We start from the raw sequence: 193,323 nt of genomic DNA on the forward strand, positions 1-193,323 counted from the left end.
TACCCGGTACCGCCCAATCTAGCGTAGCGTTCCCCAGTTGCGTCACTTACCCCCCCCTGAACGGATACGAATATATTAACCAATCTAAGTCTGTATTGGTTTCATAATCAACCGGATACGGTATATCGCTAGTTACTTTTAAGAGACTGGCTTGCCAAGATTTTGCCTCAAATTCATCCAGGGGTACTTGGTTAGTTGCCTCTTCTAAAGTTGTTAACCATTTTTCTCCTGTTAAGTCTCTTCCTTTTGGCTTTCGACTTTTGAGTTGCTCCCTCAATCGTTGAATTTCTATTTCTTTTCGCCGACGACGTTGAGCATATTGAACCTGTTCTTCATCAAGTTCGCTAACCTGACAGTCATTTTTGAGTAAATAAGCAATAGCGCATTTAGATAAAGAGTCTTCCGTTTTATCGTACAGGTCAAATAATGCCTTAAATAGTGTAGAATCTTTAGTCTTTTTTTTCTTTTTGCCTTTTTTTGTTTTTGATGGCTGTTTTATTGGCTGAGTGAATTTTGCCACAAATGAATTCAAAATTTCGTTAGCTTTGTTGCGAATGATATCCAAGCTGGATTGGCTTTCTTGCTGTAATTCAATATCACTTTTCAACATCTTTAACCAACGTTCTTTTCCTTCTATTTTGCGTTGTCGTTGCTGCTGTAACGCAAACCAAGATTTGTAGATTTCCTTGACTAAAGTAACTGCTGATGTGTAGAAACGACCTGGTTGACCAGCAAAACGCTCTTGAGTTATGAGAGATTTTTGTATCGTCTCGATAGCCTCTTTAGATACTTCACCTTGTTTTAGCCATTTATCGAAGTCAGTATGTTGTGCTAATTGTTCTAATAATTCATTGATTAGTGGTGTATTTTTTTCCGCCATCAGTTCCCACAGTTGGCGGTGGGTGTCATCTTCAGCAACCAACCGACATTGAATTGTAATAACGCTCATGGTGTCCTCAGCTTTGTGGGTTCGATGAAACTGACAGGGCTTTTAACTGTTTTAGGAGATAGGGGAGAACTGGCAGGAATGAAAGTAGAGAACCTTCATTTTCCCCACGATTATTAGCTGCGATTCCGTAACTAGTCACAAAATTGTCGAACAAATGAAACATTTAAAATCTCCTAAATTGATTATTATTAATCACAGACTTCCGATTGGCGGTGTGCTGCTTTACAAGGACTGTCTTCTATCTAATAGTTTATTTAAAAAGAATTTAGGCATCAAATATTCCTCTATTTAGGTTAATAACAACTTAGAGGAAATCTCTGTTATTTGATATGAGAAATATACTGGCTTTTTAACTAAAATTTAAGCAAAAATAAATACCTTATACCTGTATAATCTTGACTTAGTATATGACACCTAACTTTTAATATGTTTGCAATCAATTTGGTTAAACAAAACAATTTATATTTTAATATCAAATAAGCCTCAAAGTATTGCCATACGGTGTTTATATAAATTAAAATTATTTATTCTTATGTTTTATTCTTACTATTGATAATAATAAGAAATGTAAAGTATCAAATGAAATTTTATAAATACTACATTCTTCAATATTAAAAATGTTTGCTACAATCAAATAAATTATCTGTCATGTGTTTAAGATGAATTAGTTTGTCAAATAATGATAATTGTGAATTTAAATAAGGTAATAAATAATTTAAATTTACCTTATTGACATCAAATGCTTATCTAATAAGCATTTGAGCAATTTAAATTTGATAGTTTTATCAGAAAAGTTGCATTATTTTCCTGTCTTAAATATTAGGATTGTTACAGTTTATTAACTTTTTTCAAGTTAATATGCTAATTTAATTTTATACTCAGTGTTTGTTCAACTGATTTTAATGCTGATTGTATATCTGCGTTCAAAGCATCTGCCTCAACTTTAATCACAGCCACACCCTTACCAATTTCTGTCAGAGATTTTTTTATAGTTCTGATTCGTCCCAAAGCTGTGCGAATTTGCTGAATCTGTTGTTCAACAGCAGTCACATCCAGTTGTGATTCAAAGGTACGCAATTTATTTAACCTTTGTTGGATCACCAAAAAGCGGATAGCAATAATTAAAAATGGATGAGTTGTGGCAATCCAATAACCTGACTCAGAAACTCCCTCTGCCCAATCACCAATTTCCTGGGCTAATCCCTCACGCGAATAACTTAAAAATATTGCCGAATTTGCAGAACGCCGCACCATTGCTGACTGTAAATGTTGAGTGATTGCTTGGCGACCAAAAGGTTTTGAGGGTCGTTTTCTAGCTTCAACCACTATTGACAGTTCAATTACAGCTAACGATTGACTGGTGAACTTTATGAGAATATCCCCCGTGTCTCCATCACGTCCAATATGCTCCACCTCTACTCCACTCAATTTTGACCAATTTCGCAGTTCGACAACGACTAATTCTTCATAGTTGATGCCTTTTGCAGTTGTCTGCTCAAGTACTTGTTGTGTCAGGTGTTGATCTCGAATTTCTCTGGTTAGCTTTTCCACTTGTTCGGTTAATGGTTTTACAGACTCAGAAACCACATTTTTAACTGCCGCAGCCAGAGTACCATTTTCCTTAGTGGCATTTATTAATGCTGCTTTAAATGCGCCTTGAATGGAATCAGAGCGTTTGGCATCTAATAACTGACGTAATGAATTCAGAAAGCGACCAACAACAGAAGTTTCTCTGGCAGGGTCAATTTCAAGTGTAAGCAAAGTGCTGACGCTATTGAGTTTTTCAGTCAGGACGGCTGAAGTCAGATTAATTTGATTTTGCAGCGGAGCTAATAATTGACCATTATCTGTCCCTACTTGATTAACTAATTCCTGCCCAAAAGAGTGAGCAATTACTTTCACTGCCTGCTGAAACTCCACCAATAAAGATTCCATCTGCTGCTTAATTAATTCGTTGCCATGACGAGTTTGAGCAGTTTGCAAGCACATAAATCCTAACTCCAAAGCATCCAGGCAAATATCCTCGTATTCTGACTGGGGAAATTGTTGTAAGTAGCTGATGGCATTTTCAATAGGGATTGCCAAGCGATAAATCAGGACATGATTTTCTGTCAATTCAATACTAGAGGGCAGGTAATACGAGTCATTGGTGGAGCGATTCATGGAACAGTGGGTAGGCTGGTGACGATAAATTGCACCCTACTACTTATTTTTTATGTCAGTCAAGGTGATGAAGAAAAGTTTTGTCAATTTGCAAAAACTGAAGAATTAATTTGGTGGTGGAGAATTATGCCACTGTTCCAACAAAGGATTAATTACTTCGGCATTGGCAAAAAGAAAATCAGCCACAGCCATAATTCTCTGGTAAGGTAATCCAGCTTCTCGGCGGCTTTTTTGTCCACCCAACCAGTGATAAGCCGTCGATTTAGAGATGGCACAGATTTTTGCTAATTCTTCATAATCTAATCCCCAACGGTAACTAAAGTCTTGGGGAGACATGAACATTTGGTTGTGCAGTTCTAGCAACTGCTGATATTGTTGCGCTTCAGACATGATTGTCCAGCCTTTCCAAGGATAAGTTATCCAGGGGTTCGATATCTTGCTCGAAAGCGAAGTCGCAGCTACAGGTGTCACGAGAGGGACTGCGCTCATCTAACAAAATCAAGTAGTGCAAGCCAGTAGCAATACAACTAGCTTGTTGGGTGTATATGACTCCGATGACGCGACCGAAGTCGCCATTGGGTACTTGAAACCAGCGCACCCATTCACCGAGATGAAATTTCTGCTGGGGTAATTCGCTGGGAATAACCTCTGGCATCGCTACTGGTGGAATTTGGGAAAACAGATCAGGCATAGTAATCTTTTTGGGTGCAAATTGATCAACAACGGTAAAAATCAAGAAGAATTCTGATAGATAATATTAAAGTTTTCCCTTGCCAAATGGCAATAAAAACTTGCCATTTGGCAAGTAGCTATTTAGTAGAATTTCTGCGTCGCTTTTGGTGATACACATCCCGCAGCTTTTGGAGGTACTCTGGTTCAGTTTGGATTGCTGTCCAGATGTGGTGTGCCAATGCTAGGCGCTGTTTATGTTTCTCGCTTGGTATCCTTTGGTCAATGCCTTGGGAAAACCAGTGATTAACGGTTGTTAGCGAACAGTCACAGATAAAAGCCAGTTCTTCTCGTGACACATCCCAATGTCTCAGAAACTCGTCGAGTTCCATTGGATAATCTTTTAAGGGTTGTAGATATGAATTCAATACATCCCAGTGTCTCTGAATTGGAATTTTCGGAGCAATACCCATAACCATCCTGATTGCCAAATGGCAAATGATTAAGGCAATCATATTCCATTTAACATTCATCGCTGAGGATTTTTCATTAGCCCAACAGATTGCCTAGAGCGCCGGTCAACTAATATATATTGACAAAAACGCCATTACGTGTACTTTGACAAAACGGCTATTGATGGCTAAATTTTTAGGTCTAGTTTTTAGCGATCGCATTAAAACTAAGTGCATAAACGTTCGATTAACATAACATCCATATCCTGCGCTTTACGTCAACTATTTGTACTGGACCGGCGCTCTAGAGCGTGTTTTCAAACTCGTTGTATCCTAAAAAAATAGCGGATCGCTGTATTGTCATACGGAGATTTTTAGTTGCTAGTGAGACGCTGGTATACTTCTGAAACTAGCCAATCTGACACCATTTTCTGAAAATCACGGTCATTCATGTAACGTGCAAAAATTGCCTCGTTTTGATCTACTCGCTCAACAAACAGAGAATCTAACATTTGATTGAAAAGCAAGGCGAATTTGTCAGCAGAGTTTACCCGTGCTGCCTGTTGTAATTCTTCGTAATTGGCAGCAGTCTCCACAAGTTGATCAAAAAACAATTGATCAGCTTGGTTAAAATCAGTAGGAAAACAGGAGAGCGATCGCTAAAAAAATGTCACAGGCAGAGTCACTGTGTCAATAGCCGACGTGCGATCAGTAATGCTTTTGATGTGTTGCCATCTCAGCGAAAGGCGTAGAACACTTATTACACATTTGCTCTATCCATAAAGCTGGAATGGGAAAGGGTTTTTCGCATACAGGGCATTTTGATAATAAGCGTAACCGATGGCGATCGCATCCCTCTGTCTTTTTAAACTGCCACTCGATTTTATGGCAAGGCGACTCTGCATAACAAGCTCCACATAATCGAATTGCTTCAAGATTCATCCCTACCCTAGCAGGTGGTAACATCTCCTCTAAGCTATCAGCGTCAACTCCTACCACAGTAGCTAAAGCCTCCAGCTGCTGCCGAGAAGGAGGAGGATTAAAACGAAACTTTTCCCAAGGTGCGATCGCATAACATTGTGCCGCAGCAGAACTTCTCAACTTAATCTTAAACTTATTGAGCTATCCCAAACCTTTATGAGTAAAGAGTTTACAGAATTGTTTAACCGTTTTATTCGATTTTTTTGCTGAAAACCAAATCTACTAGAGAGAGTGCGCTTAAATTGTTCAACCGTTTTATTCTGTAACCCACGATAAATTAAGCATTTGAGTGGCAAAAATTGTTCAACCGAATTATTCCTCTACAGAAAGATGCAGTGCGATCGCTTTATCCAGTGTGTTTTCAATATAGCGGAGTTTGCGGCGAGAGGAATTTACACTAATTTCGGTAAATTCTCTAGTAATTTGGCAATGGCTGAGAAAAAAGTTTAGAGCTTGCGTAAAAAATTCCTCCTCACACCGTAATCCTACTAGAAGGCAATTTTCAGGGGTTCAACATGAACGTATCCAAGCAGTGGGGACTAAAGGCGATCGCATTATCGAGATTAGCTTGTTTAAGTATTTTAACAGAGAAAAATCAGCATGATATTGTGATTTCAGTCGCAATTATCTGAAAATCTCATTTTTTGACTTCCAATGGGGAATTTACGAACTAAATCTAAAGCGATGATGAACAAGCGATTATCAAAATTAAGTATCTTAACACTATGTACCGTTTTTGCTCTAACGGGTATAAGCACCGTCGAGCAAATACTATCGCTGAACGGAAGGGAGGCAGGTTATTCTAGTCGTGTTTTAGCGCAAACATCTGATGAGCAGCTTAACCGCAGAGTATACCAAAAAGCTAGCCCAGCCGTAGTGACAGTAAAAACAGAAATGGGTCATGGGAGCGGTTTTGTTATTAGTCAGGATGGGTTGATTCTTACTAATGCTCATGTAATCAAGCCATCACCGCGAAGCGAAGAAGAAGCAAAAACCTATAACCCTGCTGAATTTCCTCAAGTAGTGACAGTGGTTTTTCCCGATGGAAGAAAATTTAGTGCAGATGTGATGGGTTTTGGTAAGGGTGGTTTAGATTTAGCAATCCTGAAAATTCATGGACAAAAAAACTTGCGTACCCTTGCTTTAGCTGCTCCTGGTAGTGCAAAAGTGGGCGATCGCGTTTTTGCTCTTGGTACTCCTCTGGATGCAAAATTTTCCGATACATTTACCTCCGGTAATATCACTCGCATTGACCCTAGTGATGGAGAAATTCAACATAATGCTGTGATTATGGGGGGTAATTCCGGTGGTCCCCTGCTCAACTCCCAAGGTCAAGTAATTGGTGTGAATACATCGGGAATTGGGAAATTCAATACTGGGATGAATTTTTCTATCCCTGTCCCCCAGGTACAGTCTTTTATCGTTGCTGCGAGAAAAAAAGATGTTTCTCCAGTTTCTACCCTATTTACACGAACTCAAGAACCATCGGTTCGGACAATTACACTCAATGGTCAAGTAATTAATGGCAGTTTGAGTAAAGGCGATCGCACTCTCGAAGATGGCAGTTTTGCTGATGTTTACCAATTTCAAGGTAAGAAAGGTCAACTTGCGGGCATCTTGCCCGCTTTGTCTGTACAAATTGGACATACAATATATCGCGTATTCTTATCTTTTCAAGTATCCTCTCATTGTTTCATAATCTCTCAAAATTAACATGAATAAAAGCATCGCCATAATTACCTCAATTTTACTGTTCCAGTTTCCTAATTTTGCTATTACACTTACTTCCAAAGCCCAAACAGTATCCCAAAATTCAACCTGCGAGATTATCCCAGAAAAGGATGCTCTTGCTGGGGAGTTTTCAGAAAAACAATTAGAAACTATTGCTAGTCGTATTACAGTCAAAGTAATTGGCGATAATAATGGGGGTTCGGGTACGCTACTTGCTAAAAAAGGAAATACGTATTTAGTCCTCACTAATTCCCATGTTGTCAAAGGGGTTAATTCGATTAATATTAAAACAGTAGATGGAAAAACTCATACTGCAAAAATTGTCCCTAATACTAAGTTTGAAAAATTTGATTTAGCATTATTGCAATTTCAAACCAATGAAATTTACTGTCCCAGAGATATTGAAGATGTTGCAAATTTTCTTCCCAATACTACAATGTCAGTTACTGCTGCGGGATTTTCTGGAGAAAACGGAAAAATCGTATTTAGTCATGGCAAAATTCAAAAAATTTCCCAACCCCTTAAGGAAGGATATCAAATTGGCTACACCAGTAATATCGAACAGGGGATGAGCGGTGGACCAATTATTCACAGTAGCGGGATGCTGATTGGAATTAATGGACGGGGTGCTTATCCAATTTTAAATAGTGGTTATGTCTACCAAAATGGTTCCCGTCCCAGTGAGTCAGAAATTCAGGAAATGCGAAAGTTGAGTTGGGGGATTCCGATTGCAACCGTTTTAGCTGAGGTAAATACAAATATACTAACTGCTTATAGTTTACCTTTACCAAAATCAAAACCTATCGTACCCACAACCCAATTAACTGGATGGTTAGGAGACTTAGAAAAAAAAGCTAAACAAATCACTGTGAGAATTGATAGTAGTAGTAGTGTTAATGGTTCAGGGATAATTATCGCTAAAAATGGGGATACTTATACAGTATTAACAGCAGCGCACGTTGTTTGTGAAAGAGAAGATGCTACCAAGCCATGTGGTAACTATAACTATCAAATACTTGCACCAGATGGTAAACAATATCCGGTAGAGAAAAACACGATTAAAACAGAAGAGGGCGTAGATTTAGGGGTATTGAAATTTACCGCACCGAATCAGAATTACCAAGTAGCGACCCTAGCAAACTATAACCCCAATGATAAAGATTTTATGTTCGATTATATATTTACTGCTGGCTATCCCAAATTAGGGAATAGTTCACCTTGGTGGTTGACAATGGGACAGATTTTCGGTCTAGAAGTTGGATTACTACAATCTAGAGAATCAGATTTTCAAACTGATAGTTCTGGTAAATTACAAACAGCAAGTTCCTTAACCGGAGGATATGAATTAGTTTACACCAGCATTACCTATGGTGGCATGAGTGGGGGTCCTGTATTAGATTCCCAAGGACGAGTAATTGGGATTCATGGACGTGCAGAAGGGGAACAAGCCATTGATGAGCAAACAGGAGATAGGGGTACTAGTAAAGGAAGAGTACAACTAGGTTATAGTTTAGGTATTCCCACCAGTACCTTTTTAGGGTTAGCAAGCAGGTTGGGAGTGCAAGCGCAAAAAGTAGAAACTGCTCCTGCACCGCAATTAAATGCCGAACAAAGAAAGTCTATTCAAGCAGCAATATTAACAACAGATATCGACAGAGGAAATGCAACACCCAGCCAATGGATAGAAAGGGGAAATCAACTGTGGCGCTTGAGTCGTTATGAGGAAGCAGTAACAGCATTTGATGAAGCCATCAAGCTGAAACCAGCATTTGTTCATTTAGCTTATTATGGCAAGGGTTTGGCTTTGGGGTGTTATTTACATAGAGCAGAAGCAATGGGATTTGGCACTGGCTGATTTTACCAAAGCCATTGCGATTAATCCTCAGTATGCTCAAGCTTACATAGTTCGGGGTCTGATTTACAAAGAGCAAAATAAAGGGGAATTAGCACTGGCTGATTACAACAAAGCCATTGCAATTAATCCTCAGCTTGCTGACGCTTACGGCAATCGGGGTGTTCTTTACAAAGAGCAAAATCAAGGGGAATTAGCACTGGCTGATTACACCAAAGCCATTGCGATTAATCCTCAGTATGCTCAAGCTTACACAGCCCGAGGATTAGTTTATCTTGAAAAGGGTGACAAACAAAAAGCCATTCAAGATTTACAGCAAGCAGCCCAACTTTTTCAAGCGCAAGGAAATACTGCTGCTTATGAAATGCTTATGAATACCTTAAAGAAGTTGCAAGAATAAATATAATAATTGACTCAAGTAAACTGAGTTTGCCTTTAATCAAGCCGCTTGAGCTAAAAATGAATTAACAAATGTAGAAATTGGTTATAAAAAAGCCATAGTAGATATAGAACATGGCTGATATAATGCCTGTCTATGTTTGATAACGTCTGTCGCTTTTTAGCAGAGTCATTTTCAGCCGATTTCGCCACCTGGCTACTCGGCGAATCTATTGCACTCACCCAACTCAGCCCATCAGAATTATCCCTCGAACCGATTCGAGCCGATGCTTTAATTCTGTTACAGTCCGATGAACTTGTCCTGCATATCGAATTCCAAACCGAACCAAAAGCCGAAATTCCCTTTCGGATGACGGATTATCGGTTAAGGACATATCGCAGATTTCCCAAAAAGCGGATGTATCAAGTTGTAATTTACCTCCAACCCACCACATCCGAATTAGTCCAGCAAACAGCTTTTGTGTTAGAAAATACCCGTCATGAATTTGGAGTTATTCGACTTTGGGAGCAACCCACCGACATATTTTTAAACACTCCTGGTTTGTTACCGTTCGCCACCCTCAGTCAAACTGAGGATAAAACGCGAACATTACAACAGGTTGCAGAAGCTATTGAGCAAATCAACGACACCCGAATCCAAAGTAATATTGCTGCATCAACGGCAATATTAACTGGGTTAGTATTAAACAAGGAACTGATTAAAAGGTTATTACGGAGTGATGCTATGCGCGAGTCTGTAATTTATCAGGATATACAGCAGGAAAAAGCTTTAGCAATTGTGACGCGACTACTTCGTCGTAAAGTTGGAACTGTTCCACCTGCACAGCTATTGCAAATCCAAGCTTTGGAATCAACACAGTTGGATGATTTAGCTGAGGCTTTACTTGATTTTTCGAGTTTAACCGATTTAGAAGCTTGGTTAGAACAGCATCAAGGTTAGAGCAATTCATTGAGGATTTGTAAAATCTTATATGTAGGGTTGTTGACTGTTGACTGTTGACGGTCAACAGGCAAAACCGATATTTTTCACTCAATGGTTAGCGATCGCACTCCACCCATATCCGCTACGGGGATTATTGTGCATATCAATAGGGCGATCGCATTCCACCCATATCCGCTACGGGAATTATTGTGCATATTAATAGCGCGATCGCATTTTACCCATATCCGCTACGGGAATTGTTGTGCATATTAATAGGGCGATCGCATTCCACCCATATCCGCTACGGGGATTATTGTGCATATTAATAGGGCGATCGCACTCCACCCATATCGCCTACGGGAATTGTCTCATATATCCATAGAGCGATCGCATTTTATCTATATCGCCGACGGAATTGTCCCATATATTAATATAGCGATCGCACTCCACCCATATCGCCTACGGGAATTGTCTCATATATTAATATGGCGATCGCACTCCACCCATATCGCCTACGGGAATTGTCTCATATATTAATATGGCGATCGCATTTTATCTATATCTATAAGCCCAAAAAATAAGCTTTTAAAATTATTTTCCCTTCCTGCGTAAAACAACTTAGTCGAGAAAGTAATAGGAATAGAAGCAATTAAAAAGGTTGCATCACCTCGAATAAAGATTTAACAAGGAGAAGAATCATGAGGATGGTTTGCGTCCTTTTGTTGAACTGAGTGACAACCAATTACAAGTACCTTCTATCCCTACCTGAGATATATCAATTAGGAGAAAATCATGAAGAAGCACAAACTGGGTATCAAAATCATTATTGCTCTATCTACTATTTCTATGTTTGGCTGTGTTAGCAGTCAGGGATCGAATGATAATAGTATCAAATCTTCACAGCCTCAAGTACCTGCTGGTTATTTAAGAACGTACACACAACCTCAAATACCCTCTAGTTATCCAAGAACGTACACACAGCCTCAAGTACCTGCTGAATCAACATACCCACAAGATGATATTTCAAGTGAAATAGAAAGGGGAAACAATGTGATCGAGAAATATAATCGTGATTTGAAAAATAGAAACATTTCTAATTACCAACGCGGAAGTATACAAGTAGACCAAGATTACTTAAATCACTCCAGAGCTAAATCATATGCACCAGGGAATTAGTTTCATCGTCCCATAGTCATCGGTAATCTAATACTAATTTTATATGAAGTTGCATATAATCATTGTTGATGTAGCAGGTTTTAGACTAACTAATTATATGCAGCTTCACATTAAAACGGTATAATAACCATGTTAGGAAATAGCTTGAAAATAAAATATCAGTCTCATAAATAGTTGAGATAAAAAGAACATTCTAGGAAGACGTAATTTTTTGTAAAACCTCTACCGTCTGAAATAAACGCTCAATTTTTGAAACGCATGGGTTACGCTGCGCTAACCTATTGTGTATTTTATTCAACCAACATACTTATTGGAGCATTGTTTTAGAAAACAAAACTCTGAAAATACAACAAGAAATTAGTTAGTTTTAGGGAACTATTATATGAAAGCTTTGAGCAAGCAGTCCATGATGGAATATGTTGCCACAGAAGTTGGCGAACCTGTTATTGAAAGCTCTATTGTTAATCGTGTTGGCTTCGTAAAAGATTATATGATTGGGGAATTAGGAAAGGTATTTGCAGATATTGGTGCTGCCGAGATGGGTATAGTCGGAGAATTTACTGGAGGTCTTATTGGGGGGACTTTTGTACGTGCTTTTACTGAATACCCCGATCAAGGACATTCCTTACCTGACAAGATGTTAATCATCTGTGATAGGTTAAGATTGTGTACATTTTATCAATACCTCTAAAGGATGAGAAAAAAGCTTTTGATAATGATAATAGCTCAGATGGGTGGGAGGAAGAGTCTAGCTTTGCTAAACTCTTCCTCCTCTTAATTTAATTATCATTATCAATAGTGAAAAAAAATCCAATTTGATAGGGCGATCGCTAATCTTGAATAGAACGATTTCAGGATAAATCGGTTATTGTTGGGTCGCACAAAGATGTCAAACTAAGTGATGACAAGTTTGGCTCACCACGATGTCTAAAAAAACAAAGCGTAATCCCGACCATGTCAAGCGATATAATACTCCTACTATCAATAACGAAGTAATTAGCCAACAGTTAGAAGCTTTATTAACTCCTGCGATCGCTGCTCAAAAAAAATACTATAAACAATTAGGATTACGAGACCGTATAATTAATCTGTCGTTGATGGTAGCGGCAGTATTAACACTGCTATGGCGGCAAGTACCAAGCGTACAGGAATTAAATCGTTTGTTGGCACGAGAAAATTTGTTATGGTGTCGTGCTACTAAAATTGCTCAACAATCACTCGCCGAAAGGTTTTTAGTTTTCCCAGCAGAATTATTTGAGCGAGTCTTTAAAGATTTACTGCCTCAATTACAACACAATTGGCAGCAACGTACTCAACGCTCACTACCAGATAGTATTAAGTTTGCACGGAGAAATTTTGAACAAATCTGGGTGGCGGATGGGACAACACTGGAAGCTTTATTCCGTAAGCTCAAAAGTCTAGAAGACTTAAAAACAGGGCATTTGGCAGGAAAGATTTGTACAGTCATCGATTTGGTGACTCGACTTCCCATCGAAATTTGGTTTCATACTAATCCATCGGCAAGCGATACTAATTTTGAGGCAGTACTTCTCAATTTACTAACTGCTAAAACACTAATTCTGTTGGACAGAGGATTTTATCATTTCCTATTTTTTGAACGACTTATTAATCAAAATATTCACTTTATTACTCGATTAAAAGCTAAAGCGTCTATTAAAGTATTAAAGATATTTACTTACGACCATTCTGTTAAAGACCAATTGATTCAACTTGGTAATGGTCGAGGTGGCGCTCCTATTCTTACTTTACGATGGGTACAAATTCGAGTTGGCGAAGCCACCTATTCTTACATTACCTCTGTTCTTGATCCAAATGTTTTACCTCCCTACGTTGTGGCTGATTTGTATCGACGAAGATGGAGAATTGAAGAGGCTTTTCATACGGTAAAACGCTTGTTGGGATTGTCTTATTTGTGGACAGGCTCTATTAATGGTATCAAGTTACAGGTGTGGGCAACTTGGCTTTTTTATGCCGTTTTAGTGGATCTGGGAGATGCGATCGCCGACGAATTATCTCTGCCTTTTGATCGTATTTCTTTGGAAATGATATATCGTGGTTTGTACCATTTTAGCGTTTCTTACGCTCAAGGTAAAGCTACAGACCCAGTTAAGTACTTCACCGCAAAAGAAAATCAGGATTTAGGCGTGGTCAAAGCACTGCGAAAACCTGTCCCCAAGCTGGATTTATCACCTTTTCCTCTACCCCCCTTGACAACCGTGCAATTCTCTTAACCTGTCACGGATGGCGACTGGGCGATCGCCTTTGTTTTATCTATTAATAAATCTACGTGTGTCGTAGATTTTGCCTTAAATATTGAGATAGGAGACAGTGCGATCGCCCTTGGCGGGGCTTTGCCCATCGCGCTGCTTATTAACCCTTCTTCTGTTTTTTCGCCATCGTCGCAAATGGTAAAAAACAATGGGGACACTCCCCTAGTACCCAATCTCCTGGAATCGGGAAGGGTGTCTCGCAGTTAGTGCATTTTGTGAGTAAGCGTAATTGATGGCGATCGCATACCATCACATCCTTAAACTGCCACTCGATGCGGTGAAAGGGTGACTCCTGATAACAAGCACCACACAATCGAATAGGTCTTGGTTTCATCGTCACACCTTTTGGCGGTAGCATTTGACTTAATCTATCCGCATTAACTCCCACCACAGATGCCAAAGCCTCCAACTCCTGTTGAGTAGGAAACGGATTGAAGTATAACTTTTCCCAGCGTGAAATAACTGCACCAAGACCAGCAATTTTTCCTAAAGAGTATCCTGAGGGTAGGCTGTTAGCCTTAAAGCGACGCAAACGCCCCAAATAATGACTAATACTCTCTCCTTCGTATGGCTCGACATAGCCTAACTTTGGCAGAATTTCATCATCTTCATTCATTCCTATTTCTACTTTCGAGGGGAACGTATTTTCTGCCATAACGACTAGCAATTTTTTCTAAAATGCTTTCATCAACCCGACTAAATCCATTTTTGAGAGAATGTAAAACTGCCTTAGTTAGTATTTTTACTAAAACTCCCATTCGCGCATTTGTACTAACCGCTAAAATTTCAAAGATATTACCCTCACCTAAATTAGACGCTTCTGGAAGAGATAGAATATCGAATTCAATTGTACTTAATGTTTTTCTAAAATCCTCCTGTTCCAAGCGTTCAAACTCATACAATGTTGGAAAATTAGTCAACAAGTCACAACCTTGTAAAATATCATCTAACTCCTTACCTCCAACTAAGACAATAGGAACATGACACTCTTCAAAAAGTTGCTTCAAGTCTATAAGTGCCTCTTTTTGGAGATTTTCAGCATTATCAATAATCACCAGTTCTAGTCCAAATAGTTCAAGGCTACCCCCTAATCTTGGACGTAAATCCTGTCGTTTACCTGTTGGTGCAGCATGGTTAATATCCTTCAGGATTTGTGAAAACAGACGTTTAAAACTCGATGCTGACCAAGCTTTTACATAGGAAACTCGTTTTTTATCCTCATCCCGATAGTGAAGCGCGGCTCGGCTTTTACCTACATCTCTTGGACCAATGACACGACCACATTGTTTCATGATACGCAGTTCATCTAACCATTTGAAGCATTCTGAAGCCCGATCAGTTGTGATAAAACAAGTCCGGAAAAGCTCCTCAATATCAATAGTTTTAGCAATTTGAGCCTTAAGGTCTAACTGTGGGGCTAAGACTTCAACAAAGGATTGGGTTGCAAGTTGCGATCGCGCCATAATTTACCAAATCTTTTTCAAGTTTTTTTGACGGTTAGAGACAACTAACTTATGTCTGTGCTCTTCTTGAGTATCAATTTGTGCTGAAATATTTTCCTGTGGTTGCGGTTCTATCTTCTCAATCTTGATTTCTTCTGTGCAAACTTTCTCAGGTAAAACTTCCTGATGGTCATCTTTCTTTAAAGAGGTTGAAGCTCTACTTTTGCGTAGTTCAATAACATTTGAGCTTTTCTTGGATGCTCCCCGGAGACGCTTTTGCTCTGACCGTCTTTTTTCCTTCTTATCTTCTTTACGTTCTTCTACAAGTTCCTTGCGTTTACCCAATGCTAATAAGGCATCATAATTAAAATGCTCCTTACGCGCTTTACTGCGGTCTTTATTGAGGGCTTTTAATTCTTCTACACTCAGGTCATGGGTGTCCATGTTTACTGCATGAGCATAGTCCAAGAAATTTTCTACATTATCATCAGTTTCGCAACTGTAGACATATAAAGTCAGGATATGATCGGGGTCGTATCTCAGCGTCACATATTCACCTCTATATGCCTTGAGTGATTCTCCTCGATAAATTAGGTTCTCAAACTGTATAGATCCATGAGCTTGAATAACTCGTTGGGCTTCTTTCATCAAACAGATATCTAATTCTCGCTCATCCAAAGCTTCAGGCAGTTTTCCTCCCATTCCCTTGAACCAGCGTTCAAATCTCGTATCGCGAGGCTCTTTAGGATAAGGCTCGTGGTTATAAATGTCACAAAAGAAACTAGCTAAAATTCTGTCTAGATCCTGTATTGTCAAACAGGCTTCTTTCTCTGCATTTTCCGGGCGTTCCTGAACATTTGCCCCTGTATAACCAGGTAGGTCTTTGAGAACTTGAGTATTAATCGTTTTGAAAATCCGTTCTACAATACCACCTTCGGGTGGGCGATCGCGCAATTCGCACTGAAATCCTAGTTTCTTGCCAATGGCTTTTAGATGTTTTGAGCGAAAATCTTTCCCACCATCAGTAAAAAAATATTGAAAAGGAGGACCAGATATTTCCCAAACTTTATTTAGCTTATAGTCATCAGGATAATTTTTGGGCAAAATAGCATGTCTTAAGGCTAGAGCCACCTCTGTAGAACCTGGTTGTTTGATCCATAAGCGGAAACCAACAACACAGCTTGAATAAGTATCCACAATAGTAGTTAACCAAGGACAGTCAGACAATAAACTGCCATGAATATCAACTATGCGAATATCCAGCTTAGTATGGTCGCATTGGATAATTTGGTTACTAAAGTCAGCCTTGAGTAACTGTCCATCTCGTGTTACCACTGTCATCCAAGATCCCGAACCCGGATTTCTAACTCTTGTCTTCCGTTTATGTTGCTCGATTAAAGGAGTTAAAATTCTATAGACAGTTGCTTGATGAGGAAAATCTCCTGGCTTGAGCTTAAGGTCAACAATCGCGTGTCGCTTCACTTCCCGCACTACTGACGCTGGAGATATTGGATGTTTGTCTTTAAGACTCTTTTGGTAAATTGTTTTGATGAAATCTTGCCAATATTCGCTAACTCGATATTTTCCCTTATCTGCTCGTTCTATTCCTGCTGTCTCTGTTAACCTATCTTCATCGTATTGCTTGAGGAGACGTTCCACCTGGCGAGTAGAAACACCAAGGGTATCTGCAATTGCCTGCTTTCTCTGAGACTTAATAGTGCGATTGGGTGATTCCGCAAGCCACTGGATAAGATTAAATGTCAGTTTTTGCCTATCCGAAGTTTCTAGAATAATTTGCGATGGGTCTACCACAAAATTACTCTTGTCAAGCAAAATAGCGTCTGGAACTTGTGTCAATTCTTCAGTGAATTCAAATTCTTCGTCTGCCATTAGAGTGAAACCCACTCATGAATAATTAACGTACTAATGTACCATTAATTATGACAAAATCCGACATCTAATTTGCGAAAGACCTAATTCTTAACAAACGACATATAATATGCGAAATTGGACTTTGCGACATACAATATGCGAATTAAGTTTATTGGTCTTTTCTGGGGTAAATAGCTTATGATACTTACACAATATAGCTTCCAGGCTTTAAAGCAGTTGCGACACTAATTTGCGAATCGCGACATATAATTTGCGAATGTACATAATTTAAATAATTATTGTCAGTTTTAAAGAATTAATGTCCAATTTTCCGAATTCGTGGGACATAAGTTACGTATTTTCGTGACTTTCATTAAATAGAAATGATGTTCATGCTTTTAAAATTTCTCTGCCAACAATGGAAGAACAAAAAGCGATCGCGCAAATCCTCAGCGACATGGACGCAGAAATCGCAGCCTTAGTATAGCTTTGCACAAGAACGAGCGCGTTTTTTAACGCAAAGGAACGCGGAGGGAAGCGCAGAGTGACGCAGAGTTTTTGTGATAAATTTTCGTCATGAATTTATGCAATATTGTACTTAGAGCAAAGGCGCGATAAATATAAAAACGTTAAACAGGGCATGATGCAAGAATTATTAACAGGGAAAACTCGCCTAAAATATGATTTAGATAATTAAATATTAATTATGGGTAAAAAATATAAAATATATCTTGATGTTTGTTGTTTAAATCGTTCATTTGACGACCAAACACAGCCGCGAATTCGTCTAGAAACCGAAGCAATTTTAGAAACTATCAGCCGTTGTCGAGATGGAGAATGGGAATTAGTCAGTAGCACAGCCTTAGAATCGGAAATTGCACAAACCCCAGATGTAACCAGAAGAGAACAGGTGCTTGAAGCATTAGCGATCGCTCAACATCAGATTTTAGTCACCGAAGAAATCTCTAGACGAGCTATAGAACTAACAAACTTAAATATTAAAAATTTTGATGCGCTTCATATCGCTTGTGCTGAAGGGAACGCCGACATTTTCTTGACAACCGATAACCGTTTATTGTCAAGAGCATTAAACTATAAGAATAACTTAAATATAATAGTTGCTAACCCAATGATCTGGTTAGCAGAAGTTACCACCAATCTCGTAGAAGCAGAAGAAAATGACCCCGATTGAATTATATAGAAAAGGATTTCAAGCCTTAGTAGATGCTTTGGGATATCCTGATGCTATCCGGTTTATTCGCCAATTTGACAAGGGAAGTGGAGACTACACCCAAGAACGTCATCAATGGCTCGATCAGCTAACGATGGATGAAATCCTCACAGACATTAAGCAACGCCAAAAAAATATCTGACCCCAAGAATCAGGAACAATAATGAGCCAAGTTGGACAACGGGAACGCCTGAGCCAAAACCGCAAACAGGGTATGGTAAATTTCGCGTCTCTACACTGTTGATATATTTCCTAGCGTTATTATTTAACCTGATTCTTTTCCTTATAAATAAATAGCTTCTTAAATTCCATTTGCTTCTGACGAGAATTAAATCCATTAGGGAACTGTGTAAGCTCGCTATAAGAGGCTCCACGCCAAATAGTATGAGAATCGTAGATAACCTTCTGTAAATTAACATTTGTTAGAGAAGCACTGCTCAGGTTAGCTCCACTTAGATTAGTATTAACAAGATGACCGCCGCTCAGTAGAGCTCCTTCCAAATTAGCATTTATCAACTGTGTTTTTTGCAAGTTTGCTCCTAAAAGTGAACTGTGATCTAAATTGGCACTTGTAAGGTTAGCTTCTTTTAGATTTGCATCACCCAACCTACTCAAACTTAAATTCGTACCCTGTAAATTTGCCTTTTTTAGATTAGCGTAATCTAGTTCTGCTGACTCTAAGTCAGCGCTATTTAAATTAGCTTTTTCTAAATTTACTTTATTAAGTTTTGCCCAGTTTAGTTTTGCATTAGTCAAATCAGCATCACTCAGATTGGCTTCGTTTAAGTCCAAACCTGATAAGTCAGTTTGAATAAGTTTGGCTCCCCTCAAATTAACTCCTTTTAATGAAGCTTCATAGGTAACATTACAGTAATCATCACCAATTTCTGATATACCCATTTTCCCTTTGTCGCCAACATCATCTTGCCATCTTAGTTCAGCTTTAGTTAAATCAGCCCCTTGTAGATTTGCTCCCAATACGGTTCGGTTAAGGGAAATTGTAGGTTGGGTTGAACGAAGTTAAACCCAACAAAGCCTTGGAAATGTTGGGTTTCGTTCCTCAACCCAACCTACAAATTTTTGTTTTTTTAGCTTAACCGAACCGTATTGGATTTGCTCCGTCTAATTTAGCATTACTCAGTTCAGCTTCTCTTAAATCTGCTCCAGCTAAATCAGCACCACCTAAGTCACACTTAGGACATTTTTTAGTTGTTAGCAACTGCTTTATGTGATTGGGATTTGAAGTTCTTTTAGCCTGACAATCTTTACAACTAGAAAGGAAAGTGAGTAATAGAGCTGATACAATTATTTTTTTTAGGTTCATATATATTTATTTTATACTTGGTTGAACAATTCATAATAATAATTAAAAAAGCAAATTGCATTTATAACAACGTTGTATACACTTAATAACTGTATATTCTTTACGTTTAACAAAAATTTCCCCCTCTTCGCTTGCAAAGAGAGGGAAGCAAAATTCTAGCTACATCCTAAAGACTCACGAGTGTCCACACCAGTCTTAGAATTTACACCACTTGCTTTAACGCAGAGTTTTTTCACTTGAATACTATCAAGAATAGCATTGGTGAAGTCAGCACCGGTGATGACAACATCACTAAAACTAGAACGCAACATCATTGCATCTGTCAAAATCGCATCAGTTAAATCAGCACCTTTGAAGTCTACTAGATAAGCTATTCCTCCACTAAAATCTACACCATGCAAATTCGCTTCTTTCAATACTGAACCATTAAAAACGCCACCGCGTAAATCAGCGTTACTAAAATTTGCTTTTTCTAGATTGACATTGGTGTACTCAACCCCTACTAAACTTTGACCAGAAAAATCCCTGTTCTTGAATTCTGTATCACCAATAGAACCGGTGACACTAGAAGAACTTGCTGCTTGTGCAGACAAGGGAAACACAAACAAAACCATAGCTAAGACAAAGCTAACTAGCAGTCGGGAAAATTTCATAATGTGTTCTTAATAAATCTCAACACTTCTACAATTAACTATTAAACCTTACTGCGGAATGAAAAGTGGTGAAGCGATCGCTTGTCACAACCCAAAACAACTTTTCTCAACCGATGTGGAAATTAACTATGCTTTACCCAGAACCCCTAGAAGACGTAGCACTGCTAAGTCTCTACATCTTTTCCACGTCTATGTCTTTTGTCAAAAATTCATCAAGACTATTTTAGTCTACGTATTTCCATTAAATTATTTGGTAGCAAAAACGCCAAGAATAACTGTTCATCTGTGGTTTTTTAATTCTTTGATGTATTGCACCTAATTTCAAATCGCTATGAACGTCAAATATAAAATTATTCTATGGCAAGAATAACTTAATTTGATGAAGCTTGTCCAGTCGTTAATTCATATATTGCAATCAGTTTTTTGACATTTCTCACATGGTCTTGATAAATTTGTGGAATTTCTAAATTTAGATCAATTATTAATTCGTTAATTGTATCATTAGCACGTTGATTTATAGAATCAATTAACAGATTTGGCATAGTAATATTTTTTTCAGCAATATGTTTAATAGCAGCTTGGGGATTTTCTTGCTCTACTATTACTTTTAATACTTGTATTTCATAATCTGGTAGCTGTTCTAATAATTTAGTCCATTCTTGGGGTAAATCAGATGTATCTTCAGTTATTATTTCTAAATCTATTAAGTCAGAAAAAGGAAATAAATTTACATCTTCTTCTCTTTCGTTTTCTGTGAACGGTTGCTGATTGTATGTTTCTGTTTGTTGGAGTAATTCCCAAACTTGATTTTGTAACAAATCCCGTTCTTGCTGCAATAATAAAATTTGCTCTTGTAGATGATTTAATTCAAGTTTTTGTTCTGTTATTTGGGTTTTTAATAAACTTAGGCTAGCTTCTGTATTTTCTCGTTCAGATTTTTTATTTAAAATTAATTCCTTGTGCTGAGTTACCTGATTTTCTAACTCTTGCATTTCAACTCGCAATTCGTAAAGTCTTTCTTCTAGTTGAGGTTTGAGCCTTTCTAGCAAAGTTAAATTGCTTTCAGTATCTTGCTTTTCTTGTTGGAGTTCGCTAATTTGAGTTTGCAGTTTAGTTATTTCTGCCCGCGATAAATTGCAATTTAATTCTAGACGGCGTTTTTCTGCTGTGAGAGCCGAAAATGAATTATTTAGCTCGACTTTACTTTTATCCAGCTTATTAAGCTCTGTTTGAAGTAAGCTTATTTCTACTTCTAACTGTTTCTTTTGCCCGACAAAACTGCTTAATTCTCGATTTAAACTGTCTCTTTGATTGTGGCGTTCTGATACTTGATTTTGCAACTGATTTGATTCTGTATATAATAAAACGCGATGCTCTTCAATTTGGTTGATTTCTCTGACGAGACGAGACTTTAAACCCTCAAGCTCTTTTATTCGCTTGTGGAGAGAACCCAAAACGAGCATTTCATGATTTCTGCGGATATTATCGACAAATAATGCTGCTGCATAACTACTTATTACAGTAATTGCACCTGTGAGAAAGGCTTTACTAAAATCCCAAGTTGGGACGAGACTAAGACCAAAACTCACACTAAAGGCAACTATACCTAAAAGCACAAATCGATTACTTACCATTGCGGATTGCATATTGCTTGTTTTTAGTTTAGTCAATTTTTCATCTATATATATTTCTGGGGAAGGGGAAAGGGGAAGAATAAATTTTAATGCGTCTTACTGTACGCAGTTTATGTACGCTACTTATGTTTGATTGTTTGAAGCCGAAAGTGCTAAATCTGCTTTCAAAAAATCAACAAACTGTCGTGCTGTTCTTCCAGATCGTCCGTTGTGACGAGTTGCCCATTGCAAAGCTTGATATTCTAAATCTTCTGAAAGTATGTTAATTGCAGCTTGTGTGGCTAAATGTCGGACAATGTTTAAATAAGTTTTCTGATCGGCAGGCTCGAAGGTTAAAGTTAGACCAAAGCGATCGCTAAACGAAAGCTTCTCCTGCATCGTATCCCAAGCATGGATTTCATCATTATCCTTGGGAGCAGGTCTATCGGCGAAAAACTCGCGAACTAAGTGCCGACGATTAGAAGTAGCATACACAACTACGTTTTGCGATCGCGCAGTTAAATTCCCCTCTAATACTACTTTCAGCGCTTTAAAAGCATCATCATCTTCCTCAAATGAAAGGTCATCGACAAAAATAATAAATTTTTGTGGCACAGAGCGCAACTGTTCCACAATTTGTGGTAAGTCTTTCAAATCTGATTTTGCTACTTCCAGCAAGCGCAGATGACGATCGCTGTACTCATTCAACAAAGCTTTTACCAAAGAAGATTTCCCTGAACCGCGACTACCATAAAGTAATACGTGCAGCGCTACCTCTCCTGCTAACAAAAATTCTGTATTTTTTAATAAAGCGTCTCGCTGAGACTCATAACCCACTAATTCACTTAACTTTACCGGATCGGCATGTGCAATGCCAATAAATTGTCCGCCGCAATAGCGCAAAGCAGTATATTCTGCAAATAAACCCGTACCAAATTGCCGATAATAAGCAGCTACATCTTCTACTGCATCAGCCCAATCTTCCATGTGGTGCAGTTTCGCTATTAGCACCGATTCGTTCGTTTCTTCTACCCCTGCTAGTTGCTCGTCATACCACACTACTGGTGAAACAGCTAGATGAGCCACAGCTTGTACCCATTCGCTCAAAAACGCGCTACTACATTCATAAAGACTTTGCAACGCTTGTAAATCATGCTGAGTCGCTGCAATTAAAGCTGGAGGCAAATTCTCAAATTCCCGCTGTTGAGCAATCCGAGAAAATGGGTTCTCATCCCTCAGAATTTGCGTAATTAAATAGTCCTCCCAATTTTGATTTCTCGCAGCCAAGCACTTAAAGTAGTTGCCGTAAGCTTGGAGACAACTGCGTGCATCCGCCTCTGGATATCGTATAGTTTGCAATAATTCCAAAAAAGCTATACTGACTTCCCCTTGGAGGACAAATTGGTAGATTAATAGAGACGCTGCTTGACGCTGGAGGAACTGAACCTCTGTCTGGTACGAATTACTTGCCGTGGACATTGCTTAATTATCCATCAATTAACAGGATGATGTAGCTAAAGAGCTATGCTAAATTGTCTGCCGAGGTTTGCAGCACCCATCAAAATCTACATAGGTTTTAACAATGAATTTAGGTATTATTGCTTCTATTGGCTACGGCATTTTGGCGATAGTTGGTGGCATCATTGGTTACGTTGCCTCTGGGAGCAATGTTTCGCTCCTCAGTGGCTGCATTAGTGGTGTATTACTACTTTTTGCCGCTTACCTCCAATTTCAAAGTATAATCTGGGGTCTGATTGTAGCAGCTTTAGTCACTGCTATTTTAGTAGTTGTCTTTGCATTGCGACTGGCTAAAACACGCAAGTTTATGCCGGCAGGATTGATGCTGTTTTTCGGTGTGCTGACGTTGGCGGTGATGGTGAATCAACTAATGGCATTAAGAATAAAGTAGCAGAGGCAGATGCAAAGCTATTTTTTTCACCTGCATGATTCTTTTTAGTTAGTATACCTTTATTAGTACATTTATATTACCGAAGAGGATGAATAATTATTTAAATACAGCAGCCTATCGCTAAATATCGAATACACGTAGAGACGTTCCGGACCGAACGTCTCTAGGAGGTTTTTGAATAAAATGAGGGGTCAGACCTACCATTCGCAATAGCTGTATCCTGTAAGTGGTGGGTAGTCAGTTGTGCAACTGCTGCGCTTGTAGCTATATACGTAAGTATTTCCAGATTACCCATTGGAAATGGGAGCATCCCAATCGGCTCTGTAACAGAATTAAACTGATCGCTTGATTTATGTAGCGGATATATCTTATTGTAATTGAATATAAATGGCAGCATAATATCAATCAACATTTACCATGACTTAATTTTTTTTGCTTGTGATTCAGTTCATGAGCAAATGTTTGTTTTTTTGGGAATTAGTTAAAAACCGTAGCTCAACCGTTATTTTGCGATGATGGTAAAAATGTGACTTAAAAAAATCATTTTCTCTGAAGATACTAATAATATTGCGAAATCATCTCAAAAACGGTTGACTTCGCACTTGCTTTTATTGCGAAGTGAAAAATTAAACCGTCAATTTTTCTTGAACCCGTAGAAAGGCGGAAAGTCAACAACAGCAAACAACTTAACCACAAAACTAAATATGAATTCAAGTAAAAATGCTTATTATGTATCAATAATTTACAATTTTTTTTCCAGGAATAGTAAAGACAGAATTGCCATTTTGGCAGGTTTTTCTTTTTGAGATCGGATATTAGTAGATTGTAATCATCGTGATTAATATTCCCAGTGTTATTGCTGTCTACCGCGAGCTATAAAAGTTAAGCCAATCTGGATCTAAGTGATTTACGGTCTTGAATTTTAAGAATTAGGAAATAATACATGGTAGTTTCACTGTCTTCTCATAACGTTATCCAGTATCTGCGTTCCTCAGGTCTGTGTAGCTCAGAAGATGGCGCATCTGACGATTCTGAGTTCCCTGAAAGTAAGAAAAACTTAAATTTACTGGTTACTCTGGCAGATAATCGCAAACTGCTGGTTAAACAGGAACGTAGCATTGACTTTTCGGATGGAAAAGAGCAATTTTTCAATGAGTGGCTGTTTCACCAATTGCTTGAGCAATTTCCAGTGATTGGTAACATCGGGGCGATCGCCTCATCAGTGCTGCATTTCGATGAAGAAAATTCGATCCTGATCCGCAACTACTTAAGTGAGTATCAGGAACTAGGGAATTATTATCAACAAAACGATATTTTCCCCGAAGCGATCGCCAGCACCATTGGCGACACCTTAGGAGCGCTGCATCGTGCTACATTCAATCGTCGTGAGTATCGCGATTTTATGGCAACTGCTCCCGAAGGACAGTTTCGCTATCACTTCAACAATCCAGCTCAAGGAATCGAGTCAATTGCACCTGAGATTTTTGGCATGGTTCCCACCGATGCGCTGAAATTTTATGCACTCTATCAATGCCACGACAATTTAGAATCAGCAATTGGAGACTTAGCAAGCGATTGGCAACCTTGCTGCTTGACTCATAACGACCTGAAATTAGACAACATTTTGATCCATTCCAGGTGGGAACATCTAGATAATGCGATCGTGCGGCTGATTGACTGGGAAGCATGTTCTTGGGGAGATCCAGCCTTTGATTTAGGAACTTTACTGGCAAGCTATTTAAAAATTTGGCTAGACAGCTTGGTGGTAGATCCTACCATTGAGTTAGAAGAATCTTTGCAATTTGCGGTGACACCTTTAGAAATTCTTCAACCTTCAATGCTTGCCCTAACTCAAGCTTATCTCAAAGCCTTCCCCAATATTTTAGAGTACCGTAATGATTTTTTATTGCGTGTTATTCAGTTTGCTGGTTTAGCACTGATGCATCAAATTGAGGCAACGATTAAGTACCATAAATACTTTGATAATATCAGCATCTCAATGCTTCAAGTCGCCAAAAATCTACTCACCATGCCACAGCAAGCTGTGCTAACTGTTTTCGGTATTTCTGAATCGGAAATACTCAAACCCGTTGCCAAATTAGAAAAGTTGCCTCATCCAGAAAGCAAGCAGAATTTGGTTCCTCTTTATTACCCAAAAACTCGTCTACGTGGATGTTAACTTCCTTAATTTCGTAGTGAGCGGTTCACCGCTCATTAATTAAAGCGCTGAAGCGCTTACTACATTTGAAAATGCTATATACTCCTACAAATCAACTGCTAGATTCTCTGTTTGACATTGCCCACAATATTCAAATTGAATCTAACTTTTGCATTATTCATCCCAATTATCAACCTTTTGCTTTGCCAAAAAAAGTAGCAGACAGATTTCAACAAAATCTGCCAGTATTACAGCGTAAATATCTGACTTTGCTATTGCGAAATTTTATTTACGGAATTTATTACAATGGCTCTTTGCGAAACATTTTGGGATTAAATGCCAAACCAGCTAATTTATTACCACACCAAACTTTAGAAAACAATTATATTTTCGGTAATGATTGGGAATTTTATGAACAATTAGATGCTAGTAATCACGGTGTAGGTTATCTTGATTCTGGTTGGCAAGTTTTGCGGCAAGAACCTGATGGTACTCTGGTAGTAATTAAAGACGGTTTGACATTGCATGTTGAGTATAACTCGCCTATGCAACCAAGTATGGAATTTGCCAAAGTTGGTCAGTTTGTTGCAATTTTGATGCCAAAAAATCGACTGCAAAATAATTATTATTTAGCAGTGAGCAATAATCCAGACGTTGATTTGGATATGCTAAGAATCTACTTTAATTTAACTTCTACTGGAGCGATCGCTCTGATGGATAATCTCACCCTACAATTAAACGCGGCTGAGATTTTCTTTAACTTTCAAGTTCTCTACAACCCTTGTGCATACCAACGTTACGACTCTGGGGTGCTCTATTTTCAACGCAACGACTATCCAGCGGTGCGGAAAATTCTTCAAGATGTTTATTCAGAGCATAAATCTTATTTTAAGCCAGAAATACCTTTATTTACCAAGTTTTTAGCCCCTGGCTTGAGTTTAGCTGAAGAACCAAGTCAAAAATTTGCTGCACAAGAGAATTTTGGCATAAATCGTTGTCAAATTATCGCAAAAGCTTTGCTGTCAGCTTGGCAAAAAGGTGATAGCAGTAGTGAGGAGAAAATGAAAGCGATCGCTCAACACTTTACAGAGCTAAATATAGATTTACAGCGTCCCTACCTCAATCCCTACTCTAAAGATATTTATTTCCGATTAAATTGAAAAATAAAATTGTAGTAGGGTGCATTATATAGCTTTTCCTAGTCTGCTGAGGTACAAATTTATCAAGAAAGGCAGAGGGCAGGAGGCAGAAGGCAGAAGGGAATTCTGACTCCTGCTCTCTGCCCGTGACCGTAGGGAACAAGGGTCTAAAACCCCGCCGTCAACTGGAGCGCTTACAATTGGGCGGGGTCTGAATCCCCGCCCAATTGTTCCTTCTGCCTTCTGCCCTCTGCCTCCTGCCTTCTTCAACTGCGTCCATTTACAGCAGATTGCGTTGTCATGAAATACATGTAGAGACGTAGCAATGCTAGGTCTAATCAAGGGTTTTGGGTTTTACGTATGTACCTCATATACCCGAAATTTGCTGTAATGGGTGGGGCAAGAATATTACTATCCCTTTCCCCCCGACAAACCGGACAAGCAAGTTACCAAGCATCCGGAAGAGCGCAAATCCAGTGCTTACCACAGACTTAATAGTTTGGAACGCGATTTCTGCGGTTTGTCCCCAATCAGGTAGGTTTGTCGGGCGCGATCGCTGTCGATAAGTAAGCCCCGGAGGCGTTGCAGTTAGTGCCGGAATTGGTGCTGCTGGTGATTTTGCTGTTCGTATAGTGACCGTTCCGCTTCACTTGATTGAGTCAGAGGTCATTTCCCCTGCAAGAGCAGCCTCTTCGTTAAGGCTTATTCTATAGTGATAAGAGAAATGACATGGTGTTGCCTGAACAAGCACCACCTTGCAGCCATAGTAAGTTAGTCATCAGTTATATTGTCTATGTTGTTTACCATACCTAATTCAAACAACTAAAAAAGGATAAAGTATAAAATTTTTCATGATTAATACTTTATCCTTTATCCTTTTGAGCAACGAAATTTGTCAGACCTCGCCTATTTTTAAACGTCTATTTTTCAATATTAGATAGTTTTTGCTTCGGTTGTATGTAATGAAATAAAATTTTATTTTTTGTATTAGTTAAATACAATTTAATATTTTGAAAAAGTTCTCTTTAGAACAGATTTTGGAATTAACTAGTCATAAAATATAAAACGCAATCATCGCCATACTGACTATTTAAATAAAAAATTATCGGAATCCAAGCCTCGCTATATAAAGCTAATGCCGTAACTAAATAATTTTATTTGAGATAATAATTGTATTGCATATATACAAAAAGCTATTTATAAGTATTAAAAAATTTATTAATTGATATATAATATTTTCCAAACATATAAATTCATATCTTCTTTCTTTGACAAAGAAAAAATAAAATTATTAAGATATATGGAAAAAGTTTTAAAAGAACGTCAAACAATGCAATTTTCCTCTATGCTTCTAACAATAGAGTGTTTTGTAGATCCAGAAAATTCACTAATTGAATCGAAGGAGAATTCATTCTTTATAAGTGCCAAAACACTTGGTAATTGAAATTGCGGCTTTTTCTCAGCCCAGAGGGAAAGCAACAAACGAAGGAAAAGGTGTAGATAAAGAGTGGTGAGGAGAGATCGGGAACAGCTTTAAATATGGGGGGAAAACACAAGGGTGCAGTTTGTATAACCCTTGATTAGACACGCAAGAACAAATGCGTCTCCATGTCTTGTGGGCGTTGAAAGATTCAATTCCCGAACTGACGAGAAAAGAGTGGTGATGACCCCTAGTATTACAGATTCAGCTGTAAAAGCGGCGATCGCGGCGATCGCTTCAGAATCAGCAACGACAGAAGAAAAAATCGAAATGCTGATTGAGATGGCGCAATCTTTTCTGAAACAGCCTAAAACAGCCCAAGATTTGCGAAATGCGGTTGGGCTGTATTATCGGGCTTATGAATTGTGCGCTGATGATTATCCTCTCCTCAAAGCCCGCGCTAATGCGGGAATGGCACTCGGCTTACAGACAATTCCGGATGTTGGGTCGCAATTGCTACTCCAAGCGAAAGCAGGTTATGAAGAAGCACTGCCAATTTTGCAACAATTTGCCTCACCTGAGGAAGTAGCAGAAGTGCAGATGAATTTGGGGTTGGTGTTGCAGTCGTTGGTGCCATTCAATTTGGCGCGGACGACAGATAGCATCCAAGCTTATCACGAGGCTTTGCGGGTATTTACCTGGCAGGATTACCCACAAGAATATGCTATTTTATACAACAACATAGCGATCGCTTACCTTTCTATGCCCTTAGCATCAGAAAGAGAATACTTGCGTCAAGGCTTGGCTGTGCAGTCATTTGAGGTTGCATTGAAGCACATTAAGCTGATTGACCACCCCAGAGAATATGCGATGTTGCAGAATAACTTAGGCAACGCATTGCAATATTTACCGAGTTCGCATCCACTAGAGAATATTTTCCGAGCGATCGCTGCTTATGACGAGGCATTAAAAGTGCGATCTGCTAAAGATACACCCTTAGAATACGCCAACACAATTTCTAACAAAGCTAATGCCTTATTCAACTTACCAGATGACCCAGAAAAAGCAGAAATCGGGAATTATCAAAATCTGTTGCGAGTTCGTAATTACTATCAAGAAGCTAGAGAAATATTTCAACAGTACGAACAAATAGAACAAGCAGAAATTGTCACCCAAGCTTTGCAAGAAGTCGAGATGGAAATACTAAAGGATAATTCTTAATTTTCAAAAAAGGAAGAAAAAGAATGACAGATTTTTTGTCAAGCTTGCTGTCTGGCGACATTAACTTAATTACATCATTAGTATGGTTAGTAATAGCAGCAGGCTTATCTATAGTTGGTGGTGCCATTGGTGGCGTGCTTTTAGCCGGCAAAGATTTAGGTTATGAATTAGCCGCAATGACTGGTGGATTATTGGGACCTGCTGGTGTGATTCCAGCGGTATTTATAGGGCTAGTTCTTCTAAATTACTTGAATAATTTCTAGGAGTAATTATGTTTGAGATGGGCTGGTTTTCTCTGAAATTATTTTTCAAAGGAAAGCTAATACGCGATCCTATGTATTTTATCCAACAAACTACAATAGGCACTGTGATAGGTTTGTTATTGTTGGTATCAATTGCACAAGTGAACGTTCCCTTATGGCTACCAATCATAGTATCTAGCTTATTAACTGGCGCAATCATGCCATTTTTACTCAAAGATTTTAAAACGAAGTGAGTTGTTAATTGTTAGTTGCTAGTTGTTAGTTGCTAGTTATTGGTTGACGGTTAACAGCCAACAGTTATCGACTATCCACTATCGACTAACAACTATCCACTATCCACTATCTACTATCCACTATCCACTATCCAATAAATAATGACAAAGCTTGAGGAATTAATTCAAGAAATCAACCGCTTTGAGGCAATTGTAGCTGAGTGGGATGAAAGCCAGCGCTGTGTAGTAGTCGGGTTGAAAAGAGCGATTGAGGCTTTACATAAAGTAGCTTTAATGCGGTTGATTAAAAGCTTAAAAAAAGAAGAAACAATTTCAGCTTTACGTCAGGCAGTAGATGATGAAGTAGTGTACGGAGTACTGCTATATCACGAACTCATAAAATCGCCAAAACCGCCTTTATCACAACGCATTCAAACAGCCATTGATGAAGTTCGTCCTAGCTTAAAAAGTCATAACGGTGATGTGGAATTAGTAGCAATTAAATTACCAGATACAGTTGAAGTCAGGTTCATCGGAACTTGCAGTCATTGTCCTTCTTCAACTTTGACTTTATCTCAGGGAGTTGAACAAGCTATTAAAAAATATTGTCCAGAAATTACAAAAGTTATTGCTGTCGATAAGAAACCTCTTGTTCATAGTGCTAATAGTTTAACCAGTCCATTTTCTCAAAATAGAAATCCTCCTTGGGTTAAGTTAACAACTGTTGATCAAGTTCCGGAATCTGCTGTATTGGTGGTTAATTTTGCAGGTAATTCGCTGATTTTACATCGTCAAGGTGTTAAAATAAGCTGTTACAAAAATGCTTGTGCTCACTTAGCTTTTCCTTTAGATGACGGTACAGTTGAAAATGGTATTCTCACCTGTCCTTCTCACGGATTTCAGTACAATTTAGATACAGGAGAATGTTTAACAGCACCTGATGTTTCTCTACAGTCGTATCCTGTAAAAATTAAGGGTGATAAAGTTTTTGTGCAACTATTATTGAAAATCTAAAATTTCAAATTGATGCATAACCCAATTAAGATTACTCCCACATCAAAATTAAAGCGAGAAGCAACAGAAATTGCCCAAAGATTACCTCTGTCGTTTCATGGTGCGAAAGTAATTTTAGGTAATAGTATTGAATCAGAAACATTAGTGATGCCTTTAGCACCTAGTGCTAGAGAAATGTTTGCGCCGCGTGGTGCATGTTTGTTATCTGAAACTGGTTCTTTGTGGGTGTCAGATACGGGACATCATCGCTTATTAGGATGGCGAAATTTACCGACTACAGACAATCAACCTGCGGATTGGGTAATTGGACAACCTGACTTTAATCATGAGGGACAAAATGCTAAAAGTACACCAGGAAGGGCAACTTTAAGTGTCCCAACTGGGATTTGTGCTTGTGGGGAAGGTTTAGCAGTAGCGGATGCTTGGAATCACCGCGTTTTAATTTGGAAAAAAGTGCCGGAAGATAACAATGTTCCGGCAGATTTGGTGTTAGGTCAAGCTAATTTTATTGACAATGAACCGAATCGTGGTAAGCAAGAAGCCACAGCAAATACTTTAAATTGGTGTTATGGTGTTTGCTATTATCAAGGGAGATTGTTTGTTGCTGATACGGGAAATCGTCGGGTTTTAATTTGGGATGAATTACCGTCAGAAGATGGTCAACCAGCTGATTTGGTGTTGGGACAACCAGACATGCGATCGCGTAACGAAAATGGTGGTGCTAGTCCTTCAGCATCAAGTATGCGTTGGTGTCATGATATCACCATTTGGGGAGACAATTTAGTTGTTACTGACGCGGGTAATAACCGGGTAATGATTTGGCAAGGAATTCCAACAGAAAATAATACTCCTTGTGCGGTGGTGTTAGGACAAAAAAACTTTGATTTAGTTGAAATAAATCAAGGTGTTTATTTTCCTAGCGCTAGCAGTTTAAGTATGCCTTATGGTGTGGCAGCTAGTGGTGATTGGTTGTTAGTTGCGGATACTGCTAATTCTCGTTTGTTGGGATGGAAAAAGCCAAAATCAATTATATCTTTGCAAGGTGCTGTTGCGGATGCGTTGGCTGGACAAATAGATTTTCAAACTAAAGGTGAGAATCGCGATTTTGCATTGCCAAAGAGAGATAGTTTAAGTTGGTGTTATGGGATAAAAGTATGTGGCAATACTGCGATAATAGCTGATTCGGGAAATAATCGAATTTTAATTTGGAAAATGGAAATATAGATATACAAACAACGGAAAAACGAACCGCAGAGCACGCAGAGAAAACAGAGAAATGAGAGTTTGAGAGTATTTTGTGTAAGTCCTAATTTTATCTCACGCAGAGGCGCTAATAAAAAAAGATTTATGTCTATTGAAGAAATCAGGGTTTATGGCACTGTTCAAGGGGTAGGATTTCGTCCTACTGTGTATCGTTTGGCGAAGGCTTGTGGGTTATGTGGGGAAGTTTGTAATGATGGTCAAGGTGTGTTAATTCGGGTATCTGGTAGTGATGAATCTATAACAGAATTTGTTCAAAGATTACAACAAGAATGTCCTCCTTTAGCAAGAATTAATCAACTGACTCGAACTCCTTATCAGGGTGAATTTAGCTTTAATGATTTTGTCATTACTACTAGTGTTAGTAATGCGGTAAAAACAGCAATTACCTCTGATGCTGCTACTTGTCCGCAATGTCAATCAGAACTTTTTAATCCCCTTAGCCGTTGGTATCGTTACCCCTTTACTAACTGTACTCATTGCGGTCCCCGTTTGAGTATTATTCGCGCTATTCCTTACGACCGAAATAATACTAGCATGGCTGCTTTTCCCATGTGTCCAGAATGTGCGAAGGAATACAACGATGTCGAAAACCGTCGATTTCACGCCCAACCTATTGCTTGTCATATCTGTGGTCCCCAAGTGACTTTAGAACGTGCAGATGGTAAACCAATTAACGCTTTTATGTTCTCGATGTTGGATGATATTGATGCTGTTTGTACCTTGTTGCAAAAAGGCGAAATTGTGGCAATTAAGGGGTTAAGTGGTATTCATCTTGCTTGCGATGCTACGCAGGAAACAGCGGTGGAAAAATTGCGCGATCGCAAAAAACGTTACCATAAACCCTTTGCTTTAATGGCGCGAGATATAACGGTAATCGAAGAATATTGTACTCCGAATGCGAAGGAAAAAGAATTATTAGAAAGTCCCGCAGCACCGATTGTTTTGATGAGAAAGAAGGAAATAAGGGGAGAATACCAAATAGCAGATTCCGTCGCACCTGGGCAAAATACTCTCGGTTTTATGCTACCTTATACGCCCTTGCATCATCTAATTCTCAAACGGATGAATCGCCCGATTGTTTTAACAAGTGGTAATATTTCTGATGAACCGCAATGTATTGATAATGAAGAAGCGCGGCAAAAATTAGGGAAAATTGCAGATTATTTTCTTTTACATAACCGTGAAATTGTTAACCGGATAGATGATTCGGTAATACGGGTTATTAGTGATAAAGTGCAAACAATTCGTCGCGCTAGAGGATACGCACCAACACCTATTAATTTACCACTAGGATTTAACAACGTTCCTCATATATTAGCAATGGGTAGTGAGTTAAAAAATACCTTTTGTTTATTGCGAGATGGAGAAGCAATTATCTCCCAGCATTTAGGAGATTTAGAAAATGCTGCGGCTTTTAACGCATATCAAGATACGCTAAATTTATATTTAAATTTATTTGAGCATAAACCAGAAGTAATATCTCTAGATTTACATCCTGAATATCTTTCAACAAAACTAGGTAAAGAACTAGCAAACGCTAATCAAATAAAAGTTTATAACATCCAGCATCATCACGCCCATATTGCCGCTTGCATGGCAGAAAATAATATTCCTCTAGATAGTAACCCTGTTTTAGGAATCGCTTTAGATGGACTAGGTTATGGCGAAGATGGTACACTGTGGGGCGGAGAATTTATGTTAGCAGATTATCGCCAATTTAAGCGACTAGCAACATTTAAACCAGTAGCCATGATTGGAGGTACACAAGCAATTTATCAGCCTTGGCGTAACACCTATGCCCACTTGATATTAACCGATACTTGGGATAATTTAAAACAAAAATACGGTGAGTTAGAAATCTTACATTTTCTAGAAAACAAACCGCTGAAACTTCTCAATCAGCTAATGGAGAAACAGATAAACTCTCCCCAAGCTTCATCAGTCGGGCGTTTATTTGATGCAGTTGCTGCTGCGATCGGCATTTGTCGCGAAGAATGTAGCTATGAAGGACAAGCAGCGATCGCAATGGAAGCCTTAGTTGATGTCCATAGCTTAAATAATCATGAAGAAACGCAAATATATCCTTTTCAACTTGACATTTTAGATAGTATTTATTGTATAGACCCGCGCCCAATGTGGCAAGCTTTACTCCACGACTTACAACAGCACATTTCTCAACCTGTCATCGCTGCTAAATTTCACAAAAGTTTGGCTACAGCCATTGTAGAAATGGTTAAACATCTCCGTACAGAAAATGTAATAAATCAAGTCATTCTCACCGGAGGAGTATTTCAAAATAATATTTTATTACAGCAAGTAACTAAAGGCTTAGAACCATTAGAAATAAAGGTACTAACTCACAGTTTAGTACCCTCAAATGATGGCGGTTTATCACTAGGACAAGCTGTTATAGCAGCCGCTAAATCAATAAGTCCTTAAATCACAATATTTTAAATACTCTTTCTTTTCTTTCTCTGTGTTCTCTGCGGTTCATTTCTCTTTAACAAGGAAAATCAAAAATGTGTTTAGGAATTCCCGGTCAAATAACAGAAATAACCGACATAAATCAAAAACTAGCTATTGTTAACGTTGGTGGTGTAAAACGTCAAGTTAATATTGCTTGTATCGTTAACGAACAGCATCCCGCCGAATCTTGTGTTGGAGATTGGGTATTGGTTCATGTTGGCTTTGCCATGAATCGAATTAATGAAAAAGAAGCGGCGGAAACATTAAAGTTCTTGGAAGAATTAGCAGAAGCGATGGGTTAAGAATAAGCGCTAAAGCGCTGACTACGAAACTAAAATTAAAAGTTAATATGAAATACGTTGATGAATTTCGCGAACCACAAAAAGCTGAAGCATTACTCCAAGAAATTGGAAGATTATGTCAAATTTTAGGAAAGCCTATCAAATTAATGGAAGTATGCGGTGGTCATACCCATTCTATTTTTAAATATGGCATTGAAGAAATTTTGCCGGACACAATAGAATTAATTCACGGTCCAGGTTGTCCGGTGTGTGTGATGCCAAAAGGGAGATTAGATGATGCGATCGCTATCTCCGAAAATCCTAACGTCATTTTCACCACCTTTGGTGATGCCATGCGGGTTCCCGGTTCCACAACCAGCTTACTGCAAGCTAGGGCAAAAGGCGCAGATATTCGCATGGTTTACTCTCCCCTAGATAGCCTGCAAATCGCTAGAGAAAACCCCGACAAAGAAATCGTCTTTTTTGCCCTTGGGTTTGAAACAACTGCCCCCAGCACTGCTTTTACCATCTTACAAGCAGCATCTGCAAAAATTCACAACTTCAGCATGTTTTCCAATCACGTCCTCGTGATTCCTGCATTGGAAGCACTGCTAGATAATCCCGATTTACAACTAGATGGATTTATCGGTCCCGGTCATGTCAGTATGGTAATTGGCACTGAGCCTTATCAATTTATTTCTCAACAGTATCATAAGCCAATTGTTATTTCTGGATTTGAACCTTTAGATATTTTTCAATCAATTTGGATGCTATTACAGCAGCTAGTAGAAAATCGTTGTGAAGTTGAAAATCAATATAATCGAATTGTTGAAACGCAGGGAAATATTGTTGCAATAGAAGCTATAAACGAAGTTTTTACAGTGCGAGAAAACTTTGATTGGCGCGGTTTGGGTGAAATTCCTAATTCTGGCTTAAAAATTCGGACAAAGTATGCTCAATTTGATGCCGAACTTAAATATACCATTCCTAATCTCAAAGTTGCTGACCATAAAGCTTGTAAATGTGGCGAAATTCTCAAAGGTGTATTGAAGCCTTGGGAATGCAAAGTATTTGGTACAGCTTGCACCCCAGAAACACCGATTGGAACTTGCATGGTTTCTTCTGAAGGTGCTTGTGCAGCTTATTACAAATATGGTCGTCTTTCTAAAGTTGCTAAGAAGAATATATCGGAAAAATCACAGGTAACAATATCTCAAGAACCTCTCCCCGCTTGCGGTAATTCTCGATAAAAAGGAGATTGTATGCCATTCATCACAGTTCAAATTGCTAAAGGTCATTCTATTGAAAAAAAACGCGAATTAGTTAAAGCCCTCACTGATACACTCGTTGCTACTTTAGGTTCTAAGCCAGAATGGATTACGATTCATATCGATGAATTTGAACGGGAAAATTGGGCGGTAGGGGGTCAATTACATTCTGATAAGCATAGTGGCAGACATACGGAAAAAGGCGTATAAACTTGTTTACATTTTAATTGTCTCGTAGTAAGCGCTTCAGCGCTGAAGAAAGCGCTGAAGCGCTTACTACAAACTTAATAATATTTGAATATGAAACTTTCCCCCAATAACTCAGCGCAAAATCCCCTCTTTCAAAAAATCTCTCGGCGAGGTAAACTGCGAGATACTCATATTACTCTCGCGCATGGTAGCGGTGGTAAAGCAATGCGCGATTTAATTGATGATATCTTTATTAGTAACTTTGATAATCCGATTCTCTCGCAATTAGAAGATCAAGCAAGTTTCAACTTAGCAAGTTTCACAAAACACGGAGATAGACTCGCTTTCACCACCGATTCTTATGTTGTAGACCCTTTGTTTTTTCCTGGTGGTGATATCGGAGAATTAGCAATATATGGCACTATAAATGATTTAGCGGTGAGTGGTGCTAAACCTTTATATCTCTCCTGTAGTGTTATTTTAGAAGAAGGATTACCTGTAGAAACATTGCGACGCGTCGCTACAAGTATGAAAATAGCCGCGCATAAAACTGGCATCCAAATTGTGACAGGTGACACAAAAGTTGTGCAACGCGGTGCTGTAGATAAGTTGTTTATTAATACTGCTGGTATTGGCGTAATTCCGGCGGGAGTTGCTATTTCGGCACACAATATTCAAGCGGGAGATGCGGTAATTATTAATGGTGAATTGGGCAATCATGGCGCTGCAATTTTAATTGCCCGTGGAGAATTGGCATTAGATACTGATATTGAAAGTGACTGTCAGCCATTGCATGATTTAGTTAAAACTATCCTCAATGTTTGTCCCGAAGTTCATGCAATGCGGGATGCAACACGCGGCGGTTTGGCTACAGTATTAAATGAATTTGCTATTAGTTCAAATGTCGGAATTCGTCTAGATGAAAAGTCTATCCCAGTACGTGAAGAAGTAAAAGGTGTGTGCGAAATTCTCGGTTTAGATCCGTTGTATTTGGCGAATGAAGGTAAGTTAGTTGTAGTGGTGAAAGGTGATGATGCTGACACTGTTTTATCAGCTATGAAGTCTCATCCAGCCGGAAAAGATGCTTGTATTATCGGTGAAGTTATTTCCTCACCTCCGGGAATTGTATTGTTAAACACTATTTTCGGTGCTGAACGCATTGTTGATATGCTTGTTGGCGATCAGTTACCACGTATTTGTTAAGTTATGATGATGATTTTATAGAATTTATTAAGTTTTTATATAGATATTTGTAGTCAATCGGACTTTTTCATCAAAAGGCTATTGATAGGATTTGTGAAAGTTAAGCAATCAAAAGTTAGTTTGTTGGTGAATTAAGTAATTTTTTTATTAATTATACAAGCTTAATGTATAGTAACGTACCTAATTTATCTGGTGCGTTACACTGCGTTAACCCACCTCACATCTGATTTAAAAAAAGAGCGATCGCCTAAGTTTTATGCACGAAATAGGAATTACTCAAAATGTTGTAGCAATTGTAGCTGAATACGCCAATGGTGCAAAAGTACGACGGGTATTATTAGAAATTGGCAAGCTTTCAGCTATTATGCCTGATGCCGTATCTTTTTGTTTTGATATTTGTTCTCAAAATACAGTTTTAGAAGGGGCAATATTAGAAATATTGCAAACTCCCGGTTTAGCAAAATGTCGTCAATGTGGTGCAGAAATTACTCTAGAAAAGCCCTTTGGTGTCTGTAGTTGTGGCAGCCTTCAACTAGATTTAATTGCTGGCGAAGAATTAAAAATAAAAGAAATTGAGATAGAGGAAATATGTGTGTAACTTGCGGCTGTTCTGATGATGCTGAAGCTAAAGTTTCTAATTTGCAAACTGGTACAGTAGTGGCTATTAAGCCTGAAAGTGAAACTCACCACCATCATACTCATGTGTTACCTGATGGCAAGATTGTCACCCATTCTCACAGTCACGATATTAATGATGTATCTCAAATTCATGCCAAAATACATGGCAGAACTATATCATTAGAACATGAAATTTTAGGAAAAAATAATCTAATAGCTGCGCAAAATCGCGGCTGGTTTAAAGGTAGAAATATTCTGGCATTAAATTTAGTCAGTTCTCCTGGTTCGGGAAAAACAACTCTTTTAACTCGGACAATCAATGATTTAAAAAAGCAATTGTCTCTTAGTGTGATTGAAGGGGATCAAGAAACTACTAATGATGCAGAAAAAATCAAAGATACTGGCTGCAAAGTTGTCCAAGTAAATACGGGTAGTGGCTGTCATTTAGATGCCGCAATGGTAGAACAAGGTTTGCAACAACTCAATCCACCTCTTGATTCGATAGTGATGATTGAAAATGTTGGCAATCTAGTTTGTCCGGCTTTATTTGATTTGGGAGAACAGGCAAAGGTTGTAATTTTATCGGTGACAGAGGGAGAAGATAAACCGATAAAATACCCCTATATGTTCCGCGCTAGTGAGATAATGATTTTGACAAAAATTGATTTGCTGCCTTATGTCAAGTTTGATGTGCAACGCTGCATAGAATACGCAAAGCAAGTCAATCCGCAAATTCAGATTTTTCAGCTTTCGGCACAGACGGGAATGGGATTAGATAATTGGTATGAGTGGCTATCCAAAAAAGCCATTAGCTATTAGCAACATCGTAGAGACGTTCCGCCGGAACGTCTTTACAATATATTAATATAACAGCGTTGTCTCAAAGCCAATCTCGATAACCTGAGATTTCTTTGACGCTAATTTCAAAGGCACCCCCTTTGCCAAATGGGGGATAAACGCGGATATTAGCATTACTAGAAAACCGTTCTAATCGATTGCCAAATTGAGGAATGTTGCTGACTATGTGCCAATAAGATACTATGTCAGGACTGTCAATTACCAAGGTCAAACTATCGGCATTTGTAGTGATATACCAATGACAGTTAGAGAGTAATGTGCGGGTAATGCGATCGCACGCTTGATAAAAGCATCTGCCAGTAGATTGTTCTAGCTCTTGATGCAGCATTCTATCAAGTTTTGTCACCTCTGTTGGCGGTAAATCATCCGCAGGTAGTGAGGGTGGTTTACACATAATTTTGCACCTCCTGGTTGTAGCGAGTCAAACTCTCAAGGTTTTTTTGCAAGTCAAAAGACGAGGGTTTGAGTGCCAGCGTGCCTATATTTAATTCATCCTGAAATTTTTTGATTTTGTCGCGACAACTAGCTACATCACCAATAATCGAATTTTCAATCAAATAGTCTTCATCAAAACAAATGTTGTCGCGATCAAATTGTTTGACTTTTTGATTGAGACTGCCTTGCATAAGTTGGGCAGAATTGGCTTTCATTTTCAGGCTGTATTTGCGGATAAAAGGCATCGCTTCATTCACCGCTTCATCGTATGTCTTTGCCGCAAAAAAGAAGCGTGCCAGCATGAGATTTTCAGCACCGCTGGAATTCAAAGCACGATATTTGGCAACAGTATTCTTCAATCTATTAAGTGAAAACGGCGGTCCCCCCATCAAACCGAAGGAATGTTTTGCGGCAAATGCTACCCCGTCATCATCCCCAGTTGCCACAAACACGGGAATTTTTGGTTGCAATGGTTTCGGGTAAATTGTCAACTTTGCACATTCATAATATTGCCCGTTAAAGGTGACATCCCTTTCATATAACAACTGCTGAATCATCGCGATCGCTTCCAACATTTTCGGACGAGATTCACTCGCTGCTGTGGCAAAATGTTTGTTTTGTTGCGGAAAGGGTCCACCTTTGGCAATTCCAAATATTAACCGACCACTGCATAAATTATCCAATGTGGCAATATCTTCCGCAACTCGAATCGGGTTATGAAACGCTAGCAAAACCGCTCCAGTTCCTAATCGAATTGTGGAAGTAACGCCTGCTAGGTGCGCCAGCAAGACTAACATTGATGAACTGATATTCAATTCATTGAAATGATGTTCGCTCACCCAGGCTTGGTCAAACCCAAGGTATTCGGCATGTTTCACCAGCGCGACTTGTTCAAAAATGGCGCGATGGGCATCCTGGTAAGGATTTTCATAATTACAAAATAGTCCAATTTTCATGGCGATCGCTATTATTTCTAAGTTGCGACCCAATGCAAATCTAACCACAAGCGTGGATGTGCCTGCTTTAGTTTTGACATCGGATCGCGTAGCAGTCGTGAGGCATTCATAAACACCACCTGAACTAACCCCATATTGTCTGCTACTTCTCTAAGTACATCTTTTTTAGCTTGCACATAAGTCAATATTTCGGCAGAGCAATAAATCCCTATGTATTGCAAGCGTTTAGGAGGTCGTCCCCAATAACAGGTAATGACTTTGACATAACAGCCGTCTAACAATTCCCCTAATTGTGGGTAATAGTTTTCCACGACTCTGATGAATTCTTTGGCTAGGATATCTTCAGTAATCATTACAAAACATATTTACGTAGCGCTCATCACATATGTTAATATAACACATTTATTGTCAACCCAAACTGACAATAAACCGATTTTTTATTAATGCTTTATAATTACAATTAAACAATAGGAGGTATGCTTTTAGCAATACCTCCTATCAATTTGATATAGCACCCAAACTTTGTTTAAACTTGCCTGTGACTGGAAAAATCATCAAATGTAGCGCCAATCCAGTCAAGGCAGTTAAATAATTTAAATTGATTGTTTCCGGAAAAAACTAGAATTGCGATGTGGAAAATTTATGATTCAAAATTTTCTCTCATAACAATCATTAACTGTGATTATCGAGCATTACGCTCTGACACCAAAACCTCTGCTACCAAATCTGGCAAATCCATAAGGTCAATATATCCATCTGAACCACGCATAGGAGAGATAAATGTATAGTTTGGGTCACACTCTCCATTGTCGTAAACTTGAATAAACCACCTATCGGGAAATCCGGCAATGCCAAGTTCTACAATATACCAACACTCACCAATCAAACGAGAGTTAAATATTGTAAACCACTCTCTATTTGGTTCGGAAATGTTCCAATCTGCCATCAGGAACTCTAACGCGATTTGTCCGGCATCTATTGAAGTCAATAGCATTTCTACTCCTTATTTGAAACTTCAGGATACAATCCTAATTCCTTTGCTAGCTCACGCGCAACAAAAAATAAAAACTCGGCACCATCTTGATTTCCTTCGTGAGCAAACATAGTTCCTACTTGCATCATTGTCTGCACCAAACCACTATCAATTAATTCTGGCTCTTGTTCTAAAACTTCCGGTTCCTGACCGTTAGGACACTTAAGTAGCTTATCAATTAAATTAAAATACAGGTTTTGGCGTTGTTCTTGGGTTTGTTGTGTCATGATTTATGTTTGTTGATGCGCGAATTGTTTATTGCTCGATGCTTTGCTGCCAAAGTCTTTCCAACATTTCGATCTGTTCTTGTAAAACCGCAGATCGATATACAAGATACCTATCATAGAAAAGAATTGCCAAGCCAATACAAATAGGGAAAAACAAGAAAAACCATTCCAACAAAGTGGCAATTTTATATTGCTCAACAGTAGTTAGTATTTCTTGGGCAGGATTGGGTTTTGTATCTTCTTGCTTAGTAGTTAATAAGCTTTGGTTCAGTGCTTCATTAGTAGTGTTTTTCCCAATTTGATTAACTGCATAAGTTGAATTCTTTATTTCCAATAATTCGATATGTCGTCCCCAAATTATGCCAAATACTACGACTCCTGGAGAAAGTACTGCTAAAGTTACTAAACAAACTGTGATAATATTTACAATTCTGGATCTCATCTTGACTAAAGAAGTATGAAGTGTAAAGGATGAAGTTGATACAAGCTTTATAAATATGAAGGATAAAGGAGCAAATATCCTTCATAGTTCAGATTTTGGTATGGGTGGGTTAATTTTATACTTCATACTTCAGCCTTTAAATTGACTCTTCGTTGCAAGGCAGTATCTACCCAGTGAGCAAATATTTTTTACGGTTTATACAAGCACTAAGCTTTGGCAAATAAAATGGCAGAAGCGTGCAAAATATAAATATCAGAAGTAAGAAAATACTACTGACAGGAGTGACGCACATCTTTCCCTTATCTACAATAGGGGGTTAAGAAGTCCCCCCTCGTTCTTTAGGTTTGCACCATCAGAATGTCGGGGGGTAGAGGGGAATCTCTGCGTAAATCCTATAAGTTTTATATCAGTCGTCTCTGCACACAACTATTTATCTGTGTGGATTAAGATTATTAAATTAATTAGGTTTGTACTCAAAGCCTGCAATTCTTATCTGATAAGACTTACAAAATTTTCTTGGGGTAGGGGTACTAGTATTTTTGGGTTGGGGTACTAGTATTTACGTTCTGGGGTTCTAGCATTTTTGTACTCAACACCAAACCCATCCAGGCTTTGATAAAAGACTGTTTTTGAGCTAATTTCTGCTTCTTAAAGTTTGTACTCAAAGCAAATCATATTACTTGATAAATATACACGCAATTAACTTAAATTGAATCAATAAAAAATTAATATTGTATTAAATATTTGTATTTACGATCTAGAGAATTTGAAAAATCATCTAAACACTACAGAAATAACCTCACTAATAAGCCAAAGTTGTGAAAGCGAAAGCAAACAATTCCCACTCGCATTACACAACTCAACAGCCAGATTCTCACTCAACCCTTGCTCACTCTGCTCATGCTCAAATATTTTCAATATTAAACCTATGAGTAAACGCCCTCAGGCTACAAGCCTGGGGCTATACAAACAAAGCCCGCCTACGCGGACTTCAAATCCAAAAAATATACTTTTACAAGAAGTCTATTCGGGGTAAGTTAGAGTATATAATTTATATATGTTTATACATACACTTGCGCTCAAGGAGTGCAACTTACATCAACAACTCATTCCAAGAAAAAAATTAATAAATTTAAATATATACAACTAACTGTAAGAAAATAAAATGTGTGAGACTTTACTAAAATTAGAATTTTAGGAGTTAATTCGTGCGGATAGCTAAAGACGTAACAGAACTTATTGGACGGACTCCTTTAGTTGCTCTGAATAAGATCCCCCAATCTGAAGGATGTGTAGCCAGAATTGTGGTGAAGTTGGAAGGAATGAACCCAGCCGCTTCAGTCAAAGACCGCATCGGCATCAGCATGGTGCAGCAAGCAGAAGCAACGGGCTGGATTACGCCAGGAAAAACCATTTTAGTCGAGCCAACCTCAGGTAATACCGGGATTGCACTCGCAATGGTGGCAGCAGCGCGTGGCTACAGTTTGATTTTAACCATGCCAGAAACGATGAGTTTAGAAAGACGCGCCATGCTACGCGCTTATGGTGCTACTTTGGAGTTAACTCCAGGGGCAGAGGGAATGCGAGGGGCAATTCGCAAAGCGGAGGAAATTGTCGCTAAGACTCCCAATGCTTTTATGCTGCAACAGTTTCGCAACCCAGCAAATCCGGAAATTCACCGCAAAACTACCGCCGAAGAAATTTGGGAAGATACAGACGGGGAAGTGGATATTCTCATCGCTGGGGTAGGTACCGGTGGGACAATTACTGGAGTTGCGGAAGCAATTAAACAACGCAAGCCAAGTTTTCAGGCGATCGCTGTTGAACCCAGCAATAGCCCCGTCCTCTCTGGTGGTGAACCAGGAGCACATAAAATTCAAGGTATTGGTGCCGGATTTGTCCCAACTATTCTCCGTACCGAACTGATTGACGAAGTGATTAAAGTCAGCGACGATCAGGCGATCGCTTATGGGCGTCGTTTGGCAAAAGAAGAAGGATTGTTATCTGGTATCTCCTCCGGTGCTGCTTTATATGCAGCAATTGAGGTTGCTAAACGCCCAGAAAACACCGATCGCTTAATCGTCATGATTCAGCCTTCCTTTGGCGAACGCTACCTTAGCACCCCCATGTTCCAAAACTTGGAAGCTGAACCTACGGCTGTTCGTTAGGAGGACAAGGGGACAAGGGGACAAGGGGACAAGGGGGACAAGGGGGACAAGGGGGGCAAGGAGGCAGGGGGAGTTTGTCTCTCCATCTCCCTCATCTCCCTCATCTCCCTCATCTCCCTCATCTCCCTCATCTCCCTCATCTCCCCCACTCCTCCTAATGTTTACATTTACCTTGCTGATGGTGTTCGTGATCGTGACCGTGGGCACAGCCTTGTAGGTCTTGGTTCATGAGTTTTTCGCTCATTTCTTGCAGGGATTCATCCGCAGCTTTTAAACCAATCCAAGCATTGATTTTTTCCACATCGAAACCGGCTTCACGGCGATCGCCTACTTGAATTAAAGGACGGCGAATTAACAGCGGATCGCGCAGCATCAATACTAAAGCAGTTTCTGCGTCTAGTTTTTCTGGATCTACCTCACCAGATTTTACCACTGGGGCGGCGCGGTTAATCCACTCAACCACAGGGCGATCGCCAAAAAAGGAGCGCAAACGCTCAACTGTCCAGGTTTCAGTTAACAGATTATACGGCACAACTTCATGACCTGCGGCTGTCAGCAAAGTTTTCTGTTTCGTATTATTTTTACAGCCTGGTTTTTCATAGAAAATTACTCTTGCCATTGAATTATCTCCTTAATAATTAGATAAATGTATAGCGGTTTTGGGTTGAGTGAAGTAGAGTCAGACCTAACCCCCCAACCCCCTTCCCTACAAGGGAAGGGGGAGATGTAGAGACGCGATATATCGCGTCTCTACACAGTTGGAGAGAGGTCAATTTTACACATCACATCAAGCGTGCAAACCGCTATAAAAAAATCATTTGAATAGACATTATCTGATATCAAAAACTTTCTTGGACAATGCCTAACCATACATAAATTCTAATTAAAATTCTTATATATTTGCCATTAATAATTATCAATATTAATTAAAACTTTTTTGCAGTTTTACTAACTATGTCAAACTCAAATCTTTCTTTGGGGTCAGTTTCACCATAAATATTAAAAGTTACAGTTGGTTCATCACCTACCGCTTCCACGCTATGAATAGCATCGGGAGTAAAGCTGATAATATTTCCTGGTTCTAAAGTTATTTCGCCTGTACTTTCAATTTTATCTGGAAATTCTGCACTAGGACTGCGTTGCCAACATGTAGTTTTTTCCAGTCCTTTTAATACTGCTACTACTCCCCAAGTTCCGTGGTTGTGAATCGGTGATTTTATTCCTGGTAAAAATGTTACTATTTGCACAGTCAAAGGAAAACCTAATTCATCATACAGGAGTAAAACAGAAGTTCCAGTTTGTGGAGAAGGTTGTAATTTCTGACTTTGCACCCAGTAAGAATTAGTAATTAATCGCCTTACCAACATGCGAATTTCTGGAAGGCGACTTGATTCGTCGTCAACGTTATTAAGAACGTCTTCCACCTCAGTTAGAAACCGATACAGGCGATAATTATCTCTTAATAAATCCCATTCTCTGGCTGATTTACATGCTTGATACTGACCATCTCCAGTTACAAGCCAATCTCTATTTTTCATAAATTCAGTATTTTAAGATAGGGTGTGTTTTGTAGTGAGCGCTTACTACGGAGATAATTATTCTTCATCCTCTTCCGCTGGGCGTGTCAAAATATCAAGTATAAGTCCCCCACCAAATTCTTTTTTATCATCAACTTCTTTGACTCTGGCACTTATTTCTTTAGCTTGTTCTATTTCTCCTAGCTTTGCTAAGACTAATCCAGAAGCGGCATAAGCGGTTAAATATAGCCTAATTGAGGAGTTATCTTTGCGACTAACTAATATTGGCTTCAATTGTTGCCAATCATCAGGTAGGTTTTCCGAATCATGAATTTTATTTATAACTTTGACTGCGGTTTCCAGTGCTAGTAGATAATTATTTTTATAGTAAAAATATCTATATGCGGCGACTAATACATCTATATTATCTTCTGTTTTAGCTAAAGCTTGCTGCATATACTTTTCTGATTCGGCAGTATCTTCCCAGTTTTTGGCGGCTAATATCAATAAATTCTTAATATCTTCTGGAACTTGAAACCAGGAAAATGCTTCTGAGTCAGTTTTCATAAAAATAACCTTTAGTAATAGATACTGGGTACTGGTGACTGGGTACTAGGGAAAAAATATTAAAAATAATCTTCCTACTCACTAGTAGTCTGTCAAACTCCTAAATGACGGTTAGAGAGACGCAATAAATTGCCGTCTCTACAAAAAATCTATCCGTCACTTGACGCACTACTAGTCCCAGTCCCCAGTCCCCAGTTTTAAAACAAGCTGAGAATGTACAGCAAGGAGAAGAGAATAATCCAGATGATGTCTACAAAGTGCCAGTATATTTCTGCCATTTCAATACCAACGTGCTTGGTAGCAGAATAGTGACCGGGACGACGCGATCGCCACAATACACCTAGAATTAATAACAGTCCTATAAACACGTGCAAACCGTGGAATCCTGTCATTAAATAAAAACAGTTAGAAAATACATTAGTCGTCATGCCGTATCCTAAAGTTAGATACTCAACAATCTGACCAAGTAAGAAAACTGCTCCCATTATTGCAGTGATGATATACCACCGACGCATTCCTTTGACATCATTCTTTTTAATGGCTGCGTCACCAAAGTGAATGACGAAACTACTAGAAACTAGAATGATAGTGTTAATGGTCGGCAATAAAAGTTCAACTTCGGTGTTTTCTGGGGGCCAAATTTCTGTTTGTCCTCGAAAGAACAAATAAGCCGCAAAAAAACCACCAAACATTAAAGATTCAGAAGCAAGAAAGGTTAATAATCCCAATACTCGCAAATCTTGATGTTCGCTGTGTTCTGCGTGATGTTCTGCACTTGATGTTGCGATCGCCATATTGTTGCAGCTTGAATAAATGTCCAAAAATAAATCGTAGTAAGCGCTAAAGCGCTTACTACAAACTAACTAAGCACTGGCTTCTGTTGCAGTAGATGACGGCAATTCAGCGCTATGATTATTGATGCCGTAGTCGTAGGGACCGTGAGTGACAACGGGCAATACTTCCCAGTTTTCTACTATTGGTGGTGAACTGGTTGTCCATTCTAAAGTCAAAGCTTGCCAAGGATTATCACCGGCTTTTTGTCCAGCAATCCAACTCCAAATGATGTTGATTGTGAAGGGAATCACTGAAGCTGCCAATACAAAAGAACCAACGGTACAAATCTGATTCAGGCTGATAAATTGTGGATCGTACATGGCAACTCTTCGAGGCATTCCTTGCAAACCCAACTCGTGCATCGGTAGGAATGTCAGATTAGTGCCAATGAAGGTAAGGACGAAGTGAACTCGACCCCAAGTTTCATTCATCATCCGTCCGGTCATTTTCGGGAACCAGTGGTAAATACCAGCGTAAATACCAAATACGGAACCGCCAAATAATACATAGTGGAAGTGCGCCACTACATAATATGTGTCGTGTACGTGAATATCAAAGGGGGCTGTTCCCATTGTGACACCGCTTAAGCCGCCCATGACAAACATGGATAGCAAGCCAATGGCGAATAGCATGGCGCTGGTGAAGCGGATTTTACCACCCCAAAGGGTTGCTACCCAACCGAAAATCTTGACGCCGGTGGGAACAGCCACAATCAGGGTAGAGATGGTGAAGAACATCCGCATCCAACCTGGTGTACCGCTGGTAAACATGTGGTGTACCCAGACGAACAAACCGACAACGCAGATGGCTACGCTGGAATAGGCGATCGCTTTATAACCAAAAATCGGTTTGCGGGCGTGTACTGGTATCACTTCAGACATAATGCCGAAGATGGGCAGAATCATCAAATAAACTGCCGGGTGCGAATAAAACCAGAACAAATGTTGGTAAATTACCACATTACCGCCAGCATCTGGTTTAAAGAAGGAAGTACCAAAGTTGATATCAAACAACAACAGCACCAAACCAGCTGCTAATACAGGTGTGGAGAGAAGCGCTAAAATAGCGGTTGCTAAAGTCGCCCAACAAAATAAGGGAACTTGATCCCATTTCATGCTGGGGACTTTCATCTTCAAGATGGTGATGACAAAGTTCACCGAACCCAAAATTGAGGAAGTTCCCACCAAAACGATCGCTAAAATCCACATCGATTGTGCGGTGTTAGCGGTAATTAAACTTAATGGTGGGTAAGCAGTCCAGCCAGATTGCGATCCACCAAAAAAGAAACTACCGAGAATTAATGCGCCGGCTGGTGGGTTTAACCAAAAGGCGATCGCATTCAACTTCGGGAAAGCCATATCTCTGGCGCCAATCATCAACGGCACCAGATAATTACCAAATCCCCCAATTGCACTCGGTACAATCCACAGAAAAATCATGATTGTTCCATGATTCGTCATGAAAGCGTTGTACAGATTGGGGTCAATCAGGTCTGCATCTGGTGTTGCTAATTCTACACGCATCACAACAGCCATCAATCCCCCAATTAGATAGAAGACAAATGCTGTAACTAGATATTGGATGCCAATAACTTTATGGTCAACATTAAAAGTGAAGTAGTCGTACCATTTCCACGCTGGAGGATGGATTGTATGGGTACTCACCAATTGAGCTTTATTGTCTTCGTGTGGAGTATTCGGTGGAAATTCTACTTGCGTCATATTTTTTCCTTTGTTGGTTGATAGTTGATATTTGTTGGTTGTTAGTTGATATTTGTTGTTTGATAGTTGATATTTGTTGGTTGTTAGTTGATATTTGTTGTTTTTTCTACCAACCACTAACCACCAACCACTAACCACTAACCACTAACCACTAACCACCAACCACTAACCACTAACCACTAACTAATAACCATTAACCAGTGACTCTAGAGTTACTGAGCTAATCCCCATATCATGAGCGTAGGGAGCAAGAAACTCTGAAGCTGATAACTGAGCTGGTTTGACTGCAACAGCTTGATTCAGTTCTTGGTTTTGAGCAACTTTGTTTTCTGTCAACCAGTTCTCATACTCTTCTGGTGTTTCCACAATTACTTGCGATCGCATTGAACCGTGATAACCACCGCATAATTCTGTACAAACTATCGGATATGTACCAGTTTTAGTAGCGACGAATCGTAATTGAGTCGGGATACCGGGAATTGCATCTTGCTTCAATCTAAATTGCGGTACCCAAAATGAGTGAATTACATCTGTTGCGGACAAGTTAATTTGGACATCGGCACCAATTGGGACGTGTAATTCTCCAGAATTAACACCACTTTCGGGATAGTTAAATATCCAAGCAAACTGCATCCCGGTGACATCAACAACTAAGTCGGCAACTTTGCCATCTTGGGAAGTTCCCCCAATGCCTATTTTCCGCGCTCCTGCTGGGGGTACTGGTATTTCCATCTCCGAAGCACTTGCGTCACTCAATGTAGCTGCGAGTGCGGTTCCTGGCATCTGAGCAACATGAGCTGGAGAATGGCTATGAGCCATCATATGTCCTGGTGCTTCAATTCCGCCCATGCGGGTAAAAACATCAACACTGTATACTCCTAAGCAGAGGACAATGATTGATGGAACTGCCGTCCAAAAAACTTCTAAAGGAAGATTGCCCTCAATATGGACACCATCCGTATCATCTCCTTTACGGCGACGATATTTAACTACAAAAATTAAGATGGTTCCTTCTACTATCAAAAATAGAGCGATCGCAATGCTGAACATGATGTTGAAAAACCCGTCCACCAAAGGCGCTTGTGCGGAAGCTTGCACCGGCAGTAAACTATGGTTTTGACCAAGCCAGATGCTTAAAACTGTGACGAATGCTCCAGCAACTAAAGTTAATAATGAAACAGGAATTTCTTGCATACATACCTGCTGTGTACAACATCGTTAAAGGTGTGATTTTCTTTCTTTTACCCCAGGATTCATATCCTGTACTCTTGATGTATATCCTTAGGCAAATTTCAAAGCATCACAACAAGCATAATTATTTGCTTTCACCTATATATTTTCTCTGTTTATTATAGTGAATCAGGGAAAATTCCCTATATTTTTTAATATCTTTTATCTGCTAAAGTAACAACAAAATTTATTATACTTGTAGCTAATTTCATGTCCGCTTAATTAACAGGAAGAAAAATACTCCAATCATCGTAGAGACGTTCCGATGGAACGTCTTTATCCGCAGTAGAGACGTTCCACCGGAACGTCTCTACAACATGTATCTCAACGCCGGACATAATACAATAAGCATTCACAAATCAACTCTCAGTAAAAAAATAAGGATGAAGTTAAATTCGCGAATTAATTCGCTCAATCGTACAGATTTATTTTTTCATCCTTTTGCCTTTATCACCACTGATCTAGGCTATATTAGCCGCAAATTTAAATTTGTTAATGGCTAACATTTTCCTATTTCTGCATTGTTCTACTGCTAACTTTTTGGGTAGTTCCGGTAAATATCCAGTATTCCACCACATCTATTGCAGTGTAAACGAAGGAAAGAGAATCTTTCTCTCTTCCTCTTCCTCTGTGTTCTCTGCGCTTCTGTGGTTCGTTCTTTAACTCCGCATTTATTAACTTGGCAGACTAGTAGAAGAGTGTGGCATTGTGCGTACTAAGCCGACAAAACGCAGGCAGAATTTAGTACGCATAACAAGCAACTTCTAGCCTGCGAAGGAGGGTGTGCGTTCCGATAAGGTTTAGCAAGCGCATTTACCGACAATAGCGCTTGAAAAAAGCGCATAAACCTTAACTTACTAAAGCAACATGGGTGTAGCAATTTTTGGGACAGATTCTTGCACAAGCCTCACAACCAACACAGTTTTCTGGATTAGCTACTACCATTATTTTTCGTTCGATTTCATCACCATCTTCATCGTCTACAAGTTCACCTTCTTCGTTAAGTGCCGCCAAAGATAGCACATTATGCCCGCAAATTTTAAAGCATCTGCCACAGCCAATACACTTTTCTTGATTGATCTCTTGAGCAAATTTAGGTATCCAAGTTTTACCGCCAAATGTCAAGCCTGTTAGTTGTGCCATGAATCTACCTCAGCAATTTTGCCTACTAATTTATCTGAACTATTATTCTCATCCTAACTTAATCTTAATTAGCTGAGTTTATTGTTCACAAAGGATTATTTTCTCTATCAATTTTTGATGACTTGAATTTAATATTTTGAGGGCTTTAAAATCTTTTTAATTTTTTAAATGAAAAATTTTGCCAATAATTTAAATTAAAGCCTGATCGATTCTATGCTTATATCGCCTGTTTCTGCCGATTTCAGGTTTTTCCTAAAAATCGATTGCTGATAAATCGAATTCTTTATTTACTGATAAATACAAATAAATAACTGATGTTTTGCTTGGCAGTTTTTGGTAAAATTCTTCTGGCTGATGATAGTTGTTTTCCAGAAAAATACGTTACAAACTAAAAAGAATAAATAGTGTTTTTATATACGAAATTGCTTTTTTATTGGTTTAAGTATATATCGTTTCAAGCCTCATCTTTTTATAATCGTTATTTGATACAGAAGATTTCAGGTAAATGAAGTACATATATAAAACTCAAAATCTTGTAGAGACGTAACAGTGCTACGTCTCTACGTGTATGGGATTAGAGCGATCGCCTGCTGTAAGGCTTTGAAACGAAGTTGTCACCCTCTTAGTTGGATGAGACACAACGGAATCCAATATGACAGGTTGAAGTATCAATTGTTTCTGCCTGACGCGCTGCTGGACGATAGCGAAAGCAATAGTTCGCTGCACAGAGAAACGACCCACCTTTGAGGACTTTTCTGGGAATTTGGATTTCTGATTGATTCGGATCAAAACTTTCTTCCAAAGTGCCACCTCTGGGATTCACTGGAATACAGCAAGATTTCGGTTTGGATGGAAGGGAGTGCGATCGATACCAATCCATTGTCCATTCCCAAACATTACCCGCCATGTCATACAAACCGTAGTTGTTACCAGGGTAAGAGCCAACAGGTTCAGGTCGAGGTGGATGAGATTTGAAGTTTTGCCAGGGAAATTCTCCTTGCCAGATATTAGCTAATAACTTGTTTTTTGGAAACTCATTACCCCAGACATAAACAGCACCTTCTAAACCTCCACGCGCCGCAAACTCCCATTGTGCTTCAGTCGGTAATGCTTTGCCAGCCCATCTTGCATATGCTTCGGCATCCTCATAAGCAATATGCACAACTGGATAGTTTTCCCGTCCTTTTATTGAGCTACCAAGACCATCGGGATGTCTCCAGTTTGCGCCAGGAATATAACTCCACCAGCTTATTGAGTGTAAATCAACCGGATAGAGTGGCTGCTCAAAAACTAACGATCCAGGGACTAACAATTTTGGTAACGCTCCAGGATAATCCTGCGGATTTGGTGGACGTTCGGCAACGGTAATATATCTGGTTGCTTTGACAAATCGCTGAAACTGTTTGTTTGTTACAGTGTGTTGATCCATCCAGAATCCACTCACTGTAACCTGTTGTGTGGGTGCTTCTTCTGGGTAATGATCGTCTGACCCCATTGTGAATGTACCACCTGGAATCCAAACCATTCCTTTATCAGGCGGTTTTCCTGGACTTGGGGCAGAGCGATGAGTTGGAATTGGTGTGGCGATCGCCTCACCCTGTCGGTGCTGTTTCATTAAGATCCGTAAGGCAACACTTGCGAATTCCAATCTTCAAATTGGTTACGTAAACGCGTAAATACCTCTGGATGACTATCCTTGAGGTCTACGGTTTCGCCTAGATCGGTTGATAAATCGAACAAATACTCTTCCCCTGCCAGATTCAAATACTTCCAATCACCGTTTCTTACAGCTTTTTGCGTTCTCGGTTCTGCCCCTCCATAGCGCCAAAACAAAGTTCGCGGTAACACCTTTCGTTTGTCACGCAGCAGTGGAAGTAAATCTACACCATCCAAAGGATAGTCTGGATCAAAGCTGGTTCGGGTTGCAGCAAGAATGGTTGCAGTTAAATCGTGGGTAATAATTACTTGTTTGCTAACTTGATTAGCCCGAATTACACCGGGATAGCGAATCAAGGTAGGCACTCGGATGCCACCTTCGTATAAACTGCCTTTTCTACCCTGGAAAGGTCCAAAGTAGGAGTATCGTTCGCCGCCATTATCACTTGTAAAAATTACCAATGTATTATTGGCTTGTCCGCTTTGCTCCAATGCCTCCAATACTTTGCCGACTCCTTCATCCAAACGCTGCACCATTGCCGCGTAGATTTCTGTCGAACCTCCGGCAGTGTAAGCATTAGAGTTATAGAAAGTGCGGCTCAATTCTTCATCTTCTGGTCCTTCCCAAGGCCAATGGGGTGCATTGTAATGTAGGCTAAGATAAAATGGCTTAGAGCGATCGCGTTGAATGAATTCAACTGCTCTTTCTGTATACAAATCAGTAGCATACCCCGCACGGTCTGCAATCTCTTCACCTTCATAAAAATCCACTACACCCCTACCATCTTTATGGGTGAAGTAATCAATCCCACCGCTTAAATTTCCCAAATACTCGTCAAAGCCACTTTTGAGAGGACTATAGTTAGGCGGATAACCGCAGTGCCATTTACCAACTAAGGCAGTTTCATAACCGTTGCCTTTCAATAATGAAGCAATGGTTGGATGACTAGGTGGCAATCCTACGCTACTCCCAGCCTGCGTAATATTACTCAGGGGTTCCCTCAGACCGATAGGCAGCCGAGCCGGATAGCGCCCGGTGTAGAAAGCAACTCGTGTGGGGGTACAAACGGTTTGATTCGAGTAGGCGTTAATAAAGCGGGTTCCCTGCCGTGCAAGTCGATCTATATTTGGGGTCTTAAAGTCTGGGCGTCCGTAAATACTGAGATCACCCCAACCCATATCATCAACTAAAATAAACAGCACATTCAGGCGACGACGAGATTTAGCTGTCGCTGTTGAGAATAAATTCGCACCACCTGTTGCCATAAGAGTACTAGCAGCCGTCATAGCTAGAAATTTACGACGATTCATGCTGCTGTTAGTCTGCTGCGTCATTAATTAATCTCCCTTTCAGTATCGAATTACACCAATTTAATGAGGTTTAAAAATTTTTGTGCGTTTCCCCTCAGTGTCTGATATAACAGTTCGCTAGAAATAATAGGAAGTTAATCCTATTTATCTACTGTAAATCGACTGAGTTACCGTATTATTCAAAGATAGTATCACACGGACGTTAAAACAAAGTCAAGCACTTGGATTGTCTGAATTTACTCCAAATGGGACTTAAACATTTTTGAGTGACAAACAAGGTTCAAAGCCATGCAGGGTTAAGGAAATACACTCTTATGCTCAAAAATGACCTAAGATATATCAACAAATAAAGCAAAACGATGTCAAAGTCTTTCTGTATATACATTTAAGGGACTTTTGTGATTTTTTTGTCTAAGTCCCATTAAGCGATCGCCTACATAACTAAATACAAGTTCAATATCACGTTTTTGACTATTTACATCAATTCAACACATTTAATTTGTTATTAATAACTGTAAATTAGCTAACAAAACAATTACTCAATTCAAATATTAATAATATTAATAACCCAGATAAAACCTATCATTCAAAAGCTAAATGTTCGTCAATAACAATTATGAATTTTTATTGTGTTCAGCAAGTAAATGTTTTTATATATTCGATGATGTAAGATATTAAAAAATATTTATTAGATCGTTATGAACAAGGTTAATTTCAGATTGGTGAAAGATATATTTAATAAATAAGTAAGTAATATTAGGCTTTATTTAAAAGCGTTTATAGCATTCAGTTGGATACAAAGTACTGAATATGAATGTTCGTTGATTAATTTGGCAAGAAAATAATATTCTTGCAAGGGAAATATTGTGGTGTGGTGGTGAGGATTAAAGAAAGTAAATACGTCCATTCTTAGACTTGAGCCAGATATCGAGAGCGAGTAGAGTGGCAATTGCCGTATGCCTTATACAATTCCTAACAACAGTTGCGTTGGATGTGATAACTGCCGTCCTCAATGTCCCACAGGTGCGATTAAAATAGAGAACGATGAATATTGGATTGACCCTAGTCTTTGTAACAATTGCGAAGGTTATTACCCTGAACCGCAATGCGTGATTGCCTGTCCGACAAAATCACCGATTCCTTGGCAAGCGAAAAAGGGAAGATGCAAAGCTGAACCTAGAGATGCTACAAGTTTAGATTTGTTTGCCAATGGCAAAAATAACCCGTTTGCATCAGCAATGGTGATTTGGGAAGCTTGCAACGTTTTGGCACAGCGAACATCTTTACCTTGGCAAATCGATGAACAAGGTTTCTTGTGTTATGGCAGACAAGTTAATCAAGGTAAAGGAGCGATCGCATTTCACATTAGCGATCCATTTAAAGTAAGCGATAGTCCTTCTGTTAATGATCGCGCAACAAATTTACAAGCAATTGAAGCACTTGATATTAGAGCTGCTTGCATTCATCTCATTTTTGCCGCTTATGCTACAGCTTGCGATCAACCTTGGGAGCAAGAGTTTGCCATCGACGATCGCCAAATCGAGAAATATTTAGGGTTAGAGAAACGCAAAGACTTGAGTAAAAACGCCAAACTCGCTCTGATGAAAAATATTGTACTGCAAGCTTGCTCGCTAATTGCTACCATTGATTGGCCCCAACAAGGTCGAGTCAAAGGCTTTTCAGTTACAGGCAGTCGCTTGTGGCACATAATAGACATTCAGCACTATTTTCAAGAAGATAATCGGGGGTGCAAATATCTAGTCGGGCTAACTTTTAAAGTCAAAGCTGGCATTTGGACACGATATTTCTTAAATAAACAAGGATGCAAAGAGCGAACTGCATTTTATCAATATCGCAGTCTGCCCAAATCTTTGTTAACCACAATCATGAGCATTTGGCAACAACATGAAGGCACAGCCCGATTAATGTTATGGCTGCTGTTTAAAACTAAAATGGGTACAGAACAACGCATCACCATTCCCACCTTGCTGAAAGTTGCTTACGGTGAGGAAAAAGTGAACCACGCAACCAGACATCGCGAAGAACGCAAGCGCTTGTTGCGAACTTTTGAAAGCGATTTGGAAATTCTCCATCATTATGGAATCAAAGCAGTTTTCGACCCGATTACTTATCCACCACTAATTCAACCTTTGTGGGCAAAGTTGATTGATATTCCCGAAGATCCAGAAGAAGCATTAGAATTTTGGACTACTGACGGTGGTGCTGACACTCGCTTGACAGATACAGGTCCCCGTGGGAAGTGGAATTTGCTGATGAACGCTCGAATTTTGTCCTTTGAACTACCTCTAGAATGGCAGCAACCAATTCCGAAATCTGAAAAAAATCGGCGACAAAGTGTTACTACCAGAAAAAAGATCAAAACTACCGGCGATTTGCTTGGGGAACAGATTTTACAAGGACGAAAAAATTTGAATCTCTCCCAAAGAGAGTTAGCAAAGTTGACAGGTAAAAGCCAAAGTTGGATTCGAGATATCGAAAATGGTCGCTTAAAAGCGAAGTCAGAAGACCAAGCGGTGTTAAGGAAAGTGTTGAATATGGCGTAATAAATATGTAGAGATAACCACGCATCTCTACACAGTTATTAAATGCTATATGTAATATTTCGGATTTAATCTGTAAGTAAATTAACTTAAATTAAAATCAAACCTAAGCCACAGCCAGTGTAAAATATTAAGCTCGGCAAATTACTTGTAATTTCAAAGGGGGTAGGGTGTGGGGGGTGGCGCTCGTGGGGAACCCACGTTTTAAAACGTGGGATTGTAACAAGGACACTGTTTTTAGGAGCGCTTTGCGTATGAGTAAAAACATCTTTTTTAAACTGAGCTTTAAACTCACAAAGTAAGTTTTTATTTAATACCTACACCCCACACTCTACACCCCACACCCTGTTTTTTGTAAAGACGTTCCGCCGGAACGTCTCTACATTGACTATCTATTACAGAGTCACCTTTAACCCCCCAAAAATATCACTGACCTTCAACTGTAACCCCTGACAGAAATCTGGCACCGGCAAAACACCATCAATTTCCTCAAAAGGTAAAGGTTGTTGTCCCGCAGGATAAGCGGCAATGAATCGCTCATCAGGGTCAATTAACCAACCCATTTGAGTTCCGTGGTTAAGAGCGTGTAAGATTTTTTTTATAACTTTTGTATGGCTTTGTTCTGAGGGAAGAATTTCGATTATCCAGTCAGGTGCTGCGGCAAATGTATTGGCAATATCACCATTTTCGTCTACAGGAAGCCTTGCCCAAGAGAATACAGCAACATCGGGAACTATAGAACGTCTTCCAAAAGTATAACGCAATTCTGGAAAAGCCCAACCCATTTTTTGTACTTTGACAACAGAATTGATTGTGGGACAAAGTTCTCCTTGAATAGTGCTATGTTTTCCTTGAGGCATGGGTTTTTGAATGATTTGACCGTCGATGTACTCTAAGCTTGGCTTAGTTTCTGATAGTGCCAGAAATTCATCTAGGGTCAATATTTTATTTGATGCTTGTAACATTGTTATCCGGTTCTACGGCTCAATGCATGATGAATAATGAGTAATTTGGTTACAATTGTTTACCCTTCTGGGCAGAACAAGTTATTTGTTTGTAGACGAAACATTATTTAAGCGATCGCAAATTGCCGTTAATTGTTCAGTATTATTGACTGGCGATCGCGGCAGTGGTAATTCTGTATTGGGCCAATTGGCTAAATCATTGCACGGACATAACTCAGGTGGCATTCCCAAGCTTCGCACAGGTACTGGCATCGTACAGCGACCGCAGTTACTTATTTCCCAACTCGGTGTCAGCAACTGTGCGATGGTTTCTTGCGTACCCTCTAAGTAACAGTCACCTGAATCTTGTGAGATAATTTGCTGCCATGTCGTTTCAAATTCGTCACTGTAGCGATCGCCTTGAATTACTGGTTGGGGCAACAGACTTGCCGAACCATTATTTGTCATCAACTTTTTGCCTAACTGAAACCAGTAAGCAAGGTATTGTTTTACTTCCTGTTTGGTTGCCATATCACAATCTTAAACAAACTTGCGAGATCGGATTTCTAATTTTGAATACTTAATTTTAAATTAAGATTTTGGTGGTAACGGGATACCAAGAACGCACAGATTAAGAACATGACCACCTGTGACTAAATAAACAGTATCGCAAGCCGTACTTAACTGGCGGATTAAAGAACCCAGGCGATCGCGAAAATTTCTCCCAACCGGATAAGCAGGCACTACACCCCAACCTGTTTCTTCCGCCACAAATATCATATCAGCCGCAACCAAATCCACCGTTTCTAATAATTCTGTAACCGTGTTTTCCCAAATTGCATCCTCCTGAGAGAGTAGATTAGCTACCCAAGTTCCTAAAGAATCTACCAACAGGCAGATATTTGGTTGAGCATCCGCAAGCGTAGCAGATAATTCCGTCGGTACTTCCAGTGTTACCCAGTCTTCAAGACGGCGTTTTTGGTGTTGTGCAATGCGTTGATTCCACTCTGCATCCGCTGAGTTTTGCGTGGCAGTTGCAACGTAAACAACTGCTTTGCCTGACTGCATTGCCAGAGTTTCTGCCCATTCACTTTTACCAGATCGTGCAGGTCCAGTTACGAGGATGACTTTACCCAAAGCTTTTTCCTTAGTATCTTTAATTAAATAGGGTGGCAATTTCTTACCAGAATTTTTTCACTGCCAAAGTGGGATTTTTGGTACTAAATAACTTTTAACAGATAAAATTAGCACCAGCATCAAAAGGAAGAGCGAAAAAGGGTTTTTGCGAGCTCTCCCTTCCCATTAAGACACTTCTCAATCATTAGAACACCACTGGGGACAGGATAAGTCAGGTAATTTTTTATGAAAGCAGGCTTAAAACGCATTGAGGCAACTCTACACGATTTGGGAACTAACGGCACTGCCTCCGCTGAAGCTAGTTCTACAAAGCAGTCTTTCTCTTTTCGGATCAGCGTTGGAAATGGCGAAGCTACAGCAGATGCTGTTTCATCAAAAGAAGATGTGACTGAAGCAGACGCACCTGAGTTTGACACAGAATTTGAGAGTCAATACAATCAAAATAACTCTGTGCAAACCTTTCCCACACAAGACAGCGATGGGAGATCGCCGGCACTACCCAAGTTCAAAACTCCCAGTTTCACAAGCCATCGCAACGCAGCTAATCCAGCATTAGCACTTAATTTATTGCAAGAAATTCAGGAAAGCGTTTCACTTTGGCAAAAAGAGTTGCAAAAAATTGTCAAACAAATTCAAGATGTTTATATAGAAGGTCCCATTGTCAATGGCTGGTTGGAGTCTGTGTCACGAGAAAGCGAACCGGGGGGAACCGCAACGCTGCGTCATGCGGAAGTCGATCGCTTGATGGATTATGTAGAAGAAATTTGCGCGGCTCAAGAAAATATATCTCATCAATCAGCGCGTACAGGCTATCGACTTTGCGGTTTAGATTCCTCCGGTCAGGTTTGGTCGCGTCCCTGTCCAGCCGATCAAGTGCCGAATGTCAGTATGGCGATCGCTCGTTACCAAAAGTTACGCCAACTACTAGGACGCAAGCAATACCTAGAAACTAGGCTTAGTCAACTAGCGGAAACTCTGGTAGTTTTACACAGCCATATTCAACAAACATGAACTTTTAAGGATTATTTCCGAAAAAACTCGGTTGGTGAGTCAGGAATTTTTGGTATAGATTTAGCACAAGAGCAAGCAGTTGGATTTAATTAGTTAGTGGATAGTGGTTGGTGGTTAGTGGATAGTGGATAGTGGTTAGTGGTTAGGAGAACGGAGTAGGAGTTAAAAGGGGCAAAGTTGGGAGTTACTGCTGAAAAACCAACAACTAACAACCAACAACTAACAACTAACTACCAACAACTAACTACCAACAACTAACTACCAACAACTAACTACCAACAACTAACTACCAACAATTTCTATGTCAGATCCGCTAATTTCCGCCATTATCTGTACTCACAATCGAGAAACCTATTTAGGTGCTGCTATAGATAGCCTTTTGGCGCAAGAGTTTGCCGCTGACTTTGAGGTGGTGGTGGTCGATAATAACTCAAGCGATCGCACATCCGAAGTTGTAAAACAAAGGTTATCCGATCCGCGTTTAAAGTACGTCTTTGAACCGGTTCTTGGTTTATCTGTCGCTCGCAACACAGGTGCCAAAGAATCTAGGGGGGAAATTATCGCTTATTTGGATGACGATGCAGTAGCGTGCGATCGCTGGTTGCAAATATTGTATTCTGCCTATGAAAATAACTGTAAGATCGCGATCGCTGGTGGCAAAGTCACTTTATTATGGTCTCCAGGAATCCAACAACCACGCTGGCTATCTCCCGGACTAGCTAGCAATTTGGGAGCATACGATTTAGGTGACAGCATCGTCTACATCGAACAGCCAGGTTTAACTCCCAGAGGCTTAAATTACTCAATCCGCCGCAGTTTCCTCAACGAAATTGGCGGTTTTGACCCTCATCTCGGTCGAGTCGGCAAAAACCTATTATCTAATGAAGAACTGCAAATGACAGAACTTGCCCTTCAACGCGGTTGGCAAGTTGCTTATCTTCCCGATGCTCTAGTTGCCCACAATGTCGCTCCAGAACGTCTCAAACGCTCCTGGTTTTTAAACCGAGGCTGGTGGCAAGGTATCAGTGAGTGCTATCGAGAACAACTTGCGGGTAAAGCCGGTATCGGTCAATTGCAGCGCGGCAGCGAAAAGTTTTTACGCGGCTTGTATAAATCATTGCAACATTTTAGTGACCCAGCAGAACGCTTTGACAAATTTGTATATGCCTACGGTCAGATTGGTTACTTAAATGCAGCTATTCAGGGTCTTTTATCGTCATCAAATAAGAAATAGAAATAATTACTTAATATGTCATCAAAAATACCAGTTACCGTATTAATTCCGGCAAAAAACGAACAAGTAAACTTACCCGCTTGCCTCGCTAGCGTTGCTGTTGCCGATGAAGTATTTGTTGTAGACTCTCAAAGTACCGATAAGAGCGAGGAAATTATTAAAAGTTACGGCGCAAACCTCGTGCAGTTCCATTTTAATGGACGCTGGCCCAAAAAGAAAAACTGGTCTTTAGAAAATCTAACTTTCCGTAATGAATGGGTGCTAATTGTCGATTGTGATGAGCGCATCACCCCCGAACTCTGGTCAGAAATTGCTCAAGCAATTGAAGATGATGAACACAATGGTTATTACCTCAACCGCCGAGTATTTTTCTTAGGTAAATGGATTCGCCACGGTGGTAAATATCCTGATTGGAACCTGCGTTTATTTAAGCACGCCAAGGGTCGCTACGAAAATCTCAACACTGAGGATATTCCCAATACTGGTGACAACGAAGTCCACGAACACGTTATTTTAGAGGGAAAAGTCGGCTATCTGAAAAACGATATGCTTCATGAAGACTTCCGCGATTTGTTCCACTGGTTAGAAAGACATAATCGTTATTCCAACTGGGAAGCGCGTGTTTATTTGAATATTCTCACAGGTAAAGATGACAGCGGCACTATTAGCGCAAATTTATTTGGTGATGCAGTGCAGCGCAAGCGCTTTTTGAAAAAAATCTGGGTGCGTCTGCCGTTTAAACCATTTTTGCGGTTTATTTTGTTCTACATTATTCAGCGCGGCTTTTTGGATGGCAAAGCTGGATATACTTACGCCCGCTTATTGAGTCAATATGAATACCAAATTGGCGTGAAACTCTACGAATTACGTAGTTGTGGCGGGCAACTAAATACTACCAGCGTTCCCAAAGTGGCGCCACCATCCCTGACACCGGAAATTCAACAAACTGCAATTTAAGGAACTGGGGACAAGGGGAATTATAGCAGATTGCGTTTTTATTGAATACACGTAGAGACGTTCCGGCGGAACGTCTCTACAGGGTTTTGGGTTTTATGCATGTACCTCATTTACCTGAAATATCCTGTAATTACCAATTACCAATGCCCAATTCCCAATCTAAAATTTAATGTCTGAGTTGAATGTGACTAAACAACCGTCGATAGTTGATGCAGAACCTTTTGTAGATTTACGCAAGTATGACCAATCCTGGTTTGATCGGGGTCGTCTGGGTTGGTATATTTTATTTTGGTGGTTTGTACAAGCGATCGCCTTTCCACTTACTCCTCAACCCCTCAGTAATCTCCGTTGCGCGATACTCCGCCTGTTTGGGGCAAAAGTCGGCAAAGGTGTATTAATTCGTCCTACTGCCCGTTTCACTTACCCCTGGAAAATCAGTATTGGCGATTATAGCTGGATTGGTGATGATGTTGTTTTATACAGTCTTGATGAAATCCATATCGGCTCACACTGCGTAATTTCCCAGAAAAGTTATCTGTGTACTGGTACTCATGACATCAAAGATCCAGCCTTTGGACTGAAAACAGCAATTATCACCATTGGTAATGGAGCATGGGTAACAACAGATTGTTTTGTTGCCCCAGGAGTGACAATTGGCGCTAATTCCGTAATTGGCGCCCGTAGCAGTGTTTTAAGTGACATGCCCCCAGGGCAAGTTTGTTGGGGAAATCCCTGTCGTCCAAGGTATGCGCGGGAGAGAAAATAGCGATCGGTGTAGAAAATCTAGAGACGTAGCAGTGCTACGTCTCTACAAAGGTTTTGGGGTTAATTTTCACGCCTGTGTAAAATAGATTTGTCAACAAAAATCATCAATTGTGTTCCTTGGACAAATAATATATAGCGCTTCTCGTTTGAATCAAATACAGATTTATCTGCGTCCATCTGCGTTCATCTGCGTTTCCTTAATTCTTTGATGTATTGCACCCAACTGAGAAGCGCTATATATCATGTCGGTTTAATTAACAGTAATAAAAACGTCGCAACCGTCGTAGAGACGTTCCGCCGGAACGTCTCTACTTTATTATGGCGGAACGTCTTTACTTTATTATCATGATATAAGCCCAAAATCCCATCAATCAAGACTAAGGATAAAATCCCAATTTGGGTAATCCTAAGGTTTCGTCCCAACCCATCATAATGTTCATACATTGGATAGCTTGACCCGCCTGACCTTTAATTAAGTTATCAATTGCTGACATCACAATGACGCGACCGGTGCGCGGGTCAACTTCTAAACCGACATAACACATATTACTACCGCAAGCCCATTTCGTTTGCGGATATTCGCCACTTTCGCAAATTCTCACCCAAGGAGAGTTACGGTAAAAGGCTCTAAATATAGTAATTAAGTCGTCTCGCACTAAGCCCGGATCGCGGAGGGTAGCGTATACGGTTGCTAAAATACCCCGCACCATTGGGATGAGGTGGGGTGTAAATTGAATCATAACTTCATGCCCCGCCAAATCACTGCAAATTTGCTCAATTTCCGGGGTGTGGCGGTGACGGGCGACATTGTATGCTCCTAGAGAGTTGTCTGCTTCCGCTAACAATAAGTTTATTTTCGCTTGCCGTCCGCCGCCGGAGGTGCCAGACTTAGCATCGACAATGGCGGTTTCTGGGACGATTAAACCTTGCTTCAAAAGTGGCGAAAGTGCGAGGAGGCTAGCGGTAGGATAGCAGCCGGGACAACCAATTAACTGCGCTTCGGCAATGCGATCGCGATACAATTCTGGTAAGCCATAAACTGCTGTAACCGCTGTGGCATTATCGTTTCTCTGTTTCCCATACCAAGTTGTGTAAGTTGTCAAGTCACTAAACCGGTAATCTGCACTAAGATCGAGTACTTTACATCCTTTTTCCAACAGTTTTGGAGCCATTTCGCAAGCCAGACCATTTGGAAGAGACAGAAACACCACTTCAGTGCGATCGCCGATAATTTCTGGATCTACCTCCTCAACTGGTAGATTAACTGCATGAGCCAAATGAGGGTAAAGTTCGCCAAAGGGTTTGCCAGCGCTACTTTCACCACCTAAATAAACAACTTCTACTTCTGGATGATCCATCAGTAGTCGAACTAACTGTACTCCGCCGTAGCCTGACGCGCCAACAATGCCAACGGGTACGCGTCTTAAATTGCCCATGATATGAAATCCTTATCCGATAAATGATTAAATTCGTTATTGGCTATCAACTATCATCAACTAAATGCGCCCATTCGCGTTAGTTATGCGATCGCTCGTTTGAAAACTGGAGTGGGGGACAAGGGGGACAAGGGGACAAGGAGACAAGGGGGACAAGGGGACAAGGAGGCAGGGGGAGTTTGTCTCTCCATCTCCCTCATCTCCCTCATCTCCCTCATCTCCCCATCTTCCCCTGCTCCATTCCCCCATAAAGGTTGTACAATCGAAAAGTAGGTTTTGTTAAAAAAATTTACATTTATTTGGTCGTTGGAAATACTCTGTGTTGCAGTCTCAGACCACATCCCCAGCTTTTGAATTTGACTTGATTGATGCCGCTTTAGCAGACCTGAAAGCCGGTCGCTCGGTGGTGGTAGTAGATGATGAAAATCGAGAAAATGAAGGCGATTTGATTTGCGCTGCTCAGTTTGCTACCCCGGATATGATTAATTTTATGGCGGTAGAAGCGCGAGGGCTGATTTGTTTGGCGATGACAGGCGATCGCCTTGATGAACTTGATTTACCATTAATGGTAAGCAATATTACAGACACTAATCAAACTGCCTTCACTGTCAGCATTGATGCTGGTCCTCATTTAGGTGTCAGTACCGGCATTTCCGCAGAAGACCGCGCCCGTACTATTCAAGTTACCCTAAATCCTGCGGCACAGCCTTCAGATTTGCGTCGTCCCGGTCATATTTTCCCGATTCGGGCTAAGGAAGGCGGTGTATTAAAACGCGCTGGACATACAGAAGCTGGGGTTGATTTAGCTCGATTATCTGGGCTATATCCAGCTGGGGTAATTTGTGAAATTCAAAACCCCGATGGATCAATGGCGCGATTGCCTCAGTTATTTGAGTATGCTAAACATCATAAACTGAAAATTATTAGCATTGCCGATTTAATCAGTTATCGTCTCAAACACGATCGCTTGGTTTATCGTGAAGTAGTGACAAAATTACCGAGCCAATTCGGACAATTTGAAATTTATGGCTACCGCCATAGCATTGACAATACTGAACACGTAGCGGTTGTCAAAGGCGATCCAGCTACCTTTAAAGATGAACCTGTAATGGTGCGAATGCATTCAGAATGCTTGACAGGTGACGCTTTAGGTTCTCTGCGCTGTGATTGTCAGCTGCAACTACAAGCCGCTCTGAAAATGATTGAGCAAGCAGGCAAAGGTGTCGTAGTATACCTGCGTCAAGAAGGACGGGGCATCGGCTTGATTAATAAGTTGAAGGCTTACAGCTTGCAGGATATGGGACTGGATACGGTCGAGGCAAACGAGCGTTTGGGTTTTCCTGCCGATTTGCGAGATTATGGGATGGGAGCGCAAATGTTGATGGATTTGGGCGTCCATAAGATTCGCCTAATTACCAATAACCCGAGGAAAATTGCTGGAGTCAAGGGTTACGGGTTGGAAGTAGTCGATCGCGTACCGCTGTTGATTGAGGCAACCGATTACAATTCTTATTATCTGGCAACAAAGGCGAAAAAGCTGGATCACATGCTGTTACAGACGTATTTGGTAACGGTAGCGATTCATTGGCAAGATGACCCAGAAGCTGTAACCGAACGTTATGAACGTTTAGAGAAACTGCGTCATTTAGCGAAAAGCCATGATTTATTGTTGCAAGAAGAAGCGCGTCCGTTAGCGATCGCCTTGTTTGACAAACCATCTTTAACTGTACATTTGGGTTTGGATCAAGCGCAACTGGCTGCACCTGATTGGTATCAGCAAAATAGTCATCCTTATGTGCAGGCGATCGGTCAAATTCTTGACAATTTAACCACTTTACCTTATATAGAGAGGTTTGAATTTCTGATTTCTCCAGGGATTGATCCTTTGAGTCATTTGCAAGTCCAATGCGATCGGCAAACCTTTGCTCCTGGAACTTTACCTTCATCGATTTGTTGCGAACAACTGAAGACGCAAACAATTTATAGTTTTAGTCAAACGCAGCTTTTGGACGCATAAATTGAAAGTAGTTAGCAATGGGAAATGCCATGAACATTCGTAAAGAACTAGAAAGCATAATTGAGCAATTCAACGATGAGCAGTTATCAGCGTTGCTGGATTTTGCTGTTTCTCTTCAAAGTGCTAAAAAATCTGGTTATCCGATAGAATCTCAAGCTTATCAGGATTGGTTAAGCGCTGAGAATGATATTTATGACAAAATCTTTGCTGATGAACTTACAGCGCGGTGATGTGGTATTATGTCGGATGCCAATGCCTTCGACTCAGTTTCAACAGCTTAAAATTCGCCCTGCTGTAGTCGTTTCAACAGATCAGTTGAATCAAATTCTTGATGATCTAATGGTTGTGCCTTGCACCTCTAATACTAATCGTCTTCTAACAGCAACGCAATACTTGATAACGGGAGAGGAAATTACTGGTGCAGGTATTAGAGTTGAGTCTGTAGTCCGCTGTGAATCAATTTTTACTTTGAACAAGACGATGATTATCAGAAAGCTGGGTTCTCTTTCTGCTGAAGCGATTAATCAGGTGAATGTTTGCCTAAGGTCAGCTTTGGAATTATAAGCCAATACAGTTCAGTTAAGCCCAAAATACCAGTGTAGAGACGCGAAATTTCGCGTCTCTACAGGTCTAAAATCAGTACTGAAAATCCTTAACTGAACCGCATTGAATTATAAGCATTTTTCAGATATATTTTTATTTGTTGTTATAGCGATTTTTATATTCATGAGGTACAGAATATTGAATTAACCGCAGATGAAGATAGATAAACGCAGATGGACGCAGATAAATTTGTACCTCAGCAGATTAGGAAACGCTATAAACAATCAAAATATTTTTCAGTTTTCATAATAGAAAAATGGCGTACAGCGATTTTACTCTTTCCAAGGCGCAAAAAAGCTTTAATTTAACAATTGATGAAACTGGTGATTTATTTGCTGATGTCATCCCAGTTCCACCATCAGATATTTTAAAAATAATCTTGAGTGACTATATTCCTTTAGCAATTTCGATTGGAACGGAAAAAGCTCGCTCCGAGTTTTTGATCGCACCAATCTTAGCGGATGTAAGAAAGTTATTAAGCAATAAAATATCTTTATTTTCTGGTAATGAATTTAATGTCGATTCAACAAAAGGTTTACAAGGCTTTTGCGATTATATCCTCAGCGGTTCAAGAGAACAGTTATTTATTTCGGCACCTGTAATGTTTATTTTCGAGGCAAAAAAAGAAGATATTAATGGTGGTCTTGGTCAATGCGTTGCAGCAATGATAGCAGCACAATTATTCAATCAAGCTCAAGGAAGTGAGAAAGTGCGAATTTATGGCTCTGTTACTAGCGGTACTAATTGGAAGTTTTTATTTATAGAAGAAACGACTGTGTATATAGATTCTGTTGAATACTATATTAAAGAAGTTGATAAAATTTTAGGGATTTTATTGCAGGCATTTGAAGAATAGATACAGCAGTTTTCAGGTAAATAAGGCAAATGTGTAAAACCCAAAACCCTGTAGAGACGTAGCACTGCTACCAATACGGTTCGGTTAGGGCAGGAGACGCGATAAATCGCCGTCTCTACAAAGGGCTTCTTATTGTAAAGACGGCGATTTATCGCGTCTTTGTGATCTATAATTTTCATCAAAAAATCTTATCCGAACCGTATTGGCACTGCTACGTCTCTACGTGTATTTAATAGCAATACAGAAAACATAAAGACAGCAGATTTCAGGTAAATGAGGCAAATGTGTAAAACCCAAAACCCTGTAGAGACGTAGCACTGCTACGTCTCTACGTGTATTTAATAACAATGCAATCTGCTGTATTGTTTCTTGTTGTTAGTTTATTTGACGAAACTTATGTAGTAAGTTGAGAAACTTCTGAGCATCAAAACTTCTGGGGTCGATTCGTGTTCCGGAACGATCTATTAGACGATGGGTGGTAATGCGATGGTCTGGAACATCACTTTGAGCAATTAACCAAGCCAAAGAATAATATTGAGCATCAGTATAACCGCTATGAATTGGTTCTGTGTTAGTCCAACCATCTAGGGGGGTTTCTAAAGAAACGTGATAAGCAAAGTTATTTACAGATGGTGGTAAATTCAAATTAGTTTTCACGCTTTCGGAACCGTTAGCACTGTCAAACACTGAATTAGCTGCACCAAAAGCGCGTTTATTTGGTGGGACTGTATAAATAACTGTTCCATCTAGCTTAATTATCGCATGGTAACTCGCTTGCACATTTTCGTCGGTATGTGGTCTTTGAAAAAAATAAATGGCACTCTGAGCAGAATTAGAAGTTTCATGAAGGACTATAATTGGTAGATTATTGACAGATATGCCATTAACGTCTTTGGTATAACGCTCTCCGTAGTTGCTTGGATTTGCCCAAGCAATCTCATATCTGGGTCTGTACTTTGTAAAAGCCGCAGTGGTTTTGAACAGAGATTTGGGAGGATTTGCAGCGTTGCTTGGCTTTTGTGATGCTGGAATTTGTCCATTTGGATATTGATTCCAAGAAGCGATGCCTGGGTTAGGCTGCGCCAACGCCCTTTCTGGTGTATTATTTTGTAGTTGTGTGGCTCTCCCGGCAAGCAGCGCTACTATGAAAGCGACGAATATCAGAGAAATTAGCATTACTCTGGTCGCCCAGTCCTTAAAGTTCATTAATTTTAAATAATGAAAATAATCTTAATATCTTGATTTTAATGAAAAATAGCTTGCTAGGATACTTTGCGGCGGAGTTAAATAACGAACCGCACTCGTAGCAGAGAACACAGAGGATGTATATTACACCTAATTTACACAATCTTTATACATAGTTGTTTTGAATAAATACTCCCGAAAGGCGAGAAATTGAGGAAAATATTAAATTAAGTAGAGTATCACTCGACTTATGTAAATTCTTCTAGGAAAATATGACTCATTCCTTTCTAGAACGCTTGCACAGTCCAGACCGTCCCGTTCTCGTCTTTGATGGAGCGATGGGAACGAACTTGCAAACGCAAAATCTCACGGCTGAGGATTTCGGTGGTGCTCAGTATGAAGGTTGTAACGAATATCTCGTCCACACTAAACCTGAAGCTGTTGCCAAAGTTCACCGCGATTTTCTCGCTGCCGGTGCAGATGTCATCGAGACTGACACTTTTGGTAGTGCCTCAATTGTACTTGCCGAATATGACCTGGCAGACCAGGCATATTACCTAACTAAAACAGCCGCAGAATTAGCGAAAAGTGTTGCTGCTGAATTTTCCACTCCAGAGAAACCCCGATTTGTTGCGGGTTCGATGGGACCGACAACAAAATTACCTACCTTAGGACATATTGACTTTGACACGATGAAAGCGTCTTTTGCCGAACAAGCAGAAGGACTGTGGGATGGTGGTGTCGATTTGTTTATTGTTGAAACTTGCCAAGATGTGCTGCAAATCAAAGCTGCGCTGAATGCAATTGAAGAAGTTTTTGTCAAAAAAGGCGATCGCCGTCCGGTGATGGTTTCTGTGACAATGGAAACGATGGGGACAATGTTGGTCGGGACGGAAATTAACGCCGTTGTCACCATTTTGGAACCGTATAAAATTGACATTCTCGGTCTGAACTGCGCTACTGGTCCAGATTTGATGAAACCACACATCAAATATCTCTCGGAACATTCGCCTTTTATCGTTTCCTGTATTCCCAACGCGGGTTTGCCGGAAAACGTCGGTGGTCAAGCACACTACCGTCTGACACCGATGGAATTACGGATGTCTTTGATGCATTTTGTTGAAGATTTGGGTGTCCAAGTGATTGGGGGTTGCTGTGGGACGCGTCCAGAACACATTCAACAAATGGCAGAAATTGCTAAAGAATTAAAGCCCAAAGTTAGACATCCGGAACTTGAACCAGCAGCAGCATCAATTTACAGCACTCAAGCCTACGACCAAGATAACTCGTTCTTGATTGTCGGCGAACGTCTCAACGCTAGCGGTTCTAAAAAGTGCCGCGATTTGCTAAACGCGGAAGATTGGGATGGACTCGTTTCAATGGCGAGAGCGCAGGTCAAAGAAGGCGCACACATCCTCGATGTCAACGTCGATTACGTGGGACGTAATGGCGAACGAGATATGCACGAATTAGTTTCGCGCATTGTCAATAATGTTACATTGCCATTGATGCTCGACTCCACCGAATGGGAAAAAATGGAGGCGGGTTTAAAGGTTGCCGGCGGTAAGTGTTTGCTCAATTCCACCAATTATGAAGACGGTGAACCGCGTTTCTTGAAGGTGTTGGAATTGGCGAAGAAGTATGGTGCTGGCGTAGTCATTGGCACTATCGATGAAGATGGCATGGCGAGAACTGCTGAGAAAAAATTCCAAATTGCTCAACGTGCTTATCGTCAAGCTGTAGAATTCGGCATTCCGGGTACAGAAATATTCTTTGATACTTTAGCTCTACCAATTTCTACGGGGATTGAAGAAGATCGAGAAAACGCAAAAGGGACAATAGAAGCGATTCGGCGCATTCGTCAAGAATTGCCGGGAAGCCATGTAATTTTGGGTGTATCGAATATTTCCTTCGGTTTAAACCCAGCAGCGCGGGTGGTGTTGAACTCGATGTTTTTGCATGAAGCAATGACTGCGGGAATGGATGCGGCGATCGTTAGTCCTAACAAGATTTTACCACTATCTAAGATTGAGCAACGCCATCAAGAAGTTTGCCTTGAGTTGATTTACGATCGCCGGAGGTTTGAAGGTGATGTCTGCGTTTATGATCCCTTGGGAGAACTGACAACATTATTTGAAGGAGTCACAACTAAACGCGATCGTTCTTTGGATGAAAGTCTGCCCATTGAAGAACGTCTCAAGCGTCACATCATCGACGGTGAACGCATTGGTTTAGAGGAACATCTGCAAAAGGCTTTAGAGAACTATCCCCCCTTACAGATTATAAACGTCTTTTTGCTCGATGGGATGAAAGTTGTTGGTGAATTGTTCGGTTCCGGGCAAATGCAGCTACCTTTCGTATTACAATCTGCGGAAACTATGAAAGCGGCAGTTGCTTTTTTAGAACCGTTCATGGAGAAATCAGAATCAGGCAATAATGCCAAGGGAACGTTTATTATCGCTACTGTAAAAGGCGATGTTCACGACATTGGGAAAAACCTGGTGGATATCATCTTGTCAAATAACGGTTACAAGGTGATTAATTTGGGAATTAAGCAACCAGTGGAAAATATCATTGAAGCATACGAGAAGTATCAAGCTGATTGTATTGCCATGAGTGGTTTGCTGGTGAAATCTACCGCGTTTATGAAGGATAATTTGCAGGTTTTCAACGAAAAGGGAATTACTGTACCCGTAATTTTAGGTGGTGCAGCGTTGACACCGAAGTTTGTCCATGAAGATTGTCAAAATGCTTACAAGGGTAAAGTTGTTTACGGCAAAGATGCATTTTCTGACTTGCATTTCATGGATAAATTAATGCCCGCAAAATCCCAAGGAGATTGGGATAATTTGCAGGGATTTTTGAATGAAGCTGTACAAGAGTTAGAAAATGGGCATAAAGTAGCAGAAGAGAAAGCCAAAGAAGAAACTGATGAACCTAAGGTAATAGATACTCGTCGTTCTGAAGCTGTGACGGTGGATATTGAACGTCCGACGCCACCTTTTTGGGGAACACAGTTATTGCAGCCTAGTGATATTTCTTTGGAGGAGATATTCTCTTATTTAGATTTGCAAGCTTTGATTGCGGGACAATGGCAATTCCGCAAGCCAAAGGAACAATCTAAGGAGGAATATCAGGCTTTTTTGAATGAGAAGGTGTATCCGATTTTGGATAGTTGGAAGCAGCGAATTATTGAGGAGAATTTGTTGCATCCACAGGTGATTTATGGGTATTTTCCTTGTCAGGCTGAGGGGAATACGCTGTATGTTTATGACCGCAGAGACGCAGAGAACGCAGAGGTAAGAGCTAGTTTTGAGTTTCCGAGGCAGAAGTCTTTGAGGAGACTTTGTATTGCAGATTTCTTTGCGCCGAAGGAGTCGGGAATTATTGATGTGTTTCCCATGCAAGCGGTGACTGTGGGTGAGGTTGCGACGGAGTTTGCTCAGAAGTTATTTGCCGCTAATCAATACACTGATTATCTGTATTTTCACGGCTTGGCGGTGCAGGTAGCGGAAGCTTTGGCTGAGTGGACACACGCTCGAATTCGCCGGGAATTGGGCTTTGTGGCTGATGAACCCGATAATATTCGGGATATTTTGGCGCAGAGATATCGCGGTTCGCGGTATAGTTTTGGCTATCCGGCTTGTCCGAATATGCAGGATCAGTACAAGCAACTGGAGTTGTTGGAAACTGACAGGATTAAGATGCACATGGATGAAAGTGAGCAGATTTATCCAGAACAGTCTACAACAGCGATTATTTGCTATCACCCAGTAGCGAAGTACTTTAGCGCGTAGTCTTTTTCCCTCTCCTTAACAAGGAGAGGGATGCCCGAAGGGCAGGGTGAGGTTATTATATTATGGGCAATATAAAGATTTATAGTTCTCGCGCTTACCTCACCCTAACCCTCTCCTTATAAAGGAGAGGGAACCGGAATTTTTACAAGTTTAAAAATATCAAAGTCAAAATGACTCAACTTTATAATCAAAATTCGGAAAAAGATAAAAGAAGACAATTACGCCAAAATATAACAAAAGCTGAGAAACTTATTTGGGATAAACTTAGAGATAGGCAACTTGAAAACTGCAAGTTTCGCAGACAATATAGTGTAGATAAGTTTGTTATAAATTTTTACAGTCCTGAATTGAAGTTAGCGATAGAAATTGATGGTGAAAGTCATTTTATAAATGGGGCTGCTGAGTACGATAAGGCAAGACAAGAGTTTATAGAATCAGCAGGAATTAAGTTTCTTAGATTTACAAATAATGATGTGTATGCTAATTTGCCTGTAGTTTTGGAAAATATAGCCCAGAATATACAGGATTTAAGGAAATAATATAGCGGTTTTCGGTTGAGTGAAGTACAACTTAACCTCACCCCGATAAAGCTGCGCTTTATCTCCCCTCTCCTTAGTAAGGAGAGGGGTTGGGGGTGAGGTTTTGTTCTGTACTTCACTCAACCAAGAACCTCATATCTCATTACTCTTGCATCTGTTGTCGCACCCAAAGGCGAAAAGCTTTGAGGGTTGCATTTCTACCTGCTGTTGTACTTTGCTGAAGATATTGAGGAATCACCTCAATCAGCGCAAATCGGGGAAAATTTAAGCTTTGTTGAGACTCTACATAAGTTCCATCTTGCAGTATATTAATTTGTAACTTACCTTTTTCAAAACGCCAAAGTTCCGGAACTTTTAATGCTTGATAAATATTAGGATGAGTGCGTGAAGTTATATCAACTTCTAATGCTAAATCTGGAGGGGGATCTATTGTTAAATCTAGTCGTTTTTTTCCGCGAATCTTGGACTCGTTTTTTATATAAAAACATTGATCGGGTTCTATACCTTGAGCCATTACTTCATTTTTGAAAGTCGTAGAACCAAGACATCTAAACTCAATATCGAGTTCTTCCAGAAGCGCTTTGACTAAATCGCTAATTATTTCTTTATCGTCTTCATGTTCTGGCAATGGTGCCATAATTTCTAGTATTCCCCTGTCGTATGCAATTCTGGCTGCACGGTGTTCTCCTAAATCTTCGAGAATTGTTTTGAATTCTTGCCAGGTTACATCTTTCAGCAGCACTCTTTGTCCCGGTGGAACTTGGATGCGCTTTAATTCCAACAACATCTTCTCCACTCCTTGAAGTTCATATCTAAGTTTAGGTTACTTCAGTTTTATCCAGAAAAGTCTACTTTTATGGCTGAATTAAATGTTGCTCAGATTTCCGGTATTTTGCAATGAGTCTGCGGTGTTTGAATTGTGGATAAAACAGCATGGTAAAAAGAGGTAATGCGGTTCCGGCTAGTGCTAACAGGATGTAGGGGTTATGAAATCCGATAATGAAACCCACACCTACACTAACGCCCAAGCCTGCGGTTAATGGCAAATATGTATCATCAAACAGCCAAATTACACCAAATATTACACACCCAATTAGAACCGTCGGTATGGCAGCTAATAACCCTGTCGCATAAACCACCCAAAAAATTTCTATCAAATTAATCGGACTAGGTTGAGCTATAGATCCAACTACAGTTCCAATAATTAACCCAACTACAGCCATAGCTATAAGTGCAAATGCACCCGAACTTGCAACTTCGTTAATGTCCACATAATCCTTTTTAAACTTTTTCCACAAGATATATACAGGACAAATTATAGATGAAAGCGCAGCCCCGATTGCAATGCCAACAAAAGTCCCAGACGCAGCCGCTTTTTCGGCTGACTCCCAATTTAAATCGGGAGCGAAAGTAAAACCCACGACACCCTTCGCAGCAATCACAGGCACAACCCAGGCTATACCCATAGTTGCTATCTCACAAATTAAAAACAGCCAAATAAGATTAGCATAGGCTATTTTTCGGCGCTCAATTGGCAGAGGAGCAGTTGATACTTCAAGGTTGACAATATGAATATCTGGGTATGCATTTGTATGCAAGAAAAGCTGACGTTTATACAACTTATCTGCCATTAATTTACTCGTATCAACTTGGATAGAACACTCAACATAATTGCCGATAAACTTAGCAGGTGTCACAGAAATCCAAGCGTGGGAATCTGGTGTGTGTGGTGGGTCGTGAGGATGAGGTGCAACTTCCCATCTACCTTGCAAATGTGTTTCGGGTACTGAGTTATTGATAGTAATTGTTTGCCACAACTCTTCACCCAATCTAGTCGCTTGAAAGTTCAGCCTTGTTGTACTTAACTCAACATTTGGCTGACGGATAATATCCTGTGAATCTAATGCTTTTAGTGCTTTGAGTGCTGTTTTTGCATTTGCAAAGCGGTTGCTTTGTCGCGGTTGCACCATCTTTTCTAGCCATTGAATAAAACCCAAATTTAATTGAGGTAATAAATGCCGAAAGTTAATCAGATAAGGGTCATCATGAGTAGTTAAATTTTGAATTTCCGCAGACTTGACACCTGTAAGCAGACAAATTAAGGTTGCTCCTAAACCATACAAGTCAGATGCTTCGGTCGGCTGGCGCATTTGCTCTGGCGGAAGAAAACCGGGAGTAGCTTTGAATACACTACTACCAAATACTTCTTGACTGCCAATTCTGGCAAAGCCAAAATCAATTAGATAAACTTCAAGTTGCTCATTTACTAAAATATTTTCTGGTTTAATATCCCGATGAATAACTGACGGAGTGCGATTTTGTAAATAAACCAAAATCTCTAGTGCTTTGACTGCAATTTCCTTAATTTCTTCTGGTGAAAAGTTGCGCTGTACACCTAATGATGGAGCGTTAATATATTTTTGAATCATACAAAAGCCATCGGGTGTGGTAAAAGACCCCAAATAGCTAGGAATACCGGGATGGTTTAGTCCCCGCAAAACTTCAATTTCTCGCTGGTAGGTGTCTTCAGAAGGCAGAAGGCAGAAGGCAACCCACCCTTACTCATAGTGGGATTGAAACAAGGACGTTTTATACCGTCCGTGCAAGCCATCTTGAGTATAATTATTTGTTTCAACTGGGCTTTAAACCCACAAAGTAAGTTTTTATTGATACTCCTAACATAAGTGCCTTCTGCCCTCGAACTTCTGCCTTTCTTGTAAGCCTACCAAGTAGAACCAGCTTGGGCAAAGCAAAACTGCTTCAGTACAACCTGTTTACCTGTGTTAATATTTGATGCCAGCCAAGTTATCCGTCCCCCCTCTCGATTTCGTCCCAGTTCGCTGATGATTTGATAGCCATGTGGAGAAAAATCTGAGTAGTTACTCATATTTATTTTGAGGTAGGGAAAACTTTCAGTATATTCTGTTAGATTATAAAAAATCTAGTGAAGAGTTATTGTAAATATTTTTTACAGCAGAGTGATCGCACTTTTAGCGCTTTTTTGCGATCACAACACCAGAAAAAGCTATTCTGGCATCAGTCTACACGAATTTCTTCACCTGTAAAGCTTTATCCTAGAAATAAACAAGGAGTAAAAATATGCAAGCTTACAAATTTAAGGGAAAAATTGACGATGCAGGTAATTTAATAATTGCGGAACCTGTGAAAATGCCTCCTGGAGACGTGGAAGTGATTGTCTTGCAAGCAGTTGAGAGTGCGAGTTCCACAGATACCGAAACCGAGTCACAACCAGAGACACCAAAGAGAAAATCTAAGGTAAAAGCATTTCAGGATTTATTTGAAAATGCTCCACCTGTTCCAGCAGACTTTGATCCAGATGAAGCTAGGTGGGAAGCTTTGAAGGAGAAACATAACCTGTGAAAGTCTTGCTAGATACAAATATTATTGTCGATGATGCCCTTGAAAGAGAACCTTTTTGGGAAGCAAGCGAACAAGTTTTATTACTGGTTGAACAACGGCAGGTTGAAGGTTATGTTTCAGCTTCAACTTTTGGTGATTTATATTACATCATCCGTAGGGGAAGAGGTCGAGATTGGACTGTCAATTATTTAAGACGATTAGCCACCTTCTGTCAAATTGCTACTGTTAATGAAGCAGCGATCGCAATGGCACTAACTGCCAACTTTAGGGATTTTGAAGATGCTATTCAATACAGCTGTGCTGTAGTTAATCAATTGGATGCAATTGTTACTCGCAATCCTCAAGATTTTCCGGTTACAATTCCGCAAATTATTACACCTGAATTGCTAATTCAAGAATTAACAAATTATCCATAAATAATTTCGTTTATGAAATAAATTCCCCCTCCCCGCAAGCGGGGAGGGGGTTAGGGGGTGGGGTTCTTTAAGCGCTCAACTGTTCTTCAGAAACCCAGGCAGCGTGAAAACCGTAAGGGACACGTTGCGGAATTAACACACGCGCTACAGGTTCGGCATTTACATCTTGGGCATTGACTACCACGAGTTCAGATGTATCTTCTGTGGTATCGTGAACAAAAGTTATCAGCCAGCCTTCATCTTCTGATGTAGCATTGGGAGAAGGAACAAAAATCGCTTCACCACCATAGCGTCCTTGTCCGAATTCGTGGGTTTCGGATTTACCACTGCTGAAGTCATACTTAATCAAACCATCGAACAGCAGCACGGTACTAGGTGTGATTTTTGCTGTATACCCGTACCGCATTTTTCGCCCCAACAGATTTTCATTCACTCGCGGGAATTCCCCAGGCACATCGTCCAGCATCTCTTCCCGCACAGTGCCGGTAGTGAGGTTAAACCGCCAACGGTATAGGCGGGGAATATCTGCCTCGGGATCATGGGATGCCTGAGAGAATCCTAGCATCGTAGAAGTCACACGGCATCCAATAAGCACTACTTCATTCCCCTCCTCATAGGCATTGAGGGTATGAGAGACGAAGCAAGCGGGACTTTCAAACCAGCGGATGTTGCTGTTGTCGCCGTGACGTGGGATAATACCAAAACGACTGGGGCGATCGCTCTCAAACATCATCGTCGGTTCTCCCTTTTGCATCCGTTCGATGCTAAAAGTCAAGGGCAAATCCATAAAAATTGTATAATTTTCGGTGATGGCAAAATCATGCATCATTACTGCCATCGGTAAATCAATCGGTACTGTCCGCAATAGTTCACCCGACGCAGAAACTACACTATATTGCAGATATGGTAGTGCGAAGGAGTAGCCAAAAAACATCATCTCACCCGTTACTGGGTCTACCTTTGGATGTGCCGTAAAAGCTGATTTTAGCTTACCATTATAAGTATATTCGCCAATTGTATCTAAATTGGGAACTTTGATGACGTGAGGCGCACCACCTTCCCACAGCGCTAAAAATTGACCTGCGTGCCAAGTTAAAGCAGTATTAGCAGTATTTTTGTAGAAATTGTGGGGATTATCTTTCTGCGACGGTTCTAAGATGCCACTCCACACAGCTTTACCTGCTTCATGTTCTATTTGCCATCCTTTTGTTTGCACGTAGCGGTTGCGATAAGTAGCTTTACCGTTGCTAATTCGCACACCATGCAACATTCCATCGCCATCAAACCAATGATACTGTCCGATGGGTGTCCATTGCGGATTGGGACCATTTCGCACGAACATCCCCGATAAGTCGGGAGGTAGTTCACCAATGACTTTCAGCGTGTCAGTGGTGATTTCTTTGTGTACTGGTGCAAAGTTTCCATCAAGATAGGGATTGACTGCTGTTGTAACCATTTGTGATGATATGTAAATCTATGATTAGCACTTTGTTCAATATATTAGCGATATTCTGTTTCTGACTACAGTTATGGATATCCGCCCTGCATAACAATCTAAAATCCAAAATCCCATGACCCTAACTCTTTATTTCCTGCGTCACGGACAAACAGAATGGAGTCGCAATAATGCTTTTTGCGGTTCGCTAGATCCAGAACTTACCCCAGATGGGATGGAAATGGCTTCATGTTTTGCTTCTGCATACAGTTCTACTCCTTGGGAAGCAATTTTTTGCAGTCCTATGCACAGAACTTTGGCAACTGCAAGACCTTTGTGTGAAGCTGTAGAAATACAACCACAGCTGCGGGATGGTTTAAAGGAAATTCACTACGGTAAGTGGGAAGGAAGCACACCAGAAGCGGTTACTATGGAATTTCACGATGATTATATCCGCTGGTTAGCAGATCCGGCGTGGTATGCGCCGACTGGTGGAGAAATGGCTGTTGCGATCGCTTCTCGTGCTACTCAGGTTATTGAAGAAATTAAGCAGCTTTATAGCGATGGCAATGTGTTAATTGTTTCTCATAAGGCAACTATCAGAATTATGCTGTGTAGTCTGTTGGGAATTGATGTGGGACGCTTTCGCTTTCGTTTGGGATGTCCAGTTGGGTCGGTGAGTGTTGTAGAATTTACTTCCCACGGTCCATTATTGAAGGTTTTGGCTGACCGCACTCATCTAGATGAGCGGTTGCGGAATTTACCGGGAACATAAAAAAGAGGGGGAAGGGGGAAAGGGGAAAGGGAACCCCATACTTAAAAGCAGGCGTTTAAAGTATGGACACTGATTCTGGTGTCTAATTCCCAATTTCGGATTTGTAAACTTAAAGCCAGATATTACCATGCTTCCTGCTATTTCTACCATTCCACTTCGACAAATGGCTAGTGGTGATGTTTTATCGCTACAAGTTTACAAGTTTATTGGCGCTAATGCTGGTAAGAAGGTTTACATTCAATCAAATCTGCATGGTGCGGAAATTGCTGGTAATGCTGTTATTCACCAGTTTATTTCGTTTTTACAGACTATAAATGATACCGATTTAGCTGGGGAAATTTGGCTGGTTCCGGTTTGTAATCCGATGGGAACTAATGAGCGATCGCATGTTTTTTCTTCTGGTAGATATTGCGTTTATGAAGCGAAGGATTGGAATCGCATTTTTTGGGATTATGAAAAGGCAACTGATGATTTAATGGCTTTTGCTAAATCTCAACTTGATTTTGATGTTGAGGTTGTCAGACAGAATTATCTGGGCAGTATCAAGGATAAGTTTAGAGAACTTTTAGAGAAAATTAATTCTCCTGGTAGCGTACCTTATACTGAGCGGTTCCGCTATCAATTACAATCTCTCAGTTTAGATGCAGACTACTTAATTGATTTACACAGTGCTTCCAATCAAGGCATAAATTACCTTTATTATTTCCGAAATCGGCAAGAAAGCGCCAAATACTTTTTACTAAAAGACGGATTTTTACTTGACAAATACGATGGTGATGCTTTTGATGAAGCTTTTATCAAACCTTGGTTAGCGCTGGAAGATTGTTTTCAACAACTTGGTAGAAATATTAAGTTTGATGTGGAAGCTTGGACACTCGAACTGGGTACGGGAATGCAGATGATTCCTGATTCAGTTACTAAAGGTGTACGTGGTATAAAAAATTATTTAATTAAAAAAGGTGTTTTGCAACTTGATTTAACTTTGGATGAAAGCATTTCTCAGGAAATGTGTTTTAGAAATAGAAGTAATGTGATAAAATATTACGCTTCCTACGGGGGAATGATTCAATCAAGGGTAGAATTGGGTAGTGAAGTCAAAGCTGGAGAACGACTTTATCAAATTCTCAGTTTTAATAAAGAGGGTAAGTTACCTTTTGTAATTGATGTCTGCTGTGAACAAGATGGACTAGTTTATGATACTTCTAGCAATCAAGCTGTGAATCAAGGTGAGTTTGTGATGGGAGTTATCAGTTAGAACTGAGGAGTTAGATTCCCGACAACCTCTTACAAGTCGGGAATCTGAATCAAAATTGGCTCAAATTTCTCAACCTAATTGGTCATAGCCTGCAATAATTTAATTAGAGCTAGCTGTACTAGTCAAAATCCCAATGGATTTTTGTTCTCGCATATTTTTTGTCACATTATGCTCCGGAAAATATAATTAGTAGTAAATTAAACTTAAGTAAAGGCAATGGTCGAAATTTTCGATTGTGTTTTTATGTTTGTTTTGTGTGCAATAAAATTAACTTATCATATATATAAATTATGATGGTGGAGCCAAAGGTAACAAGTATTGATAATTACACCTTATCTTTTTTAGGAGAAGTAACTGTCCCTCAGGCTCCTCCTGAGTTCAAATCGGGTTTTATCGGCATTATTGGTCGTCCAAATGTCGGTAAATCTACGTTGATGAATCAATTAGTAGGGCAAAAAATAGCCATAACTTCTCCAATAGCGCAAACTACACGCAATCGTTTGCGAGGCATTTTAACGACACCAGAAGCGCAGTTAATATTTGTTGATACACCAGGAATTCACAAACCCCATCATCAATTAGGGGAAGTGCTGGTGAGAAATGCGAAAATAGCGATTGAATCGGTGGATGTAGTGCTTTTTGTGGTGGATGGCTCAACGAGTTGTGGTACAGGCGATCGCTATATTGCCGATTTATTGATTAAAAGCGAAACACCTGTAATTTTGGGTGTGAACAAAATCGATCAACAGCCGAAAGATTCTCAGCTTATAGACGATAGTTACAGTAAATTAGCACAATCCTTTGAATGGCAAACAGTAAAATTTTCCGCCAAAACAGGGACGGGATTGCCAGAACTGCAACATTTATTAATTGAAGATTTAGAACTAGGACCATTATACTATCCACCCGACTTGGTAACTGACCAACCGGAACGTTTTATTATGGGGGAATTGATTCGAGAACAGATTTTGTTGTTAACTCGTGAAGAAGTTCCCCATTCGGTAGCGATCGCTATTGACAAAGTGGAAGAAACACCAGCTATCACTCGTGTACTCGCAACCATCAACGTTGAACGAGATTCCCAAAAAGGTATTCTCATCGGTAAAGGTGGAGCTATGCTCAAAGCTATAGGTAGTGCAGCTCGCGAACAAATCCAAAAGCTAATTGCCGGCAAAGTCTATCTAGAATTATTCGTCAAAGTTCAACCAAAATGGCGTCAGTCTCGCGTCAGTTTGGCAGAACTGGGTTATCGCGTGGAAGAATAAGGGGTTAGGAGTTGGTTGTTGGTTGATAGTTGATAGTGGTTGGTTGATGGTTGATAGTGGTTGGTTGATGGTTGTTGCTTGTTGCTTGTTGGTTATTTTATTCTTTGCTACTAACCACTAACCACCAACCACTATCCACCAACCACTATCCCCTATCCCCTATCCACCAACCACTATCCACCATCCACTAACAGCCAACACACAAAAAATGTCTTCAAATACAGTCTCTTCGTTCAATCTGCCGACCGGTGCTGCACCTTTACGAATATTAATTGTTGAAGACGATCCGATGATGCAACTCGGATTAGAACAGTCGTTAATGGGTCATCCTCAGTTGGAAATTGTCGGACAAGCGGAAGATGGTTATTTAGGTGTGCAAGCTGCACTGAAACTCAAACCTGATTTGGTGGTAATGGATATTGGTTTACCGCGATTGGATGGAATTGCGGCAACACAGCAAATCAAAGCAGCATTACCAGAAACCCATGTGGTGATGCTGACATCTCACAAAACAGAGACAGAAATTATTGCCGCGTTATCTAGCGGTGCTGATGCTTATTGTATCAAAGGGGCGAGTGTCGAGCGGTTGTTGAATGCGATCGCAGCTGCGGTTGAAGGTGCAGCTTATCTCGATCCGCAAATTGCCAGACAAGTAATTGAAAATCTTAAACCCCCTTCCCCCACAGGTAATACAGCAAATTTATCAGGACGCGAGTTAGAGGTTTTGAAACTGATGGTAGACGGATTAAGCAATCCCCAAATTGCCGAAAGACTTTATCTGAGTCCCAACACGATAAAAACTCACGTCCGAGGGATTATGAACAAATTAGCAGTTGACGATCGCGTGCAAGCAGCAGTTGTGGCACTGCGTTCTGGGTTAGTGTAATTAAAAGAAAGTGCGCTGCACTACTCTAAAACTTTCGATTAAACTAAGCTTATGACAAGGTTGCAGGTTGATCCGATTGCTCTATGCCCGAAATTATCGAGATTCCCATTGAACTGACCCGATTCCAGCTTCCCCAAGCGGTTCAAGCACGCTTGCAATTTCTACTGGATTGTCAAGATGAAGGAAATACGTTGTCTCAGGCAGAGCGACAGGAAGCGGAGGGACTTGTGGAACTGGTAGAATTCCTATCCTTATTGCGTTTGCGCTCAACACGAGTGATGAAGCAAGCCTAAATGACAACGATTCCAGCTTCTCTTCGTCGATTGGTGATTCAAAGAGCCGACAATCGCTGCGAATATTGCAGCATTTCCCAGGTGGGGCAAGTTGCTACTTTCCATATCGACCACATCATTCCTGTTGTAGGAGGTGGCTTGACCACTTCTGACAATTTAGCACTTGCTTGTGTATCATGCTCACTCCGTAAGGGTGCGCGTCAGGAACTTGAGGATTCACAAACAGGTGAAATTGTTACCGTTTTCAATCCTCGTCAACAGACCTGGAAGGAAAATTTTCGTTGGGATGGAGTAAGGGTGGTTGGATTGACTGCTACGGGACGAGCAATGGTTGAAGCACTCGATTTAAATCGGGCAACCATGCTGGCAATCCGAGCAGAAGAAGAACTACTGGGTCGTCATCCACCACCGTGAAACTATTTGGCACTGCCCAGTTCATAGAACTAATGCGATCGCGTGCAAGCAGCAGTTGTCGCACTGCGTTCTGGGTTAGTTTAATTAAAACAAAGACGAGTCAAATCTGATTGTAGGCGTTTAAGAATTCTTCCCTCGAAACACCAACTTGTGTGCAGACTGCCCTGAGAGTGCCACTTTTGATTTTGGAGTGGTTCGGCATGACTAATGGTGTTTCCGTGCCATCTTCGTTCTCTCTTTTCATAACTATATGCTCACGTTCACGAACCACTACAAAACCCAGTAACTCAAACGCTGCAATTACTCGACGCTGTGGGGCATCTACCGGAAATTTCGCCATTAAACAGCAATCCCTGCCTCAGCGATGAAAACTTCGACGGAAGGTATATCGTCAAGAATGTCCTTACCGAAGACTTCGATATAACAAGCAATTGCCGACTTCACATCGGCTAAGGCTTCTTCGTAGGTATCACCCTGACCAACAACTGCTCCCACAACACCAACTGGATAGGCAACATATCCATCTGAATGCTTTTCAATAATGATTTTAAATTGCTTCATGGGCTTCTCATAGCAAGAGCATCAACGCTCAGTGCGGCTTGAATGTTATTTGGCTAGAACCAATTACCCCCATATTGCCACACACATCTGTCGCGAAGATAGTTGCGGCATAAATTCAATACTCCGATGTTCGCTCTCAGGGATGATGAGGAATTACAAGTAAATTGGCAAAATCGCAATATAAGGCGCGATATGAGTATAAACGCCAGGGATGTGAGGCATGATTAAATCTTGGATGGTGATTGGAGGTGTGGCTTTTGTAGTTGCGCTAGCTGCAAATATTATTACCCCAAGCGATCGCAGATGGTTTAAAAGCTTACAAAGACCGAGATGGCTAACTTTTGAGGTAGCAATTCCACTTATTTGGACTGTAATATTTATCTGCGGTGCTTGGTCAGCTTATATTGTTTGGGAAAAAAGCCCCGGAACTACCGAAACATGGTTACGAATGGGTTTATACCTACTTTTAGAAATTGCTACCATCGCCTACACACCTGTAATGTTTAGACTCCGCAGCCTGAAAATCGGTACAATTATTGGTGCCATCGGCTTTGTTATAAGTGTTATTTTAGCGATCGCAGTTTTACCCGTCTCTGGTTGGGCAGCACTATTACTGGTTCCTTATTTACTTTGGAGTCCCATTGGCACTTATACCACTAAAGTGATGACTGAGCTTAATCCTCAAGATGCGTAGAGTGCTAAGTAGCACTTTTAATTCTATAACACGTTCGCATCCGCCTTAGACTAAAGTCTAAGCCTCATAGCATAAGTCCACTGAAAGTGGACTAAATGATTTACACATATTCAGTCTACTTTAGTAGACTTTGGCTATTAGCCCTAAACTTCAGTTCTGGGCAGGATTGGCAGCTATACAACACGTCCATAACGAGCTGGTATCAATTGATTATTCAACCAGCAATACATCTGATCTCCTGAAGAAAAATGCCACCATTCTCTAGGATTGCGTTGAAATCCGGCTTTTAACATTACATCATGCAACAGTTGACGATGAGCGTGATATTGTTGTGCTTCGAGTTCGCTGTTATTAGCAAAGTAATTGGGAAGCGATCGCTCTGACATTTCATCAATCGGTGAACCCATATTAACTACTCGTCCATTCTTATCTACCAACGTCACATCCACGGCGGCACCGGTACTGTGGGGAGGCGGAGTTTTTTCATCTAAACTGGGTACAGCCCAAATTTCATAAACCGCTTCCCAAATCTCTTGGCGTTTAGTTGCTGACAACTCTGCCTCAATTAATCCCCTTTCTCGCAGCGCTTGGGCAAAACTGTAATCTACCATAAACTGTTGCACAGCTACCGGGCGATAAGCATCAAAAATTTGAATCTGCCAATTTGGATATATTAGCTGTAAGTGATTTTGCGCTTCTATCAAGCTGTCAATCAAGCTTTCGCGGAGAAAATAAGGAGAATGTTCCCCATAAGGGGCGCCTAGCTTTTCATAAGGATGGGGAGATTCCACTGCAAACAATTCTAAAGGAATCTTTACCAACGGTTCACCACATTCGATAATTAGTACTTGATGATAAGGGCGCATTTTAATTAGCAGTCAATAGTCAATAGTCAAGGGTCAAAAGTCAAGAGTTATTATTATTCTCCCCCTTGTCCCCTTGTCCCCTTGTCCCCTTGTCCCCCTCTCCCCCTCTCTGGAACAGGATCGTATCCACCGGGATGAAAGGGATGACAGCGCAAAATCCGCCAAATTGCCATACTCGTACCCCGCAGAACCCCAAATCGCTCAATTGCTTCAATAGCATACATTGAACAAGTTGGCTGAAACCGACAAGTTGGGGGAAACAGCGGTGATATGAAAAGGCGATAACCTTTAATTAACCAAATAAATAATAATTTCATCACAGTAACCTAAATCTTATACATTTATAATAAGCGCCAACATTTTTCATATTGTTGTATTGTTAACTTCATTTTTTGATTTACAGTTAAGTTCTTCTTTGTCGCTGCAAGTTGCGATCGCTGCCGTTTGGGTGTTACTCATCCTCCTGATTGCGTGGTTGACAAATCGTTTTGTCAATAGCGATGCAGAACTTTTGCGGAAAATCGTTCATATTGGCACTGGCAATGTGATTTTATTTGCTTGGTTACTAAATTTCCCTGCCAGTGTGGGCATTACAGCTTCAATTTTAGCGAGTGCTGTCACCTTATTGTCCTATGTATTTCCGATTCTCCCAGGTATTAATAGTGTCGGACGCCAAAGTTTGGGGACATTTTTTTATGCTGTTAGTGTAGGTGTTTTAGTTGCTTGCTTCTGGTACTTGCAACAACCTCAATACGCAGCGATCGGCATTTTAATAATGGCATGGGGAGATGGATTAGCAGCGCTGATTGGACAGCGATTTGGCAAACATAAATATCAAGTGTTTGGGGGGCAAAAAAGCTGGGAAGGCTCTTTGACGATGGCGATTGTCAGCTATATTGTCTGTAGTTTGATTTTACTCTTCACACTGGGCAATGTGTGGCAAACTTGGTTGGTATCACTGCTAGTTGCTTTGGTAGCTACTGCTTTAGAAGCTTTTTCTTTCTTGGGAGTTGACAATTTAACAGTTCCTCTGGGTAGTGCGGCTTTTGCTTTTGTGTTAATTCAGTTACTGGGTTGAGAATAAATAGGATTTTTAAACGCAGAGTAATCGCAGACTTACGCAGAGGTTTTTTTAGTTACCCGCATTAGTTGTAACATCTGCCATGACTATAATATTGGCATCTGTAGTTGTGTCGTCTGTGATAATTTTGGGGTTGATATTGACGCTGGTATCTGTAGTAATGTCGTCTGGGGTGACGATTTTGACGATAGTAAACGCGGTTTTGATTATACCTGCGATGACGCTGGTATCTATAGTAATGTCGTCTGGGGTGACGATTTTGACGATAGTAAAAGCGGTTTTGATTATACCTGCGATGACGTCGATAGCTGTGAGAACGCAGCTTTTGTCTATAACGACGAAGACGCTGTTGATGGATGCGTTGATAATACTCGTATTTGGTCTGTTTTACTTGGGTTGTATCAGTTTCCAAATTGTCCTGAATTGATACATCTTCTTCACTTTGATTTGCGAGTGTGGAAGTAAATGGCAATGCTGATTCTTGAGGCTGTGGCTGGTTTTGAACTTTATTTACTAAATGTGCTGTTGCTGTCTCAAATCCCAAGCAACTGGGCAATAGTAAAGCACTAACTATCAATTTCCAAAACATTGTTGAAGTGTTCCTAGTTTTTGGTTCTCTAGCAAAGCTAGGGAATGTTTAGTTTGAGATGCTAAATTTATCCCCAGCGTATTTTTTGCACTAGGGATAAATAAAGCCTATAGTTAGGACTTACCACAGCCAGCATTATTAAAAGAGTATCCAGGCGATCGCTTCTTTCACGCTCTAGTAAATATTAATGATTTTATAACATTTATAATAACAATGAGAAGTTGTTAGTGGATAGTGGATAGTGGATAGTGATTAACAACCAACAACCATCAACCAACAACTATCAACCAACAACCATCAACCAACTCCCAACAAAAAAAGTCGGTGGAGCTTACTTTTCCACCGACTTTGACTTTGATTGACACGTTTCATATCATGATTTACCAACTGTCGGTTTCACCTTCCTTTTCATTGTAAGGTTCACCTGTAAAGGGTTGTATACCAATAACGGGATAAGCATCATCATTAGGACCAAAAATCCGCATCGCTGCTTCAGAAATATACTGGGTAATCTTCGCTAACATATTGGAGATAGCCATCATATTAAATTCTCCTTTTTTGCCAGTGTTTTTAATTTCGATGTATCTAGTCTAATTCTCATATTCTCAGATGGCTCACACTCTCAATATATTGACAAGCTACGCAATGTTTCTTCAGGTGTCGTTGCAATACTTTATATAAAAAAATTAAACTTTGCCCTTTAATTACGATTGTAACTTATAACAATAAATTAAAAATTTATCTTCAAGACGTTCCACTCCTTACTTCTCTACTGTTAAATATTGAAAAGTGAGTTACAAACCTGTGATTATTTATCACAATTACTATAAATAAATATGAACTAATTGATAAATATAGTATTAATTTGACCGCTACAACCTGATTTCAAGCACTCTTCTGGCATAAGTCCTGTGGCACTTGACATTATTTATGGTAAAATCTACCATAAATAAAAGCATTCTTGTAAAGGCGTGTCAGCATGATAACTTTGCCAAACCTGGACTGTGCATATACCAATACTCAGCAAGAGAGTCAAGAGTTGAATATCTCTGCGACTGATTACAGTTTGCTGACTGATCTATACCAGCTAACAATGGCAGCTTGTTACACAGGTGAAAGTGTAGAACAATCATCAGCAAGCTTTGAATTGTCTGTGAGACGCTTGCCGGAAGGTTTTGGCTATTTAATTGCGATGGGTTTAGCGCAAGCGCTGGAATATTTAGAAAAATTCCGCTTTAGTTCCTCTCAAGTGGCAGCTTTGCAAGAGACGGGGATTTTTGAGAGTGCAAGCGATCGCTTTTGGTCATTGCTTCTTGAAGGACGTTTTACCGGCGATGTGTGGGCAGTGCCAGAAGGTACAGCGGTATTTGCTAATGAAACTTTGTTACGTGTAGAAGCACCACTTTGGCAAGCACAATTAGTAGAAACTTACCTGTTAAATACCATTAATTATCAAACATTAATTGCCACAAAAGCTGCACGTATTCGCGATATCGCAGGCGAGAAAGCCACCTTACTAGAATTTGGTACAAGACGGGCATTTAGTCCCCAAGGCTCTTTGTGGGCAGCACGGGCAGCCTTAGCAGGTGGATTAGATGCTACTTCTAATGTGTTAGCGGCACTACAACTAAAACAAAAGCCAAGTGGTACAATGGCTCACGCCTTAGTCATGGCTTTATCGGCAATGGCAGGCAGCGAAGAAGAAGCATTTACAGTATTTCATCGATATTTTCCGGATGCACCATTGTTAATTGATACTTACGATACAATCGCTGCTGCCAAAAAGTTAGCCCAAAAAGTCAATTCAGGGGAAATGAAACTAGCAGGAGTGAGGTTAGATTCTGGGGATTTAGTTAATTTATCACGAGAAGTGCGATCGCTTCTTCCTGATGTGTCGATTTTCGCTAGTGGTGACTTGGATGAGTGGGAAATTGCCAGACTTAAAGCCAATGGTGCCCAAATTGACGGTTATGGATTGGGAACGCGACTAGTTACCGGTTCCCCTGTAAATGGAGTTTATAAATTAGTAGAAATTGATGGCATCCCCGTGATGAAACAGTCTAGCGGCAAAATCACTTATCCGGGACGCAAACAGATTTTTCGCTCCTTTGATCAAGGCAAAGTGAAAAGCGATCGCTTGGGATTAGCAGATGAAAGCCACACCACAGAACAACCTTTATTAGAATTAATGTTTAAAGACGGTAAACGAATGCAAGCATCAGAAAGTTTAGCAGAAATTCGCCAACGTACCACCGCGACCGTCGCGAGTTTACCCCAAGAAACCAGACAATTAAATCATCCTGTTTCCGTACAAGTAGAAATTTCCAGCGAGTTAGAAAAACTTACCCAGCAGACTAGGGGAGAGGGGGAGACAAGGAGACAAGGAGACAAGGAGACAGGGAGACAGGGAGACAGGGAGAATCCTGACTATTGACTGTTGACTATTGACTGTTGACTCTTGACTAATCCAAAATCTAAAAACCAAAATGTTGAAGATTGCTTTATTTGGTACAAGTGCCGATCCACCAACTGCTGGACATCAAACAATTTTAAATTGGTTATCTGAACATTACGATCGCGTGGTAGTTTGGGCAGCAAATAATCCCTTTAAATCGCATCAAACACCTTTAGAACATCGAGTTGCGATGTTAAGATTGCTGATTGCTGATATGTGTCCGCCACGGCGTAACATTATTTTAGAACAAGAATTAAGTAGTTTTAGAACACTAGAAACGGTGGAAAAAGCGAAACTCAATGTAAGTGAAGACACAGAATTAACATTAGTTATCGGTTCAGATTTGCTAAATCAACTGCCGCGTTGGTATAGTATTGAAGATTTGTTACGAGAAGTACAATTACTAGTAGTGCCGCGACCGGGATATGCGATAGATGAGTCTAGTTTGTCAGAGGTGCTTCATCTGGGAGGAAAAATTGCGATCGCTAACCTCATCGGTCTAGATGTTTCCTCAACAGCGTATCGTGAAAATAAAGATCCTCAAGCTTTAACTGCCCCTGTTGTTAACTATATTCATCAAAAGCATTTGTACGAATGCCAGGATACAAGCAAAAAAAAATTCCAAATCTATTAAATCAACAACCTTTGGCTGATTTTAAAGTAGGTGTTGACAATGTAATTTTTTCTGTAGATACGGCTCAAAATCGTCTACTAGTTTTATTAATAATGCGACAACAGGAGCCATTTTTAAATCAATGGAGTCTTCCCGGTACTTTAGTACGTCAAGGAGAATCTTTAGAAGATGCCGCTTATCGCATTATGTCGGAGAAAATTAAAGTCAACAATCTCTATTTAGAGCAATTGTATACCTTTGGTGGACCCCATCGCGATCCCCGCGAAGCAATCGATAGCTTTGGTGTCCGCTATCTATCAGTTAGCTACTTTGCCCTTGTTCGCTTTGAAGAAGCCGAATTAATTGCCGATAAATTAACTGGTATAGCTTGGTATCCAGTTAAGCAAGTACCGCAATTAGCCTTTGATCATAAAGAAGTTTTAGCCTATGGACACAGACGATTGCGAAATAAGTTAGAGTATAGTCCGGTAGCTTTTGAAGTGTTACCAGAAACATTTACTTTAAATGATTTATATCAGCTATACACCACAGTTTTAGGAGATAACTTTGCCGATTATTCTAATTTTCGAGCGCGTCTACTCAAATTAGGTTTTTTATCCGATACTGGAATTAAAATATCACGCGGCGCCGGTCGTCCAGCTAGTTTGTATAAGTTTGATGCAGAGGCATTTGCTCCCTTTAAAGATAAACCTTTGGTCTTTATTTAACTAATGAAGAATTACAAACGCAGATAAACGCGGATAAACGCGGATAATAATTCTTTTAATCTTATCTGCGTTCATCTGCGTCCATCTGCGTTTCAAAATCCTAAATCCCAAATCCAAAATGAAAATAGCGATCGCTCAAATTAATCCGATAATTGGTGACTTACCAGGAAACGCTGCCAAAATTCTTTGTGCTGCACAACAAGCAGCCGCAAAAGATGTGCGTTTGCTGTTAACACCAGAACTTTCTTTATGTGGCTATCCTCCAAGGGATTTATTATTAAATCCTAGCTTTATTGAGGCAATGCATATAAGTCTGCAACAATTAGTTAAAGATTTACCGCCAAATTTAGCCGTATTAGTCGGAACAGTTGAAGAAAATTTACAAGCAGAAAATAATGGTGGTAAACCTTTATTTAATAGCATGGCGTTGTTAGATAATGGTATCAAACAAATTTTTCACAAGCGACTTTTGCCAACTTATGATGTATTTGATGAACGTCGCTATTTTGAACCGGGTTTACAAGCCAATTATTTTACCTTAGATAATATTGATGTTGGCGTAACTATTTGCGAAGATTTATGGAATGATGAAGAATTTTGGGGTAAACGTAGTTACACCAATAATCCGATTGCTGATTTAGCAATTTTGGGTGTAGATTTTATTGTAAATTTGTCAGCATCACCCTACAGCGTTAATAAACAGCAGTTTAGAGAAACGATGTTGCGACATAGTGCAGCTCGTTTTCAACAACCAATTATTTATGCCAATCAAGTGGGTGGAAATGATGATTTGATTTTTGATGGGAGAAGTTTTGCTTTAAATCGTAAAGGTGAATTAGTATGTCGCGCTCGTGGGTTTGAAACCGATTTAGTAGTAGTTGAATTTGACGAAGTACAGCGAGATTTATTACAAACTACTGTAGTAGCTGAATATGATAATGAAGATGAAGAAATTTGGCAAGCCTTAGTTTTGGGAGTGCGAGATTATGCTCAAAAGTGCCGCTTTTCTCAAGTAGTATTGGGTTTAAGTGGAGGAATTGATTCTTCATTAGTCGCAGCGATCGCCACTGCCGCACTTGGTAAAGATAATGTCTTTGGTGTGCTGATGCCTTCACCCTATAGTTCCAAACATTCCATCACCGATGCCTTAGCATTGGGGGAAAGCCTGGGAATCAAAACTACCACATTACCCATCGGACAGTTAATGCAAGGCTATGACAATACCTTAGCAGACTTGTTTGCTGGTACGCAATTTGGGCTAGCTGAGGAGAATATTCAATCTCGGATTCGGGGTAATTTATTGATGGCGATCGCCAACAAATTCGGCTATCTCCTATTATCTACCGGCAACAAATCAGAAATGGCAGTTGGTTACTGCACCCTTTACGGTGATATGAATGGAGGATTGGCAGTAATTGCCGATGTCCCCAAAACCCGCGTTTATTCAATTTGCCACTGGCTGAATCACCACTTTTGTACAGACGCGATTAATCGCGTCTCCCTAATTCCCGAAAACGTCCTCACCAAAGCACCCAGCGCTGAACTCAAACCAGGTCAAGTTGATCAAGATTCCCTACCACCTTACGAGATATTAGACGACATTCTGCAACGCTTAATTCACAACCACCAATCAGCCACACAAATAGTTGACGCCGGTCACGACGCCCAAATTGTAGATCGAGTAATTCAGATGGTAGCGCGTGCCGAATTTAAGCGACGACAAGCACCCCCAGGTTTAAAAATCACCGATCGCGCTTTCGGTACTGGTTGGAGAATGCCGATCGCTAGCAACTGGTTTTCTGTTAAAAACGCCTACGAAAGTAAAACAATCCCCATTCTACATAAATAGGTACAAATAATAATAAAAACACCGCAACCGCCGTAGAGACGTTCCGCCGGAACGTCTTTACATTGGAAGTAGTTTACTGTGTAGGAGTGCTTCGGTTGCAATCTCAAAGTCTTGTTTTCTGATAACGAGTGCGTAATATCAAGTTCGGATAATTAGTTATAATTCCCGCAGTTATTGCACCCCACCCCCAACCCCTCCCCGTGAACGGGGAGGGGAGCAAAAGCGTAGCTTTGGCGGGGTGGGGTTCTTCGGTTTTAATAAGTAATCAAGCGAACATGATATAAGTGCTATTAACACCAAGCGTATTGTCGCCGATCTTCCCCCTTGTTTGGTCAAAATTTTCCTCTCTTGCTTGACAAAAGTCTCAAAAAATGGGTTAATTTATATAGTACAAAAGTACTATATAACTCAACCGAGGAAAATGAAGCTTTTCTTATCTACGCACATATTCTGCAATTTTCGACTTTCCTAGTAATATTTTTTTGGCAAAATAGCCAGAAACATCTAAAAAAGCAAGCATGTCAGTTTTTCAAACCAAAGTCATCACGTATTAACCTGTTTGCAAACATAGCTTTAAATTTATTTTCTCATCAAAAATACTGGAATTAAACTTTCAGTAATTTCACGGAGTTAAAAACGCTGATTTAAAGGCTAACGTGATGTCTGCGTAGAGAAAGTATGCCTTGCAAAAAGAGTAAACCATTGCATATAGGAGTCAAGTATGAGCATAGCAGTCAAAGACAGCAAACAACAACTAATGCAAGCCTTTCAGCAAATTATTGCTGATAGGAAAAAACTAGAAAATAAAATAGCAACCAAACAAGAAGAAGCAGAAAAAGCGAAAAATAAAGAAACACTTGAAGCAGCTTCTACCTACACAGTTGATAGTATTGTGAAAGGTTTAGCTGATTTGCAATTAGAGTTTGGCAGCATTGTCAATCAACTATCTGAAAAGTTAGCTACACAGAATTCTAAGTTAGATGAACTGAATCGAGCTAGAGAAATTGCCACCCAAAATTTGCAAGAACTTCAGCAAATTAGAATTGTTGCAGATACCTTAGATGTCTTAACTCAAGAACACCGAGAAAAGTTAAAAACCCTTGAAGAAGATATCAGAAGCAAGCGAGAAACACTAGAGAAAGAAATTACCCAAAAGCGTAAAGAATGGCAAAAAGAGCAAGCAGAGTATGAAGAAGCGCTACAAGCATACAACGAATCATTAGCCAAACAACGCTCTTTAGAAACAGACGAATATCAATATAAATTAGAAACTACTCGCAAACTTAATACAGATGCTTACGAAGCGATAAAGCGCGATTCCGAAAGAGAAATACAAGAAAACACCCAACATAAAGAAAAAGATTGGGCAGAACGAGAAAAAATCCTCAAAGAACGTCAACCTTTATTTACAGAATATCAACAGAAAATTACAACCTTTCCTAACGAAATGGAAGAAGCAATTAAGAAAGCTAGAGAAGAAGCAATTAAAGAAACAAGTCAAAAGGCTAAAGTGGAGGCTGATTTGTTTGAAAAAGATTGGGAGTCTACCAAACAAAATTATGAAGCTAAAGTTCAATCTTTGGAACAAACAATTCAGAAGCAAGTTGAACAGATAGAGGGTATTTCTGCTCAACTACAAACTGCATTGAAACAAGCACAAGATTTGGCAATGAGAGCTTTTGACGGTTCGACAAAATAGTTTCGTTTCCAGGCTCTACGGACGAGAGGATACCCACCAATACGGTTAGTAGAGACGCGATATATCGCGTCTCTACATGCCCTAAATCACCACGATAAATCCTTAAAACAACCGTATTGGGATGCCCACTAAAGATGATTTTTAGTTTTCAACTAATGGAGGTTTGTTATGGTAGCTAGAAAACCAAATGAGAAAAATACCAAAGTCGAAATTCTTCAAGCATATGAAGAATTAACAAAAGAGAAAGCAGCACTACAATCGCAAATTGACCAAGTACAGAGAGGCAGTCAATCTGCCACACTAGAAAAACCTAAATTGGAAGCAAAAACAGCTATGAACCAGTCATCTAACGTTCAGCAAAAGATGAACTCTACTATTGAAAGCTTGACAAAAATTCAGTTAGGTTTTGGTAGTGCTGCAAGTGAATTATCTGAACAACTGACCAACCAAGCTTTTAAATTAGCAGAAGTTAGGGAAGCCATAGATAAGGAAGTTGAAGGATTAAAACAGCTACATAATTTAGAAGTTTCCGAAGATATATTAGATACGCTTGTCAAATCTTATGAAGATAATGCTAAGGCTTATCAAGAGGAGTTTAGCCAGCGTTCTGAAGAGTTATTTCAAGAACTATTAGAGGAAAGAAATACTTGGACTAAAGAACAAGAAGAATACAAAGCAACGACAAAAGAACGAAATGAAAACATTCATAAAACTCGTCAAAGAGAAGCGGCAGAATATAAGTATGATTTAGAACTGCAACGCAAATTACAGACAGATGAACATGAACAACGGCAAAAAGGTTTATATAAAGAGTTGGAAGAGGTACAACAAGAAATAAATAAACAGTGGAGTGAAAAGGAGAAAGAAATTTCTGAGCGAGAAAAGCAATTTGAAGAAACCAAAGCTAAGGTAGAAGCATTTCCTAAAGAAAAAGAAGCGGCAATTAAGAAAGCGGCAGAAGAAGGCAAAGGTATTGCTTACTACCAAGCTAAGATAAAATCAGATTTATACGCTAAAGATGTAGAAGGACAAAAACGTTTTTACGAACAAAGACTGCAATCTTTAGAACAGACAATATCTAATCAAGATTCTCGAATTCAAAATCTAGCAAAACAACTTGACTCTGCTCTCAAACAAGTTCAAGATTTGGCAGTTAAAGCTATTGAAGGTTCGGCAAATGTCAATTCATATCAAGCGATAAAAGAAATTGCTCTGGAACAAGCAAAAACTCAAGCGAAAAATAAGTAATTTTATAAACTAGTAAAAATCAATTACTAGTTTATAACTTTAATAATCTCCTAGTGAGGACTTCAGTACTCAAATGAAAGGACTGAAGTCCTTACTACCTGTTTAAAAAAGAAAATAGAGACGCAATTATTTTTACGTCTCTACCCAGAGGAAACCCATTATATTTAAAATTTAAAAAATAAAAGATTACAACATAGGCACTTTTAGATGAGTCATAACCAGATATCTGATTGTTAACTCTCTACAACTTGAGATACAAGTCCGTAAGTTACTGTTCCGGAAAATATAGAAAAAAAAATCGGCTTGGAGCCGATAAAAAAATTAAATTGTCTATATTGCTTGCAAACAGCGGATTTCACGCAAAGGCAGAAAAATCGAGATTGGGGGGAATATCTTGAATACGTCCAGGTCCGATCGCTTGTAATGCTTCTTTTAAAGAAATATCACCAGTATACAACGCCTTGCCGACAATCACACCAGTTACACCTTGAGGTTCCAACGCAAGCAAACTTAACAAATCTGTGACAGAACTAACGCCACCAGAAGCGATAATCGGTAGAGAAATAGCCGCAGCAAGTTCTCGCAAAGCGTCTAAATTGGGTCCCGACAATGTACCGTCACGGTGGATATCTGTGTAGATAATCGCTCCTGCTCCTAATTTTTGCATTTGTACGGCTAGTTGGGTAGCTAAAACTTCTGAGGTTTCTAACCAACCACGAGTTGCGACTAGTCCGTTACGTGCATCAATACCGATAATAATTTGTTCGGGAAATTCTTGGCAGAGTTGTTGGACTAACTCAGGTTGTTCTACAGCGATGGTTCCCAAAATTGCCCGGTGTACACCTATATTGAATAATTGTTGCACACTTTGGCGATCGCGCAAACCTCCACCAACTTGAATTGGTACTGATACTCTGGAAGCGATCGCTTCAATTGCCTCTAAATTAACTATTTTACCTGCTTTTGCGCCATCCAAATCAACAACGTGCAGTCTGGTTGCACCCTCATCTACCCACTGTTTGGCAACATCAGCCGGATTTTCATTAAAAATTTGCGACTGCGAATAGTCTCCTTGATAAAGTCGCACACAATGACCTTCTAGTAAATCAATCGCGGGAATTACATCCATAATTGTTGGTTGTTGGTTGTTGGTTGATAGTTGTTGGTTGTTGGTTGATGGTTGATAGTTGATGGTTGTTGGGGAAGAAATTCCTCCTTGTCCCCCTTGTCTCCCTTGTCCCCTTTCCCCTTTAACCTTTTCCCCTCTTCAAATCCCTATTCCCTTTCATGACAGCTTGCCGAAAACCTAACACAATTAATATATTAGAAAGTGTTAAAAAAGCTTCTGCACTTCCGTGTAGCCAATCAACATTTGCTAAAGATTTACCATAATGCACTTGGGCATAAATCGCTACCGGAATGGTGACTCCAACAAAGACCAAAGTGCCGTAAAATCCATAAAGTGCCAAACGTGGCATTTGCTCAGAACGTCTAATAAACCACAAAAATCCCAAGTAGGGAAACAGTGATAGCGCAAATAAAGTTTCTTTTGAAATCATCGGTTTTGAGGGGTAGAGACGTTCCGGTGGAACGTCTTTTGGATGGAACGTCTAGATTTAGGTAGAGACGTTCCGGTGGAACGTCTTTACGGAAGTTCGCAATGTTAATAAATCATAATTTTGATGTCATAGTTTCTTGAGAATCTGTTTTTACAAGCTTTTCCGATTTAGTGGAACGCCAAATTAATACAGCAGCTGCCCAAAGTGTAAAATTACCAATTAAGGTCATGGCAGCTTGCAGCGTTACCAACCATTCTAAAGATTCGGCATTATCAAAATAATGCCAGGTGCAAGCGCACATCGCGCTAATCAAAGCTGGTAACATGGCAAAAGACAATGTTCCCCAAGTACGGTTGCCAGTAACTTCACCGTAAGTCCAGATTAACCAAATGGCGGCAATCCACTCAATAACGCTAGAAACATGAATAATCCAGGTGGGAATCGAAAGGACGTGCATAATTAATTCAAAATTAAAAAATCCAAAATGTCTAAGATGCGGGTGTTGTTATCTGGGTATTACGGTAAGGGAAACGGTGGTGATGAAGCTTTGTTAGCGACGCTTCTACAAATGCTACCAGAACATGTCACGCCTGTGGTTCTCTCTGGGAATCCACAAGAGACACGCGATCGCTATTTGGTTGAGTCAAGCGATCGCATGTCACCGTTATCTCTAATTGAAGCTTTGCGCTCCAGCGATGCTTTTATCTGGGGTGGTGGTAGTTTAATTCAAGATGTCACCAGTAGTATTAGCCCATTTTACTACGGCACTTTGATGGCATTGGCACAGAAAATGAAGTTGAAAACTGTTGCTTGGGCACAAGGAATTGGTCCGTTAAACCGTTCTTTGACTCGTTCTTTGGCGCGGAAAACCTATTCTAATTGTACCAAAGTTAGTGTACGCGATCGCGCTTCTGCTGCTTTATTATCTGATTGGCAAATACCTTTTATTCTCGCTCCCGATCCGGTTTGGGCTTTGGAAAGTAAGCCTGTACCTGGACTGTGGGATTTACCTGCGCCAAGAGTTGCTGTAACATTGCGATCGCATCCCCAACTCACACAAACGCGCCTTGCTAATTTAACTCGCGCTTTGGTTGATTTCCAAAAAGCTACGCAAACGTTTATTTTACTGCTGCCTTTTCAAAAAAGTGAAGATTTAAGCATTGCCGAAGCTATCCAACCACATTTAGCAGATGTCAGCAAGATTATGTGTTTGGAAGATCCGCAACTTTTAAAAGGTGTGTATCGTGGTGTAGAAATGGTAATTGGGATGCGTTTGCACAGTTTGATTATGGCAGCTAGTGAAGGTTGTCGCTGTTTTGCTCTCTCGTACGATCCCAAAGTTAATCGTTTGATGGAAGATTTAGATATGCCTGGATGGGATTTATCTAGTTTACCAGATGACGCCAACTTGATTGGCACAACTTGGATCGAACATTACGCCAATGGAGATCCGTTGTCACCAGATAAAATTCAGTTTTTAGTAAATAGAGCGCTTATACATCGTGAAGTGTTGAGTCAAGCACTTGCTTAAGCGACAATCAAGTATTATCAAAAATTAAGTTTTATGAGCTTGAATTTCAACGCAAAGGAACGCTGAGGTAAGCGCAAAGTAACGCAGAGTCTTTATTCAAAATCATGTACTAAGTAAATAAACTCGCAACAGGGCAATTGAATCCAGGTAGAAGCGGTGAACTTACATTGTCACTGCTAAACAGGGTTGCGACTAACACTAATGTTGCTTGCTCTCGTCGATAAATCTGGATTTGCTGTAACAAGCGATCGACTATCCAATATTCTCGCACACCTTGGCTAGCGTAGAGCTTTAATTTAACTTGGCGATCGCGTCGTTCATTTTCCTCACCAGGAGAAAGCACTTCAACTACCAATTCTGGTGCAGCAGTTAAATGTCCTGCATCATCTAACACAGATGCTAACCGTTCTTTACTGATCCAAACTACATCAGGGATGACATTATCAGTATCGGTAAAAATAATTCCAGCGCTTGTTACAGCTTCTCCCAAGTTAGTTTGACGTGACCAAAGATTCAACTCCATACAAACACGATCAGCAACCTGTTGATGATCCCAGTGTCGTAATGGTGTCACAAATAGTTCTCCGTCTACAATCTCGTAGCGATCGCCGTTATCTGGCAAAAACTCTAAATCAGCAGTTGTCCAACGTACTTGGTTAGTTTGGCTCATACAAGCATTCTTTGAATCATATCTTTTAATGTACCAGTCTCAATCAAGGTACGGCAAAATAAATAGGTAAGCTGCGAAGAGGGAAGTATCACAGCATGATTCATTTACGAGCGATTGCCAAAAAAACAAACGTTAAAAAACCTGATTCTTTTCCCTTCAATCTCCCTTTAGTCAAAGCTTTTGAAGAAATTAACTTTCAAAAGCCTGTCACTTTTTTCGTTGGGGAAAATGGTTCGGGGAAATCAACAATGTTAGAAGCGATCGCTACAGGAATTAATTCAATTAGTGTCGGGGGAGAAGATATTCAGCGAGACACAACATTAGATCCTGCTCGACGATTATCTACACAATTTAGGTTTATCTGGCAAAAAAAGACAGCGCGAGGCTTTTTCTTGAGAGCAGAAGATTTCTTCAACTTTGCCAAGAGAATTAAAACGATGAGTCAAGAACTCGAAGAAGAAGCATTAGAATATGAGCAAAAGTTTACTGGATATGGTCTTCAAATAGCCAAAGCTTCTACGCTAGGTCAGAAAGCTGGTTTAACTCAAAAATATGGTGACAACCTTGATGCTAACTCTCACGGGGAAAGCTTTCTTAAACTTTTTCAAGCACGCTTCGTTCCAGGTGGATTATATCTACTTGATGAGCCAGAAGCACCACTTTCTCCACTACGACAATTAGCATTTTTGTCTTTACTAAAAGAAATGGTAAATCAGGATAGTCAATTTATAATTGTGACACATTCTCCGATTCTTATGGCTTTTCCGGAAGCATCAATTCTCAGTTTTGATTCTTCCCCACCAAAAGAAGTTGCTTATGATGAATTAGAACACGTTTCTTTAACGAAAGCTTTTTTAAATAATCCGCAATCTTACCTTAGGCATTTGTAGTAAGCGCAAAGAGCGCTTCTCGTTTGAATCAAGTACAGATTTATCTGCGTTCATCTGCGTTCATCTGCGGTTCCTTAATTCTTTGATGTATTGCACCCAACTAATAACCGCTATAATTATTTACCAGCGAAACTCAAGTAGGAGATGAGAAAAGCTTGTATCCTAGTCATACGCACTCCTCACAATCATGACAACAACAATTGATTTCCTCAGCCACCTTAACCCATCTCAACGTCAAGCCGTAGAACACTTTTGCGGTCCGCTACTAGTTGTTGCTGGCGCCGGTTCGGGTAAAACACGAGCGCTAACTTATCGCATTGCGAACCTGATTCTCAAACACCGTGTCGATCCAGGGAATATCTTAGCAGTTACTTTTACTAATAAAGCTGCACGGGAAATGAAAGACCGGATTCAGAAGCTTTTTGCTGAACAATTAGCGATGTCAGAACACGGTGAACGTTTTGATTTGTTAACAGAATATCAACAAAGTCAACTTAAGTCAAAAGTTTATCGCATTTATATCAAAGATTTGTGGTGTGGAACTTTCCACAGTTTATTGTCTCGCATTCTCCGCTTTGATATTGAGAAATATCAAGATGATAAAGGACGACGTTGGAATCGCAATTTTTCCATTTTCGATGACTCTGATTCTCAAAGCATTGTCAAAGAAATCGTCACCAAGCAGTTAAATTTAGATGATAAGAAATTTGAACCGCGTTCGGTACGTTACGCAATTAGTAACGCGAAAAATCAAGGTTTCTCACCCCAAGAATTTGAACGAGAGAACCCTAAATATTGGGGTAGAGTAATAACTGAAGTTTATAGTTGCTATCAAGATAAATTAGCCCAAAACAACGCCCTTGATTTTGATGATTTGATTTTAATCCCTGTCAAACTGTTTCAACAAAACGAACAAGTCTTAAATTATTGGCATCGTAAATTCTGCCATATTCTTGTAGACGAATATCAAGATACGAACCGCACTCAATACGATTTAATCCGCTTGTTGGTAACGAACGGGGAAAGTAGTAAAAATAACTGGAATTGGAGCGATCGCTCTGTTTTGGTAGTTGGTGATGCAGATCAATCAATCTATTCATTTAGAATGGCTGACTTCACCATCTTATTAGAGTTTCAAGAAGACTTTGGTGATGGTTTGCCAGATGAAGATACCCGCACAATGGTAAAATTAGAAGAGAATTATCGTTCGTGCGAAAATATTCTGGAAGCTGCGAACCAATTAATAGAAAATAACACCGAACGAATTGATAAAATTCTTAAACCGACACGGGGAGCCGGTGAACAAATTTATTGTCACAAAGCAGATGATGAAATTGCTGAAGCTGAATTTGTAATTAATCAAATTCGCACTTTAGAAAGGCAAAATCCCGAAGTTAATTGGGGTAACTTTGCCATACTTTATCGCACAAACGCTCAATCTCGTCCTTTTGAAGAATCTTTAGTGAGAGCAGGAATACCTTATATAATTGTCGGAGGATTGAAATTTTACGATCGCAAAGAAATTAAAGATGTATTAAGTTATTTAAAGGCGATCGCTAATCCGGCTGATAATCTGAGTTTGTTACGAGTTATTAACACTCCTAGACGCGGTATTGGTAAAGCCACCATAGATGCTTTGACTAACGCTGCTCAACAATTAGGCACAACTTTATGGGAAATACTCATCGATGAGACATCAGTTAATACATTAGCTGGACGTTCTGCGAAAGCTGTAAATAACTTTGCTCAAATGATTCGGAAATCCCAAGAACAAATAAGTACAGTTCCCGTGTCCGAGGTTTTAGAACAATTGCTAGAAGCTTCAGGTTACGTCCAAGATTTGCAAAATCAAGGTACAGAAGAAGCTGACAACCGAATTCAAAACGTCAAAGAACTTTATAACGCGGTACTGCAATTTGAAGAAGAAAACGAAGATGTTTCATTAGGTGCTTTTTTGGAAAGTACCGCTCTCAGTTCCGATTTGGATAACTTAAAGGAAGGACAATCAGCGGTTTCTTTAATGACTTTACACTCTTCTAAAGGATTAGAGTTTCCTGTTGTGTTTTTGGTAGGATTAGAACAAGGATTATTCCCTAACTATCGTTCTTTAGATAATCCCACAGCTTTAGAAGAAGAACGTCGCTTATGTTATGTGGGTATTACTCGCGCACAAGAGCGGTTATATTTATCACATGCTCGCGAACGTCGTTTATATGGAAGTAGAGAACCAGCATTGCGATCGCAGTTTCTCGACGAGTTACCAGAAGAATTACTCACTAGCGATCGTCAGATGAAGCAAGCTTTCACCAAAAGTCCTTCTGGAAAGCAACAAAATATACAAAATTGGCAAGTAGGCGATCGCGTCTTGCATAAAAGTTTTGGTATTGGTGAAATCACTCATGTTTTTGGTTCAGGGAATAAAGTCTCTGTAGCAATTAAATTCACCACTCTCGGACAAAAAATAATTGACCCCAGAGTAGCGCAATTACAACGAGTCGAATAGACATAGAAGTAGAAATTACAGCAGATTCCGCTTTCATTGAATACAAGAGACGTAGCAATGCTACGTCTCTACAAGGAGAGGGGTTTTATATATGTACTTCATTTACCTCAAATCTGCTGTAATTAGGGCTTGCTGAATATAGCTATAACCCCTTCCAAATAAGAGTTTCAATCCTTTTTATTCCAAGCAGGTGCAAACCTATGGCATTATCCGTCTCAAAATCCCTGCATTTTGGTGGAAAATTGTAGGGTGAATTTGAAAACCAACCTCCGAAACTACCATTTTGTATACTGTGTGGCATCTAGGTTCGCTTTTTAGAGTTTTTCAGCAAACCCTAATTATACGTTGCCCAAAACCCTTGTAGAGACGCGAAATTTCGCGTCTCTACGTCTTTTCTGGAGATGTCGAATAGAAAACTTTGATTTGTCGGGGCAAATTTATGAAAAAGTTGCCCCTATTTTTTAACTCAATACGGTTGGTGTTAAGCCTAAAATCCGAGTGTAGAGACTTCGTATTTCGCGTCTCTACAGGTCAAAAATTAGTACCAAAAATCCTTAACTGAACTGTATTGTTTTTTAACTTACAAAAATAGCGCAGGTGATACATGAAAGAAGGTTCCTAGTGCTTTAGCTTGACTCTTGCTAATACCTCTTTTTCCATTTATCACTTCTGAGGTGATACCCTTAGAACCAAAAATGTCTACTAAGTCTTTCTGTTTTAAATCTCGTGCCAGTATCAATTCATGCAATACATCATGAGGAGTTGCAGCTTTCAATTGATAATGTTTCTTTTCATACTGTTCAATTACTGTTACTAACAACTGTAACACTTCAACTTGTTCTGCTGTTAAGTTTTCGCCCAAATCCATGAGTTTTTCTACCTCATTTAATAAACGTTTGTACTCTTGGGCACCATCAATGACTCGTGGCAAAGTTTCGGCAAGCAGCTTAACGTATTCTTCTCTATTCAATGTGCTAGTCATATCAACCCCCTTGGGGTGGAATATCTTAATTTATCTAAAGATACGGTAATCCCGTATCTTTAGATTAGATGAATCAAGCTAATCTTGCTAGACTAGCAAAGCACCAAACTCACAAAATGTACATCATTTTTTCCATTTTCCTTCGTCATATTCACTGTGCTTTAATACATATTTAATATCAATAATTTTGACTATATAGGTAATCTTAGTAATTAGTCTATATTTATTTCCTCCTACATTAAAGACCGTATAGCCATCTACAAAATCTGCATGAGGATAGACTTGCCTTACATCCATAATATGTTTCCACTCTGCTTGTTCAACAATCTGACTCCATGCATCAAGAGGAACTTCAGCATCGGAATAAATTGTACTGAATTCAACGAGTTTTTCGATGCCAATGACACGCATCATTCAAATCCTCCTTGTGTTGGGATAAGTATGCTATGCCACTAACCTTTAGTACTGTAGCTCAAACATACACTAGCCTCCGCTTAACAACTTCATTTATGTTCTCATTTTGAGAACTCATTGTCAAGCCCCTGTGCAACTGTTTTTTATGATGCATTCCAGTTAGCAAATAAAGTGCGTTAGTGTCATCTAACACACTTTACATATTTTGTTGCGAAGCAGTTCTAGGTTAGTGTTGCATTATTCCCAGCTATAGTTAGCAAGTTTGCCCAAAAATAAAGCTGTACCTACTGCGTTAACGGCTAAAGTTAAACCATCATTTAACGAGTCGATAAAGCGTCTCTTTTGTCTTTCTGGTGTTTGCTTAACTTCTTTAATAGCTGCATTATCTTCTTCTAAAGACAAGATATCTTCACCGGAAGAATCTGATATAGTTGTACTTTCTTGATTTCCTAAATTATCTTGAGTTTCTTCAAACGTAGATAATACTTCGCCTTTTTGAAAAAGTTGAGCGACTATTTGATTAGATAAAATCCGAATTTGTTCTTCAAACTCAACTTGATTCACCTCACTCATTACCACCGCAGAGTTAATAATTTCTGTTTGACTAACTAAGTCTTGCTCTTTTTCGTTACTTGTGGGTGACATTCCTAATTTTGCTTCAATGTCAATAGGCACTTTTAACATTAAAGAGACATTGAGTTCAGTACCTTCTAAACGGCAGTTAGGTTCGGGTAAAGTAGGCATAAGTTTTAACAAATTCTAGAGTTTTTATATTTCAATTTGTACAATCAACAAAAAAGTTATCAAAAACGAGGGACACCACTCGGAAAAAAGGGTGGTGATCGTGTTTCCCATAACAAATAACTAGCAATCAAACAATTAACTCATCTCTGCTGATTGTAATACATCTTGTGCAGCTAAGTGTTTTGGTTCACATTCATTTTGTTAATATGTGTCGCAAACTAAATTTATGCGATCGCCAAACATTTATATTTGAAAAATTACTCAAATGCTTATTATTCAAAGCTTTCAGGACTACATATTTGTCACAAAAGCTTAATCGTACTGATTATTAGACATCGACCACTCTTTTATGATGCGTTATCCAAAACCCTTGTAAAGACGTAGCAGTGCTACGTCTCTACATTAATTTTTACACCTATGTAATCATGCAAAAACCGGGTTGATGATTGCAATTCTCAAACAATCCCGGTTACTGTTGCTTTAATTTTTCGTGAGATAAAATAGTTATGTTGATTTGAGAGGAATAATGCCTCGATCAAAAACGCGGTTATCAATGCCGATCGCACTAACTTCTATTTTATCTGCATACACTTCATATGCCGCAAAACTCAAATTGCTGGTAGAATATTGAGTCCATTCGTTTTTGCCTACAGGACGATTACCCGCACCGGCACCACAAATTATATAAGTCGTTCCATTAATGGCACGAGTACGCTCATAATGGTGTTCGTGACCATTGATATAAAGCTGAACACCATATTTTTGGAACAGAGGAGTGAAAGTTTTAATAAAAGTTGGATTACTTCCATAAACACCTGACGCATAAATTGGATGATGACCAAAAACTACTTTCCAAGTTGCTTTAGAGCGACTTAATTCTTGCTCTAACCAAGAAAGTTGATTTTTCCAGTCTGCATTGCCGTTGGTATCTAACGCGAAAAATTGCACAAGTCCACGACTAAAAGTGTAGTAACGTCCTTTCATATTAAAGCCGGGATATTCAAGTTGCTTTTCGCCGTTTGCCGTGCGAATATCATGATTGCCTAAACAAGCTTGAAATTTCACGTTTCGTTTCAGCAAAGCTGCATAGGGACGCTCAAAGACTTCGCCGATTTTTTCGATTTCACCATTGTTATAAATGTTATCTCCAGCCAAAACGATTAAATTGTAAAGTTTTTTGCTGTGATAATTCGTCATCGCTTGAGCGACACTATACTGTCCTTTTGCACCGGTTCCTGTATCTGCTACAGAAACAAAACGCAATAATAAGTCTTTTTTCGCAAACTTGGGGTTAATTTGACGACTGAAGCTTTTGCCAGCATAAATGACTGCTCCCAACGCACTCAAACTAGAGAATAATAAAAATTGTCGGCGTTTTAGGCTCATAGTTAACTCAATTTAAGTGATAGATTAAGGCTGAAGACGCTCTACCTCTAAGAATTTATCCCGTTTAAGTTGCATCGCGCTGTAACGTCAGGAAACTTTCATGTCACAAGACAACCCGAATTCACAACCACCACGCAACAAACCAGAACCTCAACCGAGTCAATCGTCTGCCTCCAGACAGCGACGAACTCAAATACAGCCATTTTGGAAAGCGCAAACTATCAAACTTCTGCGTGGAACAATTGGTGCTTTAGAAGGTGCGGTGGAGAAACTGGAGACACAACCGGCACCCGGTACTAAGCAAACTCCTAGTTTATGGGGTGGGATTGTAGCCAAAATCCGCTCTTTGTTACCAGCAAATTTGTCAGCAAAGCTATCAGATACAGCTTTAACTGGTATCATTGCCGCAATTTCGGTAATTTTGATTTGGACAACTTCAACGGTGCTAACAAATAAACCGACTGAAGTCGCAAATGTTCCTCCGGTGGAAGAAACACCATCCCCAACTATAACTACCCCACCACCAGAAATCATACCAGAACCGCAGCCAACAGCAGAAAATACGCCAGAACCCACACCCGAACCAACACCCGAACCAACACCCGAACCAACACCCGAACCAACACCCGAACCAACACCAATATTAGAATTAACACCAGAAGAACAATTGATTGTAGCAATTCAAAATCAAGTAGGAGAAATTAGCGATCGCTTTGCCGAAGGTCTTATAAAATCTATTCAAGCCAACTTTAGCACCAGCAATCTCACTGTAAAGATTAGTGACAATTGGTATACGCTGAAAGAATCTCAACAAAATAAACTAGCTGCGGATATTCTCCAACGCTCGACAGAACTGGATTTCAGCCATTTAGAAATCACCGATTCTCAAGATAAATTGGTAGCGCGTAGTCCCGTCGTCGGTACGGAAATGGTGATTTTTAAACGGCAAATTTAGGAGCTTATTCTTAATAGACCAATAGAATTATCTCTGCTTATATGGTTTATTTCTTTGTGGTGAGAGATTGCTTTTGTAGTGATAAAACTTGTCAGAGTTCCTCAAACATTTTCATCAGATTTCATCCTTGCAAAACTTCAGCAGCAGTTAACTGAAGATTAGCAAAAATTGAAGAGGCGATCGCACTTTCTCCCTGATAAACTCGCTCATCATAAAATCCCTCTACCCATTCCAAAACCGTCACCTTTTGGGCAATAGGATCAACAATCCAATACTCCGCAATTCCCCGTGCTGCATACTCCGAACGTTTATAACGATAATCCCGACTTTCCTGATTCGGACTCACCACCTCAACCACCAACAACGGTGGTGGCATATCCATTAAAATTAGAGAGCGTGTAGCACCTTGCATTACCGTCGCTAACTCTTCTGAAAACACCACCAAATCAGGCACACGTACCCCCACCATTCGGCTATTCACAGCAATTTCTGTTTTCATTCTTAACCGATTATATGGAATACCTAATTTCAGAAAATAGGCGACTAAAAACATCGCTATCCGACAATTTAGCTCACTTTCAGAAGGCATTTGAATTAATTCTCCATTTTCTAATTCATATAAATAATCCGTCCCATCGTCATAATTAAGGAATTCTTCAAAGGTCATCTTTTTAGCGGCTGCAACTGTCATTGCTTTTTCTCCCAATAGTTAGCTTGTATTGATTATTTTAACAATGCCTCCAATTTCTCTATTCCATAAAGACGTTCCGCTGGAACGTATCCCTAAAGACGTTCCGCTGGAACGTATCCCTAAAGACGTTCCGCTGGAACGTATCCGTAAAGACGTTCCGCCGGAACGTCTCTACATTAGTGCTGATTGATACGCTTTAACTTGCAAATCTATCCCGGTAATTGCGGTACCGACAACAACAGCAAACGCCCCTACTTCTATTGCTTGACGCGCCATTTGAGGTGAGGAAATGCCACCTTCACAAATTGCGGGAATGTCTAATTCTACCATCTGCTTGAGGAGTTCCCAGCCGGGGGGAGCAAGATGCTTAGTTGCAGCAGTGTATCCAAAAAGCGTTGTCCCTACAATGTCAGCACCAGCTTTTGTAGCGAAAATAGCTGCCTCGATTGTATCCACATCTGCCATTACTGGTTTGCCTAATTCTTGATGAATCTGGGCAATAATATCATTGAGAGTTTCACCACCAGGGCGATTTCTTGTAGTTGCATCGATCGCTATAATATCCGCTCCCGCTTTTGCCACCGCAGACGCATGATGAAACTGTGGCGTAATATATACATCACTTCCAGCTATAACTTGCTTCCATAGCCCAATAATTGGCACTTTCACTTGTTCCCGCACGGCGCTGATGTGCGCTGGGGTATCGATTCTTACGCCAACTGCACCGTTATTCACAGATGCTTGGGCGATCGCTGCAATTACTCTTGGTTCATGCAGTGGCGAATTAACAGGCGCCTGACAGGAGACAATTAGTCCGTGGTGTAGGATTTCTATTGACATGGAGGGGGGGGATGGGGGAGACAAGTCTATTCTTTCAGAACACAAGTTGTTTGGTTCAGAACACGAGTTGTTTAGTTCAGAACGCAAGTTGTTTGGTTCAGAACACAAGTTGTTTGGTTCAGAACACAAGTCCGTTATACTGAGATACTGCACTATTCTCATTAGGCATCATAACCCGCCCAGAGTTAAAACTCAGGGCTAATAGCTCAAGTCTACTTAAGTAGACTAAAATTTTTATTTAGTCGTCTTTAGACGAGTTTAGCTATTAGCCTTAGAATTAATTCTAAGGCGGTTGTTGGGCTAATTGAGAATCGTGTAAGATGTATATTATGTCAAGTAGACATCTGTTGGAAAAGATGTAGAGACGTAGCACTGCTAGGTCTAATCAAGGGTTTTAGGCAAAACATAATTAATTTCTGGAGATGTCTAGTGACTCTTAACTCTTGACACTCATCGGTTGTTGTGGTATCCAGACGGTAAAAATTGAGCCAATATTTACGGCAGATTCTACTTCAATTCGACCGCGATGTAGTTCTATAAGTTGTTTAGTTAATGCCAAACCGACGCCGGTACCTTCATAGCGACGCCGTAGTGGTGTATCTAGTTGTTGAAATTTTTCAAATAGTAATGGCAATTGCTCTTCAGGAATGCCAATACCTGTATCTTCTACTTGAAAGATGGCGTTGTCGTCTTCTACCCAAAGACGTAAAGTTACATCACCACCTTCGGGAGTAAATTTGATAGCATTACTTGACAAATTCCAGAGAATTTGTTCTACTCGCGATACATCGGCGGTAAAGCGATCGCGTTGAGTGTCGATTTGTAAATCTAGTTTAAATTGTATCTGCTCGCTTATCGCTTTTTTTTGCAACGATTCCACAGTTCTTTGAGCTATATTCGTTAAAGAAAATTCCGAAACATTTAAAACTGCTTTCCCTGCCTCTATTTGCGATAAATCGAGGATATCATTTATCATTTCTAATAAATGTTCTCCACTGTCGTGGATTGTTTGTAGATAATCTCGTTGACGCTGACTTAATTCTCCTATGGGCCAGCGTAACAGAGTGGAAGACATACCGATTACATAAGTTAAAGGAGTGAGCAATTCATGGCTGATTGTCGCGAGAAATTCACTTTTGAGACGACTAGCAGATTCAGCAGCAACTAAAGCTTCTCGTAGCGCTATTGTCCGTTCAATTACTCGGTGTTCCAGAGTTTGTTTTTCTTCAGTCAGCGATCGCATTAACTCAGATTGATAAATAGCGATCGCTAATTGTTCAGCGATAGAAGTCAGCAAACTTATTTCACTTTCAATCCAATGATGTGAATCATGGCACTGATTAGCAATTAATAATCCCCAAAGTTTTTCCTCATAAATAATCGGTGTCGCTAACTTTGCCCTGACTTTAGTTTTCCTTAAAAACTTTAGTAAACACTCTTCTAAAACATAAGTTTTTTCTACATCATCTACAGCTAAAGTAAAACCTTGACGATACTTTTCCCAACCTGGAAAAGGTGGCACAAAGCAATTTTTTTCCTGATAATTCAACACCGACGGAATAGCATCTGTAGCGCGTGCTTCGTACACAACACAACCTGTATATTGCTGCCAATTATGCAGCGATCGCGATTTTGATGAGGCAAGTCTTGACTCTTGTACAGACGCGATTAATCGCGTCTCTACTTGTGATTCATCAAATTTGTAGATTACCAATCTATCTAATTCCAAAAACTCCCGCACTTGTGCGATCGCTGTTGCCATAATTACCTGTAAATCCTGGCTTTTGCGAATCTGATTTGTCACCTGATTTAACAAACGTTCTTGAGAAATCTGTTTTTTCAGGGCATCTTCTACTGGCTGACAGACAGAAACATGATTAAAATTGTGATCTGAGTCTGTAAAGGATTGATTTTGCAGTGGCAAAATATATTCTAATAACAACAGCGTGAATTTGCCTTGAAGCGTGGCATCATTAAGACTGGGAATTTGCCGATAGTGTTCGAGGTGTTGGTAAGTGTGAGAATCATCAGCAAATAAATCTCTCAGTTGCGAAATAAAGGAGGCGATCGCTTGTGAATTAAACGTCAAACTAGCGTATAATGTTGCATCCTCAGTCCGTGGGATAAATTCTCTCTCGATGCCATTTTCCCCTTCTGGCAATGACACTTTATTTAAATCAGGAAAACTTCGGGCAACGCACATTCCTAAGTTTTCTTCTTGGTTTCCCACCAAGAGAGCGCTAAACTGCTCTGAAACCACCAAAGTAAACTTTTGCTTTTGCCACTCACTCTTGCTCATAATTCGTGCCAGCACAGCCTCTGTCAGAACCAAAGCTGCACTTCCCACTGCTTGAGCCATAGAAAGCAACAATTCCCCAAGCTGATTAAATACGTCTTTTGGCAAAATTCGAGAAAAGCTCAAATCAGGTGAACTAAGCATTTTCAAACATTAGAGTGAGAAGGGATAAGAGAGGGGAAAGGGGAAAGGAGAAAGGGTAAAGCGGGGAAGAAATTGAATGGGGATTGCAATCCTACCCAATTAAAGACAAGCGCAATTTCGTATTTCTTAAACCCTAAATGTCCAAGGTCAGGAAAATGTCTTTTTATGCGTATCTTAAATTACTTCTTCGTTTCCCCTTTTTTCCTCTTCCCTTTTCCCCTCCTTGATAAAGTTTTTTGTTTCTTAACCAACAGTTTAAAACGGTAATAAAAGATTATGCATCGAATAAATGCCACATCTGTAGGATTGAACAACTCAGAAGGCGTAGTTTTTTTTGAACAAACTCCAGCCCCTTTGGTGTTTATTACGGCTGCTGATACCGACATTCAGACTTTGGCTGCTGCATTTCCCAAATTACCATCAACATTTCCGGCATTAAGAGTTACCAATTTATTGCAGTTACAGAATCAAATAAACATTGACACATACGCCGAACAAGTTTTGGAATTTGCCCAGGTAATAATTTTACGATTGTTAGGGGGACGTTCCTACTGGTCTTACGGTTTGGAGGTAGTGCAGGAAATTGTACAGCGTAATGGCACAACCTTAATTGTAATGCCAGGAGATGATGCTCTTGATGCCGATTTAATCACTTTCTCAACCTGCCCTCTAACTGCTGTAAACCAAGTATGGCAATACTTCCGCGAAGGTGGTGTAGAAAATATTGTCAATGCTTTCAAGTCTATTAGCGATACTTGCCTTTTAACTTCTTTTAATCCTCCATCACCGCAAGTAGTGCCGCGTGTCGGTTTATATTCCCCCCCCGTAGAGACGCGATTAATCGCGTCTCCCGTAAAGACGCGAAATTTCGCGTCTCTACAATTTCCCAAAGTCGGCATCATCTTCTACCGTGCTCATTATCTAGCGGGAAATACCAAGGTGATTGATGCTTTGTGTGAAGCTTTGGCAAAGCGGAATTTAGAACCTGTGCCTTTGTTTATTTCTTCATTGCGCGATCCTGATGTTCAAGCTGAGTTAATCGAGTTTTTCCAGCCAAAGGACTCAGAACAAGTTGCGCTGCTTTTGAATACTACCAGTTTTTCTTTGGCACGGTTGGATACAGAAACACCCCAGCTTGAATTATGGCAAAAATTAGATGTGCCGGTGTTGCAGGTTATTCTTTCTGGTGGTTCCCTTCAGCAGTGGGAGTCGCAGTTTCAAGGACTTTCTCCCCGCGATATGGCAATGAATGTGGCTCTGCCGGAAGTGGATGGACGGATTATTAGCCGCGCTGTGTCTTTTAAAGCTGTGCAAACTCGCAATCCGAATTTAGAAACGGATGTGGTGGTTTATGAAGCGATCGCTTCACGGATTTCGTTTGTCGCTGATTTGGCAGCGAATTGGGTGCGTTTGCGCTCAACACCACCCCAAGAACGTCATGTAGCTTTAATTTTGGCTAATTATCCTACCCGCGATGGTCGCATTGCCAATGGTGTGGGATTAGATACGCCGGCTAGTTGTGTGGAAATTCTTAAAGCTTTACAATCTGCGGGGTATCATGTAGAAAATCTACCGGCAGATGGTGATGAGTTGATTCAATGTCTGACAAGTGGGGTGACGAATGACCCCGAAGGTAAAGAGTGGCGTCCGGTACGAAAATGTGTTTCTCAAGAGGAGTATGCAGAGTATTTTAGTTTGTTACCGGAGTCAGTGAAGCAGGCTGTTGGTGAGCGCTGGGGTTTTCCTTTTGAAACGAACCGCATTCGCGCAGCGTCTCGAAGAGAAGAAACGAAGGACACGAAGGAAGAAGAAACTAAGTATTATTCCCCCCCTCTCCCTCTCCCCCCCTCTCCCCCTCCTTTCCCCATTCCCGGAGTTCAATTCGGTAACGTATTCGTGGGTGTTCAGCCGGCGCGGGGTTATGATGTTGACCCTAGTTTGAATTATCATGCGCCAGATTTGGAACCGACTCATGCTTATTTGGCTTTTTATTATTGGGTAAGGTCATGTTTTGCAGCTGATGCTGTGGTTCATGTGGGTAAACATGGCAATCTGGAATGGCTACCGGGTAAAAGTGTGGCTTTATCGGATGGTTGTTATCCGGAAGTGGCTTTGGGAGCGCTTCCGCATTTGTATCCTTTTATTGTGAATGACCCTGGTGAGGGTTCACAAGCGAAGCGTCGCGCTCAAGCGGTGATTATAGATCATTTGACGCCGCCGATGACTCGTGCGGAACTTTACGGTTCTTTGCAGCAGTTGGAAAATTTGATTGATGAGTATTATGAGGCTGAAAGTTTAGATCCTTCGCGTTTACGAACGATAGGCGATCGCATTACTCAATTAATTCTTCAAGAAAATTTACATCTCGATTTTCAAGTTAGGCAAAATCAAGAGTCTTTTGATTTATCGGTTTTACCTTCTATTGATGGTTATCTTTGTGAGTTAAAAGAGGCTCAAATCCGCGATGGGTTACACATTTTTGGCAAATGTCCTGATGGTCGTCAGTTGCGAGATTTAATTGTGGCGATCGCACGTCTTCCCAATCGTCATCATATCGGATTCACCCGTGCGATCGCTGAAAATTTAGGTTTAGATTTTGACCCCATCACCGCAAATTTGAGTGATGAGTTTTTTCTCACGCAAAGTACCAAAAACCCAGAGTCTGAAGATGATCAGCTTTCGATCAAACGTGCAAAACTTAATTCCTGTCGCACTTTAGGCGATGCTGTTGAAGTATTAGAAGAATATGCAGCCGAGTTAGTAGATCAATTAATTACAGACGCGATTAATGGCATATCTTGTACAGACGCGATTAATCGCGTCTCTACTGCGATCTCCCCCGTTTTAAACTGGATACAATCGCGTCTTCTCCCCGCTCTGCAACAAACCGACGAAGAAATTACTTACTTGTTACACGGACTCGATGGGGGATATGTCCCTAGCGCTCCTGCCGGCGCTCCCACACGCGGACGCCCGGAAGTGTTGCCTACGGGTAGAAACTTTTACTCAATTGATATCCGCGCCATTCCCACGGAAACGGCTTGGGATATTGGCAGAAAGGCAGCGGAAACTCTCATTGAAACTTACACTCAGGAGAATGGAGAGTATCCCAAAACACTAGCATTATCTGTATGGGGAACTGCCACAATGCGGACTGGCGGTGATGACATCGCTGAGGCGTTGGCTTTGCTCGGTGTGCAGCCTGTGTGGGATGGGATGGCACGGCGAGTGGTGGATTTGGAAGTTTTGCCCCTTTCGGTTTTGGGGCGTCCTCGCGTAGATGTGACGTTGCGGATTTCTGGCTTTTTTCGGGATGCTTTCCCAAATTTAATTGATTTATTTGATACAGCGGTGCAAGCAGTGGCGGCGTTGGATGAACCTTTAGCACAAAATCCTTTAGCAGCGCAAGTACAGGAAGAAACAGATTTGTGGAAGGCGCAAGGTTTAACTTCAGAAGAAGCTCAAGTGCGATCGCGTTACCGGATTTTTGGTTCTAAACCAGGTGCTTACGGTGCTGGACTCCAAGGTTTAATCGAATCACAAAATTGGACAGACGACAACGATTTAGCCCGTGCTTACATGAATTGGAGTTGCTACGCTTATTCTTCGGGACAAGCGGACAAGGAGAGGGGGGGACAAGGAGACAAGGGAGACAAGGGAGACAAGGGAGATAAGGGAGATAAGGGAGATAAGGGAGATAAGGGAGATAAGGGAGATAAGGGAGATAAGGGAGATAAGGGAGATAAGGGAGATAAGGGAGCAATATCTTCCTCATCTTCCCCATCCCCCTCATCTTCCCAATCTCCCCATCTCCCCAATCTCGAAGCATTTGAGCAACGCTTAAAGCACATGCAAATAGTGCTGCAAAACCAAGATAACCGCGAACACGATTTGCTCGATTCTGATGATTATTACCAATTTCAAGGCGGTTTAACAGCAGCAGTGCGTTCTGTACAGGGAAAAAATCCTCAAACCTATTTTGGTGATAATTCTATTCCCGCTAACCCACGAGTTCGTCACTTGAAAGAAGAAATCGCACGGGTATATCGTTCTCGTGTAGTTAATCCTAAGTGGATTGAAGGAATGATGCGTCACGGTTATAAAGGAGCATTTGAAATGGCAGCAACGGTGGATTATTTATTTGCCTATGATGCTACAGCAAAATGCGTTGAAGACCATATGTATCAGGGGATTTTCGATGCTTATTTAGGCGATCGCAAGACTTGTGAATTTATCCAAGAAAAGAATCCGTGGGCATTGCGTGATATTGCTGAGAGAATGTTAGAAGCACACAAGCGTGATTTATGGCAGGATGTAAATATACAAACAATCGAAAATTTGCGAAACTTAGTTCATCAAGCTGAAGCAGCAATTGAAGAAAAATAACGAAATACAGGTGTTCTAGGAAACAACTATGGAGAATCTAGCGTATTTACATTTAGCTTTTGTCTACGAAGAAAGCCCATCCAGCGAATTAGTTTCCCTTAGCAGTTTATTAAACAAAGCGGCAGCACCCGACTGGAAACGGCTTTCTAGTAAGGCTTGGGGATATATGCTACCCCTTGCTGTTACCTTATCTGTTCTTTCTGTTGTTAGCAGCGCTCTGGCGCTAGAAAGAGGCGATCAAGGACCTTCTGTGAGGAACCTGCAACAAAAATTACAAAAAACAGGATTTTATCAAGCTCCCGTAAGTCAAGTATTTGACTTTCCCACAGAAGATGCTGTAAGACGCTTTCAAAAATCTGCTGGTTTACCAATTGATGGCGTTGCCAATGCAACTACTTTACAAAAATTAGACAGTTGGCGTGCTCCATCTGTGGGTAGACAAGCTAACAAACCTGTTGTTGTTAACACACAAACAGAAGCAAAAAAACCCACTCAAAATACAGAAGTCAAAAAACCACAAACAACAGAAGCGAAAAAACCTACTCAAACTACAGTTGCCACCAAACGTAGTAATCCCAACTTACTTGCTAGAGGTGACGAAGGTGAAGAGGTGAGAGTTTTGCAAGAACGGCTACGAGTAGCAGGCTATTATAAGGGTAACTCAACCGGCGTATTTGGTTCGATTACTGAAGAAGGTGTTAAGCGCTTCCAACAAGCTTATAAATTAGATGCTGATGGTATTGTTGGACCGGAAACAGAACGTAAATTGCCAGTAAGTGGCATTGGGAATGGAGAAGATACTGCCAAAGGCAGGAATGATGGTCAACTGAAAATCGGCGATCGCGGTGAGGCAGTTAGAGTTGTTCAAGAACAGTTAATTAAAGCCGGATATTTAGAGGGAAAGCCAAATGGCTACTACGGTCCCAATACAACAGATGCTGTTCGCAGGTTTCAAACCGCTAATTATTTGGCATCAAGTGGTGTAGCCGGTCCCACTACCAGAGCCAAATTATATAGTTTAGTTACCTCTGGTACCAAGAATGAGTTTAATGTCTTGGAAATTCAACGACGACTACATGAAAGAGGTTTTTATAAAGGTACTCTCAACGGTGTGATGGGGAATGACACCAAAAAAGCGATTAGACAGGCACAATTGTTTTACGGCATCAGTCTCAATGACGTTAAAAGCGGACGCTACTAGCATCCGCTTCGGTGTTGTCAATATAAGTCCCCAATCGGTTGCTTACCCTCCATCACAGCAATTGAAAATTACCTAAAAATTTCATGATTGTTGTGTAGTGCGATCCCTAATAACCCCCAAGTGCTAAAGTGGCATGAGTGCCCGTTGGCACTTGGGACAAACGGCATGGATTGCTAGTTGACAGTCAAGCAACTGATAGCCTTCTTTTTGAGCAGTTTTTGCACCAATTTTTAAAATAGAGTCGTTTTTGAACTCAATAGTCGCGTTGCATCTTACACAAATCAGGTGATGGTGATGATGGGGGTAAGGCTGGTTGAGTTCGTAATGTTTATGTCCCTCTCCCAATTCTAATTCCCGTAAAATTCCCATACGTGCCATCAGCTTCAAGGTGCGATAAATAGTTGATAAGCTGATTCCTTCGCCATCGACTTCTAATCTATGGTAAAGATCCTCCGCACTGAGATGTTCCCCTTGGGGAAGTTCTTGAAAAATGTGTAGAACTGTTTCGCGTTGCGGAGTTAGACGCCACCCGCGTTCGTTTAGTTCTGCCCTGAGTGAAGTAGCTGAGTAGATAGTCATACTAATTTTTCTCAACAAAGCCTGTTAGTTGAGAATATAACAAAAATTTGGAGCTATTTGCAACAATCATAGCTTATTGCGAATATTTACTAAATGCTGAAATACAAGTCATGGGATCTTGATTCTTCTCAAAATAATCAGCGATCCCCGCCCCCAAAGACTTGTAACAAAAGTACTGAGGTGACTTAGATTAACTCAAATGCAAATAATTTCCTATAAGTCAAGAAGAGGCTGTAAGTCATTAGTCCAGAGTCAATAGTTTGGGATTGAGTAACTATTGACTATTGACTATTGATGACCATTGACTAGCTTAGAGACTCCATATAGTCGCGGATCAAATTGCGGCGCTTGGGTTGGCGCAGCTTTTGCAAAGCTTTGGATTCAATTTGCCGTACTCGTTCGCGGGATAAGTCGAGAGCGCGTCCAATTTCTGCTAATGAGTAAGGATGACCATCAGCTAAACCAAAGCGCATGAGAATGACATCGCGCTCGCGTTGGGTTAAATCTGACAAAAGATGCTGCAAGTCTCTTTGTAAAGATTCTCGCATTAACATTTGTTCTGGGGTAACACCGTCGGTTTCGAGCAATTCACCTAATTCGGTGTCTTTATCTTTACCAACTTTAGTTTCTAGAGAAACGGAGCGAGGAACGCGTAACAAAACTTCCCGTACTTGAGCGGGAGTCATTTCTAACTCTACAGCTAAATCTTCCAAAGTCGGAGTGCGACCTTTTTCTTGGGCAATTTTGCGTTGAGCTTTCTTGATTTTGTTGAGCTTTTCGGTGATGTGGACAGGTAGACGGATTGTGCGGCTAGAAGTAGCGATCGCTCGTGTAATTCCTTGACGAATCCACCAGTAAGCGTAGGTGCTAAAACGATAACCTTTGGTGGGATCAAACTTCTCAACTGCTCGCTCTAAGCCTAGTGTGCCTTCTTGAACTAAATCCAACAATTCCAAGCCGCGATTTTGATATTTCTTCGCTACAGACACCACAAGGCGGAGGTTAGCCTTGATCATGTGTTCTTTTGCTTGGAGTCCTTGGATCTTAACTTGCTCCAGTTCTTCGACTGTAATCTTGGCAATTTCTGCCCACCGCCGTTTGCCATCTGCTAAAGTCGGCTTAAGATCCGACAAGAGTATACCAGCAGTGGCTGCCCATCTTTCTAAAGACGGGCGATGTCCTAGTTCAGCTGTCAAACGTTCTTGAACTTCGACTAAACGGAGATAGGGTGAAATTGTTGCATCTCCTTGCTTGGCAGCACTAGCAAGTTGTGTCCGCATCCGCAAGTAACGTTGAACTTTTTGAGCTTCTGAAACCTCTTCATCCCGACCTAACAACCGAACCCGACCAATTTCCTGAAGATACAGACGTACTAAGTCTGTGCTGCGACGGTTTGTGCTAGAAAAGCTAGCAGGCTCAACAGCTGCCACTGTTTCCAGTTCTTCCAGTTCTTCCAGTTCTTCCAGTTCTTCTATTGGCAACTCAGTCTCATCAATTGCGAGTTCTGGGTCAAAAACCTGAGAGGACTGTTGGGTTTCGTAGGCTGCATCTGCGTAAAAAGATGTTGCTGGCATAAGGATCGTCTCAATGGCTCCAGGTAACAATAGATTTCGGTCAGCTAATCAACTGTTGCTATTGTTCCCGTGATTTTAGATGAACTAACACGGTTAAGGGTTCAGTTAGCAATTTTTTTGGAAAAAACTGTACTGATTTTAGTTTATACCTTATATTGTAACTTTTTCGGCAGCTGAAATCTGATTGAACCAATAGCTATTCAAATCGTCAGCTGGTTGTTAAACTAGAAATTACTTGGTTAAGATTTCTACCTTAACTTATCTTGACTGTAACTTTTGTAACGTGGTATAAACATAGATAGGTGAAAATTACGTTTATCATACGCATAGTCCTATCTACATAGGTATCTGAGTGATTTCCTGAAGATTTACGAAATTTTCACTCTAGTACTTTACTGCCCAATGAATTTAAAGAGTGTTTCTACTGGGCATTAGGATTTCCGTTACGGTTACTGAGTTTCTGGTATTTACACTTGGTGCGATCGCGATCGCAGACCATAATTTTCGCCCCAATGAGTGGAGACTTGGTACTCAGTCGGCGCGTGTGGGTATTTAGGGCAATGTTGCCGGAAGCAACTAAAACGCTCTGGTGGGAATAATTTCTAATTCTTTATAGCCTGTTTTTTTATCGATAGTTCTATTGAAGATGAATTCTTCTGTTATACGAATTATTATTTCGGCAGTTGTGTAACTAATGCATTAAATATCAAGCTACCTACGTAATATAACTGAACCATTAAGTAGATAAATATTCTTAAACTATATTAATATATTTTTAGGTGTCGAAGATGTCATATTTACCGCTTCAGTGTAAAAATCTGAAAGAACAAGTTGAGTTGATATTACAACTTTTACAGCAAGAACCAAGTTTGCGATCGCATGATATTACATCACTGCAAACTTCTTTGGCTAAAGCGATTTCTCCGAAGTTTGAAATTGTCTTTGCAGGTGCGTTTAGTGCGGGTAAGTCAATGTTAATTAATGCGCTGTTGGAGCGTGAATTATTATATAGTGCAGAGGGACACGCTACCGGCACGGAATGCAAAATTGAATATGCTGAAGTTAATAAAGAACGAGTTGTTTTAACGTTTTTAAGTGAAATTGAAATTCGAGAACAAGCAACTTCTTTATGTCAAATATTGGGATTTAAGGAAGGAGTCAATATCAATCAAGTTGAAGTAATTGATTTATTACATCAAGGATGTGAAACAATTATTCAGCAAGAGGGTGGTGAGAATAAATCGGAACGTGCGAAACAAGCAAAGGCGTTAATTTTGTTGCTTGATGGATATGTGGCAAATCGAGAACGCATTCATACAGTTAATAATGCCACATATTCGATGGAGCAATTCAACTTTTCTAATTTGAAAGAAGCTGCTGGATATGCGCGTCGTGGTAGCAACAGTGCTGTTTTAAAACGCATTGAATATTACTGTCATCATCCTTTGTTGCAGGATGGAAATGTGATTATCGACACTCCAGGAATTGATGCACCAGTTGAAAAGGATGCACAGTTAACTTACGCGAAAATTCAACATTCTGATACTTCTGCGGTGGTGTGTGTGCTGAAACCTGCTTCAGCAGGTGATATGACGAAAGAAGAAACGGAACTTTTGGAAACGATGCGGGGGAATGGGGGAATTCGCGATCGCGTATTTTATATTTTCAACCGCATTGATGAAACTTGGTATAATAACCAGTTAAGGCAAAGATTGGATAATTTGATTAATGGGCAGTTTCGAGATACAACTAGAGTTTATAAAACTAGTGCTTTATTAGGATTTTACGGCAGTCAAATTAAACAGACAAGCCTACAAGATAGATTTGGTTTAGATTCGATTTTCGCTAGGAAGAATGGGGAAACCTCACCCTCACAGAATGATAGCGAAGAAACGCCCCAATTTGTTAATGAGTTTAATCGCTATTGTGCAAACGCGGGGAAATTATCACCTAATCAATTTCGGATTTCTGTTAACAGCTTTGAAACTCCGAATGAGAATTATGTGCGGATTTTGAACGAACAAGGAAAGCCGTTAATTAATCAGCTAATTCAAGATAGCGGGATTGAAGATTTTAGAACCGCTATTACGCGCTATCTGACTGAAGAAAAGCGTCCGTTGCTATTCAAAAATCTAGCTGATGATTTGGAAGATGTTTGTATCAAACTCAAAAAACATTATCAATCTATACAGCGAGATTTACATAGTCAACCGCGAGAAATTGAGGCGATGAAAACCCAGGAATTACAACGTCTCAATCAGCAATTACAGCAAGTTGGCAATGATTTTAGGCAGCATATTACAGAAGAAGTAAACAACGTAGTTAATAACGCTTGCGATGCTTTTGAAAATGATTTTCGTCACTTGCAGTTACGTATGACTCACCGTTTAGATGAGTTGTTACATACCTTTTCTGTGAGTAATGCTTATCGACGCGCAACTTTGACTCATCCTCGCAACGCGACTGCACCGTTAATAGCTATTTTAGTAGAGGCTTTTTATTATTTGGCGAATCAGTTGGAAGATATTTTAGTAGAGTCTTCTCAAGAAGTAATTGCTAATCTTTTCCAAGGGTTGATGGAAAGAATTCGGAAATCAGAATATTACCGTCAATTGTATCGCTTATTAGGTAGTGATGGCGGAATTGAAGTTGAGTTAAAAGCGTTAGAAAAAGCCGTCTCTGAAGCTATAGTAAATGCAGCGCGGGTTGAATGCGATCGCTTTGTCAGAGAAAGTCCTAGATTTTACGACGAAGGCACTTTTTCAATATATCAATTTCGGCAAACATTGCTGCAAACTTCTCAAGGTTATGACTGCGAAAGCATAATAGAAGCTGAACCCGCAATTAGGCAATTATTAAAGTTAGATTTTGAGCCGAAAGTCTCGGAAACTATCCGTAGAAACTTCCGCCAGATTATTAACCAAACTATCAAAAGTCAGTTCTTACCAATGGCGGATAAACAAGCCGATGATATTTTGCAACAATACTCTCATGCGCGTGCTTATTTGGAAGAAACCCTTGCACAAGAAGCTGAAAATAAAATACTAAATAATCGGCGTTTATTACTTGCTGTTGAAGAAAAGATTGAGGGGTATAATTCAGCGGTTTCGGCAATTAATAGTTGTTTGCAAGCGATGCAGTTATATGACTGTTTGTTACCTATATTTGATGATTCGCTGAAAATTTATGAGGTTTCGGATGCGAATAAAAGGAGTGTTTCTAGTAATGGTTTTCTGGTATCGGATGTTGTAGAGGAGGGTTAGAATTTAAGCCTGAATTTGTAGCGTTTTTAAACGCAGAGGAACACAAAGTAAGCGCAAAGTAACGCAGAGGTTTTTTGAAATTAATTCGTTAAGATTTTGTGCAATTATGCGCTTAGATAAACACAGGTAATTATCTGCGTTTATCTGCGTTCATCTGCGGTTAAATATCTTTTCTTATCACGCAAAGATAAGAGTCGTTTTAAGTTTTTAGTCCGCCTAATCGCGGACTTTGTTTGTGTAGCCCCATAATTCTATTCTGAGGGCGTTTCGCCGATGTAGTGACGATTTATATTCGATGCGAATATAATTGTTGAGTATAGTTGTCAGAAAATTAAAAGGATGGAAATTGATATGGAAGATGGATTTAAGCGCTTAGAGTGTAATGAGAATGATGTTTTGGCTTTAGGAAATGAGACATTCAAAGTTAACAGATTTAATAAAGGAGTATATGCATCATTTGATACATCAGTAGGTCAAACATTTATTCAACGATTAAACAATCAAAATGTCCGTTTAGATATGAATAAATTAAAACATAATGGTCAGACTTGTGGTCATGAAGTTTGGTTTACTAAAGGGATAGATTGCGAATTTTTAAATCTTGGTTCTAAAGCTTGGAAAAAAGGAAAGGTGAAAATTAATATAAGCGTCGAATTTTATGTAGAAGAGGAAGAAGAACCCGAAATCACTGAACCAGAATCACCACTTGATGACATCCGTCGCATGGCTAACGAAGGTAATTTTTAAGGATATTTTTAGGTAAATAGAACACATAGATTAATATGAACAATAAATTTAAACTTATAGGATGTAATGATGATGATGTTGTGTCATTTAATGGTAAATTACTAAAATTTGCTAAATTCAAGGATAATTTAGAAGAAGAATTTCAACAAAAAGTAAATTTTTTAGTTGAAAAGAATGATAAAGAGAATGCGCCAAAAGTTTTGAATTTAACACGTCTATCTTTGGGAGAATGTGATTTAACTATTAACTTAAGTTCAGCAAAAGAGGGCAAAGAGTGTGAAATTCTCAGACTTGGTTCTAAAAGCTGGGAAAAAGGAAAAGTTAGAACTCAAGCTTTTATAGAGTTTTTTCCGACTAATACAACTGAAAAAGCGAAAATTAACTTTACTATAGAATTCTCTCCAGATGAACCCGAAATAACTGAACCTGAGTCACCCCTTGATGACATCCGTCGTATGATAAACGAAATCACGACATGAGTAAAACTCCCCGCATTCGCATCCCTCCTGAGGTAAGAAAATACGTATTTCAACGCGACAAATATCAATGTCAAAGTTGTGGTAAAGCAAATAACGAAACTAATCTCACAATTGACCATATCATCCCCCTCGCTCATGGTGGTCAAAATGACATGAGTAACTTACAAACCCTCTGTTTTACCTGCAACGTTCAAAAAACAGATAAAACTGATCATCGCTTTCGGCGGCATTTCGATTTATAAGGTAATATTGACTGTTAGTTTCTTGGCAATATGTCTAAAAACCTTAACAGTAACTCCCAAAAAGTTACCAAAGTTACAACTTTTTTCTTTTGCTTTTTTGCGGTTATAGCTGTTTTAATAGCAGCTTTTCCCAAGCTATACGAAATCAAAACAAAAGCCGGGATTGATTTAGCACCAGGGATACATGCCGGTACTATTTTTGAGAAATACAGCCACGGACTCTTCAAATGTGAGTGGCTTTATCCTTACCATTGCGATCGCAAAGCTTCTTCAAAAAGTATTCACCGTCACATTTAAGTAGGGGAGTGGGGGGACAGGGGGAAGAATTATTCTCCTTGTCCCCCTGTACCCCTGTCTCCCTATCCGAACTTACTCAACCAAGGACTAACATCAACAGCTAGCTTTTGTCCCAACTTCAACAAATGCCGACATTGATGAGTATCTTTCCCACTAGCCAGCGTAGCGTCACAATGGGGTAATATTTGACTGTGTAAACAGCTAAAGTATAATTCCTGGGATCGCTCTAGACAAATACCGATATTCATGTAATAGCCGATATCTATCAAGCTTTCCAAGCGTTGGATATCTGCATCGAATGTGCCGTTGGGATCGTGCAGTAATTGCCAAAGCGATCGCAAAATCAATTGCTCTAACATCAGCTTGCCGTCATGGATATTCAACTGACAATGGAGTTGTTTGGCTTCTTTGGCGATCGCCTCCAATTCTACTAGATAATTCGCACTTTCTTCCGGATCGGCGATGTCTTGCTCAAGCGATCGCAATGTCATCATACACCGATGCTTTAACGCAATCTCTGCTGCCACTTGCAACTCTTGCGGTACTTCCAGTTGATCCCGGTGGAATGCCATCATCACTCCGTAATTATCCCGATACGTCTGAGTATAAAGTTCATTTAATCGTGACAGTGTTTCCTGACTCAACAACCGCATAATTCGATGGCGTTCCTCAGCGAATAAATTCTGCAAGCTGAAAGGTTCCTCCCCAAACAACTGCATCATCGCCAAAATAATATGCGCCGCACTCGCTTCTTCCAGCGCTCCAAACAGCTTTTCTTTTAACTGGCTGTAACTAAGTCTGCCCTCAAAAGGTTGAATGCAGCAATGAAAATCCCAGCCTCCCAAATGCAACACAGCAAAAACTAAATGTTCGCTTTCCCAAGTAATTTCTGACACCAGCTTTATTTGTCCCATCGCCAAAGTTAGCGATCCCAGGCGTTGCATTTGGTAATCTAGCTCATTTGCCGTGTAGCAATAAACCCGCTTTTGGTGAGGATGGGGAAGATTGCAGGAAGAATTATGGGTTTCTGTCGGTTTGCGATCGCTATTCCCAAATAATGAAGTAATGGCGTAATGTGCCGCTACTTGCTTAAAGCCGATTTGCGCCGTTAGCACCAATTGGCGATAAATTTCACCACCATGTTTGAATGTCTCAACATTACTGGGGGCTAAACCAAGGCGTTTGACAAAATCTTTTTCTAACTGCACCCCTGCCACATCTCCCGCCAATTCCATCGCCCGCGCCGCATAGCGCATAATCTGCGTTCCTTCTGGGCGGGAAATTTCTTCAAAAAACCAACCGCAACTAGTAAACATCAGCATTGCATGACGCTGCATTTCTAAAAGTCTTAATGCCTCTACTTGTTCGGCGGCTGTTAGTTTGTGGGTTTGATGGCGGCTGAGGAATCTGTTAATATTTGCCGGAGAGCGATCGCGCATCACCTCAATATATTCATTTCTCGCTTGCCAGGGATCGCCGAAAAGCTGTCTACCATATTCTTCATACACCTCAACTAAATTATCCCGCAGCCAATTTAAAGCATCTCGCAACGGACGCCGCCATTTTTGATGCCAAACTCCACCTTCACCACCACAACCGCAATCATCTTGCCATCTATCGACACCGTGGGCGCAACTCCATGCTGTGATTGGCTTTAATTCGACTTCCCAAGTCGGCGCTTCTAAACTGAGGTAGTGGGCAAAGTTCGTTACCGTCCAACCTTGGCGAGGAAATTCTTCGATAAAGGCGTAAGCTAAAGTTTTCTCAGTTCCTTTCTTGTGATGTCCAAAAGTTTCCCCATCCGTCGCTACAGAAATTAACTGTGCAGGACGATGATCCCCGCGCACCGCTGAACCGATGCGTCCTGTAAAGCGACTGGAATTATAAACCACATCACTAAAACCCATATCCCGCGAAATCGGACCATCGTAGAAAAAGATATCTATATATGGCTTTTCGTTTGACTGTTGACTATTGACTGTTGACTGTTGACCATTGACTGTTGACTCTTGGCTATCTTTCAAATAACAACGATATGGGCGGGTAGAATCAATTTGAGCACCGCCAACTTCATACCATTCTGGTTGGGGATTTTCGTTATTTGGTAGGGGACGACAACGTTGTGCTTGAGAAGGTGCCAGGACAATAAAGCGAATGCCTTCAGCAATCAAAGCTTCTAAAGTTGCGTAATCTACGGCAGCTTCTGCCAGCCACATACCTTCGGGATCGCGTCCAAAGCGGGATCGGAAGTCTTCTTTACCCCAGTGGATTTGGGTTTGTTTGTCGCGATCGTTCGCCAGAGGCATGATGATGTGATTGTATACTTGGGCGATCGCATTCCCATGACCGTTTAGGCGATCGCAACTTAAACGATCCGCTTCTAAAATCCGTTGATAAACCTCCACATCATGGCGTTCTAGCCACGACATCAACGTAGGTCCAATATTAAAGCTGAAATACTCGTAATTATTTACGATCCCCACCACCTCATCTCGGTTGTTTAACACCCTAGCAAAGGCATTTGGGCGGTAACATTCCCAGTGAATCCGTTCATTCCAATTATGGAAAGGTGCCGCACCAGGTTGGCGTTCAATCGCGTCCAAATAAGGGTTTTCCCGTGGTGGTTGGTAAAAATGACCGTGTACAGCTACGTAAACACCGCTAGCCGTTCTCAATGGATCGGGTTGCTGGGTGTATGCAGTACTTTGGTTTGACATCGATGATGAGCCAGTACTAGCTGGCATTTCAGCAGCTGAAGTCATGTATAGGAATCCTGAATCACTAAAAATTACAGTTGTGCGATCGAATATCTATGCAAAAATCAATACCGCACCATCTTCACTTTGGACGGTATAAACAATTATGAGAAAACTTGCTAATTTTTTACATTTTGCTTTAGTCTTGCGGGTCATCTGCTTTCTCAAATTTCAGTCGAACCCCAGGCATCAATGAATTATCCATTGTCAAAAGCCTTAATTAACGGGTTATTTGGTTTACAGCCCGAAAAAACTTAATTGTCTTTTAATATATTAAACCCCATTCGTGGTGTAGTCTTCTGGCTTAAATTTATAGATTTATAACGAAAGATTGCGAAAGCTTCACAAATCGCAATTTAATTTTACATATTTAGCCAAAAAATGCAAGCAAACAGTAGAATCTCTGAGCCGTTCTACCGCAGCGTAGAGAGTATCCTAGAGTCTAGTCTTTGGAAGTGCTGAGTCAAAGTGGATAGTGGTTAGTAGTTAGTGGTTAGTGGATAGTGGTCAGTGGTATTTTGACAACCATCAACCATCAACTAACAACTTTCAATTCCTATCCTCGATTTCCGGATAACCCAGCACTCCTTTATGATTGATCCCCTTGAATTTAGGTAAAAAATGTCTGTTAAAAACATTCTCTTTCTCGTTCTGTTGTTGTTTATCCCTGTTTCTTTAGCAGCCCAATTTCTGAAGTGGGGAGAATTGATAGTTTTTATCACCGCTGCACTAGCGATTTTGCCCTTAGCAGCTTGGATGGGTACGGCTACAGAAGAAATTGCTGTGGTAGTTGGTCCTAGCTTAGGAGGATTATTAAACGCCACCTTCGGTAACGCTACAGAATTGATCATTGCCCTAATTGCTCTGAAAGCTGGGCTGCTGGATGTAGTCAAAGCCAGTATAACCGGCTCGATTATGAGTAACTTACTACTTGTGATGGGTTTTTCTATGCTTTTGGGAGGTCTTCGCTACAAAGAACAGACATTTCAGCCAGTTGTAGCGCGGGTAAATGCAGCTTCTATGAATTTGGCAGTGATTGCGATGTTGCTGCCAACAGCCATGAACGTAACTTCTGTTGGGATTAGTCAACAAACCGTAGAAAATTTTTCGCTTGCGGTGGCAATAGTATTAATCGTGGTTTACGCTTTAACACTGCTATTTTCAATGAAAACCCACGCTTATCTTTATGAAGTGGGTTTAGTCGAGTCAGAGGAAATTCATACCAAGCCGAATATTTTGTTGTGGGTTGGAGTGCTGTTAACGTGTACTCTTTTAGTGGCGCTTGAGTCAGAAATGCTGGTAGATTCTTTAGAAGTAGCCACATCGCAGCTTGGTTTGACAGCACTGTTTACAGGGGTGATTTTGGTTCCTATCGTTGGTAACGCCGCTGAACATGCTACCGCAGTTACTGTAGCCATGAAAGATAAGATGGATCTTTCCGTTTCCGTGGCTGTCGGATCGAGTATGCAGATTGCTTTATTTGTCGCTCCTGTTTTAGTGATAGCAGGGCGAGTATTCGGTCAGCCAATGGATTTAAATTTTAATCCCTTTGAATTAGTGGCTGTGGCTGTATCGGTGTTAATTGCAAATTCTATTAGTTCTGATGGGAAATCCAATTGGCTAGAAGGCATATTGCTATTAGCCGCTTATACAGTGTTGGGGTTCGCTTTCTACTTTCATCCAGTTATAGATGTCATGGGTTAGTTTTGACGTCAATTCTCTAGGGGCAAATTAAAAATTACTACCCTACAAAAAAATTAGTTCAATATTAAAAGCGATGTTTGACGACATCGCTTTTTATTTGTAGAAATTTTGGTTGTAAATATATACCACCCTCAGACTTCCAGTCTGGGGCTACATGAACAAAGCCCGCGATTAGGCGGGCTGGAATCTCATAGCCCGCGTAGGCGGGCTTCGTTTGTATAGCGACACCCTTATAGGGTGTTGACTACTTTAATTTTTAGTTAAAAAAGACCAAGCAGAAAGATGACAGTCAAGCCACAAAAGGCAAGCAAGGAGATAATAACTATGTTGCCTATGCTGTGCTCAGATGTTGTTTTTTGTATATTTACAGCCATATGAATCAACCTCATTTATACGAGTTAATGCTGAAATTATAAACACATTGAATCGGGCTTTTTCTAGTTAACATCCAAAAGTTGATTTTAATTGATTTAAATTAAACTTTTGGGTATATCTACTTGCAATAAAATTAATTTTTGTTTCCTGATAAAAATTAATAATTTTCTCATAAATTTTGTGGATGATTGAAAATAGCTTTTCTGTACCAAAATATGAATATAAGCATTAATACTCAGAAATTCAACTGTTAAAATTTAGTTGAGCCTAAAATTAACAATGCTTGTTAATCAATAACAAATAAGCTTGCACCCATTGTGGCAAGCACGTTATAAATCTAACTTGATAATTCTTACAGATAATAATAAAAAGCATCTCCCAAAATAGCCCTTGGGTTAGTTGACATTGATAAAATTTTTCCTATCAATGAAAAAATCTCAAATTGTACGTCTTTAGTTAGAGGTAAATTGGTTCAGCAATAAGATATGCGTATAAAGGAGAGAAATTGATGGTTAAACAGAAAAAGTCAAAGTAAAAAGCAGATTTTTGGTTTTTTTTGCCTTGATGTTGCTTTCTTTAACCTTTTAGGTATTATCCCGTCAAAAGCTAAAATCAAAAATCGAAAAGTGGAGCTCTCATGTCTGAATTGATTAATGCAGTCTTGAACAGTGAAGAAAAAAGCGATCTACGTTCATTTATTAGCGAGTTACGCAGTCAAGAAAAGGGGTACTTGCTGCGAAACGACATCCTGAATGTGTATAGTGAATTTTGCTCTAAACACCAGAAAGAGCAGCATCTTTCGCTCTTAGGCAAACTAATTTACTATACTCAAGAAATTATTCAAGAGAATACAAATCTTTGTTTCGTTTTCCGCCCCAAAATAGCTAGTCAAGAAGTTTATCGGCTGACGGAAGACTTAAATGTGGAATCGATATCGGTGGAAGAACTCTTGGATCTACGCGATCGCCTAGTAAACCGATATCATCCCCAAGAAGGCGATCTACTAGAATTGGATTTTGGTCCGTTTTACGACTATACCCCGACAATTCGCGACCCGAAAAATATTGGCAAAGGAGTACAGTACCTCAACCGTTATCTCTCCAGCAAGTTATTCCAAGACTCGAAGGAATGGCTAGAAGGCTTGTTTAATTTCTTGCGTTTGCACCATTACAACGGCATCCAACTGCTGATCAATAACAACATTCAAACAGAGCCGCAACTTTCCGAACAAGTTAAGAAAGCCATCGGATTTGTAAGCGATCGCCCAACTGATGAACCCTACGAAGAATTCCGGTTTCAATTGCAAATGATGGGCTTTGAACCCGGTTGGGGTAACACCGCTTCTCGCGTCCGCGAAACTCTAGAAATTCTCGATGAATTAATCGACTCTCCCGACCCCCAAATCCTAGAAGCCTTTATCTCTCGCATCCCGATGATTTTTAAAATCGTCTTGGTGTCCGCTCACGGTTGGTTTGGACAAGAAGGAGTTTTAGGACGTCCCGATACAGGTGGTCAGGTAGTTTACGTCCTCGACCAAGCAAAAAATCTTGAACAGCAGTTACAAGAAGATGCCATTTTAGCTGGATTAGAAAAACTCAATGTTGAGCCAAAAGTAATTATCCTCACCCGCTTAATACCCAACAGTGATGGCACTCTTTGTAACCAACGTTTAGAAAAAGTTTATGGCACAGAAAATGCCTGGATTTTACGCGTACCTCTGCGGGAATTTAATCCCAAAATGACGCAAAACTGGATTTCTAGATTTGAGTTTTGGCCCTATCTAGAAACTTTCGCCATTGATTCGGAAAAAGAATTGCTGGCAGAATTTCAAGGTAAACCTGACTTAATTGTGGGTAACTATACTGATGGAAATTTAGTGGCGTTTCTCTTAGCGCGGCGTCTGAAAGTCACACAGTGTAACATTGCCCACGCTTTAGAAAAATCCAAATATTTATTTAGTAACTTGTACTGGCAAGATTTAGAGGAGAAATATCATTTTTCCTTGCAGTTTACTGCTGATTTGATTGCAATGAATGCTGCTAACTTTATTATTAGTAGCACCTATCAAGAAATTGTCGGTACGCCCGATAGTGTCGGACAATATGAATCTTACAAATGCTTCACCATGCCAGATTTATATCATGTGGTGAATGGAATTGAATTATTTAGTCCCAAATTTAATGTAGTACCACCGGGAGTAAATGAGAATGCCTATTTCCCCTACACGCGTCATGAAGACCGCGTAGAGAGCGATCGCCTGAAAATTGAAGAAATGCTCTTTACCTTAGACGACTCCTCACAGATATTTGGCACACTCGACGATCCTAACAAGCGTCCGCTGTTTTCAATGGCTCGTCTCGACCGCATTAAGAACATGACAGGTTTAGCCGAATGCTTTGGTAAAAGTCCAGAATTGCAAGAGCATTTCAACTTAATTTTAATCGCCGGTAAGTTGCGAGTTGAAGAATCAGGCGACAACGAAGAACGCGACGAAATTATCAAACTCTACAACATCATCAACCAATACAATCTTCATGGTAAGATTCGCTGGTTAGGTGTGCGCTTGTCTAAAGGTCAATCTGGTGAAGTTTACCGAGTAATTGCTGACCATCAAGGTGTTTTTGTCCAGCCGGCTTTATTTGAAGCTTTCGGCTTGACTATTTTGGAAGCGATGATTTCCGGATTGCCAACTTTTGCAACTCAGTTTGGTGGTCCTTTGGAAATTATCCAAAATAAAGTTAATGGCTTTTATATTAATCCCACAAATTTAGAAGAGACTGCCGATAAAATTCTTGAATTTGCGCTGAAGTGCGAACAAAATCCCGACTATTGGCAGCAAATTTCTCTGCAAGCTATTAACCGAGTTTATAGCACCTACACTTGGAAAATTCACACTACCAAGCTGCTATCATTAGCACGAATTTATGGCTTCTGGAACTTTAACTCTAAGGAAAATCGGGAGGATTTATTGCGCTACCTTGAGACTTTGTTCTATTTGATTTACAAGCCAAGAGCACAACAAATTTTAGAACAGCATAAGTATCGGTAGAGACGCAATACGGTTCGGTTAAGGGAAATTGTAGGTTGGGTTGAACGAAGTGAAACCCAACAAAGCCTTGGAAATGTTGGGTTTCGTTCCTCAACCCAACCTACAAATTTTTGTTTTTTTAGCTTAACCGAACCGTATTGGGTAGAGACGTTCCGGCGGAACGTCTGTACTAGGGTCAATGGTCAAAGGTCATTAATATAGTTAATCTTTTCTGTCTAAACTCTGGAATGAGTGACTATTGACTATTGACTATTGACTTTTTGACTTTTGACTCTGGAATGAGTGACTATTTACTTAACTCCCGCCAAGTTATAGAACCAACAATTCCATCCACACCTAAATTCCGCCGATTTTGAAAAGCTTTGACAGCACTTTCTGTCAGCGCACCAAAAACTCCATCAACTCGAACAGCATAGCCGTTGGATAATAACACGCGTTGCAAAACTTTGACAGAAACACCTGAGCTACCAAAACCCAAAGTTGGCAGATTTTGGTTAGTAAATTTTAGTTTTTGCTTTGGCGATTCTCTTTTGGAGACACTTCTCTTCTGCTGTCGGAGACGCTGCGCGTAGCTTGCTTCCACGAAGTGGTACGAGAGGCTTTGCCAACGCGATCGCGCAATAACTAACTCATCACTACTTTGTTCATCTTCTTTTAGAATCAGAGAATTTACAGCAGCCATAACTGAAATTTCCCCCAGCGTCCAGCCTTCTACAGTGGTGTCCTTTCCTACATGGGAAAATTTAGATTGTATGGACTTAATTTTTCTCGCCGACTTACTTAGTATCTTTTGCTGGTGTTTATTCAGCGGTGAGTGGGCGACTTGCAGATTATCATATAGCTGTATGAATTCAGGCGGCGTGATTTCAGTAGCGGCAACGACATCATTTGAGCGCTCCTCCGTTGACTGCTGCACCGGCTTGTCTGACTGAAATGGTGGCTGTACGGTTAACTTGGGCAAAGACGGTTGTCCTGTTGTTAAGACACCAGTCATCAGCAGACCAATATGACTCATCGTATTTCATTTTACTAACACCCATATTTCCCTTGACAGACAAAATAGCTATTCCTCAGGAATAATGCGTAGCTATAAGTTAAAAAAATGTAATTATTTTGGCGATCAAATCATTTATGAAGTATTTGTACTTGTAATATCTGGTTCAGAAAAATGTGGGATAGACGGATAAGTCGATTATTCACACACAAGTCTCGTCTAGAAAGTCTCATTTCCTTTTATCCCTAAATCTCTAAACTCGTCACTTTTGCCTCTGAGGGAGTACTAAGGTACTTAGTCTGGTCAGATGGGCTTTCTGACTCTTGTCTAATAAGTCGATTATTAAACTTTGTGCAATTTTATCTGCTCTTGGCAAAATAATTCTGTCAAACCTATTACCCATTAATAAGCTTGAAAGCATAAGAATCGCGCTTTGCAGCGATCGCACAAATAACTATCCAGTTGAAAAGCTTGTAAAATAAGCTTTCCTCCCTTTTTCCTCCATGCACTACGGCTGGTAGCTCAGGAAGATTTTTATCATAAATAAAGTACTATGAATAAATTTTAAGTTTTAATCACAAAATAAATAATTGTGTTTTAATTTTTTTGTAAAACACAACACATCCTAATTCTTAACCTCTTATTTGATTGATGGGTTCATAACTTTGAATTGTTAACTACCTTGTCAACTCACGCCAAGTCCTGGAACCGACTACTCCATCCGCAGTTAACTTGTGCTGACTTTGAAAGGCTTTGACGGCTGTTTCTGTTAATGCACCAAAATTTCCATCAACCCGAACAGGATAGCCATTCTGTAATAACAGCCGTTGTAAGACTTTTACAGAGTCACCAGAGTCACCAAAACTCAGAGTTGGTAAACTGCGAATGGCAGCAGCTTGCAATTTCAAAGGTTGTGCTTGATCGGCGGAATTTTCCATGTCCAGAATCCTTTATCAGACTGTTTCTCCTTCATTCCACTTTATCGGGATTAGGGAAAATTTACCTAACTCGGAGTTAAATTCCCCAGATCACTACTTTAAACAAGCAGGCTTCGTTGGTTTGCTCAATTCATACCAATTCTATAGGAATCCGGTTTGATTGCGTGAAAAAATCTAAGTATATGTAGGATGCGTTAGAACAGAGTCCGTAACGCACCTTTAAAACTGCGATCGCAATTAAATTTCTTGGTGCTGCCCTAGATTTATATTCTCTTACGTGAAATCATTGCTGAATAGCACGTAAAACTTCTAATTGACTCTTTATGAGTTAAAACCTTATCCCTCTAATTGAAGAAAGCAATTTATGCGCTTTCAAGGATTGGGCAAACGGTTCATTCGCTAGTAATTCCAAGACAGCAAAAATTTTTTCTTCTAGCTTGGGGTTTTTGCGAACAGTACGCTTAAAAGCCCGCTTAAAACTTTTGTCCCAAACTACAGTTTTTATTCTTCATCTTCTGCCAATAAATCAGCTTTCAGGTCAGTAAACGAGCCTCGCTTTGCTGTACCTGCTCGCAGCGCTGTTAATGTCTCTGTAGCATTTTTGGCAATTTCTATACGCCGTTTTTCAATGCGCCTTTTTTGAATTAGATCAATTAATAAATTTTGCTCTTCTTCCGATAGTTCCTCAACATATTCAATTACAGTTTGAAAAGATACAGCTTTATTCATTTTTCTGTTTGTCTAACTACTGCAATGATTATAATTTGATTTTTTCTGCCTTAAACTGTCTGTCTTGTATCATGTTCAATACTTCCCCAGGTTTCAGGTAGAGGGTTGACCCACGAAATAGGCACAGAAACAACATCTAGAGTTTCACCGTCTTTAAATATTTCTAAAATGTATCCTGGCTCTTGCTGAGTTTTAGTAGGACGTAGATGATCCAATACAACCCCCCTATTGCCAGCTTTTATAGGGCTGTTGGGAACATCCTGCTTCAGTTCTACCCACTGAAATAAACTAGCTTTTGTCATCGTTTAATTCTCCTGTGATTTATCAGGATATAGTGTTATAAATCTAACAAATTCTGTTTCTTGATCTTGTTGCCAGATAGTAATTACCTTAATTAATCGACCATTAGCCCCAGACCACTCGCTTTTAACCTCAAACTGAGTCCCCCAATCACTAGGGGTGACTTTTGCAATTTCAGAACCTTCTACAGCACTTATTATATCGTTCTTAAGAAGTTCCCAGTTGTCAAGATTATATCCTGCTAAAGCTAGATATCTTGATTTATCATTTTTAGGTTGATAAACAAGTAGGTATTTAGTTATTTTTTCATCTTGAATTACTAAACCTGATGGCATTTTCATTAGTATTATTTATAACCAATTTATTATTTTTAATTTAGAAACTAAAAATAGAAAATCGCCGTCAAGCTAAGGTGAGTTCGATAGCTGTAAATAGTAAAAAACTAAGGGTGAGAAGTGAAGAATTCAGCAGGGCTATTCTACACGATTCTTGGAAATGAAAATCTCGGTACATCGAAGGCGGCAAGCTAACGGTTAACTCTGAAAAAAGCCCCTCAGGCTAGAAGCCTGGGGCTAAAGGAACAAAGCCCACCTTCGTGGGCTATTATAATATTTAACCTGCTTTAGTGCGGGCGTAAGTATCTGTAGCCGCACCCTTTAGGATGTCGGGGATTCTCTACGCTCCGACTGATTCTTTCGCGGCGTACAGGACTTCGACGTTGATATCTTTAAAACCGCGATCGCGTGCAAATTTCTCGGTATTTCGCTTCACTTTCCCCCGCACAAAACCCGGAATTTTATTCAATTCTGCCAAACCATCTTTTGTCCAGTTCAAGTCAGAACCCGCAGAAATTCCTTTGGTAATAACTTCTTTAGTATCATGACCACCGAAGATTTCTAATAGATGATCTTCCATTCCCAAAGTGAAGGAATTGTACACCAAATCTGCAATCTGATTTGTCCCTTCGTAACCCATGAATGGTTTGTAACCAAGGGGGAAGTTTTGAATGTGGATCGGTGCAGCAATTACACCACAGGGAATATCCAAACGCTTACCTACGTGACGTTCCATTTGGGTGCCGAAAATGGCTGAGGGTTCGACGCGAGCGATCGCATCTCCAATTGCACCATGATCTTCTGTAATCAGCACTTCGTCGCAATACTCGCTTACCTGTTCGCGGAACCAGTCAGCATCGTATTTGCAGTAGGTTCCCGCCCATACTACATGAATTCCCATCTCCCGCGCCAAAATCTTGGTCATCGCCGCAGCGTGGGTATTATCGCCAAATACTACTGCTTTTTTCCCGGTCAAATTCTGGCAGTCAATCGAACGGGAAAACCATGCAGCCTGAGATACATGCAAAGTTTGCTCGTTGATGAACTCTTCGTAATCAACTTCAGCGCCTTGGGCGTTTATCACCTGCTGAATTTTACGGATACATCTAGCAGTTTCTACTACACCCATTGGGGTAATATCTACGCAAGGTATGCCAAATTCAGCTTCCAGATAACTAGTTGCCATTAAACCGAGTTCGCGGTAAGGTGCGAGGTTAAACCAGGCGCGGGGCATCTTCTTAATATCATAAACCGAAGCGCCTTCGGGAATGACAGTATTTACCTCAATTCCTAAGTCAGCCATCAACCGCTTAAGTTCGGTACAGTCGTGCTGGTTGTGGAAACCAAGGGTAGAACCACCGATGATGTTAACTGAGGGTTTTTCGGTTTTACCTTCTGGAAGTTCGCCTTTTTTGCGGGCTTTTTCAATGTAATATTGAACGATTTGTTGCAAAGTGCGATCGGCAGCTTGGAGTTCGTTGAAGCGGTAGTGGTTTACATCCGCAAGCATGACATCCCCTTTTGCTTCTAACTGCGCTCGTTCCACAAAGTTGTGTAAATCTTCTTGGAGAATACTAGAGGTGCAAGTAGGAGTTAACACAATCAAATCGGGGTGTTCTTCAGCGTCTTTGCGGGTGATGTTATCTACGACTTTTTCTTGGGAACCCCGTGCTAAAACGTTGCGATCTACGACGCTGGTTGTCACTGGAGTGAAGTTACGCTCGCGCTCTAGCATGGAACGCATCACGTTAAAATAGTCATCGCCGAGTGGAGCGTGCATGATCGCATGAACGTTTTTAAAAGAACTGGCAACCCGCAGTGTGCCTATGTGAGCGGGACCAGCGTACATCCAGTAAGCCAATTTCATGACTGTGTTCTCCCTTTAATTTAAACCGACACGGACAATAAGTGCTTGATCATTAAATCGTTTCTGATTCTCTCAAATGTTGCAGTTCTTATGGAATAGAGGCTCACAGGACTTTACACAAATGGCGATCGCTCAAACCTGGTTACTCATTGGCATTGAGCCTGATATTTAAACAACATTTGTGTTGTCAAAGTTATATAAATCTTAATCTTTTGCCAAATTTATGAATTCTGCTTAAGAATTCTGCAAGTTAGGTTACTGAATTATATCTTGCATGACGCTGCCACCCGCCTGCGATTTAAATCGCAGGCTAATAGCTAAAGTCCTCTAAAGAGGACTATGAAGCAATATAAAGTCCACTTAAGTGGACTTTCGCTATTAGCCAGAGAATTTATTCTCTGGCGGGAGATTGGACAAATGAAAGATATTAAATAGGGTTTGCTGAAAAACTCTAAAAAGCGAACCTAGATGCCACACAGTATACAAAATGGTAGTTTCGGAGGTTGGTTTTCAAATTCACCCTACAATTTTCCACCAAAATGCAGGGATTTTGAGACGGATAATGCCATAGGTTTGCACCTGCTTGGAATAAAAAGGATTGAAACTCTTATTTGGAAGGGGTTATAGCTATATTCAGCAAGCCCTAAATAGACATCTGTTAGAAATGAACTATGCGTTGCCCAAAACCCTTGTAGAGACGTAGCACTGCTACGTCTCTACATCTTTTCCACTCCTATGTCTAATGAAATAACTATCAACGAGGAAAGTTGATTACGCAGAAACCAGACGCCGTAAAGATTGAGCGCGTCGTTTCGCTGTAGCATTATTGGCGTCAATTTTCAGTGCTTCTTCGTACATTTCTAGAGCTTGAGCAGTTAAATTCTTTTTCTCGTAGGCATGAGCGAGATTATTCATCGCTGTTACATACTCAGGTTTCAATTTAAGCGCTTCTTTGTATTGACGAATCGCTAAATCATACTGTTCTTGTGCGAAGTAAGTATACCCCAGTCCATTATAAATCGGCGCGGTATTTTCTTCGCCTTCTTCTTCGGCAGCTTTAAGGGCTTTTTGAAAAAGTCCGATCGCTTGAGTAAACACTTTCTTTTCCGAATAAATACTCGCTAACTCATAATATTCTTGAGTCGTACCCTTTCCTGTACTCAGTTTTTTCCGCAAGCGTGACATTGAGCTTTCTCTTCTGCGACTTTTGAAGACTTCGCGAAAAATGCTCACGACTGCGAAGCCGAGCAACACAACGAAAATTGAGAGATAAAAAACCGCTAGATTGTTATCCATTGTTTTTATTGGGGATTAGGGACTAGGGATTAGGGACTAGGGACTAGGAAAGAGATTATCATAGCGGCTCTGTTTATTCTCAATTCCCAGTTTCCAATCCCCAGTTCCCAGTCCCCAGTATTTTATGCGTTCAGTAAGCCAACCATTCGCGATGTAACGAGCGATCGCTTCATTTACTCGCTGTCGCAATTCATCGTACTGTAATCCCTTGGGCATTACTACCGATAAGGGTTGTGTTGATAGTTTAGTTGAAAGTAAGCGATAACCACTATATTGTTGCACCCAACCGCTGAGGACGCTGGCATCTGCCGCAAAAGCGTCACAATTATTCTTTTCTAAAAGCGATCGCGCTTCTTCGTAAGAATTCACTCCCACTAACTCCGCAGTTGGTATATAATATTTTACTTCCGCAATCGTGCTAGACCTGTTCAAAACGGCTATTTTACGTCTAGCAAAATCCTTAATCCGTTGCGCTGAAGCATCTTTGGTGATTAAGACTGTCCCATCAAAATAGTAGGGAACACTGAAGCTAACTAAACGAGCGCGTGATTCGGTTGCTGTGACTCTAGCTATGGTTAGATCAACTTGATTATTTAAAACTACAGTCAGGCGATCCCTATTAAGGACAGGTTTTAACTTGACTGCGTTTTCTTTGCCTAATAAGTCTTTCCCTAAGGCTTTCCCTAAGTCGATTTCTAATCCTTGCAGTTTGCCGCTGACATCAGTAAATCCCAACGGGCGTAAATTATTTTTAACTGCAATTTTTAAGTAGCCACGTTGCTGAATTTCTGGCAGTTTTGCGGCATTTGCAAGTAATGGGCTGTGTGCAAAAGACAAGCTCAGGAAAAAAATCAAGGTGGCGGATAATACCAGATGCAACCGAGTAATTGCTTTCCTTCTGTTACATCCGTTATTCATCAGAAAAATGGGTAGAAACCCCGTCCTAGAAGGACGGCTTTATATTTAAATGCTGGTTTTTGAATGGATATAATCCCAGGAACCAGAAAACCCGTAATTTGTCCCCTCGCCCAACAAATCCAGAATGTCTTGGCATTACCCAACGACTAAACAAATAGTCTTGCAAAATATCCGAACTGGGGAAGCATTCGGATGTGCGTATCAGAATCTGTCTCAGTGGGCTATTCAACACTTGCGTCATTAAGTTTGTTCTTAGCAATCCTCGTCCCTAAAAGGGGCGAGGTAGTTGAACCGTTGCACCTTTATCCCTTGGCTTGACTAGCTAATTCAACGACTTTGGTGAAAGCGGCTGAATCGAGGATTGCAATTTGCGCTAACATTTTGCGATTGAGTTCAATGTTGGCTTTTTTGAGATTGCCAATTAACTGACTATAACTCAAACCGTGTAGCCGTGCAGCAGCGTTGATGCGGGTGATCCACAAACGACGAAAATCGCGTTTGCGGTTTTTGCGATCGCGATAAGAACTCCGCAGCGCTTTCATCACTTGTTGATTAGCGGTTCTAAATAAAGTTGAGTGAGAACCACGAAAGCCTTTGGCTAGTTTGAGAATTTTTTTGCGGCGTTTACGAGCTACGTTACCGCGTTTTACTCTTGTCATTGTTTAATTTTGGATTAATTTACAAATAGGGAAGCATTAAGCGGACATTTTCGGCATCGCTTTCGTCTACAACTGCCATCTTAGACAAATTACGCTTTTTATTCGCAGTTTTGTGCTGTAGAAGGTGATTTTTGAAGGCTTTGCGACGCATGATTTTACCAGTAGCGGTAACGCGGAATCGTTTCGCCGCAGCTTTCCGGGTTTTTAGTTTAGGCATAAACTAACTTTAATTCGACACGATCCCTAATTATAAGCTAAAAGAAATAAAAGCGCGGAGATTTTATGCTGACCACCAAGAAGCTGACTTTTGAGGAATTTCTCGCCGAGTACCCAGATGGCTATGGTATTTTTGAACTTGTGAATGGCGAGATTGTTCAAGTGGAAGCGACTAGAGCACATAGGAATGTAGCACGATATCTCATGTTTAATTTCAATGATGAAATTAGACGTTTGGGAATAGGAAGAACCCCACCCTAACCCTCCCCGCTTGCGGGGAGGGAACCGGATTTTCCCCTAAGAGCTTGCGGGGAGGGGATTAAGGGGTGGGGTTCTTTCTATGCAGCTTCACAAATAATTGGTATGACTATTGACTAAATCCTGACACATTCCGGAAACTGCTGCTTTAACGCCGGAAAAACTGGACATGCAGCTTGTTGTTGTAAATTATCCGGTTTACTCCAAGTAAATGGCGCCATCTTCGCGGCAGACATCCACAACAAACGCTTTGCCCGCGTCATCGCAACATACAATAAACGGTATTCTTCAGCAGTTTTCAGGTGTTTTGCCTGTTCCCAAGCAGCGGTGGTGCTGGGTATACTTTCTTCACCGTGGAGCGCGACGCGAATTTGGGCGCGAGCAACTTCTGATAAAGTAAAGTCACCCAAAAATTGCCTTTGGGGAGGAACCCAAAATCTACCGGGAATTAAGTTTTCGTGCAGAAAGGGCAGAAAAACAAAGTCCCAATCTAGCCCTTTTGCTTTGTGCATGGTAATAATGGTAAGTTGACCAGCACGAGTGTAACGCGCTTCTACATCCTCAGTTTCCACAGGTTCAAATCGTTCGGAACTGACGATTTCACTTAAAGCTGCCAGCATTGCCCCCATCGAACTATTACCAGCTATTTGCCGATTTACTCGTTCTGCAAGTTTGTCTGCTGTTGCAAGTTCAGCTTGGTCGTAATGTAACACCAAAGCGATGAAGGAAATTAGCTCATACAAAGGCAGTTCTAAGCGAGCGCGAAGTAAATTGCGACACAATCGGCAAGCTTTCTGCACTGTTTCTGTTTGCGCTGGTGCCAAGGGACTTGGATAGAGAAATTCTTCGGGAAGACTCGCGAGAGCGTTGAGGTCTTGTGTGGGGACTAATTGACGCTGTACCAACACTTGTAAGGCAGCTTTGAGGTAATCGGGGGAATGAGGGCGATCGCAAAATTGCAGTATTGCTAAAATATCTTCTGGGACATGAGAATGGCGATCGCGTTCTCCCACATCGTAAAGTACAATTTTATGCTCTTTGCACACCGGGGCAAGCGCTTCAGCTAACCAGCGTCCTTGGCGATTTTCCCGGACTAAAACTGCCGCACGGGTATTCGTTGGATCTTCGGCAAATAATTCAATTACCCTTTCAGAAAGTAACTCGACGGTATGATGAATATCCCGTGGAGTATAAAGTTCTAATCCCCTACCGATTGGTTGTGGGTTAACATCATCTCGGCGATGATTTGGTTCAACGGGGTAAATTCTTTGCGGTCTAAATGGAGTTGTGGAAATAGGATTTTTTGCTTTATTTAAATTAGTTAAATCTTTTTTATAAAGACCATTTACCCATTCCAAAGCAAAATTTGCCGCTTTAATGATAATTTCAGTACTGCGACCAGCCTGATACATTGTTACGAGTCTGTCTTGCGCTTTGCACTCTTCGCAAAATTGCCGAAAATAAATTGGATCGGCTGGGGTAAAGCTAGAGTTAATTGCTTGGTTAGGATCACCAACCCGCACCAAGTTGATTTTGGGGGAATTGGGCATTGGGCATTGGGCATTGGTAATTCTAACTCCCCCTGCCTCCCCTGCTCCCCCTGCCTCCCCTGCTCCCCCTGCCTCCCCTGCTCCCCCTGCCTCCCCTGCTTCCCCACTCCCCCACTCCTCCCCATCGCTTGCCAAAATTTCCAAAAGCTTGGTCTGCAATGGGCTGGAATCTTGAGCTTCGTCTTCAAAGACGGCAAAAACTTGATTTTGCTCGATTCGTCTGGCGCTGTCGTTTTCTAAGACGCGCAAAGCTGCTAAAATCATGTCGTCGTAGTCGATGAAGTCACGCGATCGCATTAAATTCTGATATTGTTCATATAATCCGGCGGCTACACTCAAAATGGCGTATTCGTCTGTGGTTTGTTTACTCCACTCGCGCAACTGTTCTGGGGATATACCCGAACTTTTTGCTTCGTGAATCACTGTCAGCGCTAATTCTGGCAATATTTCGGTTCGCAACACTGATTGACGACGCAATCTTTCTGTTTCTTCACCGTCAAATTGATGACCTTCTAACAATCGGTAATAACGGTCGGAATTATTGCCAATCCATTGTTCTACTGCGGTACGTATAAAACGGTGACTTTGGCTTGGTGTAATTAATGTGACATTTTCTAACTGTAAACCAGATAAATCACCATGACGACTAGCGATATTTAATGCCAAACCGTGCAAGGTATAGACAGTGAAACCAGTTTGAGGTAGAGATAATTTATTTTTTAAATATTCGCGAATTTTTGCTTTAATATTGGCAGCCGCAGAGCGAGTAAAGGTGACTACAATCAGTTGACGACGCGCTTTTGTGCGATCGCCAGATTCATATTGACGAGCGATCGCGATCGCCGCAGTTGCTGCCATACCCGTAGATTTACCAGCACCGGGAACTGCGGAAACAGCTAAAAGACCAAAACGCCAATCAGCCATTTTTTGTTGTCCTAACCGCAAACTGTTGCGGATAAGTGCTACAGCGGTTTCCCGCACTTTAGAAGCTGATTGCGGAGATATTTCTTTTTCCAGAGATTCGTGAGGCACCGGATCGGTAAAATTAATGTCTGACATAAAGGGGGATTAGGCATCGGGCAATGGGCATCGGGCAATGGGAATAAAAAGAAGTTTCAGAATTTCTATGCCTTATGCCCAATGCCCCATGCCCCATGCCCTACATTTGTTAACAGCTAAATAATGAAAAAACGTCTTTACATACATTATCTAATTTTAATTGGCGCGATCGCTCTTGGTGCAATTTTGCGATTTTGGCATTTGGATTTAAAACCGCTGTGGATGGATGAGGTGATTACTGCCATCTTCAGCTTGGGCAAAAGTTATAATGATTTGCCTTTAGGTGTGGTGTTTCCTCTTGAGCGAGTGCAGGAGATTTTTACTTTTCAGCCGAAAGTTAGCTGTGCGGAAATTGCCGAAAATATCGCTAGACAATCTACCCATCCCCCGCTATTTTTTTGCTCTATGCACGCTTGGTTGGGGTGGCTGAGTGATGACGGGCAAAATTTGGTGTTAAAATTGCGCGAGCTTCCGGCTTTATTTGGTGTGGGAGCGATCGCGGCAATTTATGCTGTTAATCTTGCCTTTTCTAAAACATCTGCTTTAACGGCAGCAGCTGTGATGGCTGTCTCACCTTTTGCTGTTTATCTATCCCAAGAAGCACGACATTACACTTTGCCCATGCTCTTGATAACTTTAGGGTTATTAGGACTAATGCAAATTCAGCAAGACATATTTCTCAAACAAAAAGTCAGATTTGGGGTTTGGTTTACATGGGCAATTATTAATAGTATAGCTCTTTATGTACACTATTTTTGTGTTCTGGCATTTATCGCCCAGATAGCAACGTTAATTTTACTTATATATTATCCAGCTACAGCCAAGTCTATCAAACAAATTAAGCATCAAATCTGGTTTGCTTTGATTCTATCTATTAGTGCTGTTGCCATTAGCTTTATTCCTTGGTTGATGGTGACGTTTAGTCATTTTCATCGTTCGGAAACTGATTGGCTGAATACTCGCGCACACATCGCTCCTTTTTATCAAACTTTGATTAATTGGGTGTTGATGGTGATTACTTTACCTGTTGAAAATCAGCCTTTACCAATAGCAATTATCTTTGCTTTGTTAATGTTGATATTTGCTATTTGGGTAGGACGGCAAATCTTTCTAGGTTTGAGGGTTTTATGGCATACACCAACAACTCATTTAGCTACATTAACGCTTTTAAGTTTCTCTGGTTGGGTGTTGTTAGAATTCTTTGCCATTACCTATTTATTGAAGAAAGATATTACTATTGTTCCTCGTTATAACTTTGTTTATTATCCCAGTTTCTGCGCCTTAATAGCAGCTAGCCTTACTAAAAGTCAAAATTACAAAATCAAAAATCAAAGGATTATATTGATTTTTTTAATAGTTGGTGTTATCAGTTCTACTTTTGTTGTTTCTAACTTAGTATTTGAAAAACCTTTCAAACCAGAGCAAGTTGCTCGTAATATCAACCAAAATCCTAGTGTACCGCTAATCGTTGTTATGGGATATAGAGATAATCAAGATGTGGCTTTGGGTTTAAGTTTTGCTTTGGAAGTGGAAAAAGTTAGAAAGATTAATTACAACCAAAAGTTAGATAAATTTGCTTTTTTTAAGAACTCTCAAGAACTTTCTCTTTGGCAACAACTTTCTCAATTACCTGCACCGGCAATTTCTAAAATGAATTTATGGGTGATTGCACCGGGAATAAAACGAAGAGATTATCCACCGCAAATAGCAGTTTCTCAGCTGAATTGCATAATTGATTCTACGCAGCATCACCGTATCGGAGTGCCTTATCAATTGTACCGCTGTAACGATTTAAAATGGTAAATTTGGGGTTGTAGTAGAGACGTTCCGCTGGAACGTCTTTACAATAATATGTGTAATTTTAGAGATATGAGATTACATGTCACCGAGGTAATTTCTTGAGGAATTTTTGGAGCGATCGCCAACTATAATTCAAGATGTTCCTAAATATGCTGAAAAACTTGCCTAAACCATCTATCAAAGAGGGTTTCGCGTTCGTATCCAAAAATTCCATCTGAATAACTGTACTTGGATTATTCAGTGAGGTAGGAGGATCAATAGCTACCTTTTGCTTTTGTTTATTGAGAAATAAAAATGTGACTTTACTTCCCGGACCTAAATCTATTTTATCTCCTAAATTGAGCGGATAACGCTTTTTTTCTTCTAACCTGATGTTGTTGAGAAATGTCCCATTAGAACTTCCCACATCTACAAGATAATAAATGCTTTTTTCTATTTGAATTTCTGCATGAAGTCGTGAAACAAAATTGGCATTTGGCAAATCGGAGACATTGATATCTCCTAACAATTGATTTTTTGGTTTGCCAATGCGAATTGTAGTTAAAGTTGGTATTAAAGCGAAACAAGTGTCAGTTTGAACATGAAAAAGCTCTAAATCTGTTGGTGGTAATCTGCCTGAGTTTTGCATAAGTTGCTTTTGCAGAGCAATTTTTCAATTTATCTAGATTCTTTGCCTTGGTAGCAAAAAGGCTCTGTGTTGACACTCCGGGCGCGTGAACGCACGGGGATTCTTCTATCTATGAGACAGCTTGCTCTAACAGGATTGCTCCAATTAAAGTAGAGGTTGTTTCTCCAGAAGCGTTGCTTGCGTCTAGCGCAAAGGTTCCGGTATGCCCTACCGTACCCAATCCTAAATTAAGAATGTTTATCCCGGCATTATGATCTCTATCGAGTTTGCATCCGCATTGACAAACGTGTGTGCGAGTAGACAGAGACTTTTTCACAATTACGCCACAGCTAGAACATTCTTGGGAGGTATATGAGGGATTTACAGCAATAGTAATCCTCTTAAATACTTTGCCAAAATACTCCAGCCACACCCTAAATTGATACCATCCAGCATCATTGATTGACTTTGCCAAACAATGATTTTTTACAATGTTCTTAACCCTCAAATCTTCGTAGACTACAACATCGTTTGATGTGATTACGCACCTTGCCAACTTCACGGCATGGTCTTTACGTTGTCTACTTATTTTAAGGTGAACTCTACCTAATCTAGTTCTAGCTTTACGTCTGTTACTAGAACCTTTGACTTTCCGAGAAACGAGTCTTTGTGACCGCTTCATTTTCTGTTCCCCAGTTCGATAGAACCGAGGATTTTCAACTTTATTCCCAAGTGAATCGGTATAAAAGCTTTCTAGCCCTACGTCTAGCCCAATCGTCTGATGGGTAGGTTTAATGGTTTCTCTTCGGTCTGCTGATATGCAGAATTGGACATAATAGCCATCTGCCCGTTTAATTAGCCTTACGCGCTTAATTTGGTCGGGTTGATAAAAATTTAGGTCACGAGTACCTTTCATTTTTAATTTACCGATTCCATTTTTATCACTAAAGACGATAGATTTTCTGTTTTCAGACAACTTCCAACCACTCGTCTTATACTCTACGCTTCTACAACATGATTGAAAACTTGGATAACCCTTTTTACCCGATATCTTTTTCTTGCAGTTGTCATAAAAGCGAGATATAGAAGCCCATGCCCGTTCTGCTGCGGCTTGTCTAGCCATTGAGTTTAATTTATCTGCAAATGGAAACTCTTTAGCCAATAATGCACAATGCCGTGAGAGTTCAACCCAAGATTTAGCTTGACCATCCATCCACAATCTAATTGCTTTATTCCGAATAAACTGAGTTGTTCGGATGGCTTCATCAATTGCTTGAAACTGTTTTGCTTTGCCGTAGGTTTTGAACTCAAAAACTAACATGGAGTTTTCTGTTTATCTTGGTCTTATGATAGCATAGTCTTCATAAGACAATCAAAGAAAATACAATAAAAGCCGTCCTGGAAGGACGGGGCTTTAGACCCAACCTTTCGGTAACTTTATTCGTCTATTTGCCAGGAATCCTTGGTTATTTCTTCATCCAGGATTTTCTTAGGACGAACGACGACAACAATTCGACCCAACAGAGGAATTGAGGGTGCGGTTTCAAACCATTGAAAATCAAGTTCGCCGGCGTTGTCAACCACAAAATAGCTGCCGTCATCCCATTCTTGAACTGCGCGATCGCACACTACTAAAACTGTTTCTGATTTGGGTTGTGTTTGGTTGGGTAGGCGATCGCTTTTACATAAAATTACTACTGGATCGGATGCACCTAAAACTACTTGCCAACCTGGTAAAGGTACCCAAGCTTGCTCTCCTGCAAATTTTACCATGCGAAATGGTTCAATTTGTTCGACTAAAGGAACAGCTTGCAAATCTTCGGTTTTTAAAGGCAATTCACCCGCTACCGGCACCAGACGCGGCAAATCTTCTTCAGATTCTAGCCGGAAAAAGGGTAAAATTGGCGCGGGACGCTTAGGAACGACAGTAAAGTCAGTTAATAATTGTTCTATTTGCTTTCTCGCAGTAGGTGAGGAAGCAAAGCGTAAACCTTTGGCAATGAGACGCGATCGCTCTTGTAAATCTGAGTATTGACGGGCAAGTTTCCAACATTGATAAGCAACTGCATCCCCTGGATGATTAGAAAACCCATCCGGTAAGGTGGGAAAACGGGAGAAATCTTTGATGGCTTTTGCCACTTCTCGTGCTTCGTCGGCGTCAAGCTGGTGTTGAAAAGTAACTTCAGCAGCAGAGGCGCGTTCTGAGTTGCTTAACAGACGCAATTCATATAAAATATCACTACCGCGTGTGCCGTAATGCGATCGCACTTCTGGTGATGCCCCGACTTGTTCTATAGAATTGTAAACTTGAGCGCCGACAATGACTTGATTTTGCTGAATCGGTTCAAAACCGGTAGCTTCAAAAATGTCTTGGGGATTGTGACCACTTTTTTGCAGTTGAGCGATCGCCATTCCCCATTCCACCCAGTTGCCTTGTTTTTGCCTGAGCTTTCGCAGCAACTCAAGTGCAGCATCGTCAGCTTTGTCAGAATTTTGAGGATTGGGTGGTAAGTCAGTCATAATTTGCTCTTAATCGCGCACGATTCCAATATCATTTTAAGGTTTAATCGTTTTCAATTACGCAATCAAGAACATCGCGATCAACGCGGATTTTCAGTCTTTTACTGTACCACTACCTAAAGTCCAATTTTAGAAACCTTAATTACATCCGTAAATTTTCGCAAGGTTTATGAGTTTTTTCCAAATAAACTTGGTATGGAATATAACAAGATGGGTACTATTTAAGTAATTACCTTATGGATAATCCCATTTCCGAAATTGATAAAGTCCGCCGTCAATTGATGACTATAGAACGACCCAAGAAACTGAAAATCCTCGTTGTTGACGATGAGCCAGACAATCTCGATCTGCTTTATCGTACCTTTCGACGTGATTTTCATGTCCTCAAAGCCGATAGCGGTATCAACGCTTTAGAAGTTTTGGCAACATCCGGGGAAGTAGCGGTAATTATCTCCGATCAGCGGATGCCAGAAATGAAAGGAACTGAGTTTCTCAGCAAGACTGTACCACAGTTTCCGGATACAGTCAGGATAATTCTTACAGGTTTTACTGATATTGAAGACTTGGTAGAAGCGATTAACGCCGGACAAGTCTACAAGTACATTACCAAGCCTTGGGACCCAGGTGAACTCAAAGCGGTAGTGCAGAGAGCCGCAGAGACTTACGACTTGCTCAAGCAACGTACAGAAGAATTGCACCGCGCTCATGCTCAAATCGCCTTGCTGACATTTTTAGTGCAAGTAATTCAAACAACTCCTGATTTAGAAGCAAGTCTCACATCAATTGCTACGGCATTTAGTGAGACTTTCGCAACGGATGGCTGTATTTTGCAGTTAGTGGAGAAAAATACTCTTGTTAACACTCAAGGGACTTGCAGTCATACAGGTACAATTGAAAATTGGCTAGATCAAGATCCCCTGACAACCCAGGCGATCGAAGAAGGAAAAATTCAATTTTCCGTAAATGTACCCAAAGACCAAAAGCTTGCTAGTATCGCCCAATATCCAGATAATCAAGTACAAGCACACTTCATTATCCCGATAGTTTACCGCTCGGAAGTTTTGGCGGTGTTGTCGCTACAGTGGAAACAACCATGTACTTTGCGAGAAGATGAATTAGAGCTAATTCATACCTCGGCTCAACTAGTTGCGATCGCACTTACTAGTAGTCGCTAAAGCAATTCTAGATGATTTGTGAAAATTTGGGGTGTTCAGATTCCCGACTTCTTTAAGAAGTCGGGAATCTAACCTTTCACGCTCTCCCGATCCGACTGGTATATCAAGCAACAAAATAGTCACAGGAAACACTGCTCATGCATAAGGCTAAGATGCACCTAGAGACAGCATTAGATTTGGTAAAATCTAAAACTTGAATTTTTCATAAAAGTAAGACTCCTATTTTAAAAATATCGCAATCGTCGTAGAGACGTTCCACCGGAACGTCTTTACATTGTAGGTAATAAACCTTCGGAATTGGAAATCAAAACCCTTCAAAATTCAAATTAAAGTCCGAATATGAACCAAAGCAACAATAATATAGATGTTCGCGCTATTTTTGACCGCATTGCCCCTGTTTACGATCAATTGAACGATTGGTTAAGTCTGGGACAACACCGCATCTGGAAGGAAATGGCAGTCAAATGGAGCGAAGCCAAACCAGGTGATACTTGCCTAGATTTATGTTGTGGAAGTGGCGATTTAGCTTTGCGTTTAGCGCGACGTGTGGGAAGATTGGGAAAGGTTTACGGAGTGGACTTTTCCCCCAACCTGCTCTTAAGTGCCAGACAACGCTCAAAAGCGCAGTATCCCCAACCGCCTATCACTTGGGTAGAAGCAGACGTGCTAAACTTACCCTTTGAGAACAATTCTTTCGCAGCTGCGACGATGGGCTATGGTTTAAGAAATGTTACAGATATTCAAGGCAGCCTGAAAGAGTTACATCGCGTCTTGCAACCGGGGGCAAAAGCTGCAATTTTAGACTTTCATCGTCCCAGCAATTCGCAAATCCGCACTTTTCAGCAGTTTTATTTAGATAATCTCGTTGTGCCGTTGGCAGACTACTTAGGTGTGAAGGAAGAATACGCTTACATCAGTCCCAGCTTAGATCGTTTTCCCATCGGCACAGAGCAAATAGAGTTAGCGCGTCAAGTTGGTTATGCAACTGCCACACACTACCCCATCGCGAACGGTATGATGGGAATGCTGGTAGTCAGCAAATTTTAGATTGGGGACTAGGGACTAGGGACTGGGGACTGGGGACTAGAAACTGGAAACTGGAAACTGGAAAAATCCCAATCCAAAATCCATAATCCCCAATCCAAAATCCATAATTCAAAATTGGTACGTCCGAAATCCTGTGGATTGGTCTCATCTCTGGCTTTACGTGTCTCCCCCGGTAGTGGGTGGAATTATTGGCTATTTCACGAATGATATAGCCATCAAAATGTTATTTCGTCCCTACCGAGCGCTTTACATTGGTACAACTCGGGTTCCGTTCACCCCTGGATTAATTCCTCGCAATCAAGAACGCCTTGCGAAGAATATTTCTAATACAATTATGGGGTCATTGCTGACACCAGAAGAATTGCAAAAGCTGGCGCGGCGTCTGTTACAAACGGACCGTGTACAATCAGGGATTCTTTGGTTGTTGCAAATGGCGATCGACCAAATTAAAGGCGATAAAGAACATAAAAGTACGAAGATTGTCGCGGGAATTCTACGCGATTTATTGGGAGAATCTTTGCCACGTCTGCTGAAGGTTTTGGCGCGAAAAGAAGACTTTTTAGAAACGCAAATCAATCAAATTTTTGACCAAATATTACTGGAATTTCAACTCAGCGAAGAACAATCTACTCGGCTTGCTGATTGGTTATTGCAAGTAGTTTTACCGCCAGATGCAATCCGCCAGACAATCATTGATTTTTTAACAGATCGCACGATTCAAATTATTGATGAAAGCTTTCGCGAAAAAACCAGCGGAACTTATTGGGTAGTGGCAAATTTGTTTGGTTTACGCAATACTTTAACTCGATTGCGGACGTTTTGCTTAGATGAAAAAGAGGTGACAAATCAACGCATACAAGAATTAATTCAAGAATTGCAAATGCGCGATCGCCTCAGAAAAATCCTACAAAATATATCTTTACAAAACTTGCCAATGGGGACAGTGCGCCAATTACGAAAGACTACCCGCGAAAGTGTACGTCATTATCTGCAAACAAGTGGCGGTGATTTACTACAAGGATTAACTGATTCCGTTGACTGGGAAAATATTGCTTCAGTATTGCTAAATCGTCTTAGTAGTTCTCCGGTTGTTAGTTCTTCGTTAGATATGGTGAGTGAAGAACTGGCGCTAATTTTAGATAAGTATTTAGAAAAAGATTTAGAAAAGATTGTAGCTCAGGCGATACCCATTTTGTCAATAGATCAAGTGATTGTCGATCGCGTCAAGTCCACATCACCTGCTGATTTAGAAGCTGCTATTGAGGGAATTGTCAAAAATGAATTGCAAGCGATCGTTACTTTAGGTGGTGTTTTGGGTTTTATCGTCGGGTTATTTCAGTTAGTATTATTGTTTTTTAGTCAATAGAGATTTATACTTATTGAAATGCTCGTGAAGAGCGATGTCTTGGGACAAGTCGCTCCTTTGTCTACGCATTTTATTCAAAGTTGAAAAAATCAGGCGATCGCTCTGGTTATTATGCCTCACCTTCACTAGAAAGCAATAACTCCACCTTTTGAAGTGATAACCCAGTCACTCTCGCTACTTCTTCCACAGCCATTCCCCTGTTGAGCAGATTTACTGCAACCAGCCGAACACCCTCTTGAACACCTTCGGCTCTACCTTTGGCTTCACCTTCGGCTTGAGCTTCTTCCCAAATGTGTTGATAAATTACAGACTCCCGCATAATCTCTCTCCGTAAGACTCTTTTAATCAAAGGACTTAACTCTGTTAAGGTAATTGGTTCTCCTAACAACCAGCTAGCAAAGTCAGTAGAGAAGTTTTCCGCAAGAAATTTACAGACGTTATCGAACATTCCCAAATGCTATCATCAACTAACTAGCGAATTTCCTCTGTATTGTCGGCACAACGCCGGCGAAGTATTATTGCTAAGACTAAAATGCATCATATATAAGTCTAAAAATTATCCACTATCTGTAAATAGATCGTTAAACAAAACCAATATTATGCATTCCCAACTTAGCGATGCCCAAAATTTGCTTTCTGACTTGATTGCCCATTACTCATCTAGAGTAGATTATTTAATGATTCGCCTGGAAGAGGCAGAAGATACTGATATTTTCTTGCGTAGTGATAAAGTAGAAACCCTAAGCGTTGGTATTTCAATTGGTGGACAAATTCGCGCTTGTTATAAAGGTGGTTGGGGTTTAAGTAGTTTTAACCAGCTAGCGACAATTAAAGACCGGATAGAAGAAGCGATCGCCGCAGCGCGGATGGTTGGTGATGAAGAAACTATACTTGCCCCAATAGAAATAGTACAAGCAATATGCACTTTACCACTTACAGGTACTGACCCGCGAAAAATTTCCCTGGTGGAGAAAAAACAATTGTGCGATCGCTACACCGATTTACTCAAAAGTGTAGACCATCGCATCACCACTACTTCAGTTAGCTACGGTGACAGCGCTCAAAGAATCATCCTCGCTACTTCCGAAGGCACTTTAATTGAGCAATCTTGGGTGGATATGGAAATGCGCTTTGCCGCTACAGCTAAAGACGGCGAAACTGTGCAAACTGGCAGGGAAACCACCGGCTCTCGCAAAGCCTATGAAGATTTAACACATTTGGATGAACAAGTCAAGAGTACCGCTCAAAGGGCAGTAGCTGCTTTATCTCTGCCATCAGTCAAAGGTAATACTTACACCGTAGTTATTGACCCGATTCTCACCGGATTATTTGTCCACGAAGCCTTTGGACATCTTTCGGAGGCAGATGTGGGTTACGAAAATCCAGATTTGCTGGAAGTAATGACCATCGGTCGGCGGTTTGGTCCAAAAGAGTTGCAAATTTTTGATGGTGCTGCACCTCAGGGACATCGTGGTAGTTATTTTTACGATGACGAAGGCACACCTGCCACTACTACGCAACTAATTAAAGATGGCGTTTTGGTGGGACGTTTGCATTCTCGTGAAACCGCCGGCAAATTAGACGAAGCGCCGACAGGTAATGCCCGTTGTCTCAATTATCACTTTTCGCCAATAGTGCGGATGACGAATACCTGGATTGAAAGGGGTACAACGCCAGTAGAAAATTTATTTACTGGTATCAAAGAGGGTGTATACGCCCGGAATTTACTGGGGGGAATGACCAATGGAGAAATGTTCACCTTTAGTGCTGCGGAAGCATGGATGATTAGAAATGGCAAAATTGCCGAACAGGTGCGGGATGTAACGCTTTCGGGTAATGTTTTTCAAACTTTAGCAGATATAGAAGCGATCGGTGATGATTTTTACTGGGATGAGTCCGGTGGTTGCGGTAAAGGGGGACAAGATGGTTTACCTGTGGGTTGTGGTGGACCGAGTTTAAGAATACGTGATGTGGTAGTTGGAGGGGAAGCTTAATATTAGACATCTGGTAGAAAAGACGTAGAGACGTAGCAATGCTACGTCTAATGAAGGGTTTCGGGCAACGCATAATTAATTTATCAAAGAAGGCAGGAGGCAGAGGGCAGGAGTTGGTGTGAAAACTGCCCTCTGTCAGAGCGAGAAAGTGACCGCTCGTGTACAAGGGTCTAAAACCCCGCCGTCAACTGGAGCGCTTACAATGAGTGTTGGGATTTGAATCCCCATTCAAATTGTGCCTCCTGCCTCCTGCCTCTTTCAAGGAGATGTCTAATACAATAAGGCTAGATTAAGCAAACTTGCAGCTTTGATTATTTAGAAAAAGCATCCCACAAACAAGGACTTCTTCAATGACAGCTTCTATAGAACGTGGCTTAAACAAGATACCACCTTTAGAAAGTGGCGACAGACTCAGCCGTCACGAATTTGAGCGCCGCTATACAGCAATGCCGCACCTGAAGAAAGCAGAATTAATTGAAGGAGTCGTCTACGTGTCATCACCATTACGTTTTAAAAGTCATGGACAACCTCACGGTGATTTAATCGGCTGGCTATGGACTTACAAAGTTTCCACCCCAGGAGTAGAGTTAGGTGATAACGCTACAGTTCGCCTAGATTTAGATAATGAACCACAGCCAGATGTTCTACTATTAATAGATGAAAGATTGGGCGGACAAGCAAAAATTAGTGAAGATGACTACATCGAAGGTGCCCCAGAGTTAGTGGCAGAAGTTGCCGCTAGTAGTGCATCAAATGACTTGTATGATAAGAAACGCGCATACCGTCGCAATGGCGTGCAAGAATATATTGTTTGGCAGATTTTGGAAAATAAAGTTGATTGGTTCAGCTTGCAAAATGACGAGTATGTAACATTAGAAGCTGATGCAAATGGTGTGATTAAAAGTCTGATATTTCCCGGTTTGTGGTTAGATATGACAGCGTTATTAACGGGAGAAATGACTAAAGTTTTAGCGGTGTTGCAACAAGGTTTAAATTTAACAGAACATCAGGCTTTTGTTGAGCGGTTGTCACGACAATCTTAATAAAGCCAAATCTACCTGTTTTAACAATGCATCTTTAGTAGAGTTATTATCTAATATAATGTCAGCACGCGCTGCTTTTTCGGTAATTGGCATTTGACTGTGAATTCTGGCTTGTGCTTGTTCTAAAGTTAAATTATTCCGCTGCATCAATCTTGCTAATTGTTGTTCTTCCGAACAGCTTACTACCCAAATTTCTGTAACTAAATTTGTCATTTGCGCTTCAAATAGTAAAGGGACAACAAATACCAGTAGAGACGCGAAATTTCGCGTCTCTACAATCAAGCGATCGCGGACGTAAGGATGAATCAAATTTTCTACCCAACTGCGTTCTGCTTGATTAGTAAAGATAATTTCGCCTAATTTTGGACGGTTGAGGCTATTATCGGCAAGTAAAATTTGTTCACCGTAACGTTGAGCGATCGCTTGCAGAATTGGCGAATTTATAGATACTGCATCTCTAGCATATATATCTGCATCGAAAATTGGCAAACTATAAGCTGTAGCTAAATAATTTGCAACAGTACTTTTGCCTGTAGCGATACCTCCAGTTAAACCAATTATCCGTTTACTCATTTGACAACCAACAACTAACAACCAACCACTAACTACTTACTATCCACCCATTTTATCAATGCTTGCGTTAATCCTTCTAAAGTATGTTCTTCAGCTTCTACATCGACACGTCCAAGTAAAGAACGGCAATCTTTAGAGGTTTGAGGACCAATAGAAGCAATACAAATCCCTTCTAAATAATTTATTGTTGATTCTGAAAATAGTTTTGTTGTCATTTTATGAAAGCATTGTACAGTTTTAGAACTAGCAAAAGTAATAATATCCAAGCTTTTATTTTGTAACGCTAATTCTGCCGCTGGTGGGATGCTATTTGGACAGCAAGATTGATATGCGGCAACTTCTGTTACCTCTGCACCTTTTGCGGTGAATTCTTTCACTAAAACTTCTCTTCCACCGCTTTCAACTCTGGGAAATAATATTCTTTTTCCAGACAGTTCTTCGGGAAAGTTTACTATTAAGGAATCTGCAATAAAATTGGGGGGAATAAAGTCTGGTTGCAAACTTTTTTGTTTAAGACTTTGAGCGGTTTTTTCACCGACAACGGCAATTTTGATTTTAGCTAAAGCACCGTTATTTATATTTTGTGTGTTCAGCCTTTCAAAAAAGTAGTCTATGGCATTGGTGGAAGTGAGAATTAACCAATGAAAATCGGATAAATGCGCGATCGCATTATCTAAACCTGACCAACTCGAAGGGGAAACTATTTCTAATGTTGGCATTTCAATCACAGTAGCACCAACTTCAGTCAGGCGATCGCTAAATTGACTCGATTGTCCAACTGAACGTGTAACTAAGATTGTTTTATCGAGGAGGGAGAGAGATGAGGAGGGGGGAATATTGTTCACGGTTTCTTTGTGCGGAGAATTGTCTTAGTCTATATTCTCAGATTGCAGGTATCTGCGTAAACCGACAACTTCCCCAATGACAATTACCACTGGTGATAAAGACTCTCCAGCGGTTTCTTCGAGAATATTACCAAGTTGAGCGATGATAATTTTTTCTTGGGGAGTGCCTGCCCAACGGATAATGGCAATGGGTGTTAAATGCGATCGCCCATACCGCAGCAATTGATGTACAATTTCAGGTAGATTTCGCCCTCCCATCAAAATTACCAGGGTTTCTAAATGTGATAGCGATTCCCAATCTAAAGCTTCTGGTTCATGGGCTGTGAATACTGCAAAACATCGACTTAAAACTGGATCTGTCAGGGGAATTCCTGCAAGTAACGGTGCTGCTAAAGCTGAGGAAATTCCTGGTACTACTTCAAACTGACAATCTGCTTTTTTTAAAGCTTCAATTTCTGAAGTACAGCGTCCAAAAATAAATGGATCGCCTGATTTTAAGCGTACAACTTTTTGATTTTGCTGACAATGTTTGACGAGTAAGTTGTTAATTTCAACTTGGGATGTACTTGGTTTACCACCGCGTTTACCTACATCTAATTTGAGACAATCAGATGGTACTAATTCTAATAATTGGGCATCTATTAAAGCGTCGTAAACTAAAACTTCTGCCTGAGCTAAGAGATGATAAGCTTTGACGGTGAGGTATGCTACATCTCCTAATCCTGCACCTACGAGGTAGACTTTACCTTTTTGTTTAGTCATGACTTCTGGAGGATTTGGAACGTGCTCTAATGTAGTAAGCACGGAGAGTGCTTAAAATCTAAGATTTGAGCACTCTCCGTGCTCATTACGAATCAAGAAAGTTTAATTTATTTGTCTAGTGTTAATTTTTTGGAATAACTGATCAACTTTTTCAAGCATCTTGGAGTTTCTTTGTATTTGAAATAATTCTTTGGCTTTTTTCAAAGCAACGATCGCATCATCTAGCTGTTGTTGCCGTCCCAAAGTTACTGCTAAATTATAATAGGCGTAGCCATTTTTTGGATCGAGGCTGATGGCTTTTTTGTATTGAGCGATCGCTTCAGTTGGTTTACCTTGATCGTCTAGGGCATTTCCTAAACCGTTGTAAGCTTGTACATACTTGGGATCGAGACGAATTGTTTCTGTATATTCAGCGACTGCTTCTGTTAGCTTCTCTTGATCGTACAATGCTGACGCTAAGTTGTAATGAGCCGATACATATTTGGGATTAAGGCTAATTGCTTTTTGGTATTGAGCGATGGCATCATCTAACTTATTCAGTCTTGCTAAAGTCAAACCCAAATTAAAGTATGCTCCAGATTCTTTTGGTTCTAGGCTAATTGCTTTTTTGTATTGTGCGATCGCTTCAGTTGGTTTACCTTGATCGTCAAGAGTATTTCCCAAACCAATATAAGCTTTAGCAAAATTTGGTTGCAACTCGATTGCTTTCCTAAAAGCTGCTTCCGACCCTTTTAAATCTCCTTGTTTATAAAGATTTACACCTTCAGAGAAGCTTGCAACTGCGTTTTTGTTAAAAGGTGCTAGCGTATCCGATACGTTTGGTTTGTTTCCTTCGCCAACGCTGACAGTCACACCTAAGGCAGTATTAATATTTGTCAAACATAAGCCGATAATAGTTGCAGTCAGCAAATTTGTTTTCAGCATTTTTACTAAAATATCCACATTTGGTTTAAATGCTTACTTTGTCTTTTACTAAATCTATGATAATTTACTTGATCTAGCTGTCATTTTATCTAATAATTGAGTGATTTTCTCAACTTTTTCGGTTTGTCGTTGTTTTTGCAATAATTCTTTAGCTAGTTGCAAGTTTTTTATCGCTTCCTCTCGCTTCTCTTGCTGCATGAGAACATTAGACAGACGCAAGTAAGCATCAGCATATTTGGGACTGCGATTAATCACTTCACCAAAGATTTCTGCTGCTGATTCTAAATTACCTTGTTGAGTTAAGACATCTCCCAACAGCAAGCGCACCACATCATTAGTAGAGTTAATCGAAATTACTTTGCGAAAAACGGCTTCTGCACCTGGATAATCTTCTTTTTGATAAAGAGTTACTCCTTCTTGAAATAAATTTGAAGTAATCAAAGTTTTCGCAGAGAAATAAATCAAAAGGAATATAGCGAGGATGACTACAGCTATAGCAAAAATTGTACTTAAGGGAATTTCTAACATGATTTTAAGCCAAAAGACAAGCAATAGGGAAAATCAGATATTCGACGAAAAAGAGCTTCCAGATGAATTGATAAAATTTGGCGATCGCGCTTTTATCTTGCAAGTCTACTGACTTACTTTGAAACCACATTAAACCCAGCGCTGCAACATGAGTAATTACGGCAAAAACTGGATTAACTTCTGCGACACGTAACAGACCTACTAAAATCATACTAACGTAGCAAACAGTTAACACCCAAAGAGCCAAATTAAATACAGATTTTTGACCGAGTTGGAGAGTGAAAGTACTGATATTGTAGAGGCGATCGCCTTCCATATCGGGGATATCTTTAAAAATAGCGATCGCAAAGCTAAACACCACAATAAACACCGTCAAAACCCACACGGTAGAGGGAATTCCTTGGTTTCGTTGCAACAGCCAATTAAAGTGCAAAAACAGCCCCAAATTTACAATAGCTCCGCGCACACTAAAAATACACAAAGCCGCCCAAAAAGGAAACTGCTTTAAGCGAATTGGCGGTAAAGAATAAGCCGTCCCAATTCCCAAACTAATAGTTACTAACCCTAATAAAAATGGTCCCCCCAGCCACGCTATAACTAGTGCGAGAATCCCCGCAATACCTACAATTAATTGTCCAGTGCGGCGCGAAAATTCTCCCGCTGCTATTGGCAAATGAGGCTTATTAATTTTGTCAATTTCTACATCTTCTAATTGATTCAAGCCGACAATATAAACATTGCCACACAGACAAGCAATCCATGCTGCAAAAAGTTGACCTAAACTAGGAAAAGAAGATGAGGTAGCGCTAGTAATTAAATACAAACCCAACACACTCAAAGTAGTGCCAATAATCGTATGTGGACGAGAAAATTTCCAAAAAGCATACAACCAGCCACCGAGAAAATTAAAAGACCCTTGTTTAGAAATATGACCCATAATAATTTTTGATTCAAAAGACTTTGTTGGTTGATAGTTGATGGTTGATAGTTGATACCCACTAACCACTAACATTGTACAGACGCGATTAATCGCGTCTCCTAACCATCAACCACTATCTACTAACTACTATCCACTATCCACTACCCATTCCCTCATTTATTTCCACATAACAACCCAAATCGAATTAAACCACGTTCATAACCACGACTCATTAACCCCAGGGATAGCGCTCCAACAATAGTACTCCAACCCGATCGCAGTAATCCGAAAAATGCTTGGGGAGTGAACGCCGAATCAATAACTATATTCCAAAATGGGGCGACAGCAATAGACCAATCAGCAGTGTGCATATTTTGTAATGGAAGTTTGCGAGCGATCGCTTCATACTCAGGCAAAGAAATCACATAAGGCAAACAATACACCCGGTAAATATCCTGCAAATGCTTTTGCTCATCTTCACTCAGCGGTGACTCATCAATCGGACGATGACACCAAGTCACCATAATCAAAGTTCCACCCGGTTTTAGCACCCGATAACACTCTTGCATAAACTTGGCTTTATCTGGCATATGCTCGCCACTTTCTAGCGACCAAACCAAGTCAAAAGAATTGTCAGCAAAGGGCATTTCTTGAGCATTTGCTACCTGGAAATGACATCTACCACTCAAACCAGCTTCTTGAGCGCGTTCCGTGGCTCTAGCAGCTTGCACGGGACTCAGAGTAATCCCTGTTGCCGAAGCATTAAACTTGTTTGCCAAGTACAGAGAACTACCACCAATTCCACAACCCACATCGAGGATATTCTCTGCTTGCTGCACTCCCGACCATTTGAGTATTTCTTCGATTAAGTCTATTTGCGCTTGACGGCGGTCTTTTTTCAGCTTTCCATCTGCACCATAATAGCCGTGGTGCATATGTTCGCCCCAAATTTCTTCCCACAGACCGGAGGAAGCATCGTAAAACTGCTGAATTTGTTGGTAAAGTGTTGTACTCATGAATTTATTGGGCATTGGGCATTGGGCAATTGAAGAGGGGAAAAGGGGAAAGGGGAAATGCCCTAATCCCTAATCAAACATATTGGTAGGCTACCATGTGTGTTTTTAATTAAATAAGGGTATTTTTGTTTTCAGGGAGGGTCAGCCCTATTTATCCATGTTGTAAAAATTTAAATTTATAAATCTTACCTTGATATGACTGTTGCTCGCACAATTTGTTTGGGATTTCTGGCTGTAATTGCCGTGGGAACGATTTTACTGATGATGCCTTTTTCTACCAGCAATGGTACGTGGAATGACTTAATTGTGGCATTATTTACTTCCACATCCGCAGTTTGCGTTACAGGTTTATCAGTAGTTGATCCTGGTACTTATTTTTCCTTTTGGGGACAGTTGTTTATTGCTTTACTAGCTCAAATTGGCGGGTTAGGCTACATGACAACCACAACTTTTCTGATTTTGCTAATTGGGCGTAAGTTTGATTTGCGACATAAAATGGCGATTCAACAAGCTTTAGACCGACCGGGAATGAGTGGTAGTACGCAAGTTATTCGCTCAATCATTGCTACAACTTTGATTTTTGAAATTACTGGGGCATTTTTACTTTTACCAGCTTTTGTTCCCAAGTATGGATGGAGTCAAGGACTTTGGTTAGCGATTTTTCATAGTATAAATGCTTGGAATAATGCCGGTTTTAGTTTGTTTAAAGATAACTTGATTGGGTATCAGTCATCTTTTTTAGTAGTCTTTACCATCACAGGCTTGATTATCTTTGGCGGAATTGGTTATCAAGTAATTTTAGAAATGTATATTTGGTTAAGCGATCGCCTGAGTAAAAAAACAGAAAGATTAGTATTATCCTTAGATTTTAAAGTTGCTACAATCACCACAATCATACTTTTAATCTTAGGAACTATTGTATTCTTGGCTATAGAAATCAGAAATCCTCAAACCTTTGGTAATCTCAGTTTTCGCACCCAATTATTAGTTGCTTGGTTTCAATCAGTTACACCTCGAACGGCTGGGTTTAACACTATTGATATTGGCAAGATGACAAATGCTGGTTTGTTTATTACGATTGCATTGATGTTTATTGGTGCAAGTCCGGGTGGTACGGGAGGGGGAATTAAAACAACAACTTTGCGAGTTCTTACTAGTTGTACAAAAACCATTCTTCAAGGAAAAGAAGAAGTTTTATTATACGATCGTAAAATAGCAACATCTTTAATTTTCAAAGCAGTCGGTGTGTTAATAGGTTCAATAATAACCGTTATTATTTCTACACTTTTAATTAGCATCACCGATCCAAAATTGGATTTTATTCAGATTTTATTTGAAGTGGTGTCAGCGTTTGCTACAGTTGGTCTGTCTACAGGAATCACCGCAAATATAACTATACCTGCAAAGCTCATTTTAATTATTACAATGTATATTGGAAGAGTCGGTGTTTTACTACTAATGTCAGCTTTATTAGGAGACCCCCGTCCCAGCAGAATTCACTATCCCGAAGAAAATTTACTCGTGGGCTAGTTAGAAAAATCAGGAGAATAAATAATAGACATCTCCATAAATTAAATATGCGTCATCCAGGACCCTTGTAGAGACGCGAAATTGAACTTGGTCTCGCTTCGCTAACGCGTCTCTACATTCTTTTTCACCAGATGTCTAATAACTAATGACTAATTAAATATATGTATACCAACTGATAAAATGTAACTTATTAGGCAATAAATAAAAATGTTCAACTTTTTCGGTAGAACTATTTATTGTCTTAGATATAGACAGGGAAAATAAGGAAAACATCTGTGAATCTGTCATCGTTAGGTTTTTTTCGCAGTCTACGTCACGATAACCGCCAATTTGCCGTAATTGGCTTAGGTCGCTTTGGTCGCTCAGTATGTTCCACACTACATAAACTAGGCTACCAAGTACTGGCAACAGATATTAATGAAAAGCGGGTATCCGATGCATTGACAGAGCAACTAGTTGGTCATGCTTTGCAGTTAGACTCAACGGAACCCGCAGCACTGAAAGAAGCTGGAATTTTTGAATTTGATACGGTAATTGTCGCAATAGGAAACTACGTTCAAGAAAGTATTATCACCACACTGAACGTCAAGGAGGGTGGTGTACCTCACGTAGTTGCTAAAGCCTCTAGTGAAGTTCACTGCAAGCTGTTGCGACGTGTGGGGGCAGATCATGTTGTATTTCCGGAGTTTGAAGCAGGTTCTGCGCTAGCGCGATCGCTCACCAAGCCTTCAATCTTAGATCGATTTGACCTTGACCCAGATAACAGCATTGTCGAAATTATTGTACCTGATGAATTTGATGGTAAAACTATTGCCGAACTTCAACTTCGTAACCGCTATGGGTTAAATTTGCTGGCAATGAGTCACAATGGTAAATTTATCATTAATCCTGACCCAAGTAAGCATCTAGAGCGCGGTTCAGCAATAGTAGTTATTGGCTGCAACAAAGATATTAATCGTTTGCCAATTTAAAAAATGGGAATAGGGCATTGGGCATTGGGCATTGGGCATTGGGCATTGGGCATTGGGCATTGGGCATTGGGCATTGGGCATTGGGCATTGGGAATTAAAGAGGCTCGATTTTTGATGCGCGTTCTATATCTAATAGCATTCTTTCCATGCCCCATGCCCCATTACCTATTACCCATTCCCACCCACGTTCGCAGGAGTTTGTAGAGGCGTTTCTGGTAGATTTGGCATTTCTGGCGGTAAAATGGGCTGTTGTTCAACTGAAACTGGTACATCCCCAGGATTGCTTTGTGTTTCGGTTGGAGAAGTTTCTGGTTGATTTGGTGTTTCCGAGGGAATTGAGGTTTGAGTAACTTCAGGTTGGCTTTTCTTTTCGGCAATTTGCAGCATTAGTTGCTCAACCTTATTAGCTTCTGGAAGGTTGCCTAATTCGCGGTATTCATTGCGAGCGCGTTTAAATGCTGCATTAGCTTTGCTCATTTCGCCTTGATTGTAGAAAGTTACTCCCAAGTTGTAATAAGCTAAAGCATTCTTCGGATTTTGACTAAGTGCTTGCTTGTAAGCAGTAACAGCCTCTGAAGCTTGACCAACACTTGCTAGCAGACTGCCCAGATTAGAGTAAGCGATCGCATTTTGAGGATTTAGCTTTATCGCTTGACGATAAGCGACGATCGCTTGGGGTATTTCATCTTGCTGTTGTAAGGCGATCGCTAAGTTAAAATATGCATTGGCATTACTACTATCAAGATTTATTGCTTGCTGATATTCGGCGATCGCTTCTTTTAGCTCACCTTGTTCATAGAGTGCCAATCCCAAGTTATAATGTGCTGCAACCATTGTTGGTTCTATCACCAACGCTTGGCGATAAGCAGTAATTGCCGGTTCTTTTTGTCCTTGTTTTTGGAAGGCTAAAGCTAGGTTATAATAAGCCTCACCCAAATTAGGATTTATCCTAATCGCTTCTGCATACTCTTGCACTGCTGCTTCCAACCGATTTTGTTGTAAAAAAATATTACCCAAGTAATTGCGTGCCAGCCCCAAATTTGGATCTCGCTGCAACGCTTGACGAAAGGCATATTCAGCACTCAATAAATCATTGCGGTTATAGCGCGTCACTCCCTGCTGGTAATAACTAGCTGCTTCTAAATCTTGAGTGACAACATTTTCCTGGGCAAGCACCTTGCTTCCTGGTAAAGTAAATGTTGATGTCATAAGCAGCAAAAACCCAGAAGAAGAAAGCAGCACCATTTTGGAGGTGCAAACAAACCGCTGACAAAGTTGATATTTTTTAAACATGAATGGTATACCTGGACTTATTGTTAAAGGCTTATAAGTCAGAGTACCCACCATCAAAGAGAAAATTAACATCGGGCATGGGGCATCGGGCAATGGGCATGGGGCATGGGGCATGGGGCATCGTCCCTTTGTGAAATACGCGATCGCTTCTTTTTATTCCCATTGCCCATTGCCCATTGCCCAATGCCCAATTCCCTAATTTCTTGCTTCTGGCAAAATGAGCATTGCATCACCGAAGGAATAAAAGCGATATTGAGAAGCGATCGCTTGCTGATATATATTTAATAATCTTTCCCGACCAATTAAAGCACTCACCAGCATCAGTAAACTAGAACGTGGCAAATGAAAATTGGTAATTAAACCATCAACCACTTGCCATTCATAGCCTGGATAAATAAATAAGTCTGTCTTGCCGGAAAATGGCTGCAAATTGCCAGATTTAGCCGCTCCTTCTAAAGCACGCGTTACCGTTGTTCCCACAGCAATAATCCGACCGCCAGATGCTTTTGTAGCGCGAATTTGCTCTACTGTTTCCGGGGGGACTTGAATAAATTCTTCATGCATTTTGTGAGTAATAACATTCTCCACTTCCACCGGGCGAAAGGTACCCACGCCTACATGCAAAGTTATAAAAGCTTGATTAATGCCGCGATCGCGCAAGCGCTGCAATAATTCCGGTGTAAAATGTAGCCCAGCTGTCGGAGCTGCGATCGCTCCTGGATGTTGAGCATAAACTGTTTGATATTGTTCGCTTTGGGCTTTGGATTGTGTGATGTAAGGTGGCAAAGGTACTTCACCATACACATCCAACAATTCCACTAAAGAAACTCCCTCCGGCAAATCAAATTGCAACAGACGTCCCCCAGTTGCTTCATCCGTCTCCAGAACTGTAGCAGTCAGGGAAGAGGAGATGGGGATGGGGGGAGGGGGGGAGGATGAGGAAGAAATTTCTCCTTGTCCCCCTTGTCCCCCTTGTCCCCCCACTCCTCCACTCCCCCACTCCTCCAATCCCCTTGCTGCAAAAATAATCTCTGCACCCACTTTGAAGCGTTTTCCAGGCTTGACTAAAGCTAACCAACAGTTGTGGTGTCGTTCTTCTAACAACAATACTTCTATTTCTGCGCCAGTGGATTTATGACCATATAACCGCGCTGGCAGAACCCGCGTATTATTCATAACCAGCAGATCCCCTGAGTGTAATAGCTCCGGTAAATCACGAAATATGTGGTCTAAAGGTGCTGAATATTTGCCTGTGTTAGGAGAATTTACTAATAAAAGCCGGGAGGTATCTCTAGGAAGTGCTGGATTTTGAGCAATCAGTTCTTGAGGTAATTCATAATCATACCCAGCTAATGAACGATCTAAGTCAATGTTTTGTACTTCCTGGCTAAAAGTTGAATTCATATTGCTTACTGCGGGTATGAGGTGCATCTATCTAAAGATAGTTTTATTTTATTAAAAGCGATCGCTTAATTTCGTCCCTAAATTTTACGATGGATACTATTGAGTAACACCTAAACAAGAATATAAAAATTGGGTAAACCTCCCCATCGAAAAACGGGGGCTTTTACCCTAGCCAACAGTCCGGTCATCTATAAATATAGAAGTATATGATTGGCTTTGATCCCAAGCACCAAGATGGAATATTTGTATTACCTGGCAAATGCCAGTTTAACTCTAAGGGTGGTTCAGCACCTGCACGGCAGACCCCAGACACCTGTTTCATTCGTTACCGTCATTCATCAGATTGATGGCTGGGTGGTTAGGGTAAAACTAAAAGGTAATGTTACACCTCAAGAAGATGGCGATTTTCGAGCTTTCTTCAGTGAGTTAGGAATTAGTTACGACCCACCAATGCGAGTGCAAATGGCGCTTTGGAGTTTGGAAGCAGGGCAGTGTCCTGTTGATGTGATGCGTCGCTATCAGGTAGCAATAGTTTCTCATGGAAACCCAGAGAAAGAAGAAATTGAAGCGTTTAGACAACAGTTTGTCCGGGGACTGGGCTACTGTCCAGAAACGTTAGCGTAATTCCATATTACTAAATTAATATTGCAAATAATTGTGGCTAATAGCTGCTTGTGGGAAAAGCTATTAGCCATTAGTTATTAGACATCGACCGCTATGCTTATGATGCGTTACCACAAAGCCAAGAGACGTAGCACTGCTACGTCTCTACATTGATTTTCAATTTCGCGTGTCTATTGTGATTTAGCTATTTAAATCGAAAGCTGCGGGAATGTATTCTTGCAACGTTAAGTGATATACTCCATTTGAGGAATTAGCTAAAACTTCAGAGCTAGCCATAACCGAATCCGGCAATTTTTTTGAGATTCGCTGACAGTGTACTATAGCAACATCAAATCGGCAAGCATAATCCGCTCTCTCAGGATACTCTGATAAAAATATCTGCGCTGTACGCCAAAGTTTTGCTTGCTTTTGTCGAGTGATAGCGCTTCTTCCCCCTGCATCCCAATTACCAGAACTGCGAGTTTTGACTTCAATAAATGCCAGCATCAAGTTATCTGCTTTCCCGTTCTCAAATTGGGCAATGATGTCAATTTCTCCCCAACGACAAGAAAAGCGACGATGGAGAACGATCCAACTATTGGATTGTAACCATTGCGCTACTAAGTCTTCTCCTAAAGTACCGATATCGGGATAATGAGATGAAGGAAGATTCGCCATTGGTTAAAAATAGCATGAATTCTATAAGTAGCGATCGCATAACAATTGCTTTTACCAAATCTCCAACTCAGCTAGGGTTGCAGGGTAAAACACTAAATCACATTTGGGCAAGCATACTCAGTTTATTGCTTTGGCTATCAGTTTCCATCACGGCATGTTTCTATTTTGTGCCAAACGCTTTGGCGCTAGAATATAACAAAGAAATTCTGATCCAAGCTGATTTCTCAAAACGTGATTTAACAGATTCTAGCTTTACTAAAGCTAATCTGCGCTATAGCAACTTTAACCATTCTAATTTACGCGGTGTCAGCTTTTTTGCGGCAAATCTAGAGTCGGTAAATTTAGAGGGTGCCGATCTCACAAATGCGACTCTAGACTCAGCTCGTTTGATAAAAGCGAATTTGACAAATGCGGTATTAGAAGGTGCGTTTGCCGCTAACGCTAAATTTGATGGTGCGATTATTGACGGGGCAGATTTTACTGATGTACTGCTGCGTCGGGATGAGCAAAACAAACTTTGCAAAATTGCCAAAGGTACAAATCCCACAACGGGACGGAATACCCGCGATACTTTGTTTTGTTCGTAAACAAAGTTAATAGTAACGTGCGTCGTGAGGGTCAAGTGATCCTCACATTACTTTTAGGACACAAGTTTCAACAAAAGTCTAACTTAGTTTTCCGCCACTTTGACAACAGTAAAGTGTATGGGAAACACCGCTTCTAAAAATCTATGCAAATCTATCCCTTAAGAAAATCTGCACAAACCGAACTTAACGGTTTATGTTCTGCCCTCTTACAAACTTTGGCGGGACGGAAACCGACCCCGCCAAGTTTGCGCTATATCAAGTGTCTTACAACTTGCTCAATCGAGCTTGACCTGATACTCCCAGTTAGAGACCATCAATGGTGGTTGATGAAGGACGGTATTGTATTATATTTTTTGAAGATTAGTTCGTGTTAAGTGTTTGTTTGATTTTCACACCAACTAAGCTTTGACAACTCGCACTAATCAGGCGCAGTCTTATTATATCGCACTCATCCTAATTTACACAGAATTAGCTCTTTTAATTCTAGATAATTCTATGTATTAGGAACGCAGCAAACAGCCCTGCATTCTTAGCTGTCTTTTTCCGGTACAGTGGCTTTTTGTCAAATATCCAGGGATAGATATTTAAAACAACTTCTTGTTAAGTTTTATGACAATTGAGGTAGGTGTGTGTTAGCTTACACAAAACTTTAAACTACAGCTTCTTTTTTCTGACAATCAAAAACTACCATCAAGGTGATGTCAGGTGTTAGTTGGCGTAAAAGCCGCAAATGACCTTCTGCATCAGACCGATTGCGGAATCGAGCGACAATCTCCTGTTGCGTATCTGGAAGCAAACGAGCAACAGCCCAAGAACTAAGACGCTTTTTGTAAGCGATCGCACCAGAAGAAGAGACGGAATCGCTGCAATCTGTATTTTGTAGCATGATATATGTTATCCTTTTGTGTTGGAGCCAAGGGCGTTAGTAAGTCTCTTGGCGGGGATGGACTAACGCCTTTTTAAATGATGCTCCCACTTGGATATCACAGTAATTCTAGATTGTCAACGGCACCCTCGCCACTTTAATAATTGATGAAAGCGAGAATTTTTACAACCAGGTGCGACTTTCAATTACTTAAGTAAGTCAACGTTCATTAAATATAAAACCTGCGTAGGGTAGGCTATAGTAAGCCGTAACACACCCTACATTCTCACAATGACAATTAAGAGCGTTTTGTTCAGCAACGCTCTGATTACCAATTTTTACCTAGCAAAGATTCAAATTCAGATTGTAAAGCTTTGATATCAGCAATTCTTGCCACTAGTAAATTATCAGTGCCGGCATCAGTTAAACGTGATTTCCAGTAGCCAATACTGTCTGAATTGTTCAACCAAAACTGAATCACCGTATCTACGACTTGATCCAAGTCCCAATTCCATTTAGGCGGAACTGGTTCTACAGACTCGATCAATGCATCAAGAGTACATTTATGCGTTCCTATGTATTCTACCCCTTGATGTTGCGGTTTTTGGCAAATGTGCTCTTGATGATTAAAAAATTGCAAAACAGGAGATACACCTACAATATCAAAAGAGTACTTCATTGCAGTTGTCCCGGTTAATTTTTTCTTATTTTTACTTCTATAAAATATTATGCCTGAAAAATGCTAAATATTTACCTATATCTTAGGTATTAAAATCAGCAATTAATTAGCACTTAAAGGTGATGAGTGCTAATGTTGAGAAAAAGATTTCAGGTATTATTAAATAGTTTTAAGCATTAAACAAAGGGGTGCAGATTATTTTTAATATTTTTTTAAATATCCCACTCACAGATTTTAAAGGTGAAGTAGCGGCTTTGTTAGCGGCTGGTTTGTGGGCTGTAGCTTCGGTAGTGTATGGGCATTTGGGACAACGTATTCCCCCACTGCAACTGAACTTACTTAAAGGGATAATTGCGATCGCTTTACTGACAATCACTATTTGTGTGCGGAGAGAATTTTTCCCAATCTTGACAATTGTTCCCCTAAGTCTTTTATTACTCAGCGGCATTATTGGTATTGGTTTGGGCGATTTAGCGTTTCTTGCGGCGATAAATTCTTTCGGTCCGCGTCGTACCTTACTCATGGGAACTCTTGCACCACCAATGACGGCAATCATCGCGCAGATTTTTCTTCAAGAAAAGCTGAATGTGAATGCTTGGTGCGGCATTTTGCTTACTGTTGTGGGAGTTGCTTGGGTAGTGACTGAAAGATTGCCGGATACAAGCAGTAATTCTTCAACGCAACTATTAAGAGGAATCGGCTTTGGACTATTAGCAGCGATCGCTAATGCAATTGGAGGTGTTCTTTCTCGTGCAGCACTTGCAAATTCGAGCATTCCACCTTTGTGGGCATCTTTGTTTCGGTTGATTGCAGGGGTGTTGATTCTCTTACCGTTAGTATGGTTATCTTGGCGTCGGGGTAGGATAATTTTGTCGGAGTTGCAATCAACGCGAGTAATTTTGGCAACTTGTTTTGCTGCCTTTTGCGGAACTTATTTAGGTATTTGGTTGCAGCAGACGGCAATTAAATTTACCGCAGCGGGAATTGCTTTAACTTTATTGCAGACTAGTCCACTGTTTATCATGGTAGGTGCGATTTGCATCGGTGAAAAAGTCAGCTTTCGGGCGATCGCTGGTGTGGTCATTGCGATCGCTGGAATTGGATTATTGTTTTATTTGCGCTAATTAGAGAAAGGGAACACAGTCTTTGTCATTCAAATCTTATCATCTTGTTGCCAAAGCACACAATTTTTTTGAGTTTTGGAAAGATTATTCACAAGTAATAGTAAATTTTTTTTAGGCAGAGATAATGTGTTGTAGAATGGCTGTCTTGGTTGTCTAGATGTATAATCAAAAAACACAGCGAATCTATCATTAGCTACAGGTATCTTTCCTCGATGGAAGATGCTAGCAGTACCAGCGAAAATTACTGTACCAGAAAGTCCTGTGCATGATTTCCAATAGGATGGAGATAATGCTTGTTGCATAATTTCGTCTGTTATGTAGCGAGGGCGATATTTTAAAGACCGAGCGATTGTTGAGGTTAAAGACTGGGGAATATATTGAAAAGGACCTCCATCTTCATTGACATCATTTAAATAAACAATAATTTTCAGGACTTTTTTATCTTCCAAATCTACATGCCACAGTCTTGACTTTATCGCCACTTCATTGGCGATATCTCTGCGAAAAAATACGCCTTGATAGGCTGCTGGTAAGCCAAGATAATTTTCGACAATATTAAGTAAACGTTGTTCAAGTCCCCACAAGAAAATCTCTGGATGCTCCATCAGTTGTTCAGGACTAGCATGAACAACAAACTCGTCTTTTTGACCAGAAATACTTTTTGGTATTTCTGACATCAGCTTTTTGGCAACCTCGAAAAAACGAGGATTAGAAGGAATTCCTAAAGCTGATAATGAAGTAATTACTACTCCATCACGTTTAATAGTCTCGACTAAAGTGCGATCGCTTGCTGAAAGAACAGGTAAATTGACAAGATGTTTGTTCAGCGCTCTCTGATAAAAAATCTCAGATTGAGCTTGCACAAATGGTATTTCCGTTAACTTCCTTATTATTCTATTACGTGCTTTTTGAACCAATACGTACATGAAAGTAACCCTCTTGATTATACAAAATTTTATATTTATAATTTTTGTATAAATAAATACAAAAATTATAAATATAAAAATATTTAATTATTGGCAAATGCAAGCTTGATATTCTCTAAGCATTGATATTTACTCAGTCTTGACTCATAATTGCTTTACAAAAAAATCTACTTCCAATATTTTATTAAGTATTAAGGCTTCACTCCGGCTAATAATGGATACACTTATATTGTAAGGTAATATTAGAACGAGTATCAAGTGGATTAACCTACTAAATCAAGAAAAGGTGCGATTTTTTATCTTTCTCCTATAAAAAATTATCGGAGCTATGATGAAGTCATTAGAAACTATTTACACAGCGATAATTTCCGTCCAGCGTCGGTTTTTAGGAGAAAAAACATGTTAATTGGCATGATATTTTTCTCGATAATTAAATTCAGGTAGATTCTGCTCAGATAAAAGCTTATTAATTTGTCCGAAAAGTCATCTGCAAAAGTCTAAAATATTATTCTTTTTGCTTTGAATGTGCTTATATGATGAAAAATTATAAGCAGAAACACGAAAAGTGTCCAATTATTTATCTATACTTTTAGAAAAATTTAAAATTCCTTTATAAAATCTAGGAATGCATTACGGTAACTTTATAAATCAATCCCCTTGGCGTTACTCCCTTCCCGCTAGAAGATTACCTATAATGTAGAAAAAGGTATTATATAAGTGCGATCGGGGTAGCATTGTGGGTGAATATGTGAGAAATAGAACATTTCAACTATGCGATCGCTATGATCCGAATAGTGCAAGATATAAAATTACACATCTGTAATTAACCTAGCCTTTCTCAAGAAAAATTGCAGTACCGTTTCTTCGCGGGAAATGATATCAACTCTACCTTCCATTCCCAATTGAATGTGACACAGATTTTTGCCTTTACCTAAAACCAGACTTTCCGGTTCAATAGTCACCTGATAAAAAGCACCTGGGACAGCCGCTTTCGGACTACTATTAGGATGAGAAGTAGATCCATTTGTGCCATTTGTTGGGGGAGTCATGGCATCTGGAGAAATCGCCTCGACCTTACCATTGAGAGTGCCATAATCCGGGTAGGGACAAGCACTAACCCGCATTTGGACTTGTTGACCAATTTTGAGCTTACTTTTATCTTCAGATGCCACTACTGCCTTGACAATCTGCTTTGCATAACTGGGGACAATTTGCAAGACTTCCTCCCCAGGACGCACAGTTTGACCGGGGTTACGCAAGTTTATCTGAGAAATGATACCATCCGCAGTAGCAGTAATAGTGGTGTGATTAAGTTCAATTTCCACTTGCTTTAGTTCGCTGGTATCACGCTCTAACTGTTTTTCTACTTCAATCCGTTGCTTGATAATTCCTTGCAGTTCTTTATCTAAAGCTGCTTTATTACTTTCACCTGCGGCTTTTTCTTGGGCTATCCGCTCAGTAGCAATTTTTACTTCTGCATAACTGGGATTTAAGGCTGCTTTCGCACGTTGCTTTTTCGCGATCGCTGCATATACAGCTTGTTCTTGCTGTTTTGTAGCTAACTGTGCTTCCTCTAATTTATCCCTAGACAATGCTTCCGCTAAACTCTCATATCGCTTTTGCTTTAACTTCGCTGCATTCAAAGCTGCCCTAGCAGAATGGAGATTAGCTTGAGCTTCTTGGAATTCAGCCACAGTGGTAATTTTTTTATCCTCATATTGCCGCAAGCGATCGCTTAATTGAGCCTCGCTAGCAGTGATAATCCGGTTAATTTTAGCAGTTTCGGCGCGGATTTGACTGTTAAAAATTTGAAATTGAGCGTTGATTTGCACTAGCTGCAACTTAGCTTGCTGAATATTGGTTTGCAGTTGGCTTTTTTTAGTTTGTAAGCGGGAGTCGTCAATGAGAGCGATCGCATCTCCGGTTTTGACAACTTGATTTTCTTTAACATAAATCTGCATAACTTGACCTTCAGTTGCTGCCTGCACAATTCGCAATTCCCCAGACGGACGGACAACTGCCTGCCCTTTCACAGTCACCTTATATTTAGTGACTGTAGCGACGGGAATCGCGAGTCCCAAAACGCAGAGAATAAAAAGTCCACCAAAGGTAATCCAACGACTAATCGGTGGGAGAAATTCATCTGTTTGAATTGGGCGTAAAAAGTCTGTGTTGTGAACGTTAACCATAGTTAGACACTTCAAAATTGAAAAATAATCGCTCATGTAGAGACGCGATAAATCGCGTGTGAAAGACTCAAAATCACATCATCCAAAAAGTCTAAATGCTCTCCAGTAACTTGCCGCAAATCTTCTGGTGTACCTTGAATTTTTAACCGTCCTTGTTCTAAAAATATAATCCAATCTGCACGCTGGATCACTCTAGGACGATGACTAATCAAAATAGTAGTTTTCCCCCGGCGATGCTCTAAAAGCCTATCTAATATTTGTGCTTCACTCACTGGATCAAGTGCGCTGGTAGACTCATCTAAAATCAGGATGGGTGGGTCAGTAACTATAGCTCTAGCTATAGCTAATCGTTGCTTTTGTCCACCAGAAAGATTAGCTCCAAATTCTCCTAAGACAGTTTGATATTTATCAGGTAGTTCGCTGATAAATTCGTCAGCGCCAGTAATTTGACAGGCGATAATAATGTCTCTAAAACTAATGTGAGGATAACTAAATTGGAAATTATCCAGAATAGACCGACTCCAAAAATGAGCTTCTTGTGGTATTAAAGCCACCTGTTGCCGCAAACATTCCAAAGATATATCTTGCTGATTATAACAACCATAGCGAATATTTCCTGATTGAATTGTATATAAACCAGGAATCAATTTTGCTAGGGTACTTTTACCACAGCCAGATTTACCAATTAGAGCAATTACTTGACCGCCAGGAATAGTTACAGAAAAATCTTGCAGTAAATCAACTCTACCTGTGTGGTGAAAATTAATTTCCGTGCAGATAATATCTGCATTAGCAGGAATTTCTACCCACTGCTTTTTCACATCATTTTCATCTTCTGGGGTAGCATCAATAACTTCTGTCAGACGTTGAATAACTATTTGGGAAGTGATAAACTCATCGACTAAATCGATGGCAGAACTCAAAAATCCGAGAAAATTGCCACTCATGCCGTTATAGGCAATTAATTGTCCAATTGTTAAGGTGCGATTAATTACTAAATAGCTACCAATCCAGAGAATACCAATATTAATAAATGTCGAAAGAATACTTGTAATAGTGCTGCTGTAAAGTCCTAGCTGCATGGTACTCCAGCCCAAGTTAGCCAGACGACCGAAATTTCCTTGATATTCTTCCCAGGCTTGGGGTGTAGCTTGGGTAGTTTTTAAGACTTGTACCCCGCGAAATGTTTCTACCAAAAAGCCTTGGTTTTCTGTACCAGAAACAATCATATTGCGGGTTTTTTGGCGCAGTGCTGGTAAGAAAAGTAAGTTAACAGCCGTAATTATGAGAAATGCAACTATAGAAGCTAGAGTTAACTCCCAAGTGTAAAAGAGCATAAAGCCCAAAGAGACTACAGCAATAAAAAATTGACTGGGTAATCCGAGGACAATTTGGGAAACTAAGTTATTGATAGCGTGAACATCAGAAATGCGGCTGACTACCTCCCCACTGCGTCGCCCTTCAAAATAAGATAGGGGTAAATGCAAGAGTTTGCGCCCGTATTCTAGAATTAATCCTAATTGCAATCTTTGACTGAAATGACCGATTAAATGCGATTGTACTAAACTAATGGCGCTTCTAATTAAATTCAGGGTGATTACGCCAATAGCAACGGTGGTTAATAGTTGAGTATCTCCCCGCACTAGGACATCATCGGTGAGTAATTGCATCATGAAGGGAGATGCAAGGGAAAGCAGCCCAATAGCGATGTTGAGAGAAATAGCTTGGGCTAAAATAAACCTATAAGGATAAACCCGTTGCAGGTAACGTCCAAAACCGCCAATTTTATCTGATTCTTGTTGATAAAAGCGGCTTTCATCGGGAAGGAGTAGCAGCATCACCCCATTATTCCAACCTTTAATTAACTCCTCGTGAGTTAGGTAACGGATACCAACACCGGGATCAGCTATTACATATTTTTTCCCTTTCTGACCGTATAATACTACCCAGTGGTAGCCTTTCCAGTGAATAATCGCAGGTAAAGGAGTTTGATCTAATTGGTTGATGAGTTGGGGAGTGGCTTTAACTTGCCGGCTATGGAATCCCAGAGCTTCTGCACCGCGTCTTAATCCCAATAGAGTAGTTCCTCTCGCCCCAGTACCAACAGCTTCCCGCACTCGGTTAAGGGTAAATGTGCGTCCGTAATGTTTGGCGATCGTGGCTAAAGTGGCTGCACCACAATCTTCTTCACTGTGTTGAAGGACAATTTTGTATTTCATTTCTAAGGGTAATCTTTGGAGAGAAAATACAGTGAAAGAAATTGACTATATTGAATGAGGATTTACGCAGAAAATTTTTATTTGCCGTAGAAAAAAGAGGTTAAGGGCGATCGCAATCATTTAACTCTTTAGGGCAGGTTTAGCAAATCAGTTATTACTAATATTGTCCTAGGTCAAATGCAAAATAAGCCTGCGGAACAGCCATGTTACCTTGTTTTTTTGGTGGCTGATCATCGGGATTTTCATTTGGGTCTATTGGTATATCATTGCCTGATTGACCACCAGAAATTATTTCTGCCGCTTGTTCATCAATTTCTTCTACCAAAGCAATTTTTTCTAAAATGCTTTGGTTGTTTAGCAAGGTTTGTTCAATGGTAATAGCCATTTAAGTTTCTCCTGAAATTTAGTCTAGTTCATTGGCAATACTTGCTGGTTAAGCTCAAAAAATGAAATTATGCACGTTGGTTTTTGTTGGGTTTCCTCACAATAAGCCCAACCTACAAAAATTCTTAACCGAGCAGTATTGAGTTCATTAGTAGTCAATTCAACCGTTCTTGAGAATGCAGAGGTTAACAAGCGCGAAAATATGTAACCCATTAGGACAGATGAAGCCGGGGAAACTGGGTTACTCCTACGACTGACTCCTCACAAAAAAACTTTTTTTGACAACCCTAAATAATCTGACTTTTCAGATTACATTACTAGACCTGATAGAGATTAATATCATCGGTACTACTAGTTTTGTAATCGGCTAGAAATGCATATGCTTTACCATCTTCCAGGTTATACCCTCTTGGTCCTATCTTGTTGTCTCGAATATCTCTATCAAATCTAATTTTTCCACCCAGATTGGTGCTACAGTCCTGTTCTTGACCGGGTTGTATTACAGCTTCTACACCATCCACTGTGTAATAAATCGGCTGCTGTGTTCCATTTATAATCTTAAAGCTCTCAATATTGCCACCGCCAGAAATTATTTCCGCAGCTTGTTCGTCAATTTCTTCAACCAAAGCAAAATATTGTAAGATACTTTGATTGTTTAACAAGGCTTTTTCTACTGTAATAGCCATTTGACTTTCTCCTGAAATTTGGTGTAGTTGATTGGTAGTCAATCAATACGGTTCGGTTAAGCTAAAAAAACAAAAATTTGTAGGTTGGGTTGAGGAACGAAACCCAACATTTCCAAGGCTTTGTTGGGTTTCACTTCGTTCAACCCAACCTACAATTTCTACAATTTCCCTTAACCGAACCGTATTGGGTAGTCAATTCAGGACGCAGAGATTAAGAAGCGCGAAAATATATCAACCATTAAATTAGCTATTGGCTTAATATTTTCTTCTTATTCATTGAATTGAAAAAAATTTGATGATTCTGAAAGCGTCTATTCGCTTTCGTATACCTGATAAATCATCAATTAGTGGTAAATCGCTAAAATTTTTCACAGTCATAAGTAAAAAATTATTAGCCACAACTTAGAACCAATAATGCTTATCACAAATGGATTTAATCGCATAGAAAGCTTTGTATTTTCATCACTTCAATAACTACAAGCATGGTTAAACATAGCTTATGTAGTTTGAATATTTACAGTGATAAAAACCAATATTGCAAATTTTATAGCAACAGGAATTACGCTAGATATTGAGCAACGCATACAGCTAAGGCGTTGCTGATAGATAATAATGTAAATCTTACATATCAGACTTTTATGTTGGGCATCGTATAAGAGTAGCTGTATCCCTACAATAGTCGTTCTCGCAGATTCAACGCAAAGATAATGGAAAACAATAACAGCTAATTTTTTAGTAGAAGGCTGTTTTTGGAGAAAATACGATTAAATTTCCTCTTTTATTCATGTTATCACAAAAATTATTTCCAAAGAAAGATGACGCAATTTTTATTTTTTCTTAAGAAGTCTATGGAAGACCAGAATAAAAAAAACCCTCAAATATCAAGTTAAATAACAAAGATAGCGGGTAGTATTGTCATTTCTTTGACAAGTAGCTAGGTACGAAGTAACCGAGCTATGTAAAATGTAAAAAGTCCGAAACCCTTGCGAATTGCTTGTCCGCGACACGCTGCGCGATCGGTTCAGACAGAAATATAGTTATGTTTATTTACACCCACCTACTTAGTTAGAGAATTAAACTTATCCGCCGTGATATTATCGTGCTTTAACTATTAGAGAAGAAATTATATGGTGCGGCTGATTTTGACAGCAATTTTGCTGTTGCTATTGACAGCATGTGGTAATGGATTTTTGCCAACTAGCCAATTAGTGCAAAAAGCGATCGCAATTCAACTTGAGCAAACCCAAGAGCAACTTGAGGGACAGCTAAATCTCGATTTTCGCGGTTTTGAAATCAATCGACTTAAAATTACTCAGGAAAAATCCCTAACGATTCAAAATTTACTAGCTTATCGCATTCGCGGAACTTACAATCTCGTGTTCAAACTACCAGAACGAAAGTTAACGCAACCTCAAAAACCTTTTGAAGTTTATTTACAACTTCAAAGAGAAGGCAAAACTTGGCGATTGCTGCTTCCGCAAAAGGGTAGCAAGGATTCTCAACCATCTTGGCGGAGTTATCTCATTCTGTAAGGTTGTATTTATTTATAGCGATTCCCACATTTATGAGGTACAAAATATTGAATTAACCGCAGATGAAGATAGATAAACGCCGATGGACGCAGATAAATTTGTACCTCAACAGACTAGGAAACGCTATATCAAATTATGACCGAAGAATCACATATATTGTAAAGACGTTCCGGCGGAACGTCTCTACCACGGTTGCACTCATAAGAGTCCGGCTGATTCATACAATCGTTTGAGCATCGCTGTAATTTTGGTGCCATATTGTAAATCTGCTGACCAACGTCCTGATAATTTATCTATTGTTGGTGCAACACCGCGAGTCACAAAACGAAATCGAGGATCTACTATTTCATTAACTAAAGGTTCTAGACTGGCGTAAGCTTTTAAATGTTGGATCTGCGCTCGTACTCCAGTTCTAGCACTATCAAACTTTGCCGCTTCTAAACTACCACCAATTGTCCCTAAACCTGCAAAGTTATTTTGCTCGCGTTTTACATCGCCACCAAAGCGTAAAAATCCCGTTTCTAAACACATTTGACAAAAGGCGATGTCATAGTTTACCCCTTCTACAGTGGCTTCTTCTCGATAAAGTTTCGGCAAGTCGGGGAACTGTGCTAAAGCGCTTTCGTTGTTGTTTTTCAGGAATAATTGTAACTGCACTTCTGAGGTATAACCACGCGCCATAATTTGGTCAATTTGATTAGGATTAATTACCAAATTGGAGCGTAAAGAAATAGTGCGACTGGTACTGTCCCAACTAATGGAAACGTTAAAATCTCGCAATTCGACTGCTTTGACATAAACAACTTTACGATAGGTAATACGACGCACATTAGGTGCTTTTGATAAATCGATTCGCAAGCGATCTACTAAATCAATGGGGATGTATGCATTCCCATTAATTAGTATTCCTTTTTCGGAGTAATTTTGACCGTTAATTTTGATGTTAATTGGCGGATAATTTGGATCTGGGGTAGGAGCAGAACCAGGATCAATTGTACGACTCCAAGATGCAAGTCCATCGGCGATTCCTAAGGCAAAGTCGCGACGCCGATTTTGTAATAAAGCGCGATCGTCTGGACTGCTGAGAAAGCCAACTTGCATTATCATTGATGCGATCGCCGTTTGCCGACAAAATGCCAAACTACCCAATCCACTGTCTGTATCTGGTTTGACTCCCCGATTTGGTAGTTGGGGTACGCGACGCAATAACCCCACCAGCACCAATTCGGCGTTACTTCTACGCTCATCGTTGTTGGCAATGTAGAATACACTAGCCCCACGCACAGAAGGGTTGCTGGCAGCATCAGCATGAATTTCTAAGGCAACATCGCGATCGCGTGCGCGAGAATTGATCCAGTTGATAGTTTGCGCTGCGCTTAAGTCATCCGGAACCGCTAAAACTTCAACAGATCGCGATCGCAATTCTGTCACAATCAAATCTCGCAGCAATATCATCTCCCTAGCTTCGGTTGTACCACCGGCGATTGAACCGGGATCGATTCGTGTTGATTCTTTGCCTCCGTGAGCCGCCGAAATAAAAATACGTCCCATCTTCAGTATTTCCTCTGAGAAAATTAAGCATTAGTGATTCTATACATCTTTCTTGGTTTTGCAGCAAGAATATAATAGCGATCGGGAGTTAGTTGTTAGTTGTTGGTTGTTAGTTGATGGTTGACAATTGACGCTTAACAGTTATCTACTGCGAACATTGTACAGACGCGATTAATCGCGTCTCTACGCTCCCACGAACATTGTACAGACGCGATTAATCGCGTCTCTCCAAAATGCAAATACCCCGCTTACATCCAGACACAATCGAAGAAATTAAACAACGGGCTGACATTGTGGATGTCGTCTCCGAATACGTAGTTTTACGTAAGCGCGGTAAAGATTTTGTTGGGTTATGTCCCTTCCACGATGAGAAAACTCCTAGTTTTACAGTTAGCCAAACCAAGCAGATGTACTTCTGTTTTGGCTGTCAAGCAGGGGGAAATGCCATTAAGTTTTTGATGGAATTGGGGAAGCGCTCTTTTGCTGACGTGGTGCTAGATTTAGCACGACGTTATGAAGTGCCGGTGCAAACACTCTTACCAGAACAGCGGCAAGAGTTGCAGCGTCAGCTTTCTTTGCGCGAGCAGTTATATGAAGTTCTGGCTTCGACGACACAATTTTATCAACACGCTTTGAGACAACCACTAGGGGAAAAAGCGATTGAATATTTGCGCGATCGCCAAATTAAGGAAGAAACAATTCAGCAATTCGGCTTAGGTTACGCTCCAAGCGGTTGGGAAACCTTATATCGCTATCTGGTGCAGGATAAACATTATCCAGCACAACTAGTGGAAAAAGCGGGTTTGATTAAACCGCGTAAGGAAGGAGGGGGTTATTATGATGTGTTTCGCGATCGCCTAATAATTCCCATCCGCGATGTGCAAGGACGTGTAATTGCCTTTGGTGGGAGAACTCTCACTGATGAACAACCCAAGTATTTAAATTCACCAGAAACCGAGCTTTTTAGTAAGGGTAAGACTTTATTCGCTCTGGATCAAGCTAAAGCGGGGATTTCGCAAGCTGATTCGGCTGTAGTGGTGGAGGGATATTTTGATGCGATCGCTCTCCATGCTGCTGGTATAACTAACGTCGTGGCTTCTCTCGGTACAGCATTAAGTTTAGAACAAGTACGCCTAGTATTGCGCTATTGTGATTCTAAACAGTTGATACTCAACTTTGATGCTGATAAAGCTGGGATAAATGCCGCAGAACGAGCCATAGGAGAAATTGCCGAACTCGCGTATAAAGGCGAAGTTCAGCTAAAGATTCTCAACTTGCCTAATGGCAAAGATGCCGATGAATATTTGCGCGAATATAAGCCGGAAGATTATCGAGAACTGCTTCTCAATGCCCCACTGTGGCTGAATTGGCAGATTGAAGAAATTACGAAAGACCGCGATTTGAAACAGGCTACAGATTTTCAGCAAGTTTCGCAAGAGATAGTTAAATTACTTAAAAGAATAGAAAATAAAGATACGCGAAGTTATTACGTTTCTTATTGTGCAGAAATACTCAGTTTGGGTGATACCAGACTTATACCTTTACGAGTTGAGAATCTTTTAACGCAGATTGCACCTTTGTCTACAGCGCGGCGTCAGCCAACACCGCTACGCAAGCATTCAAGAGCTAGAGTAGAAAAGGCACCTATAGATAATAGTGAACGCGGTCTTTTAGATCAAGCAGAGGCTTTATTACTGCGGATTTATTTGCATTGTCCCGAACAGCGTCAAGCTATTATTGCAGCTTTAGAAGAGCGAGATTTACAATTTAGCCTTTCGCATCACCGATTTTTGTGGCAAAAGATTTTAGAGATGACCGTTGACATAGATGCCAATTTAGTATCAAATTTGCAAGATAGATGTCTGGAGTTTTCGGAGGAAATGCAGTTAATTTCCCATCTATTTCATGTGAGTGAGAAAGAACAAAAAGAAATTTTGCGTACTCCGCAAGTCATTTTAGTTACGACTGCTTGTATGGAGCGAGTGCTGCGAGAAAAGCGCTGTCGTCACTATTTGGAGTTGTGGAAGCAAACCGATCCAGAAGCAGAACCAGAGCGATATCAATCATATTGTGATGCCTTTTATGCTGAAAACCAGCGAATTCAGGAATTAGATCGGCAACGGCTATATTCGATTACAGATTTGTTGTCGGGTTGACCTCTCCCTGACTTTGACTAAAGTCAAAGTCGTCCCTCCCCTACGAGGGGAGGGAAATGAAATTTCCCCCTTCCCTCGTAGGGAAGGGGGGTAGGGGGGTTAGGTTTGTTGAGAACAAGCTGTGGAAATACGCATCAATACATTATCAAGTTCGTGTCTCACTTCTTCATTTTTAATTCGCAACAAATGCAATCCCCGTGCTTTCAAAACTTTGTCACGTTCTGCATCGTATTCAACTTGTTGTTCGTGAATTTTTCCATCCACTTCAATAACTAATGCAGCAGCATGACAATAAAAATCTGCTATAAATCCATCAATAATCTGTTGACGACGAAAGTGTAAATTATTCAAGCGATTTCCACGCAGATATTGCCAAAGTATTTTTTCTTCTGGTGTCATTTGGCGACGAAATTCTTTGGCAAGTTGTAGTTTAGCGGCAGATATATCTTGTCCAATTACTATGTTGCAAGTTCCCTCTTTTCTGGGTTTAAAGGGTTGTTCGGATGTGGGGTTATTCACAAAGTTTGTATGGAAATAGGTTTTTTATCTTTTCCATTATGGCTGACCTCTCCCTGACTTTGACTAAAGTCAAAGTCGTCCCTCCCCTGCGAGGGGAGGGAAATGAAATTCCCCCCTTCCCTCGTAGGGAAGGGGGGTAGGGGGGTTAGGTTTGCGCGATTTGGGAAAGTGCGATCGCCCAAGAATTGCTTTGTGTATTCAAGTTGCCACATTGTCACCTTTTAGTGATTGATAATACTTTATAGCTTCATCTTTAGATAGTGGTTTTTCATTTTGTACTTCCTCCATCAGTTTTGCCAAACCGTAATCCTCAAGGATTGCTTCAATTTTTTCAAACTCGGCAATGGAAATTTGTACAGCGATAGGTTGCTGATTTTCGTCAAGAACGTAATTTTTGTGTATTTGAAGCATTTTAGTGGTTCCTATTGCTGAAAGTGCGATCGCCCTTCTTCTGCGTACTCTTCTTGAATCATTTCAAAAACATAGACGAGTTCGGTACGAGCTTCGTCTGGTGTTTGTCCCCAAGCGCTGCCTTCTAGAAATCGCTGGGACGTATGCGACAAAGGTGCCATTGTCATCGGGACGGATAACAACAGTGTAGTCTTGTAGAGACTTCATGGCGATAACCTTACAGGTTTCATAAATAATGTAGCGCGATTATGCTTTTTGATAGGAATTAAATGCTATGTAAAACTAGCGACTTCCACAAAACGTTCAACAGCCAAGCTTTTACGGTTAAGTTTAATTCGCTCAATTTCATGAAGGGTTTCCGCTGTAAAGTAACTTTCACCGCAATGAAGACAAGTTATCACGGGAATGTTTTCTATAACCAGCAGGTCTTGACCTTTGCCATAGGTTCTAGTAATCCTGCGGATTCTTGCTCCTTCGCTTCCACAAATATCGCACAGCATCTAGCATTTTCCTGCTATTAGAGTACATATATAGTAATGATAACGACTTTTCCAGTCGGACTCAGCTTGGCAATTATCTCAACTTCCCCACCATCAACAGTTGCACCTCTAATACGGTATTTAGATTCTGCTGTCACTCTATCTTTTTGGCGTTCCAGTATTTCACCTGTGAGAATACCTTGTTCGACATCGTAGATTGTTAAATTATCATCGTTCATCTCTTCTTCAGCGTGGAGCGTCATTACATATTGTTGAGAGGTTATTTTCTCACGCATCCGTCGCAAGATTTCATCGAACATAAGGCTTTACCTGCTTTGTCTTGGCGACCGTAAAAGAAGATTAAGTGCGATCGCACTGACCTCTGCCTGACGCGTGACTAAAGTCAAAGTCGTCCCTCCCCTCGTAGGGAAGGGCGGTAGGGGGGTTAGGTCTGCGTATGTGCGTGGGGTGCGAGCGCATAGTTTTATTTAGTTTAGATAATACGTTTTTCCTTCTTAAATTGTAAATAAAAAAACGCAAGCGCCCATACCTGAGCCTTAAACCCTTATTTCTTGGTAATTTATTGTCAATAGTGCTAAATAAACGATAATTTTCTCAACTATTAAAACAAAAAAGAGTACGAATAAGCATTAACTTATCCTTTAGGGATATCCTGTAACCCTTATAAAGAAAAGATAAAAGCTGAATTATGGATATCTCGATAAAAGAAGTATTAAAAGCAATGAAATGCCATGATCCGCAAGTCATCGATTTACGCCAAGATATAGAAAAAACAGAAATAGAAATTCTCAGCAAAAAGTACTTATTAACCGTATTTCGAGAAAAACTAGGTAATATACCCTAATTTATTAATTATTGGAGAGGCAAGTAATCCCTACCCTACTTTAATTCAATAAGAAAAGCCCGTGCAGGCGGGCTTTGTTCGTGTAGCCCCAGGCTTCAGCCTGAGGGCATCTATATTTATTATCTACCTCGCAGATGCCGGCATACCCAAAATATCTTCAATATTGGGCATATCTTCCAAAGCAATCACTCTACCTTCATCCTCAAAACCAGTAATTTGATCGAAGTTCAAATACCGATACAAATCATCAGCAAAAGGATGAATTCTGTTTGCCACAATGTCCATATATTCCTGCACTGTGGGAATGCGTCCAAGTAGCGCACAAACTGCGGCTAATTCCGCTGAACCAAGATACACCCGCGCATCTTTACCCATGCGATTATTGAAGTTGCGGGTAGATGTTGAAAACACCGTTGTCCCATCTTCAACTCGCGCTTGATTCCCCATACATAAACTGCAACCAGGCATTTCTGTTCGCGCATTTGCCGCATCAAAAATGTTGTAAATACCTTCTGATTTTAATTGCTGTTCATCCATGCGGGTAGGGGGACAAATCCACAAGCGAGCATTTACAGTTCCTGCACCTTCTAACACTTTCGCTGTAGCGCGATAATGACCGATATTTGTCATACAAGAACCAACAAATACTTCTTGTATTGGATCATTTACAACTTCTGATAATAACTTAATATTATCGGGGTCGTTAGGAGCGGCAACAATTGGTTCTTTGATTTCGTTCAAATCAATTTCAATGATTTCTGCATACTCTGCGTCTGCATCTGCTGACATCAATACCGGATTTGCTAACCATTCTTCCATTTTGATGACGCGGCGCATGATGGTTCGGGCATCGGCGTAACCGCGTGCTACCATATTCTTTAACAGCGCCACATTGGAACGCAGATATTCAGCAACTGTCTCGACACTCAGTTTAATTGTACAACCTGCACAAGAACGTTCTGCGGAAGCGTCGGTGAGTTCAAAAGCTTGTTCAACTTTCAAATTTGGCAAGCCTTCAATTTCCATAATCCTTCCAGAGAAGACGTTTTTCTTATTTTTCTTATCGACTGTCAGCAAGCCTTTTTGAATTGCGACGTAGGGAATTGCATTTACAACATCTCGCAGGGTGATACCGGGTTGCAATTCTCCTTTAAAACGTACCAAAACTGATTCTGGCATATCTAGGGGCATTGCACCCAACGCTGCTGCAAACGCAACCAACCCAGAACCGGCGGGAAAGGAAATTCCTAAGGGAAAGCGGGTGTGAGAATCGCCACCTGTGCCTACGGTGTCGGGTAACAGCATCCGGTTCAGCCAAGAATGAATTATACCATCACCGGGACGCAAGGCGACACCACCACGAGAAGCAAAAAAATCAGGTAATTCTTGTTGAGTTTTGATGTCAACTGGTTTGGGATAAGCTGCGGTATGGCAGAAACTCTGCATCACTAAGTCTGCACTAAAACCGAGACAAGCGAGTTCTTTTAATTCGTCGCGGGTCATGGGACCTGTGGTATCTTGAGAACCAACTGTGGTCATAATCGGTTCGCAAGATGTACTGGGACGTACACCTGGTAAGCCGCAAGCTTTACCGACCATTTTCTGTGCTAAGGTGTAGCCTTTGTTTGTGTTGGCTGGTTGGTGGGGACGCCTAAAGATGGTGCTGGGTTCTAAATTTAGTGCAGCGCGGGTTTTATCGGTGAGGGTGCGTCCAATTAGTAGGGGAATGCGTCCACCTGCGCGGACTTCATCTAAAATTGTATCTGGTTTGAGGGTGAAGGTAGAAATAACTTCCCCTGCTTCGTTGGTGATTTCCCCTTTGTAGGGATGGATGGTAATCACCATGCCGGTTTCTAATTTGCTGACATCGCACTCGATGGGTAAAGCACCGGAATCTTCAGCGGTGTTGAAGAAAATTGGCGCGATCGCACTTCCTAGTATATATCCTCCCGCCCGTTTGTTGGGGACATAAGGTATATCTTGCCCCATGTGCCACAATACTGAATTTATCGCTGATTTGCGTGAGGAACCTGTACCGACTACATCCCCCACATAAGCCACAGGATGTCCTTTTTTCTTTAACTCGGTAATTGTTTGTATACTTCCCGGCATACGTGATTCTAACATGACTAAGGCATGTAAGGGAATATCTGGGCGAGTTGTGGCGCTTTGAGCTGGTGATAAGTCGTCGGTGTTGGTTTCCCCTGCTACTTTAAATACTGTGACGGTAATAGATTCGGGTACTTCTGGACGAATGGTAAACCATTCCGCTTCTGCCCAGGAGTCAATTACGCGCTTGGCGAAGGGATTGGTTTGAGATAATTCTAAAATGTCGTGAAAGGCATCATACACCAATAGAGTTTTGCTGAGGGCAGATGCAGCGTATGCGGCTATTGGTTCTGTTCCTTGTCCCCCCATAACCAAGGGTGTTTCCGAGGATGTGGAAAAGGACACCGTGGGAGTTTGCAGCAGTTCAATTAGCGATCGCACGTTATAACCGCCGATCATCGTGCCTAGCAATTGTACCGCATCGATGGGTGAAATTAACGGGCTGGTGATTTCTTCTTTAGCAATACCCGTGAGAAATCCCGCTTTCACGTAAGCTGCGGGATCGACACCGGGAGAAATGCGATCGCGCAATAAATGCAATAATGTCTCTTCTTCCCCTGTCGGCGGATTTTTTAGTAATTCGCATAATTCTGAGGTTTGCTTCGCATCCAATGGTAAAGGGGGAATACCGAGTTGGGCACGTTCTTCAACATGTTGACGGTATTGTTCTAGCATTTTTATGTTCTCCATTGGGATGTTCTCCCTTTAATTATGAAATATTTTTAGGCAATACTTGGCTATAAAAGTTTAGCTTACTTTTATTACTAAAAGCCTTACTCGTAATCGGTTATTAGCAAGTTTTTTTTATACTGAAGGTATAGTTTTCCTCAACCGAATATTTTTACACTTTGATGGAACCCACATTCCGCACTTCAATAAGTAGTATAAATAAATTACATTTAAGAAAAATCCAAAATTATAATTTGGACACCTAAGTTAACCTCAAAAAAATAAATTATGCAGCATGAATGACCAGCTTGAAAATACCACAACAAAAGCTAGTTATTCAAAAATATTCAATGTCTATTTTATTCAATTATTAGAAGACAGTCCAATAATCAATCAGATATTTTTAGGCTAATAAATAATATTTTTGACAACAAGTTGGGAGAAATTGCAAAATTCGACGACGTTCATCGCTCAAGTTAATAATTCGCTTAATACCTTGTATAATGAGAAGGTGAATTCCTTGAAAACATTGAAATATCCACCGGAAAGTAGGACGCTCAGTTAATTTATTCAGTTGATTTTTAACTGTATCCTTTTGAGTTTTTAAAGTATTTCTTAATTGTCTTTGTCCTAGATTATAAACCAAGAGACACAATCCCATTAACATCATCATTGTCTCTACTCTTTGAGGATTTTTAACAAAAAGACTATCCGCAAAAAATAAAGGGTCTTTCAGAAATCTAAATCCTCTCTCACAAGATTGCTGTTGTTTATATATCCTGAGTATTTCTGAGGCATTTAACCCGATCATGTCCCAAATGTTAGTTGCTAAAATAAATCTCCCACAAGAGTTTCGATTTTCAGCGATTAATTCTTGACTTTCTATCAATTCGCCCCAAATTTTATAAATTATTTTTTTGTCTTTAGTTTGATGCTCAATAATTTTTATTTGAGCAACTTGATGATACTTTAGTTTTGACTCAAGTTCTTTCATTTTAGACATCGCTGAGGATGGCTGGTCAAATTCATCTTTTGCTAACTTAGCTATTTGTTTGCCAACTTTTGTTGACTCTTGCTCGATTTTTTTGGGATAACTTCTTGAAATCTGCTATTTTTCTATAGGAGTCCTATTTGATTGCGTGAAAAAACTCCGTACATCTGAAGACTGGCGAAATCAAATGTACTGTGTCGAATGAACCACTCAAACATCCACTTGAGATGCGGAAATGTTGGAATTAACGCACAAAAGCGTCGAACCCATGTTTTTGCTTGCAACCAAATATCTTCAATGGGATTTTGCGTAGGGCAATTGGGAGCAAAACGAACACAATGTATTTTCCGTTGCTCGGCTGGTAAATCAAGATTTACCTCAGACAAAAAATCTCGAATTTCTTTGGAACGATGGTAGCTCGCACCATCCCAAAAAATCAATAATCTTTGTTCCTTCGATTCAGCTAGTAAATGTCGTAGGTAGTCGATGGTATTTTTTGAGTTTCCTGCTTCATAAGCTTTGAGAACCAACTCTCCTTCCAGGTAGTCAACAGCACCGTAATATGTCTGCTTTTCTCGCTCGTTAACTACTGGAACAGTTATTTCTTGGTCACTTCTTCCCCATACATAACCACTTAAATCTCCCCACATTAAATGACATTCATCTATTAGCAGTACTCTCAACTTTCCTGCTTCGATTTCCTCTCGGTTATTTGCCAGAAGCGTTTCAATCTCTTTTTTTTTTCTGCAACAGCATCTGGATTTGCTTTAGGATTTAGCTTGGTGGTTTTCTTCCAACTAATTCCTGCTGCTTTGAACAAGTCGTAGTAACTTTGTTTTGACTCATAAATCACCGGGAAAGGCAGAGGGCAGAAGGCAGGAGGCAGAAGGAATGTATAAGTGTCCTCTGCCCACGACTGAAAGGAGTAAGGGTCTGAAGCCCCTCCCAAATGCAACGATATTGGGAGCCTCCAATTGGGAGGGGATTGTGACCCCTCCCAATTGGTTCCTTCTGCCCTCAGCACGAATGCCTTCTGCCTTCTTGAAGGGCATTTGGACGAAGAGCTATAAATTCCTGTAGTTCTGCGATCGCATTACTATGTGCGTCTTCAGATGGGAGTATCGTTGCTGTCACTTCCGGCTTCGGGGGGAGCATTGCAGTTTCTAGATGCTGGTTGATCATTTGTATATTCTTACACTTTTACACCCAGCCGTATTCTCTCGTAATCTTTTTCAAAAATCAAATAGGATTCCTATATTTTTTCTGAGTGGTTTGATTCTCTGCGGGATAGAAAAGCAAAGGCTAAAATCAGAGCAAGGCTTGACCGAGTAGAGGAGGGTAATTTAGGTGATTGTAAATCAGTTGGTGATGGTGTTTTTGAACTCAGAATAGACTATGGTTCTGGCTACCGCATATACTTTGGGCAGGAAGGGTCAACAATTATTATTCTTTTGTGTGGTGGTGATAAAAGCACTCAAGATAAAGATATTGCTAAAGCCAAGGAATATTGGAAAGACTATAGGAGTAGAGATGATGCCTAGAAGTACAAGCTATCATGAAAAACTGATTCAAGACTTAAAAAATCCACTAGAAGCAGCAGTTTATATCGAAGTTGTTTTAGAAGAAAGCGATCCAAAAATGTTAAGTAAGGCATTGAAAAATGTCATAGAAGCGCATGGTGGAGTTGATCAGCTTTCTGCACAAGTCAAGGAACTCTACAATAAACTTGACCAGATGCTATTAGAGAAAGGCGAAATTGAGTTTTACAGTCTAAATTCTTTGTTGGATGCTTTAGGGTTACATTTGGCAGTAACAGTAAAGCCATAATTGAAGTTTTTTATTACTGAATAATGGCGATCGCTCTTTAGGTTTACAATTAAAATGCGTAGCTGTAACTCACCCTTAGCCCCAAGAAAGTCATGTCAGTTGCCCAAGAATTAGAACCAGGAGAAGATATAATATTTCCGCTAGGAGATATAGAAAGTCACGAACCACCATTGGAAAGCGATTTACATCTACGCCAAATTATTCTGTTATTACAATGCTTAGAATTGTCGTGGCAAAATCGCAATGACTTTTATACAGCGGTAAATTTGACAATTTACTACAGCCAATGTCAGCTAAAATCAGAAGAATTTCGCGGACCAGACTTTTTTGTGGTGCTAGGATGCGATCGTAAACCGCGCAAAAGTTGGGTGATTTGGCAAGAAGATGGTAAATATCCGAATATCATTGTCGAGTTGCTTTCACCTTCCACAAAAGCCACAGATAAAGGCTTAAAAAAACAAATCTACCAAGATATCTTTCGCACCCCAGAATATTTTTGGTTTGACCCGGATAATTTGGAATTTGTGGGGTTTCATTTAGTAGACGCTCATTACCAACCAATAGAAGCGAATCCCCAAGGTTGGTTATGGAGTCAGCAGTTAGATTTATACTTAGGTGTGCAGGACAATCAATTACGCTATTTTACGGCACAAGGGCAGTTAGTGCCGACACCGCAAGAATTAGCAGAACAGGAGAAGCAACGTGCGGACGAGGAAAAACAGCGTGCAGAGCAAGAAAAGCAACGGGCAGAACGCCTAGCCGCTAAGTTACGAGAATTAAACATTGACCCTGATAATCTATAAAGACAATTCGCAATCTTAACCCATTATTCAACACAGCGATTGCAATTCCCGCCACAGAATCACTCTTTAACCTAAAGTTTTATGGTAGTATCTAGATATTTTTAACTAATTCGGATAATATAATACGTTTGTCCGTTGCATCACCCGATGATTGTATATGCCTAAAACTTACACCGTTGAAATTTTACACCAAGGCAAAACTCACACTTTGCAAGTTCCTGAGAATGAAACCGTCTTATCAGTTGCCGATGCTGCTGGTTTAGATTTACCAAGTTCTTGTCATGCAGGTGTTTGCACAACTTGTGCAGGTCAAATTACTCAAGGAACTGTAGATCAAACTGATGGCATGGGTGTTAGTCCAGAATTACAAAAACAAGGTTATGCTCTACTTTGTGTCGCTTATCCCCGTTCGGATTTGAAAATTGAAACAGGAAAAGAAGATATCGTTTATCAGTTACAATTTGGGAAAGAATGATAAATTTCAACAGTATTGTAGTTAAGTCATAATTAAGCTATTCACGCTCAAACTCTAAACAAAAGGAACTGAGATGACTACACATTTTATAACCGCAGAAATTGACTTACAAGAAACTCCTTCAGAATTACAAAAAGCAATTGAAACAGAGTTACAAAAAGAGGGAGAACCTCTGCGATGGGCAATTACTTCTGTAGATGTTGAAAAAGAATCATGCACTGTTGAAGCTGTTGTAACTAAAGTTAGTTGTTAGTGGTTAGTGGTTAGTTGGAGCGTTGTTAGTTGTCAAAAATTACTACTATCCACTATCCACTAACTCTTAACTCCTCAGTCCTAATTAAAGTGAAGCGATTAATGCGTCCATATACTGCTATTTTAATTGTACCAACTGGTATTGGGGCAGAAATAGGCGGTTATGCAGGTGATGCATTGCCAGTTGCTTCATGTGTATCTCAAGTTTGCGATCGCCTAATTACTCACCCCAATGTCCTTAATGGTGCAAGCTTATATCGGAATTTGCCCAATACTTTCTATGTTGAAGGTTATGGACTTGACAAATTTGCTGCCGGATGCTGGGGTTTGCGTCCCGTTCATCAAAATCGCATAGGTTTGCTTTTAGACCAAGGAATTGAGCCAGAGTTGCGACTGCGACATTTGCAAGCAGCCGATGCCGCTAGAGCCACCTTAGGATTATCATTGACAGATTATGTAATTACAGATGCACCTTTAGAGGTAGAATTGCGGTCATCGGCATCGGGGGCAAGTTGGGGGACAATTGGCAACCCAGATAGCTTATTAAGGGCAGCGGAAGTACTAATTAATAAAGCTGGGGCGGAAGCGATCGCAGTTGTTGCCCGTTTCCCTGATAATATTGATCAAGAAGCCGATCAAAATTACCGCCACGGTAAAGGAGTCGATGCGATCGCTGGAGCAGAGGCGGTGATTAGTCATTTGATCGTGCGAACCTTTCAAATTCCTTGCGCTCATTCCCCCGCACTTTCTCCCGTACCGATAGATCCAGATTTATCTCCACGTTCCGCCGCCGAAGAATTAGGTTATACTTTCTTACCATGCGTGCTTGTCGGTTTGAGTCAAGCACCCCAATTTATTGTTGGAGAAACTCATCAATTGTCCGAACCGACTGACATTTGGGCTAATCAAGTTGATGCCGTCATCGTACCTGCAACCGCTTGTGGTGGCAGCACTCTGTTAAGCTTGAATAGTAGACGATGCCAAATCATCACCGTCCTTGAAAACAAAACTCAGATGCAAGTTCCTCCCGAACCCTTGGGAATCAAGTGCATACAAGTAAACTCATATTTAGAGGCAGTAGGTGCATTAGTCGCACACAAAGCAGGCATTGACCCATCTGCCCTAAGCTCAAAAATATCGTCTTTGCAGTTATTTGTTAATTGTTAGTAGTTATTAGTTAGTTGTTAGTTGTTAGTTGAGGGGACATTTGTCCCCCTTGTCCCCCTTGTCCCCCTGTCCCCTTGTCCCCCCTCCCTCCCGTGGAACAACAGCAAAAGCAAGAACCAGAAATTCCCTACTTGACACGCACCCAAGTGCTTGTGGCAATGGGTGTGACTGCAATAATTTTATGGATAATTGCCAAGTTGTGGTTACGCTTTGGCAATGTAGTGATATTTTCCTGGCATTGGCAGGAAAGAGATTTACTTTTAGGAATAGCCTTAGGATTAATCATCACCGCTGTGAGTGGATTAGCTTATCGTTTTTTCCCTGCTTACCGCAAAAGCGCAGATTATTACTTAGAAATAGTACTTAAACCCTTAGCTTTACCAGACATAATTTGGCTGGGGTTGCTACCAGGATTAAGTGAAGAATTGTTATTTCGGGGTGTAATGTTGCCAGCTTTGGGAGCAGATCATGTAGCGGTAATTGTATCAAGTCTCTGTTTTGGCATTTTACACCTTAGCAGTCCCCAACAATGGACTTATGTAATTTGGGCAACTATTGTCGGATTAATATTCGGGTACAGCGCTTTAATTACTGGTAATTTGTTAGTGCCGATTGTTGCTCATATGTTGACGAATTTGATTTCTAGTTATTTCTGGAAAATTCGACGATTAAATTAAAGTAGAGACGTTCCAATACCATTAGACATTTCCAGATTCATACGTAGAGGCTATTCTGTGCTACGTCTCTACAAGGTTTTCGGGCAACGCATAATTAGTTTCTGGAGATGTCTATTCGGATAACATCGCCCCTTAAAAGTGACAAATAATTAGGGCTTGCTGAAAAAAAGAAAAGGTTACAGCTTCTAGATTCTCAGACCAAAGAAGTATATTCAGGTGC

At 40.4% G+C, this 193,323-nt stretch carries 190 protein-coding genes and 6 pseudogenes; 92 read left to right on the forward strand and 104 right to left on the reverse strand.

The genetic code is table 11. The features are described from left to right. Positions 1 to 46: 46 nt before the first annotated feature. From cas12k to TOL9009_RS41340, 7 genes are all read right to left on the reverse strand, one after another. Positions 47 to 949: a type V CRISPR-associated protein Cas12k gene (gene cas12k, locus TOL9009_RS41330; RefSeq protein ID WP_051503184.1), complete on the reverse strand. Its 903-nt coding sequence runs from the start codon at positions 947 to 949 to the stop codon at positions 47 to 49. Positions 950 to 1,810: 861 nt separating this feature from the next. Continuing rightward, complete coding sequence (locus TOL9009_RS0133020) at positions 1,811 to 3,112, reverse strand: hypothetical protein (protein WP_029637636.1); 1,302 nt, start codon at positions 3,110 to 3,112, stop codon at positions 1,811 to 1,813. 105 nt (positions 3,113 to 3,217) lie between these two features. After that, a complete protein-coding gene (locus TOL9009_RS0133025; RefSeq protein ID WP_029637637.1) occupies positions 3,218 to 3,502 on the reverse strand; it encodes a hypothetical protein in 285 nt (94 codons plus the stop codon). Continuing rightward, positions 3,495 to 3,803: a hypothetical protein gene (locus TOL9009_RS0133030; protein ID WP_051503234.1), complete on the reverse strand. Its 309-nt coding sequence runs from the start codon at positions 3,801 to 3,803 to the stop codon at positions 3,495 to 3,497. Before TOL9009_RS0133030 ends, TOL9009_RS0133025 begins: the two co-directional genes overlap by 8 nt. Positions 3,804 to 3,921: 118 nt before the next feature. Then, on the reverse strand, positions 3,922 to 4,314 hold the full coding sequence (locus TOL9009_RS48605) for a hypothetical protein (RefSeq protein WP_199341328.1): 393 nt from the start codon (positions 4,312 to 4,314) through the stop codon (positions 3,922 to 3,924). A 293-nt stretch (positions 4,315 to 4,607) separates the two neighbouring features. Next, entirely contained in the window at positions 4,608 to 4,847 is a 240-nt protein-coding gene (locus tag TOL9009_RS0133040; RefSeq protein WP_029637640.1) for a hypothetical protein, read from the reverse strand. Between the two features lie 94 nt (positions 4,848 to 4,941). Next, positions 4,942 to 5,334, reverse strand: coding sequence for a TniQ family protein (locus TOL9009_RS41340; RefSeq protein WP_313770087.1), 393 nt, complete (start codon positions 5,332 to 5,334; stop codon positions 4,942 to 4,944). Positions 5,335 to 5,868: 534 nt separating this feature from the next. On the opposite strand from TOL9009_RS41340, the gene TOL9009_RS41345 reads away from it, so the two are divergent. From TOL9009_RS41345 to TOL9009_RS41355, 8 genes are all read left to right on the forward strand, one after another. Then, complete coding sequence (locus TOL9009_RS41345) at positions 5,869 to 6,927, forward strand: S1C family serine protease (protein WP_242055266.1); 1,059 nt, start codon at positions 5,869 to 5,871, stop codon at positions 6,925 to 6,927. 1 nt (position 6,928) lies between these two features. Next, positions 6,929 to 8,800: a trypsin-like peptidase domain-containing protein gene (locus TOL9009_RS41350; protein ID WP_051503185.1), complete on the forward strand. Its 1,872-nt coding sequence runs from the start codon at positions 6,929 to 6,931 to the stop codon at positions 8,798 to 8,800. Then, positions 8,733 to 9,197 carry a tetratricopeptide repeat protein gene (locus tag TOL9009_RS49855; protein WP_072022207.1) on the forward strand — a complete coding sequence of 155 codons (465 nt, stop codon included), beginning with the start codon at positions 8,733 to 8,735 and terminating at the stop codon, positions 9,195 to 9,197. The genes TOL9009_RS41350 and TOL9009_RS49855 overlap by 68 nt, the downstream gene beginning before the upstream one ends. 135 nt (positions 9,198 to 9,332) lie before the next feature. Next, positions 9,333 to 10,136, forward strand: coding sequence for an Rpn family recombination-promoting nuclease/putative transposase (locus TOL9009_RS0133060; protein WP_029637641.1), 804 nt, complete (start codon positions 9,333 to 9,335; stop codon positions 10,134 to 10,136). A 297-nt stretch (positions 10,137 to 10,433) separates the two neighbouring features. Continuing rightward, positions 10,434 to 10,655: a hypothetical protein gene (locus TOL9009_RS46530; protein ID WP_144238443.1), complete on the forward strand. Its 222-nt coding sequence runs from the start codon at positions 10,434 to 10,436 to the stop codon at positions 10,653 to 10,655. A 255-nt stretch (positions 10,656 to 10,910) separates the two neighbouring features. After that, positions 10,911 to 11,294 (forward strand): hypothetical protein, encoded by a 384-nt coding sequence (locus TOL9009_RS0133065; RefSeq protein WP_029637642.1) that lies wholly within the window; start codon positions 10,911 to 10,913, stop codon positions 11,292 to 11,294. Positions 11,295 to 11,676: 382 nt separating this feature from the next. Continuing rightward, positions 11,677 to 11,985: a hypothetical protein gene (locus tag TOL9009_RS0133070; protein ID WP_029637643.1), complete on the forward strand. Its 309-nt coding sequence runs from the start codon at positions 11,677 to 11,679 to the stop codon at positions 11,983 to 11,985. Positions 11,986 to 12,217: 232 nt separating this feature from the next. Then, positions 12,218 to 13,546 carry an IS4 family transposase gene (locus TOL9009_RS41355; protein ID WP_038298207.1) on the forward strand — a complete coding sequence of 443 codons (1,329 nt, stop codon included), beginning with the start codon at positions 12,218 to 12,220 and terminating at the stop codon, positions 13,544 to 13,546. Here the strand turns inward: TOL9009_RS41355 and TOL9009_RS49860 are convergent. Genes TOL9009_RS49860 through TOL9009_RS0133090 form a run of 4 tightly spaced genes read right to left on the reverse strand, consistent with a single transcriptional unit; the run spans position 13,543 to position 16,917 of the window. Next, a complete protein-coding gene (locus TOL9009_RS49860) occupies positions 13,543 to 13,674 on the reverse strand; it encodes a hypothetical protein (RefSeq protein WP_260676004.1) in 132 nt (43 codons plus the stop codon). The genes TOL9009_RS41355 and TOL9009_RS49860 overlap by 4 nt on opposite strands. Before the next feature lie 11 nt (positions 13,675 to 13,685). Next, a complete protein-coding gene (locus tag TOL9009_RS0133080) occupies positions 13,686 to 14,240 on the reverse strand; it encodes a TniQ family protein (RefSeq protein ID WP_144238444.1) in 555 nt (184 codons plus the stop codon). Beyond that, a complete protein-coding gene (locus TOL9009_RS0133085; protein ID WP_029637645.1) occupies positions 14,194 to 15,048 on the reverse strand; it encodes an AAA family ATPase in 855 nt (284 codons plus the stop codon). Before TOL9009_RS0133085 ends, TOL9009_RS0133080 begins: the two co-directional genes overlap by 47 nt. Before the next feature lie 3 nt (positions 15,049 to 15,051). Further along, positions 15,052 to 16,917 carry a Mu transposase C-terminal domain-containing protein gene (locus tag TOL9009_RS0133090; RefSeq protein WP_029637646.1) on the reverse strand — a complete coding sequence of 622 codons (1,866 nt, stop codon included), beginning with the start codon at positions 16,915 to 16,917 and terminating at the stop codon, positions 15,052 to 15,054. 367 nt (positions 16,918 to 17,284) lie between these two features. Here TOL9009_RS0133090 and TOL9009_RS50645 point away from each other — a divergent pair. From TOL9009_RS50645 to TOL9009_RS0133100, 3 genes and pseudogenes are all read left to right on the forward strand, one after another. Then, positions 17,285 to 17,386 (forward strand): annotated as a pseudogene (locus TOL9009_RS50645) (restriction endonuclease subunit S); the annotation flags it as partial. Between the two features lie 219 nt (positions 17,387 to 17,605). Beyond that, complete coding sequence (locus TOL9009_RS0133095) at positions 17,606 to 18,091, forward strand: PIN domain-containing protein (protein WP_029637647.1); 486 nt, start codon at positions 17,606 to 17,608, stop codon at positions 18,089 to 18,091. Continuing rightward, positions 18,078 to 18,272: a hypothetical protein gene (locus tag TOL9009_RS0133100; protein WP_029637648.1), complete on the forward strand. Its 195-nt coding sequence runs from the start codon at positions 18,078 to 18,080 to the stop codon at positions 18,270 to 18,272. The genes TOL9009_RS0133095 and TOL9009_RS0133100 overlap by 14 nt, the downstream gene beginning before the upstream one ends. Positions 18,273 to 18,391: 119 nt before the next feature. Here the strand turns inward: TOL9009_RS0133100 and TOL9009_RS42415 are convergent, their stop codons facing one another. From TOL9009_RS42415 to TOL9009_RS0133120, 3 genes are all read right to left on the reverse strand, one after another. Next, on the reverse strand, positions 18,392 to 19,108 hold the full coding sequence (locus tag TOL9009_RS42415) for a pentapeptide repeat-containing protein (protein WP_051503187.1): 717 nt from the start codon (positions 19,106 to 19,108) through the stop codon (positions 18,392 to 18,394). Positions 19,109 to 19,223: 115 nt separating this feature from the next. Continuing rightward, complete coding sequence (locus tag TOL9009_RS48610) at positions 19,224 to 19,349, reverse strand: pentapeptide repeat-containing protein (protein WP_221928676.1); 126 nt, start codon at positions 19,347 to 19,349, stop codon at positions 19,224 to 19,226. A 260-nt stretch (positions 19,350 to 19,609) separates the two neighbouring features. Then, positions 19,610 to 20,107 (reverse strand): pentapeptide repeat-containing protein, encoded by a 498-nt coding sequence (locus TOL9009_RS0133120; RefSeq protein WP_029637650.1) that lies wholly within the window; start codon positions 20,105 to 20,107, stop codon positions 19,610 to 19,612. A 58-nt stretch (positions 20,108 to 20,165) separates the two neighbouring features. Here TOL9009_RS0133120 and TOL9009_RS46535 point away from each other — a divergent pair, with 58 nt between their 5' ends. Continuing rightward, positions 20,166 to 20,426, forward strand: coding sequence for a hypothetical protein (locus TOL9009_RS46535; protein ID WP_144238445.1), 261 nt, complete (start codon positions 20,166 to 20,168; stop codon positions 20,424 to 20,426). A gap of 52 nt (positions 20,427 to 20,478) precedes the next feature. Here the strand turns inward: TOL9009_RS46535 and TOL9009_RS0133125 are convergent, their stop codons facing one another. Both TOL9009_RS0133125 and TOL9009_RS0133130 read right to left on the reverse strand, forming a co-directional pair. Further along, positions 20,479 to 21,741: a tellurite resistance TerB C-terminal domain-containing protein gene (locus TOL9009_RS0133125; RefSeq protein WP_242055263.1), complete on the reverse strand. Its 1,263-nt coding sequence runs from the start codon at positions 21,739 to 21,741 to the stop codon at positions 20,479 to 20,481. 123 nt (positions 21,742 to 21,864) lie between these two features. Beyond that, the gene (locus TOL9009_RS0133130) at positions 21,865 to 23,199 is read right to left on the reverse strand and encodes an ATP-binding protein (RefSeq protein WP_029637652.1); all 1,335 of its coding nucleotides are present in this window, start codon (positions 23,197 to 23,199) and stop codon (positions 21,865 to 21,867) included. A 103-nt stretch (positions 23,200 to 23,302) separates the two neighbouring features. Here TOL9009_RS0133130 and TOL9009_RS0133135 point away from each other — a divergent pair, with 103 nt between their 5' ends. From TOL9009_RS0133135 to hypB, 15 genes are all read left to right on the forward strand, one after another. Beyond that, complete coding sequence (locus tag TOL9009_RS0133135) at positions 23,303 to 23,629, forward strand: TMEM14 family protein (RefSeq protein WP_029637653.1); 327 nt, start codon at positions 23,303 to 23,305, stop codon at positions 23,627 to 23,629. Between the two features lie 943 nt (positions 23,630 to 24,572). Beyond that, positions 24,573 to 25,808, forward strand: coding sequence for a phosphotransferase family protein (locus tag TOL9009_RS0133145; protein WP_029637655.1), 1,236 nt, complete (start codon positions 24,573 to 24,575; stop codon positions 25,806 to 25,808). A gap of 71 nt (positions 25,809 to 25,879) precedes the next feature. Next, on the forward strand, positions 25,880 to 26,947 hold the full coding sequence (locus tag TOL9009_RS0133150; protein ID WP_029637656.1) for a T3SS effector HopA1 family protein: 1,068 nt from the start codon (positions 25,880 to 25,882) through the stop codon (positions 26,945 to 26,947). Positions 26,948 to 28,589: 1,642 nt separating this feature from the next. Further along, positions 28,590 to 29,567, forward strand: a complete 978-nt coding sequence (locus TOL9009_RS0133160) for a tetratricopeptide repeat protein (protein ID WP_029637657.1) — start codon at positions 28,590 to 28,592, stop codon at positions 29,565 to 29,567. 23 nt (positions 29,568 to 29,590) lie between these two features. Beyond that, on the forward strand, positions 29,591 to 29,830 hold the full coding sequence (locus TOL9009_RS0133165; protein WP_029637658.1) for a hypothetical protein: 240 nt from the start codon (positions 29,591 to 29,593) through the stop codon (positions 29,828 to 29,830). An 8-nt stretch (positions 29,831 to 29,838) separates the two neighbouring features. After that, a complete protein-coding gene (locus tag TOL9009_RS49865; RefSeq protein WP_029637659.1) occupies positions 29,839 to 30,063 on the forward strand; it encodes a hypothetical protein in 225 nt (74 codons plus the stop codon). A gap of 141 nt (positions 30,064 to 30,204) precedes the next feature. Beyond that, entirely contained in the window at positions 30,205 to 31,056 is an 852-nt protein-coding gene (locus TOL9009_RS0133175; RefSeq protein WP_029637660.1) for a Fe-S cluster biogenesis protein NfuA, read from the forward strand. A gap of 12 nt (positions 31,057 to 31,068) precedes the next feature. After that, positions 31,069 to 32,280: an NHL repeat-containing protein gene (locus TOL9009_RS0133180; protein WP_029637661.1), complete on the forward strand. Its 1,212-nt coding sequence runs from the start codon at positions 31,069 to 31,071 to the stop codon at positions 32,278 to 32,280. A 123-nt stretch (positions 32,281 to 32,403) separates the two neighbouring features. After that, entirely contained in the window at positions 32,404 to 34,758 is a 2,355-nt protein-coding gene (gene hypF / locus TOL9009_RS0133185) for a carbamoyltransferase HypF (protein WP_029637662.1), read from the forward strand. An 80-nt stretch (positions 34,759 to 34,838) separates the two neighbouring features. Continuing rightward, positions 34,839 to 35,087, forward strand: a complete 249-nt coding sequence (locus TOL9009_RS0133190; RefSeq protein ID WP_029637663.1) for a HypC/HybG/HupF family hydrogenase formation chaperone — start codon at positions 34,839 to 34,841, stop codon at positions 35,085 to 35,087. Between the two features lie 47 nt (positions 35,088 to 35,134). Continuing rightward, positions 35,135 to 36,316, forward strand: a complete 1,182-nt coding sequence (hypD, locus tag TOL9009_RS0133195) for a hydrogenase formation protein HypD (protein WP_038298210.1) — start codon at positions 35,135 to 35,137, stop codon at positions 36,314 to 36,316. A 12-nt stretch (positions 36,317 to 36,328) separates the two neighbouring features. After that, the gene (locus tag TOL9009_RS0133200) at positions 36,329 to 36,544 is read left to right on the forward strand and encodes a tautomerase family protein (RefSeq protein WP_029637665.1); all 216 of its coding nucleotides are present in this window, start codon (positions 36,329 to 36,331) and stop codon (positions 36,542 to 36,544) included. A gap of 90 nt (positions 36,545 to 36,634) precedes the next feature. Then, on the forward strand, positions 36,635 to 37,726 hold the full coding sequence (gene hypE, locus TOL9009_RS0133205) for a hydrogenase expression/formation protein HypE (RefSeq protein WP_029637666.1): 1,092 nt from the start codon (positions 36,635 to 36,637) through the stop codon (positions 37,724 to 37,726). Between the two features lie 256 nt (positions 37,727 to 37,982). Next, entirely contained in the window at positions 37,983 to 38,324 is a 342-nt protein-coding gene (locus TOL9009_RS0133210) for a hydrogenase maturation nickel metallochaperone HypA/HybF (RefSeq protein WP_029637667.1), read from the forward strand. Then, complete coding sequence (gene hypB, locus TOL9009_RS0133215; RefSeq protein WP_029637668.1) at positions 38,315 to 39,163, forward strand: hydrogenase nickel incorporation protein HypB; 849 nt, start codon at positions 38,315 to 38,317, stop codon at positions 39,161 to 39,163. Before TOL9009_RS0133210 ends, hypB begins: the two co-directional genes overlap by 10 nt. A 61-nt stretch (positions 39,164 to 39,224) precedes the next feature. Here hypB and TOL9009_RS0133220 read toward each other — a convergent pair whose 3' ends face one another. The 6 genes from TOL9009_RS0133220 to TOL9009_RS0133245 all read right to left on the reverse strand — a co-directional run bounded on the left by TOL9009_RS0133220 (position 39,225) and on the right by TOL9009_RS0133245 (position 42,295). After that, positions 39,225 to 39,596, reverse strand: a complete 372-nt coding sequence (locus TOL9009_RS0133220; RefSeq protein ID WP_029637669.1) for a hypothetical protein — start codon at positions 39,594 to 39,596, stop codon at positions 39,225 to 39,227. Continuing rightward, positions 39,589 to 40,593, reverse strand: coding sequence for an LLM class flavin-dependent oxidoreductase (locus TOL9009_RS0133225; RefSeq protein ID WP_029637670.1), 1,005 nt, complete (start codon positions 40,591 to 40,593; stop codon positions 39,589 to 39,591). Before TOL9009_RS0133225 ends, TOL9009_RS0133220 begins: the two co-directional genes overlap by 8 nt. Before the next feature lie 17 nt (positions 40,594 to 40,610). After that, a complete protein-coding gene (locus TOL9009_RS0133230; RefSeq protein ID WP_029637671.1) occupies positions 40,611 to 40,946 on the reverse strand; it encodes a hypothetical protein in 336 nt (111 codons plus the stop codon). 329 nt (positions 40,947 to 41,275) lie between these two features. Further along, positions 41,276 to 41,587 carry a hypothetical protein gene (locus tag TOL9009_RS0133235; protein WP_029637672.1) on the reverse strand — a complete coding sequence of 104 codons (312 nt, stop codon included), beginning with the start codon at positions 41,585 to 41,587 and terminating at the stop codon, positions 41,276 to 41,278. A 2-nt stretch (positions 41,588 to 41,589) separates the two neighbouring features. Beyond that, complete coding sequence (locus tag TOL9009_RS0133240; RefSeq protein WP_038298214.1) at positions 41,590 to 41,853, reverse strand: hypothetical protein; 264 nt, start codon at positions 41,851 to 41,853, stop codon at positions 41,590 to 41,592. Between the two features lie 28 nt (positions 41,854 to 41,881). Next, positions 41,882 to 42,295 (reverse strand): hypothetical protein, encoded by a 414-nt coding sequence (locus tag TOL9009_RS0133245; protein ID WP_029637674.1) that lies wholly within the window; start codon positions 42,293 to 42,295, stop codon positions 41,882 to 41,884. Between the two features lie 1,208 nt (positions 42,296 to 43,503). Here TOL9009_RS0133245 and cysK point away from each other — a divergent pair. Further along, complete coding sequence (gene cysK / locus TOL9009_RS0133250) at positions 43,504 to 44,463, forward strand: cysteine synthase A (protein ID WP_029637675.1); 960 nt, start codon at positions 43,504 to 43,506, stop codon at positions 44,461 to 44,463. 154 nt (positions 44,464 to 44,617) lie between these two features. On the opposite strand, the gene TOL9009_RS0133255 is transcribed toward cysK, so the two are convergent. The 10 genes from TOL9009_RS0133255 to TOL9009_RS0133295 form a co-directional block, all read right to left on the reverse strand. Then, positions 44,618 to 45,082, reverse strand: a complete 465-nt coding sequence (locus TOL9009_RS0133255; RefSeq protein WP_029637676.1) for an ArsC/Spx/MgsR family protein — start codon at positions 45,080 to 45,082, stop codon at positions 44,618 to 44,620. A gap of 307 nt (positions 45,083 to 45,389) precedes the next feature. After that, positions 45,390 to 46,001 (reverse strand): cysteine dioxygenase family protein, encoded by a 612-nt coding sequence (locus tag TOL9009_RS0133260; protein WP_029637677.1) that lies wholly within the window; start codon positions 45,999 to 46,001, stop codon positions 45,390 to 45,392. 57 nt (positions 46,002 to 46,058) lie between these two features. Continuing rightward, complete coding sequence (locus TOL9009_RS0133265) at positions 46,059 to 46,547, reverse strand: hypothetical protein (protein WP_029637678.1); 489 nt, start codon at positions 46,545 to 46,547, stop codon at positions 46,059 to 46,061. A gap of 197 nt (positions 46,548 to 46,744) precedes the next feature. Then, positions 46,745 to 47,341 carry a cytochrome c oxidase subunit 3 gene (locus TOL9009_RS0133270; protein ID WP_029637679.1) on the reverse strand — a complete coding sequence of 199 codons (597 nt, stop codon included), beginning with the start codon at positions 47,339 to 47,341 and terminating at the stop codon, positions 46,745 to 46,747. A 69-nt stretch (positions 47,342 to 47,410) separates the two neighbouring features. Continuing rightward, entirely contained in the window at positions 47,411 to 49,102 is a 1,692-nt protein-coding gene (gene ctaD, locus TOL9009_RS0133275) for a cytochrome c oxidase subunit I (RefSeq protein ID WP_029637680.1), read from the reverse strand. 183 nt (positions 49,103 to 49,285) lie between these two features. Continuing rightward, positions 49,286 to 50,296 (reverse strand): cytochrome c oxidase subunit II, encoded by a 1,011-nt coding sequence (locus TOL9009_RS0133280; protein ID WP_029637681.1) that lies wholly within the window; start codon positions 50,294 to 50,296, stop codon positions 49,286 to 49,288. A gap of 254 nt (positions 50,297 to 50,550) precedes the next feature. Beyond that, positions 50,551 to 50,688 (reverse strand): hypothetical protein, encoded by a 138-nt coding sequence (locus tag TOL9009_RS48100; protein ID WP_186227748.1) that lies wholly within the window; start codon positions 50,686 to 50,688, stop codon positions 50,551 to 50,553. 493 nt (positions 50,689 to 51,181) lie between these two features. After that, positions 51,182 to 51,475 (reverse strand): ferredoxin III, nif-specific, encoded by a 294-nt coding sequence (gene fdxB, locus TOL9009_RS0133285; protein ID WP_029637682.1) that lies wholly within the window; start codon positions 51,473 to 51,475, stop codon positions 51,182 to 51,184. Positions 51,476 to 52,097: 622 nt separating this feature from the next. Next, entirely contained in the window at positions 52,098 to 53,090 is a 993-nt protein-coding gene (locus TOL9009_RS0133290) for a formylglycine-generating enzyme family protein (protein WP_051503188.1), read from the reverse strand. Beyond that, positions 53,090 to 54,466: a sulfatase-like hydrolase/transferase gene (locus TOL9009_RS0133295; protein ID WP_029637684.1), complete on the reverse strand. Its 1,377-nt coding sequence runs from the start codon at positions 54,464 to 54,466 to the stop codon at positions 53,090 to 53,092. Before TOL9009_RS0133295 ends, TOL9009_RS0133290 begins: the two co-directional genes overlap by 1 nt. A 932-nt stretch (positions 54,467 to 55,398) precedes the next feature. Here TOL9009_RS0133295 and TOL9009_RS0133300 point away from each other — a divergent pair. Next, positions 55,399 to 57,006: a helix-turn-helix domain-containing protein gene (locus TOL9009_RS0133300; protein WP_029637685.1), complete on the forward strand. Its 1,608-nt coding sequence runs from the start codon at positions 55,399 to 55,401 to the stop codon at positions 57,004 to 57,006. A gap of 392 nt (positions 57,007 to 57,398) precedes the next feature. Here TOL9009_RS0133300 and TOL9009_RS0133305 read toward each other — a convergent pair whose 3' ends face one another. The 3 genes from TOL9009_RS0133305 to cobU form a co-directional block, all read right to left on the reverse strand. Next, positions 57,399 to 57,968 (reverse strand): Uma2 family endonuclease, encoded by a 570-nt coding sequence (locus tag TOL9009_RS0133305; protein ID WP_029637686.1) that lies wholly within the window; start codon positions 57,966 to 57,968, stop codon positions 57,399 to 57,401. A gap of 81 nt (positions 57,969 to 58,049) precedes the next feature. After that, a complete protein-coding gene (locus tag TOL9009_RS0133310) occupies positions 58,050 to 58,478 on the reverse strand; it encodes a hypothetical protein (RefSeq protein WP_029637687.1) in 429 nt (142 codons plus the stop codon). A 60-nt stretch (positions 58,479 to 58,538) separates the two neighbouring features. Beyond that, complete coding sequence (cobU, locus tag TOL9009_RS0133315; protein ID WP_029637688.1) at positions 58,539 to 59,084, reverse strand: bifunctional adenosylcobinamide kinase/adenosylcobinamide-phosphate guanylyltransferase; 546 nt, start codon at positions 59,082 to 59,084, stop codon at positions 58,539 to 58,541. Positions 59,085 to 59,309: 225 nt separating this feature from the next. Between cobU and TOL9009_RS0133320 the strand changes: the two genes are divergently transcribed. The 4 genes from TOL9009_RS0133320 to hpsU all read left to right on the forward strand — a co-directional run bounded on the left by TOL9009_RS0133320 (position 59,310) and on the right by hpsU (position 63,052). Continuing rightward, complete coding sequence (locus tag TOL9009_RS0133320; RefSeq protein ID WP_029637689.1) at positions 59,310 to 60,095, forward strand: hypothetical protein; 786 nt, start codon at positions 59,310 to 59,312, stop codon at positions 60,093 to 60,095. Between the two features lie 301 nt (positions 60,096 to 60,396). After that, the gene (locus TOL9009_RS0133325) at positions 60,397 to 61,329 is read left to right on the forward strand and encodes a glycosyltransferase family 2 protein (protein WP_029637690.1); all 933 of its coding nucleotides are present in this window, start codon (positions 60,397 to 60,399) and stop codon (positions 61,327 to 61,329) included. Positions 61,330 to 61,344: 15 nt separating this feature from the next. After that, entirely contained in the window at positions 61,345 to 62,286 is a 942-nt protein-coding gene (locus tag TOL9009_RS0133330) for a glycosyltransferase family 2 protein (protein ID WP_029637691.1), read from the forward strand. A 169-nt stretch (positions 62,287 to 62,455) separates the two neighbouring features. Further along, the gene (hpsU, locus tag TOL9009_RS0133335; RefSeq protein ID WP_199341327.1) at positions 62,456 to 63,052 is read left to right on the forward strand and encodes a hormogonium polysaccharide biosynthesis acetyltransferase HpsU; all 597 of its coding nucleotides are present in this window, start codon (positions 62,456 to 62,458) and stop codon (positions 63,050 to 63,052) included. A 376-nt stretch (positions 63,053 to 63,428) separates the two neighbouring features. Here the strand turns inward: hpsU and argC are convergent, their stop codons facing one another. Beyond that, entirely contained in the window at positions 63,429 to 64,487 is a 1,059-nt protein-coding gene (gene argC, locus TOL9009_RS0133345; RefSeq protein ID WP_029637693.1) for an N-acetyl-gamma-glutamyl-phosphate reductase, read from the reverse strand. A gap of 39 nt (positions 64,488 to 64,526) precedes the next feature. Between argC and TOL9009_RS46545 the strand changes: the two genes are divergently transcribed. The 5 genes from TOL9009_RS46545 (at position 64,527) to TOL9009_RS0133365 (ending at position 67,963) form a co-directional block, all read left to right on the forward strand. Continuing rightward, a complete protein-coding gene (locus tag TOL9009_RS46545; protein ID WP_144238447.1) occupies positions 64,527 to 64,760 on the forward strand; it encodes a hypothetical protein in 234 nt (77 codons plus the stop codon). 46 nt (positions 64,761 to 64,806) lie between these two features. Beyond that, entirely contained in the window at positions 64,807 to 66,504 is a 1,698-nt protein-coding gene (ribBA, locus tag TOL9009_RS0133350; RefSeq protein ID WP_029637694.1) for a bifunctional 3,4-dihydroxy-2-butanone-4-phosphate synthase/GTP cyclohydrolase II, read from the forward strand. 29 nt (positions 66,505 to 66,533) lie between these two features. Beyond that, positions 66,534 to 66,734, forward strand: coding sequence for a hypothetical protein (locus tag TOL9009_RS0133355; RefSeq protein ID WP_029637695.1), 201 nt, complete (start codon positions 66,534 to 66,536; stop codon positions 66,732 to 66,734). Then, the gene (locus TOL9009_RS0133360; RefSeq protein WP_199341326.1) at positions 66,697 to 67,068 is read left to right on the forward strand and encodes a type II toxin-antitoxin system PemK/MazF family toxin; all 372 of its coding nucleotides are present in this window, start codon (positions 66,697 to 66,699) and stop codon (positions 67,066 to 67,068) included. The genes TOL9009_RS0133355 and TOL9009_RS0133360 overlap by 38 nt, the downstream gene beginning before the upstream one ends. A 295-nt stretch (positions 67,069 to 67,363) precedes the next feature. Continuing rightward, entirely contained in the window at positions 67,364 to 67,963 is a 600-nt protein-coding gene (locus tag TOL9009_RS0133365) for a hypothetical protein (RefSeq protein WP_029637697.1), read from the forward strand. Positions 67,964 to 68,338: 375 nt separating this feature from the next. Here the strand turns inward: TOL9009_RS0133365 and TOL9009_RS0133370 are convergent, their stop codons facing one another. Then, positions 68,339 to 69,169, reverse strand: coding sequence for a peptidoglycan recognition protein family protein (locus tag TOL9009_RS0133370; protein WP_029637698.1), 831 nt, complete (start codon positions 69,167 to 69,169; stop codon positions 68,339 to 68,341). A gap of 251 nt (positions 69,170 to 69,420) precedes the next feature. Between TOL9009_RS0133370 and metH the strand changes: the two genes are divergently transcribed. Further along, complete coding sequence (gene metH / locus TOL9009_RS0133375; protein ID WP_029637699.1) at positions 69,421 to 72,945, forward strand: methionine synthase; 3,525 nt, start codon at positions 69,421 to 69,423, stop codon at positions 72,943 to 72,945. A gap of 170 nt (positions 72,946 to 73,115) precedes the next feature. Next, positions 73,116 to 73,484 carry an endonuclease domain-containing protein gene (locus TOL9009_RS0133380; protein ID WP_029637700.1) on the forward strand — a complete coding sequence of 123 codons (369 nt, stop codon included), beginning with the start codon at positions 73,116 to 73,118 and terminating at the stop codon, positions 73,482 to 73,484. 142 nt (positions 73,485 to 73,626) lie between these two features. Here TOL9009_RS0133380 and TOL9009_RS0133385 read toward each other — a convergent pair whose 3' ends face one another. The 3 genes from TOL9009_RS0133385 to TOL9009_RS46550 form a co-directional block, all read right to left on the reverse strand. Next, positions 73,627 to 74,271 carry a Uma2 family endonuclease gene (locus tag TOL9009_RS0133385; protein WP_029637701.1) on the reverse strand — a complete coding sequence of 215 codons (645 nt, stop codon included), beginning with the start codon at positions 74,269 to 74,271 and terminating at the stop codon, positions 73,627 to 73,629. A gap of 67 nt (positions 74,272 to 74,338) precedes the next feature. Continuing rightward, positions 74,339 to 76,021, reverse strand: coding sequence for a serine/threonine protein kinase (locus tag TOL9009_RS41365; RefSeq protein ID WP_084763437.1), 1,683 nt, complete (start codon positions 76,019 to 76,021; stop codon positions 74,339 to 74,341). Positions 76,022 to 76,206: 185 nt separating this feature from the next. After that, positions 76,207 to 76,371 carry a hypothetical protein gene (locus TOL9009_RS46550; protein WP_242055261.1) on the reverse strand — a complete coding sequence of 55 codons (165 nt, stop codon included), beginning with the start codon at positions 76,369 to 76,371 and terminating at the stop codon, positions 76,207 to 76,209. A gap of 212 nt (positions 76,372 to 76,583) precedes the next feature. On the opposite strand from TOL9009_RS46550, the gene TOL9009_RS0133395 reads away from it, so the two are divergent. Together TOL9009_RS0133395 and TOL9009_RS0133400 are read left to right on the forward strand one after the other, a co-directional pair. Continuing rightward, the gene (locus TOL9009_RS0133395) at positions 76,584 to 76,865 is read left to right on the forward strand and encodes a hypothetical protein (RefSeq protein WP_029637702.1); all 282 of its coding nucleotides are present in this window, start codon (positions 76,584 to 76,586) and stop codon (positions 76,863 to 76,865) included. After that, on the forward strand, positions 76,862 to 77,281 hold the full coding sequence (locus TOL9009_RS0133400; protein WP_029637703.1) for a PIN domain-containing protein: 420 nt from the start codon (positions 76,862 to 76,864) through the stop codon (positions 77,279 to 77,281). The genes TOL9009_RS0133395 and TOL9009_RS0133400 overlap by 4 nt, the downstream gene beginning before the upstream one ends. 67 nt (positions 77,282 to 77,348) lie before the next feature. Here the strand turns inward: TOL9009_RS0133400 and TOL9009_RS0133405 are convergent, their stop codons facing one another. Then, positions 77,349 to 78,737, reverse strand: coding sequence for a carotenoid oxygenase family protein (locus tag TOL9009_RS0133405; protein ID WP_029637704.1), 1,389 nt, complete (start codon positions 78,735 to 78,737; stop codon positions 77,349 to 77,351). Between the two features lie 115 nt (positions 78,738 to 78,852). Here TOL9009_RS0133405 and TOL9009_RS0133410 point away from each other — a divergent pair, with 115 nt between their 5' ends. The 6 genes from TOL9009_RS0133410 (at position 78,853) to TOL9009_RS0133435 (ending at position 83,604) form a co-directional block, all read left to right on the forward strand. Continuing rightward, on the forward strand, positions 78,853 to 79,491 hold the full coding sequence (locus tag TOL9009_RS0133410) for a histidine phosphatase family protein (RefSeq protein WP_029637705.1): 639 nt from the start codon (positions 78,853 to 78,855) through the stop codon (positions 79,489 to 79,491). 127 nt (positions 79,492 to 79,618) lie between these two features. Then, positions 79,619 to 80,746: a succinylglutamate desuccinylase/aspartoacylase family protein gene (locus tag TOL9009_RS0133415; RefSeq protein ID WP_029637706.1), complete on the forward strand. Its 1,128-nt coding sequence runs from the start codon at positions 79,619 to 79,621 to the stop codon at positions 80,744 to 80,746. A gap of 290 nt (positions 80,747 to 81,036) precedes the next feature. Further along, on the forward strand, positions 81,037 to 82,011 hold the full coding sequence (era, locus tag TOL9009_RS0133420; protein WP_029637707.1) for a GTPase Era: 975 nt from the start codon (positions 81,037 to 81,039) through the stop codon (positions 82,009 to 82,011). Between the two features lie 208 nt (positions 82,012 to 82,219). Beyond that, positions 82,220 to 82,897, forward strand: a complete 678-nt coding sequence (locus TOL9009_RS0133425) for a response regulator (RefSeq protein ID WP_029637708.1) — start codon at positions 82,220 to 82,222, stop codon at positions 82,895 to 82,897. Between the two features lie 83 nt (positions 82,898 to 82,980). Beyond that, positions 82,981 to 83,190, forward strand: a complete 210-nt coding sequence (locus tag TOL9009_RS0133430; RefSeq protein WP_029637709.1) for a hypothetical protein — start codon at positions 82,981 to 82,983, stop codon at positions 83,188 to 83,190. Then, positions 83,191 to 83,604: an HNH endonuclease gene (locus TOL9009_RS0133435; RefSeq protein ID WP_029637710.1), complete on the forward strand. Its 414-nt coding sequence runs from the start codon at positions 83,191 to 83,193 to the stop codon at positions 83,602 to 83,604. Between the two features lie 100 nt (positions 83,605 to 83,704). Here TOL9009_RS0133435 and TOL9009_RS0133440 read toward each other — a convergent pair whose 3' ends face one another. Together TOL9009_RS0133440 and TOL9009_RS0133445 are read right to left on the reverse strand one after the other, a co-directional pair. Next, complete coding sequence (locus tag TOL9009_RS0133440; protein ID WP_029637711.1) at positions 83,705 to 83,944, reverse strand: type II toxin-antitoxin system HicA family toxin; 240 nt, start codon at positions 83,942 to 83,944, stop codon at positions 83,705 to 83,707. After that, positions 83,944 to 84,165 (reverse strand): hypothetical protein, encoded by a 222-nt coding sequence (locus TOL9009_RS0133445; RefSeq protein ID WP_029637712.1) that lies wholly within the window; start codon positions 84,163 to 84,165, stop codon positions 83,944 to 83,946. Before TOL9009_RS0133445 ends, TOL9009_RS0133440 begins: the two co-directional genes overlap by 1 nt. A gap of 220 nt (positions 84,166 to 84,385) precedes the next feature. On the opposite strand from TOL9009_RS0133445, the gene TOL9009_RS0133450 reads away from it, so the two are divergent. After that, positions 84,386 to 84,859: a TspO/MBR family protein gene (locus TOL9009_RS0133450; RefSeq protein WP_029637713.1), complete on the forward strand. Its 474-nt coding sequence runs from the start codon at positions 84,386 to 84,388 to the stop codon at positions 84,857 to 84,859. 173 nt (positions 84,860 to 85,032) lie between these two features. On the opposite strand, the gene TOL9009_RS0133455 is transcribed toward TOL9009_RS0133450, so the two are convergent. Beyond that, positions 85,033 to 85,725 (reverse strand): M15 family metallopeptidase, encoded by a 693-nt coding sequence (locus TOL9009_RS0133455; RefSeq protein ID WP_029637714.1) that lies wholly within the window; start codon positions 85,723 to 85,725, stop codon positions 85,033 to 85,035. A gap of 53 nt (positions 85,726 to 85,778) precedes the next feature. Next, a complete protein-coding gene (gene yidD, locus TOL9009_RS41370; protein ID WP_051503190.1) occupies positions 85,779 to 86,042 on the reverse strand; it encodes a membrane protein insertion efficiency factor YidD in 264 nt (87 codons plus the stop codon). A 59-nt stretch (positions 86,043 to 86,101) separates the two neighbouring features. Here yidD and TOL9009_RS0133465 point away from each other — a divergent pair, with 59 nt between their 5' ends. Next, positions 86,102 to 86,803, forward strand: a complete 702-nt coding sequence (locus TOL9009_RS0133465) for a diacylglycerol/polyprenol kinase family protein (RefSeq protein WP_144238448.1) — start codon at positions 86,102 to 86,104, stop codon at positions 86,801 to 86,803. Positions 86,804 to 86,870: 67 nt separating this feature from the next. Here TOL9009_RS0133465 and TOL9009_RS0133470 read toward each other — a convergent pair whose 3' ends face one another. Both TOL9009_RS0133470 and TOL9009_RS0133480 read right to left on the reverse strand, forming a co-directional pair. After that, complete coding sequence (locus TOL9009_RS0133470) at positions 86,871 to 87,395, reverse strand: hypothetical protein (protein ID WP_029637716.1); 525 nt, start codon at positions 87,393 to 87,395, stop codon at positions 86,871 to 86,873. Positions 87,396 to 87,775: 380 nt separating this feature from the next. Then, positions 87,776 to 87,934, reverse strand: a complete 159-nt coding sequence (locus TOL9009_RS0133480) for a hypothetical protein (protein WP_029637717.1) — start codon at positions 87,932 to 87,934, stop codon at positions 87,776 to 87,778. Between the two features lie 440 nt (positions 87,935 to 88,374). Between TOL9009_RS0133480 and TOL9009_RS0133485 the strand changes: the two genes are divergently transcribed. From TOL9009_RS0133485 to TOL9009_RS0133510, 6 genes are all read left to right on the forward strand, one after another. Then, the gene (locus TOL9009_RS0133485) at positions 88,375 to 89,829 is read left to right on the forward strand and encodes a nicotinate phosphoribosyltransferase (protein ID WP_029637718.1); all 1,455 of its coding nucleotides are present in this window, start codon (positions 88,375 to 88,377) and stop codon (positions 89,827 to 89,829) included. Positions 89,830 to 89,884: 55 nt separating this feature from the next. Next, positions 89,885 to 90,484 carry a nicotinate-nucleotide adenylyltransferase gene (locus TOL9009_RS0133490; protein ID WP_029637719.1) on the forward strand — a complete coding sequence of 200 codons (600 nt, stop codon included), beginning with the start codon at positions 89,885 to 89,887 and terminating at the stop codon, positions 90,482 to 90,484. Continuing rightward, positions 90,445 to 91,191: an NUDIX hydrolase gene (locus TOL9009_RS0133495; protein WP_029637720.1), complete on the forward strand. Its 747-nt coding sequence runs from the start codon at positions 90,445 to 90,447 to the stop codon at positions 91,189 to 91,191. Before TOL9009_RS0133490 ends, TOL9009_RS0133495 begins: the two co-directional genes overlap by 40 nt. A 118-nt stretch (positions 91,192 to 91,309) precedes the next feature. Beyond that, positions 91,310 to 93,040 (forward strand): NAD+ synthase, encoded by a 1,731-nt coding sequence (locus TOL9009_RS0133500; protein ID WP_029637721.1) that lies wholly within the window; start codon positions 91,310 to 91,312, stop codon positions 93,038 to 93,040. Between the two features lie 721 nt (positions 93,041 to 93,761). Further along, the gene (locus TOL9009_RS0133505; RefSeq protein ID WP_029637722.1) at positions 93,762 to 94,739 is read left to right on the forward strand and encodes a coiled-coil domain-containing protein; all 978 of its coding nucleotides are present in this window, start codon (positions 93,762 to 93,764) and stop codon (positions 94,737 to 94,739) included. 168 nt (positions 94,740 to 94,907) lie between these two features. Further along, positions 94,908 to 95,987 (forward strand): coiled-coil domain-containing protein, encoded by a 1,080-nt coding sequence (locus TOL9009_RS0133510; RefSeq protein WP_029637723.1) that lies wholly within the window; start codon positions 94,908 to 94,910, stop codon positions 95,985 to 95,987. 355 nt (positions 95,988 to 96,342) lie between these two features. Here the strand turns inward: TOL9009_RS0133510 and hisA are convergent, their stop codons facing one another. The 3 genes from hisA to TOL9009_RS0133525 all read right to left on the reverse strand — a co-directional run bounded on the left by hisA (position 96,343) and on the right by TOL9009_RS0133525 (position 98,003). Then, positions 96,343 to 97,116 carry a 1-(5-phosphoribosyl)-5-[(5-phosphoribosylamino)methylideneamino]imidazole-4-carboxamide isomerase gene (hisA, locus tag TOL9009_RS0133515; protein WP_029637724.1) on the reverse strand — a complete coding sequence of 258 codons (774 nt, stop codon included), beginning with the start codon at positions 97,114 to 97,116 and terminating at the stop codon, positions 96,343 to 96,345. A gap of 121 nt (positions 97,117 to 97,237) precedes the next feature. Next, entirely contained in the window at positions 97,238 to 97,546 is a 309-nt protein-coding gene (locus TOL9009_RS0133520; RefSeq protein WP_029637725.1) for a DUF3593 domain-containing protein, read from the reverse strand. Between the two features lie 112 nt (positions 97,547 to 97,658). Next, the gene (locus TOL9009_RS0133525; RefSeq protein WP_029637726.1) at positions 97,659 to 98,003 is read right to left on the reverse strand and encodes a DUF2499 domain-containing protein; all 345 of its coding nucleotides are present in this window, start codon (positions 98,001 to 98,003) and stop codon (positions 97,659 to 97,661) included. Positions 98,004 to 98,039: 36 nt separating this feature from the next. Here TOL9009_RS0133525 and csaB point away from each other — a divergent pair, with 36 nt between their 5' ends. Continuing rightward, entirely contained in the window at positions 98,040 to 99,077 is a 1,038-nt protein-coding gene (gene csaB, locus TOL9009_RS0133530) for a polysaccharide pyruvyl transferase CsaB (RefSeq protein ID WP_029637727.1), read from the forward strand. Between the two features lie 109 nt (positions 99,078 to 99,186). On the opposite strand, the gene TOL9009_RS0133535 is transcribed toward csaB, so the two are convergent. Further along, entirely contained in the window at positions 99,187 to 99,747 is a 561-nt protein-coding gene (locus TOL9009_RS0133535) for a Uma2 family endonuclease (protein WP_029637728.1), read from the reverse strand. Positions 99,748 to 99,842: 95 nt separating this feature from the next. Between TOL9009_RS0133535 and TOL9009_RS0133540 the strand changes: the two genes are divergently transcribed. Both TOL9009_RS0133540 and pcrA read left to right on the forward strand, forming a co-directional pair. Next, complete coding sequence (locus TOL9009_RS0133540; RefSeq protein WP_038298221.1) at positions 99,843 to 100,637, forward strand: AAA family ATPase; 795 nt, start codon at positions 99,843 to 99,845, stop codon at positions 100,635 to 100,637. 187 nt (positions 100,638 to 100,824) lie between these two features. Next, complete coding sequence (pcrA, locus tag TOL9009_RS0133545) at positions 100,825 to 103,140, forward strand: DNA helicase PcrA (protein ID WP_029637730.1); 2,316 nt, start codon at positions 100,825 to 100,827, stop codon at positions 103,138 to 103,140. Positions 103,141 to 103,720: 580 nt separating this feature from the next. Here pcrA and TOL9009_RS0133550 read toward each other — a convergent pair. The 4 genes from TOL9009_RS0133550 to TOL9009_RS0133565 form a co-directional block, all read right to left on the reverse strand. Then, entirely contained in the window at positions 103,721 to 104,122 is a 402-nt protein-coding gene (locus tag TOL9009_RS0133550; RefSeq protein WP_029637731.1) for a helix-turn-helix domain-containing protein, read from the reverse strand. 123 nt (positions 104,123 to 104,245) lie between these two features. Beyond that, a complete protein-coding gene (locus TOL9009_RS0133555) occupies positions 104,246 to 104,536 on the reverse strand; it encodes a type II toxin-antitoxin system HigB family toxin (protein ID WP_242055436.1) in 291 nt (96 codons plus the stop codon). 237 nt (positions 104,537 to 104,773) lie between these two features. Continuing rightward, positions 104,774 to 105,280 (reverse strand): hypothetical protein, encoded by a 507-nt coding sequence (locus TOL9009_RS0133560; protein ID WP_029637733.1) that lies wholly within the window; start codon positions 105,278 to 105,280, stop codon positions 104,774 to 104,776. Positions 105,281 to 105,784: 504 nt separating this feature from the next. After that, positions 105,785 to 106,666 (reverse strand): metallophosphoesterase, encoded by an 882-nt coding sequence (locus TOL9009_RS0133565; protein ID WP_029637734.1) that lies wholly within the window; start codon positions 106,664 to 106,666, stop codon positions 105,785 to 105,787. A gap of 100 nt (positions 106,667 to 106,766) precedes the next feature. Here TOL9009_RS0133565 and TOL9009_RS0133570 point away from each other — a divergent pair, with 100 nt between their 5' ends. Continuing rightward, on the forward strand, positions 106,767 to 107,621 hold the full coding sequence (locus TOL9009_RS0133570; protein ID WP_029637735.1) for a hypothetical protein: 855 nt from the start codon (positions 106,767 to 106,769) through the stop codon (positions 107,619 to 107,621). A gap of 121 nt (positions 107,622 to 107,742) precedes the next feature. Here the strand turns inward: TOL9009_RS0133570 and TOL9009_RS0133575 are convergent, their stop codons facing one another. The 3 genes from TOL9009_RS0133575 to TOL9009_RS0133590 all read right to left on the reverse strand — a co-directional run bounded on the left by TOL9009_RS0133575 (position 107,743) and on the right by TOL9009_RS0133590 (position 111,592). Continuing rightward, positions 107,743 to 108,312: a Uma2 family endonuclease gene (locus TOL9009_RS0133575; protein WP_029637736.1), complete on the reverse strand. Its 570-nt coding sequence runs from the start codon at positions 108,310 to 108,312 to the stop codon at positions 107,743 to 107,745. A 171-nt stretch (positions 108,313 to 108,483) separates the two neighbouring features. After that, positions 108,484 to 109,152, reverse strand: a complete 669-nt coding sequence (locus TOL9009_RS0133580; RefSeq protein WP_029637737.1) for an N-acetylmannosamine-6-phosphate 2-epimerase — start codon at positions 109,150 to 109,152, stop codon at positions 108,484 to 108,486. Positions 109,153 to 109,588: 436 nt separating this feature from the next. Further along, positions 109,589 to 111,592 carry a GAF domain-containing sensor histidine kinase gene (locus TOL9009_RS0133590; protein ID WP_029637739.1) on the reverse strand — a complete coding sequence of 668 codons (2,004 nt, stop codon included), beginning with the start codon at positions 111,590 to 111,592 and terminating at the stop codon, positions 109,589 to 109,591. A 276-nt stretch (positions 111,593 to 111,868) separates the two neighbouring features. Here TOL9009_RS0133590 and cobN point away from each other — a divergent pair, with 276 nt between their 5' ends. Further along, the gene (cobN, locus tag TOL9009_RS0133595; protein ID WP_029637740.1) at positions 111,869 to 115,978 is read left to right on the forward strand and encodes a cobaltochelatase subunit CobN; all 4,110 of its coding nucleotides are present in this window, start codon (positions 111,869 to 111,871) and stop codon (positions 115,976 to 115,978) included. 28 nt (positions 115,979 to 116,006) lie between these two features. Further along, positions 116,007 to 117,179: a peptidoglycan-binding domain-containing protein gene (locus TOL9009_RS0133600; protein WP_029637741.1), complete on the forward strand. Its 1,173-nt coding sequence runs from the start codon at positions 116,007 to 116,009 to the stop codon at positions 117,177 to 117,179. A 123-nt stretch (positions 117,180 to 117,302) separates the two neighbouring features. On the opposite strand, the gene TOL9009_RS0133605 is transcribed toward TOL9009_RS0133600, so the two are convergent. Together TOL9009_RS0133605 and sigC are read right to left on the reverse strand one after the other, a co-directional pair. Continuing rightward, positions 117,303 to 117,758 (reverse strand): Fur family transcriptional regulator, encoded by a 456-nt coding sequence (locus TOL9009_RS0133605; RefSeq protein ID WP_029637742.1) that lies wholly within the window; start codon positions 117,756 to 117,758, stop codon positions 117,303 to 117,305. Between the two features lie 305 nt (positions 117,759 to 118,063). Continuing rightward, a complete protein-coding gene (sigC, locus tag TOL9009_RS0133610) occupies positions 118,064 to 119,332 on the reverse strand; it encodes an RNA polymerase sigma factor SigC (RefSeq protein WP_029637743.1) in 1,269 nt (422 codons plus the stop codon). A 415-nt stretch (positions 119,333 to 119,747) separates the two neighbouring features. On the opposite strand from sigC, the gene TOL9009_RS48105 reads away from it, so the two are divergent. The 6 genes from TOL9009_RS48105 (at position 119,748) to TOL9009_RS0133635 (ending at position 124,360) form a co-directional block, all read left to right on the forward strand. Further along, the gene (locus TOL9009_RS48105; protein WP_186227749.1) at positions 119,748 to 119,888 is read left to right on the forward strand and encodes a hypothetical protein; all 141 of its coding nucleotides are present in this window, start codon (positions 119,748 to 119,750) and stop codon (positions 119,886 to 119,888) included. Between the two features lie 232 nt (positions 119,889 to 120,120). Beyond that, on the forward strand, positions 120,121 to 122,595 hold the full coding sequence (locus TOL9009_RS0133615) for a dynamin-like GTPase family protein (protein ID WP_029637744.1): 2,475 nt from the start codon (positions 120,121 to 120,123) through the stop codon (positions 122,593 to 122,595). 351 nt (positions 122,596 to 122,946) lie between these two features. Next, a complete protein-coding gene (locus TOL9009_RS0133620; RefSeq protein ID WP_029637745.1) occupies positions 122,947 to 123,342 on the forward strand; it encodes a KGK domain-containing protein in 396 nt (131 codons plus the stop codon). A 35-nt stretch (positions 123,343 to 123,377) separates the two neighbouring features. Continuing rightward, complete coding sequence (locus TOL9009_RS0133625; protein WP_029637746.1) at positions 123,378 to 123,821, forward strand: KGK domain-containing protein; 444 nt, start codon at positions 123,378 to 123,380, stop codon at positions 123,819 to 123,821. Then, positions 123,818 to 124,063, forward strand: a complete 246-nt coding sequence (locus TOL9009_RS0133630; protein ID WP_029637747.1) for an HNH endonuclease — start codon at positions 123,818 to 123,820, stop codon at positions 124,061 to 124,063. Before TOL9009_RS0133625 ends, TOL9009_RS0133630 begins: the two co-directional genes overlap by 4 nt. Before the next feature lie 30 nt (positions 124,064 to 124,093). Further along, positions 124,094 to 124,360: a hypothetical protein gene (locus TOL9009_RS0133635; RefSeq protein WP_029637748.1), complete on the forward strand. Its 267-nt coding sequence runs from the start codon at positions 124,094 to 124,096 to the stop codon at positions 124,358 to 124,360. Between the two features lie 62 nt (positions 124,361 to 124,422). Here the strand turns inward: TOL9009_RS0133635 and TOL9009_RS0133640 are convergent, their stop codons facing one another. Beyond that, a complete protein-coding gene (locus tag TOL9009_RS0133640) occupies positions 124,423 to 127,122 on the reverse strand; it encodes a DUF3536 domain-containing protein (protein WP_029637749.1) in 2,700 nt (899 codons plus the stop codon). A gap of 615 nt (positions 127,123 to 127,737) precedes the next feature. On the opposite strand from TOL9009_RS0133640, the gene cax reads away from it, so the two are divergent. Together cax and TOL9009_RS0133655 are read left to right on the forward strand one after the other, a co-directional pair. Further along, on the forward strand, positions 127,738 to 128,820 hold the full coding sequence (cax, locus tag TOL9009_RS0133650) for a calcium/proton exchanger (protein WP_029637750.1): 1,083 nt from the start codon (positions 127,738 to 127,740) through the stop codon (positions 128,818 to 128,820). A 1,012-nt stretch (positions 128,821 to 129,832) separates the two neighbouring features. Beyond that, positions 129,833 to 132,244 carry a sucrose synthase gene (locus TOL9009_RS0133655; RefSeq protein ID WP_029637751.1) on the forward strand — a complete coding sequence of 804 codons (2,412 nt, stop codon included), beginning with the start codon at positions 129,833 to 129,835 and terminating at the stop codon, positions 132,242 to 132,244. A 286-nt stretch (positions 132,245 to 132,530) separates the two neighbouring features. On the opposite strand, the gene TOL9009_RS49870 is transcribed toward TOL9009_RS0133655, so the two are convergent. The 10 genes from TOL9009_RS49870 to rpmI form a co-directional block, all read right to left on the reverse strand. Beyond that, entirely contained in the window at positions 132,531 to 133,259 is a 729-nt protein-coding gene (locus TOL9009_RS49870; protein WP_029637752.1) for a peptidoglycan-binding domain-containing protein, read from the reverse strand. Between the two features lie 656 nt (positions 133,260 to 133,915). Further along, on the reverse strand, positions 133,916 to 134,176 hold the full coding sequence (locus tag TOL9009_RS0133665) for a peptidoglycan-binding domain-containing protein (RefSeq protein WP_051503192.1): 261 nt from the start codon (positions 134,174 to 134,176) through the stop codon (positions 133,916 to 133,918). A gap of 501 nt (positions 134,177 to 134,677) precedes the next feature. Beyond that, on the reverse strand, positions 134,678 to 134,905 hold the full coding sequence (locus TOL9009_RS0133670) for a hypothetical protein (protein WP_029637754.1): 228 nt from the start codon (positions 134,903 to 134,905) through the stop codon (positions 134,678 to 134,680). Between the two features lie 50 nt (positions 134,906 to 134,955). Beyond that, complete coding sequence (locus TOL9009_RS0133675) at positions 134,956 to 135,207, reverse strand: hypothetical protein (RefSeq protein ID WP_029637755.1); 252 nt, start codon at positions 135,205 to 135,207, stop codon at positions 134,956 to 134,958. 3 nt (positions 135,208 to 135,210) lie between these two features. Next, entirely contained in the window at positions 135,211 to 135,546 is a 336-nt protein-coding gene (locus tag TOL9009_RS0133680; protein ID WP_038298224.1) for a DUF6883 domain-containing protein, read from the reverse strand. 334 nt (positions 135,547 to 135,880) lie between these two features. Next, complete coding sequence (gene bchB, locus TOL9009_RS0133685) at positions 135,881 to 137,407, reverse strand: ferredoxin:protochlorophyllide reductase (ATP-dependent) subunit B (RefSeq protein ID WP_029637757.1); 1,527 nt, start codon at positions 137,405 to 137,407, stop codon at positions 135,881 to 135,883. Positions 137,408 to 138,178: 771 nt separating this feature from the next. Beyond that, complete coding sequence (locus TOL9009_RS0133690; protein WP_029637758.1) at positions 138,179 to 138,703, reverse strand: tetratricopeptide repeat protein; 525 nt, start codon at positions 138,701 to 138,703, stop codon at positions 138,179 to 138,181. A 36-nt stretch (positions 138,704 to 138,739) separates the two neighbouring features. Beyond that, positions 138,740 to 139,621 (reverse strand): transporter substrate-binding domain-containing protein, encoded by an 882-nt coding sequence (locus TOL9009_RS41375; protein ID WP_084763440.1) that lies wholly within the window; start codon positions 139,619 to 139,621, stop codon positions 138,740 to 138,742. Positions 139,622 to 139,923: 302 nt separating this feature from the next. Continuing rightward, the gene (gene rplT, locus TOL9009_RS0133700; protein WP_029637759.1) at positions 139,924 to 140,280 is read right to left on the reverse strand and encodes a 50S ribosomal protein L20; all 357 of its coding nucleotides are present in this window, start codon (positions 140,278 to 140,280) and stop codon (positions 139,924 to 139,926) included. A gap of 19 nt (positions 140,281 to 140,299) precedes the next feature. Beyond that, positions 140,300 to 140,497 carry a 50S ribosomal protein L35 gene (rpmI, locus tag TOL9009_RS0133705; RefSeq protein WP_029635737.1) on the reverse strand — a complete coding sequence of 66 codons (198 nt, stop codon included), beginning with the start codon at positions 140,495 to 140,497 and terminating at the stop codon, positions 140,300 to 140,302. A 65-nt stretch (positions 140,498 to 140,562) separates the two neighbouring features. On the opposite strand from rpmI, the gene TOL9009_RS0133710 reads away from it, so the two are divergent. Next, entirely contained in the window at positions 140,563 to 140,757 is a 195-nt protein-coding gene (locus TOL9009_RS0133710) for a hypothetical protein (protein ID WP_029635738.1), read from the forward strand. 113 nt (positions 140,758 to 140,870) lie between these two features. Here TOL9009_RS0133710 and TOL9009_RS0133715 read toward each other — a convergent pair whose 3' ends face one another. After that, positions 140,871 to 143,363 carry an ATP-dependent helicase gene (locus TOL9009_RS0133715; protein ID WP_029637760.1) on the reverse strand — a complete coding sequence of 831 codons (2,493 nt, stop codon included), beginning with the start codon at positions 143,361 to 143,363 and terminating at the stop codon, positions 140,871 to 140,873. A gap of 123 nt (positions 143,364 to 143,486) precedes the next feature. On the opposite strand from TOL9009_RS0133715, the gene TOL9009_RS0133720 reads away from it, so the two are divergent. After that, a complete protein-coding gene (locus TOL9009_RS0133720; RefSeq protein ID WP_199341443.1) occupies positions 143,487 to 145,166 on the forward strand; it encodes a glycosyltransferase family 39 protein in 1,680 nt (559 codons plus the stop codon). 79 nt (positions 145,167 to 145,245) lie between these two features. Here the strand turns inward: TOL9009_RS0133720 and TOL9009_RS41380 are convergent, their stop codons facing one another. The 3 genes from TOL9009_RS41380 to TOL9009_RS0133735 form a co-directional block, all read right to left on the reverse strand. Then, on the reverse strand, positions 145,246 to 145,791 hold the full coding sequence (locus TOL9009_RS41380; RefSeq protein WP_051503193.1) for an FHA domain-containing protein: 546 nt from the start codon (positions 145,789 to 145,791) through the stop codon (positions 145,246 to 145,248). Between the two features lie 109 nt (positions 145,792 to 145,900). Next, the gene (locus TOL9009_RS0133730; protein ID WP_029637762.1) at positions 145,901 to 147,091 is read right to left on the reverse strand and encodes an RNA-guided endonuclease InsQ/TnpB family protein; all 1,191 of its coding nucleotides are present in this window, start codon (positions 147,089 to 147,091) and stop codon (positions 145,901 to 145,903) included. A gap of 116 nt (positions 147,092 to 147,207) precedes the next feature. Further along, complete coding sequence (locus TOL9009_RS0133735) at positions 147,208 to 148,290, reverse strand: RuBisCO accumulation factor 1 (RefSeq protein WP_029637763.1); 1,083 nt, start codon at positions 148,288 to 148,290, stop codon at positions 147,208 to 147,210. 236 nt (positions 148,291 to 148,526) lie between these two features. Between TOL9009_RS0133735 and TOL9009_RS0133740 the strand changes: the two genes are divergently transcribed. The 3 genes from TOL9009_RS0133740 to TOL9009_RS0133750 all read left to right on the forward strand — a co-directional run bounded on the left by TOL9009_RS0133740 (position 148,527) and on the right by TOL9009_RS0133750 (position 151,878). After that, positions 148,527 to 149,465, forward strand: a complete 939-nt coding sequence (locus TOL9009_RS0133740; protein WP_029637764.1) for a response regulator — start codon at positions 148,527 to 148,529, stop codon at positions 149,463 to 149,465. 339 nt (positions 149,466 to 149,804) lie between these two features. After that, positions 149,805 to 150,512: a bifunctional demethylmenaquinone methyltransferase/2-methoxy-6-polyprenyl-1,4-benzoquinol methylase UbiE gene (ubiE, locus tag TOL9009_RS0133745; RefSeq protein ID WP_029637765.1), complete on the forward strand. Its 708-nt coding sequence runs from the start codon at positions 149,805 to 149,807 to the stop codon at positions 150,510 to 150,512. 133 nt (positions 150,513 to 150,645) lie between these two features. After that, positions 150,646 to 151,878, forward strand: coding sequence for a DUF445 domain-containing protein (locus TOL9009_RS0133750; RefSeq protein ID WP_029637766.1), 1,233 nt, complete (start codon positions 150,646 to 150,648; stop codon positions 151,876 to 151,878). A 349-nt stretch (positions 151,879 to 152,227) separates the two neighbouring features. On the opposite strand, the pseudogene TOL9009_RS50935 reads toward TOL9009_RS0133750, so the two are convergent. Then, a pseudogene (locus tag TOL9009_RS50935) lies at positions 152,228 to 152,326 on the reverse strand (Rpn family recombination-promoting nuclease/putative transposase); the annotation flags it as partial. Between the two features lie 151 nt (positions 152,327 to 152,477). On the opposite strand from TOL9009_RS50935, the gene TOL9009_RS0133760 reads away from it, so the two are divergent. Continuing rightward, positions 152,478 to 153,872, forward strand: coding sequence for a TldD/PmbA family protein (locus tag TOL9009_RS0133760; protein WP_029637768.1), 1,395 nt, complete (start codon positions 152,478 to 152,480; stop codon positions 153,870 to 153,872). A gap of 350 nt (positions 153,873 to 154,222) precedes the next feature. After that, positions 154,223 to 154,915, forward strand: a complete 693-nt coding sequence (locus TOL9009_RS0133765) for a Uma2 family endonuclease (RefSeq protein WP_029637769.1) — start codon at positions 154,223 to 154,225, stop codon at positions 154,913 to 154,915. Here TOL9009_RS0133765 and coaE read toward each other — a convergent pair. The 6 genes and pseudogenes from coaE to TOL9009_RS0133800 form a co-directional block, all read right to left on the reverse strand. Next, positions 154,901 to 155,488: a dephospho-CoA kinase gene (gene coaE, locus TOL9009_RS0133770; RefSeq protein WP_029637770.1), complete on the reverse strand. Its 588-nt coding sequence runs from the start codon at positions 155,486 to 155,488 to the stop codon at positions 154,901 to 154,903. The two genes, TOL9009_RS0133765 and coaE, sit on opposite strands and share 15 nt — an antisense overlap. A gap of 32 nt (positions 155,489 to 155,520) precedes the next feature. Next, a pseudogene (cobA, locus tag TOL9009_RS44080) lies at positions 155,521 to 157,095 on the reverse strand (uroporphyrinogen-III C-methyltransferase). 102 nt (positions 157,096 to 157,197) lie between these two features. Beyond that, complete coding sequence (locus TOL9009_RS41385) at positions 157,198 to 158,037, reverse strand: tetratricopeptide repeat protein (RefSeq protein WP_051503194.1); 840 nt, start codon at positions 158,035 to 158,037, stop codon at positions 157,198 to 157,200. Positions 158,038 to 158,073: 36 nt separating this feature from the next. Continuing rightward, entirely contained in the window at positions 158,074 to 158,547 is a 474-nt protein-coding gene (locus TOL9009_RS0133790) for a tetratricopeptide repeat protein (RefSeq protein WP_029637773.1), read from the reverse strand. Between the two features lie 4 nt (positions 158,548 to 158,551). Continuing rightward, a complete protein-coding gene (locus tag TOL9009_RS0133795; protein ID WP_029637774.1) occupies positions 158,552 to 159,484 on the reverse strand; it encodes a homogentisate phytyltransferase in 933 nt (310 codons plus the stop codon). A 155-nt stretch (positions 159,485 to 159,639) separates the two neighbouring features. Next, positions 159,640 to 160,482, reverse strand: coding sequence for a methyltransferase domain-containing protein (locus TOL9009_RS0133800; RefSeq protein ID WP_029637775.1), 843 nt, complete (start codon positions 160,480 to 160,482; stop codon positions 159,640 to 159,642). 195 nt (positions 160,483 to 160,677) lie between these two features. Between TOL9009_RS0133800 and TOL9009_RS0133805 the strand changes: the two genes are divergently transcribed. Beyond that, entirely contained in the window at positions 160,678 to 162,012 is a 1,335-nt protein-coding gene (locus TOL9009_RS0133805; protein ID WP_029637776.1) for a TrkH family potassium uptake protein, read from the forward strand. Between the two features lie 275 nt (positions 162,013 to 162,287). Then, positions 162,288 to 162,983: a potassium channel family protein gene (locus tag TOL9009_RS0133810; protein WP_029637777.1), complete on the forward strand. Its 696-nt coding sequence runs from the start codon at positions 162,288 to 162,290 to the stop codon at positions 162,981 to 162,983. On the opposite strand, the gene TOL9009_RS48110 is transcribed toward TOL9009_RS0133810, so the two are convergent. Genes TOL9009_RS48110 through queA form a run of 4 tightly spaced genes read right to left on the reverse strand, consistent with a single transcriptional unit; the run spans position 162,980 to position 165,680 of the window. Beyond that, complete coding sequence (locus TOL9009_RS48110; RefSeq protein ID WP_186227750.1) at positions 162,980 to 163,138, reverse strand: hypothetical protein; 159 nt, start codon at positions 163,136 to 163,138, stop codon at positions 162,980 to 162,982. The genes TOL9009_RS0133810 and TOL9009_RS48110 overlap by 4 nt on opposite strands. A gap of 13 nt (positions 163,139 to 163,151) precedes the next feature. Continuing rightward, positions 163,152 to 164,276 carry a tetratricopeptide repeat protein gene (locus TOL9009_RS0133815; protein WP_029637778.1) on the reverse strand — a complete coding sequence of 375 codons (1,125 nt, stop codon included), beginning with the start codon at positions 164,274 to 164,276 and terminating at the stop codon, positions 163,152 to 163,154. A gap of 31 nt (positions 164,277 to 164,307) precedes the next feature. Further along, positions 164,308 to 164,460: a hypothetical protein gene (locus tag TOL9009_RS48115; RefSeq protein WP_186227751.1), complete on the reverse strand. Its 153-nt coding sequence runs from the start codon at positions 164,458 to 164,460 to the stop codon at positions 164,308 to 164,310. Positions 164,461 to 164,471: 11 nt separating this feature from the next. Beyond that, positions 164,472 to 165,680 (reverse strand): tRNA preQ1(34) S-adenosylmethionine ribosyltransferase-isomerase QueA, encoded by a 1,209-nt coding sequence (gene queA, locus TOL9009_RS0133820; RefSeq protein ID WP_186227752.1) that lies wholly within the window; start codon positions 165,678 to 165,680, stop codon positions 164,472 to 164,474. A gap of 234 nt (positions 165,681 to 165,914) precedes the next feature. Here queA and TOL9009_RS0133825 point away from each other — a divergent pair, with 234 nt between their 5' ends. Next, positions 165,915 to 166,304: a hypothetical protein gene (locus TOL9009_RS0133825; protein ID WP_029637780.1), complete on the forward strand. Its 390-nt coding sequence runs from the start codon at positions 165,915 to 165,917 to the stop codon at positions 166,302 to 166,304. A gap of 180 nt (positions 166,305 to 166,484) precedes the next feature. Here the strand turns inward: TOL9009_RS0133825 and TOL9009_RS0133830 are convergent, their stop codons facing one another. After that, on the reverse strand, positions 166,485 to 166,961 hold the full coding sequence (locus TOL9009_RS0133830; protein WP_029637781.1) for a YraN family protein: 477 nt from the start codon (positions 166,959 to 166,961) through the stop codon (positions 166,485 to 166,487). 14 nt (positions 166,962 to 166,975) lie between these two features. On the opposite strand from TOL9009_RS0133830, the gene TOL9009_RS0133835 reads away from it, so the two are divergent. After that, positions 166,976 to 167,548 (forward strand): pentapeptide repeat-containing protein, encoded by a 573-nt coding sequence (locus TOL9009_RS0133835; RefSeq protein ID WP_084763442.1) that lies wholly within the window; start codon positions 166,976 to 166,978, stop codon positions 167,546 to 167,548. A gap of 649 nt (positions 167,549 to 168,197) precedes the next feature. On the opposite strand, the gene TOL9009_RS0133840 is transcribed toward TOL9009_RS0133835, so the two are convergent. Then, positions 168,198 to 168,434: a hypothetical protein gene (locus TOL9009_RS0133840; RefSeq protein WP_029637783.1), complete on the reverse strand. Its 237-nt coding sequence runs from the start codon at positions 168,432 to 168,434 to the stop codon at positions 168,198 to 168,200. Between the two features lie 307 nt (positions 168,435 to 168,741). Further along, positions 168,742 to 169,092, reverse strand: a complete 351-nt coding sequence (locus TOL9009_RS0133845; protein ID WP_029637784.1) for a hypothetical protein — start codon at positions 169,090 to 169,092, stop codon at positions 168,742 to 168,744. A gap of 188 nt (positions 169,093 to 169,280) precedes the next feature. Here TOL9009_RS0133845 and TOL9009_RS0133850 point away from each other — a divergent pair, with 188 nt between their 5' ends. After that, entirely contained in the window at positions 169,281 to 170,216 is a 936-nt protein-coding gene (locus TOL9009_RS0133850) for a DMT family transporter (RefSeq protein WP_051503195.1), read from the forward strand. Positions 170,217 to 170,245: 29 nt separating this feature from the next. Here the strand turns inward: TOL9009_RS0133850 and TOL9009_RS0133855 are convergent, their stop codons facing one another. From TOL9009_RS0133855 to TOL9009_RS0133880, 5 genes are all read right to left on the reverse strand, one after another. After that, positions 170,246 to 171,142, reverse strand: a complete 897-nt coding sequence (locus TOL9009_RS0133855) for a phytanoyl-CoA dioxygenase family protein (protein WP_029637786.1) — start codon at positions 171,140 to 171,142, stop codon at positions 170,246 to 170,248. An 809-nt stretch (positions 171,143 to 171,951) separates the two neighbouring features. Continuing rightward, complete coding sequence (locus TOL9009_RS0133860) at positions 171,952 to 173,331, reverse strand: HlyD family efflux transporter periplasmic adaptor subunit (RefSeq protein WP_029637787.1); 1,380 nt, start codon at positions 173,329 to 173,331, stop codon at positions 171,952 to 171,954. A 32-nt stretch (positions 173,332 to 173,363) separates the two neighbouring features. Then, the gene (locus tag TOL9009_RS41390) at positions 173,364 to 175,550 is read right to left on the reverse strand and encodes a peptidase domain-containing ABC transporter (protein ID WP_038298231.1); all 2,187 of its coding nucleotides are present in this window, start codon (positions 175,548 to 175,550) and stop codon (positions 173,364 to 173,366) included. A gap of 157 nt (positions 175,551 to 175,707) precedes the next feature. Continuing rightward, positions 175,708 to 175,935: a hypothetical protein gene (locus TOL9009_RS0133870; RefSeq protein WP_029637788.1), complete on the reverse strand. Its 228-nt coding sequence runs from the start codon at positions 175,933 to 175,935 to the stop codon at positions 175,708 to 175,710. A gap of 316 nt (positions 175,936 to 176,251) precedes the next feature. Further along, positions 176,252 to 176,620: a hypothetical protein gene (locus TOL9009_RS0133880; protein ID WP_029637790.1), complete on the reverse strand. Its 369-nt coding sequence runs from the start codon at positions 176,618 to 176,620 to the stop codon at positions 176,252 to 176,254. Between the two features lie 1,127 nt (positions 176,621 to 177,747). Between TOL9009_RS0133880 and TOL9009_RS0133885 the strand changes: the two genes are divergently transcribed. Next, complete coding sequence (locus tag TOL9009_RS0133885) at positions 177,748 to 178,152, forward strand: hypothetical protein (protein ID WP_029637791.1); 405 nt, start codon at positions 177,748 to 177,750, stop codon at positions 178,150 to 178,152. A gap of 198 nt (positions 178,153 to 178,350) precedes the next feature. Here TOL9009_RS0133885 and tftA read toward each other — a convergent pair whose 3' ends face one another. Further along, entirely contained in the window at positions 178,351 to 179,703 is a 1,353-nt protein-coding gene (gene tftA, locus TOL9009_RS0133890) for a hormogonium tapered terminus morphoprotein TftA (RefSeq protein ID WP_029637792.1), read from the reverse strand. Between the two features lie 233 nt (positions 179,704 to 179,936). Here tftA and dnaG point away from each other — a divergent pair, with 233 nt between their 5' ends. Next, positions 179,937 to 181,859, forward strand: a complete 1,923-nt coding sequence (gene dnaG, locus TOL9009_RS0133895) for a DNA primase (protein WP_029637793.1) — start codon at positions 179,937 to 179,939, stop codon at positions 181,857 to 181,859. 99 nt (positions 181,860 to 181,958) lie between these two features. Here the strand turns inward: dnaG and TOL9009_RS0133900 are convergent, their stop codons facing one another. The 5 genes and pseudogenes from TOL9009_RS0133900 to TOL9009_RS0133925 all read right to left on the reverse strand — a co-directional run bounded on the left by TOL9009_RS0133900 (position 181,959) and on the right by TOL9009_RS0133925 (position 183,588). Then, entirely contained in the window at positions 181,959 to 182,378 is a 420-nt protein-coding gene (locus TOL9009_RS0133900) for an endonuclease domain-containing protein (RefSeq protein WP_029637794.1), read from the reverse strand. 198 nt (positions 182,379 to 182,576) lie between these two features. After that, on the reverse strand, positions 182,577 to 182,789 hold the full coding sequence (locus TOL9009_RS0133910) for a hypothetical protein (RefSeq protein WP_029637796.1): 213 nt from the start codon (positions 182,787 to 182,789) through the stop codon (positions 182,577 to 182,579). Positions 182,790 to 182,800: 11 nt separating this feature from the next. After that, positions 182,801 to 182,996 (reverse strand): annotated as a pseudogene (locus TOL9009_RS41395) (type II toxin-antitoxin system HicB family antitoxin). A gap of 65 nt (positions 182,997 to 183,061) precedes the next feature. Beyond that, positions 183,062 to 183,289 (reverse strand): type II toxin-antitoxin system MqsA family antitoxin, encoded by a 228-nt coding sequence (locus tag TOL9009_RS0133920; RefSeq protein ID WP_029637797.1) that lies wholly within the window; start codon positions 183,287 to 183,289, stop codon positions 183,062 to 183,064. A gap of 17 nt (positions 183,290 to 183,306) precedes the next feature. After that, positions 183,307 to 183,588 (reverse strand): DUF4258 domain-containing protein, encoded by a 282-nt coding sequence (locus TOL9009_RS0133925; RefSeq protein WP_029637798.1) that lies wholly within the window; start codon positions 183,586 to 183,588, stop codon positions 183,307 to 183,309. Positions 183,589 to 183,977: 389 nt separating this feature from the next. On the opposite strand from TOL9009_RS0133925, the gene TOL9009_RS48120 reads away from it, so the two are divergent. After that, positions 183,978 to 184,133, forward strand: coding sequence for a hypothetical protein (locus TOL9009_RS48120; protein ID WP_186227753.1), 156 nt, complete (start codon positions 183,978 to 183,980; stop codon positions 184,131 to 184,133). A 123-nt stretch (positions 184,134 to 184,256) separates the two neighbouring features. On the opposite strand, the gene acnB is transcribed toward TOL9009_RS48120, so the two are convergent. From acnB to TOL9009_RS48125, 4 genes and pseudogenes are all read right to left on the reverse strand, one after another. Continuing rightward, a complete protein-coding gene (acnB, locus tag TOL9009_RS0133935) occupies positions 184,257 to 186,917 on the reverse strand; it encodes a bifunctional aconitate hydratase 2/2-methylisocitrate dehydratase (protein WP_029637799.1) in 2,661 nt (886 codons plus the stop codon). 397 nt (positions 186,918 to 187,314) lie between these two features. Next, a pseudogene (locus TOL9009_RS41400) lies at positions 187,315 to 188,029 on the reverse strand (IS1634 family transposase); the annotation flags it as partial. Then, a pseudogene (locus tag TOL9009_RS0133945) lies at positions 188,028 to 188,761 on the reverse strand (IS630 family transposase); the annotation flags it as partial. The pseudogenes TOL9009_RS0133945 and TOL9009_RS41400, both read right to left, overlap by 2 nt. 158 nt (positions 188,762 to 188,919) lie before the next feature. Continuing rightward, positions 188,920 to 189,084, reverse strand: coding sequence for a hypothetical protein (locus TOL9009_RS48125; protein ID WP_186227754.1), 165 nt, complete (start codon positions 189,082 to 189,084; stop codon positions 188,920 to 188,922). A gap of 74 nt (positions 189,085 to 189,158) precedes the next feature. Here TOL9009_RS48125 and TOL9009_RS44090 point away from each other — a divergent pair, with 74 nt between their 5' ends. The 7 genes from TOL9009_RS44090 to TOL9009_RS0133990 all read left to right on the forward strand — a co-directional run bounded on the left by TOL9009_RS44090 (position 189,159) and on the right by TOL9009_RS0133990 (position 193,103). Then, the gene (locus TOL9009_RS44090; protein ID WP_072022210.1) at positions 189,159 to 189,443 is read left to right on the forward strand and encodes a type II toxin-antitoxin system RelE/ParE family toxin; all 285 of its coding nucleotides are present in this window, start codon (positions 189,159 to 189,161) and stop codon (positions 189,441 to 189,443) included. Next, positions 189,436 to 189,729, forward strand: coding sequence for a helix-turn-helix domain-containing transcriptional regulator (locus TOL9009_RS0133965; RefSeq protein ID WP_029637802.1), 294 nt, complete (start codon positions 189,436 to 189,438; stop codon positions 189,727 to 189,729). The genes TOL9009_RS44090 and TOL9009_RS0133965 overlap by 8 nt, the downstream gene beginning before the upstream one ends. Positions 189,730 to 189,821: 92 nt before the next feature. Then, entirely contained in the window at positions 189,822 to 190,532 is a 711-nt protein-coding gene (locus TOL9009_RS0133970) for a Uma2 family endonuclease (protein ID WP_029637803.1), read from the forward strand. 157 nt (positions 190,533 to 190,689) lie between these two features. Then, entirely contained in the window at positions 190,690 to 191,007 is a 318-nt protein-coding gene (locus TOL9009_RS0133975) for a 2Fe-2S iron-sulfur cluster-binding protein (protein ID WP_029637804.1), read from the forward strand. Between the two features lie 73 nt (positions 191,008 to 191,080). Beyond that, positions 191,081 to 191,260 carry a hypothetical protein gene (locus tag TOL9009_RS0133980; RefSeq protein WP_029637805.1) on the forward strand — a complete coding sequence of 60 codons (180 nt, stop codon included), beginning with the start codon at positions 191,081 to 191,083 and terminating at the stop codon, positions 191,258 to 191,260. Positions 191,261 to 191,361: 101 nt separating this feature from the next. Beyond that, positions 191,362 to 192,426, forward strand: a complete 1,065-nt coding sequence (locus tag TOL9009_RS0133985; protein ID WP_029637806.1) for a DUF3326 domain-containing protein — start codon at positions 191,362 to 191,364, stop codon at positions 192,424 to 192,426. Positions 192,427 to 192,518: 92 nt separating this feature from the next. After that, positions 192,519 to 193,103 carry a CPBP family intramembrane glutamic endopeptidase gene (locus TOL9009_RS0133990; protein WP_029637807.1) on the forward strand — a complete coding sequence of 195 codons (585 nt, stop codon included), beginning with the start codon at positions 192,519 to 192,521 and terminating at the stop codon, positions 193,101 to 193,103. The last annotated feature ends 220 nt before the right edge of the window (positions 193,104 to 193,323 follow it).

The organism is [Scytonema hofmanni] UTEX 2349, assembly GCF_000582685.1.
GTDB lineage: Bacteria > Cyanobacteriota > Cyanobacteriia > Cyanobacteriales > Nostocaceae > Hassallia > Hassallia hofmanni.

Coding starts and splice junctions, on each gene's coding strand:
- TOL9009_RS0133495 (WP_029637720.1), top strand. CDS start 90,445: ATGCCAGGATACAAGCAAAAAAAAATTCCAAATCTATTAAATCAACAA.
- TOL9009_RS0133600 (WP_029637741.1), top strand. CDS start 116,007: ATGGAGAATCTAGCGTATTTACATTTAGCTTTTGTCTACGAAGAAAGC.
- TOL9009_RS0133765 (WP_029637769.1), top strand. CDS start 154,223: ATGACAGCTTCTATAGAACGTGGCTTAAACAAGATACCACCTTTAGAA.
- TOL9009_RS0133130 (WP_029637652.1), bottom strand. CDS start 23,199: ATGTCCACGGCAAGTAATTCGTACCAGACAGAGGTTCAGTTCCTCCAG.
- TOL9009_RS0133220 (WP_029637669.1), bottom strand. CDS start 39,596: ATGTGTAAACCACCCTCACTACCTGCGGATGATTTACCGCCAACAGAG.
- TOL9009_RS0133120 (WP_029637650.1), bottom strand. CDS start 20,107: ATGAAATTTTCCCGACTGCTAGTTAGCTTTGTCTTAGCTATGGTTTTG.
- TOL9009_RS49870 (WP_029637752.1), bottom strand. CDS start 133,259: ATGAGTCATATTGGTCTGCTGATGACTGGTGTCTTAACAACAGGACAA.
- TOL9009_RS0133405 (WP_029637704.1), bottom strand. CDS start 78,737: ATGGTTACAACAGCAGTCAATCCCTATCTTGATGGAAACTTTGCACCA.
- TOL9009_RS0133425 (WP_029637708.1), top strand. CDS start 82,220: ATGTCTTCAAATACAGTCTCTTCGTTCAATCTGCCGACCGGTGCTGCA.
- TOL9009_RS0133430 (WP_029637709.1), top strand. CDS start 82,981: ATGCCCGAAATTATCGAGATTCCCATTGAACTGACCCGATTCCAGCTT.
- TOL9009_RS0133280 (WP_029637681.1), bottom strand. CDS start 50,296: ATGCAAGAAATTCCTGTTTCATTATTAACTTTAGTTGCTGGAGCATTC.
- era (WP_029637707.1), top strand. CDS start 81,037: ATGATGGTGGAGCCAAAGGTAACAAGTATTGATAATTACACCTTATCT.
- tftA (WP_029637792.1), bottom strand. CDS start 179,703: ATGGGACGTATTTTTATTTCGGCGGCTCACGGAGGCAAAGAATCAACA.
- TOL9009_RS0133560 (WP_029637733.1), bottom strand. CDS start 105,280: ATGCCTACTTTACCCGAACCTAACTGCCGTTTAGAAGGTACTGAACTC.
- hisA (WP_029637724.1), bottom strand. CDS start 97,116: ATGGATGTAATTCCCGCGATTGATTTACTAGAAGGTCATTGTGTGCGA.
- TOL9009_RS0133910 (WP_029637796.1), bottom strand. CDS start 182,789: ATGCTTCAAATACACAAAAATTACGTTCTTGACGAAAATCAGCAACCT.
- TOL9009_RS46550 (WP_242055261.1), bottom strand. CDS start 76,371: ATGAGTAACTACTCAGATTTTTCTCCACATGGCTATCAAATCATCAGC.
- TOL9009_RS49855 (WP_072022207.1), top strand. CDS start 8,733: ATGGCAAGGGTTTGGCTTTGGGGTGTTATTTACATAGAGCAGAAGCAA.
- TOL9009_RS0133870 (WP_029637788.1), bottom strand. CDS start 175,935: ATGGCTATTACCATTGAACAAACCTTGCTAAACAACCAAAGCATTTTA.
- TOL9009_RS0133095 (WP_029637647.1), top strand. CDS start 17,606: ATGGGTAAAAAATATAAAATATATCTTGATGTTTGTTGTTTAAATCGT.
- TOL9009_RS0133570 (WP_029637735.1), top strand. CDS start 106,767: ATGTCACAAGACAACCCGAATTCACAACCACCACGCAACAAACCAGAA.
- yidD (WP_051503190.1), bottom strand. CDS start 86,042: ATGAAATTATTATTTATTTGGTTAATTAAAGGTTATCGCCTTTTCATA.
- ubiE (WP_029637765.1), top strand. CDS start 149,805: ATGAACCAAAGCAACAATAATATAGATGTTCGCGCTATTTTTGACCGC.
- TOL9009_RS0133440 (WP_029637711.1), bottom strand. CDS start 83,944: ATGGCGAAATTTCCGGTAGATGCCCCACAGCGTCGAGTAATTGCAGCG.
- TOL9009_RS0133580 (WP_029637737.1), bottom strand. CDS start 109,152: ATGTCAATAGAAATCCTACACCACGGACTAATTGTCTCCTGTCAGGCG.
- TOL9009_RS0133385 (WP_029637701.1), bottom strand. CDS start 74,271: ATGTTGTTGGAATTAAAGCGCATCCAAGTTCCACCGGGACAAAGAGTG.
- TOL9009_RS0133680 (WP_038298224.1), bottom strand. CDS start 135,546: ATGAAAATGCCATCAGGTTTAGTAATTCAAGATGAAAAAATAACTAAA.
- TOL9009_RS0133450 (WP_029637713.1), top strand. CDS start 84,386: ATGATTAAATCTTGGATGGTGATTGGAGGTGTGGCTTTTGTAGTTGCG.
- TOL9009_RS0133620 (WP_029637745.1), top strand. CDS start 122,947: ATGGAAGATGGATTTAAGCGCTTAGAGTGTAATGAGAATGATGTTTTG.
- TOL9009_RS0133640 (WP_029637749.1), bottom strand. CDS start 127,122: ATGACTTCAGCTGCTGAAATGCCAGCTAGTACTGGCTCATCATCGATG.
- TOL9009_RS41390 (WP_038298231.1), bottom strand. CDS start 175,550: ATGAAATACAAAATTGTCCTTCAACACAGTGAAGAAGATTGTGGTGCA.
- hypF (WP_029637662.1), top strand. CDS start 32,404: ATGTCTATTGAAGAAATCAGGGTTTATGGCACTGTTCAAGGGGTAGGA.
- TOL9009_RS0133730 (WP_029637762.1), bottom strand. CDS start 147,091: ATGTTAGTTTTTGAGTTCAAAACCTACGGCAAAGCAAAACAGTTTCAA.
- TOL9009_RS0133720 (WP_199341443.1), top strand. CDS start 143,487: ATGAAAAAACGTCTTTACATACATTATCTAATTTTAATTGGCGCGATC.
- TOL9009_RS0133715 (WP_029637760.1), bottom strand. CDS start 143,363: ATGTCAGACATTAATTTTACCGATCCGGTGCCTCACGAATCTCTGGAA.
- TOL9009_RS0133175 (WP_029637660.1), top strand. CDS start 30,205: ATGACAAAGCTTGAGGAATTAATTCAAGAAATCAACCGCTTTGAGGCA.
- TOL9009_RS0133855 (WP_029637786.1), bottom strand. CDS start 171,142: ATGTACGTATTGGTTCAAAAAGCACGTAATAGAATAATAAGGAAGTTA.
- TOL9009_RS0133255 (WP_029637676.1), bottom strand. CDS start 45,082: ATGGCAAGAGTAATTTTCTATGAAAAACCAGGCTGTAAAAATAATACG.
- TOL9009_RS0133370 (WP_029637698.1), bottom strand. CDS start 69,169: ATGAACTTTAAGGACTGGGCGACCAGAGTAATGCTAATTTCTCTGATA.
- TOL9009_RS0133260 (WP_029637677.1), bottom strand. CDS start 46,001: ATGAAAAATAGAGATTGGCTTGTAACTGGAGATGGTCAGTATCAAGCA.
- TOL9009_RS0133880 (WP_029637790.1), bottom strand. CDS start 176,620: ATGGCTATTACAGTAGAAAAAGCCTTGTTAAACAATCAAAGTATCTTA.
- TOL9009_RS0133330 (WP_029637691.1), top strand. CDS start 61,345: ATGTCATCAAAAATACCAGTTACCGTATTAATTCCGGCAAAAAACGAA.
- TOL9009_RS0133025 (WP_029637637.1), bottom strand. CDS start 3,502: ATGTCTGAAGCGCAACAATATCAGCAGTTGCTAGAACTGCACAACCAA.
- coaE (WP_029637770.1), bottom strand. CDS start 155,488: ATGAGTAAACGGATAATTGGTTTAACTGGAGGTATCGCTACAGGCAAA.
- TOL9009_RS0133985 (WP_029637806.1), top strand. CDS start 191,362: ATGCGTCCATATACTGCTATTTTAATTGTACCAACTGGTATTGGGGCA.
- TOL9009_RS0133295 (WP_029637684.1), bottom strand. CDS start 54,466: ATGACGCAGCAGACTAACAGCAGCATGAATCGTCGTAAATTTCTAGCT.
- TOL9009_RS0133145 (WP_029637655.1), top strand. CDS start 24,573: ATGGTAGTTTCACTGTCTTCTCATAACGTTATCCAGTATCTGCGTTCC.
- TOL9009_RS0133360 (WP_199341326.1), top strand. CDS start 66,697: ATGACAAAATCTTTGCTGATGAACTTACAGCGCGGTGATGTGGTATTA.
- TOL9009_RS0133085 (WP_029637645.1), bottom strand. CDS start 15,048: ATGGCGCGATCGCAACTTGCAACCCAATCCTTTGTTGAAGTCTTAGCC.
- TOL9009_RS0133920 (WP_029637797.1), bottom strand. CDS start 183,289: ATGCTGTGCGATATTTGTGGAAGCGAAGGAGCAAGAATCCGCAGGATT.
- TOL9009_RS48125 (WP_186227754.1), bottom strand. CDS start 189,084: ATGATCAACCAGCATCTAGAAACTGCAATGCTCCCCCCGAAGCCGGAA.
- TOL9009_RS0133590 (WP_029637739.1), bottom strand. CDS start 111,592: ATGCTTAGTTCACCTGATTTGAGCTTTTCTCGAATTTTGCCAAAAGAC.
- TOL9009_RS0133825 (WP_029637780.1), top strand. CDS start 165,915: ATGGAATATTTGTATTACCTGGCAAATGCCAGTTTAACTCTAAGGGTG.
- pcrA (WP_029637730.1), top strand. CDS start 100,825: ATGACAACAACAATTGATTTCCTCAGCCACCTTAACCCATCTCAACGT.
- TOL9009_RS0133090 (WP_029637646.1), bottom strand. CDS start 16,917: ATGGCAGACGAAGAATTTGAATTCACTGAAGAATTGACACAAGTTCCA.
- TOL9009_RS0133300 (WP_029637685.1), top strand. CDS start 55,399: ATGCCTTATACAATTCCTAACAACAGTTGCGTTGGATGTGATAACTGC.
- TOL9009_RS0133310 (WP_029637687.1), bottom strand. CDS start 58,478: ATGGCAACCAAACAGGAAGTAAAACAATACCTTGCTTACTGGTTTCAG.
- TOL9009_RS0133470 (WP_029637716.1), bottom strand. CDS start 87,395: ATGTTTTGGAAATTGATAGTTAGTGCTTTACTATTGCCCAGTTGCTTG.
- TOL9009_RS0133395 (WP_029637702.1), top strand. CDS start 76,584: ATGCAAGCTTACAAATTTAAGGGAAAAATTGACGATGCAGGTAATTTA.
- TOL9009_RS0133840 (WP_029637783.1), bottom strand. CDS start 168,434: ATGCTACAAAATACAGATTGCAGCGATTCCGTCTCTTCTTCTGGTGCG.
- TOL9009_RS0133555 (WP_242055436.1), bottom strand. CDS start 104,536: ATGATGCGTGTCATTGGCATCGAAAAACTCGTTGAATTCAGTACAATT.
- queA (WP_186227752.1), bottom strand. CDS start 165,680: ATGAATTCAACTTTTAGCCAGGAAGTACAAAACATTGACTTAGATCGT.
- cax (WP_029637750.1), top strand. CDS start 127,738: ATGTCTGTTAAAAACATTCTCTTTCTCGTTCTGTTGTTGTTTATCCCT.
- TOL9009_RS0133790 (WP_029637773.1), bottom strand. CDS start 158,547: ATGTTAGAAATTCCCTTAAGTACAATTTTTGCTATAGCTGTAGTCATC.
- TOL9009_RS0133355 (WP_029637695.1), top strand. CDS start 66,534: ATGAACATTCGTAAAGAACTAGAAAGCATAATTGAGCAATTCAACGAT.
- TOL9009_RS0133160 (WP_029637657.1), top strand. CDS start 28,590: ATGACCCCTAGTATTACAGATTCAGCTGTAAAAGCGGCGATCGCGGCG.
- TOL9009_RS0133365 (WP_029637697.1), top strand. CDS start 67,364: ATGGCGTACAGCGATTTTACTCTTTCCAAGGCGCAAAAAAGCTTTAAT.
- TOL9009_RS0133150 (WP_029637656.1), top strand. CDS start 25,880: ATGCTATATACTCCTACAAATCAACTGCTAGATTCTCTGTTTGACATT.
- TOL9009_RS0133510 (WP_029637723.1), top strand. CDS start 94,908: ATGGTAGCTAGAAAACCAAATGAGAAAAATACCAAAGTCGAAATTCTT.
- TOL9009_RS46535 (WP_144238445.1), top strand. CDS start 20,166: ATGAAAAGTGGTGAAGCGATCGCTTGTCACAACCCAAAACAACTTTTC.
- TOL9009_RS0133925 (WP_029637798.1), bottom strand. CDS start 183,588: ATGTTCGATGAAATCTTGCGACGGATGCGTGAGAAAATAACCTCTCAA.
- TOL9009_RS0133885 (WP_029637791.1), top strand. CDS start 177,748: ATGGTGCGGCTGATTTTGACAGCAATTTTGCTGTTGCTATTGACAGCA.
- TOL9009_RS0133535 (WP_029637728.1), bottom strand. CDS start 99,747: ATGAGCCAAACTAACCAAGTACGTTGGACAACTGCTGATTTAGAGTTT.
- rpmI (WP_029635737.1), bottom strand. CDS start 140,497: ATGCCTAAACTAAAAACCCGGAAAGCTGCGGCGAAACGATTCCGCGTT.
- cas12k (WP_051503184.1), bottom strand. CDS start 949: ATGAGCGTTATTACAATTCAATGTCGGTTGGTTGCTGAAGATGACACC.
- TOL9009_RS0133410 (WP_029637705.1), top strand. CDS start 78,853: ATGACCCTAACTCTTTATTTCCTGCGTCACGGACAAACAGAATGGAGT.
- TOL9009_RS0133435 (WP_029637710.1), top strand. CDS start 83,191: ATGACAACGATTCCAGCTTCTCTTCGTCGATTGGTGATTCAAAGAGCC.
- TOL9009_RS0133565 (WP_029637734.1), bottom strand. CDS start 106,666: ATGAGCCTAAAACGCCGACAATTTTTATTATTCTCTAGTTTGAGTGCG.
- csaB (WP_029637727.1), top strand. CDS start 98,040: ATGCGGGTGTTGTTATCTGGGTATTACGGTAAGGGAAACGGTGGTGAT.
- argC (WP_029637693.1), bottom strand. CDS start 64,487: ATGGGCAATTTAAGACGCGTACCCGTTGGCATTGTTGGCGCGTCAGGC.
- rplT (WP_029637759.1), bottom strand. CDS start 140,280: ATGACAAGAGTAAAACGCGGTAACGTAGCTCGTAAACGCCGCAAAAAA.
- TOL9009_RS0133305 (WP_029637686.1), bottom strand. CDS start 57,968: ATGTTACAAGCATCAAATAAAATATTGACCCTAGATGAATTTCTGGCA.
- TOL9009_RS0133830 (WP_029637781.1), bottom strand. CDS start 166,961: ATGGCGAATCTTCCTTCATCTCATTATCCCGATATCGGTACTTTAGGA.
- TOL9009_RS41345 (WP_242055266.1), top strand. CDS start 5,869: ATGGGGAATTTACGAACTAAATCTAAAGCGATGATGAACAAGCGATTA.
- TOL9009_RS0133290 (WP_051503188.1), bottom strand. CDS start 53,090: ATGAAACAGCACCGACAGGGTGAGGCGATCGCCACACCAATTCCAACT.
- TOL9009_RS48110 (WP_186227750.1), bottom strand. CDS start 163,138: ATGGGGCATGGAAAGAATGCTATTAGATATAGAACGCGCATCAAAAAT.
- TOL9009_RS0133135 (WP_029637653.1), top strand. CDS start 23,303: ATGAATTTAGGTATTATTGCTTCTATTGGCTACGGCATTTTGGCGATA.
- TOL9009_RS49865 (WP_029637659.1), top strand. CDS start 29,839: ATGTTTGAGATGGGCTGGTTTTCTCTGAAATTATTTTTCAAAGGAAAG.
- hypB (WP_029637668.1), top strand. CDS start 38,315: ATGTGTGTAACTTGCGGCTGTTCTGATGATGCTGAAGCTAAAGTTTCT.
- TOL9009_RS0133030 (WP_051503234.1), bottom strand. CDS start 3,803: ATGCCTGATCTGTTTTCCCAAATTCCACCAGTAGCGATGCCAGAGGTT.
- fdxB (WP_029637682.1), bottom strand. CDS start 51,475: ATGGCACAACTAACAGGCTTGACATTTGGCGGTAAAACTTGGATACCT.
- TOL9009_RS0133550 (WP_029637731.1), bottom strand. CDS start 104,122: ATGACTAGCACATTGAATAGAGAAGAATACGTTAAGCTGCTTGCCGAA.
- TOL9009_RS0133445 (WP_029637712.1), bottom strand. CDS start 84,165: ATGAAGCAATTTAAAATCATTATTGAAAAGCATTCAGATGGATATGTT.
- TOL9009_RS0133740 (WP_029637764.1), top strand. CDS start 148,527: ATGGATAATCCCATTTCCGAAATTGATAAAGTCCGCCGTCAATTGATG.
- TOL9009_RS0133080 (WP_144238444.1), bottom strand. CDS start 14,240: ATGGCAGAAAATACGTTCCCCTCGAAAGTAGAAATAGGAATGAATGAA.
- TOL9009_RS0133225 (WP_029637670.1), bottom strand. CDS start 40,593: ATGAAAATTGGACTATTTTGTAATTATGAAAATCCTTACCAGGATGCC.
- TOL9009_RS0133500 (WP_029637721.1), top strand. CDS start 91,310: ATGAAAATAGCGATCGCTCAAATTAATCCGATAATTGGTGACTTACCA.
- TOL9009_RS0133605 (WP_029637742.1), bottom strand. CDS start 117,758: ATGACTATCTACTCAGCTACTTCACTCAGGGCAGAACTAAACGAACGC.
- TOL9009_RS0133480 (WP_029637717.1), bottom strand. CDS start 87,934: ATGGCTATCTCCAATATGTTAGCGAAGATTACCCAGTATATTTCTGAA.
- metH (WP_029637699.1), top strand. CDS start 69,421: ATGACTCATTCCTTTCTAGAACGCTTGCACAGTCCAGACCGTCCCGTT.
- ctaD (WP_029637680.1), bottom strand. CDS start 49,102: ATGACGCAAGTAGAATTTCCACCGAATACTCCACACGAAGACAATAAA.
- TOL9009_RS0133210 (WP_029637667.1), top strand. CDS start 37,983: ATGCACGAAATAGGAATTACTCAAAATGTTGTAGCAATTGTAGCTGAA.
- TOL9009_RS0133180 (WP_029637661.1), top strand. CDS start 31,069: ATGCATAACCCAATTAAGATTACTCCCACATCAAAATTAAAGCGAGAA.
- TOL9009_RS0133065 (WP_029637642.1), top strand. CDS start 10,911: ATGAAGAAGCACAAACTGGGTATCAAAATCATTATTGCTCTATCTACT.
- TOL9009_RS0133235 (WP_029637672.1), bottom strand. CDS start 41,587: ATGCTATTGACTTCAATAGATGCCGGACAAATCGCGTTAGAGTTCCTG.
- TOL9009_RS0133760 (WP_029637768.1), top strand. CDS start 152,478: ATGCATTCCCAACTTAGCGATGCCCAAAATTTGCTTTCTGACTTGATT.
- TOL9009_RS0133630 (WP_029637747.1), top strand. CDS start 123,818: ATGAGTAAAACTCCCCGCATTCGCATCCCTCCTGAGGTAAGAAAATAC.
- TOL9009_RS0133815 (WP_029637778.1), bottom strand. CDS start 164,276: ATGTTTAAAAAATATCAACTTTGTCAGCGGTTTGTTTGCACCTCCAAA.
- TOL9009_RS49860 (WP_260676004.1), bottom strand. CDS start 13,674: ATGGGCAAAGCCCCGCCAAGGGCGATCGCACTGTCTCCTATCTCAATA.
- TOL9009_RS0133690 (WP_029637758.1), bottom strand. CDS start 138,703: ATGGATAACAATCTAGCGGTTTTTTATCTCTCAATTTTCGTTGTGTTG.
- hypD (WP_038298210.1), top strand. CDS start 35,135: ATGAAATACGTTGATGAATTTCGCGAACCACAAAAAGCTGAAGCATTA.
- TOL9009_RS0133540 (WP_038298221.1), top strand. CDS start 99,843: ATGATTCATTTACGAGCGATTGCCAAAAAAACAAACGTTAAAAAACCT.
- TOL9009_RS0133505 (WP_029637722.1), top strand. CDS start 93,762: ATGAGCATAGCAGTCAAAGACAGCAAACAACAACTAATGCAAGCCTTT.
- TOL9009_RS0133020 (WP_029637636.1), bottom strand. CDS start 3,112: ATGAATCGCTCCACCAATGACTCGTATTACCTGCCCTCTAGTATTGAA.
- TOL9009_RS0133845 (WP_029637784.1), bottom strand. CDS start 169,092: ATGAAGTACTCTTTTGATATTGTAGGTGTATCTCCTGTTTTGCAATTT.
- TOL9009_RS0133965 (WP_029637802.1), top strand. CDS start 189,436: ATGCCTAGAAGTACAAGCTATCATGAAAAACTGATTCAAGACTTAAAA.
- TOL9009_RS0133525 (WP_029637726.1), bottom strand. CDS start 98,003: ATGCACGTCCTTTCGATTCCCACCTGGATTATTCATGTTTCTAGCGTT.
- hypE (WP_029637666.1), top strand. CDS start 36,635: ATGAAACTTTCCCCCAATAACTCAGCGCAAAATCCCCTCTTTCAAAAA.
- TOL9009_RS0133615 (WP_029637744.1), top strand. CDS start 120,121: ATGTCATATTTACCGCTTCAGTGTAAAAATCTGAAAGAACAAGTTGAG.
- TOL9009_RS0133575 (WP_029637736.1), bottom strand. CDS start 108,312: ATGACAGTTGCAGCCGCTAAAAAGATGACCTTTGAAGAATTCCTTAAT.
- TOL9009_RS0133665 (WP_051503192.1), bottom strand. CDS start 134,176: ATGGAAAATTCCGCCGATCAAGCACAACCTTTGAAATTGCAAGCTGCT.
- sigC (WP_029637743.1), bottom strand. CDS start 119,332: ATGCCAGCAACATCTTTTTACGCAGATGCAGCCTACGAAACCCAACAG.
- TOL9009_RS0133230 (WP_029637671.1), bottom strand. CDS start 40,946: ATGATTACTGAAGATATCCTAGCCAAAGAATTCATCAGAGTCGTGGAA.
- TOL9009_RS0133710 (WP_029635738.1), top strand. CDS start 140,563: ATGCTGACCACCAAGAAGCTGACTTTTGAGGAATTTCTCGCCGAGTAC.
- TOL9009_RS0133415 (WP_029637706.1), top strand. CDS start 79,619: ATGCTTCCTGCTATTTCTACCATTCCACTTCGACAAATGGCTAGTGGT.
- TOL9009_RS0133245 (WP_029637674.1), bottom strand. CDS start 42,295: ATGAGATCCAGAATTGTAAATATTATCACAGTTTGTTTAGTAACTTTA.
- TOL9009_RS0133320 (WP_029637689.1), top strand. CDS start 59,310: ATGAAAGCAGGCTTAAAACGCATTGAGGCAACTCTACACGATTTGGGA.
- TOL9009_RS41350 (WP_051503185.1), top strand. CDS start 6,929: ATGAATAAAAGCATCGCCATAATTACCTCAATTTTACTGTTCCAGTTT.
- bchB (WP_029637757.1), bottom strand. CDS start 137,407: ATGAAATTGGCTTACTGGATGTACGCTGGTCCCGCTCACATAGGCACA.
- TOL9009_RS0133240 (WP_038298214.1), bottom strand. CDS start 41,853: ATGACACAACAAACCCAAGAACAACGCCAAAACCTGTATTTTAATTTA.
- TOL9009_RS41355 (WP_038298207.1), top strand. CDS start 12,218: ATGTCTAAAAAAACAAAGCGTAATCCCGACCATGTCAAGCGATATAAT.
- TOL9009_RS0133265 (WP_029637678.1), bottom strand. CDS start 46,547: ATGAAAACTGACTCAGAAGCATTTTCCTGGTTTCAAGTTCCAGAAGAT.
- TOL9009_RS0133100 (WP_029637648.1), top strand. CDS start 18,078: ATGACCCCGATTGAATTATATAGAAAAGGATTTCAAGCCTTAGTAGAT.
- TOL9009_RS0133795 (WP_029637774.1), bottom strand. CDS start 159,484: ATGGGTCATATTTCTAAACAAGGGTCTTTTAATTTTCTCGGTGGCTGG.
- TOL9009_RS0133190 (WP_029637663.1), top strand. CDS start 34,839: ATGTGTTTAGGAATTCCCGGTCAAATAACAGAAATAACCGACATAAAT.
- dnaG (WP_029637793.1), top strand. CDS start 179,937: ATGCAAATACCCCGCTTACATCCAGACACAATCGAAGAAATTAAACAA.
- hpsU (WP_199341327.1), top strand. CDS start 62,456: ATGTCTGAGTTGAATGTGACTAAACAACCGTCGATAGTTGATGCAGAA.
- TOL9009_RS0133835 (WP_084763442.1), top strand. CDS start 166,976: ATGAATTCTATAAGTAGCGATCGCATAACAATTGCTTTTACCAAATCT.
- TOL9009_RS0133200 (WP_029637665.1), top strand. CDS start 36,329: ATGCCATTCATCACAGTTCAAATTGCTAAAGGTCATTCTATTGAAAAA.
- TOL9009_RS0133980 (WP_029637805.1), top strand. CDS start 191,081: ATGACTACACATTTTATAACCGCAGAAATTGACTTACAAGAAACTCCT.
- TOL9009_RS0133060 (WP_029637641.1), top strand. CDS start 9,333: ATGTTTGATAACGTCTGTCGCTTTTTAGCAGAGTCATTTTCAGCCGAT.
- TOL9009_RS0133860 (WP_029637787.1), bottom strand. CDS start 173,331: ATGGTTAACGTTCACAACACAGACTTTTTACGCCCAATTCAAACAGAT.
- TOL9009_RS0133485 (WP_029637718.1), top strand. CDS start 88,375: ATGATAACTTTGCCAAACCTGGACTGTGCATATACCAATACTCAGCAA.
- TOL9009_RS0133270 (WP_029637679.1), bottom strand. CDS start 47,341: ATGGCGATCGCAACATCAAGTGCAGAACATCACGCAGAACACAGCGAA.
- TOL9009_RS0133805 (WP_029637776.1), top strand. CDS start 160,678: ATGACTGTTGCTCGCACAATTTGTTTGGGATTTCTGGCTGTAATTGCC.
- TOL9009_RS0133975 (WP_029637804.1), top strand. CDS start 190,690: ATGCCTAAAACTTACACCGTTGAAATTTTACACCAAGGCAAAACTCAC.
- TOL9009_RS0133380 (WP_029637700.1), top strand. CDS start 73,116: ATGACTCAACTTTATAATCAAAATTCGGAAAAAGATAAAAGAAGACAA.
- TOL9009_RS41375 (WP_084763440.1), bottom strand. CDS start 139,621: ATGAATAACGGATGTAACAGAAGGAAAGCAATTACTCGGTTGCATCTG.
- TOL9009_RS0133670 (WP_029637754.1), bottom strand. CDS start 134,905: ATGAATAAAGCTGTATCTTTTCAAACTGTAATTGAATATGTTGAGGAA.
- TOL9009_RS41380 (WP_051503193.1), bottom strand. CDS start 145,791: ATGCAAAACTCAGGCAGATTACCACCAACAGATTTAGAGCTTTTTCAT.
- TOL9009_RS0133070 (WP_029637643.1), top strand. CDS start 11,677: ATGAAAGCTTTGAGCAAGCAGTCCATGATGGAATATGTTGCCACAGAA.
- TOL9009_RS0133675 (WP_029637755.1), bottom strand. CDS start 135,207: ATGACAAAAGCTAGTTTATTTCAGTGGGTAGAACTGAAGCAGGATGTT.
- TOL9009_RS0133325 (WP_029637690.1), top strand. CDS start 60,397: ATGTCAGATCCGCTAATTTCCGCCATTATCTGTACTCACAATCGAGAA.
- cobN (WP_029637740.1), top strand. CDS start 111,869: ATGCATCGAATAAATGCCACATCTGTAGGATTGAACAACTCAGAAGGC.
- TOL9009_RS0133520 (WP_029637725.1), bottom strand. CDS start 97,546: ATGATTTCAAAAGAAACTTTATTTGCGCTATCACTGTTTCCCTACTTG.
- TOL9009_RS0133800 (WP_029637775.1), bottom strand. CDS start 160,482: ATGAGTACAACACTTTACCAACAAATTCAGCAGTTTTACGATGCTTCC.
- TOL9009_RS0133165 (WP_029637658.1), top strand. CDS start 29,591: ATGACAGATTTTTTGTCAAGCTTGCTGTCTGGCGACATTAACTTAATT.
- TOL9009_RS0133635 (WP_029637748.1), top strand. CDS start 124,094: ATGTCTAAAAACCTTAACAGTAACTCCCAAAAAGTTACCAAAGTTACA.
- TOL9009_RS48605 (WP_199341328.1), bottom strand. CDS start 4,314: ATGAATGTTAAATGGAATATGATTGCCTTAATCATTTGCCATTTGGCA.
- TOL9009_RS0133455 (WP_029637714.1), bottom strand. CDS start 85,725: ATGCGCCCTTATCATCAAGTACTAATTATCGAATGTGGTGAACCGTTG.
- TOL9009_RS0133735 (WP_029637763.1), bottom strand. CDS start 148,290: ATGACTGACTTACCACCCAATCCTCAAAATTCTGACAAAGCTGACGAT.
- acnB (WP_029637799.1), bottom strand. CDS start 186,917: ATGCTAGAACAATACCGTCAACATGTTGAAGAACGTGCCCAACTCGGT.
- TOL9009_RS0133125 (WP_242055263.1), bottom strand. CDS start 21,741: ATGGTAAGTAATCGATTTGTGCTTTTAGGTATAGTTGCCTTTAGTGTG.
- TOL9009_RS0133625 (WP_029637746.1), top strand. CDS start 123,378: ATGAACAATAAATTTAAACTTATAGGATGTAATGATGATGATGTTGTG.
- TOL9009_RS0133655 (WP_029637751.1), top strand. CDS start 129,833: ATGTCTGAATTGATTAATGCAGTCTTGAACAGTGAAGAAAAAAGCGAT.
- TOL9009_RS0133970 (WP_029637803.1), top strand. CDS start 189,822: ATGTCAGTTGCCCAAGAATTAGAACCAGGAGAAGATATAATATTTCCG.
- TOL9009_RS48120 (WP_186227753.1), top strand. CDS start 183,978: ATGGATATCTCGATAAAAGAAGTATTAAAAGCAATGAAATGCCATGAT.